This window comes from Exiguobacterium sp. s36 (genome assembly GCF_018618345.1).
GTDB classification, from domain to species: Bacteria; Bacillota; Bacilli; order Exiguobacteriales; family Exiguobacteriaceae; genus Exiguobacterium; species Exiguobacterium chiriqhucha.
The window spans coordinates 1-206,313 of record NZ_JACSLW010000005.1; the positions used below are offsets into that span (position 1 = coordinate 1).

Below are 206,313 nucleotides of genomic sequence, written 5' to 3' on the forward strand. Positions count from 1 at the left end.
AGACGATGAGGTAGATAGGTCATGGGTGGAAGCACGGCGACGTGTGGAGCTGAATGATACTAATCGGTCGAGGCTTTGATCTAGTCTAATGGTTTGTGTGAATTGATGAGTCTTCAGTTTTGAGAGAACGATCTCTCTATGTCTGGTGGCGATGGCGAAGTGGTCACACCCGTTCCCATGCCGAACACGGAAGTTAAGCACTTCAGCGCCGAAAGTAGTTGGGGGTCTCCCCCTGTGAGGATAGGACGTCGCCAGGCAAACGGTGGTTCTGGAGCATTCGCTCAAGGGCCGCCGCTTTTTTATTTATATCGTGATTCAAATGAAAGAGAGGAAGAACAGATGGCCAAAAAAATCAAAGTATACGTCGAGCCAAACGAGACAATCGATGACTGTTTAAATCGAATTGCTCAAATGGGGTATCGCCCGGTACGTAGGATTGAAAAGCCTGTCTTTGAACAAACGGGAACCAAAGACGAACCTGTACATTCCCATCAATCGATTTTGTTTGAGTGCGTTGCTCTCGAATCATAATGCCAAACCGTCACGAATGCGTGGCGGTTTTTTTGTATTTCAACAACACTAAAGACGAACGATAAATATTCAGACAATTAAATTGTTCGCATTTTGTTGACATGTTTTGAATGAACAAGGTACGATAGGCGTGTGAGTTAATAACAAATTAAATAGTGCTCCATATAATCGCGAGGAAATGGCTCGCAAGTTTCTACCTGATCGCCGATTCTGATCAGACTATGGGGTATAGTCGACATTTTTTTGTCGTGGCCTATACCCTAAACTGGTTATTCGGTTTAGGGATTTCTTTATTTAAGGGGGACATTTGAATGAAGGCAACGGTAGGTGTGATCATGGGTAGCTCGTCTGATTGGGAAACGATGCGTCATGCTTGTGACATCCTGGAAGAGTTGAGTATTCCATATGAAAAACAAGTTGTCTCGGCACATCGGACGCCGGACTTAATGTTTGAATATGCTGAAGAGGCCCGTGCGAGAGGCATACAAGTCATCATTGCAGGCGCAGGAGGAGCAGCCCATTTACCGGGAATGGTCGCAGCGAAAACAACGCTTCCTGTCATCGGAGTGCCTGTTCAATCTAAAGCGTTAAATGGACTTGATTCCTTGCTCTCGATTGTTCAAATGCCTGCAGGAGTACCAGTAGCAACGGTCGCTATCGGACGTGCCGGTGCGACAAACGCGGCCCTACTCGCCGTTCAAATCCTCAGCCTGCAATTCCCCGCACTAGTTGAACGCCTAGATACGTATCGCCAAGCGAAGCGCGATATGGCACTTCAAGCAACGGAGGAACTGATCTAATGAGAATCGGCATTTTAGGTGGAGGTCAGTTAGGTCGAATGATGTCTCTCAGTGCGAGTGCTATGGGGTACGAAACGCTAAGCCTCGATCCAAACTCAAACGCGCCCGCCGCTCAGGTCGCACCAAGCATCGTCGCTGCATTCGACGACGTAACGGCAGCACGTGAACTTGCACATCGTTCAGACGTCATCACCTATGAATTTGAGAACATCGATACGGCGATGATTGAGGCCATTGCTGACAAATGTCCTCAAGGGATGGATGTCTTGAAGGCGACACAGCATCGAATCTTTGAAAAACAAATGATTGAAGGGGCAGGTCTTCAAGTCGCACCGTACGTTCCAGTCCGTTCCGTCCGTGATGTCATTCGAGCAAGAGACGTGTTAGGTTTTCCGTTCGTGATTAAGACGTGCCGTTTTGGTTATGACGGTAAAGGTCAAATCGTAATACGTTCAGAACAAGACGTACGCTCGTTCACAGATCAGTTCGAAGAGACGGAATATGTGGCCGAAGCTTGGCTTCCTTTTAAAAAAGAAATCTCTGTAATCGTGACGAGAGGGACGCACGAGACGACGACGTTCCCCATCAGCGAGAACATTCATCGAAACAATATTTTACATCTTTCGATTGTACCGGCACGAGTGGAGCCTGATATTTTAGAAGAGGCGCGTCATTTGGCCCTCCAACTCGCTGACCACATCGGATTGATCGGTACGCTTGCGGTTGAGTTGTTCATTATGGAAGACGGTTCATTGTACGTGAATGAACTTGCGCCACGCCCTCACAACTCAGGGCATTACACGATTGATGCCTGTGAGACATCACAGTTCGAGCAACACATTCGGGCAATCACCGGGATGAAGCTTGGACGAACGACGCTTTACACACCAATCGTCATGGTCAACCTGTTAGGCGAACATATGGACGAGCTGAACCCGCAAACGTTACCGTCGAATGTTAAACTACATTTGTATGGGAAAGAAGAAGCGAAGCAGGGGCGGAAAATGGGACATTTGAACGTGATTGCTGCTTCCGTCGAAGAAGCGCTTCAGACCATCGAACAATTGGCAATTTGGAAGGAGACCGTTTTATGATTTCACGTTATACCCGTCCTGAGATGGCGGCGATTTGGACAGACCAGAATAAATTTGAAGCATGGCTCCAAGTAGAGCTGTACGCCTGCGAGGCGTGGAGCGAACTTGGTATCATCCCGAAGGAAGATGTCGCCGTCTTATGGGACAAGGCATCGTTTGATGTCGAACGCATCCTTGAAATCGAGCAAGAGACACGTCATGACGTCATCGCATTCACCCGTGCCGTCTCAGAGACACTCGGTGAAGAGAAGAAGTGGGTGCATTACGGACTGACTTCGACAGACGTCGTCGATACGGCCTTATCGTACTTGATTAAGCAAGCGAACGATATTTTAGAAGCTGACATCGACCGTTTCATCGACATCCTCGCTGAAAAAGCTAGAGCACATAAGTATGACATCATGATGGGCCGTACACACGGTGTCCACGCAGAACCGACGACGTTCGGATTGAAGCTCGCCCTTTGGTACGAAGAGATGAAGCGCAACAAGAAACGGTTCATGGCAGCCCGTGAGACGATTGAATTCGGTAAGATGAGTGGTGCGGTCGGTACGTTCGCAAACATCGATCCGTTCATCGAATCGTATGTGTGTGACAAATTAGGGATTCAAGCAGCACCGATTTCGACGCAGACGTTACAACGTGACCGACACGCCGAATACATGTCCACGCTCGCATTGATTGCCACATCGATTGAGAAGATGGCGACAGAGATTCGCGGCCTCCAAAAGACAGAGACACGTGAGGTCGAAGAATTCTTCGCCAAAGGACAAAAAGGATCGTCAGCAATGCCGCATAAACGTAACCCGATCGGTTCAGAGAACATGACCGGCTTGGCCCGTGTCATTCGCGGTCATATGGTGACGGCATATGAGAACGTCCCACTCTGGCATGAACGTGACATCTCACACTCATCAGCAGAACGGATCATTCTTCCGGATGCGACGAGTCTCCTCAACTACATGTTGAACCGCTTTGGCAATATCGTGAAGAACTTGACGGTCTTCCCGGACAATATGCGCCGGAACATGGACCGGACGTTTGGCATTATCTTCTCCCAACGCATCTTGCTCGCGTTGATTGAAAAAGGATGGTCGCGCGAAGCCGCTTATGATGCCGTTCAACCGAAGGCGATGCAAGCGTGGGAAGAAGAGACGATGTTCCGCACCTTGATTGAACAAGACGCCGAGATGGGCGCACTCTTCACGAGTGACGAGCTCGACGACCTATTCGACCCGAGCCATCACGTGCGCCGTGTCGATGTCATTTTTGAACGCTGTGGTTTGTGATCGTTGAGGGGCTTCATGCCCCTCTCACTTTTAAGGGGGACGATACAGATGGAAGCAATCTACGAAGGTAAAGCGAAAGCGTTATTTGAGACTGAAGAACAGGGTGTGCTCCGCGTTTATTATAAAGACGACGCGACAGCATTTAACGGGGAGAAGAAAGAATCAATCGCCGGCAAAGGCGTGTTGAACAATGCCATCACGACGCGCTTGTTCGAACTCATGCACGATAACAAGATTCCGACGCATTTCATTAAGCGACTATCGGATCGCGAGCAGCTCGTGCGCCGTGTCGACATCATTCCGCTCGAGGTCGTCGTTCGCAACGTCGCCGCCGGAAGCCTTGCCAAACGACTCGGTTGGGAAGAAGGGACACCGCTCCTGTCACCGATTGTCGAGTTTTACTATAAAGATGACGCACTCGGAGATCCACTCTTAACGGAGGATCATATCCGTTTACTGCAAGTTGCCACACACAAAGAAGTCGAAACATTGCGACAACTTGGTCTGTGGGTCAACGATGTGTTGCTCGATTTCTTCAATGAACATGGCATCGATTTAATCGATTTCAAACTTGAGTTCGGTAAAGTCGATGGCACGATCATCCTTGCCGATGAAATCTCACCAGACACGTGCCGGCTTTGGGACAAAGAGACGAAACAAAAGCTCGATAAAGACGTTTTCCGCAGAGACCTTGGATCTCTGACAGACACATACAGCCAACTGTTAACACGCATAGGGGGAATGGACCGATGAAAAAAGTAAACGTGTACGTGACATTACGTGAAAGTGTACTGGATCCACAAGGCGTCGCCGTAAAAGGTGGGCTCGAACATCTCGGTTTTACAGGGGTAGAGTCGGTACGCATCGGGAAAGTCATCGAGCTTCAAGTGGTAGATGAGACGACCGAAGCGATGGTGCGTGACATGTGTGAGAAGTTGCTCGTCAACACGGTTATCGAGAACTATCGAATCGAGATGGGGGTACTCGCATGAAATTCGCTGTCATCGTCTTCCCCGGATCGAACTGTGACCTCGACATGTATCATGCCGTAAAAGATGTCCTCGGCGAAGAAGCGGACTATGTGTTCCATACGGAAACGTCGCTTGATGGGTACGACGGTGTGCTCCTACCAGGCGGTTTCTCATACGGGGACTACTTGCGCTGTGGTGCCATCGCCCAGTTCTCACCGATTATGAACGAAGTGAAACGATTCGCCGAAGAAGGGCGTCCAGTGCTCGGCGTCTGTAACGGATTCCAAGTGCTCGTCGAAGCGGGACTCCTACCGGGCGTATTGATGCGCAACCGTGATTTGAAGTTCATGTGCAAGACAGTCGAATTGAAAGTCGAAACGAACGAGACGATGTTCACGAACGATTATGAGCTCGGGGAGACGATTCAAGTCCCAATCGCGCACGGGGAAGGCAACTACTACTGTGACGAGGCGACACTCGAGACGCTCCGAGCGAACGGGCAAATCGCCTTCACGTATACCGACAATCCGAATGGATCGGTCGCGAATATCGCAGGAATCACGAACGTACAAGGTAACGTACTCGGAATGATGCCACACCCGGAACGAGCGGTCGAAGCACTCTTAGGCGGGGAAGATGGCAAACGATTATTCACTTCGATGGTGAAATGGGGGACTCGACATGCTACTTACAACTGAACCGACAGCAACACACATCCGTGAAGAGCGACTTTACGCCACGATGGGCTTGACCGATGAGGAATACGCGCTCGTCGTCTCACTGCTCGGTCGTGAGCCGAATTACACAGAGATCGGGTTATTCTCGGTCATGTGGTCTGAACACTGTTCGTACAAAAACTCGAAGCCTGTCCTCCGGAAATTCCCGACTACTGGGAAACACGTCCTTCAAGGACCTGGGGAAGGTGCCGGCATCGTCGACATTGGCGATGGCCAGGCCGTCGCATTCAAAATCGAGAGCCATAACCATCCATCGGCGATTGAGCCGTACCAAGGTGCGGCGACAGGTGTCGGCGGGATTATCCGCGACATCTTCTCGATGGGCGCGCGACCGGTCGCACTCCTCAACTCGCTCCGCTTCGGAGATTTGAACGAATCACGTGTGAAACATCTTTTCGGCCACGTCGTCTCCGGCATCGCCGGTTACGGCAACTGTGTCGGCATCCCGACGGTCGGTGGGGAAGTCGCGTTCGACCCGGCCTATGCCGGCAACCCGCTCGTCAACGCGATGTGCGTCGGACTCATTCGCCATGAAGACATTCAAAAAGGGATTGCCGAAGGTGTCGGCAACTCGGTCATGTACGTCGGCGCAACGACAGGACGCGACGGCATTCACGGGGCGACGTTCGCCTCGGAAGAACTCGGTGAGGATGCGGACGAGAAACGCCCGGCCGTCCAAGTCGGGGACCCATTCATGGAGAAACTGTTGATTGAGGCGTGTTTGGAAGTCATTAAGCACCCAGCCCTCGTCGGGATCCAAGACATGGGAGCGGCTGGTCTCACGTCGTCTTCGGCCGAGATGGCATCGAAGGCAGGCATGGGTATCGAGATGAACCTCGACCTCGTCCCACAACGCGAGGCTGATATGACGCCTTACGAGATGATGTTGTCCGAGTCACAAGAGCGGATGCTTCTCGTCGTCAAGGCAGGGCATGAAGATGAAATCGAAGCAATCGTCACGAAGTGGGGACTTCATGCGATCAAAGTCGGTGTCGTCATCGAAGAAAAAATACTCCGTCTTCTCCATCACGGGGAAGTCGCAGCCGAAGTACCGGTCGACGCGCTCGCAGAAGACGCACCGGTCTACCATAAGCCGTCGAAAGTACCGGCATATTATGAGACGTTCCAAGCGATGGCACCGGTCCAACCGGTCGTCACGGACGTACTCACGACATGGAAAGACGTGCTCGCCATGCCGACGATTGCCTCGAAACGTTGGGTGTATGAGCAATACGACCATATGGTCCAAACGTCAACTGTCGTCGCGCCAGGAAGTGATGCGGCCGTCATCCGGATTCGCGACACAGACAAAGCACTCGCGATGACGACGGACTGCAACGCCAAATACGTGTACCTCGACCCACGTGTCGGTGGTGCGATTGCGGTCGCAGAGGCAGCGCGCAACATCGTTGTCAGCGGCGCCACACCGCTCGCCCTCACGGACTGCTTGAACTTCGGTAGCCCGGACAAGCCAGAAGGGTTTTGGCAGCTCGATCAAGCTGTCGAAGGGATGGCAGAAGCGTGCCGTGCCCTCAACACACCAGTCATCGGTGGGAACGTTTCGCTTTACAATGAGTCGAACGGGACGGCGATTTATCCGACGCCGGTCGTCGGCATGGTCGGCTTGATTGACAAACCGGAACATATCACGACGTCGTTCGCGAAAGCAGCAGGCGACATCATCTTCTTGCTCGGGGAGACAAAACCTGAGTTCGGTGGCAGTGCGCTTCAAATGTTGCAAGACGGTCAAGTGAGCGGACAGGCGCCGACGCTTGACCTGGAGACGGAGAGCCGTCAGCAACAAGCGCTCCTCGCAGCAATCCGGGAAGGACTTGTCACGGCGGCCCACGACGTATCGGAAGGTGGACTCGCCGCAGCACTCCCTGAACTCGTGTTCGGCACGGGCTTCGGCGCAGACGTCACAGTCGACACAGATCTCGTGACGACACTTTTCAGCGAATCACAGTCACGGTTCCTCATCACAGTCGCGCCACATCAGGCCGATGCGTTCGCGAAGTTGACGAAGGCGACACGCATCGGACAGGTGACAGACACGCCACAATTGACGGTGCGTGCGAGCGACCGCCTAATCGAAATGGACGTCACGGAACTTGAACGGGTATGGGAAGGAGCTATTCCATGTTATATGACATCCGAGGCATGAACGAGGAGTGCGGGGTATTCGGGGTATTTAATCACCACGAAGCGTCACATCTCGCCTACTACGGCCTCCACAGCCTGCAACACCGGGGACAAGAAGGGACAGGCATCGTCACGGCTGACGGCGAGCGCTTGCACGCCAAACGCGGGCTCGGCCTCGTCGCTGAAGTGTTCGACGAACCGTCGCTCGATGCATTGACCGGGCATCACGCTATCGGTCATGTCCGTTATTCGACGGCAGGCGGCAACACGCTCGAGAACGTCCAACCGCTCCACTTCAAGTCGCTCACGGGCGATTTGGCGATGGCGCACAACGGGAATCTCGTCAACGCCAACGAGTTGAAACATATGCTCGAAGCGGAAGGTGCGATTTTTCAGACGACATCTGACACGGAAGTCGTCGCCCACTTGATTAAGCGGAGCCGCGGCAACTCGATGAAAGAGCGAATCGCGGATAGCTTGGCTCGTCTCGTCGGAGCGTTCGCCTTCCTCTTCTTAACGGAAGACGCGCTCTACGTCGGAGTCGATGTTCACGGATTACGTCCGCTCTCGCTCGGCCAGACCGAGGACGGAGCCTACGTGTTCGCCTCAGAGACATGTGCGTTCGACGTCGTGGGGGCGACGTACGTACGTGATGTCGAGCCAGGGGAACTCCTTATGATCACGCAAGACGGGATTGTATCGGAGCGGTACAGCGAGGCCTCGGTCCGCGCGATGTGTTCAATGGAATACATCTACTTCTCGCGGCCGGACTCGATCATCGATGGCGTCAACGTGCACACGGCCCGTAAGGCGATGGGGAAAAAGATGTTCGACGAGGCACCGGTTGAAGCGGACGTCGTCACCGGCGTCCCTGATTCGAGTATCTCAGCGGCCATCGGTTACGCTGAGGCGAGCGGGATTCCGTACGAGATGGGACTCATCAAAAACCGATACGTCGGCCGGACGTTCATTCAACCGTCGCAAGAGTTACGGGAGCGCGGCGTCAAGATGAAACTGTCGGCGCTGCGAGGTGTCGTGAACGGGAAGCGGGTCATCATGGTCGACGACTCAATCGTTCGCGGGACGACGAGCCGACGCATCGTCAAACTGCTCCGTGAAGCCGGGGCGACCGAAGTGCATGTGCGCATCACGTCACCACCGATCAAGCATCCGTGCTATTACGGCATCGATACATCATCAAAGGAAGAGTTGATTGCGGCCACCAAATCCATCGAAGAGATTAAAGAAGAGATTGGGGCCGATTCACTGGCGTTCCTCACATTGGATGGGACGGTCGAAGCAATCGACCGGCCGTTCGAAGGGAACTTGCGCGGGCAGTGCGCCGCTTGCTTCACCGGACTTTATCCAACTGAACTGGCGGAACTTGTAACAGAGACAAAAGCTTGAGGGGGACTGACGATGAGTTTAAGATATGAACAAGCGGGTGTGAATTTAGAGGCAGGCTATGAGGCAGTATCACGCATGAAGCGTCACGTTGCACGGACGATGCGTCCAGAAGTGATGACCGGGCTCGGTAGTTTTGGGGCGATGATTGACCTTGGCTCGATGCAGTTGAAACATCCGATTCTCGTCAGCGGAACGGATGGGGTCGGCACGAAACTCAAACTCGCGTTCGCGCTCGACCAACATGATACGATTGGAATTGACTGTGTGGCGATGTGTGTCAATGACTGTCTCGTCCACGGGGCCGAACCGCTTTATTTCTTAGACTATATCGCGACCGGAAAAGCGGAACCGGCCAAACTTGAGCGCATCGTCGCAGGAGTCGCCGAAGGCTGTGTCCAAGCGGGCTGTGCCCTCGTTGGAGGCGAGACGGCCGAGATGCCGGGGATGTATCCGGACGGCGAATATGACATCGCCGGATTCGCCGTCGGTGTCGTCGAGAAGGAAGCACTGATCGATGGACGGACGATTGAAGCGGGGGACATCGTCCTCGGACTCGCATCATCGGGTGTCCATTCAAACGGATTCTCGCTCGTCCGCCATATCGTCGAATCGCAAGGGCTCGCCTACACTGATGAGATCGCCATGCTCGACACGACGCTCGGGAACGCCCTTTTGTTGCCGACGCGCATCTATTCCGAGGCGGCGAAAGCGGCCATCGCGACGGGGCGTGTCCAAGGCATGGCCCATATCACGGGCGGCGGTTTTTACGAGAACGTGCCACGCATGCTGCCGGAAGGCCTCGGTGTCACATTCGACGCATCGAATTGGCCGAGCCTGCCCGTGTTCGACTGGCTCGAACAAGTCGGGCACGTCTCGAAACAAGAGATGTTCAACGTGTTCAATATGGGTATCGGCTTCATGATCGCAGTCCGTCCTGAAGATGTCGAAGCTGTCGAAGCTGCGCTCGAGCGCGCCGGAGAGACGTCGCATCGCATCGGGAAAGTCGATGCCAAACCGGGTGTCCGCATCATGGGGGTCGACCAGTGAAAAAATTTGCCATCTTCGCCTCCGGGTCCGGTAGCAACGCCGAAGCGATTTGGCAAGCCATTGACCGAGGCGACTTGTCAGGGGAATGCGTCCTGCTCGTCACGGACAAACCAGAAGCGAAAGTACTCGAGCGGGCCGATCGGTTCAACATCCCGACCTTCTCGTTCGAACCGAAGACGTACGCCTCAAAAGCGGAATTCGAACAAGAAATACTCGTCCTACTACAGGCACTCGGCGCCGACTATATTGTCTTGGCCGGGTATATGCGGTTGATTGGGGACGTGCTGCTTACCGCGTATCCAAAGCAAATCATCAACATCCATCCGTCGCTCTTACCGGCGTTCCCTGGAAAAGACGCCATCGGTCAGGCGCTCGCGGCGAATGTGCCGACGAGCGGGGTCACGGTTCATTACGTAGATGCCGGGATGGACACGGGACCAATCATCGCCCAACAAGACGTCGCCATCGCAGGCTGTGATGCGGCCGAAGCGGCAAGACGCATCCAAGCGGTCGAGCATCAGCTCTATCCGCGCGTACTACAACAAGTGTTTATCCAACAGGAGGTTTTCAAGTGAGAGCATTACTGAGTGTGTCAGATAAAACAGGAATCGTCGAGCTCGCGCAGGCGTTGCATGAAGCGGGCATCGAACTCATTTCGACAGGCGGGACGGAAGCAGCGCTCATCGCAGCCGGCCTTCCGGTAAAAAACATCTCAGCAGTGACGTCGTTCCCAGAGATGCTCGACGGACGCGTGAAGACGCTCCATCCGCTCGTTCACGGTGGCCTGCTCGGACGCCGCGATTTGGACTCGCACGTCGAACAGATGAGAGACCACGACATCGAGCCAATCGACTATGTCGTCGTCAACTTATACCCGTTCAAAGAGACGATTGCGAAAGAGAATGCGACGTATGAAGAAGCGATTGAAAATATCGATATCGGTGGACCGAGCATGCTCCGTTCAGCCGCGAAAAACCATGCTAGCGTGACGGTCGTCGTTGACCCGGCCGACTACGGTCATGTGACCGAAGCGGTTCGTGCCGGCGGGACGACGTTCGAAACACGTCAACGTCTTGCCACAAAAGCGTTCCGTCACACGGCGGCGTATGACGCCTTGATTGCCGACTATTTAGGGCAGCAGATCGGCGAGACGTTCCCGGAACAGCTCACGGTCACGTATGAGAAAGTACAAGACCTCCGTTACGGGGAAAACCCGCACCAGCAGGCAGCGTTTTATAAGACGCCGCTCTATCACGGGATGACGCTCGCGAACGCGAAGCAACTGCACGGCAAAGAACTCTCATATAACAATATCCAAGATACGAATGCGGCGCTCGAGGCGCTCAGCGAATTGACGGAGCCGGCAGCGGTCGTCGTCAAACATATGAACCCGTGCGGTGTCGCTGTCGGACAGACAATCAGCCAGGCGTTCTCAAGAGCCCATGCGGCCGATCCGGTCTCGATTTTTGGAGGCATCGTCGCCTTGAACCGTGAAGTCGATGTGGAAACGGCAGAGGCGCTCCGCAACATCTTCCTAGAAATCATCATCGCGCCATCCTTTAGTGAGGCAGCACTTGACCGATTGAAAGAGAAAAAGAATCTTCGGTTATTGACGCTCGACATGGGCCAGATGACAGGGATGCGCTTGACAGCCGTCGCGGGCGGTCTCCTCGTACAAGATGGGGACGACGTCACACTCGATGATGCGTCATGCCAAATCGTGACGGATCGTCGTCCGACGGCGTCTGAATGGGAAGATTTGAAACTTGCGTGGCGTGTCGTGAAACACGTGAAATCCAACGCCATCGTCGTCGCCAAAGACGAGACGACAATCGGCATCGGTGCGGGACAGATGAACCGCGTCGGCGCGGCGAAAATCGCTTTCGAACAAGCAGGGGAACGTGCTCAAGGGGCCGCTCTCGGTAGCGATGCGTTCTTCCCGATGGGCGATACGGTCGAGGCTGCGGCTGCGGCCGGGATCACGGCCATCATTCAACCGGGCGGATCGATTCGTGACGAAGAGTCGATCGAAGCGGCGAACCGTCACGGCATCACGATGGTGTTCACGTCAGTTCGACACTTCAAACATTGAGAGGAGCGATAAGATGAACGTACTCGTCATTGGACGTGGCGGCCGTGAACACGCGCTCGCCTGGAAACTGGGACAAGACGGACATGATGTGTTCGTCGCCCCAGGTAATCTCAATATGGACGGTGTGACGTGCGTGCCGATTGAAGAGACGGATGTCTCGGCCCTTGTTGGGTTTGCGAAGCGCGAAGGAATCGACTGGACGATTGTCGGCCCCGAATCGGCCCTGATGGCCGGTGTCGTCGATACGTTCCAAGCAGAAGGTCAACACATCTTCGGACCGACGAAAGCGGCAGCGCTCCTCGAGGGTAGCAAGGCGTTCGCCAAAGAAGTGATGCGCGAAGCAAATATTCCGACAGCGGGATATGATACGTTTACCGACGCAGCGTCGGCGCTACGTCATATCGATCAGTCGGAAGCCCCGCTCGTCGTCAAAGCGGACGGACTCGCTGCCGGGAAAGGCGTGACCGTCGCGTTCACACTCGATGAGGCGCGGGCGGCGATTCACGACATCTTCGGCACCGATAAGTTCGGGGATCAGTCCCGTGTCGTCATCGAAGAGTTTTTAGACGGGGAAGAGTTCTCGCTCATGGCGTTCGTCTCAGGCGAGCACGTCATCCCGATGATCACGTCACAAGATCACAAACGTGCGTTTGACGGCGACAAAGGGCCGAATACGGGTGGCATGGGCGCATATAGCCCGATGCCTCATCTCGACGATGCCGTGTACACGGAAGCGGTCGAGCGCGTGCTCTTCCCGCTCGCGCGGACGATGGTCGAACGAGGTACTCCGTTCGAAGGGTTCTTGTATGCAGGCCTCATCTTGACGGCGGATGGCCCGAAAGTGATCGAGTTCAACGCTCGGTTCGGCGATCCAGAGACTGAGGTCATTCTCCCGAACTTGGCATCGCCTCTCCTCGACGTCATCGAGGCGGTCGTGGACCAGAAACCGTATCCGATTGAATGGGTGGAAGGCTATACGATTGGAGTCGTCGTCGCGGCAGAAGGCTATCCTGATCGAGCGACGACCGGACAGGTACTATCAGGCTTCGGTGACTTACGAGACGATGTGCTCGTGTTCCATGCGGGCACGACCCGTGACGGGGCGGACATCGTCGGCAACGGGGGACGCTTGTTCGTGCTCACGTCGACAAAACCGACCTTGCTCGAAGCAAAACATGCCGTCTATGCGGCACTCGAACAACTTGATTTGCCACAGACGTTCTACCGTCGAGACATCGGGGGACGGGCGTTGGCACGTATTTTTTAAAGGATGGGTCAACCCGTCCTTTTTTTCATGCGAAAAGAAGGGAATTCACGCTTCCTGCTCTACAATAATGGAGTAGATTGAAGGAAGAAGGTGGTCGACGTGCGCATTCGGACGAAGCTCATGATTGCGGTGGCCGTGAATATAGTCGTGTTTGTCGGAGTCATCTTTTTTGGGGTCCGCCCTTATTTTATCGAGAAAAGCATGGAACAAGATCGGCAGACGGTCGAGAGTCAAGTCGCGAGCGTGTCAGAGACGCTCGCCAATCGGAAGCATACGCTCGAGCGCACACTCGTCGATTGGGCCGTCTGGAATGACACGTACACGTTCGTTCAACGACGGAACGCCTCCTATGTCCAAAGTAACATTAGCGAGGAATCGCTTGAAAACTTGAGCGTCAATGCCATCGTCTATTTGGACCGGGACGGAGAAGCGTTCTACTCGTCGTTCCGTTCAGCGAGCACGACGTTGTCTAAAACCGATCAACAAACGCTCATCAAGGCGGTCACTTCTCGATTAAGCAGTCAGGAAGGTACGCAAAACGGCATCTATGCGAGTGATTTCGGTCCGACGCTGTACGTCAGTCACCCGATTTTACGAAGTGATAGTAGTGGTCCAAGTCAAGGTACGCTCGTCATGATCGAGTTCGTCGACCCGGCATTTCTGGCGGACATGAGCACCCAGACGAAAATTCCATTGACGATTCAACCTGCGCGTCAAAATCAGACGGTTATCACGGATGGCGATGCGGGGACCGAGGTCGTGATTCCGCTTGGCACCGTGTTTCAACAGTCTGATTTCGAAGTCAAATTCACCGTCGAACAAACACATTATGAAAATACGGTGGCGATGTTGCGACTCGGGATGATTGCCCTCGTCGTCCTTGGGCTCGGTCTGTTCTTTTCGTTGCTGTGGACGATTCACCGGGTCGTGATTCGACGTCTCATGGAAATCGTCAGTGAGTTGAAAGTGATCACGCTCGAACGGGATAGTCGGCTCCGGCTCAGTCGTGATGCGAACAGCCACGATGAGATTGAACAGATGGCGACGAGCATGAATGAAGTGCTCGCGGCACTCGAAGACACACGTGCCGAAGTGATTGATCGGGCGTTTCGTGACGCGTTGACATTGCTCCCGAACCGGCTCGCGCTTGAGGACTACTTCTCGAACGTACGCGGCAAACAAGACCAAATCGGGGTGCTCGGTTTGGACTTGGACGATTTCCGGCGCATCAACGACCAGTACGGACACCGGACAGGCGACGCCGTCCTGATTTATATCGCTTCCCGACTCAACTTTTATAAAGAAGACGGATTTGTCGCCCGAATCGGTGCCGATGAATTCATGTTCGTCCACCCAAGCTGGACGCTCGAACAATTGCAGCCGGTCGCCCGGCGTTTGATCAAAGACTTGAAAGATTGGGCCGAAGTCAACGGGGTGAAGGGGATGGCGGCGACAATCGGTATCGATGTGTTCACTTGTGCCGAACCGCACCATACGTACGAGATGATGATGGGACGGCTCGATGTCGTCATTCATGAGGCAAAACTGTCAGGAAAGAATCGAGTGCTCACGTTCCAAGAAATCGAGGATGGAAGCCACTACTTACAGACGCTCGAGATGGAGCGTGACTTGCGCCATGCGCTCGAACATGATGAATTCGAACTGTATTATCAACCGATCGTGTCGCCGCGACCGTTTGCCGTACGTGGCGTCGAGGCGCTCATTCGTTGGAACCATCCGACGAAAGGTCAAATCTCACCTGGACTCTTCATCCCTGTCGCCGAACAGCTCGGTCTCATCTCTGATTTGGGTCGTTGGGTGCTCGAACAAGCGGTCACAGAGATGAAAGACCACGTGGAACGACATCACTTGTTCCTTTCGATTAACGTGTCGAAGCGCCAAATCGCCGACGGTTCGTTTTTAGCTTCATTAGAACGAGTGTTGATGAGTTCGAGATTTGACCCTCACCGTCTCCATGTGGAAATCACCGAGAGCGAGGTCGGCGGCAATTTATACGAACTTCAGCAGTTCATTCAATCGCTCAAGGCCATCGGCGTCAAAATCTCGCTCGATGACTTCGGGGTCGGCACGTCGTCGCTGTCGTTTTTACAGTCGCTCCAACTCGACTTGATTAAAATCGACCAGAATTTCGTCAAAGGGATTCCGGAGAACACGTTCGACCGGGCGTTGCTCGAAGGGTTATATCAGACGTTCCACACGCTCGGGCTCGATATCGTCACCGAAGGAGTCGAACGTCCGGAACAGCTTGCCTTCGTGCTCGAACATAGCAGCTCCCTCATTCAAGGCTATCATTACAGCAAGCCCGTTCCGCTCGCTCAACTCGAGCATTATTTGAAAAAGACGGTCACGATGTACGATTGGTGAAGGCGTCTCCCGCGGGAGACGTCTTTATTTGTGTGAATTTCATGTGAATTCCGTTACAATGGGCAACATAGCTTGCGAGCCTTTCAGAGAAAAGGTAAACTTGAATCATATGAAAGAAAACGCTTACAAAATTATTTTCTAATAATAATGGCGAGGCGATTAAGGGAGGATTGGGTTCGATGCCACCAAAACGATCGGCGCGGGCACCGTGGTCTAAAGCGATGATTCGGTCACAATTAGAAGTCGTGAGCCAAGTCAGACCACCTTCGCTCGTATTGACGAATGCCACATACTTAAATATGTACGTCAAGCAGTGGAAACAAGCAAACATATGGATTGAGCATGACCGAATCGTCTATGTCGGGCCAGATGTACCGAAAGCTGCCGTCGAAACGGTGGATATGTCAGGGAAATACATCGTGCCGGGCTATATCGAGCCGCACGCGCATCCATTCCAACTATATAATCCGGCGACGCTGTCGAAGTATGCAGGTGAGCGGGGGACGACAACGCTCGTGAATGACAACATGCTTCTTTTTTTACAAAATAAGGAGCAAGCGTTTGCGCAACTGGAAGCGATGCAACAGCTTCCGACGAGCACGTACTGGTGGGCGCGTCTCGATACGCAGACCGAACTTGACCGTGATAGCGTTCTCGTCGACTCCGAGCGGATTCACGCTTGGTTCAATCACCCGGACGTCATCATGGCCGGAGAATTGACGGCCTGGCCACGGACGTTAAAAGGTGATGACGAGATGCTTCAGTGGATGCTCGATGCGGAGACGTGCGGTCTCCCGGTCGAAGGACACTTCCCAGGGGCTTCGGCGAAGACGTTGACGAAGATGGCGTTGATGGGTGTTCACAGCGACCATGAAGCGATGACGGCCGAAGAAGCGCTCTGCCGGCTCGAACACGGCTATACGACAACACTCCGTCACTCTTCCATTCGTCCTGACCTTCCGGGACTCATCCGTGGTCTGCTCGACGCCGGACTCGAGGCGTTCGATCATGTGATGGTCACGACAGACGGGTCGACGCCAGGATTTTATCAAGACGGGTTACAAGACGCGCTCGTGAAAATCATGATTGAGGCGGGTTTGCCTCCAATTGAAGCATACCGCATCGTCTCGTTGAACGTGGCGCGACACTTCGGGCTCGATCACGTCCTCGGTTCGATTGCGCCGGGACGCATCGCCCATCTCAATATTTTGGATGCGGTTGATGAGCCACGCCCGAGCGCTGTCATTGCCAAAGGGCAATGGATTTATCGGGACGGGACGTCCGAATTTCCGAACGAGCTCGTCGATGCGGCGCTTGCCTTGATGCCGTCGACGAACGTCGACATCGAACTGACGCCGAACGACTTATCGTTCAGCATGCCGGTCGGGCTCGACATGGTCAACTCGGTCATCATGAAGCTGTTCAAAATCACGCACGATACCGGACAAGATGAGCTGCCACGTGACGGGGACGAGTCGTTCCTCATGCTGCTCGATAAAGAAGGGAAATGGCGCCTCAATACGGTGCTGAAAGGATTCGCCAACGACTTCGGAGGCCTCGTCAGTTCGTATTCGATTAGCGGTGACTATTTGATTCTTGGGAAATGCAAACAAGACATGTTGACGGCTTTCGAGCGGATGAAGGAACTTGGCGGCGGCATCGTCCTTGTCGACCGCGGTGAGGTGATCGCGGAAATCCCGCTCCCGCTCTGTGGAATGACGTCGAAGGAGCCGGTCGAACGGTTGATTGTCCAAGAAGAAGGGTTGCGGGCCGAGCTACTGATTCGTGGATACAAATTCGAAGACCCGATTTATACGCTCTTGTTCTTGGCGTCAACGCACTTGCCATATGTGCGGGCCACACCGCTCGGGATTTACGAAGTGATGAAGAAACAAATACTATTTCCGGCGATTTTACGATGAACAGTTGAGTCCGAGCCGGTCGTGCTTTAGAATGATAAAGAAGTACGATGAGAGAGGATGCTTGCGGATGCAACTCGATAAATTACGAGGACGAGAGCTCGATCAGCTATTTGAGGCGATTTTGAAGCTCGATACACTCGAAGATTGTTATCAACTATTTGAAGATTTAGCGACCGTGAACGAAGTACAGGCGCTCGCCCAACGGCTTGAAGTAGCCCGTCAAATTCGTGAAGGTAGCACATATCATAAAATTGAAGAAGCGACAGGTGCTTCGACAGCCACCATTTCCCGCGTCAAGCGTTGCTTGAACTACGGGTCTGGCGGTTATGATCTTGCCCTTGAACGTCTAAAACAATCAGAAGGTGACTCGTAAGAGTCATCTTGTTTTTGATGGGAGAGGAGGGGCGAGATGCAAGACAAGTTTATGAAACGAAATTTACAGCTGTTCTTCCGGAAGCTGACACCGGTCCAGACACTCGTGTTGATTTACAGCGCGGCGGTCGTGTTGTCTGTCATTCTGCTCGCCTTACCGATTGCGCGACAGCCGGGTGTCACGATCACATTCACCGATCTCGTCTTTTTTGCGGTCAGCTGTGTCAGCGTCACCGGCTTGACGCCAATCGTCGTGACGGATACGTTTTCGACGTTCGGGCTGTTCATCATCCTGTTCATCGTTCAAGTGAGCGGGGTCGGTCTGATCAGTTTGCACGTCATCATGTGGATTTTGCTCGGAAAGCGGATTGGCTTTCGTGAGCGTCAGCTGATTTTACGGGACCAGAACCAGACGTCGATGTCTGGAATCGTGAAGTATATTGCGGAAATTGTCATCACCGTTATCACGATTGAAGCGATTGGGGCAATCATGCTCGGAATCCATTACTTAAATTACTTTGATACGGCCAGAGAGGCGTTCCTGCAAGGGCTGTTCGGTTCGATCAGTGCGACGACGAACGCGGGGTTCGATATCACCGGCAGTTCGCTCGCGCCGTTCCGGGAAGACCCGTTCGTCATCTTTACGCAAATCGCGCTCATGACCGGTGGCGCCATCGGGTTCCCGGTCCTCGTCGAGATTCGCACCTATTTGACGAACCGCATTATGCGAAAACGCGAGAATTTCCCGCGCCGCTTCTCGTTGTTCACGAAATTGACGGTATCCACGTTCTTCGGATTGATCGCGGTCGGGACCGTCGGCTTGTTTCTATTTGAATACAATAACGCGTTCAAAGGTTTACCGCTCTGGCTCGCGCTCTCGGATTCCTTGTTCCAGTCCGTGACGACGCGAAACGGGGGCTTGACGACGGTAGACGTCAACCTGTTCTCGGAAGGCAGTATGTTATTGTTATCGATTCTGATGTTCATCGGGGCGTCCCCGTCCTCGGTCGGCGGGGGGATTCGGACGACGACGTTCGCCGTCGCCGTGCTCGGGGTCGTCGCGTTCATTCGCGGGGACTCGTCCATCAAAATTTTCGGGCGCGAGATTGTGCTCGAGGATATTTGGAAAGCGTTCGTCATCATCACGGTGTCACTCGCTGTCCTGCTCACGGGGGTCATGGTGCTCACCTTCTTTGAAGACGCATCGCTTACCCGCATCTTGTTCGAGGCGTGCTCGGCGTTCGGAACGACCGGCTTGTCGGTCGGTCTGTCGGCAGAGTTCAGTAACGTCGGAAAATGGGTACTCACGATTTTAATGTTCATCGGTCGAATCGGTGTCATCGCCTTCATCTTGATTTTGCAGCGGAGACAGCCGAAACGGATGTACAACTATCCGAAAGAATCAATCATCTTAGGCTAAGGAGCTCAAATCATGAAGGCTTTTTGGATCAACTTTGGTTACGTGTTCGCCGTCCCGGTCTTACCGTTCATCGCGGTCGTGAACGGAACAGCGCTCTGCTCGCCAGATTCACCGTTACTCGAGATTCCAGTGCTCGGCTTCTTTTTGGCCAATCCGCTCTGGTTCATCCCGGTTTACGGACTGTTCGCACTCGTCGTCGCCAAATGGATGACGGCCCGCGAACAAAAGACGCAAGCCAGACGTGCTTGAGACTTGCCTCGGCAAGTCTTTTTTTGTTCAACAGATGCAAGCGACGGGAAAAATCGCTACACTAGAGAAGGTATCGAATGGGAGGGAAGCCGAATGGATTTTCAATCGTGGCGCCACGTCTTTAAACTTGATCCGAATAAACCGCTCGATGATTCGGCGCTCGCAGCGCTCATCCGTTCGGGCACGGACGCTTTCCTCATCGGTGGGACGGACGGGGTCGACGCGGAAAACACGTTCGCGCTCTATACTCGTCTCGAAGGATGCGGCATCCCGCTCGCGCTCGAGATGAGCCATCCCGAGCAAGTGATTCGAGGCTTCGACCACTATTTCATTCCGACCGTCTTGAACGCGGGCACCGTGGACTGGGTCATCGGTCATCAAACGAGGGCGTTCGAACGATACGGACACTTGTTTCATGCTGATGTGACCGGACAAGGGTATATCGTCTTGAATCCAGATGCGAAAGTGGCCCACGTGACCGAGGCGAAGACCGATTTGTCCATCGAGACAGCCATCGCCTATGCGGAAGCGGGACATCGCTTGTTCCACCTGCCTTCCTTGTATGTGGAGTATAGCGGCACGTTCGGATCGGTCGAGCTCGTCCAAGAATTGCGGCTAGCGGTGCCGGACGCCCATCTGTTTTATGGGGGCGGTATCACCGGATACGAGTCGGCCCGGGTGATGGCTGAACACGTGGATACGATCGTCGTCGGCAATGTGATTTATGACAATTTCGAAGGAGCGCTTGCGACTGTCGCAGCACTCCGATAAAATAAGAACAAATGTTTGGATAGGGAAAGGAAACGATTATGTATAACTTGAGTGAAGAATTAGTCAAAGGCATGAACCCTCCGCAAGCGGAGGCGGTCAAATATACAGACGGCCCGTTGCTCATCATGGCCGGGGCAGGGTCTGGGAAAACACGTGTCTTGACGCATCGCGTCGCCTACTTGATGGCGTCGAAACAAATCGCGCCGTGGAACATTCTCGCCATTACGTTCACGAACAAAGCGGCTCGCGAGATGAAAGACCGGATCGCCCGCCTCGTCGGTGGCGTCGCGGACGATATTTGGATTTCGACGTTCCACTCGATGTGTGTCCGGATTTTACGGCGTGACATCGATCGCATCCGTTATGACCGGAACTTCTCGATTCTCGACTCGTCCGATCAGTTGACGGCCATCAAGCAAGTGCTTAAAGAGTTGAACCTTGACCCGAAAAAATATGAGCCACGGACGCTCCTCGGTATGATCTCGAACCATAAGAACGAGCTACGCACGCCGCAAGACGCGGCCGCACTCGTCGGCAACAATCCGTACGAGAAAGTCATCTCGGACGTCTACACGGCGTATGAGAAGAAATTGAAGCAGAACAATGTGCTCGACTTTGACGACTTGATCATGAAGGCGATTCAGTTGTTCCAAGAAGCGCCGGACGTGCTCGTGTTTTATCAGAAGAAGTTCCAATACATCCACGTCGACGAGTATCAAGATACGAACCGGGCCCAATACACGCTCGTCAAGCTGCTCGCGCAGGCGCATGAGAACCTGTGTGTCGTCGGTGACTCGGATCAGTCGATTTATCGCTGGCGCGGCGCCGACATCGCCAACATCTTGACGTTCGAGAAGGATTATCCGAGCGCGCACGTCATCTTGCTCGAACAAAACTATCGGTCGACGAAGCGGATTTTGGAAGCGGCGAACGGTGTCATTCAAAACAACTCGGGTCGAAAAGACAAGCAGCTCTGGACCGAGAACGTCGAAGGCGAGAAACTCCTCTTGCATGTCGCCTCGGATGACCGGGATGAAGCGTTCTTCATCATCAATCAGATGAAGGAGCTCCGCCAAGAAGGCATCGATTACGGTGAGATGGCCGTCCTGTACCGGACGAACGCCCAATCGCGCGGACTCGAGGAAATGCTCCTCAAGTCGAACATCCCGTATAAGATGGTCGGCGGGACGAAGTTCTATGAACGAAAAGAAATCAAGGATATCTTGGCGTATTTGCGCTTAATCGCCAACCCAGACGAGGACATCTCATTCGTCCGTGTCGTCAACGAACCGAAGCGCGGCATCGGCGCCGCGACGGTCGATAAGCTCGGCGACTTCGCCGGGATGCAAGGCGTGTCGCTCATGGAAGCGATTCGTGACATCGAACTGTCGGGCATTGCGCCGCGCACAGCGACGAAGCTCGCCGAGTTCCGTCAATTGATGGTCGATTTGCGTCAAATGGCCGACTACTTGTCCATCTCGGAATTGATTGAAGAAGTGTTGAAGAAGTCAGGCTACGAAGAGATGCTCAAAATCGAGAAGACGCTCGAAGCCGAGAGCCGCCTTGAGAACTTGCAAGAGTTCCTCTCGGTCGCCCAAAATTTTGAGAAAGAGAGTGACGAGCAGACACTCGTCGCCTTTTTGACCGATTTGACGCTCGTCTCGGACCTCGACACGCTCGAAGAAGTCGACGAGTTACACCAAGTCACACTCATGACGCTACACTCGGCCAAGGGACTTGAGTTCCCGGTCGTCTTCTTGATTGGGATGGAAGAAGGGTTGTTCCCGCACAGCCGTGCCTTGAACGACCCGGAAGAGATGGAAGAAGAACGCCGTCTCGCGTACGTCGGCATCACGCGGGCCGAGAAGCGTCTCTATTTGACACGGGCCCAGTCCCGCATGTTGTACGGGCGTTTCCAAAACAACCCGGAGTCGCGCTTCTTGCACGAGTTGCCAGAGACGCTCTTGGAGCGATCGGGCAAAGCGAAGAAGCCGATGCCATGGAATCCAGTCGAGTCGCCGGGGAAACTTCCTGTGAACGGCTTCAGCTCGAAACCGAAACCAAAACTTGCCCAGTCGTCCGGCGCCGAATCAATCGGTTGGAACGTTGGGGACAAGGCCAATCATAAGAAATGGGGACAAGGCACGGTCGTTCAGACGCGTGGCGAAGGCGATCAGCTCGAGCTCGATATCGCTTTCCCGGCCGTCGGCATCAAGCGCCTGCTCGCCAAGTTTGCCCCAATCGAAAAAGCGTGAGGTGATCATATGGAGATGGCAGAACGCGTTGAAGCGATTCGTCAAAAGTTAAATCAATACGGGTATGAATATTATGTGCTCGACCGACCGAGTGTTCCGGATGCGGAATACGACCGTCTCATGAACGAATTGATTGAAATCGAGACGGACTATCCGGAACTCCGGAGTCCGGATTCACCGACGCAACGTGTCGGCGGCGTCCCGCTCGATGCGTTCGTCAAAGTGACACATGACACGCCGATGCTGTCGCTCGGGAACGTCTTCTCCAAAGAAGAACTCGTCGAATGGGTCGAACGGATTGAGAAAGATCTCGGCTATAGTCCGCTGTTCGTCGCCGAGCTCAAGTTTGACGGGCTCGCCGTGTCGCTGAAATACGAAGAGGGTCGGCTCGTCCGTGGCGCGACGCGCGGGGACGGGACGACTGGGGAAGACATCACGCAAAACTTGAAGACGATCCGCTCGATTCCGCTCCGGTTGAACGAGGACGTCACGTTCGAGGTGCGCGGTGAGGCGTACATGCCGAAACGGTCGTTCGAACATTTGAACGACGAGCGGGAACGCCTCGGCGAACCACTATTCGCCAACCCACGCAATGCGGCGGCAGGTTCGCTCCGGCAGCTCGACTCGAAAATCGCGGCGTCGCGGAACTTGGCGTTCTTCGCCTACGGGCTCGTCTCGACGGACGATCTCGTCGCCTCGCATGACGAGTCGCTCGAATATTTGCGCCGTCTCGGGATTGCCGTCAGCCAAGAATACACGACGTGTCATACGGCCGATGAGTTATGGGACTATATTGAAACGTATGTGACGAAGCGGTCGGAGTTGCCGTACGAGATTGACGGCATCGTCATCAAAGTCGCAGCTTACGAAGAGCAAGAACAGCTCGGCTTCACGGCGAAGAGTCCGCGTTGGGCCGTCGCCTATAAGTTCCCGGCCGAGGAAGTCGTGACGACGATTGAAGACGTCGACTTCAGTGTCGGACGGACCGGGAAAGTCACGCCGCGCGCGCGCTTTGCACCGGTCTCGGTCGCCGGTTCGACCGTGACATATGCGACGCTCCATAATGAGGACTTCATTGTAGAGAAGGACCTTCACATCGGAGACCGCGTCGTCATCAAGAAAGCCGGGGACGTCATCCCGGCCGTCGTCTCGGCGCTCGTCAGTGAGCGGACCGGGGAGGAGACGGAAATCGTCTTCCCGACGCATTGTCCAGCTTGTGAATCTGAACTCGTCCGGTTAGAAGGCGAGGCGGACCATCGCTGCGTCAATCCAGAATGCCCGGCCCAACTGCTCGAAGGGCTGATTCATTTCGTATCGCGCCCGGCGATGAATATCGATGGGCTCGGCGAGAAAGTGATTACGCAACTCCATGCGTCTGACCTCGTCCGTAACGTGGCCGACCTGTATCGTCTCGACCGGGATGCGTTGCTCGCGCTCGACCGGATGGGCGAGACGTCGGTGACGAATCTGCTCGCGGCGATTGAACAATCGAAACAGAATTCGCTCGAGCGTGTCTTGTTCGCGCTCGGTATCCGCCTCGTCGGCCAAAAAGCGGCCGTGTTGATTGCGGAACGGTTCGAGACGATGGAAGCGGTCATGGAGGCATCGGTCGACGAATTGACGTCCATCGATGGCATCGGTACGAAGATGGCTGAATCGATCGTCTTATACTTCGAGAAGCCGGAAGCGCGTGACCTCGTCCGTGACCTCGGAGCGGCAGGTGTCAATTTGACGTTCAAAGGTGCGAAACGACCGGTCGACGCCGATGCGCCACTCGCCGGAAAGACGGTCGTCTTGACCGGGAAACTGCATGAGATGACGCGTGGCGAAGCCGGGAAGCAACTCGAACTGCTCGGTGCGAGCGTCACAGGCAGCGTCAGCAAGAACACCGACCTCCTCGTCGCCGGTGAGAAGGCAGGTTCGAAATTGACGAAAGCCGAGTCACTTGGCATCGAAGTGTGGGATGAGGCGGCGTTGCTCGCCTTCTTAGCCGACCCATCTTGAATGAGGTCCTCCGGTGGGAGGGCCTTTTTTTCATTGACCTGATTTTAAAACGTTTCCGTTTTCGAGCAGGTTCGGGTCCTCACGAGACGGGTAATGATTAGTATCTACAAATACTTTTCGACACCAAGACCTTACACCACGACTCGCGCACACTCATCCTCCATCCCTCTCCTGTGCCGGAGCGTGTCATCGCAGACGTTCGTCACACCTTAGAGGAGGGGACCATCATGCAACGCACCAACCGACGTTTCATCGCACTCATCACATTCGTCCTCGTATTGATTGGCATGTGGGCACCGCATGGAAGTTACGCGAACACGACAATGACACCTATGCCAATTTATGCACAAATTGATTTGAGTCCTGAAGAAATCGAAGCGTACGATGACGCGAGTTTGATTTACGCAGACGTCACGTATTACGGGGCGCGTGAGACGTCAACGATTTGGCGGTTCATGATTGATGCGACAGAAATCGACTTGACGACGATCGATCAAGTCACCTTGTATGACAAAGCCGGTGTTCCTTATTCATTTCCGAACGCCGTCTATGCGTTTCAGATGAAGGAGCTTGCAGGCGAGTCGAGCGAACCGGGTGGTGACGGGACGGAGACGGTTCCGGACGTCGACATACCGGTCGAGCCCCCGCTCGTTGAACCGGAGCCCTCACCAGAGGAACCTGTCACAGAAGAAGTGGCCGCACCTTCCGCTAGTCCAGCAGTTGCCATCGATCAATTGGTGCTCGGTGCCGACGGGCCGATTGAACGTGTGTTAGGCGGAGATTTGGTGACGTATCGGCTCGTTATCGATGTGACGGGCGCTCCGATTGAGAACTTATCTGTGACCGACACAGTGCCCGAAGCGTTGACCGTCGTCGCGGATTCGGTCGAAGTGCTCGGTCCGGAAGGCTCGGTCGCTCCAACGACCGTGAGCGGACCGCCTGCCTTTGATTGGACGTTCCCGACGATACCGGTCGGAACGACGACGATTCAGTTCGACACATTCGCACCAGACGTGACGAGTGAGACCGTTGTGACGAATACGTTCTGTATCGGTGTTGAAGACGAGACCGTTCCGGCAGCTTGTACGGAAGCGAGCGTCACGGTCGTACCGAACGAGACGATTGGCCTTGAGGTCGGGAAAGAGGCAAACATTGATCAAGCCGTCGTCGGTGGGATGATTCCGTATACGTTCGTTATCGAGAACACAGGCGAGACGGCGCTCACGATTACATCCATCGAAGATGAGTTTTTTAGCGGCGACATCGACGCCAAGGCGGTCGACACGTTCAATGCAAACGTCCGCGAGCGCTTATTGGCACTCGTCGGCGATGATGGGCTTCTCGCTGGGGAACGAGTCGAGGCGACCGTCAACTTATTGATTCCAACCGATTACGATCGGACGAGCGCTCCTGAAATCGGGAACGTGTTCCGCGTCGCTGCGACCGATGCTTACGGTCGAGTCATCGATGCCGAGAGCCAACAAATCGTCTTATTGAATCAAGCTGACTTCACCGTCACGAAGACGGCGCGTCCCGAAACGGTGCATCCAGGTGAGGCGATTCGCTATACGTATACAATCACGAACACGTCGAACGTCACCTTGTACTTCGTCGACGTCATCGACGAATGGACGAGCGGGGCGTTGACGACCAAAGAACAGCGCGAGACGACCGAGACGCTCCGAGACGGCATGCGTGCTCTGGCCGAAGTCGAGAACGGATTAATCCCCGGCGAAGAGGTCGTACTCGAGATGGAGAAAGTACTCTTGCCATCTTATGATGTGCGGGCCGGCGCAGTGCTCACGAACCGGACGACGTTCACGTTCGAAGTCAATCGTGAGGCGCGCGTGTCGCGGACGGTCGAGGCGACCGTGCACGTGAAGCAAAACCTTCCAAAACCGGGCAACGATAACCGTGATGACCAAGATGAATCGGTTTATGTGCCGGAACCAACGACTCCGGTGACGCCAGACCAAGCGACCCTTCCGATGACCGGCACGACAAAAACGTGGGGAACGGTACTCGGACTCGTCTTGATCGTGCTCGGTCTCTTGTTCTTGACGCATCGACGTCGCCCATCTCCGAAAGCATGACGTGGACACCCTTCAACTCGAGTTGAAGGGTGTTTTGCTGTGAATTGGCACTGATTCCGCTTCGACACTTTTTTCAACGGATGATTTTGTTATAATGGACGAAGTGTAACGAAACGAATCATTAAAGGAGTTCAGACATAGATGAAATGGAAACAGATGCTCATCCCAGCTCTCGCCGCGACGGTTTTTCTCGGCGGATGCTCTATGAAAATCCCGATGGGGGAAGAAGAAGTCACACCGACAGGCGAAGAGACGGCAGCCGAAGGGGTCACTCAAGCGATTCAAGCGCGTGATTCATATTACCAGATGGTCATTCCGTTTAAACCAGCTGCGGCCCGAGGACTGGCGCAACGTCAAGTCAGCTCATCGCTCGAGCTCGAAGAAGTGGAGCTCGGCCTCATGCGCCATTCGACCGGCGCGTTCGATCCGGAGAAGTACGCCTATCAAGAAGGACAGCTATTGACGAGTGAAGATGTATCGCGTCTGCTTGGCCGTAAAGACAAAACGTCAGAAGGTCTCGTTCCGCTCAACCCGGCGTATGCGAACGGCACGGCCGAAGTGGCCGAGGAGCAGTTCGTCGAAGAGAACAAAAAGTCGCCACTCTATTTGGCATCGCTCGTCGAACAAAACTATATGACGAAAACGGATAGTGGGTATCAACTCGGCGGTGTGTCGTTCGCCTTGATTTTGAATCAAGAGTACGTGTTCCAGGCGCCGAACTTCGGTCCGACCTATACGGAAAAGTTGGACGAGAAGAAAGTCATCGCTGAAGGAGAACGCATGGCGAATGAACTCGTCGCCCAGTTGCGGAAACGTGAGGACTTTAAAGACCTCGATATTAACGTCGCGTTGTATATGAAAGCGCCGCAAGGTTCACCGACACCAGGGAACTATATCAAATCGGCATTCGTCGGCTCAGCTAATGAAGTGGCGGCAAACGACTGGACCGCCATCGATGAGACATATTATTACTTCCCGTCCGCCACGGCGACGACAGAAGTGCGCGACGATGCCCAAAAGTTCTCCCTCTTCAGTGATCGGATTGCCGATGTGTTCCCGGATTTCAGCGGAATGATCGGGAAGGGCTTCTATCAAAACGGCGAGTTGTCACGAATCGAAATCGACATCCCAATCCAGTTTTATAGCCGGGCCGAGCTCGTCGGGTTCACCCAACACGTCGTCGGTCTGCTCGAGAACCGGTGGGAGTACAACCGGAACGTACCGGTCCGCATTAACGTCACCTCACTCGGTGGCCAACAAGAAGTGACCATCGTGTTCGAAGAAGGCATGGACAGTCCAAGAGTATATTTCTAATCGTAAGAAGGCATCGTGATGAAACGGATGCCTTCTTTTTTTCGTATGCTAAGTAACGAGGAAATTCTTTGACCTTCTTTGACCAAATCGGTAGAATAGACTTAACAGAATCGGGTAAGAAATAGGTGAGGTGAAACGAGATGGCAAAAAACTATTATGACGTCCTTGGCGTGCCGAAAGAGGCGTCCGACCAAGACATTAAGCGAGCGTATCGAAAACTGGCAAAACAATACCATCCGGATGTGAACAAAGACTCGGACGCACAGGACAAGTTCAAAGCGATCCAAGAAGCGTTCGATGTGCTGAGCGATCCCGATAAGAAAGCGAACTATGACCGCTATGGCAGTCCAGAAGGGCCGACGTTCGGCGGAGGGACTTACAGCGGCGACGGATATGGGGAAGGGTCGGCCCAGTTCGAAGACTTGTTCCGCCAGTTTGGCGGCGGGTCACGGACAACGTCGCGGACGTTCGGGTTCGAGGACATGTTCGGCAGCTTCTTTAATCAAGCGGTCGAAGAAGACCTCGATGAGACGGTCCGTGTCAATGTCCCACTCAGTCAATTGACGTCTGATTCCAAAGTGAGTCTGCGTCTCCAGACGGGGACGGTCAACGTGAAAATCCCGCAAGGCGCCCACGAAGGGCAAAAGTTACGGCTCAAAGGTAAGAGTAGCAAGGTCGGACAAGCGGGTGACCGCGGCGACGTGTACGTCGAGCTGCATTTCACGGATGATGATACGTACCGTCGAGAAGGAGCGAACGTCATTACCGTCAAACGGTTGCGCCCGCTCGCTTTCCTCGACGGCACAGAAGTCGTCGTGGCGACATTAGATGGTGGCCGGGTCAAACTGAAAGTGAAACCGGGGTCACGCCCGGGTCAACGGATGCGCATCCCAGGGCGCGGGTTCATGACCGCCTCGAAAGTCCGGTCGGATCTCTTCGTCCAACTCGAAGTCGACTTGCCGCTAGACGCCGGCCACCGATCTGTTTACGAACAACTCGAACGTTGAGCCTAAGGAGGAAGCAGAATGGATTTCAATCGATTTACCGATAAAGCACATGAAGGCATCGTCAGTTCGCAGGCACTTGCGAAACAGTACCACCATAGCGAGATGAACGAATGGCACGTCTTGGCGTCGATGATTTCACAAACGGACGGCATCGCGCCGCTCCTACTGCAAAAAATGGAATTGAGCGTCGCCGACATCGAGGCCGAGGTCGCGATGGCACTCAAGAACGCACCGAAGCTTCAGACGCCGACGACGCCGATGATCTCGGCCTCGCTGTTGAACGTGTTGACGACGGCGGAACGGGAAGCGACCGGTATGAGTGACGAGTACGTCTCGGTCGAGCACGTCCTGCTCGGCATCATTATGAATAAGAGCCAAGCGCAAAGCATGCTCGAGCGCAAAGGTGTGACCGAAGAGAAACTACGCGAGGCGCTTGTCGCCGTCCGCGGAAATCGGCGCATCACGTCGAAGTCGCCGGAAGCGACGTATGATGTCTTGACGAAGTATGGCCGCGACTTGATTCAAGAAGTGAAGACCGGGAAAATCGATCCCGTCATCGGGCGCGATAGCGAGATTCGGCGCGTCATCCGCATCTTGAGCCGGAAGACGAAAAACAATCCGGTCTTAATCGGGGAGCCGGGTGTCGGGAAGACGGCAATCGTCGAAGGGCTCGCCCAACGCATCGTTCGCGGCGACGTTCCGGAAAGCTTGAAAGATAAGACGATTTTCAGCCTCGATATGAGTTCGCTCGTCGCCGGGGCCAAATATCGCGGCGAATTCGAAGAGCGGCTCCAAGCTGTCTTGAACGAAGTGAAAGAAGCGGAAGGGAAAATCATCCTCTTCATCGATGAACTGCATACGATTGTCGGAGCCGGCAAGTCCGAAGGGGCGATGGATGCCGGGAACATGCTCAAACCGATGCTCGCCCGCGGCGAACTCCACTGCATCGGCGCGACGACACTCGATGAGTATCGCCAATATATCGAGAAGGACCCGGCACTTGAGCGCCGCTTCCAACAAGTGCTCGTCGACGAACCGGACGTCGAAGACACGGTGTCGATTTTGCGAGGTTTGAAAGAACGCTTCGAGATTCACCACGGTGTCCGCATACACGACAACGCGCTCGTCGCAGCGGCAGTCTTATCGAATCGCTACATCACCGACCGATTCATGCCGGACAAGGCGATTGACCTTGTCGACGAGTCGTGTGCGATGATTCGGACGGAGATGGAGTCGATGCCGGCCGAACTCGATGAACTCGTACGTCGCGTCATGCAACTCGAGATTGAGGAGGCGGCTTTGAAGAAAGAAAGTGATGACGCCTCGAAGAAACGACTCGATGCGCTGCAACAAGAACTCGCCTCAATTCGCGAACAGTCGGACGCGCTCCGACTCCGCTGGGAGAACGAGAAAGAGTCGACGCACCGAGTGCAACACATCCGTGGCGACTTAGAAAAAGTGAAGCTCGAACTGCAAGAAGCTGAGAGCCGCTACGATTTGAACCGGGCCTCCGAGCTCAAATATGGCCGTATCCCGGAACTCGAGCGTGAACTCGCGGAAGCAGAACGGCTCGCCGGTTCGGTGACACGTGAACTCGTCCGCGAAGAAGTGACCGAGGAAGAGATCGCCGAGGTCGTCTCGAAATGGACGGGCATTCCCGTGACGAAATTGACCGAAGGAGAACGAGATAAGTTGCTCAACCTCGAGACGGTGCTCCATCAACGTGTCTTTGGACAAGACGATGCGATTCGCCTCGTCAGTGATGCCGTCATTCGGGCTCGAGCCGGCATTAAAGATCCGAACCGTCCGATTGGATCGTTCCTCTTCCTCGGGCCGACCGGTGTCGGGAAGACCGAACTCGGGAAAGCGCTCGCCGAGGCGATGTTCGACTCGGAAGACCATATCGTACGTCTCGACATGAGCGAGTATATGGAGAAACACGCCGTATCGCGTCTCGTCGGAGCACCTCCGGGTTATATCGGCTATGAAGAGGGTGGCCAGTTGACGGAAGCGGTCCGCCGCAACCCGTACTCGGTGCTCCTGTTCGATGAGGTCGAGAAAGCGCACGCCGATGTGTTCAACATCTTGCTGCAACTGCTCGATGATGGTCGCTTGACCGATTCGCACGGACGCGTCGTCGACTTCAAAAACACAATCGTCATCATGACATCGAACATCGGGGCCGACATCTTGCTCGAAGCGGCGAAAGATGGTGTCATCGATGAGGCGGAAGAACGCCAAGTCATCGAGCGGCTCCGCCGCCACTTCCGTCCCGAGTTTTTGAACCGGGTCGATGAGACGATTTTGTTCCATCCGCTCACGCGGGCCCAAATCGGCCAAATCGTCGAAAAAGCAGTCGCGCGCATGGGTAGTCGCTTGACGGCGCGCTCGATTCAAATCGAGATCACAGATGCCGCGAAAGTGTTCATCGCCGACGAGGCGTATGAGCCACAGTTCGGGGCCCGTCCGATCAACCGGTACGTACAACGGACGATTGAGACGAAACTCGCCCGTAGCATCCTCGCCGGAGACATCGAGGACGGCCAGACGGTCGTCATCGATGTCGAGAACGACGAGCTGACGCTTCGTCCCGCAACAGTGACGCATTAAACATTGAAAGAGCGCTGGCTGATGCCGGCGCTCTTTGTTTATCAGATAGGTGTAGGTTGATAGATGCAGTACGGTTCTTCGGCCTTATAGTCGCCGGTGACGGCATAAGCCCGGGCCCGCGAGCCGCCGCACACGTAGCGATACTCGCAGTAGCCGCATTTTCCGTGGTGAGTATCGGGATCGCGTAGGGATTTAAAAACCGGGTGGTGCCGGTAAATCTCGGCGAGCGGTGTTTGTTTCACGTTGCCGCACGTAATCGGTAAGAACCCGGACGGCTGCACGTCGCCCGTATGCGAGATAAACACGAAACCGTTCCCGTCATTCGTGCCGCGGGGTGCTTTAGCGAGATCGTCATGTGGATGGCCGATGGGAGACAATCCAACTTGTTTTCGGTTCAAGTTCTCTTGCCGGGCGATGCGCCGATAAAACTGGGCCTCGGTCGTCGAGATGATGAATGGGACGTGTTCTTGCAACGCGAACGCCCAGCGGAGCACATCTTCATGCCGTTCCGGGGAGATGGGCTGCAGAATCGACCCGCGGCCGGTCGGAACGAGGAAGAACAGCGTCCATACCGACACCCCGAGCTCACCGACGAGTTTGGCGATTTCCGGGAGTTGATCGACGTTATATTCCGTGACCGTCGTATTGATTTGGAATGACATGCCTTCTTCCCGGAAGTAAGAGATACCGCGCAACGTCCGTTCGAAACTGCCACGGGTACCCCGAAAATAGTCGTGCGACTTGGCGTCCGGACCGTCGAGCGAGAACGCCCAGCGCGTCAATCCGGCATCTTTCGCCCGTTTGACGGCGTCATGGGTCACGCGTGGCGTTGCCGATGGGGTCATCGATACGCGCATGCCGAGCGAAGCGGCGTATGCCGTCAACTCGAACAAGTCTTCGCGCATGAGCGGGTCGCCCCCGGTAAAGACGAGAATCGGATTGTCCATCGCATGTATGTCGCGGATGAGCGCCTTACCTTGGGAGGTGTCGAGTTCATCCGGATAACGATGGAACTGGGCCTCGGCCCGGCAATGGACGCAGGAAAGCGCACAGGCGCGTGTCACTTCCCAAATGACGATGAACGGATTCTCGTTGTAGTCGATTCGTTTCATACGGACACCGCCTGTCTTGCCGTGATGCGTGTGACGGCTTGTTTGGCCGAGTCGACGCAGTCAGGGAGACCGACGCCGTGTAAAATCGCCCCGCAAGCTTCGACGCCGTCGAGGGAGGACATCGTCTCCTCGAACGCGCGCACGTATTGTTTATGACCGACCTCATACTGCGGCATCGTGTCGACGTGACGCTCGACTCTCGTGAAGATCGGGGTACCGACGTGTTGAATTTTCCGAAGTTCACGGAGCGCGAAGTCGGCAATCGTGTCGTCGGATTCTGTCAACAAGTCGGGAACGAACGCGGAGCCGATGTAGACGCGTAACAGCGCCTTGTTTTCGGGTGCCATATGCGGCCATTTCTTATGCATCCAGCTACAAGCGGTCAAGGCGTTGCCTTCGCCTTTGGCGATGACGTAGCCCGTCCCGTCGAGTGCCTCGACGTCTGCTTTCTCGAACGCCGCGAGCACGGTGATGGAAGACGTGCGTTTCAATGACGACAACCGTTCCGCTTCCGGGAGACCGAGGAGCGGGCCGAGGGCGTTCGGCGAGGTGGCTAACACGATGCCGTCAAACGACTCGACCCTTCCGTCCTCGAGCACCACTTCATGGGGCCGGACTGCCGCGACTCGTGTCTCGAGACAGAGGCGATCAATCGATGGACGGAGCGCCTCGATCAAGACACCAAGCCCTTGGCCGAGCGATAAAAATTTACCGGCCTCGCGCGGTTTGACACCGGCTTGGACAGGAGGTGTCAATGCTTTCATACCGAGGATCAGGCTGCGTGTTTTTTGTTCAATCGTGATAAACTGAGGGAAAGTAGACTCGATGCTCATATCGTCGAGCGTACCATTGTAAATCCCTGACAGGAGCGGTTCGATCATCGCCTCGACGACTTCCGACCCGAGCCGGGCCCGAAAAAACGTATCGAGCGAGATATCTGATCCCGCATAGACGCGGGGTAACACGAGATCCATACCGGCCCGAAACTTGCCGCGCCACGTGAACAGATCCGTTTTGACCATCGGCCAGAACTTGGTCGGGATGCCCATGACCGAACCTGCAGGCATCTGTCGCAGTCGGTTCCGGACGTAAATGTACGAGGTCCCGGTCATCGACCGGACGAGATCGTCGTCAAGCCCAAGTTCGGTGATCAGCTCGGTCAATGTCGGCTTACGGGCCATATATCCGTCCGGCCCACATTCTAAGACGAAGCCGTCCCGATAAACGGTCTTGATTTTTCCGCCAATCCGGTCACTTGCTTCATACAATGTGACGTGCGCTCCCGCCTGTTTCGCATAATACGCGGCAGCCATGCCAGTAATCCCTCCACCGATGATTGCAATCTTGTTCAATCCATTCACCCATTTCTATGTAGTATTCCTACTAACGGTACCGAGAATGTTGACGTAGACATAGGATAAGTCTCACACGGTTCAAGACAAATTCGTCACGATTGGAAGGAGGACCACCTATGGTTTGGTTCGGGATAACGGCCGCGGTCGTCGTCGTCGGCATCATCGCGTTCATCGTCTCGATGAATCGGCATGGCGAGAAGCTCGAAGGTGACGAGGACAGCCCGCCGGTCATATGGGCCGACGAGGAATGGTATAAGCCGGACAAGGAAGACGGTCCACTTGATGGTTAACCGTCTTCAAATATGTTAAGATGACCCGGGTAAAAACTATCGGACATGGGGTGATTGGATGAACGTATTGGAACAGCAGTTGGCGCATTTGGTCGACGAGTGTCGTCCGTACACAGCACAAGGAAAAGTCGCCGACTATATTCCGGAGCTCGCGCATGTACAAGATGATTTGCTCGGCGTGGCGATTTGCCTACCTGATGGTTCTTATATTCATGCGGGGGACGTCCATCATAAGTTCACGATTCAAAGCGTCTCGAAGGCGTTGACGCTCTGTTACGTCTTGATGGAGTTCGGAGAAGATTACGTGTTCTCAAAAGTCGGTATGGAACCGACGGGGGATGCATTCAATTCGATTGCCAAACTCGAAGAGACGGTGCCATCGAAACCGCTCAATCCGATGATTAACGCCGGGGCGCTCGCGGTCACGAGCATGATTTTAGGGGACACGGCGGAGCTGAAAATCTATCAGTTCCGTCAATTTTTGGCGACGTTGCTCGATGTCCCGGTCGAGGAAGTCACGTATAACGAAAAAGTCGCCCGCTCGGAATACGAGACGACCGACTTGAACCGGGCCTTGCTCTATTTCATGCGCCATCACGGAATCGTCGAGGGCGATGTCGATGAGATTATCGATGTGTACACGAAACAGTGTGCCATCGAAATCGATTGTTTTGACTTGGCTCGCATCGGCCGGATTCTATCAGGTAACGGAGAAGACCCGGTCACCGGCGAAGAGTTGATTCCACGTCGTGTCGTCCGTATCGTCAAAGCCATCATGACGACGTGCGGCATGTACGATGCATCGGGTGAGTTTGCCGTCCGTGTCGGCCTGCCCGGAAAGAGCGGGGTGTCGGGTGCGATTCTTGCGACCGGCAAACACGAGCTCGGATTGAGTGATGTCGGCTTTGGTATTTTTGGGCCTGCCCTCGATTCAAAAGGGAACTCGATTGCTGGGATGAAGTTGCTCGAACTGCTCGTCGAACGCTACACGTCGCGCTAAAGCTTGATGGCGTCGACCGATTCGTCGAGCCGGGTGTGCAATTGCTGGACGACTTGTTCATAGTCGTCGGTCAAGGCGGCTGGCGGCGTGAAATCGGTCCAGCGCAACAACAGCTGATGCCGGTCATTCATATCACCAAGTTCGGTCTGGAGCCGCTTAAGTTTTTGAACTTGGTCTTTTGAGGCGCTCGGCTCATAGTTCAATAAGTACTCATTTAAATAGCGCTCCCGCTTCACGGCGAGCCGGACTTTGTGGAGGGTATCGAGCCGGTCGTTCCGTTTCGTCGCTGCGTGATGGGTCGCGATGCGGCGCTTGCGGTCGGCTTTGGCTTTATCGAGAAACACCGCCGCGTCTTGTTTGCGAAAGGCGCGGAACAGCTGCCCGCCAATAAAGCGACGGACTTGCTGGTCGAGCGAAGGCGTCATTTTTTCGGTCACACGCGCTTTCAACAGCGTGCGGTCCTTGGCCCGTTGTGTTTCGACATGCTCAACAAAAGCTTGATCGAGCTCGGTCTCGACGGCGAGCCCTTCAAGCAGGACGTCTCCGTCACGCACCGCACCGAGCGCCTCCATCAACTGCTTTAATTGACGATACGTCGAGGGCTTCGTGTCGTACAATTGGATGAACGTCAATAGCTTGCGCAAGTGGACCCGAGCTTGATGGATATCTTCGCTGTTTTGAAACGTCAGCGCTTCGGTCATGTAATGATTGAACGTATTCCACGTCTCTAACAGCTCATATTTTAATTTTTCCGCATTCCGTTGATTCATTCTAATTTTTCCTTTCTGAAATGAGATGAGGTTGCCCATGTATCAAACACATTCACTAAATGAAAAAATCAAACTGTTCTTCACCATCTTCTTCCCGATTTTGGTGACACAAGTGTCCTTTTACTTAATCAGCTTTTTTGACACAGTCATGTCGGGCCGAGCCGGCGCCGTCGATTTGGCGGGTGTCGGTGTCGGGTCGAGTTTATGGATGCCGGTGTATACGGGGTTGAGCGGGATTCTGCTCGCCGTCGCACCGATTGTCGCTCAGGCGCTTGGTGCCCGTAATATCCAACAAATTCAACGGACGCTGTACCAAGGCGTGTACTTAGCAATCGGTTTAAGCATCGCGACGCTCGTCCTCGGCTTTTGGCTCGTGCCGACGGCTGTCGACGGCATGGGACTGAGCGAGGAAGGAAAACGGATTGCCAAAGGGTATTTGCTCGCACTCGGATTCGGGGTGTTGCCGATGTTCTTGTTCAACGTGCTACGCACGCTCATGGACTCACTCGGCAAGACACGAATCTCGATGCTGCTTATACTATTAGGGTTACCCATTAACGTCGGATTAAATTACATCTTCATCTTTGGAAAACTCGGCGTCCCAGCGTATGGCGGTGTCGGGGCGGGAATCGCCTCGGCCATTACGTATTGGCTGCTCTTCTTTATGGCGTTCGCGTTTGTCCGGAACGGCAAGCCGTTCCTTGAATATCGTTTCTTGCGCTCAGTGGAGCGTATCTTCTGGCCGAGACAGAAAGAACTGCTCAAGCTCGGGACACCGATTGGTCTCGCCATTTTTGCGGAAGTGAGCATCTTTGCGGCGGTGACGTTGCTCTTGAGTGAATATGGAGACAATATCGTCGCGGCCCACCAAGCGGCCATCAACTTCGCTTCGTTCGTCTATATGTTGCCGTTGTCCGCGTCGAGCGCGCTCACGATTGTCGTCGGCTATGAACTCGGGGCCCGGCGGCTTCAAGACGCCGTGCGCTACGCCAAAATCGGCATTGTGCTCTGCCTGGCTGTGTCGCTCTTTTCCGGTGGGCTCTTGTTTTGGCAGAATAAACGGGTCGCCGCCATCTATACGAACGACGCGGCCGTCGTGGAACTCGCGGCCCACTTCATGATCTTCGCGGTCTTCTTCCAATTGTCGGATGCGGTAGCCGCCCCGATTCAAGGGATTTTGCGTGGGTTCAAGGACGTCAACGTGACGCTCATCTTGTCGCTCATCGCCTATTGGGTCATCGGCCTCCCGCTCGGCTATACGCTCGCCGAAAGGTTCGGTTTCGGACCGGACGGCTATTGGATTGGTTTGATTGCGGGTCTAGCGGCTGGAGCCGTGTTGCTGGTCATGCGTCTCATCCATATCGTCAAACGGTATGAGGCCCAACCGATTACGAACGAAACATCCTAAACAAGACAGGTTGACGCTATGGCGTCAGCCTTTTTTGTTGTTTGAGGGGGAAACAGGACGGGCAAAGAATTGGGGAAATAGAGTTTATTAGTTAGTTGAATTGGTCTATACAACTATACTGGTTTTTGATATGATAACGATGAAGCTACTTGAAGAAAGGTGGATGACCGATTATGGTGATCATCAATGCGCACATCGTTTCGGGGGACGAAACGTGGGAACGAGGCTATATCGAGTTCGATGGCACGACGATTGTGAGCGTCGGTGCGATGGAGGACTATCAGGCAGGAACAAATAAAGAGATTGACGTTCACGGGGCGCTCGTGACGCCAGGCATGATTGACGTCCACATTCATGGAGGTTACGACGTCGATACGATGGATGCGGACGTGGATCGACTACGTCATCTCAGCCGTTCGATGCTCGCTGAAGGTGTGACGTCTTATTTTGCGACGACGATTACACAGTCACCGGCTGCCATTACGAAGGCGCTGCAAGCAGCCCGGACTGTCATCGAGGCGGGAGACACGGCACTCGTCGGCATCCATCTAGAGGGACCGTTCGTCAACGTCGACAATGCGGGGGCCCAGCCGGCCGAATATATTATCGATCCCGATGCAAGTCAATTCCGCACATGGCAACAGGAAGCGGGCGGTCACATTCGCCTCGTCACGTATGCGCCGGAACGTCCGGGAGCACGTGAGCTTGAACAGGTGATGGGTGAGACCGGTGCAATCGGATCGACCGGACACACGAACGCCACGTTTGCCGAGAACAAGGAAGCGAACGTCAAGCATGGCACGCATTTATACAATCAGATGCGAGGGATTCATCATCGGGAGCCGGGAACGGTCGGCTATTGTCTGTTGGAGCGGGACGTCATGGTTGAAATCATTCCAGACGGGATTCACAGCCGGCGCGAGATGATCGACTTCGCCTATCGCATGAAAGGGGCGGACGGTCTCGTCGTCATTACGGATGCGATGCGCGCCAAAGGTCTTCCGGACGGCCGTTATGAACTCGGGGGTCAACCGGTCATCGTCGAAGGCGGGGCGGCTCGACTCGAAGCCGGTAACTTGGCCGGCAGCGTCTTGACGATGGACGCGGCGTTCCGCAACGTAATCGCGTTCACGGGATGCACGGTGCAAGAAGCGGTGAAGATGACGTCAGCGAACCAAGCGCGTGAGTTCGGCTTGACGAACAAAGGGGCCATCGCGCCTGGCTTCGACGCGGATCTCGTCATTTGGGATGATGCAATGACGGTTATAACGACGATTCATCAAGGACAGGTCAGTTATTTGAAGGAGGACATGTAATGAACATATTAGTGGCGAACACACCGACGGATGCGGAAGAAATCGCCTATACACTCATCAAAGAGCGGGTCGCCGGGAAGCGCGATTTCGTGCTCGGACTCGCGACGGGCAGTACACCGGTCGGGATGTATCAGATGTTCAAACGAGATCAACTCGACTGCAGTCACGTGACGAGCGTCAATCTAGATGAGTATATCGGGCTCGCACCGAGCCATCCGCAAAGCTATCATCACTTCATGGAAGAGAAGCTGTTCAATGACATCCCATTCAAACAGAGCCATCTGCCTCATGGTGACGCGGCCGACCCGGAAGCGGAAGCGGCCCGCTATGAACAGCTCATCCGCTCGATTGGTGTCGACCTGCAATTGCTAGGCATCGGAGAGAACGGACATATCGCCTTCAATGAGCCGGGTACCGCGCTCGATGCGAAGACGCATGTGACCGAACTGACCGAGTCGACGCGTGAAGCGAACCGCCGTTTCTTCGATTCAATCGAAGACGTGCCGACGCAGGCCATCACGATGGGACTCGATACGATTATGAACGCACGCGAGATCGTCCTCGTCGCGACCGGTACCCGTAAAGCCGAAGCCGTGCATCACATGATTGAGAGCGTGCCGACGATTGACTGGCCGGCTTCCATCTTACAGGCGCATCCAAGTGTGACCATCGTGCTCGATGCCGAAGCGGCCTCGGCTTGTAGCAATGTGTTACAGGCGCGTGGCAGTGAAGCGGCCGACCGATTCTTTTCGATTCGAGCTTGATGACCTGGAGACAAGTGTCTCCAGGTTTTTTTCTCGTTAACTGTGGGAAATTGTATGGAAATGGATTTGTAATCAAAACGTTTTCGACAAAAGTCGAGGTTTCCTCTATAATAGGTGAAGCTCATATCATTCGATCGCGAAGGAGAAACTCATGAATTCAAGAACCCAAGCTCGTAGACGGCGCAAAGGCCCGTCTGCGTTTTATAAGCTGTTCAGCGCCCTTGTATTGATTGCCGTCATCGTTGGCTCAAGCATGTATGGAACGGCTTTTTATAAAGCGCATAACATGCTGTCAGGTACTCAAGTGACGCTTGAGGATGATCCGACTATCGAACCGACTCGATTTGATAAAGAGGATACCGAGAGCTTCCTCGTGCTCGGGACGGACTTGTCCCCGCAGAAGAAAGCGCGCGGCGAGTATGGTCGGTCTGACGTCATGATTGTCGTCATTCTGAACAAGAAAAACAAACAGACGACGATGCTCAGCATCCCGCGTGACTCGTATGTCAACATCGACTATACGGGCTTCAATATCCCGTACGGTAAGACGGGTCTCGATCAAGACAAAATCACGCACGCCTATTACTTCGGGTCGATGGATGAATCGAACCCGAACAACGGCATGCGGATGGCGACGAACACGATTGAAGACTTGGTCGGCATCGACATCGACCACGTCGTCTCCCTCAACTTCCAAGGGTTCGTCGACTTCATCGATGCCGTCGGCGGGGTCGAAATCGACGTCCCATTCTCGTCTGAACAGAAGAGTTACGACGCTTCACGCGAAGTCGTCCAAGTCGAAGCAGGGCTTCAACAGTTATCGGGCGAAGAGGCACTTGCTTACGTCCGTAACCGTTATGACGACCCACGCGGAGACATCGGTCGCGGACAGCGTCAGATGGAAGTCATCAATGCCGTCCTTGACCAAGCGCTCGGCACGTCGCTCATCAACAACTACGACAAAGTGTTGAAAGCAGTCGGGGACAACATGCAGACGACGCTCGGTCCGAATGACTATATGCGTTTAATCGAGGACGTCGGCGCCCTCAACAACACGGTTCAATATCAGTTGACCGGTGAAGGGGCCCGCGGTGTCGACGGTCATTTCTATTACTTCTTGAACGAGCCGTTGCTCGAAGAAGTCCGTTATCGCGTCCAACAGGCCGATGCCGGGAATGAAGTCGAGCCGATGACCGATACCGAGCTTGAGACGTATATGTACGACCCAGCTGGAATCACGTACGAAGCACAATAAAAAATGGTTTGCCGTCCGCGGCAAACCATTTTTTATGTGCGTTCCATCGCGACGGTGAATGAGTAGGCGTCGCCGCGGAACAAGGAACGGCTATACTCGAACATGTCCCCGTTCTCGAGATACGTCCGTTGGTCGATTAAGAGCACAGGGGCGTTCGAAGAAATCGTCAACAGCTTCGCTTCCTCCGGTCCCGCGCTCCGTGCTTCAAGCGTTTGGGTCGCATTTTTTAGTCGCAATCCGGACTGCTCGGCGAACTCGTAAATCGAACCGACGGCATCTGTCTCGGTCAAGTTCGGTAGTAAGGCGACCGGGATGTATGCTGTCTCGAGGGCGAGCACGTTCTCATCGGCGAGACGGAGACGTCGCATCTCATAGACGGGGGTGTCGAGCGCGACACTCAGTTTTTGGGCGATTTTGGCTGGTGCCGGAATCGTTTGGAACGATAACAGGCGGCTAAACGGACGCATGCCCCGATGTTTGATTTCTTCCGAGAAACTTGTCAATCCGGACAAGGCCATCGTGATTTTTTTTTTGGCGACGAACGTGCCTCGGCCTTTTTGACGGCTCAAATAACCGGCGTTGACCAAGTTCGTGATCGCTTGGCGGACCGTCATCCGGCTGACGTTATAGCGCTCGGAAAACTCCCGTTCGGATGGGATGGATTCTCCCGGTTGAAGCTCGCCGGCATCTATTTGTTGCTTTAAATAGGCTTCGATTTGATAATAAATAGGTAGCGGTGATTGTTTATCAATCTGTAACATGCATATCGCTCCTGACTGCTAAAGTAAGTGTTTCTTATTATAGACCAAATTAGACTAGTTGTCTGAACATATCCTACAGAAAAGGCGGCGATCAAGATGAAGCCATGGCAATTTGAAACGACGGTGACCGACGTGCGCACCGATGCGCGCGGGACGTGGGTCGCGCTTGCATCCACACTATTTTATGCGGAAGGCGGGGGCCAACCTCCGGACGTCGGAACACTCGACGGACAACCCGTTCTCGACGTGCAACGGGTTGATGAGGTCGTCTGGCATTTAGTCGAAACGGGGCTCGAACGTGGGAAGTTCGTGACTGGAATGGTCGATGACGCGGTCCGTCACGACCACTCGATTCAACACACGGCTCAGCACGTGTTGACGGCTTTATTGGAAGACGAATACGGTATTCAGACGCTCAGCTTCGGCATCGGACAAGAGGAGTCGTCGCTTGAAATCGAGACAGAGACGCTCGATTGGACTCAAATCGAGTCGTTGGAACGAGACGTGCAACGCATTATCTTTGAGAACCGTCCCGTCTCCACGTACGAACTCACGTCCGCAGAGGTCGAGGTCGATCGGTTACGCAAACCGACCGACCGCACCGGGATGATCCGGATTGTCGACATTGAGGGACTCGATTACAACGCGTGCGGTGGGACACATGTCGAGACGACCGGCCATCTTGGGATCGTCCATGTGACCTCGATGAAAAAAGTTCGTGGGAACGTCCGCCTGACGTATGTGGCCGGTCACCGGGCCTTGTCCGCCATCCATTCGTCACGGACAGCGCTGCGGACGATTCACCAAACGTTATCGACGACAAACGAGACGGTCGCTGCCCGTGTCCTCGAGGAACGAAATCTTCGTCTCGAGCGGGACAAGGAAGTGAAGGCGCTCGAGGCGCGCGTCGCGAAAGCGAAAGTCGCTGCCTTTTTGCAGGAAGACAATTACGTCATCACCCATATCGGTAAGACGGAAGCGGAAACGTTGACGACGACCATCGTCGAACGCATCGCTGCGACGGGCCGAATCGCTGTCGGAGCCAATCATACGGGTCAAAAGCTATGGCTCATGCATGACGGGACACATGACATCGCCATCGGTAAATTCTTAAAACGGACGCTCGACGACCTCGGCATCGGTCGCGGTGGCGGCAGTCATAAACAAGCCCAGGCCCGATTCGAATCGGTCATCGAGTTGGAACGTGCGACGGCAGAAATCGTGAAACGGCTTCAGGAAGGAATGGTATCATGTTGAAGATTGAGCACGGCACGGAAGCAGAACTGATTGAACAGGCACGGGTTGTGCGAGCGACAGTGTTTATTCACGAGCAAGGCATCGCCCCTGAAATCGAGTATGATGAGCTTGACCCAGACTGCATCCATTTCGTCGGGACGGTGGACGGTGAGCCGGTGACGACGGCGCGTCTGCGTCCAATCGGTGACGCGGTCGGGAAAGTCGAGCGGGTCGCCACACTCGCTTCGGCGCGCGGTAACGGGTATGCCAAGGAAATCATGCTCGCCATCGAGTCTGTCGCGCGAACGAGTGAGTTACATCAGCTCAAACTTGGTGCTCAACTGACGGCTCTGCCGTTTTACGAGCGTCTTGGATACGAGGCGTACGGGGACAATTTTTTAGACGCGGACATTCCGCATCGGATGATGAAGAAGACGTGGTGACTGTTTTTAGAAATTTTCCTTTTTTCTAAAAAAAGGTTGGCAAGCCGGGATGCATTTGTTATAACTAAAACTAACAACTGACAGATAGAGGTTGCGAATGACATGAGTACGCTTGATCGACACGGACGCATTCCGGATCGAGCCGAAAGGGGAATTTCGCCGAAGTCGACGTTCGCATGCGTACGAACGAAGGCTGGGGTAGTCGTGAATAACGCCTACACTGCCATGGATGAAATTCCATGGAGCGCTATCTACGGAACGATTCTTTAATCGTTTTTCAACTGCGCGTACAAGCGGCAGACCGTAGGGAGAGTGCTTCCTACCGGTCTGCCGCTTTTTCTGTTGGTGGACATCATGAAAGTGGGGAACCTGATGACAACCGTATTGAAATTTGGAGGCAGCTCCGTTGCCACGATTGAACAAATCCAGGCCATTTCCGAATATTTACAGACACGGGCCGCGGCCGGAGAGAAACTTGTCGTCGTCGTCTCCGCGATGGGGAAAACGACTGACTCACTGTTGTCACTCGCCAAACAAATCACGGAACGCCCGATGATCCGTGAACTGGACCGCCTGCTTGCGGTCGGTGAGGAGCAGACGATCAGCCTGCTCAGCATCGCTTTGAACTCTCGAGGCGTGGCGGCCATCTCGCTTACCGGACAACAAGCCGGGATAGACACGATGGGTATTCACACGAAAAGTAAAATCAAAGCGATTCGCAAAGAGGTGCTCGAAGAGAAGCTCCGGACATATGACGTCGTCATCGTCGCCGGTTTCCAAGGCGTCAACGAGTTCGGTGATGTGACGACGCTCGGACGAGGCGGATCGGATACGACTGCTGTCGCCTTGGCCGCCGTCCTCAGCAAACGCTGTGAGATTTACACGGACGTCGCCGGTGTCTATACGGCTGACCCGCGCATCCATCCGACGGCCCGCCGATTAGATACCGTCTCGTATGACGAGATGATGGAAATGAGCGCGCTCGGGTCGAAAGTGATGGAGATGCGTAGCGTAGAGCTCGCGAAAAAATTTGATGTGAACATCTTTGTAGGAAAGACGCTTGCGAGCGAAGGAGGAACTTGGATCATGGATATGACACAGGCGATGGAACAAAAAGCGGTGACGAGCGTGAGCGTCGTGAAGAACGTGCTCAGCGTCTCAATCAAACATATTCCACATTCGGTGGCAGGAGTTGCCGACATTTTCGAGAAATTGTCACAGCGTCATGTCAATATCGATATGATCAGTCAGACGGCGTTCGATGGTGAAGTATTCCTGTCGTTCACCTGTCCGCTCGATGAAGAGTCGTTTCTCGAAGAGGCACTCGCGGAACTGACTGAGACGTTCCCACAAATCAAAATCGACCGTCATACCGAGCATGCGAAAATCTCGGTCGTCGGCATCGGCATGCGTGATGCGACCGGTGTCGCTGCCGAACTGTTCGCCACGTTCCGCGAGAGCGGGATTCCATTCTATCAAGTCACGACATCCGAGATTAGCATCTCGTACACGATTAACGAACAAGACGTCGAAGCAGCTGTCGCGGCCATCGCGACCCGCTTCAAGTTATAAGGAGGACGCCACATGTATAACGTAGCCGTCGTCGGTGCGACCGGTGCCGTCGGCCAAAAGATGATTGAAGTATTGACCGAGTATGAATTTCCAATCAACGAATTGATGTTGTACGCATCGGCCCGTTCAGCCGGGAAGACCGTGAACGTGAACGGCAAGGACGTCGTCATCCGAGAACTGTCGGACGCGATTTATGCGGACCCAATCGATATCGCGCTCTTCTCAGCCGGTGGGAGCATCAGTGAACAATATGCGCCTCGCCTGAGCGAACAAGGTGTCATCGTCATCGACAACTCGAGCGCATTCCGGATGAAAACGGACATTCCGCTCATCGTACCGGAAGTGAACCGAGTCGAATTGAGCCCGGACAAGACGCTCATCGCCAACCCGAACTGCTCGACGATCCAATCGGTCGTCGCGCTCGCACCACTCGCGGAAGTATACGGGTTGACGCGTGTCGCCTATACATCGTATCAAGCCGTCTCTGGCTCGGGCCAAAAAGGGATAGAGGACTTGGAACGCGGAGCACGTGGGGAAGAGCCGAAGAACTACCCGTATCCGATTTACGATAACGTCTTGCCACACATTGATGTGTTCTTAGAGAACGGTTATACGAAAGAAGAACAGAAGATGATTGAAGAAACACGCAAAATTTTAAACGCGCCGAACCTCGGTGTCACAGCGACATGTGTCCGTGTCCCGGTCCGCAACAGCCACGCCGTCTCCATCACGGTCACGCTCGACCGCGACGCGACGCTCGCCGAAGTAAAAGCCGTGCTCGCGGACGCGCCAGGTGTCGTCTTGATGGACAACCCAGGGGAGCTCGTCTATCCGACACCACTCGATGCGAACGGGACAGACGACGTGTACGTCGGTCGTATCCGTGTCGACGAGTCACAGCCGAACACGTTCCATCTCTGGTGCGTCGCTGATAACGTTCGAAAAGGCGCGGCAGCGAACGCCGTCCAAATCGCCCAATGTATGATTGGGCAGACTGCTACGAAATAAGGGGGAGATTATATGTTCACAGGAGTCGCAACCGCACTCGCTACACCGTTTCAAGCAGACGGTCTGCTAAATCTCACAGCGTGGGAAGCGTTGATTGAAGATCAAATTAAAGAAGGTGTCAGCGGTCTCGTCATCGGGGGAACGACTGGTGAAGGCATGACCATCACGGACGAAGAGTTCGAGACGCTTCTCGTCAAAGCGATTGAAGTCGCTGCCGGCCGCGCCGTTATCATCGCGGGAACCGGGTCAAACAACACGGCGCTCAGCATTCAAAAGACGAAACGGGCCGCCGAACTCGGAGCCGAGATGGCGATGGTCGTCACGCCTTATTACAACAAGTCGACGCAAGCGGGTCTGATTGCCCACTTCACAGCGATTGCCGACGCGTCACCGATTCCGCTCATGCTCTACAACGTACCATCTCGGACGGGCGTCGCACTTGATCCGGCAACGGTTGGGGAACTCGCTGATCACCCACGCATCGCTGCGCTTAAAGAAGCGAGTGGGGATATCTCAGTGATGGCTCAAATGATGGCGCATGTGCCGGAAGGGTTCCCAGTTTATTGCGGGAACGATGATCAAATCCTTCCTTATATGGCTTGGGGGGCGCAAGGTGTTGTATCGGTCCTCTCGAACGTCTATCCGGGTGCGACGGTCGCTTTAGCTGAAGCGCTCCTCGCCGGAGATTTGGAAACGGCACGCACATGGCAGCTCCGACTGCTCCCGGTCATCGACGAATTGTTCGCGGAAGTGAACCCGATTCCGGTCAAAGCAGCATTGAATGCACGCGGATTCGAGTTCGGTGCACCACGTCTCCCGCTCGTCCCGATGAGTGCGACGGCCGAGGCCCGCTTGTTGTCGGCAATGGAGCAGTTCAATGAGGTGAGACAGTGAACTTACTCATTCATGGATACGGCGCGATGGGACAAATCGTCGAAGAAGTCGCCCGGACACAAAATTTGAACGTTGCGGCCATTGTTTCGCCGGCCGGAGGGGAACATCCTGTCTCGCTACAAGATGTCGAGGCCGAGGTCGATGTCGTCATCGACTTCTCGAACCCGGCGCTGTTGGATGATGTGCTTGCGTTTGGAAAAGCTAAACAAATCCCGCTCGTCATCGCGACGACGGGCTTCTCGGAAGCAGAGCTCGCCAAAATTGAGGCGGCGTCTCAAGAGATCCCGATTTTCCAGTCGTATAATACGTCTTACGGGATCGCTCTTTTGAAACAGTTGCTCGACCAACTCGTCCCGCTCACGCTCGGTTATGACATCGAAGTGATTGAGGCGCACCACCGTAAGAAAGTCGATGCACCGAGCGGGACGGCGGAACTGCTCGCCCGTGCCATCGAGGCGAAACGCGACGTGACACCGGTATATGACCGTACACCGCGTCGTGAAGCGCGCGCAGCCGATGAACTCGGCATGCATTCGGTACGCGGGGGGACGATTTTCGGTGAACATACCGTCCTCTTTGCCGGAGACGACGAAATGCTTGAATTGAAACACACGGCCCTGTCCAAACGCGTCTTCGCGAACGGGGCACTCGCTGCGGCGGCAACGATTCTTGACCGCCCAGCCGGATTATACAATTTAACGAACCTATACGAGGAGGCCACTCATGTTACTCACAAACGCTTATGAAATCGCGCAATACATTAAAGATGCCAAGAAAGAAACGCCTGTCAAATTGTACGTCAATGGTCAATTGGCCGGTCTGACGATCGAAGATGCCAAAGCTTTTGGAACGGACGAGTCGAAACTGTTCCTCACGACGGCTGAACGTGCGGCTGCTTTCCTAGAAGCGAACGCTACCGTCATCACGGACACGCACCTCGAGTACGACCGCCGCAACAGCGCCGTACCGATGCTTGATACGACGCAGTTGAATGCCCGCATCGAACCAGGTTCGTTCATTCGCGACCACGTTCAAATCGGGAATAACGTCGTCGTCATGATGGGTGCTGTCATCAATATCGGTGCCGTCATCGGTGACGGGTCGATGGTCGATATGAACGCGGTCATCGGTGCCCGCGGGACGCTCGGGAAAAACGTCCACCTTGGCGCTGGCGCTGTCGTGGCGGGTGTCCTTGAGCCACCTTCAAAAGATCCGGTCATCATCGAAGATGGCGTCATGGTCGGTGCGAACGCCGTCATTTTGGAAGGCGTCCGCATCGGTGAAAATGCCGTTGTCGCAGCAGGTAGTGTCGTCACACAAGACGTACCGCCAGGCGTCGTCGTTGCCGGTACACCAGCCCGCGTCATTAAGCAAAAAGATGAAAAAACCGCAGAAAAAACACAACTTGTTGATGACTTACGCTCCCTGTAACGTATAATAGACAGAAAATATCAAAAATGAATGGGAGAGTTGAACAATGGAACAGTATGGACAATGGATGTGGCAAGACGGGGCTTGGATCGAGCCGAGTGACGCGAACACGAGTATCATGACACACGCGATTCACTACGGTAGCGGGTTCTTTGAAGGAATTCGGGCATACCACACAGAGGAAGGCCCGGCCATCTTCCGACTCCGTGAACACTTGGAGCGACTCGTTCGTTCGTGTGCATACTATCACGTCGACTTGCCGTACACGGTCGATGAGCTCGAACAAGCAACAATCGAATTGATTGAACGCAACGGATTTGAAGCTTGTTACATCCGCCCATTCGTTTTCCTCGGCACACCTTGGCAGGCACTCATGCCGACGCAGGAAACAAAAGTACACGTCGCGATCTCGTGCTGGCCGCTCGGCGAATATTTCAGCAAGACGGTCGGAATCCGTGCGAAAGTCGCCTCGTATCGCCGCGTCTCTTCGACGATGATGCCGATGCAAGCGAAAGCGGCAGCGAACTATATGAACTCGCAACTCCTTAAAGGAGAAGCGGTCCGTGATGGATATGACGAAGCGATTGCCCTCGACATGAACGGAAACGTCAGCGAGGCGAGCGTCGCCAACATCTTCCTCGTAAAAGGAAACAAAATTTTCACACCGTCACTCGATTGCTCGGTGCTCGACGGCATCACGCGTCAAACGGTGATCGAACTTGCCCGTGAGGAAGGGTTCGAGGTCATCGAACGCCACATCGGACGTGACGAACTATATGTCGCAGATGAGATTTTCTTGACAGGAACGGCGGCTGAAGTGACGAGCGTCATCGAAATCGACAATATTTCGATTGGTGGCGGCGTTCAAACGGTCGCGACGAATATGCTCTCGCGTTACCGTGAGGCTGTGACAGGACAAATCGCAGGCCACCGTGATTGGGTCACGTTCGTCAAAGCTGGAGTCAAAGAGTAAAGGAGTTTTTTGTATGGGAGTCACAATTGACTTGAATGCGGTTCGCGAAAACAAACGTCGGATTGAAGCGCTTGGCCGACCGGTGTTCGCCGTCGTAAAAAACAACGCCTATAACTTAGGGATGGAGCCAGTTGTGACGACACTGTACGAAGAAGGGGTGCGTCACTTCATGGTGACGACGCTTGACGAGGCGAGCGAGGTCCGGGCATCAGCTCCGGAAGCGCGCGTCCTTGTCATGAACCCGGTCTACGAGTGGACAAGCGTCCATCGGGACCATCTTGACGTCGCCATCGGTTCTTACGATTGGCTCGTCTCGCAACGGGACCAGCTCGACGGGGTCCGGCTTCATTTGAAGCTCGACGTCGGCATGAACCGTTTCGGTGCGAAGACGTTCCAGGAAGCGTTGGCCATCGTCGCCTTTTGCCAAGACGAAGGGCTCGACCTTGTCGGCTTATGTACACACTTCCCACTCGCGGACGCGGATAACGCCGAAATCGAGCATAGTGTGCACGTGCAACGGTTCGCCGACTGGTCGAATCGTCTCATGGAACGGCACACGTTCGAGATCGTGCATGCGGCCAACAGTGCGGCGACGCTTCAAGCGGATCCGCGTCTCGGACATTGCACGCACGTACGTGTCGGCATCTTTCTGTATGGCTACTCTTCGGTCGAACCGGTCGATTGGCTCGTCCCGGCGTTTCGCTGGGAGACAGAAGTCGTCGCCGTGCACGACATCGAGGCCGGTGCCCACGTCGGTTACGGCACGGGCTACACGGCCGAGACGAAAGAACGCATCGCCGTGCTCGCGGTCGGCTATGGCGACGGACTCATGCGGGCCCGGCGCTTCTTACCGGCCCACATCGAAGGACGGGCCTATCCGTTCATCAGTAACATCTTCATGAGCCACAGCTTCCTACGCGTCGATGACACGATTCAAGTCGGAGACCAGGTCGAGCTTTACGGCCATCTCACGAAAATCGATGACGTGACCCGCACCGGGCACGCCAACAACTCAGAACAATTATGCGCACGCTCATGGCGTGTCCCGCATCGCTTTGAAGGAGGCAATGTATGTACACCACCAACCAATCAGTTTGTATGATCGAAGGCGTGTCCGTCCGTGAACTTCAAGCGACGTACGGGACACCGCTCTATATCATGAGCGAGCCTGAACTCGAACGTCGCCTCGGCCTCATCCGGAACGCGTTCCTCGACAAGTATCCGAACACGTACGCGCTGTACGCATCGAAAGCGATGTCGATCGCGGCCGTGTACGACAAAGTGATGGCAGCGGGTCTGAGCATCGACGTCGTCTCGCGCGGCGAGATGTTCGTCGCGCTCCACGCCGGTGTCCCGGCCGACCGGATTCACGTCCACGGGTCGAACAAGACGGTGCAGGACATCACGTTCGCGCTCGAGAACGGGATCACCCACTTCACGATCGACAACATGCGTGAGATTGGGCTGTTGTCGGGTCTGGCCGCTGCGCAAGGGGTAGACGTTGATGTATTGCTCCGCATCGTCCCACAAGTCGTCGGAGGCGCCCACGAGGCGATTCAGACGGGCGGGGTCGATACGAAGTTCGGCTTCCCGACCCATGACGACACGTATCTCGAAGCGATCAAGGCGACGCTGCAAGCGGAACGGTTGAACTTGACGGGGATTCATTGTCACGTCGGTTCGCAGATTCAAGAGCCGACGCTGTTCATCAATACGGTCAAGACGATGGTCAATTTCATCGAGACGATTCGTCAAGAGGCGGGGTATACGGCCGACGTCTTGAATATCGGTGGCGGCTTCGGAGTCGCCTATCTCGAGTCGGATGACCCGCTCGACTTCGCCGACACGATGACGCAAGTGATGGACACGCTCGTCGCGGAAGTGGAACGCTTCGGCCTACCGCTCCCGAAAATCGGCATCGAGCCGGGCCGCTGGCTCGTCGCCAACGCCGGTGCGACGCTCTATGAAGTCGGGACGGTGAAAGAAGTGAGCGGTGTCCGCACGTACGTCTCGGTCGATGGGGGGATGACGGATAACATTCGTCCCGCCCTGTATGACGCCGAGTACGATGTCATCGCGGCGACACGGATGGATGAGGCGAAGACGCTCGAGGCGAAAATCGTCGGGGCGTGCTGCGAGTCGGGTGATATCATCTCGAACCGCTCGCTCATCCCGCCGGTCGAGGCCGGTGATCTCTTGCTCGTCAAAGCGACAGGGGCATATAACTTCTCGATGGCGAGCAACTATAACCAGATGCTCCGTCCAGCCGTCGTCTTCGTGAAGGACGGGACACATCGTCTCGTCGTCCGCAGACAGACACTCGAAGATTTGGTCGCCTGTGAGATTGTCGGACAGTCGACATAATGTGATGAACGCATTCCTGAATCAGGGATGCGTTTTTTTGAGGAGTCGTTCTTCTTCAAATGAGAAATGTTTTCAATTATGATGAGAGAGAGAATAGAGGGGGAAGTGACTTCAATGGAAAAGACAGTAGGACAACAGTTGATTGAATCGCGGCGGACGATTCGCATGTTTACGGAAGGTACGCTCGACACGTCAGAACTATACTCGTTACTCGCCTCGGCGCACCAAGCGCCGTTTCACAATAAGGTAGAACCATGGAATGTTTACTTGTTCAACGGAGACGGGAAAGATGTGTTACTGTCCGCGCTAGAGCCGGCGTTTCAAGATGGACCGGATTCGAAACGTGAAAAGATTGTCGGGCGGATTCGTAACGCGGCCGCATGTGTCTACGTGACGACGAAGGCGTTCGAAACGGAGAAAGATCGGAAGGATGCGTTGCTTGCGACAGCGACGTTCATTCAAAACTTCCACTTGCTGTGCAGCGAGCGGGACATCGGCCTCGTCTGGCGGACCGGGGGCATCTTTGAGGACGCGCGTCTGCAGGACATGATCGGGGCGGAAGGGGAGACGTTCGTCGGGTTGCTCCAACTCGGACGATTCGAGGACGTGCCACCGAACAAGCGGCGTCAGTCGATTGACAGCTGTCTCACGATTTTCGAGTGAGCAAATAGGCCCGGCCGTAGATGACTACGGTCGGGCCTATATTTATTGGTCAATGAGACTGAGTGGTTCGCATGAGCGCTCAGTTTATTTTTTTAACTTGCCTGCAAGCCAGTCTTGAATGACATTCGTTGGAATCATTGTGTTCACGTTCCCTCAATTTTAATTTCTTGCTCTATACTATTATCCAATTGCAGTCGTTCCCAAACCTCGCGATGTGTTCCTTGAAGCGTATCGTCAAATGAATCCTCGATATGCAGGTAATGACTTGGGTTAATGGACGAGGCGTACAAGTCTAGAATCAGTTCGGCATGGTTTAGATACATACAATTGGCCCCTTTCGAAACGTCGGCTTGACTACATCCTCAGTATACAGGGGGAACATGAAGAAAAATCGGGGGAATCGTTAACATTTTATGAATCTTGCAAACGCTTTCACAAACTTTGTGTAGATGTCAGTGGTTCACACGTCTGTTTGTACTGCTCGGCCCGCTTCGCGTATTTGTTGACGGTCCGTTCCATGATAAAGCGATCCTCATCATTGAGCGGACGGACGACTTTGGCGGGGACACCCATGACCATGACGCCTTCCGGGATTTGCATGTTCGGTGTGACGAGCGCCCCGGCGGCGATGAACGACCCCTTCCCAATCTTTGCCCCGTCGAGGACGGTCGCATGCATGCCGATGAGACAGCCTTCTTCAATCTCACAGCCGTGAATCATCGCCATATGTCCGATGGAGACGCGGTCATGGATGACCGTCGGAGAGCCTTCATATTGGTGCACCATCGATCCGTCTTGGATGTTCACGTAAGAACCGATGCGAATCGGTCCTTCATCTCCCCGAATGACCGTATTGAACCAGACGCCGGAATGTGCACCGATTGTGACATCACCGATGACATGGGCTCCGGGTGCGAGAAACACCGTCTCGTCGACTTGCGGCGTCAATTCGCCTAATTTGTATTGCATATGTGTAACCCCTTTCAAACAGATATGCTTTCATTGTCGCATAAGTTGAAAAAGAAATTGCGCCTGAAAGATTATTCTTGTTAAGATAGTAAAAATACGTAGAAAAAAAAGGAGACACACAGATGGAGAAACAACATTTGATTGACATCGCGGCGAAGAAAAAGAAAGCAGCGGTCGTCTTTAAAGATGTGGCGGTCATTGACGTCTACAGTCGCGAGACGATTCGCACGGATGTCGCCATCGACGCAGGATACATCGTGGCCATCGGGGACGGCTACGAAGGGGAGACAGAGTATCACGACCCGTCTTGGACATTGGCACCATCGTTCATCGATTCCCACGTCCATATTGAGTCATCGATGGTTCCACCCCACGAGTTCGCCAAAGCGGTCCTGCCGCTCGGTGTGACGACGGTCATCGCCGATCCGCACGAGATCGCGAACGTCAACGGGGCACTCGGGATTGAGTATATGCTCGCGGATGCTGAGGGGTTGCCGCTCGACGTGCGCATGATGCTCCCGAGCTGTGTACCGGCGACGCCGTTCGAGCACGCAGGGGCGAAACTATACGCCGAGGACTTGGCGCCGTTTTTAGGCGATCCAGGGGTGCACGGTCTCGGCGAAGTGATGGATTATCCGTCCGTCGAGTCGGGGAGTGCGGACATGCTTCAAAAGATCGCCCAGACCGAACTTGCCGGGAAAGTCGTCGATGGCCATGCCTCAGGTCTTGGTCCGGATCAGTTGAACGTGTATCGCACGGCCGGTATCATGACCGATCATGAATGCACGACCGCTGAAGAGGCGCTCGAACGGGTGCGCCGCGGTTTTTACGTTCAGATTCGGGAAGGATCGGTCGCCCGGAACGTCGAGCAGGTCAGTTTGGCCATCACCGAGAGCAACGCCCACCGGTTCTTGTTCTGTACGGACGACAAGCATTTGGACGATCTCGTCGCCGAGGGTGGCATCGACTACAACATTCGCATGGCGATCAAACAAGGCGTCAAGCCGGAAACGGCGTATGCTGTCGCCAGCCTGCACGCGGCCGAGGCGTACGGGTTGAAAGAAGTGGGGGCCATCGCACCGGGCAAGCGCGCGAACTTTGTCATCTTGTCAGACGTCGAATCGGTAACAATCGATACCGTGTACGTGAACGGGGAAGTCGTCGCCAAGGCAGGCAAGGCCACGTTCGAGGCTGATGGGATCGAAGTGCCGAAACCGATGCGAGGCGAGCTGAAGCTGCCGGACTTGACGCCGGAGTCATTCCGCTTGGCCGTGAAGGAAGAGGCGGTCGATGTGATTCAAGTGCTGCCGAACAGTCTCTTAACGAAACGGGAGCGGCTCGTCTTTAATCCGGACGCGTCGGGTGCCGATCTCACGCAAGATATCGCCACACTCGCTGTCATCGAACGTCATCACGGGACGGGTCATATGGCGCTCGCGCCGGTGACCGGTTTCGGCTTGAAACGAGGGGCACTCGCAGCGACGGTCGCCCATGACAGCCACAACCTCGTCATCGCCGGGGTGAGCCCGGACGACATGTTGCTCGCAGCCGAGACGCTTGAAAAAGTGGGCGGTGGGGTCGTCGCGGTGTCAGAGGGCAAGGTGCTGGCCGTCTTACCGCTTGAGATTGGTGGACTCATGACGAAACGTCCGTATGCGGAAGTGGCGGACGTGCTCGAACAGTTGAACGATGCGCTCGACGTCGTCGGGGCCCATCGTCACTTCAACCCGTATTTGACGATGTCGTTCCTCGCGCTTCCGGTCATCCCGGATTTGAAGTTGACCGATATGGGACTATTCGATGTGACGACGTTCTCATTCATCGAGTCGTAAGTCAGTCTAACGTATGATTTTTGTTAAGAACGACCCGAAACGATTGAATGGATCGGCTTAAGTTGGTATAGTTACGACAAGTTTCATCGGTAAATATGGAAAGGGGGGATATCACAGATGGAACAAGTTGCATACAACCGGTCGTATGATGAACATGGGGATTTGATCAATTCTGTATATCGTGCCTTCCAAGACCGATGTCAAGAATTGCCCGACGAGACGCGGACGAAACGGCGATTGCGTCACCTTATTTTCTTAACAATCAAAGAACATACGACGTCACACGCCGAGCGTTTTGTCTTATATCATTTCTTTAGTGATTTCTTTAAAGCGGTCGAGTCAGACGACCAGGCTGCACTCGCGGTGTTGAAACAAATCATCCGAGATGAAAAAAACTATTGATTAGTCACTATGACCTATGATAATTTAGACGTAACTTTAAATGAATATTCGTGCTATCGATGAGGTAGAGGTGCGATGCTGATGAGTAAGTAGTCCGAGGATGACAACGGTGAAGACTACAGAAAGGCAAGATCGCCGAAGTGTAAAGTCATGTCTCTGACTTTGTGCTGGGCTGACGGGAAATACCCGTCAGACTGCCATACATATTTACGTATGGAGCGCTCCAAGTCGGCTAAGAAAGACGGAACATCCAGCGAGGGTGTCGGCTTTGTTGCCGATGCCCTCGCTTTGCGTTTTTTTAAGCATAGGGGGGCCTCATCTCTAACAAAAGAGGAGGAAATCACATGGTAGATTATTCAACTTCGGTACTCTCACTCGTACCGGCTTTATTGGCCATTATTATGGCCATCACAACACGGAAAGTCATTCCGTCACTCGGTGTCGGGATTATTGCAGGGGTCTTATTGCTTCACAATTTTAATCCTCTCGAATCGATTCAATATTTGTGGTCGAACGTCATCGCCTTATTCTGGGCCGACGGAGCCATTAATGAATGGAACGTGCTCTTGATTGCGTTCTTGCTCTTGCTTGGGATTTTGTCATCGATCATTCAAACGTCGGGTGGCGCCCGCGCGTTCGGAGAATGGGCCGCTTCAAATGTCAAGACAGCCCGTGGTGCTCGTCTCGTCTCGTTCGGACTTGGGATTTTAATTTTCATCGACGATTACTTCAACAGTCTCGCCGTCGGGAATATCAGCCGACCGCTCACGGATCGGAAAAAAGTGTCACGTGCGAAACTCGCCTACATGATTGACTCAACGGCCGCACCGGTCTGCGTCATCAGCCCGCTCTCGAGTTGGGGAGCTTATATCATCGCCATCATCGCAGGTATCCTGGCGAAGTATTCGATTGATAGCTACTCATCGTTCTCAGCGTTCATCCAAATCATCCCGATGAACTTCTACGCGGTATTCGCGCTTCTCTTGACGGCTTACGTCGCCTACACGGGACTTGCCATCGGACCGATGCGCACACATGAACTCCGTGCCCTCCAAGGGGAGCTCTACGATACATCGAAAGGTGCACCGATGGGGATGAGTGAAGACTTGAACGAGCATGAAGGCGGGAAAGTACGTGACTTGATCGTTCCGATTATCGCCTTGATTATCGCGACAGTGTCGGCCATGCTCTATACGGGCGGCCAAGCACTCGCAGCGGACGGTCAGAGTTTCTCGTTGATTGGCGCCTTCGAATCAACAGACGTGACACGTTCCCTCGTAACGGGTGCTGTCATCAGCTTGATTGTCGCCCTCTTATTGTTGATTGGCCGCAAGATTCCCGCGAAAGACTATGGACAAGCGACATGGGGCGGAATTCGCGCCATGTGGCCAGCCGTGCTCATCTTGTTGTTTGCTTGGACGATCATCGCCGTCATCGGTGACATGAAGACAGGTGACTACTTAGCAAGTTTCGTCACGGATTCGATTTCACCATCTTACTTGCCGTTCCTCTTGTTCTTGATCGCCGGTCTCATGGCGTTCTCGACAGGAACGAGCTGGGGGACGTTCGGTCTCATGCTTCCAATCGGAGCCGATTTGATTATGGCAGTCGAGCCGGAGCTCTTGCTCCCGACACTTGCCGCTGTTCTCGCCGGAGCGGTGTTCGGAGACCACTGTTCACCAATCTCGGATACGACGATTCTCAGTTCGACGGGTGCCGGGTCGCACCATATCGACCACGTGTTGACGCAGTTGCCGTACGCCTTGATTTCAGCCGGCGTGGCAGCGGTCGGTTACTTGGTCCTTGGAATCTCAGACTCGATGTGGGTCGGATTCTTCGCAGCCCTCGCGACGTTCGTCGTGGCGCTCGTCATTGCGCAAATTATCTCGAAACGCGGACGCGTACCAGCCGATATGCGGACTGAGCGCGAAGCGTAATCATCTAGATAAGGGACATACCACAACTTCGTGGTACGTCCCCTTTTTTTGCGTCACAACGGCATAGCCCCAACAAACAAACCCTGCCGCAAGCAAGCGGCAGGGTTTGTGGGTTAGTTGACGTCCAACCATTTGAAGCTAGCGTCAGCTCCGAACGGGTGGCGGTACATGTTTTCGATGTTTGAACGCTCAAGGTAAGCCTCACCTTTTTGGTAAATCGGTGCGATCGCGAAATCATCTTCGAGCAAGATGCGTTCGGCTTCTTGCATCGCTTCCCAACGTTTCATTTGATCGGCTTCTTGTTTCGCGCCTTGAATCAACTTGTCGTACTCGTCGTTCGAGTAAGCCATACGGTTGAACGGACCGTCTGTGACCCACATGTCGAGGTACGTCATCGGATCTTGATAGTCAGGGCCCCAACCGGCAGCGGAGACGTCATAGTCGCCAGCGCCTTCAAGTTCAAGGAAGTTTTTGAACGGCTGTTGCTTAATGTTAAGTGTGAGGCCAGGAAGGTTCTTCTCGAGCTCACCTTTGATATACTCGTTGACTTTCTTGAACGCTTCTTCGTCACGTGAAAGGAACTCAAGTTCGATTGTCTCGACACCGAGTTCGGCAAGACCTTTCTCCCATGCCGCTTTCGCCTCGTCGACGTTATAGCTTTGAAGGTCTGGATACTTCTCGCGGAAGTCAGCTCCATCTTCTGTGAACGTGAAGTCTTTCGCGACGATATAGTTGGCCGGCTGTGAACCGTCCGTCAAGATGACGTCTGTGACGCCTTGCTTATCGAAGCCTTTTGCGAGTGCCTCACGAATGTTAACGTTTTGAAGTGATTCGTTCTTCTGGTTGAAACGAAGGAAGTTGATTCGTGCGTCGGCACGTGTCTTGAACTCATCCGAGTCTTGGAATTGTGGAACGAATTCAGATGACAAGAGCGTGTAATCGACTTCGCCTGACTCGAACAAGTTGACGCCTGTCGCGACTTCTTTGACGACCTTAACGTTGATCGTCTCCATCTTGACGTTTTCAGCATCCCAGTAGTCCGGGTTCTTTTTATAGACCCAGCCTTCGTTGTCTTGCCAGCTGTCTAACACGTATGGTCCGTTGTAGAGTGTATTATCGACAGCTGTCGCAAACGACTCGCCTTGCTCTTCGACGAACTCTTGCTTTTGTGGCATGTACGTCGGGAAGCCTGTCAACCCGAGGAAGTAAGGAGCTGGTGCCTCTAATTGTACTTCGAGTGTCTTCTCATCGAGCGCTTTCGCACCGAGTGTATCCAGTTCTTCTTCTCCTGCGAGAATTTTATTGGCGTTTTTCAAATCTTGGAGGATATAGGCGTACTCGGCACCTGTCTCAGGGTTGAGGGCGCGTTTCCATGAGTAGACGAAATCTTCAGCGGTGACCGGTGAACCGTCTGACCAGTTCGCGTCACGCAATTTGAAGGTATATGTAAGTCCGTCTTCTGAAATTTCTACGTCTTCAGCAATTCCCGGTACCGGTTGGTTGTTCTCGTCGAGACGATACAGTCCCTCAAAGACGTTGTTCGTTACGATGATTGACGTCGAGTCCGTTGTGAGCGTTGGATCGAGCTGTGGCAAATCCGTCGCCGAGACGAGCGTGATTTCCTTTTTCGCATCACTTGATGAAGAACCGTCAGATGAATCCGTTGCGTCTTCGCCGCCGCCACATGCTGCCGTTGCAAGTAAAGCGACACCCGATAAAGCTAACCATTTCTTGTTGCGCATTGTGTTACCTCCCGAAAATTCTGATTGTTTCGAATATATTGCAATTAAACTACAAACAAGATGAATAGGCAATAAAATTTTTTTAATTATTCGAAAATATAAACATTAGTGAAACACCTATCTAAACGCCTTTGATTTCAGTAGAATAAGGAAATCGTCGAATGATTATACATTATTGATGAATAGTTATTCGTCAGACGTCAACTTGCTTTGGAGGGTTTTTGAATGAAGTCACAGTCAGCCGGAATCGGCTTTTTTGGACTCGCTGCCATGGTCATCGGAACGATGATTGGCGGAGGGGCATTTAATTTACCGGGAGCGATGGCGCAAGGTGCCGGGGTCGGATCGGTGTTAATCGGTTGGACGATTACCGGCATCGGGATGGTCATGCTCGCGTTCGTGTTTCAATTTCTAGCCAATACACGTCCTGAACTCGAGGGCGGCATATACGCCTATGCGAAAGAAGGGTTCGGCAAGTTTGTCGGATTCAATAGTGGGTGGGGCTACTGGATGTCGGCGTGGATCGGGACGGTCGCCAACATCACGTTAATCTTCAGCACGCTCAGCTACTTCTTTCCGATTTTCTCGTCAGAACATCGGATATTCCGCTTACTCATGAGCGCGGTCGTCATTTGGGGGCTGTTTTGGATTATCTCGCGCGGGATGAGAGAAGCGGCGCTTCTTAATATTGTCACGACAATCGCCAAACTCGTCCCAATCTTTTTATTTATTGTCCTCATCTTGTTTGCGTTTCGGATTGACACGTTCCAAATCGACTTCTGGGGACAATCGGGATTTAGCTGGTCACAGGTGTTCCCGCAAGTGAAGTCGACGATGCTCGTGACGCTTTGGGCGTTCGTCGGGATTGAAGGAGCAGTCGTCTTGTCATCACGGGCTCGTCATAAACGGGATGTCGGTCGGGCGACGGTGATCGGACTCGTCGGAACGCTTGTCATTTATATGATGATCTCGATTTTATCGTTTGGGGTGATGACCCAGGAACAACTCGCGGCACTTTCGGAACCGTCGATGGCGTACGTGCTCGAGGCCGTCGTCGGACCAGTCGGTGCGACCATCATCAACATCGGACTCCTCGTCTCGCTCTCGGGTGCCCTGCTCGGGTGGACGATTCTCGCGACGGAGATTTCGTACGTCGCGAGTCGTGACGGCGTGTTCCCGAAACTGTTCAATCGACTCAATCGAAATGAGACGCCGGTGAGCGCCTTGTTCATCACACAGGCGTTCACACAACTCGTCACGATCATCGCTCTCTTTTCGGAACAGACGTACTTGGTGCTCTCGAGTATCGCCGGCATCGCGGCGCTCGTCCCATACTTGTTCTCGGCCTTGTTCGGTTGGAAAGAGGCACGGCGGACCGGAACACGCCCGATGCTCGTCATGTCCGGGATCGCGACGGTATATGCGGCCTGGCTCCTCTATGCGTCAGGCGTCGAGTATATGCTTATCGCCATGATTTTGTACGCGCCGGGCGTGTTCGTTTTCATGTTGGCCGAGCGCGAACAGGGCCGGCCGTACCTCAGCCGGTTGCAATATATGATTTCGGTTGTCATCCTGTTGGCGGCCACGTACGGTGTCTATGGACTATGGACGGCGTCAATCAGCCTATAATAAAAAGTCATCGTACGTCGTGAGACGCGCGATGACTTTTTTAGTGGTTCTTTTCGGATAATAAGCGAACGACTTCAATTGGAGGAAGCGGCTTGGCGTACAAAAACCCTTGGAACGAGTCGCAAGCGGTTTGCTTCAAGTGGTCGAGCATCTCTTGGTCCTCGACACCCTCGGCCACGACGTGCAGATTCAGGCTCTTGCCGAGGTGGACGATGACATCGAGTAAGTGTGACTTCGACGTCAACCAATCATCGAGGAAGACTTTATCGATTTTTAGCTCGTCGACCGGGAACGACTTCAAGTATTGCAGTGACGAGAAGCCGGTCCCGAAGTCGTCGATGGATAGGCGATAATCGAGACGTTTGATTTGATCCATCCGGGCGATAATCTCGTCCGTCTGCTGCATGACGAGACTCTCGGTAATCTCGAGGATGATGTCGGACGGGTTCAAATTGAGCTGTTGCTTGATATTACGGAGCGTATTGATGAAGCTGTCGCTCCGGAATTGATTCGGTGAAATGTTGACGGCCATCGACAACGGGCGATTGACGAGTTGCTGCCAGGCTTTCAACTGTTTGGCCGCCTCGAGAATGACCCAGTTGTTGATCGGGACGATGAGTGCCATCTCCTCGGCGAGAGGGATGAACTCTGACGGTGGGATCTGTCCGAGTTCATCATGATGCCAACGGAGAAGCGCCTCGAACCCGATGAGCGTGTCAGTCTTTAACTCATACTTTGGTTGATACTCTAAATAGAAATGTTTTTCTTCAAGTGCTTGATAGAGTGCTTTCTCGATATGGATTTGACGTGAGAACGCATCGTCCATATCTTTCGTGACGAACTGGATCGTCCCGACACCGATTCGCTTGCCTTTGAACAGGGCGCTCTCGGCGCGTGTATACAGTTCTTCTAATGAAGACGTGGCGGACGGATAGAAGACGCACCCGATGGAAATCGACACCATGATGGAGTGATGATAAATCCGGAACGGGCGCTGCAGTTCATGTTGTAGTTGACGGAGCAACTGGAACACTTCTTCTTTCGACTGTTCAAAGAAAATCAACCCGAACAAGCCACCCGACGGATGGAACATGACGCTCGTCTCAGGCAAGAACTGCGCGGCCCGGTCCTTGATTTGAAGGAGCAATTCGTTGCCGACGCGTGAACCGAACGATTCATTGATGATTTTGAAGCGATCGATATCGAACAAGGCGACGTGAACCAAGCCATCTCCTTGATCGACATCCGTCAACACGTGGCTGTACTGACGGAGCCATCCTTTCTTGTTCAAGAGTCCGGTCAAGTCGTTATGGTACGCGAGATAATTGACCTCTTGCTCGAGTCGCTTTTTATCTGAGACGTCAAAGCCGAAGGCGGTATATTGTACGATTTCGCCTTCATCACTCAAAATCGGGACGACCGTCAAATTGAGCCAACACATGTTGCGGACATGCCGCTCGGAACGGACAGGCATTTCACCGTTCCAGATGCGGTCGGTCGTAAGTGCTTGAAGCACGTCCTCGGCAAGCGGATGATTCTCAAATGACGGATGGATGAGCTCGAACCAGTTACGACCGATGAATTGATGATCGGGTGCGCCGATTAACCCGCAGAGCAACGGATTGATTTCTGTAATCTCGCCGTAAGCGTTTGTTGCCAAATAATACGTCGATTGTTCAATCATCGCTTGAAAGTGGTGAAGCAGATTGAACTGTTCTGTACTGATGAGCGGCCCAAACCCTTTCGGCAGGAACGCAAGGAAGTAGCCCGTATAGTTGTTGATGGAAAAAGATTGTAAATAAGCAGTCGCATAGACGACTGATCCGTTTTTATGTTTGAACGGCGTCATCGCCGTCGTCGAGAACGGATATTGAAGGAGCATCGGTGACCAGGATTCAAGCGCATCCTGTAAGTGTTGGACAACAGGGAGCGGATGGTGAAGCACCTCGTCTCGTCCCCATCCGAACAGCGTTTCCGCATATTCGTTCCACAGCAGGACGTTGCCATCGAGATTGATGTAACAGCATGGAACAGATAAAGCATCGATAAACTCGTCAATCGGCAAATCACGCAATGAAGCCACGTCGTTTCCTCCAATCTACATCAAATGAATCATAATCTACGTTCAGTGTACCTTATTTTGCCAAACCGAGGAATGGGCAAGTTGGTCGTTGTCAAAAGAAAGACGGTCATCATATACTGAAGGAGTAAGATAGTTTTTTGATAAGGGGGAAATCAAATGTCAAAGACACAAGAAGTGATTGAATTGACAGAGAAATTCGGGGCGCACAATTATCATCCACTTCCAATCGTCATCTCGGAAGCGAAAGGGATCTGGGTGACAGACCCAGAGGGGAACCGCTACATGGATATGTTGAGTGCCTATTCGGCCGTCAACCAAGGTCATTGCCATCCGAAAATCATTCAAGCACTTAAGGACCAAGCCGATAAAATCACGCTGACGTCACGTGCGTTTTACAATGATCAACTCGGTCGTTTCTACAAAAAAGTGGCAGCGCTTACAAACAAAGAGATGGTGTTGCCGATGAACACGGGTGCGGAAGCGGTCGAAACGGCTGTCAAAGCGTCGCGGCGCTGGGCGTATGAAGTGAAACAAATCCCAGGTCAAGCGGAAATCATCGTCTGCTCGGGCAACTTCCACGGCCGTACGATGGCGGCGGTGTCGATGTCGACAGAAGCGGAATATCAACGTGGATTCGGGCCGCTATTGCCAGGGTTTAAAGTCGTGCCGTACGGTGACATCGATGCGTTCGAGGCGGCCATCACTGAAAATACGGCGGCGTTCATTGTCGAACCGATTCAAGGCGAAGCCGGCATCATCATCCCACCGGCTGGTTACTTGAAGCGTGCTAGCGAGTTGTGCCAGCAGCATAACGTGTTGTTTGTGGCCGATGAGATTCAATCAGGGCTCGGTCGCTCAGGTAAATGGTTCGCCATCGAATGGGAAGATGTGGAGCCAGATATGTATATTCTCGGAAAAGCGCTCGGGGGCGGCGTGTTCCCGGTATCGTGTGTGGCGGCCAATGAAAACGTCTTGAGCGTATTCAATCCAGGATCACACGGTTCGACGTTCGGGGGGAATCCTCTCGCGGCGGCCGTGTCGATCGCGTCACTCGAAGTGTTAGAAGAAGAGCAGTTGCCAGAACGTTCCCTCGAACTCGGCACATATTTCATGGATCGTTTGAAATCAATCGACAATCCACTCATTAAAGATGTGCGCGGTCGCGGTCTGTTCATCGGGATCGAATTGACGGAAGCAGCCCGTCCATACTGTGAGGCGCTTAAAGAACGCGGCCTGCTCTGCAAAGAGACACATGAGACGGTGATTCGATTGGCACCACCTCTCGTCATCACGAAAGAGGAGCTCGATGAGGCGTTCGAGGCCATCTCGGCCGTGTTCGCACCAGCAGCTATTTCGTGATCACTCATCGCTTGGTATAATGGTTACAGACTCAACACCTGTCTCGCGACGTGCTCGCGGCAGGTGTTTTTTTGAAGGGAGGCCTGGCGATGCTATATGTATACGTCGGTTTGGCAGGAGCGCTAGGTGCCTTGGCACGTTATGGGATCGGCACAGGCATCGAGACGTTTTGGGTCGGTATGTTTCCGCTCGGGACGCTGCTCATCAATTTATCAGGCAGTTTCGCTCTCGGTTGGCTGACACACTTCCTGTTTCAGTCCGGACGACTCTCCCCGAGTGTCGTCACCGCGGTCGGAACCGGGTTTATCGGCTCGTTCACGACGTTCTCGACGTTCAGTGTAGAGACGATTGAGTTGCTGGAGTCCGGCGCAGTTGGCATGGCCTTGCTCTACGTGACACTAAGCCTTATGCTCGGTCTGTTCAGTTCGTGGCTCGGGTTTTGGTTCGGACGGCGTCGGTTCAAACAGTTCAGGCGAGAAGAGGTGGTGCGATGACGATCGCCATCATTATGCTGGGGGCGTTCTTTGGAGCGATGGCACGGTTTGGCATTGGTCAGCTCGTCAAAACATGGACGACATCTATGTTCCCGTGGGCGACGCTGTTCGTCAATGTGAGTGGGTCGTTTTGTCTCGGCTATTTATATGCGTCGAGTGCCGGCCCGTCGCTCATGCTTGGACTCGGTGTCGGCTTTCTCGGTTCGTTCACGACGTTCTCGACGTTCAAGCTCGAAGTGATGCGGTTCGTCGCCAAAGACTGGCTTCGTTTCGGGATGTATTTGCTTGCGACCTATGTACTTGGTCTGTTGGCGGCCTATCTCGGTTATCATCTGCCATGAAAAATCCCTCGGAAACTTGTTCCGAGGGATTTGTTTTATTCGCTAAGTTGCAGTTTTTCAGCACAGGATGGGCACGTGTTCTCGTAAGACTCGCACTGCTCATCCATCTGTTTCCCGCATTCTTGACACGTCTTGTCCGGTAACTTCCGATAAAATTCGACGGAAGATTCAAGTCGGCTTGCCCATTCATTCATTGTAACTGCCCCCTTTATTTAAGTAACGTAGCTGTTATGTTGTTTTGATTGTATTATAACAGTGGTGTATAAGTCAACAATAATATATAACAGATTTATAAATCGGATTTTGTTAGAATGAGAGTACAGAAAACGAGGTGAGACGGATGAAAGCACCCCAGTGTGAAACAATCGCCATTCAAAGTGAAGATGTGACGGTGTTACAACGGGCACTGACAGACCTAGATGCGGTTCGAGTCAGCCGATTGTTCAAGGCGTTCGCCGATCCGACCCGGCTCAAAGTGTTGTACGTCCTGACGTTAGAACGGGAACTGTGCGTCTGTGACGTGGCGGCCGTGATCGGACATTCAAACGCGACGGCGTCGCATCATTTACGGACGTTGCTCGAGCAAGGGCTTGTCAAATATCGAAAAGAAGGAAAAGTCGTCTACTACTCACTCGACGATGATCACGTCCGGCTACTCGTCGAGATCGCGATGGCCCACAGTGCCGAACAAATTGATGCGTGACAAAGAGCCAGCTGGGATTCCAGGCGGCTCTTTTTTCGGTTGTAATTGTGATGGAATAGCGTTACGATATATTCAAATGAACGTTTGAATGTAAAGGGGCGAGATAATTATGAAACGGGATGTATTACCTGTCGAAGGGATCACATGTACGAACTGTGCCGCCAAAATCGAGAAAAGCGTGACGGGAGAGGACGGTGTCGCCGCTTGTCAAATCGATTTTGCGACAAGTCGAATGATTATCGAATGGGATGATTCGAAGGATCACACGAAGACGCTCCGCGCCATCGAAGCGACGATGGGGCGAATTGAACCGGGTGCACATTTTGTCAAAGACGAGGCGAAAGTGCCGATGTCGGGTCGCTTATTGTGGCGGTTTGGCGTCGCGTTCGCCCTGCTGCTCGTCGGTCTGTACACCGATTTGCTCTTTGTGTACGCGATTGCCTATGTGGTCGCAGGCTATGACGTCGTCTATGCCGCAATTCGCAACGTATGGCATCGGGAATGGTTTGATGAAAAATTTTTAATGTCGATTGCGACGATCGGTGCGATTGCGATTGCGGAGTATCCGGAAGCTGTCGCCGTCATGCTGTTCTACCAGCTCGGTGAATACTTCCAAGCGCGGGCCGTCCACGCCTCGCGACGGTCGATTCAATCGCTGTTGAACATGAAACCGACGATTGCGCGCGTGTTCGAAGATGGACGAGAAGTAGAAAAACGTCCTGAAGAGGTCGCAACCGGTAGCATCATCATCGTTCGAGCAGGCGAACAGATCCCGATGGACGGTCGTGTGCTGCGAGGCTCGAGCTCATTGGATACGGCGTCGCTGACAGGTGAGTCGTTACCACGCCCAATCGGTCCCGAGGAAGACGTCCTTGCGGGAATGGTCAACCTTGACGGGCGGCTCGAAATACGAGTCGAACGCCCGGCGACTGAATCGAGCCTGCAAAAAATGATTGCCCTCGTCGAACAAGCGAGCATGAACAAGGCGAGAACGGAACAGATGATGACACGGTTGGCGAAAGTATACACGCCGGTCGTCGTCGTGCTCGCGGCGGTCGTCGCATTTGTTCCACCACTGTTTGTCGGAAATCTCGAGGAATGGGTATACCGGGCCTTGATTTTCCTCGTCATCAGTTGTCCATGCGCCTTGGTGATCTCGATTCCACTCGGCTATTTCGGTGGGATTGGAGCAGGTTCACGGCGGGGCATCCTAGTGAAAGGCGGCGAATATTTAGATGTGCTCGCCGAAGTCGATACGGTCGTATTCGATAAGACCGGTACGCTCACGACCGGCCGCTTTGAAGTGACCGATGTCGTGACAAACGGGGAGCTGACGACAGACGAGTTGCTTCAGCTTGCCGCCCGTGTTGAGATGGCCTCCACGCATCCGCTCGCAAAAGCAATCGTCGAGCATGCGGGTCCAGTCGCACCGTTCTCGATGATTCAAGAAGAACCGGGATACGGGTTGATGGCAATCGACGGTGAAAACCGCATTTACGTCGGCAGCGCCCGCTATGTTCAAAAATTGGGTTATCCAACCCCGGCGGAGACATCGGGGACGATCGTCCATATCGTCAAAAATGACCGTTGGCTCGGCCGAATCGAGTTGAGAGACCAAGTGAAGCCAGATGCGCAAGAAACGATTCAAGCTTTGAAGCGCTATGGTTATCAGACGGTCATGTTGACCGGGGACCGGCAAGAAGTCGCAGCCGCCGTCGGTTCGGCAATTGGAATCGATGAAGTGAGAAGCGAATTGCTTCCGCATCAAAAAGTCGCAGAAGTCGAACGGTTGGCGGCAACTGGCAAGGTCGCTTTTGTCGGTGACGGATTGAACGATGCGGCGGCGCTCGCACGAGCCGATGTCGGACTCGTGATGGGCGGCGTCGGGAGTGATGCAGCGGTCACGGCAGCCGACCTCGTGCTGATGAACGACGCTCCGCGAGATGTCGTGGCAGCGATTGAATTAAGTAAGCGGACACGGCGGATTGTTTGGCAAAACATCACGTTCGCGTTCGGTATGAAGGCGCTCTTCCTCTTGCTCGGTCTCTTCGGACTAGCCTCGATGTGGGAAGCCGTGTTTGCTGACGTCGGGGTTGCCTTGCTCGCCATCGGGAACGCCGCACGTCTCATTCATTCCAAATAAAAAGACCTCACAATGGAAATTGAGGTCGAGGGATCGTCTCATTGGAGACGGTCTTTTTTTCGTGTTTTGAAGAGGAGAAACAGCAAAACGAGCAGTGCGGCGATGAGCAAGATGGCAATCGACGTGAGGGCTTGAATCAACACATCGATTTGATTCTCGGTCGCGACGAGTTGTTTGCGGATGTCTTCATACTGTAGTTTCTTCAATGCGCGCAAATCTTCGAGGATCGTTTGGCGCTGATCGGTCATCGTCTCGGCTAGCTCGGTCGCGGCCTCGAGATCGCCGCGCTCATAAAAGACAAGCACTTCGGCGGCGCCTTGCTCCCATATTCCGTCACGGTAAAGCAAATCAATCAGCGAGCTCGGTGTGTGCGGGTCGTTCGTGATCGACGTCTTCAACTCTTCAGCTTGCTGGGACATACTGTAATACGATTCTAAAAAACGCCGGTCTTCGTAGGCGAGCAAACCGCGAATGGCGTTGGCTCGTTCAATGTTAAAATACATGATCTCTTCGATGGCATCATAGGAATCGAGGCGTTGACTATGAATCGACTCGAGCTGATGTCTCGTGTCTCGAAGTTGAAACCCAAAACCCGCAAGGATCAGCGCGGATAAAAGTGACAACAAGATGAGTAAGGTCAGCCATTTCTGTTGGGACACGGTCATCCCTCCTTCCATACAATCGTACAATATTTACCGATTTCGTCGCAAAATATTTTTTTGGAAAAGGAAAATTTCGGGTAAAGGTATAAAAATATAGTAAAGCGTTTCTTGTTATCGTTTACAATGAAATGAGGAACGATTTCATTCATAAGGAGAATACACATGCCAGAGAACTCATCGTTACGCAAGTTACACCAGGTCTTGAAAGAAAAACGAACGAACATGGAATACGACATTCCGGCCTTGTGGAACCGCCTGCAATTCCCTTCAGAGCCTGTCCGAGATGGCGTCGAACGGGTAAATCCATATGATTTCTTGATCGAGACGATTGAAAAAGCGATTCTTCCCCATGCGGTCGACGGACGGGGTTACCATCAATCGGTCGCCCAAGCGGACGGATATTTGCAAACTGGCGGCGATTGGATCAAGCGGGCATCGGTCTACTCGATGCAAGTCCGGACGTCGACATCATGGGATCATGATGGATCAGGCTATGTCGAAATGGAGAACTCGATCGGCATGAAAGACACAGGGACGTTCGTCAAAACGCTCGCGTTGATTCCGCATCTCCTTTACATGGGAATCGACACGTTGTTCTTATTGCCAATCTCGCAACACAGTCATAAAAACAAAAAAGGCGAATTTGGTTCTCCTTATGCCGTGCAAGACTTCTTTGGAATCGATGAAGAACTGAAAGAGACGTTGACGGGAGACGGGTTGACGGTCGAAGAAGAGTTCGCCGCGTTCGTCGAGGCATGCCATATGGTCGGGATTCGGGTCGTCATCGATGTCATCCCGCGCACATGCGCCCGTGACAACCGTCTCATTCTAGAAAATCCGGAATGGTTTTATTGGATCCCGGTGACGGAACTCGACTACTATCACCCGCCGCACGTGCCCGGTATCGGAGAGAACGTAAAACCAGAGCACGCTTTCTTGCCAATGATTTACGGGTCGGAAGACGTATGGGCGCATTTGCGTCGTTTCTCGATGGCGCCGAACCTCGTTGACGCGGACAAGTGGGAGACGGTGAAGACGTACTTGCTCGAGCATCCGGAAGAGAACTTGCTCGCGGTCATCGAGCGTGAGTTCGGTTTGACGACCGCTCCAGCTTTTTCGGATTGTATCAATGACCCGCAACCGCCATGGTCGGACGTCACATACTTCCGTCTGTTTCTCGATCATCCGACAGCGGCAGCGCCTTACGTCAGCGAGGCGAACTTGGCTCCGTACATTCTGTTCGATTCGATCAAGTCGAATCAATTCCGAGGCGATCAAATCAATGAGCCGCTATGGGCGATGCTCGCCGATATCATCCCGCACTACCAGCGCGAATTTGGAATCGATGGGGCCCGCATCGATATGGGTCACGCCTTACCGGTCGATTTGGCACAACGGATCCTTCAACAGCCACGTGCACTCGACACCAACTTCAGCTTCATCGCTGAAGAATTGATCGAAATCGGAGCGTGGGCAGCGAAAGAGGCGGGCTATAACATGATTATCGGGTACGGGTTCTATAAAGAACCACGCTTTGATACACATGAGACGCACCAGTTCGTATATGACTCACGTTTCTTACCGTTGCCGGTGTTCGCGGCCGGAGAGACAGCGGACACGCGCCGCGTGGCGACACGGGACGGGGGACGGCAAGCGAGTCGCTTGCTCACTGTGTTGAACGGCTTCGTGCCGAACGGGGTCCCGATGACGAACTCGGGGCTCGAACTGTATGAGACGCAACCGATGAACACCGGGCTCGACTGCCGACCGGAAGAAGCGTACCAACTCTTCCCGACCGATCCGTACTTTGGTAAGCTCGCCTTCTTCGACGCGTATCAGTTCCATTGGGATCACCCGGAACGAGACGAGATGATCGAACTGACGCATCAAGTGGCCGAAGTGCGTCGTCGTTGGTTGGACGTCCTCGTCAACCCGAGTCATTTCGAACCGCTCGCGATGACGCACATGGATGCGCCGTTCATCGGCCTCGCTTGGCTACGTCCGGATACGAACGAGACGCTCCTTGTCGTTGCCAACACGAGTATGCATCATCCGCTGCAGGGGAAAGTCCCGCTCGACGGGGTGCGCCGCCGTAACTGGAACGCAAGCCGTTTCGCCGAGATGGTCTACTCACCGACGTCATGGCCGTATGCCGAGCACTCGTTCGATGAGAATTGGGACCTGTGGGTCGATTTGAAGCCGGGCGAAGTCAAAATTTATGAGATGAAATAAGCAAATGCCCCGAATCGGTTTACCGGTTCGGGGCATTTTTTGTCACATCGTCTGCTTCATGTAGTAGATGACAAACTCATCGAGCGGCATCGGCTTCGCATAGCGATACCCTTGCATCGAATCACAGCCGATCTTTCGTAAGAAATTCTCTTGATATTCTGTCTCGACCCCTTCGGCGACGAGTGCCATCCCAAGTTGTCGGGCCATGGCGACGATTGTCGCGGTGACGGTTTGATACTCCCGGTTCTCTTCGAGTTGCATCGTGAACTCGCGCGGGATTTTCAGCTCATCGATTGGATAGCGGACGAGATAGGCGAGTGAGCTGTAGCCCGTCCCGAAGTCATCGATCGACAGTTTGATGCCGAGCGCCTTGAGTTCGAGGATCCGTGTCAACACCCGGTCGGAATGGTGGGCGGCGACGGTCTCGGTCAATTCGAAGTTGAGTCGGCTCGGTTCGATTGGAAACCGCTCAAACAAAGTCGTCAAATACTCGATTAAATGTTCATCGAACAATTGACGGACGGAGAGGTTGACCGACAATTTCGGCAAATTGATGTCTCCTTGCTCGAAGGCGTACATCAATTGGAACGTCTCATGAATCATCCAGCGACCGAGATCATGGATGTGGCCCGTCTCCTCGGCGATTGGGATGAATTGGCTCGGCGGGATGAAGACCCCATCGCGTTGCCAGCGCATGAGCGCCTCGGCCCCGATGATGGCTTTCGTCGAGGCGTCGACTTGAGGCTGAAGGTAAAGCGAGATCTCGCCTTTTTCAAGGGCGGTGTCGAGCCCTTCCATCAACAGCTTGCGCTCTTCTTTGTGGGCCCGCAATTCAGGAGCGAACAAAACGGTCTCGTTGCGTCCTTTGTCCTTCGCCTTATACATGGCAAGGTCGGCGTTCGACAGCAAATGCTTGAGCGTCGAGCCGTGTTCAGGATAGCGGACGATACCGATGGACGCGTGAATCTCGACGAGCGTTCCGCCCATAAAGTAAGGCGGGCGATAGACGAAGCGTCGCAACCGTTCGACTAACATCTCATCATCATCATGTTCGGCGACGACGATGAACTCGTCACCGCCGAGCCGTCCCGCGTACTCGTTCGGCAATAAGGCACCTCTTAGTCGTTTGCCGATGTGTTGCAGCAATTCATCGCCCATATGATGGCCGAACTGGTCGTTGATCTCTTTGAAGCCGTCCAGGTCGGAGAACATGAGCGAGAATCGTCGTCCTTCGGCGATGAGCCGTTCGATTTGTTCTTGCAACGCGTAACGGTTGTGCAGTCCCGTCAAACTGTCATGATTTGCTTGATAGTAGATTTGTTCTTGTTGCACGATCATTTGGGTGATGTCTTTGACGATGGCATAAATGCCTTCGACTTCCCCGTCGATAATCATCGGGATGTTCATCAGCTGCCAAACTCGCTTCGCCCCGTCCTCGGTGACGACATCGACGTCGAGCGTTCGGGGGCGACCGTTCGTCAAATCGTGCAATACGGCCGCATAAGCGGCCCGATCTTTCTGTTCGATAATGTCTAAAATGTTGGAGCCGATCAGCGTCTCAGTATCATGACCGAGGACAGAGCTGCCGGCCTCATTCACGGACAACACTTCGCCATGCAGATCGAATAAAAAGATCGGTTCGGCATGATAGGCGAACAGGGACCGATACTGTTGCTCCCGAATTTCAAGCTCATGTGCTTTCGTCGTCACTGCGACTTCGAGGTCGGTATTGACGGTATGTAAACGGTGACTGATCAATGCGTTTTGTTTGGCGACGACGAACTGACGGATGAGCAGCAACAAGACGGCGTTCGCCGTCATCGAGTCGAGCACAGATGTGCCGAGCAAACGATCCGAGGCGAGCATGAACAGCATGACGATTGCGCTATAGACGACGTAGTCGAACACGGAGTCATAGACGAGGGCATCTTCTCTCGATTCATCGAACACGTAGCTGATTGAAATGATAAAGATGCTACTCACTTGAAGCAGGTGCACCAACTCATGGCCGATGCCGTTGAAGATGAGCAATTGGTTCAAAATCGAGGCAGTCGTGAAGCCGAGAATGCCGATCAACAAGAGCACACGGAACGTTTGGCCGACCGAGGTGATGCGATTCAAGTACAGGAAGCCGAGCATCATGTAGAGACTAATCAACACCATCTGTTCTTCAAACCCGTTCAAATGAGCCGCATAACGTGCTCCGTCGTTCGAATAAACGAACAGATGCAACGCCCCAATCAACAGGAAGCTGAACAAGGCGAAAATGTCGAACGTTCGCAGTTTCAATGTCCGAATTTCAATCGATTGGGTGATCACGATCAACGACATGATTAAATAAAAGAAGTTTTGGATGAACGGCATAAGCTCAATTCCAGTTGACATGACGAAGTGATGCCCGACTAAATAGGCGATGAAACAAACGTTTCCGGCGCTAATCAGTAAATGTATGTAGCGTCGCATCCCGCGATTTTGAAACACGGCCGTCGCGCTAAAGACGGTCGCGATGAGCGTGACCGCCGTGAAATAGACGAACAAACTCGTCTCCCTCAAGGCGTAAGGGGTGAACAGAATCAATAAAAGTCCGAGAAAAAAGGTCCCGACGAGCAAAGCGGGGACTGTTTGGCGCAACGAGTGGTTGGTCAACTCATGCACCTCCTTCTGTATATGTCTAAGAGGCCCACCATTATTATCGGATTGTTCATGCGTTTGTTACACCAAAAAATCGACAGCAAGTTGCTGTCGATTAAAGTGTATACGAATGCTCTTTGAAGTTACCGACGACCGAATCGATTTCAGAGACGGTGATGAACGCTTCTGAATCAATCTCGGAGACGATTTGACGCAGTTTTGGAATCTCGTTATTCTGGACGACGACATACAACATCTTCTTCGAGTCGTTCGAGTAACCGCCGGTCGCGTCCATAATCGTGACGCCGCGCTTCAAGTTCTGCTTGATGACGAGGTTGATTTCATCGGCTTTCTTACAGATGATGAAACACTGCTTCTGCGCCGAGAAGAACCGGTGAATCGTCAACAACGTCCGCGACCGGACGAAACTCAGAACGAGCGCATACATGACCGCTTTAATGTCGAACGTGATGAACACAAGGATATAGACGATGATATCTTGTGTCAAAAAGATTTTCGGGAGTGATAAGTTCCGGTTGTTCGTATAAATGACTTTCCCGAGAATGTCGAGTCCTCCGGTCGAAGCGCCTGCGAACAACAGCAGGGCGAGCCCGAGGCCGGAGACGATGCCACTGAACACCGAGGCGACGAGCGGGTCATCGAGCGGTGTCGGCGGGATGAGCACGGGCAACGTGTCAATCAAGATGGATGATAAGACGACGACGAGGCCGGTCATGAGAATGAACCGTTTCCCCAGATATTTAATCCCGATGATGAAGAGCGGGATGTTCAAGACGAGTTGCGTGAATCCAATCGGCGTGTTGAACAATTCATTGACGATCAACGTGATCCCGACGATACCCCCGGACCCGATTTCGTTTGGTTTGAGCAATAGACCGACAAAAATCGATTGTAGAATCGTTCCGGCGATGATGAACAAGGTCGTCTCGACGGCGATCCGTTTTCTAGTTTTTGCATACATAGATAATGGCTAGGCGCCATACGCCCCCTTTGAAATAAACTCATTCAAGCGTACTCCGACGATGTCGGAATTTCAAGCGTCGAATGATTACAATTCATTATGGAAGCGGTCGATATCACTTGCGAGCTGTTCATGCACGTAATCGATGACTTGAGCGTCATCGAATAAGCCGAGCGGAGCGTCATCCGGAATCGCATCGAATGGGGATACGAAGTAGAGGACGGCGGCGACGAGGGCGTGCTGTTTGTCTGGCTGCATCTCGAACTGGTCGTTATAGAGGGCGCGCAACATATTGAGCAACTGTTTCATTTGGAAGTAGAGCGTCAGTTCTTCTTCCCGTTCGATATTGCTAATCTCGCTTGACGCGACATCGACTGTCACTTTAGCGAGAGCGAGTTCACCTTGGACCAAGAGATCACCCAATTTTTCTTTGTTGGTATAGTCCTCGGTCGCGCTTGTTAAAAAGTGTGTGTACGTCGTTTTCCAATCTGACATGTATATTCCTCCTTCTGTCTTCATCTACTAATATGCCCGTTTTTGCGATTTGGTTGCAACTTTTCCGAAAATTTAAGAAAATAGAAATAAGTGAAAAAGGAGGAACTGTACATATGTCTACTGTAACCATGCCGACTGAGGCAGAATTTGCCCGCTACGCTGAGCTTGCCGTCAAAAAAGGCGTCAACATTCAGCCGGGCCAACAGCTCGAAGTCCGAGCTGATATTAGCCAAGCACCGCTCGTCCGTGAAATCGTGAAAGCAGCTTACACGGCTGGCGCGAAACAAGTGTATGTGAACTGGAGCGACGAAGAGACGACGAAAGTCCGTTACTTCAACGCCCCAGCAGATGCCTTCAAAGAATACCCGGAATGGCTCAAGGCACGCTTTGAGCAATTGGCCGAAGAGAAGACGGCGTTCCTATCGATCGTCAGCGACGACCCGGACGCACTGAACGGCGTCGAGTCGTCACGTATCGCGGACTCGAATCGTGCTGCCGGCGTGGCGCTCGCGAAATGGCGCAAATATGTCATGAGCGACAATGTCAGCTGGTCAATCGTCGCTGGCGCTTCGGAAGCATGGGCGAAGAAAGTCTTCCCAGACCGTGAAGACGCCGTACCAGCCCTTTGGAAAGCGATTTTCGAAGCGACGCGCATGGACCAACCGGATGTCGTCGCGGCGTGGGATACGCATGACGCATCGCTCCGTGAACGCGCGACGTTACTCACGAACAAGAAGTACACGAAGCTCCATTACAAAGCACCGGGCACGGAATTGACGATCGGCTTGCCGAAGAAGCACGTCTTCCTTGGCGGCGGCGGTCCGAACATCGACGGTGTCGATTTCATCGCCAACATGCCGACTGAAGAAGTGTTCACGCTCGCCGATAAAGATTCGGTCGAAGGACACGTCTCGAGCACGAAACCGCTCAGCTATAGCGGCAACTTGATCGATGGATTCACGCTCTGGTTCGAAGGCGGGAAAGTCGTGAAAGCGGAAGCGAAACAAGGCCAACAGGCACTCGATGAGTTGTTGAACCTCGATGAAGGGGCGCGTCGTATCGGAGAAGTTGCGCTCGTGCCGGACGACTCACCAATCTCGAACTCGGGTCTCCTTTTCTATAACACGTTGTTCGACGAGAACGCATCATGTCACTTGGCGCTCGGACGCGCCTACTCGACATGTCTCGAAGGCGGACCGCAAATGTCAGCTGAAGAGCTCGCCGAGAACGGTGCGAACGACTCGATGACACACGTCGACTTCATGATCGGCTCGGCCGAGATGAACATCGACGGCGAACTCGAAGACGGTTCACGCGAAGCCATCATGCGTGACGGAAACTGGGTCATTTAATCAAGCAAGAGACGAATCCCTTCGTGGAATTCGTCTCTTTTTTATGTCAATTCATAGAGGAAGGCGAGGGCGTTCGGTAGCCGACGCCGCCACGCGATTTCATTATGGACGGCACCGGGCTCGACCTCATAGCGGAAGGCAATCCCTGTTCGCGCGACCGTCTCGACGAGTTTCGCGTTCGTATAGAGGTAATCCTCGGGCGTGATCGGTCCGCTCGTCTCGTTCGTCCCGATGTCCATATAGAGACGCGCCGTCACATCGGCCTGCTTCACATCCCGAATGAGGGAGTCGAGATTGGCCCAAGCGGCTGTCGAGAGCGAGCCGACGCGCCGGATGGACGGATAGGCCGTCATCATATGGAGCGAGATGACCCCGCCCATCGAGCTGCCCATCACGCCGACGTCGTCCGGGTCGGTCGCGTAGCGTTCATCAATCCACGGCTTCAACTCTTGCATGAGCCAGTCGGCGTAAGCCCGACCTCTCCCGCCGAGCGTGGGCCGTGTCTTGGCGAGTTCCGGTCCAATCCGCCGGTATAGCATCTCATCCTCATAAAACGAATACTCATCGTAGCGGTCGAGCCAGTCCGGGGCACTCGCGATGGCGACGACCATGAGCGGCAATTGCAAGTCCTCGATGTGGCGGTCGATTGACCAACCTTCGCCGATCGTGGCGGTCTTGCCGTCGAACACGTTTTGACCGTCGTGCATATAGAGGACCGGGATCCGCTCGTCAGCCGACACGAAGTCGGGACGATAGACACGGACGATTCGTTTCCGTCCGCGTGTCGTCTCGGTCGGTAACGTAAAGCTGAATTGCTCAAGCATATAAAGCGCTCCTTTCCCATCAACTGTCTCCATTTTGCCGGGTGGAACCGGGGAATGCAATCCGCGCACTTGACTACCTACCGTTCGTTAGGTAAGGTGATGAGAGAGAAAGGGGACGATCTGTGATGAATACGAAACAACGAATCGAACTGGCGGCGCGGCGCCGGTTTGCGCTTGAAGGATATGAAGGCTTGTCGCTCGCCTCGCTCGCTGAGGATGTGGGCATCAAAAAGGCGTCGCTATACGCCCATATCGAAGGGAAAGAACAACTGTTCAAGCAAGTCGTCGAGGACATGGGGAACCGTTATGCACACATCTGGCAGGAGGCACGGGACGCTTCCGTTGACGCTGCGCCGCTCGAGCGGATCGAGGCGATCGTCGAGGCGTTGATTCGCTTCTTTGAAGAAGAGGAGACATGGATGCTGACGAAGCGGATGTTGCTCGTCCCACCGCCCGAGTTGCGATCATTCATCGAGACGACGCTCGGTTCGGTCGAGACGGAACTGCAAGCGTTCGAGAAAGAACAGTTTCGATTGGCGATAGAGCAAGGGGCCTTACCCGAACAGTCACTCGAGGACGTGTATGACGCGTACTATTGTTTTCTAGACGGGGCGCTCATCTCGCTCTTCACGCTCGAGACGAATCGCGTCAAGCGGCAACAGGCCGCATTCACAATCTATAAGAAAGGAGTCGGATGGACATGAAACAAGATCAAATGGCCTGGGTTTGGCTTATTCTCGCCGGCCTGCTTGAAATCGTCTGGGCCACGACGATGAAACTGTCGAACGGCTTCACGGTGCTCGGTCCGAGCGTGGTGACCGTTCTCTTATTAGTTGTGAGCTTTGGATTGTTGGCGATGTCGTTCCGGACGTTACCGGCCGGGACCGGTTATGCAGTGTTCACCGGCATCGGGGCCGTCGGAACGGTCATCGTTGGTGCGGTCTTGTTTGATGAGGCACTGACCGGGATGAAGCTCGTCTTGATCGCGACGCTCCTCATCGGTGTGATTGGATTGAAACAAGTGACTGGAGGGGAATCGGCATGAGTTGGGTATTTTTGATTGGCGCGGGTCTTGCCGAGATGATGGCCGTCTTCTTTATGGGGAAATCGAAAGGGTATCAAATATTTAAATGGTCTGCGCTATCTGTCGGAACGTTTGCCGTAAGTTTTTATTTATTGTCGCGCTCCCTTGAGACACTACCGCTCGGATTAGCGTATTCGATTTGGGTCGGGATTGGGGCGGCTGGTGGGGTCGTGCTCGGCATGCTGTATTTGAACGAATCACGAGACCGGTGGCGCATCTTCTTCCTCTTGCTCATTATCGGGAGCGTCATCGGACTAAAAGTTGTCGCCTAATCAGGATTGAATCGGAATAAAAACGGGAATTGAATAGTTCAGACTGTGAACGAAAGGGGCGGGGAAGATGAATCTTGTCAAACTGCAATCCGAACGTCTGCGACTTGAACCTTACACAATCGCCGATTTCTATTTCGTAAAATCGTTACTCCAAGATCCGCGGGTGATGCGCTTCATTAGCCAAGATGGGAAACCATATACGGATGAACAGACGATTGAATGGTTCGAGCGACAGTTGGCCCGCTATCAGACGGGTCGTCAAACGGGATTGCTCAAATTGATGACACATGAGAGTGACGAGCCGATTGGACATGCCGGCACGCTGTTGCATGAACTCGATGGGACGATTGAACTTGAAGTCGGATATTGGTTGGCGCCGAAGCATTGGCATATGGGCTACGGGCGTGAGGCAGCGGCGCGTCTCATGCGTTACGCGTTTGAGACCGGAGAAAAGGAGATCATCTCCTTGATTCATCCGGATAACGTCCCGTCGCAACGAGTCGCGAAGGCGAACGGACTGCATTGGGATCGAGACACCGAATATGAAGGCATGCTCGTCTCGGTATATGCCGGTGATTTAGAGCGGTTGTGCCGCCATATGAAACGGGAAGAAATGACGCGCTAAAAAAACTAAAAAAAGTTTTAAAAAACAGTTGCCAAGGCATTAGTTTCTTGATATATTAATAGTGTCCTTAAGAGAGGACACGACCTGATTCTGTAGCTCAGCTGGGAGAGCGCTACCTTGACAGGGTAGAGGTCGCTGGTTCGAGCCCAGTCAGAATCACTTGGGTGCCAAACCCGATGCGAAACCCATAGGAACGTGGGTTTCCGCGACGCCACTTCTTGCGAGAAGTGGCTTTTTTTTGTTTTTCTTTCAATTGACAGTCTACATAAACAGTTGGTATATTCCTCTCAATACATACAGAAACGGGGAATTATCCAATGGTCTTAACCGGAACACTCGTCAACGCGGCGTTGATCGTGATTGGCACATTGCTTGGACTTTTGTTTCACCGCATCCCCGAAAGAATGAAAGAGACGGTCACCGCAGCCATCGGTCTCGCCGTCGTTTTGCTTGGCGTTCAGATGGGGATGAAGAGTGAGAACTTTTTAATCGTTATTGGCAGCCTCGTCATCGGGGCCGCACTCGGTGAATGGTGGAAGCTCGATGAGAAGTTGAACGAGGTCGGCTATCAGTTGGAACGCCGACTCGGCGGCAAGAGCAAATCGAGTATCGCCGAAGGGTTCATCACGGCGACTCTCATCTTCGTCATCGGGGCGATGGCCGTCATCGGTGCGCTCGACAGCGGATTGCGCGGGGATCATGACGTGTTGTACACGAAAGGGTTGATTGATGGCTTCACGGCACTCGTGCTCAGCTCGACGCTCGGCATCGGCGTCATGTTCTCGGCCGTACCGGTGCTCTTATATCAAGGGGCAATCGCTTTGCTCGCCATCCAAATCATGAAGTTCATCCCGGAGTCACTCATGGATGATTTCATTTTGGAGATGACAGCGACTGGTGGTGTCATGATTGTTGCGATCGGATTGAACTTAGTCGGCATCACGCGGATTCGCGTCGCAAACCTATTGCCGGGAATCTTGATGGTCGCGGTCATCGTCTCCATCTTACATATCGTCTAATCAAAAAATCCGAGAAACGCGATGCGTCTCTCGGATTTTTTAGTTCTTCGGTTGTTCGACTTCTTCTTTCGCACTTTCGCGAAGGGCCGAGGCCATAACGTCCGCTAAATTGCGCGAGCGGAGCACGCCGACACCGCGGTCGGTCGGACCGTCTGGCGCGGCCACATCCGCAATCAAGTCGTTCGTTGGTCGTGTCTCGTGAAGCAACAGTTCGGCCGATCCTTTCATCGCCTGGGCAACGATTTGGCGTGCCGTCGTTTCATCGAAACCGGCATCGGTTAAGACGGGTGTCATCGAACCGACGATCTCATAAAAGAAAGCCGGGCTACATCCAGCGGCAGCCATGAAGGCGGACATCGTCTTCGCATCCGTCACGGCCGTCCGGCCAACGCGTTCAAACAGCGCCGTCGCGGTCGTGCGAACGACATCATCCGTCTCAGGGCCGAACCAGAGTCCGGTCATCCCGCTCTGGTAAGCGACTGGGGTATTCGGCATCGCACAGACGGCCGGAAGACCTGACGCCTCCTCAAGCTCGCTCGGCTCGATGTGGGCTGCCACGGAGACGAGGAGCGGGGTGCTCCACGTTTTCGATTGCACATAAGGAATGACCCCGTCCGGTTGCATCGCGAGGACGACGATGTCATACGCGTTGACATCCTCTTCGTCAACGATTTGCACACCGAGCTCGGCCTGCAATGCTGTCAAACGGTTACGGTCACTCCGGTTCGTCATCGTGATTTGTTCAGGCGACACGCCTGAGGCAAGCCATCCGCGTACGAGTGACTCACTCATCGATCCTGCACCTACCATTAAAATATTCATTCTCGTCACCTCTTCATATAGATTCGGTCGTATACATGTTGCTTATCATAACAAATGATTCGGTAAATAGCGCCCATCGTGCTCAAATTGTAAAACAAAGGAAAAAAAGATGTGCGGTTTGTCATTCGATTGTCGCATACGTCATAGATGACAAGTTTGCTACTTCGAGCTATTATGGCTGTAATTAAACTGGAGGCGATGAGAGTGAAACGAGTGTTAGTGCGGGGGATTCAAGGGTATCAACGGTTCATCTCGCCGTTGAAACCACCGACTTGCCGCTTTTATCCGACGTGTTCCCACTATGGAATCGAGGCGATTGAAAAGCATGGTGCCCTCAAAGGCGGGTATTTGACGACACGCCGCTTAATGCGGTGCCAACCGTTCCATTCGGGCGGACTCGACTACGTGCCGGACGAATTTGATTGGCGCGCCCCTTTACAACGCGAAAAACCCCCTTCTCAGCGAGACGTCTAAGCGGCGACTCGCTGTTTTAGATACAGCATCAAAATCGTATCTTTGTTTTATTACAATACTTTTGACAATCTTCTAAGTATTCTGAAAAAATAGAGATGTACGATTACATAAGGGGAAGGGGAATTCAATATGAGTGAATCGTTCAGTGAACTCATCGGTACGATTTCGAACTTTGTGTGGGGACCACCGTTATTGATTTTGCTTGTGGGGACAGGCATCTACTTGACGGTACGGCTCGGGGGACTTCAAGTCACGAAGTTGCCGTACGCATTGAAGCTCGCGTTTTCTAAAAACCAAGACAAATCATCGAAAGGGGATATCAGTCACTTCCAAGCGCTCATGACGGCGCTCGCAGCTACCGTCGGTACGGGGAATATCGTCGGGGTTGCGACCGCGGTCGTGCTCGGGGGACCGGGTGCGATCGTCTGGATGTGGGTATCCGGATTCTTCGGAATGGCGACGAAATACGCCGAAGCCGTGCTCGCCGTGAAATATCGGGTGACCGATGAACGCGGACAAATGGCTGGGGGGCCAATGTATTATTTAGAACGTGGCTTGAAGCAACGTTGGCTCGCTGTCGCATTCGCAGGATTCGCCTCGCTCGCCGCATTTGGAATTGGAAACGGGGTGCAGACGAACTCGGTCGCGATGGCGCTCAAGACGACCTTTGACGTGCCGTTGTATGTCTCCGGTATCTTGATTATGATTTTCACAGGCGCGGTCATCTTAGGTGGTGTCAAATCAATCGGTCGCGTCGTCAGTTACTTCGTGCCAGTCATGATCGTCTTTTATCTCGGCAGCGGATTGTTGATTATGGTGATGAACTATACGCTCATTCCGGATGCGATCGCCCTCATCTTCAGCAGCACGTTCAGTGCCGAAGCAATTGGTGGCGGAGCCATCGGGGCCGCCATTCGTTACGGTGTGGCGCGCGGCGTCTTCTCGAACGAGGCAGGTCTCGGTTCGGCGCCGATTGCCGCAGCGGCTGCTAAAACGGATATGCCGGGACGTCAGGCGCTCGTCTCGATGACGCAAGTGTTTCTCGATACGCTCATCGTCTGTTCTGTCACGGGAATCACGCTCGTCATGGGTGGTCAAATCGGTTCGGGCCTCGAGGGGGTCGAATTGACGACGGCGACGTTCGAGCAATTCCTTGGACCGGCCGGCGGTTATATCGTGACGATTGGACTCGTCATGTTCGCCTATTCGACGGTGCTCGGGTGGTCATACTATGGGGAACGGTCGATTCATTACTTGTTCGGTCAAAAATCGATTCTTCCTTATCGGATTGCGTTCGTTCTCGTTGCCGGTCTCGGTGCGATGACGACGAACCTCAACTTGGTTTGGGCGCTCTCGGACGTGTTCAACGGCTTGATGGCCATCCCGAACTTGATTGGCTTACTGTTCTTGTCGGGTGTGGTCATTGCTGAGACGAAGCGATTCAATCAACAGCTCGAACTCGAAAATCGAAATCGAAAAGCCTCTTAAACCAATACGCCACCATCCTCACGGGGACGGTGGCGTATTTCGTTTGCGAACCTCTTCGAGCCGTGCTTGTTGAAGATGGTCGAACACTTTCGTGATGAAACCGACCATGATGCCGACACCCGTGATGACATAGCCGATCGTGAACACTTTGCCGATATCGGTCGTCGGGACAAAATCCCCATAGCCGATTGTCGTGAGTGTGACGACACTGAAATACAGGGCATCGAGCCAACGCATGTCTTCGAAGTGTGAGTAGAACAGTGTCCCGGAGAGGATGGTCAGGAAGGCGAGACTGAACAAGACTTGAAACTCCGCATCCTTCAAGCCACGCCAAATCCCGCGGAACATGCGCCGGAACGTCAAGATGAAAGATAGCATTTCATTTCCTCCTTTCCCTATAGGTTTGTTCGCTAGCAACAGGGGAACATCCTTTATAGCAAAACTGGAGAGGATGATCATGATGACACGACTGATTCCAAAAGAAGAAGGGCTCGATCATAGCCTGGCGTTCCTACGGGAAGGATATTTATACGTCCCGAACCGTCGGAAGAGCTTTCAATCCACTCTGTTTGAAACACGCTTGCTCGGCGAACGCGTCATCTGTCTCGGAGGCGGCGAGGCGGCAGCCTTGTTTTATGACGCGGACAAGTTCGTGCGTAAAGATGCGGCACCGAAACGGTTGCTGAAAACACTATTCGGTGAGGATGGTGTGCAGACGTTAGACGGCTCGGCCCATACACATCGCAAACAGATGTTCATGGCGCTCATGTTCCCACAAAATATCAAGCGGTTAACGAAGCTGGTCAGCCGGGAGTGGGAACGGGCGCTCGACGCGGCAGCTGACGAGACGGTGCTCTATGACACGGCGCAAGAAGTTCTCATGCGGGCCGTCTGTGAATGGGCCGGGGTCCCGCTCCATGAAAGCGAAGTAGCGCGTCGGACGGACGAGATGAAATTGTTATTTGAATCTGGGACTGCCCTCGGACCAAAACATGTTCGGGGGCGAGCGGCCCGCTCCTCGGCCGAGGCGTGGGTGCGTGGCATGGTCGAAGAAGTGCGGACGAACCGGCTTCTCCCAAACGAACAAACGGCGTTATACGAATTTTCTTGGCATCGGGATGAAGCGGGTCATCTGCTTCCGGCCGACGTCGTTGCTGTCGAAGTAATCAATATATTGCGCCCGACCGTGGCTGTCTCGATTTATGTGTTGTTCACTGTATTGGCGCTCCACCAATTTCCGGAAGCGCGGGACCGATTGGCGCGTGGTGAGACCGAACCGACATGGTTCGTTCAAGAAGTGAGACGCTTTTATCCATTTTTCCCCGTGACCGCTGCGAGGGTCAAGCAAGATTTCGAGTGGAACGAATTTACGTTCGAAGAAGGGACGCTCGTCTTGCTCGATTTATATGGGACGAATCATGACCCTTCCTTGTGGACGGAACCGGATACATTCAACCCCGATCGGTTCAAAGACTGGACGGAAAGTCCGTTCACGTTCATTCCGCAAGGCGGCGGGGATGTCGATTTCGGACACCGCTGTGCGGGAGAGCATGTGACGATTGCAATCATGCGTGAGACGATCGACGTGTTCCTAACACGTTACCGTTACGAGGTGCCGCCGCAAGACCTCAGTTATAGCTTTGTCGATTTGCCGAGTTTACCGAAGAGCCGTTTCGTGCTGAATCAGATTCGAAAGAACTAATAAATGAGTCGCCCGCGGGCGACTCATTTCGTGTGTAACGCTAGCCGTTTTGTAATCGGTTGAATCGTGATATTCGTATCGACCATTCGATTATCACGTTTCGGTTCATCAGTCTGTTCGATTTGCCACGATGTATCATGTGACTCTTTGAGCGCCATCGCGATGTCATACAGAGAGTGACTCGAATTGCCGTTCAATTGGTACAGCCCGGGCCCTCGCTTCGTCAAAATCTCGAACAAGGCATCGGCCGTGTCTTCCAAAAACGAGCAAGACGGGTACCAGTGAGCGCTCGCGACGATGACGCCATGTCGTTTCATCTCGTTCTCGAAATAATCCATCATGTTATTCGAACCGGCACGATGCCCGATTTGCCAACCGAGCCGTACGATTTGGGCACCAGGATTGGTCCGGGCAATCGTCTCTTCGCAGGCCCGCTTATAGGCCCCGTATTCATCGGTCGCGTCAGGAGGCATGTCCGGTGTGATTGGCCCTGTCACGTTGTCAGAGAACACCGAGACGGTGCTCGTGAAGAGAAATGGAATCTTATATTCTCCGCATAGTCGAGCTAGCGTGTCGGCCCATTCGACGGCACCCATCCCGATATGAAGAAAGTAGTTCGGACGCACCGATTCGATGAAACGTCGCATCTCGGCCTCATCTGTGGTCGATACTTTCGTTCGGTCCCAGGCCACGGGCTCGATGCCATGCCGCGTTAACGTCTCGGCGACGACGGGGGCGACGGTCCCGTTCATACCTGTTAAAATTGCTTTCATCATGCATTCCTCCCTTTTGTTTCTATCATCCCACACTTCACGAACTGACAAACCCTTTGTGGACAGCTTTATGCTAGACTGTTGAGTGGAGGCGATAATGATGAATATTCGAAAAGCGACACCGGACGATCAGTTGCAGATTGCACCGCTCGTCTATACGGCGATTCATGAAATCGCCTATTCATTGACCGGCACATCCGATCAAGAGCATGTGCTCGTTCGACTCGCGATGTGGATTGGTCAGCCTGGCAACCGCTTGAGCTACGAGAACATATGGGTGGCCGAATCCGATGCGACGATTGCAGGCATCCTGATTGCGTATCATGGCGAGCAGGCGGCAATGCTCGATGAACCGATTAAAGCTTGGCTCCGGACAAACGGTCAGTCTGGCGAGTTAGATGTCGAAACGGAAGGCGACGTCCTGTATATCGACTCGGTCGCCGTCGACGCGACGTTCGGCGGACGCGGGATTGGGACGGGCTTGATTCAACAGGCGATTGCTCATGCGCGTGCCATGAACATTCCTCGCGTCACGCTCAACGTCGATCAGACGAACCCGGCAGCAGGTCGATTGTATGAACGTCTCGGCTTTATGAAAGAGAAAGAGATTGAGATATCCGGGGGACGGTTCGATTATATGACGTTTACGGTAAGCGAGAACGCCTGAACACGTCACGAAACCGATGCAAACCGATCGGGACTCGGCTATACTATAGGCTTGATCACATTGAGAGAGAAAAAGGAGATTGTGTATGGAGTGGAAGAATATGTTGCGCGGCATCGCGATGGGAACGAGTGATTTGATTCCTGGCGTCAGCGGCGGGACGATTGCAGTTATTTTAGGAATTTATGATCGTTTGATTGAAGCCATCAGCGGTATCTTCAGTCGGCATTGGAAACAGCACTTGTTGTTCTTGATTCCGCTCGGGATTGGGATGGCAGGGGCGATTTTAGGACTCAGCCGCGTGATTGAGTTCCTCTTGCTCGAATATTATGAACCGACCCAGTTCTTTTTCATCGGATTGATTCTCGGGATTATCCCGATGCTCTTCTTTGAATTTCGAACGAGAGCCGTCATGCGACCGGTACATATCGTCGCGATGGTCATCGGGGCGATTCTTGTGGCCAGCATGGCAATCATCAAACCAGCAGATACGGTCATCATCACGGAACTCTCGACAGGGACGACGATTCTCTTGTTCTTCTCAGGATGGCTCGGCAGTATGGCGATGTTGTTGCCGGGAATCAGTGGCTCATTCGTATTGCTTTTGATCGGGGTGTATCCGACCGTCATCAGCGCGTTGTCGAACTTGAACCTGCTCATTATCGGCATCGTCGGTCTTGGAGTGGCCGTCGGGTTTATCGTCAGCAGTAAAGTGATTCGCTATTTGCTCGGTCATTTTCCGGGCATGACGTTTTCGGTCATCATCGGGTTGGTCATCGGCTCGCTTGCGGTCGTATTCCCAGGTCTGCCGGACACGACAATCATGTGGATACTCAGTGTCCTCTCGTTCTTCGCTGGATTTATCATCGTCCGTCTACTTGGACGTTTCTCCGTTTAACCAAACATGCACGCCCGTCAATGAAGACGAGCGTGCATGTTTTTTGCTTAATAAATGAACGGGATCAAGCGTTTACGTGACTTGGCCCACGTCTGATACGTCACACCGAAGTGAGATGTCAACATTTTCTCCTCGATATGGATGCGCCATAAGAGAGCGAGACTCATCAAACATGTACCGACGAGAGCAATCGTCCAAGGCGCGAAAAAGAGTGAAAATCCGAACGTGATAAATAAGAGCCCCGTGTAGAGGGGATGGCGTAAATAACGATACGGTCCCGAACTGACGAGCTCATCCGCGGGCCGGACGACGACGTGGCGGGTGAACTGATGGCGCAATTGTCGGATGCCCCAATAGCGAAGTGAGACACCGGCGATGAACCCGCTAAGGCCGAGCAGGCGTTGCAGTGTGGCCTGACGTGTATCGGTCCAAACAGAAAGTCCGATCGAGATAGCGAATACGGTAACCATCATCAATGAGACGATATAAAAACTAGCGTGCTCACTGGCACCATCGGTCGGTTCGGACCGGTTTCGGTATCGCCAAATTTCATATAGCCAAGCGACCGAGGTGAGAACAAATAATTCATCGAGCCAATCCATAACGTGCCTCCTTTTTCAATACCTTCGATGTATTACCCGTGTCTTCCTCCTCACTAACGTGCAGGAATCGAAAAAACGTCTCGCGATGTGCGGGACGTCAAGAAAGCCTAACGGGCATTGGCAAGCAAGGTTGCGGCGGCCTGCTGGGCAGGGGGCGCTTCTTTTAGCTCATCTTTAATCAAATGGTAAGTGAGACACATCGGTTTTTCGGTCCGGGGGTCACGCCCGATGATGGCATCGATATGGAACACTTGTCTGAGCACGAGCGGACAAATGACTTCCTCAGCCGAACCGGTCGCGAGCACCTCGCCGTCTTTCATCGCAACGATATGATCGGCAAAGCGAGCGGCCTGGTTCAAATCGTGGAGCACCATGACGATGGTCCGCCCTTGCTCTCGATTGAGCGTTTCGAGCAGTTCGAGCACTTCGAGCTGATGGGCCAAATCAAGGTAAGTCGTCGGTTCATCCAAGAAGATTAAATCGGTCTCTTGGGCGAGTGCCATCGCAATCCACACGCGTTGACGTTGTCCCCCAGACAGGGCGTCGACGCTGCGGTCTTTATAAGCGAGCGTCCCGGTCACATCGAGTGCCCAATCGATGACTTCATGGTCATGTTTCGAGAGGCGTCCAAATCCGGACTGATAAGGGAATCGACCGTAGGAGACGAGTTCGCCGACGGTCAAGCCGCCGGCACCTTCCGGCGTTTGCGGCAAGATGGCCATTTTACGGGCAATCTCTTTCGTATTACATTTCGCGATATCGGCCCCGTCTAAATGCACAGCGCCAGCAGATGGAGAAAGAATCCGTGTCATCGCTTTTAAGAGCGTCGATTTTCCACAACCGTTCGGTCCGATAATCGTCGTGATTTTATGGTCGGGAATCGACAAGCTCAATTGTTTTACAATCGTCTTGTCCCCATATCCGACCTCGATATCCGTCGTATGTATCCGTGACATGATGGATTCCCCTTTCCGTAAATGACGCCCGTGATAATGATTCTCAATATCGAGTTTACTATAGCAAGTGCGACACATCGTGTCAATGTTTGTTTGATGTCAAAATAGATTGTCGAGCGGTCTAATTCGCGGTATAGTGAATGAGAATGAGAATCAATGGCGCAGGAGTTTTGAGGAAGGGTGAGGACGATGAGCGAACAGGACCTATATGATGTAACGATTGTTGGAGGCGGACCGGCCGGGCTATATGCGACGTTTTACAGCGGATTGCGGGGGATGAAAACGAAATTGATTGAGTTTCAACCGCATCTCGGCGGGAAAATCCATGTCTATCCAGAGAAGATGATTTGGGATGTCGGGGGTGTCACGCCGACGACCGGGGCTCGACTCATCGAACAACTGGTAGAACAAGGCTTGACGTTCGACCCGACCGTCGTGCTCGGAGAAAAGGTCGAATCGATGACGAAAGATCAAGATGGCCATTTCGTATTGGATACGACGCACGGGCAACATCGATCGAAAACGGTCATTGTCGCGACAGGAAGTGGTATCCTGCAACCGCAGAAAATTGATATTAGCGGAGCGGAGCGCTTCGAGGTCTCCAACTTACACTATACGGTTAAATCGCTCATGGCGTTCAAAGGGAAGACGGTGTTGATTTCGGGTGGCGGCAACAGTGCGATCGATTGGGCCAACGAGCTTGAACCGATTGCCGAGCGTGTCATTTTGACGTATCGAAAAGAGGCGCTTAAAGGACATGAGTCGCAAGTCGATAAGCTCCTCTGTGGACGTGTCGACTGTCGATTGCATACGCAAATCGAGGATTTGATTTCCCGGGACGGGACGACGATTCATGCCGTCGCTCTCGTCGATTGCGGAACAGGCGCCCGCGAGGTTGTGGAAGTGGACGAGGTCGTCATCAATCATGGGTATGAGCAGGATACAGCGCTTCTCGGGGAATGTGAGCTTCAAGTCGAGATGGTGAACGATTTTTACGTGAAAGGCAATGCGAGCAGTGAGTCGTCGGTGCCAGGTCTATACGCAGCGGGCGACATTTTGACGCATGAAGGGAAAGTCCATCTGATTGCGGGTGCTTTCCAAGATGCGGCCAACGCTGTCAACCGAGCGAAAACGTTCATCGATCCGGATGCGACGAAAACCGCAATGGTATCATCCCATAACGAACGATTGAAAACGAAGAACCGGGATATCATCGAACAGGCATTACAAAAGCAGTGAGGGGAGCCCTCACTGCTTTATTGTTGGATAATCACATAGTTCGACGATGACGCCTCCGGAATGACGGGGGTCCATATAGATGAGGCGCCGGCCTTTGGCCGTCGTCCGCAACGTGTCCTCTAAAAAAGTTACACCGTCACGTTTAAGTGACTCGATTGACTCGTCCAAATCCTCGACGCGATAGGCGATATGGTGAACACCTTTACCACGCGCTTTCATGAAGCGAGCGATTGGGCTGGTCGGACTCGTCGGCAATAATAGTTCAATTACGTCGTCACCCACGTGGATGACGGCAATCTCCGTCTCGACGCCGATGGCTGTGTTCGTATAACGGTCGACCAACTTTCCTTGTAGAACGGTCGTGTAAAATGCGATTGCCTCGTCTAAGTCACGGACGGCGATTCCGGTATGGTCAATGTGCATGGTTGTTCCCTCCTCTCGCTCTAGTTTGACGAAACTTGAACAAATTGTCACTTCACAACGTTTTGTCGGAATCCGATATACTAAAAGAGGGAGGGACGGCGAAATGAACGGAAAGATCACTCTTGGATTGGTCAGCGCGTTCGCGCTGGTGTCATTTGTGTTTGGACTCTCACTTGCGACGTTTGTCGACTATCGGATCAATGAAGAGCAAGTCGTTCTGGAACGCTTGACGACCCATAAAAAAATTGGTCCATCTGAACTTCTATCCACAGAAGTGGACTTTCACTTGAACGGTTCGAACTACGCCCTGCGGTTTACAGACGAGCCACACATCACGTACTGGTTCAGTGTGACGGATCGTGAAATTCAGTTCGACCGGATTGAATCGTTGGACCGACGTGATACGGGTCTTCGGACCAATCTCTTTGAAAAGATGCCACCGCTCGCGATGGATTCGACAAACGCTGCCGAATAAAAACACGAAACGAACGAGTCTGATTGACGGACCGCGGACGTTTCGTGTTTTTTTTATTAATCCGTTCGCGCTGGAGTCAAATACTTCAATAATGTATAAGTGGATGATGGCGTTGGACGGGCACCTTGCTCGTATAAAGCGTGCAGGACGTGTGTCTGCATCGAAGTGGCAGTGACACTCATCAATTCTGTCTTTTTAAATTTATCATAGTATGATTGCTGAAAAAATGAGATGCCTTCTTGAGTAAATTCTTTTTGGCCAACGATATGCAACTCGTGGAGGTACAATCGACCTTGCTTAATCTCGCCGTACATCGTACCGACCACAGTGCCTTTCCATTTTAACGAATAAAAGATTGTTTGCCTTCGATGGAGCATATCAAGTGTCCGAGCCGTAAGGGGGACGGCTCCAGGCAAGAGCCAGAAATATTGATTTCGTTTTCGTAACCAATCTCCATGCGTCTCGGGATACTCTATACAAAATTGCCATTGGTCAAAAGTTGTTTTTGTGTACGGAACGAAAGGGAACTCAAACGACGTCGCCTCGAGGTGGGGAAGAAATCCTATGTCCTTGAAACCATTCAACAAATTGTCTGGTGCGTCAGTTGGGAGAGTTACCGAAACCGTTGTGTTGTGACGAACCTCTAATCGAAGTTGGAACAAGACCTGATCGATTAAACCACTTAACATCATGCGATTTTTGCAAGTGGTGTCGCTCAAGCGAATCAAATGCGAGGTTTTGAAATCCTTGCAGTCAACTGTGACAGCGGCGACTGGCTTGTTACGAAACCACCCGGTATAGTGGTAGCAGTCAGCAGGCAGACAGAAAAGATGTGGAAGTTGACCTGCTGGATAGAGAGAGTGGAGCATGGACCGTTCATGGGGCTTGAGTTGTCGGCTTTCTTTGACGATAAAGGTGTGCTTCATGAAAGCAACCTACTTTCTACAGTTATTGGAACACCCTTAAATTGTAAGCGTTACCACTTTGAAATGCTCGTATTAAAATGATGAACATTATTTGGTTAAAATAGGGATGAATTTAAGGCGTTTTCCTGAGAGTCCCGTTTGAAAAGAGCAGGAGAATGGCTTCAGAAATAGGTTTATATCAAACTGAATCGAAAAAAACAAAATTAGATCTTTTAAACGGAAATGGGTGTGAGAATTATTTAACTGGGGGGGAAACGAAGAAAACCGTGTCATGACTTTGAAATCGACATGCTATAATTGATGTAAAGAAACGAACCGAGGAGACGACTATGCGATATTTGACAGGCTTGTGGTTGATAGTAGTGCTGTTGGCGGGGACGCCGCTCGTGGCTCAAGCGGATACAGAAGAACCGATTGTGGTCCACGAGAATGTCGTCGTCGACGAGGCGGTAGAACTATATGAGGGGTTTCGCTCCCCGAATGAGATGGTCTTTATTTTTGTGCTGATCGTGTTACTGTCCGTCATCGGTCTTGGAATCATTAATGCCATCGAATAACGTGAAAACGTTCACAAAAATGCAATATCTAAAACGGAAGCGGTTTCAAATCTGATTTATACTAAACGTGTAGGAAGGAAGTTCTGCACCAACTTCCCCTCCTTTTCAGATGAACACCCCTCGTTCATATCATGTATTGGAGTCAACCGACGATGTCGATTGACTCCCTTTTTTTCGTATGCAGCATGAGGTTACAACTGGATGCGCTTTTCTTTGGCGAGACGACGCAATCGTTTCGTTTCATTCGTATGTCCATGACTTTCAAGCATATTGACATACACTTTGAACGGTTCAGAACGATGCGAGAAGAACGGGATATATTCGGCGAACAATTTTTGTTCGGCCTCAGATAACAAGCCACGTTCGACGAGCAATTCTAGCTCGAGCATTTTTAAAGCTTGATAATCGGCGAGCGCATTATCGTCTGTCTGGGCTTTCGCTAACGTACGGTCGCACAACGTGGTGAGGCGTTCGTGGAGCAAGTTCCATTCAGCTATACTATACGATTGCTCGAGGAGGGTCGAGAGCAAATCGACCCGGGTGGAATCGACATCTTTTGGGACGTGGAGCGCGGTATACAAAGACCGATCAATCCAAACTACAGGGGCGGGGGCGTCGAGTTGATAATATTGAATCAGTTGGGATAACATCGAGGTCTGGGACAACTTTAATAATCGAAACGGGTCACTCGTCGCGAATAGAGGTTCTTCTCCCGCTGAAGACGACAGCAACAAAAACATTTCTTCATACATCGTCCGAGCCTCGGGCTCATCGTCAGCGTAATGGACGAGGTCGCGAATAATCTTTTTAGCGTGAATGTACCAGTTTTTTTGATCCCGTTCACTCATCACTTGATTGGGCACTAAATATAAATGGTCATATGCCAATTCGACAAAGCGCTCAGCGAGGATAATGGTCTGTGAGAGCGAATGACGTTCGTCTGACGACTTTTGTTCTTTATAGCGCGTGAACTGGCTGACCATAAAGTCGATGTCTTTCTCTTCAATCACGGTTTTTGGGATGTTGCGATACATCTCGACAATTACATCGCGAAGCGTGGCTTCACCGTATTGTTCCAGCAACATCCGTAACTTCCCGATACGCATTAGCTCTCCCTCCTTTCGAGAGGACGTCGAACAATCTATCCATCCACAGATGGGCAGACACCAATTATTATTCCTTTCCCGGTTTCGATTCAAAACAACCATTCCGTCTCATGCTTAAGACGGATTTTTGCGCTAACCGTTGTCAGAATAGCGTTTGTCGATGATAATGTAGAAAAATCTAACCATACTAGAGGTACAGCATATGAATGACGATCAACACTTATCACGTGTCGAACGACGGAAACGGGAGCTTGAACGCGAACGATTAACCGAACAAGCCCGGCTAGACGAACAAGCCCGATTAGATGAAGAGGCTCGACACGAGACGCATCAGCACCAAGGGCATGAAGCAGACAAGTTAAACAATGATTCGAATCGGCCGACAGATCCAGGACAAGGCGAGCATCCGTTTTTAAATCGTTCGGACGAACCCTCGTCGGAACGAAAGAAAAAATCGCTCAACGTCAAAAAACCGAAACTAAGTCTTCCCTTCGGTAAGAAGCGTAAGTCGAAGCCGCGCCGAGATGAACGACGTGAGCCTAGACAGAAAACACGAGAGCCGGAACGGACGCACGTCAAACGGGAGACGGCCGCTCCGAAGGAAAAACCACGCCGTCGCAAATGGAAAGGGAAATTGCTTCTCGTTCTGTTGCTCTTGATGATTGGGGCCGGCTATATGGCGACACGTCCGGTCACGTTCCTCGTCATGGGCAGTGATGCCCGGGTCGGAGAATCGTTATCAGGATCACGGACCGACTCGTTACAGCTGATGGAATTCGTGCCGCGTTCCCGCACTGTCCAAAACGTCTCGATTCCACGTGACACGTATACGGCGATTCCTTGTGAACCAGAGCGAGAAGGCGATAAAATCACCCATGCCTTCGCCTATGGCGGTGCTGACTGTACCGTTGGAGCGGTAGAGGGATTGACCGAAGCGTCTGTCGACGGTCAAGTCGTCATCACGTTCGAAACGTTCATGGAACTGATTGATTTGGTTGGCGGCGTCAACGTGACGGCGACCCACTCGTTCAGTGAGAAAGGCTTCAATCAGACGTATGAATACACGGAAGGTGTCTCGTACGCCATGGACGGAGATATGGCGCTCGCCTATGCTCGTCATCGGAAAACAGATACGGATGGGGCGCGATCGAATCGACAGACCGAGGTCATGTCAGCCGTCGCCGATAAATTGGCCAGTCCAACAGGCTGGACAAAAATCCCGGCAACGTATCGCTTTATGAAAGACGAGATGGGGCTTGAGATGAACCCGTTGCAAATGGCTTCAATCGGAATGACGATGGTGTTACAACCACAGGTGGACAAACTTCAAATCGAAGGGGAAGACGCCTACATCGATAACGTCTATTACTATCAACCGACCGAAGCGAGTGTTCAAGCCGTTCGCGATGCCCTCGACTTAACGATGTGGGGAACTGTTAGATAATTTTGCGAAAAGGGTTTGATTCCATCCCGAAAGAGGAAATTTAATCAAATGAACTACTCTTTTGAGGAGGGAAATTTGAATGAAAGTTTTAGTCATTGGAGCAACAGGAAAGATCGGTAGACGTGTATTGAAAAGTTTAGCGAAAACGCATCAAGTGACCGCTTTAATTCGTTATCCTGAACTACAGGCAGAGTATGAAAAAATGGGTGCGCGTGTGCTCACCGTCGACGTCGAGAAAGAATTGGATAAAGGGATACACGAGGCGACTTCCGGACAGGATGCCGTCATCATCGCAGCAACGGCTGGGGCAGAAGGTTCGAGCAAAGAAATCGAACTGCTGGACCGCAACGTCGCCATGAAGGCGATCGATGCTGCGAAAAAAGAACGGGTCCGCCACGTCGTTTTGCTCAGCGCTTACGGCGCCGATCAACCAGACGCTGCACCAAAAGAACATTTCAACTTCTTGTCTGCTAACAATGCGGCTGACGAGTATATCGAACATAGCGGTTTGAACTACACGATCATTTGCCCAGTGACAATCGTAGATGGTCCAGGGAAAGGCTCGATTGAGGCATCAGAAGATTTGAGTGATGCGAGTGACGCAACGATTTCTGAAACGGACGTCGCGACCATCATCGCCGCCTCGCTCGATAATCGAGGCTTGTACGGACGTCGGATTGAAGTCAAATCAGGCAGTACCCCAATCAACGATGCGCTCGATTTCGACAGTCGTGGAGAAGTGGCGACAGGTGGCAGAACGACGCTCCGTCGACCACAGCGTTAACGAAAAACTGGAGGAGAAGGTGTCTTGATGGAACGAAAACTGTATAAAGATCCGTCGAATCAAATGATTGCTGGTGTTTGTTCGGGACTCGGGAACTACTTAGGTGTCGATGTGACATTGATGCGAATCATCTTCGTCGTTCTCGCCCTATTTGGAGGTCCAGGTCTTCTGATTTATATCGTCCTCGCCATCGTCATGAAAAAACCGCCTTCAGAGTATGAGGCGGAGCAAGACAGTCGCTTTTAACAAAACGTGCTGACCATAGCGGTCAGCACGTTTTTCATTCCATATACAAGGTGTAAGTCGCTTCGAACGACTCGCCTGGTTCGAGCAGTTGCATGTCTTCTTTATGACGGATATCTTTCCGATGCCCTTTATAGTCGGCATGTCCGAACCACGGCTCGAGACAGGCGAACGGGGCGTCGGAATGTGGAGGTGACCAAATGCCGAAGTGGGTGAACTGGGGGGATTCCATGACGATGGCCCGGCCGCTCGGCTGATGCCGGAGCGCCGCGTATTCGATTTGTTCAAAGATAAGGGCGTCCTGGTCGAACAAATAATGCGTCAACGGGATATAACGACGTTCCCCAAGCGGTTGATAAGCACCCGTCAAGTAAGGTCCTTCGAGCAAGAGACGGTCGAGTGTTCGTGTCTCCCCAAAGTCAATCGTATAGTCTTCGAACGTGCCCCCGGCAAACGGAATGTTGAAGGCCGGATGTCCGCCGATGCTGAATGGGAGTACGACATCATCCCGATTGACGACGTGGTACGTCACATTCAACTCTTCGCCGATCAAGCGATAGATGACGTTCAGTTCGAATGAGAACGGATAGTGTTTACGGGTCTCGATCGAATCACGAAGAATGAACCGGACGTGTGTGTCCGAAGCCTCGGCGACCTCGAACAGTTCGTCTCGTGCAAATCCGTGTTGGCTCATCGTGTATGTCAGTCCTTCATATAAGTAGCGGTCGTCAAGCAGCCTTCCGACGAAAGGGAATAGGATTGGGGCTTGCCGCCCCCAATACGTCGGGTCGCCTTGCCAAAGGAGCTCCGTTCCTTCGACTTTCCAACTTGTCATTTCGGCGCCGTGCGCTTTTAGGGTGACGCTAACTTTCTCATTGTGAAGTTGCAAGATAGTTACTCTCCTTTGAATGATGTGATAAGTTAAGTTTAGGAGTGAACAGTCCACAGAACAAGGGGTAAATCATGCGATTTCATAAACTAGCGATCAGTCTCATCATGGCCGGCCTCATGGGAGGATTGGCTTATAAAGGTTACGACGAGTACAAGACGAGTCAAGCGAGTGAGCCGACGGTCGAAGTCGCCACGGACGACGGCGTGCTCGGCGGTCTTGAAGTCGGACAGCGGGCGCCACAGTTCGAGCTCGAGACGACGGAGGGGCAGCCGGTGTCCCTCGCCGACTATGAAGGGCAACAAGTCATCCTGAACTTTTGGGCGACGTGGTGTCCACCGTGTCGGGAAGAGTTGCCAGAGTTGATTGAATTCGGAGAAGATACAGGCATCCCTGTGCTCGGAGTGAATGCGACGAAAAACGAGCGGCTCGGTAAACGAGACGTCGATGCGTTTTTACAGGAAGTGCCGGTCAGTTTCCCGATCCTATTGGACGAGACGGGGACGGTGGAGAAGACGTATCGTGTCGTCGCACTCCCGACCACCTACGTAATTGGGCCAGACGGCATCATCACGGCCAAGCAAGTCGGACCGGTCGATTTCGACTGGCTTCATGACCGAACGGAATGAACGGACAAAGACAGACTGGAAAGAAACCGGTCTGTCTTTGTCTACTTTTTATAATGTTGTTTAATCAGCGCATCGAAATTGGGTGTCATGTCTTCTTCGAGATAGTAATGGTGGTTATCTCGAATGATGGTATCGCCAACACGTGCTTCTGATGGCAAGAATCGTCTTGGGATAAAGCTTGAGCCGTTGTTCCAACGTAACACGGCATACTTCCCTTCGACCCGCACCAACGTGCCATACTTGATCATGCCTCTTCCTCCTCAACGAACAGCTTTCTGTCTCTTTTATTCTTATAGAGTGTATTCCCACATTCCACAAAACCTACACATATTTGCGCTAGGCTAGACAAGCGAAAGTAAAAACAGAAGCGTGACAAAATTGTGAAGAAAGTTAGAAGAAAACGCTTTCTTTTTGATTTGTTTTCTTCTATAATGAAGGCACGGGGTGATTATGACGAATTTGTGAACAATGGGGGTATGGTCAATGTTTTCATCAGCTATGATTGGATTGCTCGCTGTCACCGGCGTGACCATTTATGGGATTGACCGTATGTTCACGGTCCGTTCAGAACGCGTCACAAAGAAATAGGTCTACATAATAGGGGGGAATCGCAACGTCTTGGGGAGACGTTGCGATTTTTTTGTGTTAATAATCTTGTTGCCGCGACTCGCGATCTTTTGCTTTTTGCTCGACGTGCTTCCGATTACGTTCATGGACGCGCTGGAAGAAAGCGTGTTCGGGCCAATGCGGAGACCAGACGCGTTCTTCTGGCAAGGCGAGGATATATTCTTCGGCGGCGCTCAGTCGCTCCATCATTTTGCTTCGGTCGTCACACAAGTCGCCGTGGCCAGGAATGAGCCACCGAATCTCATACTCGTAAATGGCAGCTTGAAGTTTCTGCAACGACGTCAAATACGCCTCGGCGTCGTCTTCGATGAACGGGGGCTCGATATTGGAGGCATAATCGCCACACACGAGCAGACGTAACGGCTCGACGATTAAAGACATGTGGGTCGACTCATGACCAGGCGTCAATAGGAACGTGATGGGCGTAGAACCGAGGGCGAGGGTACCTTCTTCCGAAATCATAATATCAACAGCAGGTTTGATGATGGGACGATCGATGTAATACTGTTCGTAGAACGATTGAATCTCATCGAGCTGAGAACTCGCATCCGTCTCGACGAACGCTTGAGACGCGATGACGGTGGCATCGGGGAACGCGTAAGCCCCGATGATATGGTCATAGTGCTGATGCGTATAGATGACATACAGCTTTTTCCCGCGGCGTCGTAATTCGACGTCCCGGCGAATCGTGGCGATTTCTTCGGGCAACCAGGTCGGATCAATCACAATTAAGCTTTCGTTCGTCTCAATTAACGTCGAAGTCGTGCGCATCAAAGCACTCTCGTATACGGTGAACGGTTGAAGACGTACTTGAATCACAGGAATCCCTCCTTCTTGTCTTCCATCCTTTTCCCGAATTAACGTCATTTAAGCGTTGTTGAAATCGGTGCTATTATGCTGAAAAACAAAAAAGCAGAACGTCGAATGACGTTCTGCTTGTTGCACGGGACACCGTGCGGTTATGTGTGCGAGCAAATTCTCGCGTATATGTCGGTAATTGGAGCGGGTGAAGAGAATCGAACTCTCGTCATCAGCTTGGAAGGCTGAGGTTTTACCATTAAACTACACCCGCATATGAAATTTTAAAATGGAGCGGGTGAAGAGAATCGAACTCTCGTCATCAGCTTGGAAGGCTGAGGTTTTACCATTAAACTACACCCGCGAAACGCTTAACGTTACGGTAATATAATAGCACAGGATTTTAGCTTTGCAAACCCTTTTTTGAAAAAACATTGGTTGTTGCGGCTAGGTCGTCTTGCTAAGATAATAGAGGAGAGGAGTGAATGGGGCATGAGTGAGCGTAAATCCTATTTACAGATGATGAACGAAGGGTTTCGGATGATGAAACAATCCAAACAACTCAACCACGAGACGAAGCTTCGCCAATGGACATTCTCGATTAATCGCGAGTCGGACTGGCAGGTGATTCTTCGAACGGAACGATTGAAATGGATCGGCCCGGCGACGAATGAGTTCATCGTCGAACCGCTATCCGTTCAAATTGGGGCACTTCAGCTCACGCGTCATCTCGAAACGAACGAAGTACGTTTGAAGATCGAGGAAGAATGGGGAATTGAAAGTAAGGTCGTCTGTGACGACCAAGAGTGGGAACGATTCGTCGCATCGCTCAAACAATTGAAGGGGGAGTAGTCGTGAGTCGAGAAAGGCTATATCGGATTGAAGCGGAAGCCCGGGGCAGTGCCTGGCGGGCCCGTGTATTGACCGGCATCCAACGATTCCGCTTTTTTAAAGGGGAATTGCTCGCTCCGACTGAACGTCCTTATGTCGTCTTGAGCATCTCACAAGACAAACAGGCACTCCCCGATTTGATTGAGACGGATATGGGTGTGTTGCTCATCCATGAGCGAATCGGCCCGATCTTTATGAATCTATGCCCATATGATATTCAACTCGTTCGAGTCGAGTTGCACACGAGCACTGGGAAGACGGATCAATATTGCGCGCTCAACGTATTGCGTCGCTTCGAGATTGAGCATCTCGAAGATTCAGGCGAATATCGACCGTTAGACCCGGACCGACTCTATTTTTTATCACATCAAACCGTACGATTGAACTTATTCGGGCACATGATTGCCCAAGACCAAAACAGTCAACGTCTTTACGTGACCGAGCGCCTCAAATATGCGCTCCAAGCGAAGATGGTGACAGGTCTAGCATTTAAGAAGACGAAGGAGCAAACAGCATGAAGGAATACGAGATTGACGGTTGGATCCGTCTATCCTACCCAGAACACTTTGAATACAATGAAGAAGAAGACCATGTCAGCTTTTATTCGGTAGAGGCCGACGCCCAAGGGACGCTTCAGATGTCCATCTATGAAGCCGAGGAAGCACAAGCGCCGAGCGACGCGGCTCTCCAAGAGTTGAACACGTTTTTAGGCGAGTTCCCGATTGACGTCAAAGTCGCACCGAGTGTCACGACAGACGCAGGTGGTATGACGACGGCCTATGCGAGCGGAATCGAAGATGGGATGCATCTTGACGTCTGGTCACTTACAGACGGGAAACGACTTTTATTTTTGACGTACGTCGCCGATGAAGTGACGAATGAGAAAGTAGAGATTGAAGCAATCGTCGACTCAATCGAATGGACATAACAAGAGACACGCGCCATCGTCGGCTGCGTGTCTCTTTGTGTCTTACTGGAATTTTGGAACGTCGAAGTAAAGTGTATAGGATTCGAGCTGTTGGTACATGTTATAAATGTTAGTGGTCTGCTTCGTCGCCCAAGCGATATCCGTGGCGTACTGGTCTGTGCCAGGAACAATCGGATTGAAACGCATCTTATAGAGCGTATTCTGCATCCGCTTCGGATTGTTGATGTATTTTTCCCCAATAAATTTGGCACCACCGATGATGGCGGCTTCCGGCGTGAACCAGCCTTCCTTATAAGCGCGCTCGGCCCCTTTGACGTGGGCGTTCCCGTCAATCGCCCCGATGCCGTACATGTTGTAAACGGTTTTCGGTGTGACAGCTTTGCCGTCGACGCTTGAGACGAGTATCCCGGTGGCGAGTGCGGACGTGCCGTGCCCGGTTTCAAGCAACGCATGTGACAACAGATAAATCTCGTTGACGCTGTGCGTACGTGAGGCGTCGATGAACGCTTGACCGCGGCCGGCTAAAATCCCTTTGCCGACGAGCGACTTGTTCAAAACAGGCGCCGTCAAATCGGCACCCTTCGACAAGTCGAGGAATTGGAAATATTCTCGTGATGTCGTGGCGAACGAAGATGGAGACACGTGACGTGTGATTTCTTCGTTTGTCGCCCGGCGCCAAGACCGGTCATAGACGCGAATGTTGTATCCACTCGGGCGATAGTAGCTGATTGTGTAATATTGACCGAGCTCACCAGTGATGCTCACCGTCTCACCTGGGTTGAGCACCCCGAACGAGTGAGCTGTCATAGAAGCGTCTTTCAATACCTTGACATTACCAGCGACGTTGGCGGCGCTGACGTATCCGGTCAGTAGACCCGATTTTACTTTATACCAAGTCGTCGAACCGACTTTTTGTGTGCCGAGGTACTCAAGTTTCGTATTCGTCGACAAGCCGCCCAAGTTTGCTGCGGCTGTTGAAGCGGTTGCCTTCAAATATTGGAATGAAGTCGTCATGAGTTCCGTTGAACTGATCGTCCCTGTCGTGGCGGTCGGTGTCGCGCGAGTGATATACGCTTTCGGTACATAGGCGTTCGCAGCCCGGAAGGCGTCCGACTGGGCGAACACGTTGCGTTGCGTCGTCACCATCGATGCGAGCGTGTATGGATAGGCCGTTTCGGTGATGACCATTTCCTTACTGCCGGCGACAGGCGGTGTGTACGGTTTCGTATACGTGAGGGAGATGTACCCTTTCACGAGCGAGCCGTTGACGAGATATGAGATGACCCCCCAGTCGCTACCGACGATTGGCTTCACTTTGACGACCGTCCCGTTCGCGAGCGTCCCGATGACGGCGCCATCAACTGCTTTATTGCGCACGTTCAGCGTCCCGTTGTTCGCGACGACGACCTCGACTTCACGTTCTGATTCGAGCTGTTCTTCTGGCACTGGCGGCTTGTCCGCAAAATAACTCGCGGTCGCATAGCCCGTGAGCGAGCCGTACTTGATTTTATACAACGAGCTGGTCAATCCGGCCTCAGAAATTTGCTGAACTTTTGTCCCTGTCGGAATGACTGCGATTTTTGTTTTCGGTGATGCCGACCGGTCATAGAGGACGACTCGTTGCGTCGTGTAGTAATCTGTCACGACAATCACCTCCGGTTTTTCGGCTGAGAAGTGACGTGAAGCGGCATAACCGGTTTTCCCGTCATAGCGGACTTTGAACCATGAGCTCGATAATCCGCTTTGAGAGATTTGTTCGATTTTCGCACCGAATGGAATCGTATCGATTTTCGTTGCGCCCGAGGCGGACGAACTGTACATCGCTACGTTCCGAATCGCGTAATAAGGCTTGATGACAATCACTTCTGGTGGTGTCGTCGAGAAGTTGCGAGCTGCGGCATAGCCGGTGACACCGTCATACTCGATTTTAAACCATGAGCTCGCGAGTCCAGCATCCGATACTTGTGTCACTTTACTGCCGGCGCGGATGGTCCGGAGACGATCTGCACCCGAGGCAGACGATTTATACAAGACGAGATCGCGCGCAGCGTAGTAAGGCGTTCGTACGATGACTTCCGGTTTCGTCTTCGAGAAGTTACGGGCTGCGGCATAGCCGGTGACGCCATTGTAACGAATCTTGAACCACGACGAACTGAGTCCTGCCATTGCGATTTGTTCGACTTGGGCCCCCGAAGGGATGGTCGCGATCTTCGTCGCGCCTGAGGCCGAACTGTTATAAAGGGCGACGTTTGTGATTGAAAAATAAGGCGTCGTCGTTTCAGGCGTCGACGTATCTGGAGTCAATAGTGACGTCGAGAAGTTACGGGATGGAGCGTAGCCGATTTTCGTGCCATATTGGATTTTAAACCATGAGCCGGTCGCGCCGAGTGAGGCGAGATGCGTCACTTTGGCACCAGCCGGAATCGTCGCGAGTTTCGTCGCGCCCGAACCGGTCGAGTTGTATAGCACCGCTGTCTTGTTCGCGTAATATGGTGTTTCGACAGGAGCCGACGGCGTAAAGTATCGAGCTACGACGTAACCGGTGTACTTGCCGTACGTCACTTTCATCCATGAACCGGTTGCGCCATGCGAAGAGATATAAGTGACGGTCGCGCCTTTCGGGATGGTCGTCAAGACGGTGGCAGACGTCGATGTCGATGAGCGCAAGTTGACGTTCGCATCAGCCTTGTAAGCAGACGTCGCCGTCGTCGAGGCGGTCGTCGCCGTTTTCGTGACGGTCGATTTGAGTGTCAAATAAGTCGACGATACGTAGCGCTTTTCGCCTTCGAATTCAATTTGAGCCCAGTTGTCGTTCGTCGTATACACTTGAACGGTTTCGCCTTCGGTCAATTTCCCGACAATATCCGAAGTGGTAGATGTGGCGGAACGAACATTTAAAATCGATGTATTCACTGTTCCTTCGTATGTTGCTGCATATGAATGAGCGGGGACGAGCGTACTCAACACCGTGCTAGAGATGAGGACGGCCGTGCTCAATCGTGTGATCGTTGGCTTCAATGTGTTACCCCTTTCGGTGAATACGTATCAAAATATGAGTATTCTTTTAGTGTGCGGTCTAAGTATAGCGCACTTAAAAATTGGAAAGAAGAATCTAAATTACAAAAAAGGTAAATGAATTAGAATCCTATTGTATGATTTTGGTAAACGAAAAGAACCTCCTAGGAAATGGAGGTTCTTTTTGCGATTCGTATCGTTTGATGCATCCAGTCACCGATGTCCGTCCAGATGTCTTGGCGTTGGCGCTCACGAAGCACTTCGTGGCGAGCCTGATCATAAGACAGCACGGTCAATTCGATGTCGGCGGCCTGATGTTTGCGGACGATTCCGGAGAGTCCTTCTCCGTCATGTACGACGGGGTCATCGGCACCTACGACGAACAAAATTGGTAGTGTTTTCGGATGTTCTTGTATCCGGGCGGCAGAGGTCACATCGAGTGACGCTTTTGCTACCTCGTGTAAATATCCGAGCGTCGGAATCCCACCACAGTCCGGGTCGTTCATATAGGCGATCACTTCCTCGGGGACACTAGAAATCCAATCGCTCTCGGTCGTGGCGGGTAAGAATTTCAAGTTATATCGTCCGAACAACAAGCGTTCGAATAAACGGGATTCATGGGTGCTCCCTTTGAACCGAATGGCCAAATCGATCGCATACAGTCCGGCACGTCCAATCAATCCAGAATGCGGGGGCGGGGAAACGGCGATGACACCCGCCAAGCGATGACCTAACTGTTGACCGAGTCGACGCGCGAGCAACGAGCCGAAACTATGGCCGAGGACGACGGTCGGCAATTCATCTTGATAGTGATCGAGGAGCGAGATGGCGTCGTCGACCATTTGATCAAATCCTTCGTGTGGAGATAGATGAGCGTAAGTGGACTGGGTTCGGGCCAAAGAACCGGCGCCGCGAAGGTCGCACAGAAACACATTAAAACCAATTTCTGACAAAAAATCAGCGAATTCGACATAACGTTGATGATGTTCAAGCATCCCATGGAAAATGAAACAATTTCCAATCGGTTGTCTGGCCTTGACGTGCAATAGTTGTGTCCGGTATCCATCCGCATACGTATGTTCCGTGACGTCCATCTGTATCCCTCCGTGTCGTTTAAAATAATCCGATCGCTTTACCGGTCTCGTCGATTCCCATATTCAAGGCGGCCGGTTGCTTCGGCAGACCCGGCATCGTCAAGACGTTTCCGGTCAAGGCGACGAGAAAGCCAGCGCCGACCGACGGTTTCAACTCTCTTACGGTCACAGTGAACCCGTGCTGGTAACCGAGTTTCGTCGGGTCGTCTGACAGCGAGAACGGCGTCTTCGCCATACAAATCGGCAAGTGTTGCCAGCCGTTCGCTTCGATTTGAGCCATTTGTTTTTTTGCGGTCGCGGTGAACGTGACGTCGGCCGCCCCATACACTTCACGGGCGATCGTCAAGATTTTTTGTTCGATCGAATCGGTCAACGCATAGAGTGGGGTGAATGCACTCTCATTCGACTCAATCGTCTCGATGACGGCCTCGGCGAGCGCGCGTCCGCCTTGGCCTCCGTTTGACCACACTTCACTGAGCGCGACACGTATGTGGTTCGCTTCACACCAGTCGAGGACGGCCGCCAACTCTTCGGTCGTGTCTGAATTGAATCGGTTGAGGGCGACGACGGTCGGCAAGCCAAGTTTCCCCATCGTCTCGACATGTTTGGCGAGAAGTTTTAATCCGTTCCCGACGGCCCCGACGTTCTCGACGTGGAGTTGGTCTTTGGCGACGCCGCCATGCATTTTCAAGGCACGGACTGTCGCCACGAGGACGACGGCGTCCGGATTTAATTTACCGATGCGTGACTTGATGTGACAGAACTTCTCGGCGCCGAGGTCGGCTCCGAATCCCGCTTCGGTGACGACGTATTCACCGAGCTTGAGCGCAGTTTTTGTCGCAATCAACGAGTTGCAGCCGTGAGCGATGTTGGCGAACGGACCACCATGAACAAGCGCGGGCGTCTGTTCGAGTGTTTGCACCAAGTTCGGCTTGAATGCTTCTTTCAACAACAGTGTCGCGGCACCAGCCGCCCCGATTTGTTCGGCCGTGATCGGTTCGTTGTCTTGATCGTAGGCGACGACGATGCGCTTGATGCGTGCCTCGAGGTCGGTCAACGAATCGGCGAGGCAGAGGATGGCCATGATTTCAGACGCCACGGTGATGTCAAATCCGTCTTCACGCGGTACCCCGTGGGCACTGCCGCCGAGGCCGATCGTCACGTGACGAAGTGCACGGTCATTCAAGTCGAGGACACGTTTCCAAACGATTTTACGGACGTCGATCCCGAGGTCGTTCCCTTGATGAAGGTGATTATCGAGCATGGCGCTAATCGTGTTATGAGCTGCAGTGATCGCATGCATGTCACCTGTGAAGTGAAGGTTGATGTCTTCCATCGGCAACACTTGGCTGAAACCGCCGCCGGCCGCACCACCTTTTAAGCCCATCGTCGGACCGAGTGATGGTTCACGTAGACAAACGATTGCTTGTTTATCGAGTTGATTCAACGCTTGTCCAAGTCCGACGGTCACGGTCGACTTTCCTTCGCCGGCTGGAGTCGGATTGATCGCCGTGACGAGGATCAGTTTCCCGTCTTCTCGAGTCGCCATCCGATCGATGACATCGAATGATAACTTGGCTTTATATTTCCCGTATAGATCGAGGTCATCTTCTTGTAAACCGAGTTTTTCCGCAATCTCTTTGACAGGTAGCATCTCGGCTTGTTGGGCAATTGTTAGGTCGGATAACGGTTTAATCGTCGTCATGTATAGAATCCCTCCACTTTCGAACATTGTAATCATTTTCGTTCATTTCATTCGTGAATCGACTTTGAATCAAGGTTTAATTCTTCATTCGGGAAGACTCGTTCGTGTTGTCATTGAGTTTATCATAACGCATCGCCTCGTATAATTCACCCATTGAGTGCAATATATTCCACCCTTTCCGTCAAATGTATCCGTTTTCATTTTGTCTTGAGGGAGGTAAGTTGATAGTGGAGGCGATGAACATGACAGAAACACCAAAACAACACAAGCGAAGACGGAATTGGAAGAAACCAGCGAGTTTTATCGCATTCGTCGGTCCAGCCTTTCTGGCGTTTGTGGCGATTGTGCTCATACCGTTCGTTAACGGGATTTATTACAGCTTCACGGATTGGAACGGTGTGACGGGTCAGTTGAACGTGGTCGGATGGGACAACTATCAGCGTATTTTATTCGAGGATGAACAGTTCCGCGCCTCGTTCTGGATTACGACGAAATACACGATTGTAGCCGTCATCTTGACGAACATCGTCGGTTTCTTGCTGGCCTTACTGTTGACGATGAACATTAAGACGCGCAATATCCTGCGCACCGTCTTTTTCATGCCAAACTTGATTGGCGGGCTCATTCTCGGATTCATTTGGCAGTTTATCTATGTGAAGGGCTTTGAATCAATCGGGGCACTGACCGGGTGGAGTCTGTTCGAACTGCCGTGGCTCGGTGACGCCCAGACAGCCTTTTGGGGCATCGTCATCGTCGCCATCTGGCAAGGCGGAGGCTACGTCATGGTCATCTACATCGCAGCGCTTCAAAACGTGCCGACGGATTTGCTGGAGGCGGCAAAAATCGATGGGGCGAATCGGTTGAAGATGTTGCGTCACATCACGTTACCGATGATTATGCCGTCGATCACCATCTGTCTGTTTTTGACGATTTCCTGGTCGTTCAAAGTGTTCGACACGAACTTATCGCTCACGAACGGAGGTCCGTTCAAATCGACAGAGATGCTCGCTTTGAACATCTATACAGAATCGTTCGTGAATAATAATTACGGGCTAGGCTCGGCGAAAGCGGTCATCTTCTTCCTTGTCGTCGCGGCGATCACCGTTACTCAAGTCTACTTGACGAAAAAACGGGAGGTGGAGGCATGACGACAGAAAAAATTGAACGCATCGAAGCGAAGGTCGATTCATCTCCACAGCGATTGCTACCGCAAAAACCGCTGCGGGCGGGTGGATATACGGCCGGTCTCGGTCTCGTCGAACTGGTGGCGATTCTACTTGGACTGTTATATCTCGTCCCGTTCTATTACGTCATCGTCAACTCGTTCAAATCAATTGCCGAGATTTACACGAACACGTCTGCCTTGCCGAGCGTCTGGCTCGAGTCGAACTATACAGAAGCCTGGGAGGCGATGAACTACGGACGCGTCTTCTTGAACTCGCTTCTCATCACGGCCGGGGCGAACCTTCTCATCGTGCTGTTCACCTCGATGGCGGCCTGGAAGCTCGTCCGGACAAAACATTGGATTTCGACCGTCATCTTCTTCTTGTTCGTCGCGGCGATGGTCATCCCGTTCCAGTCAATTATGATTCCGCTCGTGAAAGTGTCGAGCCTGCTCGGTCTTTTGAACAGCCATTGGGGACTGATGGTCATGTATCTCGGCTTCGGGTCCGGCATCTCCGTCTTTCTCTATCATGGTTTTATGAAGTCGATTCCGGAAGAGATTGAAGAAGCGGCCATCATTGACGGCTGTTCGACGTGGGGTGTGTTTTGGCGGATTGTCTTCCCGCTCCTCAAACCGATCACGGTGACAATCGTCATCTTGAACAGCCTTTGGATTTGGAATGACTTTCTCTTACCTTCTCTTGTCCTCCGAGACATCGAGCTGCGGACGATTCCGCTCGCGACGTTCTATTTCTTCGGACAATATACAAAACAATGGGATTTGGCACTTGCTGGTTTAGTCCTTGGGATCGTTCCGCTCCTCGTCTTTTTCTTCGGTATGCAAAAGCATATTATCAAAGGGATTACGAGCGGCTCGATCAAATAACCCTGCCCAAGGGAATCTCCCCCGTCCGCTACACGGGGGAGAATTTTTTTTGAAAAAGTGGTTGACATTCGTCTGAATATTGATAATAATTGGGTCAATTCAATTGTGAACGACATTGAAAGGACGAGTACACAGAAGACGTAAGCAAAGCGAGCCGGGGAAGGTGAGAGCCCGGACTGAAATCTCTGTCGAAGAACCTCCTGGAGTCGCTACCCGAACGCTTTGCAAGTAGACGTAGCCGGACCGTTCCCCGTTATCGGAACTACGAGATGTTCGTCTCGAAAAGTGAGTAGATTCGTCTACTAATTTGGGTGGCACCGCGGAGCTTGAAGCCTTCCGTCCCATAGTCCATGGGATTGGAGGGCTTTTTTCTATTGCTCCATCCCGAAATCCCACAATTGGAGGAAGAAAACATGACAACAACAGCAATGAGCAAGATGAAGGAAAAACAACAGGCGATTACAGTAGTGAAGGCGACATTCGAAGACAAGTTCAGCACGGCGCTCGGACTCACACAAGTTCAGGCCCCACTGTTCGTCACATCGGCGAGCGGTGTCAACGACCACTTGAACGGTGTCGAACGAATCATCCAGTTCGATACGCAGTATCCAGGGCATGAACTCGAAATCGTTCAGTCGCTCGCGAAGTGGAAACGTGAAGCGCTCGGCCGCTACGGATTCGAAGTCGGTGAAGGGTTGTACACACAGATGCGCGCCATCCGTCGGGATGAAGAACTCGACGCGACACACTCACTCCACGTCGATCAATGGGACTGGGAACGTGTCATCGCTCGGGAACACCGGACGACGGAGTACTTGAAGGCGACGGTCGAAACGATTTACGCGGCACTCCGCGAGACGGAACAGACGGTCGAAACGATGTACGGGATTGAGGCGATCTTGCCAGAGTCGATTCACTTCTTGACGAGCCAAGAGTTAGAAGACCTTTACCCGGATCTTACACCAAAAGAGCGTGAGCACGCGATTTGTAAAGCGTACGGTGCGGTCTTCCTCTCGCAAATCGGCGGCGCACTCGCTTCGGGCGATAAGCACGACGGTCGCGCGGCTGACTATGACGACTGGTCGCTCAACGGCGATATCCTCGTCTGGCACCCGGAACTCGAATCGGCGTTCGAACTGTCATCGATGGGAATTCGTGTCGACGAGACAGCGCTTGCCGAGCAGTTGGTGACAGCCGGAGCTGAAGACAAACGCAAGTACCCGTTCCACCAAGCGGTCCTCGAAGGACGTCTCCCGCTTACAATCGGGGGCGGCATCGGGCAATCGCGTGTCGCCATGTATTTGCTTCGTGCTCGTCACATCGGTGAAGTCCAATCTTCGGTCTGGCCGAGTGAGATGATCACAGCATGTGAAGAAGCTGGAATCAGCCTGTTGTAATTATATAGAAGAAACTAAAACCAGGACTTTCTTTTCAATAAGAAAGTCCTGGTTTTCTGTGCAACATTTTCCACCCTACACGTCAATTTTGACACCTACATAATGGAAGCGTTTTCATCTAAAGTTAGGGTGTACCGAATGATGAAGGATTGTCGACTCTATACTTAGGAGGAAGCGAAATGAAACGTAAATGGAGATTATCAACTGCCATCATGACGGCAGGGATGGTATTGACGCTTGCGGCCTGTGGCGGCGGGTCGCTTACGGAAGATGAAGGATCGAACGATGCGAACGCAGATAACGGGGACAAGCAAGATGTCACGTTGAACGTCTTCCAATTCAAAGCGGAAATCGCCAAAGATCTTGAAGCGATGGCGAAAGAATACGAGGAAGAGACGGGCGTCAAAGTGACCGTTCAAACAGTCGGCGGCGGAGCCGATTACGGCGCTGCGCTCAAGTCACAGTTCGCGTCAGGCAACGAGCCGGACATCTTCAATAACGGCGGGTTCACCGAAGCTCAGACATGGAAAGACAAATTGGAAGATTTGTCGGACGAGAAGTGGGTCGGGGATTTGACGGAAGTGGCCAAGGAACCGATGACGATGGACGGAAAACTGTACGGGATGCCGATGAACTTGGAAGGCTATGGTTTCATCTATAATAAAGAGCTGTTCGATAAGGCGGGCATCAGCGAACTGCCGAAGACGTTGTCTGAGTTGACGGATGCGGCTGAGAAGTTGGATAAAGCAGGCATCACGCCGTTCTCGGTCGGTTATGCCGAGTTTTGGATTCTCGGAATTCACTTGCTCAACATTCCGATGGCGCAACAAGACGACCCGGATGCGTTCATCCAGGCACTCAACGAGAATAAAGAAAAATTTGAGGACAATGAGCAGTTCCAACAATTCTTGAAACTGTTCGACCTCACCATCAAATACGGTAATAAAAACCCGCTCACGACGGACTATAACACGCAAGTCACACAGTTCGCTCAAGGTGAGACGGCGATGCTGCAACAAGGGAACTGGGCGCAACAGATGATTCTCGACGTGAATCCGGACATTGAGATGGGCTTCGTCCCGATTCCGATCAACGATGACAAAGAGAAGATGGACCGTCTTCCGGTCGGCGTCCCGAACAACTGGGTCGTCAATAAAAACTCGCAGTATAAAGAAGAAGCGAAAGACTTCCTCGAATGGATGGCGACATCCGACACGGGTAAAGACTACATGGTCAACAAATTCAAATTCATCCCGGCGTTCAAGTCGATTGAAGCGAACGATCTCGGTTCGCTTGCTGACGACATCTTGGCCTATTCGAACGAAGGCAAGACGATCTCATGGAACTGGTTCAAGTATCCGGACGGCGCGGTCAACGAGTACGGTGCGTTAATGCAAGCATACGTCGGCGGTCAAAAGACCGGAGACGAGATGCTCCAAGACTTCACGAAAGTATGGGCGGATAAGGCAAAATAACAGCAACACAAGCGGCGAAACGACCCCTTCGCCGCTTGTGTTTTTAATCGTGATAAGACCGGACAGAAGTTGAGGCTTGTCAAACGGGCGTCGCTCGCACAAAATAATAGACAGTTGAAGTGGTGTTCGGAACCTTCCGGCACCGCTATTTTATTGGGGAGATGAAACAAATGAGAAAGAATGTTACGGTCGCGCTGTTGTTGGCGACTTTTTTAGCGGCGATTGAAGGGACGGTCGTCTCCGTCGCAACGCCGGTCATCGCGAGCGAATTGAATGGGGCTGCCCTCGTGAGCTGGGTGTTTGCCGCCTTCTTGCTGTTCACGGCGGTATCGACACCAATCTATGGGAAGGTGGCCGATTTGTTCGGCCGCAAGCGTGTCCTGTTATTTGGAATCGGGCTGTTCACGCTCGCCTCACTTCTTTGCGGACTTGCCACATCGATGGAACAACTGATTGTCTTCCGGGCGCTTCAAGGGCTCGGCGCCGGTGCGGTATTACCGATCTCGATGACGATTATCGGCGATTTGTATAAATACGAAGAGCGCGGCAAGATTCAAGGGATTTTGAGCGCGGTGTGGGGCGTATCGGGCGTGCTCGGTCCGGTCATCGGCGGGTTCTTGGTCGAGACGTTGTCTTGGCGTTACGTCTTCCTCTTGAATGTCCCGTTCGCACTTTTATCGTTCATCATGATCATTGTCTTCTATAAAGAGACGGTCACCGAGACGACGGAACGGATTGACGTCAAAGGAGCGCTGTTGTTTGCGTTCGGTACGACGGCGTTCTTGTATGGGCTGATCACGTTCAGCGAGACGAACGTCTGGACGGCCTCGGTCGTCGCCAGTGCCGTCTTCAGCGTCATCTTGCTCACCAGTTTCTTCTTATCGGAACGACGGGCGAAGACACCGTTGTTGCCACTCGAATTATTGAAACAACCAATCATCGCGTCGATCAATGGGGCCGTCTTCTTCGCGGCGTGGGTCCTCGTGTCAATGTCGGCCTATATCCCGATTTGGGCACAGGCCGTCCTTGGGAAATCAGCGACCGAAGCCGGATTCATGCTCATGCCACTCTCGGTCGCTTGGACATTCACGTCGATTATCGGCGGCCGTACACTTGGAGCGGCCTCGCCACGGCGTCGGGCCGTGACAGGAATGAGTCTCTTGTTGATCGGGACAATCATTTTGACGCTGCTCACGCAATCGAGCCCGGACTTGTTCGTCTACCTCGCTGTCGCCATTATCGGCGTCGGGTTCGGCTTGTCGCAGCCGATGTTCATCGTCGTCTTACAGACGGTCGTATCATATCGTCAGCGGGGGACCGCGACGGCGGCAAACTCCTTCTTGAGTACCGTCGGCCAGACGCTCGGTGTCGCCGTATTCGGTGCCGTGTTTAACTTCATCGTCCTTAGTGGCTTCCGTGACGAGGCCGGGTTAAGCGGTGTGTCACTCGAATCGTTCTTCAATCGGAGTATGACCGAGGCGCTAAACGCGACAGTCCGCCTCCAAGGCGAGCAACTCATCGCCACAGGATTGAACACCGTCTTCATCGGTGCGGCACTTGCCGCATTCATCGCACTGTTGATTGCGCTACGTTTACCGGTTAGCCCACCTGAACCTTCACGCGATAACTAAGCACACGGTATGATGGTAAAAAGGAGGCGATCATGTTGAGACGATGGATGTTCATCTTGTCGCTCGTATTTATTGCCGGTTGTGCCTCGGAATCGACCGAGGCGCCGGAACCTGAACAGGCACCAGTCGAAGAGTCGGCCGAAGAAGCACCGTCTGACACGGCACCAGAGCAGGAATCAACTGAGCCGGAAGGCGACGTGTCGACCGGTGCAACCGAATCGATTGTCGAACAGTTAGAGGCACCGTGGTCGATTGCAAAAACCGATGACGGATGGCTCATCTCGGAACGCGGCGGCACGATTGCCGTCATCGATGCAGACGGGAATTTCGACCGACAACCGGTCATCTTGAACGAGGACGTGCTTGAAATCGGGGAAGGCGGTCTCCTCGGACTCGCGTTGACCGCAGATTTTGCGACGTCACGCCAACTGTACGCTTACCATACGTACGGGACACCTGGTAACGTCCAAAACCGGGTCGTCGAGTTGACGTGGGATGGCAATCAGTTTGAAGAGACGGACGTCGTGCTCGATGAGATTCCAGGGGCCCAGTTCCATAACGGCGGACGGTTGTTGCTCGATGGTGACGTGCTTTGGGTCACGACCGGAGATGCCCTCGTGCCCGAACTGGCGCAAGACGAGACATCGATTGCCGGAAAATTATTACGGGTGCCATTATCCGGAACGGGCGAGCCGACCGATTGGATTTATTCGTCCGGCCACCGGAATCCTCAAGGTTTGACGAAAATCGAGGATACGTTCTATGCGAGTGAACATGGGGCGTCCGGTCACGATGAAGTGAATATCATCGAAGAGGGTAACAACTATGGCTGGCCGCTCATCGAGGCAAATCAGGAACGAGATGGGCTCGAGACACCATGGTTCGAGGTCGGGGAAACGTCATGGGCACCGTCGGGCATCGTTGCCGACGACCGTTACGTGTATATGGCGACGCTGCGCGGGAATCGCCTCGTCGCCATCGACCGGGAATCACGTGAGGTCATCCCGCTCGTCGAGGATAAAGGTCGCATCCGTGACGTCTGGTTGGAGGACGACGGACTTTACTACATCACGAACAATACGGACGGACGTGGCAACCCTGGAAGTGGGGACGATCAGCTGTATCGCCTAACGATCGAATAGAAACTGACGTACGTGTCAGTTTCTATTTTTTTGTTGAATACATCCATTTATCCGGTATAATGGACTTCATATGGAAAATGAAGGGGATTTTTACATGAAACAATCGCAATTGGTACATAAGAACGAAACATTGTATTTTGGACTGCTCGTCGCCGCCAGCATGTTGACGGTGGTGCTAGGAATCGTCTTCACGATTGCCTCGCTCGGCATCTTTTTATGGGTGATCGGATCAATTTTAGCACTGTCTTTATTCACACACTGGCTCCAAATCGGATATATTCGCACGAACGGCGTTAAAGTCACAGAGCGTCAATTCGCCGACCTGTATCGGACGTATCAGCGTGTCGGACAGGAAATGGGAATTCGCTTACTCCCAGACGTGTACATTCTTCAAGCCGGAGGCGTCTTGAACGCTTTCGCGACTCGTTTCTTCCAAAAGAACATGGTCATTCTGTATTCGGATGTCGTCGAGTTGTCACGTGACGGATATACGAAAGAAGTCGAATTTGTCATTGCCCATGAGTTGGCACATATTCGCCGGAATCATGTCCAAAAACAATGGGCGATGATGCTCGGCGGCTGGATCCCGTTTTTAGGGTCGGCTTATTCGCGTGCTTGTGAGTTTACGTGTGATCGTATGGCCGCCCATCATATTCAAGATCAGGCGGCATCGAAACGTGCTCTCACGATTCTTGCGATTGGTGGGAAATTGGCAAAAGAAGTGAGCGAGTTTGACTACTTATATGAAGCGAGCCGTGAGAACGGATTTATTGCCAAGTTGAGCGAGTTGTTATCGACACATCCGCCACTCCCGAAACGAATTGCGGCCATCGCGACGAACGCCGGTGAGACGAACGTTCCGGTCTTTAAGACGGCAGGGTATGTCAAAGGGTCGATTATCGGGACGATTGTATTGAGCGTCATTGTCAACGTGGCCATTGTCGCCTGGTTGTTCACGAGCGACGGATTGACTGGCTTCTCAGAAGGGTTCGGCTCGCTTGATGCGATGGCAGAAGAGCCGATTCAAGAACTTGCCTACAACGCCGCAACGTACGAAGAGTTTGAGGCCTTATTGGCAGACGGGGCTGACGTCAACACGCAAGACTTGTACGGCGACACGCCGCTTCATAACTTACTCTATAATGAAGGCGTGGACATCGATACAGTTGGATTGTTGCTTGAGAGCGGAGCCGACGTCTCGCTCGAGAACGAGGATGGCATGACGCCGGCCGAACTCGCAGCTGACTCCGGGCAACCGAGAGGCATTATCGAATTGATTCAATCATACGAATAAATTAAGAGGTTTATGACCGGAACAAAGGTCATAGACCTTTTTATTTTCAAGTGTTGCAAACGCTTGCATAAGCCGTGATATAATGACAGCGAGGAGGCGATACATGGATGAGCATTCGGACGAAGCTGACGGGAATGATTGCATTGACGATTATCGTTCCCGTCATTTTGGCGACGGTCATTTCCTTTTGGTACGTCAAAGACCGGGAGCGGGAACGGGGGCTTCAGCTCACCGAATGGTCGCTTGAACGTGGGACCCTACAAATGGAGCGATATGTCTCAGACTTGAGCCGCTTGCCGACAAGTCTGTATGCGAATCGGGATGTGCTCGATATTCTCGAGTACGGGCCGGGACTGTCGCTTGAACAGACTGAACTCGAGGTACGACGGGCGCTCCTCGGGATGTACCTATCCCGTGAAGATGTGGCCCAAATCCAACTGCTCATGCTCGAAGATATGGATTCGTTCGCCGCCTATAAAATGAAAGTATCCCCGCGCTCGAAACGGCAGCCGAGTGAGATTCAGCAACAGTTATTAAAGTATGAAGAGAGCCGCGTCCTGCTCGAGGCCTCGCATCCGCTCGTGCCCTATCATGATTTCGGTCCGCTCGTCTCGGAAGAGCAGGTCGTCACGCTTCATTTCCGACTCGATAAAATCGAGACGGATCAGCCGCTCGCGATTTTGTCGATTGATATTCCAGAGGACATCTTCATCGGGCAACTCGCCTCGCTACAGAACAATCCGAGCGAGAGCCTCTGGTTCGTAGGGGGCGGTAATCAGGTGTTCGCACAACTCGGTGATGGTGAAATCCCGCAAAACGTGTCGACGAACTCGCTGTCGAGCGATGGGAAGCATCATCGCATCGTCAAATCGTTCGAATTTGAGAACCAGACGTTCTACGTCGGGAAATCGATACCGAATCGACTGTTGACCGAACCGGCGTCACGGACGTCGTTCATCATCTTTGTCGTCGGGATGGTGTCACTCGTATTGGCATTGATTGGGGCGACCTATGCCTCGATGCGTTTGACGACGCCAATCAAGACGCTCACCTCGAACATTTGGCGAATCGAACAAGGGGATATGACGGTCTCATTCGATTCCCTCGGAAATGATGAGTTCGGTGTGCTCGGACGACAGTTCAAGCGAATGATCGAACGAATCGATGATTTGATTCAACGGGAATATCGGTTGGCGCTCGAGAATCGGACGAATGAGCTGAGGGCACTCCAAGCTCAGACGAACCCACACTTCCTGTTCAACGCTTTGCAATCGATCGGGACGCTCGCATTGAAAGGCGACGGCAAGACGGTGTACCGTCTCATCACGCAGCTCTCCTCGATGATGCGCTATACGATGCATCCCGATGAGTCGCTCGTGACGCTCAAGCGAGAAGTCGATCACCTCACGTCCTACATTCGCTTGCAACAAGTCCGGTTCCCGGATCAATTTGAGATTGAGGTCGATGTGCCGGAGCCGCTCCTCGATTTAATTGTGCCGAAGATGATTTTGCAGCCGCTCGCCGAGAACTTTTTCAAGCATGGGTTTGAGCGCGACGGTGCGACAGCAGCCAATCGTTTCTCGGTCCGAATTCATCAATCGGGACCAAATCTCGTGATTCATTGTGAGAACAGCGGACGTGATATTTCGGACGAGGAGTTGACGTTATTGAAAGAGCGCATCGAAGTATCGACCGAGCCATTGAATGGGGCGGAAGGTACCGGTTTAAAGAACATTCGAGATCGACTCATGTTAAACTATAATCGGGAGGCTCAGTTTATGTTGGCTACACCAGAGACAGGCGGATTTCGTATTGTCATGCGTTTCCCGGCCGTAACGGAGGCGGATGCGTCATGACGAAAGTGTTGATCGTTGATGATGAGTCGCCGGTACGGGAAGCGGTGAAACTGCTCGGGGAGTGGGAACGGCTCGGCGTCACGAAAGTGATTGAGGCACAAGACGGGGAAGAAGCGAAACGGATTATCGTCAAAGAACGGCCGGCGCTGATTTTATCGGACCTGCAAATGCCTCGATGTAACGGCATCGAGTTGATGGAGTGGGTCCATACGGAGGCGGAGACGGCCAAACTGATTGTCTTGACGGGCTATGACGAATATTCGTACATGCGGCGCGCGATTCAGCTCGGCAGTTTCGACTACTTGCTGAAACCGATTGACCCGGACGTCTTGAACGAGACGCTCGCACGTGCCCTCGCCGACGTCACTCCTGACGAAGACGATCCGATTCTACAGATTGGCGCGTTCATTGAACGCCATTATGCGGAAGAACTCAGCTTACAAGGGATGAGCGAGCGCTTTTACTTGAGCCGCGAATACATATCGCGTCGCTTCAAACAGCAGTACGGCGTCAACTTATCCGAATACTTGCTGTCGATCCGGATGCTCGAGGCGAAACGTCTCCTTGAGACGAGTAGACAACGTATTTATGAAGTCGCCCAAGCGGTCGGCTTTTCGGATGATAAGTATTTCCGGAAAGTCTTCAAAAAACAGATTGGCATCACCCCGAATGAATATCGGGAGCAGTGCCAACGACTATCTTGAAGGAGGAATTTAATCATGAGTGTACACATTGGGGCAGAAGCAGGACAAATCGCAGAAACGGTATTATTGCCAGGAGATCCGTTGCGTGCGAAATATATCGCGGAGACGTTCCTCGAGGATGTTGAGTTATACAACGAAGTCCGCGGCATGTATGGCTTCACAGGAACATATAAAGGAAAACGTATTTCCGTTCAAGGGACTGGGATGGGTGTTCCATCGATGTCGATTTACGTGAACGAATTGATTATGTCATACGGCGTAAAAAACTTGATTCGTGTCGGTACGGCCGGCGGAATTCAAGAAGACGTCAAAGTACGTGACGTCGTCATCGCGATGAGTGCATCGAGTGAGATGGCCCAAAACCGGGTTCGTTTCAACGGGATGGACTATGCGCCGACAGCGACGTTCGACCTCCTACATCGCGCGTATATGAACGCTGAAAAAGCTGGTATTCCGGTCAAAGTCGGTCAAATTTTCACAGCCGACCAGTTCTACCAGGATGATTTCCACCATTTCAAGAAGTGGGCCGATTTCGGTTGCCTCGCCATCGAGATGGAAGCGGCAGGTCTCTACACACTCGCTGCGAAACACAAAGTGAACGCGTTGACGATCCTCACAATCTCAGACCACTTGTTGACAGGTGAAGAGACGACATCGGAAGAGCGTCAATCGACGTTTGACGAAATGATTCGTGTCGCACTCGATACAGCGGTCGAAGTCACAAACTAATGAACACGCCTTACAGACCACTGGTTTGTAAGGCGTTTTTGTGTCCGCGCGCCTTGTCTTGTATACAAAGTGAAACTGGCAGGCTAGACTGAAGCTGAAACGAACAGTTCCCGTATTGGGCTGGATCAAGGAGTTGTCATCATGAATAAAGCGTCCGCTTTTGTCATTTATAGTATCGTCTTTTTTGCCTTCTTTGATTTATTCGCCCAGCTTCCGGTCATGAGCACGTTTGCGACATCGGTTGGTGCGACACCGTTCATCGCAGGGCTCGTCATCGCCATCTACTCGTTGTCGAATACGTTCGGCAACATTTTATCCGGCATTTGGACCGACCGGATTGGTCCGATCGTCATCCTGCTCGTTGGTCTTGCGCTGTCGAGCCTCAGTCTCTTGTCGTATCATCTCGTCGACACAGCGACGACGCTATTGATTGTCCGGATCGTGCACGGCTTTGTAGCGGGTTTGATTGTCCCAGCCGCGTTCACGTTGTCCGCCAATCTGACCGCCGCGAACCGACAAGGTAAAAAAGTAGCATTGACCGGCAGTTTTGTTGGTTTGGCAGCCATCATCGGTCCGGCGTTCAGCGGCATCATGGCCAGCCAGACGACCGTGCCGATCGTCTTCACATACGTCGCGCTGTTCGGGGTAGCCGTCGCGCTCCTCGCACTCGTCTTTTTGCGCCCGTCGAAGTTAACGCTTGAACCTTCCCATCGTACAGATGAAGGGACGTCGCGCCTGGAACGAGACGTAGTGAAAGCGTATATCGGCGCCTTCCTCTTAATGTTCTCACAAGGGGCAATCGCGTACTTGCTTCCCCTTTACGTGCAGGCGCTCGGGTATGACTCTCGTCTGAGCGGGACATTGCTCAGCACGTTCGGTATCATGGCGGTGCTCGTGTTTGTGTTGCCGACGAATCGCTTGTTCGACCAAATCGAACCAGCGAAGCTCGCGGCACTCGGTGTCGGCATTCTCGGTGTGAGCCAACTGTTGATTGGCCGATCTGAGACGTCGCTCCTCTTGTACGCTGTCCTCGCCTTGTATGGCGTCGGGTTCGCCATCTTATTCCCAGCCATCAATACGATGTTGATTAAAGCGACGAATCAGGCCAATCGTGGTAAGTCGTACGGCTATTTTTATGCGTTCTTCTCGCTCGGCACAGTGACGGGTTCGGCATTGTTAGGCTGGCTCTCGATTACGCTGACACAAAAATTCGCGCTGACAGGTGGCATCCTGCTGGTCGCCGGTTTGATATTTGTCGTCATGCAACAAACAAAGAAACGGGACGTGCCTGTCAGATAGGACGGACGCATATCGAAGGTTCAAAATGGTCGCTGACCGAGTGAAGATGATAAGATGAAGCTAGCGTTATCATCCAAGGGAGGCAGATTTATGCTCGCACCAATCGAACAGTTGACCATTGAAGAGCTCATTCGTAAACAGCGTCGCTTCTTTCGGACGCAAGCGACCAAGTCGCTCGCATTCCGTCTCAGCATGTTGACGTTTTTAAAAGAGTCAATCAAGCATCATGAAGCAGAGATTCTTCAAGCGTTGGACCAGGATTTGAACAAATCAGAACTCGACGCGTTCACGACGGAGATCGGTTTCGTCTATGACGAAATCACACGGACGACACGTGAGTTGAAGCGTTGGATGCGCCCGAAACGTGTCCGTGGCGCCTCAATCCATCTGGGGACGCAAAGTGAGGTCATGTATGAACCTTACGGAACGGTACTCGTGATCGCTCCGTGGAACTATCCGTTTCAATTGGCGATGGCGCCGCTCATCGGAGCGATTGCTGCAGGCAACACGGCTGTCGTGAAACCTTCGGAATTGACACCGAACGTCGCCCAAATGATCACGAAAGTGCTCGAACGGGCGTTCACCGACCGCTACGTCGTCAGCGTCGAAGGGGATAAGGACGTTGCGACCGAGTTGCTTGCCCAGAAATGGGACCATATCTTCTTCACAGGGTCGACACCAGTCGGGAAAATCGTCATGGAGGCGGCAGCGAAGCATTTGACGCCGGTCACGCTCGAGCTCGGTGGAAAATCACCGGCCATCGTCCATGAGGATGCTAATATCGAGATTGCGGCCAAGCGCATCGCCTGGGGCAAATGGATGAACGCCGGGCAGACATGCGTCGCACCGGACTATGTCCTCGTCCACGAATCTAAACGAGAGGCGTTCCTCGAGGCCATTAAACGGGAAGCGTTCACGATGTTCGGGAACGGCGTCGGGACGAAACGGTTCACACGAATTGTCAATGAGACCCACTTCAATCGTTTGACCGGATATTTGACAGAAGGAGACGTTTTCTTCGGAGGCCAGACGGACCGGGACCAATTGAAGATTGCCCCGACCGTGTTGACGGACATCGAAGAAGACGCGAACGTCATGAAAGACGAGATTTTTGGACCGATTCTACCAGTCCTTACGTACCGTCAACTCGACGAAGTGATTGAGTTTGTGTCATCGCGTCCACATCCGCTCGCGCTCTATTTGTTCACTGAGACGAAAGCGGTGGAGCAGACCGTGATGAAACACCTTACGTTCGGCGGGGGTTGCGTCAATGACGTACTCATGCATTTGACGAACCCGAACCTGCCGTTCGGTGGAGTCGGCGAGAGCGGGATGGGCTCATATCACGGACGTTACAGTTTTGAGACGTTCAGCCACGCCAAATCGATTTTGCGAAACACAACGAAGTTCGATTTACCGATTCGTTACCCAAACTTTAAAGCAGCCGAGAAGTTGATTCGACTCGTCTACCGCTGACCAGACTAGACTGCAGGGAGCCTGCAGTCTTTTTTTGTGGACAAAGAATAAGAAGATTGTTTGAAATGTCACATACTTTTATAAAATGAGCTGCATACCTCTTGTATAATATAGCCATACACATGACGTACGAGACTTAATCAGATATACGATTAGTGGAGGGAGCAGACAACATGACTATGAAATGCGGAACGACCAAACCGAACAGCTTTGTCTTTTCGCAAGAGACGAAACAGCTCTTGCTCGAGATGATGACGTTTCAAGATCATTCGAAAGGGAGTATCGTTTGTTGGGAAGGCGAGAAGTGCAACAAGTTCTTTTATTTGAAGAGCGGTTCCGTCAAATTCACGAAGCTGACGAAAAAAGGGAGCGCACTCATCATGTTCATGTATGGGGCGGACGACTTCTTCGGGGAGTTCGATATCGACGAGGTGTTTCCGAGTTCGTATAGCATCGAGACGACATCGGACAGTGTCATCGGTTGGATCTCGAAGCAAGAGATGGATGAACTTGTTCGGCGCGATGCGCAGTTGGCCACTGAAGTATTGCGGTGGACGTCGATGATGCGCAAGCAGTCCGAGATGAAACTCCGTGACTTGCTGCTATACGGGAAACCAGGTGCCCTCGCCTCCACATTATTACGCATGGCGGCGATGGACGGCGTCGAGTCAGCAGAAGGGATTGTCGTGCCAAAACATCCGTCAGACGGGGAGCTCGGTCAGCTGATTGGTGCACCTCGCGAGACGGTGAATCGGATGATGAACCAGTGGCGGAAGGAAGGCATGTTGACGACGACGGGAACAGAGATGATTTTGCATGACATCGATTTCTTGAAAGAGCTCTGTTATTGTGAAGGCTGTCCCGCCGGCATCTGTCGGCTTTAATCTTTCAAGAGAGGTGCAGCATTTTGCCTTATCAAAGCGCGTGAAACCGAACAGGTGGTTGACTCGATTCGTGTCGGGACAATCACTTTTTTTGTATGCCTTTATACCAAATGTGAACTTTATGTGTGAAAACTACGCAAATTTGATGTGATTGTCACTTTTGGAGTGATAAATGTCACATATTAATCCTCATCCCATTTCATACAATAAAAGTGGAAATCACAGGGAAAGGGGTCCTTCACGTGGAGAAAAACGATGGACAAGAACCGAACTTAAAAGGCACGTTCACATCGGTCATGATTGTCGCGGGCGTCATCATTGCCATGTGGTCGTCAGTGTTTTACTTATTTATGACGCGATAACGAGCAGGAGGAGAGCAACATATGCATATTCATAAACTTGAGAAATATTGGCTTGTATTCGGCATCATTTTATTAGGCGTGTTTTTAACCGTTCTTGGCATCTCTGCCTTTGCGGCAGGAAATCAACCGGCTTCGGACGCGGATTTGATCGATCCGGCGAAAGTACATCAAACCGCACCGTTCGACAAACCGGGACTTCATAAAATTGACGACAACGAATATGAACTTGTCATGGTCGCGCAAGCGTTCACGTTCACGCCGGGCAACGTCGAGATTCCAAAAGGAGCGAAAGTCACGTTTCTCGTCACCTCACCTGATGTCGTTCACGGTTTCCAGTTGACGGGCACACCGGTCAATATGATGGTCGTACCTGGTCATATCAACTCGCTCACGTATACGTTCGACGAGGCGGGCGAATTTTTAATCCTTTGTAACGAATATTGTGGTACCGGACATCACATGATGTCGACAAAAATTAAGGTGGTGGACTAAATGAATGACGTATCCTCAAAACTAAAGCAGTGGGAAATGGAACGCGGCGTACCAGTACCGAGTATCGGTGTCAAAGAAGCACGCCTCGCCTATGCCCACGTCGTCATCTCGGTCCTCGCCGTCTTAATCGGTGGACTAGCCGGCCTCATGCAGACGCTCATTCGGACTGGTGTCATCCCGGAAGTGTTCGGCTATTATCAACTGTTGACGGCGCACGGCATCATGCTCGGTCTCGTTTTCACGACAATGTTCATCATCGGTCTGCTTTACGCGCTGCTCGCTAAGTCGTTCGGACGCTTTGAGTCGTTCCCAACGCGGGTCGCTTGGCTCGGGTTTTGGATGATTATCGCCGGCGCCGTGCTCGTCACGATCATGGTGCTCGCCAATAAAGCGACTGTTCTGTATACGTTCTACGCACCACTCATGGCCGACCCAGTGTTTTATATCGGTCTCGTTTTGTTCGTCGTCGGTACGTGGTTATCGGCGTTCGCCATGTTCCGGATGTATGCGGACTACAAACGGGAGAACCCAGGTATTCATCCGCCGCTTCCGGCGTATATGAGTATCATGACGATGCTCTTGTGGGTCATCGCCACGCTCGGTGTCGCCGGGACGATTTTATTCCAACTGCTCCCGCTCTCGCTCGGTTGGAAAGACACGGTCGGAATCGAGTTGTCACGGACGCTCTTCTGGTATTTCGGTCATCCGCTCGTCTATTTCTGGCTCATGCCGGCCTATATTGTCTGGTATACGGTCGTGCCGAAAGTCATCGGCGGAAAGATTTTCTCCGATGCGCTCGCCCGGATGGCATTCCTGTTGTTCCTGTTATTCTCGTTCCCGGTCGGCTTCCACCACCAGTTGACGGAACCAGGGATTGAACCGTTCTGGAAGTTCGTTCAAGTCATCTTGACGTTCCTCGTCGTCATCCCGTCGTTTATGACGGCGTTCTCGCTGTTTGCGACGTTCGAGCTGCGCGGCCGCGCACTCGGAGCTCGCGGTTTATTTGGTTGGGTCAAGAAGATGCCATATGGGGATGTCCGTTTCCTCGCTCCGTTCGTCGGCATGTTGTTCTTCATTCCGGCCGGAGCCGGCGGTATCATCAACGCCTCGCACCAATTGAACGCGATGGTCCACAACACACTTTGGGTCACAGGTCATTTCCATATCACGGTCGGTACGGCCGTCGCCTTGACGTTCTTCGGAACGGCATATTGGCTCGTGCCGGTATTGCGCGGTCGGACCCTCACGAAAGCGATGAATCGAATCGGATTGATTCAAACAGGAACGTGGGCGTTCGGAATGTCGATTATGTCTTACGCGATGCACATCTCAGGACTCCAAGGTAACCCGCGTCGGACCGGTCCGGCAACGTACTTCTCGGATGCGCTTACGCGCGAATGGATTCCATACCACATCGCCATGGCGATTGGCGGGACAATTCTGTTGGTCTCGGTCCTCATCTTCGTCTATTCAATGTTCAACTTGTCATTCCTCGCCCCGAAAGGAGAAGAGGAGTTCCCGCTCGCCGAGACCGAAGAGGCGGCGATGGAGACACCGCGTTTCTTCGAGAATTGGAAGCTTTGGATTACGGTCACGTTCGTTTTAATTGCCTTCGCCTATACGATTCCGATTTGGCACTTGATTGAAAGTGCGCCGCCGGGAGCGAAAGGTTGGGTGCTCTGGTAAACTGAAGTCAGCCTCGCTAGCGGGGCTGACTTTTTCATGTGGGGAGATGGAAAGATGGAGCTACTTCGTGCAGATATTCACCGTGAATATGTTAGACGCGAGCCGGATCGGCCGTTCCTCGTCGCGATCGACGGGTTGAGCGGGGCAGGGAAGACGACGATGGTCGAACAACTACGCGGGATTGCAACGAATGAAGTGGTGTTACATATTGACGACTTTATCGTCGAGCGGCACCGACGTTACGCGACGGGACAGTCAGAGGCGATGGAATATTATGCGCTCCAATGGGACGTCGAGTTGCTCGTGGAGACCTTGTTCAAACCGCTTCGGGAAGAACAGGCGAATCTGACGTTGCCGTATTATGAGCGAGACCAGGACGCGGTCAACATGCGAACAATTGAGATTGCTCCGAACACACTTGTCTTGATCGAAGGGATCTTCTTATTGCGGGACGAGTGGCGTCCTTATTTTGACTACATCGTCTATCTCGACTGTCCGCGGGAAGTCCGGTATGAACGGGTCTTGAATCGTGATACGTATATCGGCGACTTATCGGAGCGACTTGCTAAGTACGAACGCCGGTATTGGCCGGGAGAAGAGCATTACATCAAAACGGTGGACCCGCAAGCCCAGGCCGATCAAATCGTTCCATCTAGTTGACGCATCCATTTATAAGGGGATGCGTTTTTGTTTTGGAAAAAACTGTTGACTCTGTTAGTGTACTATGGTGATAATACAGTTAGATAGTGTATTAGTCGCATCATACACTTAGAGAGGTGACAACATGATCATACAATTCAACACGAGAGCCCCGGTTTACATGCAAGTCGTCGATTACTTCAAAAAGAAGATGGCGCTTGGCGAACTGCAGGCGGGCGAAGAGATGCCGTCGCGACGCGAGCTCGCGACCGAACTGAAAATCAATCCGAACACCGTCCAAAAGGCGTTCAAGGAAATGGAGGAACAACAATTGATTACGACCGAACGGAACCGTCCGAGCCGCGTGACGACCGATGAACATGTCTTGAAACGCATCCGCACGGAACTTGTCGATGAGGCGGTCGCTGTCTTCGTCGAATCGATTCAAGAACTTGACGTCACGATGGATGAGCTTGTCGATAAAATCAAACGACAATACGGAGAGGGGAATCTCGATGATCGAAGTACTGGGAGTTAAGAAACGTTACCGCAAAAAACAAGTCATCGAAGACGTGTCGTTTACGGCCCAAAAAGGGGAAATCACGTGTTTAATCGGATTGAACGGTACTGGGAAATCGACGATTTTAAAAGGCATCATGGGACTGACGCCGTTCGACAAGGGAACGGTGCTCGTCGACGGCAAACCGATTGATTTGAATCGCGTTGCGTTCGTACCGGACCACTCGACATTCCCGATTCACTTCACGATTGAGCAGTGCGAGGCGTTCATGCGAGACTTTTATCCAAAGTTCGACCCCAAATTGTTCGCCCGTCTTGTCGATGAGTTTAAATTGTTCCCAGAGGACAAGTTGAATGAGCTGTCGAAAGGGACGCTCGCCAAAGTGAATTTGGCGCTCGGGATTGCCCAAGATCCGGACTATCTATTGCTCGACGAACCGTTCTCGGGCATCGACGTGTTCTCGAAAGAACAAATTGTCGAGTTGTTCTCGAGTGACATTATGGAAGACCGCGGCGTCTTGATTACGACGCACGAGATTGAAGATATCGAATACTTGGTCGACAAGGCCGTCATGTTGAACCGCGGCCGGATCGTTCGTGAGTTCGACGTCGAGGACGTCCGCTTCATTCATGGGAAGTCTATTGTCGATGTCATGAGAGAGGAGTATGGCGCATGAATTTGTTGAAACTACTCGGATGGGAAGTCGAGCGGTTGACGAAACCGTATCTCATCTTAATCACGTTACTCGTCGTCACCCAGTTCGCCTGGCTCGGCGTCTTCCTATGGAGCGAAACGAATATGTATGAAGAAATGCGTCGTGCTGGAACGCCGGATTACACTTTGACGTTCGGGAATTATCTTGGTGGCACACCGTTCATCTTGTCGATTGGGGTGGCTGTCACGGCGATGGTATTCTTCAGTTTTTGGATTTGGTACCGTGACTTCCAAGGCCGTGGGACGTTCATGATGCGCCTATTGCTCATGCCGCAACAACGGATGCTCGTCTTCGGTGCGAAGCTAGTGACGATGATGTTAATGATCCTTGGCTTGTTCTCCGTCCAGTGGATTGCGCTCAAACTCCAGTACATAGCGTTTTCGAGTTGGTTGGACTCGCAAATGATTCCGATGAGTGGCTCCTTCGAACAGGCTATCGGCTACGATGGGGCGTTCTCGGTCATGTTCCCGGCGTCACTGTTCAACTTCTTTGTCCATCAAGTATTAATTGCCATCGCCGTCTTATTCATCTTCGCATTTGTGTTGATTGAACGGAGCCTGTGGCAACGGACGGTGTGGGCGCCGTTCCTCGCCTTATTGATGATTGGGGTTGTCGTAGTTGTGCCGATGATTGGGTTCTTTATCATTGAGAACTATCTGTTCATGGAAGAGACGCTGGCCGTCTTCACTCTTATTTTAGTGATTTGGTTTATTGGGGTCGTTTGGATTGGCCATCGTCAGTTGACGAAGAAATTAAGTGTGTGAGGTGAGCAGATGAAACGAATGTGGAATGTGGCCGCGCTCGGTGCGGTCGTCATCATCGGGCTCGGTACGTTCGCCATTGATTCGAAAGCATCAACGGCGGAGTGGGTGCTCGATGTCAAAACGAATGAAAGTGTATGGGAAAATCAAAAAATACAAGCCTTTTATGAAACCGAGGATGAGGTCCAGGAACGGTTTGAAATCACCCGGTCTGGTAGTGAAGTGACGACCCATTTAAATTACGTCGAAGAAGCGCTTAAACAACGCGAACGGGTCAATCCTACGATGCGAAAGTTCTATCGTCAAATGACAAACCTTAGTTTCACCCAATCGTTACGCACGAAAGAGGAGTATGTCGGCATCGGACAAAAAGGAAACGATGAAATCATTCTTTTCCGAACCGAAGGCAACGACATTGCCACGACGACGTTCCCGTCAAATGTTAGCGGTGCAGTGGAAGTCATGGAAGGGAACTGGCACGGCATATTCGTTCAAGATGGTCGTGTTCATTTGATTTATCGTGACGGTTATGATGGACAAGCAGCAACAAAAATCGCCGTGTTTGATGAAGGGGCGGTTGAAATCACCCTTGAAGAAATCTCAATAGAAGACGGCTTTATTTCTAGTGTTGTCGGAACATCCAGGTTTTACGATGAGAACCGGATGACCATCGCAGCCGATAATCGTTTCCTCCCGGTACGTCTTGGGACATACGAAACGATAACCGAAGATGGTCAGACGTACACGAACGAGACGGAACGTCCAGGCGTGTATGCCTATGACACTGAAGAGAAGCGTGTCGTCGAGTTAAAAGCTGAAGGGGATATGTGGGGCGCAACCGTCTATGAGGATCAATTAATCGTCTTGCAGGAAGATGGGACCGAATTCGTTGTCGACTTGAAGACTGGAAAGCAATCGACGCGACAAGTCATCGATGGTTCGGTCGGCACGACTTGGTATGTCGATGACCAACTGTATCATATTCGCCCGACGAAAGAAGGGGCCGTCATTGACGTCTATCAAGATGGAAAAGCCATCTCGAGCGCTGTCGTGAAGGCGACGAACGATGCGGCGAAAGCGTTGGTGTCCAACACGAAATATTATCTACAATAACAAATAACCGAGAGGCGACCGCCTCTCGGTTATTTTGATGGTTTCGGGACGATGACCCCGTCTTCTAAATCGAGCAACATGTCAATTAGTTCCGCGCAGAACTCTGGGAACTGATCGAGGAACGCACCCGGACCGACCTCATCGGTGAAGTCGATATACAGGTCCGATACGTTACCGGCCATTTTCGCCGGAAGAGCGAGGAACGCCGACCCGAAACGCCAGCTACCTCGGATATCGAGCAGCTTGCCGAGCATGATGTCACCGACCTCACGTTTTTCCGGGAGATTGACGCGATACGTCTCTTTCGTCTCCCAGTCGCGCAGTCCTTCCTCGGTCACTTCAAACACCGAGCAACGCGGGACCGCCAAGCCACGGAGCGCGTGATACAAGGCAGGGGACATGTCGGCTTTTTGATCTGCCAAGTAGCGGCCGTGCGGTGTCATCCCGTCCTCGTCCGTCTCGAAGAAGACGGCCCAGTCGATGAACAGGTCGCGGAATAGCTCGGCGTCTTTCAACTGCCATGTGCCTTCCGAGGCGATCTCTTGAATATAGTTCGTCCAATGTGTGCTGCGCGCGAGCGCGGCTTGCTCATACAACTTTTTCAGCTCGGCCAGCAATTCGGACTCTTCTACAAGCAAAGGGAATGGAATTACTTTCCGCTCTTTTTTCATCGGCGCGGTCCTCGTTTGTTCGCAGGACGCTTCACGACCGGCGGTTTATCCTCGATCCGTTTCTCGATGACGTCGCCACGATAAATCTCGAGTTCTTTCAATTCGACGCCGAGTTGGCGGGCGAACGATTTCAAGTGCGTCAAGTCTTCATCCGTCACGAGCGAGAGCACGGTCCCGGCCGCATTCCCGCGTGCCGTCCGGCCCGAGCGGTGAATGAAGTCGTCAATCGATTCTGGCAAATCGAAGTGGACGACGTGCGTCACTTCTTCGATGTCGAGACCACGGGCCGCGAGACCTGTCGTGATGAGGAGCGGATAGTCGCCTTTACGGAATTCGCGAAGCGTTTCGACACGTTCACGTTTCCCTTTTAGGCTGTCGAGCATCCGGTAGTTCACTTTCATTTTATCGAGTTCGCCTCTGAGTGGTGGCAAGAATGAGCGGTTGTTGATGAAAGCGAGCGCTTTGACACCGTTGACGTGTGACAAACGACGAAGCAATTCCGGCTTGTAGCGGCGTGTCGTCAACATGTAGCCGTACGTCACTTGACTGCTCACGGCTCGTTCGATTTTCACGTGTGCCGGCTCCTTTAAGAACGGGGCCGCCCATGCTTGAAGCGTGTCTGTGAGCGTTGCCGATACGAGGGCGATTTGATGTTCGTGCGCCGTGTGCTTGATGATGCGTTCGGCGGCTTCTGTCAATCCGCTGTCGATGATTTGGTCGGCTTCATCGAGGACGATCGTGTGCGTCTCATGAAGCTTCAATTTTTTCTTGTCGATCAGTTCGACGAGTCGGCCTGGTGTCCCGACGATCAAATGCGGCTTTTTCTTTAAGCGATCGATTTGACGTTTCAATTCGACACCGCCAATAAATGAAGCGATGCGGACATCACCTTTCTCGGTAAATCGTTGCGCGACCGTTTGAATCTGCATGACGAGCTCACGCGTCGGCGCGACGATGACGACTTGAATTCGGTCGTTCGATGCGTCGATTTTTTCAATGGCGGGTAACAAATAAGCAAGCGTCTTCCCGGTACCTGTCGGCGCTTCAATCGTGACGTCTTTACCGTCCAACAGAAGCGGGAACGCTTCGGCTTGGACCGGCATTGGTTCAGTGAAGCCAAGGCGATCCCAGGCTTCGTTAATAAATGGTTTTGTAAAGTTCATATCATTTCTCCTTATCGTGGGGCAAAAACAAAGGAAGCATAAGTGCTCCCTGTTTTAAATATAGCGAACATGTTCCGTGTCTTGGTCGAATGAAGAGCGAAGTGTCTGTGTGAACGTCTGTCCGTCCTCGATGAGTTTGATATGCACATCGATTTGGTCAGCCGACGCCTCAACGCCTTCAACGGTGAAGCCTTGATAGACACGATACTGCAATTCTTTCGTCAACCGTTCGTATGAGGCGAGCTCTGGATATGTCGCTGCCACGTCAATCGGGCGCGAGATGAGCGCAGCGAGCAAGTTATCGCGGTAATCGATAAAATCCTCGTTTTCGATGTCGTCGTCAAACCGAATCCAAAAACCTGCGTCTTCAAATTCTGTGATAAATCCATCACGTTGTTCACCGTTCGCTTCTACTTTAAGGGAGATGCGGTCACCGGCTTTCAAGTCGTGATCAGCTGTCAATAATTCGTACGTCATGGGAAGAACCCCTTCCTCTTCTACAATGTTCTGCCTTCATTGTGTCCGATGTAAGGCAAAAATTCAAGTTCTATCCCTGAGTCGTGATATACATCACACTAAAAACTGTACAAATCGTCACATCCGAATTCAGATGATACAGAATCGACTTGAATCGCGTCGTGACGTGATTTATCTGTTTCATAGTTAATGAGAAATACGTTATAACAGAATTTAAAGCGCTTACAAAAACGGCTTCACGCCAACGTTCATGAGATTGTTACAACTTTCACAAGAATGTAAAACATAATGTTCACGTTTTCACGTAGACTCAACTTATAGAAAGCACGCAGTTATCTCAACTATGAGGAGTGACCCACAATGGCAACCGAAATTAAATCAGCCTGGTCAGGATTTGTACCTGGGCAGTGGACGAATGAAGTGAACGTCGGTGAGTTTATCCGTTTGAACCGACATGAGTACACAGGAGACGACCGTTTCCTCGTCGGACCGACCGAAGCGACGAATCGTCTTTGGGCACAAGTGATGGAATTGACGAAAGAAGAGCGCGAACGCGGTGGTGTTTGGGCAGTCGATCAAAACAACCCATCGACAATCGTCTCGCACGGACCAGGATACTTAAACAAAGAGCTGGAGAAAGTGGTCGGCGTTCAAACGGACGAGCCGTTCAAACGTTCGATTCATCCGAACGGCGGCATCCGGATGGTCGACGCTGCACTTGAATCGTATGGCTTCGAGCCGAACCCTGAAATCACAAAGATTTATTCGGAAATCCGCAAAACGCATAACCAAGGTGTCTTCGATGCGTATACACCTGAGATGCGAGCAGCACGGAAGTCTGGGATTATCACAGGACTTCCTGATGCCTATGGCCGTGGACGGATTATCGGCGACTACCGTCGCGTTGCCTTGTACGGGTTAGACTTCTTGATTGCCGCACGTAAAAAAGACTTGGCGAACCGTGGCGGTTTCTTATCAGAGTCTGACATTCGGACACGGGAAGAAATGTCTGAACAGCTCCGGGCCCTCCAAGAGTTGAAACAGCTCGGTGCGGCGTACGGGTTTGACCTCGGCCGGCCGGCGGAAAATACACAAGAGGCATATCAATGGGTTTACCTCGCTTATCTCGCAGCCGTCAAAGAACAGAACGGTGCCGCCATGTCACTCGGACGTGTCTCGACATTCCTTGATGTATACGCAGAGCGTGACATCGAAGCGGGTCGTTTGACCGAGTCGGATGTCCAAGAAATCGTCGACCACTTCATTATGAAGCTCCGGATCGTCAAATTCTTACGCACACCAGACTATAACGAATTGTTCTCAGGTGACCCAACATGGGTGACCGAGTCAATCGGTGGGATGAGCGAAGACGGACGCTCGAACGTGACGAAGAGCTCGTTCCGCTTCTTGCATTCACTTTCGAACCTCGGACCAGCACCAGAACCGAACTTGACGGTGCTTTGGTCGACGAAATTGCCAGAAGGCTTCAAACAATATTGTGCGAAGATGTCGATTGAGACGTCCGCTATCCAATATGAGAACGACGACCTCATGCTTCCAGAGTTCGGCGACGATTATGGCATCGCCTGCTGTGTGTCACCGATGAAAATCGGGAAACAGATGCAGTTCTTCGGAGCCCGCGCCAACATGGCGAAAGCACTGCTTTACAGCATGAACGGAGGCCGCGATGAGAAGAGTGGTGACCAAATCGCTCCGGTTTGGGAGATGAACACCGAAGACGTGCTCACGTACGACAAGGTATATGCTGACTTCGACCGGACGCTCGATTGGCTCGCCGAGCTCTACGTCAACACGCTCAACGTCATCCACTTCATGCATGATAAATATGCGTACGAACGAATCGAGATGGCGCTCCACGACCCTGAGATTTTACGGACGATGGCATGTGGCATCGCCGGCCTCTCGGTTACGGCGGATAGTCTTTCAGCCATCAAATATGCGACCGTGAAACCGGTCCGCAACGAGCAAGGCATTGCTGTCGACTTCGAGACAGAAGGCGATTTCCCTAAATTCGGCAACAACGACGACCGTGTCGATGCGATCGCCGTCGAGCTTGTCGAGTCGTTCATGCAAAAAGTACGCAAGCATAAAACATATCGCGACGCGCTCCATACGCAATCGGTCTTGACGATCACATCAAACGTCGTCTACGGCAAAAAGACAGGGAACACACCGGACGGACGTCGCGCCGGCGAACCGTTCGCACCAGGTGCGAACCCGATGCATGGCCGCGATACGAAAGGGGCAGCTGCGTCGCTCTCATCAGTCGCGAAACTCCCGTTCGAACACGCGCAAGACGGAATTTCATACACGTTCTCAATCGTACCGAAAGCGCTCGGTAAAGAAGAAGTGGCCCGTGAACTCAACTTGGCGGCACTCCTTGACGGTTATATGGGCGGCGAGCATAAAGGACATCACTTGAACGTCAACGTCTTCAACCGTGAAACGTTGCTCGATGCGATGGAGCATCCGGAAGAATATCCACAGCTCACCATCCGCGTCTCTGGCTATGCGGTCAACTTCATCAAGTTGACGCGCGAACAACAAATCGACGTCATCAACCGGACGTTCCACGGTTCATTGTAAACAAAGGCTTGGCAGCCTTCACTCGAGGGCCGCTCATTCGTTAGGAGGTCATTTCGATGACAATGGGATATGTACACTCGGTCGAATCGTTTGGAACCGTTGACGGCCCGGGAATTCGTTTTATCGTCTTTTTACAAGGTTGTGCGCTTCGTTGCTTGTATTGCCACAATGCTGACACGTGGGATTTCAAAAAGAATAACCATCGTTCGGCCGAGGACGTCATTCAAGAAGCGCTCAGCTATCGTCCGTTCATGGAAGCGTCAAAAGGCGGCATCACGATTTCTGGGGGCGACCCGCTCGCGCAGCCAGAGTTTTTAGAGGCGCTGTTGCGTGAAGCGAAGAAACACGGGCTTCATACGACACTCGACACGTCGGGTGCACTTCGTCCCCCTAACTTGGATGCAATTTTAGACCATACGGATCTCGTGTTGCTTGATATCAAACATATCGACGATGACATGTGTAAGAAACTGACAGGACGGAGCAACGTCAACACGCTCGCGCTCGCTGAACATTTATCCGAGCGCGGAACGAAAATGTGGATTCGCCACGTCCTCGTCCCGGAATGGACACTTGATGAAGGAGCGCTCCGCCGCACGGCAGCGTTCATTCAAAAGCTCGACCACGTCGAGAAAGTCGAAATTTTGCCGTACCATGAGATGGGCGTCTATAAATGGGAGGCGCTCGGTCTCGACTATCCGCTCAAAGGAATTAAACCCCCGACGACGGAAGAAGTCGAATGGGCGGAAGGGATTTTACAAGGAACCGTTTAAAAAACTGCGCAGACCGTCATGGTCTGCGCAGTTTTTGGATTACAAATGTTTTTGACTGACGTGCTGACGGATGGCGGCCTCATCGAGCGGACGTTTGGCGACGCCGGTCTCGACGGCAGCTTTGGCAACCGCGACCGCCACGGCCGGTGCGATTCGTTCATCGAATGGGCTTGGGATGACGACCCCGTTCGCCAAATCTTCTTCGGTCAATAAATCGGCAATCGCGTGGACGGCCGCTTCCTTCATATCCTCATTGATTTCGCTGGCGCGAACGTCAAGTGCGCCCCGGAAAATACCTGGGAAGGCGAGGACGTTGTTCACTTGGTTGGCGAAATCGGAACGGCCGGTCGCGACGACACGCGCCCCGGCTTTTGTCGCGAGGTCTGGCATAATCTCCGGAATCGGGTTCGCCAGAGCAAAGATGATTGGATCGACGGCCATCGAGCGGACCATGTCTTCCGTGACGGCCCCGGCCGCCGAGACACCGATAAAGACGTCGGCACCTTGAAGCACGTCGGCGAGCAATCCTTCGTGTTGCTTCCGATTCGTCGCTTTGGCGATTTGATCTTTGAACGGGTTCATCCCTTCGACGCGTCCTTCGTAAATCGCGCCTTTCGTATCACAGATGACGAGGTCCTCGACACCGAAACGCTTCAACAGTTTGGCGATGGCGATGCCCGCGGCTCCGGCACCGTTCATGACGACACGGAGTTCAGGCATCGTTTTATCGACGAGGCGCAACGCGTTGACGAGACCGGCCAAGACGACGATGGCCGTCCCGTGCTGGTCGTCATGGAAGACAGGAATCGGGAGCGATTGTTTCAACCGGGCCTCGATTTCAAAGCACTCGGGTGCTTTAATGTCTTCTAAGTTGACGGCACCAAACGTCGGTGCGAGCAGTTCGACCGTCCGGACGATTTCATCGACGTTATGCGTATCGAGACAGATGGGAAACGCATCGACGCCGGCGAAGCTTTTGAACAAGACGGCTTTTCCTTCCATGACCGGCAGTGCGGCTTCTGGACCGATATTGCCGAGACCGAGCACGGCGCTCCCGTCCGAGACGACGGCGACCGTGTTGGCGCGGAGTGTGTAGTCATACGAGAGCTCTTTATCTTCAGCGATGCGACGGCACGGTTCGGCGACGCCAGGCGAGTAGGCGAGACTGAGCGCTTCTTTCGTGTCGACATCGACTTTCGGTGTCGTTTCCAATTTTCCGTGATGGAAGGCATGCATCTCGAGTGCGCGTTCGTTCAATGTTTTCATAAGTCTCTCCCTATAATTAGCGATTTTAATCTGTGACAATACGAATCCATTGTAACGGAGAAACCGCTTACTTTCGAGGGTTTTACCTGCATTCGGACGAACTATTTCTGAACGATTGTTCACAAATGTCGGATTGCTGATAGGAGTTGATGCTAAATTTCGGGAAATGACAAAGGAGCCACAATATTTCTGTGACTCCCTTTGTAGATTAAGCTTTCGTTTTTCGTTTCTTCTTCTCGGCGAGACGAGCCGCTTCCGCTTGTCGTTTTTCGGCGTAGCGGAGTTCGCGCTCGAGTTTGACGAAGCTTTGATAGCGTTTCGCATCGAGCGTTCCGGATGTGATGGCGGCTCGGACGGCACAGCCCGGTTCGTTGCCGTGCGAACAGTCCCGGAACCGACACGTCTCGGCGAGCGCCTCGATATCCCGAAACGTATCGTCGAGATGATCGGCACCGTCCCAAAGGCCAAATTCACGCATCCCGGGTGTATCGATGACGAACAAATCGTCAATCCGGAAAAGTTCGCGATGCGTCGTCGTATGCTTGCCGCGTTCATCGCTCTCGCGGACGGCCTGTGTCTCGGCGACGGTCGTCCCGGCGAGCGCGTTCGTCAGCGTTGATTTCCCGACACCAGATGAGCCGACGAGCACGATGGTGCTTCCGCTCGGCAGTGCGGATCGCAACGCCTCGACGCCGTCACCAGTGACTGAACTGACAGGGAAGACGTCGACCCCAGGCACTGTCAACGTAAGTTCGTCGACAAGTGCATCTGCGTTGTCGACTTGGTCCGATTTCGTCAAGACGATGAACGGCGTGGCGCCGGTTTCCCACGCGGCGAGCGAGTAACGCTCGAGCCGACGCAGATTGAAATCGTGTCCGCACGCCATCGTGATTAAGATGAAGTCGACGTTCGCACAGATCAGCTGTTCGCGCGTCTCGTTGCCGGCGGCTGCCCGTGATAGGACAGTACGCCGTTCAAGGAGACGTCGAATTACGCCTTGACCGTGTTCGCGAACGGTGAACTCGACGAAGTCACCGATGACCGGGTAGTCGCGCTCGCTTTCGGCCTCATGTCGAAATTTCCCGGTGACGCTGCACGTGTAAGCTGCATTTTCGGTCGTGACCGTGTACATATGTTGGAACTGTGCCGTGACACGCCCCGTTGTGATTGTTGTTTGATTCAAATAGAATCCTCCTCTTAGTGATGGAGGACAGTCGCCCTCCGATTGGCTGACAAGGTATATACTGCGTTGAATACGGTACTCATAAAACATCATCCTTTCATTGTTCGATGCCTCTAGTATAGCACAGGATTTGAGAACGCTATCATCTCAGTCTACAGACCGAGGGAAAACGGGCCTTGCGCTCGTCGCGCTATAAAAAATAACGTATTATGATAAGAGTGTACTTAACGAGGAGGGATGATAGATGAATCGCCAGGTGAAACAAGTGTTGTTCATCGTGGCCGCGATCTCTTTAGTTCTCGTTCTAATCGGCTTTTTACCGAATATGATCATGTTCGGTTTGGGGGCGCTCTTAGCACTGTGGGCTGGAGTCAGATTCATGGCCGTGACACATGTCGGCGCAAAAATCGGTTACGGCGCGCTTGCCTTGATCGGGATCATCACAATTTTATCGAATATTTGGGCGTTAATCGGGATTGTGGTGGCATGGGTATTGTTTAAAGGGTATATGATGTATGCCAACCAAAAACAAGACGTCGAGATTTTGAATGCGGACGGCTCGCGTGCGAACCGGAGCAGCTTTCAATCGTTTGATCAAGTGTGGCAGAAGTTTGTAAACCGTCGCTAAGCTTCACAAGGAGGATATTATGATGAAAACACCATTTGACCAGTTTCGTGATTTAGCTAACGAGTTGACGAAAGAATTGTCGAAAGAGATGAAGAAGTTCCAAGATAAAGAGGGTCCACGTTCGGCACCGCGTTCAAGCGGGGAGGCCGAGTTGAACCGTCACATCCGTGGTGCTGAAAAAGAAGCGATGTCTGTCGAACGTCTCGTCGAACGTCAAAAAGCGCTCCTCGATGAGCTGGCGACAAAACGTGATGACGCTAAACTGATGGCGGATAAGCGTTACGAGCAGACCGAGCTCGCCAAACAAGCGGGCGAAGAAAAACTCGCGGAGCGGGCCGCACTCGAGTCGAAGCATTACGGTGAGCAGTATCGTTACTTTGAAGGGTTGCTCGACGAAGGAGCGCGTGAACTCGACGCCCTCGAGCGCCGTGCCCTCGAGATGCGACTGAAACTCGATGAGATGCAAAACAAACGCTATGAGTTCGCGATGCGAGAAAACCTTGATTTATTGAAAGGTGCGCTCGATCAAATCTTCGGAGCGGAGACGTCGAAGACTCATCCGTTCACGGAAGAAGAGAAGAAGCAAGAACCGGCCGCTGAAGAGAAAATCGATGCAGCGGATGAAGATGATTTCGAAGCAAAACTAAAAGAACTTGAGCGTCGTTTCAAACAAGACTGACGCAACGGTTCAGCGATGGTCCGGCGAATGAGTTGGGCCATCGCTTCTTTGCTTCATTGTACATACTGTCAGAGAGGGGGAAGCAACGTGGAACGTTGGAACACACGCCAAATCATCGGATTCATGATTATTTTGTTTGCCATTGGACTATTTATCGATATCGTGACGGGTGGAAACAGCGTCCTCTTCAGCATGGTCGTCCCGTTATTGTTGCTTTATATCGGACGGCGCTTCAGCCGCAAAGGCAATCAGCCGGTCAGCTATATCTTTTACGGGATTGGCGGCATCATGCTCGTCGGACTCATCTTTTCGTCGGCGGCATTTGGTTTTGTGTTGTCGGGCTTACTGCTCATGTTCGGCTATCGGTTGTATAAGAACCGTCCGCTCGAATCGAGCCGATTTAAGTCACATATTCGGCAAGAACAGGCGTTTACGTTCGGGACGAAAGAAAGTGGTCACTACGTGCTCCAAGACACGAATGAATTTTTCTTGTTGCGTGACGTCGAACTCGACTTGTCACGCGCGATTATCCCGGAAGGAGAGACGTTCTTACTATTGAATGGACTCGCTGGAGACATCCGGATTCTCATTCCGGCCGGTTACGACTACTCGATTGACGCCTCAATCGGGTTCGGTAAGATTCAAGTCGACGAATCGAATTATTCGCCTGTGTTCAACCGTCGCTTCTATACGGCATCGGACGATTACGCATCGGCGACACGAAAAGTCCGGATTCATATCGTGCTCATGAGCGGAAGTGTCGAGGTGATGACCGTATGAAGAAGGATTCGTATCCACGGACCGTCGTCTGGCATCAATTGTTCAGCAGCCTCTTGACGGCACTGTTCGTCACGATTGCATTTTTAATAGGTGACTCGACTTCACTCCGAGATTTGTTCACACGTGAAGAAGGGTTGCCTTTCGGTGTGTCTATCCTCGTCATCGCCGTCTTGATCGGCAGCGTGTTCGGGGTCGGTTCGTACTTTTATTTGCGCCGTGACTTCCGGGAAGTGGCGATTGCCTTATGGAAGCTCGAGAATCAAAAAGAAATCACGTTCCGTCCGCTGTCGCCTTATCGCGACACACTCGAACGGATTGCACGCATCTCGAAACAGCGCGCAGAAATGGTCGAGATGGCGAAACGGGTCGGTGACCGGCCTGTCAGTGTCGAGGAAGCGCGCAGTGAAGCCGTCGTTGAGGAGCGGCGCCGTGTCGCCCGAGAGTTACATGATTCGGTCAGCCAGCAACTGTACGCCATCTCGATGATGACGACGGCAGCCAAGCAGACGATCGAGGCGAAGCCGGACGTGGCTGCCAAACAAATCGAACAAGTCGAAGTGATGGCGCAAACGGCTCAGGCCGAAATGCGCTCGCTCTTATTGCAACTTCGTCCGGTCGAGCTTGAAGGGATGACGCTCAAGACGGGCATCGAGCGACTGTTAGAAGAGCTGTCGCGCAAACAGTCGACCGAACTCATCTGGCGTCTCGAAGAAGTCGAGTTGTCGCGTCACACCGAAAATGAACTGTTCCGTATCGTTCAAGAAGCAATCAGCAATACGCTTCGACATGCGAAAGCGAAGCGACTCGAAATTGAAATGCGGACCGTACAACAAACGGTCATTTTAAAAATAAACGACGATGGCATCGGCTTTAATGTCGATGATACACAAGTCGCCTCATATGGCTTACAATCGATAAGAGAGAGGACGGCTGAGGTCGGCGGGACGTTACGACTCGTCAGTGTGCCCGGCGTCGGTACTCAGATTGAAGTGCGTGTGAAACAACAAGTGGAGGGGTTACAATGATTCGAGTCGTATTGATTGATGACCATGAGATGGTGCGGGCCGGTGTCTCGGCGTTCTTGTCGACGCAGCCTGACATCGAAGTCGTCGGAGAGGCATCGGACGGCGCGACTGGAGCGGAACTCGCGATCCAAGAAAAGCCGGATGTGGTCTTGATGGATTTAGTAATGGAACCTGTCGATGGGGTCGAGTCGACAAAACGGATCAAGTCGAGTTGGAAAGACGCTAAAATCTTGGTCGTGACGAGCTTCTTAGATGATGAGAAAGTGTATCCCGTCATCGAGGCCGGGGCGATGAGTTACGTCTTAAAAACGGCAAACGCCAATGAGATCGCTGATGCGATTCGTCAAACGGCAGCGGGCAATCCCGTCATGGCCGCCCAAGTGACGGGCAAGATGCTCGAGCGGCTCCGTCATCCGGAAAAGACGTTGCACGAGAGTCTGACGGCCCGGGAACGTGAGATTTTGCAGTTGATGGCAGAAGGAAAGTCGAACCAAGTCATCGCCGATGAACTATACATCTCGTTGAAGACGGTAAAGACGCACGTCTCCAACATTTTGACGAAGCTCGACGTCTATGACCGGACGCAAGCTGTCGTCTATGCATTTCAACATAATATCGTCAGTAAAGGGTGAACGGGATGCTTCCAACGATTGAAACGGAACGACTCCGGTTAAGACAGATCGATTTGAAAGACAGCGAGCGGCTGTTCACCATCTTTTCAGACCCAAACGTCTTGCGCTACTACGGAATGGAGCCTCATGCATCGCTTTCCGAGACGGAACAAATGCTTACTGGGATGCTCGAAGGGATTGAATCCGGTGCGGTGATGCGTTGGGGCATCGTGACGAAAGAGTCGTCCAACTTGATTGGGACGATTGGATTCCATAACCGAGCGCCGCGGCATCGACGTGCCGAAGTCGGTTACGAAATTCACCCTAACTATTGGCGTCACGGATATGCGACCGAAGCGCTCCACGCTGCGTTAAGCTATGCAGGGCAGACAGGCGAAATCGAACGGGTCGGGGCCATCGTCTTCACCGAGAACGTCGCGTCGCAACAAATGCTTGAAAAGAACGGATTCTCGCGGGAAGGGACGCTCCGTCACTATGTGCGACAAGGCGAACGCGCGCACGATGTGCATGTATATGGTTATACGACAAAAAAGGATCACGCCGACGCGTGATCCTTTTTTTTATTTCTTCTGTGCTTGAATTTGTTCATCAATCTCCGATAAATATTCCCAACGCTCCATCTTCGCATCGAGTGCTTCTTTCAACGCGGCAATATCGGCGTACAGTTCATTCACTTTGCCGAGGTCGCTTCCGGCTATAGCGAGCCGAGCCTCCGCTGCTTCAATCTCGGACTCGAGAGAAGCGATATCTTCCTCAATCGTCTCCCATTCCTTCTGCTCTTTGAAAGTGAATTTGACGACGTCGACTTTGACGCGCTCTTTCTTCTCTTTCGATTCTTTCTTCACTTGTTGCTTCGTCTGTTCTTGGAGTGTGGCCAAATAATCACTGTACTCGGCGTGATAGACGTTTATCGTCCCATCTTCAAAGGCGATGAGCTGCTCAGCAATCCGATCTAAGAAATAGCGATCGTGACTGACGGCGATGACCGTACCTGGGAACGACTCCAAATAGTCTTCAAGAACAGACAGCGTCTCCGTATCTAGATCGTTCGTCGGTTCATCCAAAAACAGTACGTTCGGCTCGTCCATTAAAATCCGGAGCAAGACGAGGCGACGTTTCTCGCCACCGGATAGTTTGGCAATCGGTTTGTATTGCGCGTCCGGGGTGAACAGGAACCGTTCGAGCATCTGACTGGCCGTGATCGTCTCGCCGTCCGGTGTATAGATGACTTGGGCAATCCGTTCAATCTCGTCAATGACGCGGCGCGATGTGTCCTCAAACTCGACTTGTTGCCCGTAATACCCGAGATGGACCGTCTCGCCATGGACGACCGTCCCTTGCGTCGGTTGAAGGCGATGGGCGAGCAAGTTCATGAGCGTCGATTTCCCGCTACCGTTTGGTCCGACAATGCCGTATCGCTCACGTCGTCCGAACAACCACGTGAAGTCTTGGATGAGCAACTTGTCGTCGTAGCCGAATGATAAGTTCTCCACTTCAATCACTTTCTTCCCGAGACGACGTGACCCGACAGACACTTCGAGCGCCTCATCCTCGGCGAGTGTCTCTTGATGTTTCAAATCTTCGACGCGTTGGATGCGCGCCTTCTGTTTCGTCGTCCGGGCTTTGGCGCCGCGGCGCAACCAAGCGAGCTCGCGGCGCAAAATGTTTTGGCGCTTCTGCTCCATCGAATGCGACCGGGCCTTACGCTCGGCCCGTTTCTCGAGGAAGAGTTCATAGTTGCCGTCATAAAAATAACTCGTCCCGTCGGCGATTTCAAGAATGTGGTTCGTGACCCGATTCAAGAAATAGCGATCGTGGGTGATGAGTAAGATGGCACCTCGATAATCGGCCAGGACCGTCTCGAGCCAAGCAATCGTATCGGCGTCGAGTTCGTTCGTCGGCTCATCGAGTAATAACAGGTCGGCTTCGTCGAGTAAGGCGGCGGCCAAGGCGACCCGTTTTTGTTGTCCCCCGGAGAGCGAGCTGATTTCTGCCGTCACATCCGGAAGGCCGAGCCGGTTCAAAATCGATTTCAACTTGGCTTCGGTCTCCCATGCATCGGCGGCATCAACCGCTTGTTGGGCTTTCATAAAGCGTTCCAACCACTGTTCACTTGTCGGGTTCGCCTCGAGTGCTTGGCGGGCCAGTTCATATTGCTTCAACGCTTGAACGGATGGGGTGTCACTTGTGAACAAGGCGTCCAAAATTGTTTGACCCGAGTCGAAATCGACCGTTTGCGTCAAATAGCGAATCCGATAGTCGTTCGGGTGTTGCATCGAACCGCGGTCTGCCGTCTCGACGCCAGCGACGATTTTTAAAAACGTCGATTTTCCAGAGCCGTTGACTCCAATCACACCGATGCGATTGCCTGGATGAATCGTCATCGTGACGTCATCGAATAACACTTTATCTGCAAATTCTTTATGGATACCTTCAATCGTTAATAAGCTCATGACTCTTCTCCTTCAACAACGCGGCGAATCATCGTCTCCGCAAGCGCGGCGATTTCTTTGTTCGGGACGTCGGCAGGATCGATGACCGGTAAAAAGGTGACGTCGACCGTCCCAGGGGTGATGCGGTTTTTCGTCTCGAGCAAATGATGGCTGCCTTTAATGGCAACCGGGACAATCTTGGCGCCACTTGATGTGGCGAGCGTCAAACTGCCGGCTTTAAACTCTTTAATCGGCCCGCCTTTCGAACGAGTGCCTTCCGGGAAGACGATAATCGATTGGCCGGATTGAATCGTCTCAACGCCGGAGCGGATCGCTTTAATCGACTGGCGGCGGTCGCTGCGGTCGATGAAGATACAACCCATCAGTTCCATCCAACGTGGGATGATTGGGAACTTTTGAACTTCGATTTTTGAGATGAACGCTTTCGGATGTTTCGTCGCCGTGATCATGATCGGGACATCAAAGTTCCCTTGGTGGTTCGCGACGTAGACGACCGGTTCATTCGGAATGTTCTCTTGCCCGTGAACGCGGACGCGAGCGCCGGCAATCCGGAGTAGAAAGCTTGCCCATGTATAGGCGACGGTTTGAACGTATGCGTAACGTTCGGGCGGCGTCAGCCGTTTCGCTTTCGGATAGAACGGAAGCGTCAGCGGTAAGACGGCAAAAAAGGTGATAAACCAGATGGCGGTGCGGATCATGAGTCATTCTCCTTTCAATCGTACAACTGTTGGTTTGGACACGAAGAAAGAGTCTTCTTCTCTAAGCGAGAATCCGACTCTTCGGCATGAATCCTTATTCCCAGAAGCGAGATTCGCTTTCCTCTTCTTCTTCCTCGAGTTCGAACGTGATTCGTTTATTCACCGGGTCCACGGCAAAGTAAGCCCCGTCTTGATCGATGCTCTTGAACTGCATGACGTGGTCAGTGCCGATTTCGAGGGTGAGTCGAATCCGGTTGTCATCGTCGACGAGCAAGATGCCGTCTTCTTTCAGCCATAGCTCCATGACAGGTGAATAACGTAATAGCCATTCGTTCGATAAAGGGATTTCATTCATACGTGTTTGTGCCTCCTACGGGTTGAGTCCGTTTTGCTCTCTGTCTACAATAGAATAACAAAAGTGGAGGGTGAAGACGAGTGTTATGTAGAACGTTTACGTGTACTTGAATGCATACGTGCCACGATGCGTTTGATTTTTTTCTGGTTGCGGCGTTCAATCAATAAGACGTTCGTTTGTGCGACTAACTGTTTAAATGAAGATAAGCCCATGGCGAGCAATACGGCGAACAGGAATGTACCGATCGGGTCTTTGAAAAAACCGGTTTGGAGCGAGACGGACAAACCGACGACCGAAAGAATCGTGGTGAGAAAATAAAATAGCATGAGTGGCTCTCCCTTCCCAGATGATTCAATAGTAAAAGCCGAACGTTATGTTCGTTCGACAGCTGCACAAAAAATCCCTTTTTTTGTCGGAACAAAACAAAAAAACGCCTTCTGTCAGGAGAGGGCGTTTACTCTTGGACCATCGTGACGGATGAAGATACGTTTGTATCGACTCCGTTTGAGAAAATGAAGCTAAGTGAAGCGAGTAGCGCGAAGAAAGCAATCAATAAGCCTTTCATAAAGCGCTTCGCAAATGATCGAGATTGAACATCAAACATTTATTATCCCCCGTTCGGCCATGGCTGAAACCTAATTCGTTAAACAACGCTTCCTTAATAATAACGTTTTCAAAATGTGGATACTAGATGGAAAATGCACGTTCACAAATTCGTCACAAAATTTGAAATAAAGACGTTAGAATGCTCGCCAATCGGTCATATGCGTCTTCGTCCCTCGTTCACAATTTAGACACAATTAAGCGGAGCAATGAAATCGAACATGATATGATTAGGAACGTGTGTAGGTAGGTATACTGACAGTAATAGATGAAAAAGGATGTGGATTGTATGGCATTACGTGCAGGAGAAGTAGTAGACTTGGTCGCGGAACGTTCAGCTGATTTTGGAGTGTTTATCGGAAACGGTCGCGAAGAGGTACTCCTTCATCGAAAAGAACAAACTGAAGAAGTCACAGTCGGACAGACGGTGCGGGTCTTCCTTTATCACGACTCAGAAGGACGTCTCGCTTCGACGATGACGATTCCGAGCGTCACGTTCGATGACTATGAGTGGTATGAAGTGACTGGAGTCCGGTATAACACCGGTGTGTTCGTCAATATCGGGATTCAAAAGGATGTACTCGTCTCATTAGATGATCTTCCTGAGAATCGGTCGTATTGGCCAAAAGAAGGGGACAAGCTTTGCATTCGTCTCAAGTACGATCAAAAGAGCCGTCTTCTCGGGGAACCGGCCCACTATGCGTACTTGAACTTGTTGGCGCGTCCCGCTAAAGAAGAATGGGGCAATCAAGATGTCCATGCGGTCGTCGTCAATCGACGCGACGTCGGTGTGAACGTCTGGGTCGAAAATGAATCACTCGGTTTCTTACATGAAGCAGAGATGACACGTTGGCCACGTCTCGGTGAGCAATTGACCGTGCGTGTGACGCAAGTGAAACAAGACGGGACGGTACTCGTCTCGATGAAACCACGGGCATATGAAGCGATCGACCCGGACGCGGAAAGTATCCGTGCTTATATTGAAGAACGCGGCGGCCAAATGCCTTACGGCGACAAGACGGCGCCGGACGTGATCGATCGTGAGTTCGGGATGAGTAAAGCGGCGTTCAAACGCGCACTCGGGAAACTGCTGAAAGAAAAGCAAGTTGAAAAACTCGACAACGGCTATAAATTGAAATAAGATAACTCATGTCCAGGTGGCTATGAAAAGTTTTAGAATGTATTTCTTTCATTTTAGAAACAAATACGTTATAGTTAGTAAAGTTGACTACGAGGAAACATTGGAAAAACGTCTGTAGAACAAAACCTCAGACGTTTTTTGTATGAAAAAAGGAGAATATAATTTGACAAAATTCCAAGATTTACAGTTAAGTGAAGCATTAGTAAAAGGTGTACTCAAAATGGGCTTCGAAGAAGCTACACCGATCCAAGCTGAGACAATTCCTGTCGCACTCACAGGAGTGGACGTATTAGGTCAAGCGCAAACAGGTACAGGGAAAACAGCAGCTTTCGGTATTCCGACAATTGAGCGAATCGACACAAAGGCACGTCAAGTCCAAGCACTTGTTCTTGCACCGACACGTGAACTTGCGATTCAAGTTGCAGAAGAATTGAACAAAATCGGTGAAGCGAAGCGCGTTTACGCACTTCCAGTATACGGTGGCCAACAAATCGACCGCCAAATCCGTGGTTTGAAAAAGAACCCACAAATCGTCGTTGCCACACCGGGCCGCCTCATGGACCACATGAAGCGTAAGACGATCAAACTCGACGAGATCCAAACTGTGATCTTGGACGAGGCAGATGAAATGCTCAACATGGGCTTCGTTGAAGATATCGAGATGATTTTGAAAGGCCTTCCGGCTGAACGTCAAACGCTTCTCTTCTCTGCAACAATGCCACCACAAATCAAGAAGATTGCTGAGCGCTTCATGAAGTCGCCGACGATCATCAAAGTAAAAGCGAAGGAAATGACAGTTGAGAATATCAACCAACAATTCCTTGAATTGCGCGAAGGTCAAAAATTCGATACGCTTTGCCGTTTGATCGACATCGACTCGCCAGAACTCAGCATCATCTTCGCTCGTACGAAGAAACGTGTTGACGAAGTGACAGAAGCACTCATCAAACGTGGTTACACGGCTGATGGTCTTCACGGTGACTTAACGCAATCCAAACGTGACCAAGTCATCCGTCGTTTCAAAAACGGCACGATCGACATCTTGGTCGCGACAGACGTTGCAGCCCGTGGTCTTGATATCTCAGGTGTTACTCACGTTTACAACTTTGACGTCCCACAAGATCCGGAAAGCTACGTGCACCGCATCGGACGTACAGGCCGCGCTGGTAAAACAGGTACAGCCCTTACGTTCATCACGCCACGTGAATTCGGTCAAGTCAAAGCAATCGAACGCGTAACGAACAAGAAAATGAACCGTCGTCACGTACCGACAATCGCAGAAGTGCTCGAGGGCAACCAAAAGCAATCAGCTGAAGAATTGATCGAACGTGTTCAAGCGGGCGACTTCAAAGCTTACACGCAACTTGCGACTGAGCTTCTTGAAGAATACGAAGCAGTCGAGCTTCTTGCAGCGGCACTTCGTGGATTGACGAAAGAGCCAGATTCAACTCCGGTTGAAATCTCGTATGCAGAACCAGTACGCGTCAAACGTCAAGGTGGACGTAACGACCGTGGTGGATACCGTGGAAATCGCAGCGGCGGCGGCGAACGTCGTGGCGGCGGTGACCGTGGTGGACGCAGCGGTGGCGGCGGTGGATACCGTGGCAAACGCACGGGTGGAGACGACCGTCGTCGTTCAGACGACCGTGGCCCACGCCGTCCGCGTGACTAATCAATAACTAAAACCGCATCTCCTTAAGTGGATTTGCGGTTTTTTTTTTGGTGTCATGCTACACTAAACGAGTAGAGACAGAAAAATGAGGTGTCAACGGATGATTGAACTAGGTTTTGGTCTCGTCATACTATTGGCGTGCGTCCTGGCTTTGAAACCGATTATAACGCGGACCGAGCGTCCGAATTTCCGATATATCCCGGTCGCCACGCTCCTGTTCGGCGCGATGATTTGGCTTGTGATGGCCATCGGCGTGGGCGGGAAGATGGGAATCGGCTACGGTGTGATGAGTATCGTATATTTCATTGCTTGTTTCGGTGCCTATATGTATGTGCATACACGAGCGAGCTGAACCCAGCTCGCTTTCGTGTTTAGAAAAAAGACGAGGTGATCAAGTTGGACGCAGTGGATGTGATGATGAATCCAGAAGAAGTCGAAGTGACATTTGAACCAATCCTGGGAGCCGCCACCTTCCAAGTAGAAGGTTATATGGTCCATGGACAGTTCAGGGGCGAGTCGCTCACCCCATTCTTTTACGACGATGACGTTCCGCTCGAGTATCAGCTCGATATCGCCAAACGGATGGAGCGTTTAGCGGCCGAACAGTTAAGGGATGCGACGCAATTCGTCACGTTCCGATGTCGGTCAGAGTGGATTCTCGAACAAGGAGGCGAGGCGTTTTTGGCCCCGCTTCGAGAATTGAACTTCCCGCTCCATCGCATTTATGTGACGCTTCAAGGGACGGATCTCGTTGACGTGTCACGCTTGTCACGAGTCGTCCAATATTATCGTTCATCTGGTGTTAAAGTCGCACTCGACTTCGCAGAATCAACGAGTATCGAAGACATCATGACGGTGGCGCCTGAGATGTTGCTCGTCGATTTGGCGACGATGGTCGAGAAGAAGACGTTATCGGTCACGTATCCGCAAATGCTTCAGACGATGGAATATATCGCTTCCCGTCTCGGGGCTCCGCTCCTCTATAAATCGATCGACCATCTCGGACAGTTGCGTTATGCGTGGCGTCATGGCGGACGTTATTATATGGGAAGTCTCCTCGGGCAAAGCGATGCGATGCCGCCGCGCGAAGCGAAAGGTATGAGCGTATTGACGCAAGAAGTGCCGTCATTCTTCTTGCACGACCAAGAGCGATTGAAGCGATTGTATGAGCTCGAGTTCGAACTCCATAAACGAATTCAAGACCTCGTCCAAAGCGGGAAGTGGTCGCGCGATAAAAAAGATGAGTGGCTGCTCCATATCGCACCGAAACTCGAAGGAACGTTCGTCCGTTACTATTTGACGGACCAAACCGGGTTCCAGACGAGCGCGAACGTCTATCAGGCGCAGTCGAATTGGACGGTCGACAATACGTATCGCGGCTATAACTGGAGTTTCCGGCCGTACTTCATTCGAACGATGGCGGCGATGGACGTGCGCGGACGAGGTTACTTATCCGAGGATTATCGTGACTTCAGCTCGAACGAAGTGACACGGACGTTCAGTTATCCGTTACCGGACGGCATGTTCTTGTTTGCGGATTTATCAGAAGAGTTTTTATATCAAAATCGATTATTAGATTGAGAGGGAAAACGATGTTAGATTATGATTACGATGCCTTACGTGAGATTGGGCGAATCGTCGCTTTGGCACGCGACGAGATGGCGAAAGCGGTCAAACCGGGCATGACGACGAAACAGTTGGATGAGATTGGACAACGTATTTTGGAAGCGGAAGGGGCCGCCTCGGCCCCAATCACGATGTACGAGTTCCCAGGCTACACGTGCATCTCTATCAATGAAGTCGCAGCCCACGGGATTCCGGGCGAGCTTGTCATCCAAGACGGGGACGTGGTCAACGTCGACGTCTCGGCCGTGAAGGATGGTTACTATGCCGACACTGGGCGTACGGTCATCGCGGGCACACCGAAATCGGCTAAACACGAACGTTTGGTCGAAGTGTCATTGACCTCGCTCGAAGCGGGTCTCAGCAAAGTGAAGGCGGGCGTCAAGGTCAACCAAATCGGCAAGGCGATTTATGCCGATGCCCGGAAGAACGGCTTCACGGTCATCCGCAACTTAGCGGGCCATGGTCTTGGGCGCACCCTTCATGGGGAGCCGGAGACGATCTCGAACTACTATAGTCGTGAAGAAAACGACATCTTGAAAGAAGGTCAAGTTATTGCCGTCGAGACGTTCATCTCGACGCAAGACGAAATCGTCTATCAATCGGAAGAAGACGGCTGGTCGTTGTTCACCCCGAACAACAGCCTCGTCTCTCAATTCGAGCACACGGTCGTCGTCACGAAAGACGGCTATGAAGTGTTGACGGGCACATTCCGTTAACGATGAAAAGGCGGCAGACGCGAGGTCTGCCGCCTTTTTTGCGGAGTTTTTACAGGAGTCGAATCGTCTGTTCGCTCAGTTGCTCGATTGTCGTCCAATCCGGTGCGACCTGGTCGGGAAGCATCAACTGTCCGTTCTCGACCTCGAGCGGGGTATCGAGCAAATCGGTCTCGAAGTAAGCGCTCGTCCCGGACATATCGGCCGGGTAGGCGGCTCCACTCATTGAGGCGAATAAGAGCGTGTGATAACGGCCGATGGAGGACTCATACATACCTCCAACCCAGTAGGGGGTGCCGCTATCGCGAATCGCGAGTGCCTCGCTCCAGCCGCCTACGCGGGCCGGTTTGATATTGACGATGCGACCGGCTCGAAGTCGATGCATCGTCGCCACGTCTTGAGCCGAGCTAATCGATTCATCGAGACAAATCGGTGTGGCGAGCCGTGCCTGCAAGTCTGCTGTCTCGACCCAATGTGTGCTCGGATAAGGCTGCTCAATCATCAAGAGACGGTAGGTATCTAACGCCTCAAACCAGTCAAGCGGTTGCTCGGAGCCACTTCCGTTCAAATCAATCATGAGCGGGGCGTCCGGAAAATTGTTCCGAATTTCGCCGAGCGCAGGGAGTAGTTCATGCGGGGACGCTTTTAACTTGATCCGGTCGAATCCGGACGCGAGCGCAGACTCGATGGCGTTCAATGTTTGACTGAGCAGACCGATGCCGATGGTCCGGCCACAGGCCACGGTGTCGCCGGCTTGGACGTATTGTTTTAATGTCTGATTCGCGCTGGCCGCTTCCACTTCCCATAGAGCGCTCTCCCACATCGCTTTCGCCATCGGGTGGCCGATGATGGAGCTGACATGGGTACCGAACGAGGCGGCGGACAACGTCATTCCTTTCAACAGTTGGATAATTAAAGCGGACGTATCGATGACGGAGCGGACGGTCTCAGCCGTATACCATGGCGTCTCGAACGCGACACCTTCCCCGTAGCCGACAACACCGTCGACCGTCTCCAGACGGAGGATGGCCGTCCGTCTCGTCGTCAACACGGCGTGGGCGGTGACAATCGGATGTTTGAACGTGAGGGGGACGATATACAGTTCAGCGCGACGAATCATGGTCAGCCTCCTTTAAGCGATGACGCATCAATTTACCGTTGGCGTTACGAGGCAACTTGTCGACGGCAATCCATGCTTTCGGATGTTTATAAGACGCCAGATGGTCGTGCAACAGCTGAATTGCCTCATCGAAATCGAACGTACCGACCGTGAAGGCGACAGGTATCGCTCCCCAAGTCGGGTCGGGACGACCGACGACCCCTACGTCTTGAATGCCCTGGCAACGCAATAACACGCTCTCGATTTCGGCTGGATAAATGTTCTCGCCGCCAGAGATAATCAAGTCACTGCGACGGTCATGGACGTACAAGTAACCGTCCTTGATTGTGCCGAGATCACCGGTCTGCCAATAGCCGTCGGGCGTCCAGGCGTCGGCCTCTGGCTGTCTATAGTAACCAGGGGTCACCGTCGGTCCGTTCACTTCAATCTCCCCATCCGCATTGATACGGAGTTGGGTCGGCGCAATCGATTGACCGCTCGAACCGATGTGGGCGAGTGCCTCGGATGGCAAGAGTGTCGCGACTTGCGAACACGTTTCCGTCATCCCATACGTCTGGGCGACCGGTAACTGCCGTCGCTCGGCTTCTTCGAGCAACGGGCGCGGTACGGGACCACCGCCGACGAGCAGAAGTCGTAGCTGATGGCGGGAAAGACCTGCGTCGAGGAGACGCTGAAGCATGACGGCGACAAGCGAGATGTGGGTGATTCTTGCCGTCTCAATCAACTCGAGTGTCCGGACGACATCGAACCTCGGTTCGACGTATAATGTCGAACCGAAACGGGCGCTCCGATACACTTGGGCGAGTCCGCTCATATGGAAGAGTGGCGTGACGATGAGCATCTGATCACTCATCCCATATCCGAGGCGCGTCTTGGCCGCCTCGGCGCTCGCGATGTGATTGCCGAACGTCTGCTTTACGGCCTTGGATCGACCGGTCGTGCCCGAGGTGAACATGAGCGACATGACTTCATCGTCTGCCCATTCGTGCGGTGTGGCGAGTGACGCCTCATCTCGTGACGTCAACTCGAATTGGGTGATCGACAGTTCAATCGGTTCATCGACGAGCAATACATCGATATCGGCCGTCTCGATTTGTCCTGCCAGTTCGCTCATCGTCAACCGTGTGTTGAGCGGAACGAGCACTTTTCCGAGTAACTGGATGGCATGGACAGCGATGACATAATCAGCGCTGTTCGCAGCGCGTAATCCGATATGGCGGGCTTCGGGTGCGACCCGTTCCAAGAAGTGGGCTAAACGGGCACTCTCCGCGCTTAACTCGGCCCAGGTCAAACTGACGGACGCGGTGACGAGTGCCATGGCGTCACGTCGATGTTGTGTCACATAACGATTCATCATCAGGACCTCCAAAAAAAGAGTAGCGAAGTCGCTACTCTTTGTCGATTTACGGGAAACGCGGGAACTGACCGAAGTCTGGGTCGCGTTTTTCTTTGAAAGCGTCGCGTCCTTCTTTCGCTTCGTCTGTCGTGTAGTAGAGAAGCGTCGCGTCGCCGGCAAGCTGTTGAAGTCCTGCAAGTCCGTCCGTGTCGGCGTTCATCGCTGCCTTCAAGAAGCGAAGGGCCGTCGGAGAGTGTTGCAAGATCTCTTGGCACCATTGGATCGTCTCGGGTTCAAGTTGCTCGAGTGGGACGACCGTGTTGACGAGTCCCATGTCAAGCGCTTGCTGTGCGTCGTATTGACGGCAGAGGTACCAGATTTCGCGTGCTTTCTTGTGGCCGATGATGCGAGCCAAGTAACCTGAACCGTAACCGGCATCGAACGAGCCCACTTTTGGTCCAGTTTGACCGAAACGGGCGTTGTCGGCTGCAATCGTCAAGTCACAGACGACGTGCAAGACGTGTCCGCCACCGATTGCATAACCGGCTACCATGGCGATAACTGGTTTCGGGATGACGCGAATCAAGCGTTGAAGGTCGAGGACGTTCAAGCGTGGAATCTCGTCGTCACCGACGTAGCCGCCGTGGCCGCGTACTTTTTGGTCGCCGCCTGAGCAGAAGGCTTGATCGCCTTCACCAGTCAAGATGATGGCACCGACTTCTTTATCGTCACGGGCGCGTGCGAACGCGTCGATGAGCTCGTTTACCGTGAGTGGACGGAACGCGTTCCGTACTTCCGGACGGTTGATGGTGATTTTGGCGATGCCGTTCCACTTCTCGTACTTGATATCTTCGTACGTGCGGACCGATGTCCAGTTTGCTACTGATTCCATTTAAATTCCCCCTAAAATCAATTTCTCTATCATTGTACCAAATTGTTGGGCATTCTCGACATGTGGAGCATGAGATGCGTCCGAAATTTCATGAATTTCAATATCGGGACGGATCAACTGCATGTTCCGAGCAATCTGTTGAAACTTCACATCGTGTTCTCCGACAATCAAATCGGTGCGAGGTAAGCGCTCGAGTAGCGGCCAGAGCGACGGCATGCTGCCCGTCCCGATAGCGCGAAGGCTGTCCGCGAGTGCGACTGGATGTTGGGCCAACCGCTCAGGACGGAGTGCGGCACGCATCTCATTAGTCTGATGCCAGAGCGGAAGCTGTTCCCAACGGTCGACGAACGCCTCAAGTCCTGCTCGCTCGATGAATTCAGCGAGCTTTTCGTCTTGAAGCCGGCGTTGTCGACGTTCGGCCGCACTGAGTCCGGGCGTCGTGCTAATGCCGATAAAATGGGTGACCCGATCATCATAGGCGGCGAGTGTCATGCCGACACGTCCGCCGAGCGAGTAACCGACGACCGTCCACGGACCTTCGTCCGTATCGAGTAGCGCCGACAAGTCTTTTACCTGTTGACTCATCTTGGCACGCTCGACCGGCTGATGGCCCGTTTCACCATGTTGCAACAGTGTCGGGGCGACGAGTCGGACGGGTAGTTCCGGGAAGCGGGAAAGCCATCCCGCGTTTCCTGTGAAGCCGTGCAACAGCAAGACCGGCCGGCCGTTGCCGCGTTCGAGCACCTCGTACGAGACGCCTCGCAGCGAACGCATCACGACTCATTCCCCGTCGCCAAGCGGTCCGTGAGCGAAGCAGTCCAACGACGGTGCTCCGCCACGTTCGTCGTACGGTCGGATGGAAACTCGATGAGTTGGACGCCCGCCTCGATGGCGGCCGTGACGTCTTCAGGCTGCTCCAGCCGTTGATAGCTGAGCCCGTATGTGTCAGCGAATCCACGCAGGTTCAGCTGCAGCGGTGTCCCGAACAAGTCCTCGAACATTTGCGGTGCGATCGAAGCTTGTGGCAAGAAGGAGAAGATGCCGCCCCCGTCGTTGTTGACGACGACGATGGAAAACGAACCTGGATGCGATTTGACGAGCTGGAGCGCGTTGCTGTCATGATAAAATGCCAAGTCGCCGATCAAGAGGGCGGCCTTGTCCGTATCGTGACAGGCACCGAGCGCGCTCGAGATGATGCCGTCAATCCCGTTCGCCCCGCGGTTGGCGACGACGTCAAGCGAACAGCCGGCTGAGAGCGTCGTATCGATATCACGAATCGGCATACTGTTACTGACGAAGACGCGTTCGAGACGCGCCGCCAGCAAATGACGCGTCAATGCACTTTCTCCGCTCAAAGCAGGTTTCGCGGATTCGGTGATCTGTTCGAACAACGCGAACCGATCGAATAAGTCGACGTCATAGTTTTTGTTGATGGCGGCTACATAATCAATCGCATCTCCGTACACGACCGTAGCATGATTTGACGGGTCGCGGAACGAGCCCGGTTGCTCAATCAAGACGCACGGGACGTCCTGGAGCCACTGGTTCAATCGTTTCGAGACAGGAGCGGCGCCGAAGCGGACGACCGTGTCAGGCGTCCATTCCGTCCGATGCTCGCTCGCGAGCCATGTGTCGTAGTTCGTCAGCACGTGATCAAATCGGCGCATCCCGCTCAACGGGTCGGCGAAAATTGGGATATGATACGTTCGCGCCGCTTTATAAATCGGCTCAAGCCATGACGCCGGTGTCCCGGGACCGACGAGGAAGGCGAGACGGTCAACATCGATGTCTCGTTTGAAGCGGTTGACGTCACTTGTTGTCGGTTTGAGATAGGTCGGTTCAGACAATTCGGTGTCCCCTTCAAGCAGTGACGTTAAGCGTTCGATGTCCGGCAATAACGGCTCGCGGAACGGGATGTTCACGTGGACTGGTCCGAACGGCGCGTGCATGCTCGTTCGAACGAGCCGTGTCACCGCTTGTTCCATGTAGCGCTGGCTGGCAGCTTCAGGAACAGGGAGGTCGATGCTCGCTTTGACGTGCTCGCCGTACAGCCGGACTTGATCGATTGCTTGAGGAGCGCCGACGTTCCGTAGTTCATGCGGACGGTCTGTCGTCAATACGATGAGCGGCAACTGCGAGATGTTCGCCTCGGCCACCGCGGAAAAGTAGTTGGTCGCAGCGGTGCCACTCGTGCAGATGAGCGCGACCGGTCGCAACGATGAGGTCGAGCGGGTCAAGCCGAGAGCGAAGAAGGCGGCCGAACGTTCATCGACGATGATATGATGACGGACGCTCGGATGAAGATAAGCGGCCATGGCCAGCGGGGTCGAGCGCGAACCGGGACTGATGACGATATCCTCGACGCCTTGTTCGACGAGCCGGTTCATCATCTGGGCGACCCAATCCGTTAACGTTTCATTCATGCTTGATTGCCTCCTGCGCTTACTTTGTCCAACCCGAGTGCTTGCTTGATTGGACTGAGCTTGATTTCCGTCTCGGCGAGTTCCGCTTCGAGCTCAGACTCTTGGACGATTCCACAGCCTGCGTATAGCGCCACGAATTGGTGATGCACGAGGGCGGATCGGATTGAGACGACGAATTCGCCTTCTCCTTCCGTATTCAACCAGCCGAACGGCGAACCGTACCAACCGCGGTCGAAGCGCTCAATCTCACGCAATAAGCGGACAGACGTCCGTTTCGGTGAACCGCCGAGCGCGGGGGTCGGGTGGAGCGACTCGATGATGGACAGCAATGACGCATTCGTATCGAGCGTCGCTTGAATCGGTGTATGCAGATGGAACACCGAGCGATTTTCTAATATACGCGGCGTTTCGGGTGCCTTGATGGTAGCCGCGTATGGAGTGAGGGCGTTTTTAATGTCCTTCACGACGATTTGATGCTCATCTAAATTCTTCGCATCGTGCAACAGTGTCTGTTTGGCTACATCCGCCTCGATTTCTGTGTCCGGTCGTTTAATCGTTCCGGCGATGGCTGCCGTTTCGATGTACGGCCCTTGTTTTTTGACGAGGCGCTCCGGGGTCGCCCCGAAAAAGCCGATTTCTCGCTTCGGTTGATATAAGAAGACGTAACTGCCCGTTTGATGTTCTGACAAATGGCGTAACGTCGTCGCGAACGGGAACGGCTCTTCTGATGTTTGATAAATCTCTTCACGAGCGATGACGATTTTCTCGACACGTTCTTCCGAGATGTTCAATTTGGCTTGTTGGAAGCTCGACTTGAAGTGGTCGACGCCATCTTTCACTTGAGAGTAGGTCGGTGACTGCTCGTCGGGAGCGTGCAACGCGTTGAACTGGGCGAGCTGATCGGCCAGTTGAATCAAATATTGTTCGACCGAACGTTTCGCCGACACGAGCGTCGAGACGGTCAACGTGTGTTTGTCACCCGAACGGCGATATAAAAATTTAGGCACGACCAATGACGCTTCGCCGAACGCTTCCCACATATTTTTCTGGGGGCGGATGAACGTGTCGAACGAGAAGCCCGAGAACGCATAAATGACCGCGTCGACGTCCCGGCGGTGCAGGCTCCAATCATATTGCAACCGTTGGAACCGTTCCGGGCCAGAAGCCGTCAACACGAGCGCATCGGCACATCCGAGCATCTCGAGGGAGCGGTCGGGTGTCGAAAAATAATAATGGGACGTTTCGGTATTTTGAATGATATGAAACGCGTCGAACGAAGGGATCTCCCACGTGTAGGAGGCCAAGACCGGCCGTTGCCAAGCACGTGCCCGTTTATGGGCTTGCTCGATTCGTTGTTTAATGTGTGTTTGAGTATCTGGCATGTAAGAAAAGCCTCCTCAATCCAATGGAATTCTCATTCTTTAGTGTATCATGACTTCACGGCAGAACTGGCCGTCAAATGCTCGGGAAAGTGAAGGGAACCGTTCGAGCGACGGGCATTGACAGATTTTTTTAAAGAGACGTAAACTAACGAAGGGAGGGAAGTGCATGAAGAAGAGAGAGAAAGGTGCCTATTGGCGCATGATTCGTCCGCACACATTGACGGCGAGCTTCATACCGGTGCTGTTAGGGACGTTCATCGTCCTCGGGCAAGTCGAATTGAAATGGGGACTGTTCCTGGCGATGCTCATCGCCTCGGTCTTGATTCAAATCGCGACGAATTTATTCAATGAGTATTACGATTATAAGCGCGGGCTCGACCATGAAGGGTCAATCGGAATCGGTGGTTCAATCGTACGCGATGGATTCACACCGGGCCAAGTCCTCGGGATTGCCCTTGGGATGTACGGGGTAGCGGCCGTGCTCGGTCTTTATATCGCCGCTTCGACGAGCTGGCACTTGATTTGGATCGGCGTGTTGTCGATGGTCGTCGGGTTCCTCTATACAGGAGGTCCGCTTCCCATCGCCTATACACCGTTCGGTGAACTCGTCGCCGGTCTGTTCATGGGGTATGTCATTATCGGAATTTCAGGATACCTCCAAATCGGAACGGTGACGACGGAGCTGTTGCTCGTGTCGTTCCCGATGGCGCTGTTAATCGGGGCCATCTTGCTCGCGAACAATATTCGCGACTTAGATAACGATAAAGTGAACGGGCGCAAAACGATTGCCTGTCTCGTCGGACATCGACGTGCGGTTCTCGTCTTAGCCGGATTCTTTATCGCGGCGTTGATTGGCATTATCGTCGCTGTCGTCGGGTTTGGCGTGACGCCTTGGGTGCTGTTGTCACTCTTGACCATTCCGATTATGATTCGGGCGGTGAAACGCTTTTGGATCAAACAGGAACCGGCTCAATTGATGCCAGCGATGGCGATGACCGCAAAAGTGAACACGTTGTTCGGTGCTTGGATGGTCATCGGTTTGATGGTCGCGCGATTCATCGCGTAAATAAAAGGAGGGAACCATATGTCAGTCGTTCAAGAAATGTTAGCGTTCAATGAAAAATTCGTCTCGGAGAAACAATACGAAGAGTTCGTCTCGGACAAGTTCCCCGATAAGAAAATTGTCATTTTAACATGTATGGATACACGTCTGACGGCGTTACTGCCGAAAGCTCTCGGTTTGAAAAACGGGGATGCTAAAATTATAAAAAATGCGGGTGCTGTCCTATCACATCCGTTCGGTTCGGTCATGCGTTCCATTCTTGTCGCGCTGTATGCGCTCGGAGCGGAAGAAGTCATCGTCATCGGGCACTATGATTGCGGGATGGCGGCCATCGACCCAAACGCGGTCATCGGCGAAATGGAGCGTCGCGGGATCGAACCGCAAACGCTCCAGACGCTCAAATCGTCGGGTATGGATTTGGAGAAGTGGTTACACGGGTTTGACTCGGTCGAAGCGAACGTCGTCAACTCGGTCAGTCTCATCAAAAACCATCCACTCTTGCCACCGGGCACGAACGTCCACGGATTCGTCATCGATCCGGCGACGGGACGTCTCGATGTCGTCGAAGCATAACGTAAAAGGCGGTCTCTCCTGCAGAGACCGCCTTTCTTTGGTTACCCGTATGTGTTGACGGGAATGTCTTTATACTCGTCCTCGTCCGAATCTTTCGATTTGGACTTTTTATTTTTCTTATAGTTTTTCTCGTACTCACGTTCGCTCGGCGTTTTGAAGAAACGTTGCCAAGTAGCATTGATTTCTGACCCGATCAAAATGATCATGCCGGTCAATTGTAACCAGAGCAACGTGACGATAATCCCCCCGAGTGAACCGTACGTCGAATCGTAGTTGCCGAAGTTTGAGACGTACAGGCTGAATCCGAGTGAGACGAGCTGCCAGGCGATGACGCCGAAGACCGCGCCTGGAATCGTGCTCTTCCAAAACACGTGTTGTTGAGGAGCAATCTTATAAAAAATCGAGAGCGTCAAAATCAAGATGACGGTCGTCAACACGTAGCGGAACACGTTAATCAAGATGACGTCAGCCCCTGAGATGGGGATGAAGCGCATCAAAAAGTCGATGATTTGTGAACCGAACACGTTCGAGACAATGAGCAACAGTACGCCGACACCGAGCAAGAGCGTCAAGCCGAGCGCGATGCCTTTGCTGACGAAGAAGTTTCGTTCGTTGTCTTCCCCGTATGCGTGAATCGCCATGTTAATCAAGCGTTCGACCCCTTTAGCGGCCGACCAAATCGCCAAAATCGCACCGATTGAGAGGAGTCCGCCGCGCGGTTCGCCAATCGCGTCAAAAATCCCGGTCAAAAAATCAGTCGCGGCCGCCCCAGGCGCCAAGTTGTTCAACTGTTCTTGGAACGATGCCTGGGAAATGTCGAAGAACGACAGCAACGCGAGAATGAAGATGATGCCCGGAAAAATCGATAAGAACCAAAAAAAAGCGAGCGTCGCGCCGTAATCTTGAACATCATGTTCTTTGAAGCGACGAAGCAACTCTTTCCCGAAGGCGAACCAATTCTTTTTTTCTTTCACTTCTGTAGTATCCATGTATGAGCCTCCTGAACGTTATCGTTAGAAACTTTCTTTCCCGAAATGTCAGGAGGCTACACATAAAATCAGTCTTCGGCCAGCGTTTTATTGAAAAAGCGCTCGGCCTCGTTCGCGAGCAAGTCGGCGAGTGACGGCGGTCGTACCGGCAAATGGCTGAGCGCGCTGCGTTTCACCCACATCGGTGTGTATGAACCGTTCGTCTGTTCGGCTTGAAACTCTTCGCCCGTGCCGGTGCCGAATTCGCCACCGGTCACGCGAGCCCAGTAATACGGGTTCAACTCGCCATTGAAAGCGACGTGAGCGGCGATCCCTTCGAGTTCGACGTGGACGCCGAGCTCTTCGAACGCCTCACGGACGGCCGTCTCTTCGGCGGTATGGCCGAATTCGACTCCGCCACCTGGGAAGACATAATACAAGAGGTTCTCTTTTTCTCGGCGAATGAGCGCGACTTCGTCATGTTCATTCACGAGGATGATGGCACTGCGTAATTTCGTTCTGACCAATGGAATCGTTCCTTTCGATTTCGAATCGTGAACAAAACGCATCGACTCGCGGCCGATGCGTTTTGGTTAATCTGCTGCTGGTTGTTCGAGTGATGCATACATATCACGCGTCAGGCCGTTATCGTGCGAGGCGATGACTTTCCCGGCGACGCGCATGCCGAGTCGGAGCGCATCCTCAATCGGATGGCGTTTCATCAACTCGGAGATGACAGCGGAGAAGAACGAGTCACCGGCACCGGTCGAGTCGGCGACTTTCACTTTCGTCGTCGGGACGTGGCCTTGTTCGTTCGTACGCAAGTCGACATAGACCGCACCGAGTTCACTCATCGTGACGATTGTGAGCGGGGCACCTTTCATGGCGAGCACTTCAGCGACACGTAACGCATCGTCCACCGTGACGATCGACATGTCAGATAGAATCTCTGCTTCTTCACGGCTACAGATGAAGCCGGTGAAGCCTTGAAGCAAATGGCGGTTCCGTTCGATGACAGACAGATGGCCGCACACGCCGTAAAGCGGGAGTTTCATCTCGCGGCATAGCTCAATCGTCTCGTTGAGCACGTTGACCGACAAGTCGAGGTCGATGGCGACCGCCTGACTTTCGGCGAACACCGTATCGATGCGACGAAGGATACATTCTTCCATCATCGCCTCGTCCGGTTGCTTCGAGATCGACGTTTGAAGATCGCCGTTGTTATCCATGACGGCTAGCCACATGCCCATGCCGTTGTCATCGAGCAAATCGACGTGATCGACGTTCACATTCAAACCGCGGAGCTCCTCGAGGACACCCATCCCGATTTGATCGTTCGTCACGGTCGACACGAAACGGACATCATTGCCGAGGACACCTAAATTTTGAGCGACGTTACGGCCGGTTCCGCCGTTTGAGAACGCGATGTCACCGACGTTCTTGGCATCTTTATGGAGCGGGGCGAACGAGGTTCCTTTAATATCGACAAACACTTTGCCGATTACTGCTATCGTATTCATACACTGTACCACCTTTAGCCAATCTTCCTAATCAGTTCCGGTCTAATTAGACACATTGTTTCAATTATAGCGAAATCGCCAACGGCTTTCAATGACGGTGTCGATTTTTGTCAGTCCCATGACGTGCTGAGCAAGCGTAGGCCGTTCAAAATGACGAGGATGGTCGATCCTTCGTGCCCAACGACGGCGAATGGCATGACGAGCAATTCGAAGATGTTCGTCGCAATCAAGACGAGGATGACCCCTAATGCGAACACGACGTTTTGGAGGACGACCCGATTCAACTTACGCGACTGTTTGATGGCCGAGCTTAGGCGGTTCAAATCGTTCTTCATCAAGACGACGTCGGCCGTCTCGAGAGCGGCGTCCGTCCCTTCTCCCATCGCAATCCCGACATCGGCCGTCGCGAGGGCAGGGGCGTCGTTAATCCCGTCACCAATCATGCCGATGCTGCCATACTCTTGTTTCAATCGTTTAATGTGCTCGACTTTCTCTTCCGGAAGACATTCGGCAATATAGCGGGTCAAGCCGGCCTCGGAGGCGATAGCGCGTGCTGTTGCCTCGTTGTCACCCGTGATCATGATGGTGGCGATGCCGAGGTGGTTGAGTCGCTCGATCGCTTGCTTGGCCTCGGGACGTAACGTGTCTCGAAGCGCGAACGCCCCAATTGTCTTCTCTTCGTCACTGATGAATACGAGTGTGTGGCCGGCCGCTTTCAAACGTTCGACTTCGTCGCGGAAAAAGTCGTGGCTGCGATCGGCGAATTTCTGTTTACCGACCCGGTAAGCGACACCGTCGATGGTCGCTTCAATCCCAGACCCGGTCACGTCTTTAAAGTGTTCCATCGCCCCCGTATAACTGCCCGTATACTGAACGAGCGCCTCGGCGAGCGGATGCATCGAATGTTCTTCAATCAAGCTGACAATGCGATACACGTGTTCTTGTGTCGTATCGGGATGAATCAACGCCGCTTGGACTTCTGGTTTACCGATTGTGAGCGTACCGGTCTTATCGAACGCGACGGCTTTCAAACGTCCCATATTTTCGATATGGACACCGCCTTTGAATAAAATCCCGTGTTTAGCAGACGAGGCAATGGCTGCGAGTGCCGCCGGCGTGATGGCGGCAACGAGTGCACACGGCGAAGCGACAACGAGAAGGATCATCCCGCGGTAAATGCTCGTCTCGAGCGACCATGACGTCAATACCGGGCCGAGCAAGATGATTGCCGTGACGGAAGCGAGCACGACTTGAACGTAGCGTCCCTCGTACCGGTCGATGAACTGGGCGGACGGTGATTTTTCTTCTTGCGCCTGCTGGACCATTTGAATGATTTTTTGGAACAATGTCTCTGTGGCGAGCTTTGTCACTTCGAGCGTCAAGACACCGTTCAAGTTTACGCTTGATCCATATACCTCATCGCCGACGTTCCGGTCGACCGGAATCGATTCACCGGTGATGGCGGCTTCCTCAATCGAGGCGCTACCTTTCAAAATCCGACCGTCGACCGGGATGCGCTCGCCGGGTCTTACGTAGATGTGGTCACCGACGCGCAGTTCGTCGATATGGACGAACTCGAGGCCGCCCGAGCTGTTCAATCGGGTCGCTTGCTCAGGTTGGAGTTCCATGAGCGATTCAAGGGCACGCTCATTTTTATTCATCGTATACGTCTCAAGAGCGCCTGATAACGCGAAGATGAAGATAAGGATGGCGCCTTCCATCCAGTACCCGATTGAAGCGGCACCGATGGCGGCGATAATCATGAGTAGCTCGACGTTCAAGGAGCGCGTCTCCCATGTATCGGTCAAGCCTTCCTTGGCTTTGGCATATCCGCCGATTAAAAAGGCGGTCAAATACAGAGTGACGTAGAGCGCAGGAGCTCCGTCTTGTCTTTCCGCGATATATGCGAGTACAATCAATACACCACTGATGAGCGCCATGATGAGCTCGATATGTTCGACCCAGCTGGCCCGTTTGAAGACGTGGCTTTTTTCGTGTGTGACGGTTGATGTGTTCATGTGAGCACCTCTTTCTAATTGAGAATATATATCAGTTAAATGATAATGAATGAGGATGATTATCATTATCCATTGTTGATATTATTAGGTTTTACGCGAATTAAAGGTGAATCCCTTATTTATAATGATTATCGTGTAAGTCTATTTTAGCACCAAACGTAATCACTCACAAACTAAAAGATTAAGGAGTTTTTGTGTCATGCCGAATGTATTTCAACGCCCTTGGACGGTCACGTTCTTGGCCCTATTCAACACGTTCTTATGGGGGAGCGCCTTTCCGTTCATCAAACTGAGCTACGAAGCGCTCGATATCCAGGACCACGAATACGGGCAACAGCTGTTCTTTGCCGGGGAACGCTTTTTATTGGCCGGTCTGCTCTTACTCGTCATCAGTCGACTCGTCTTCAAGCGCCCGATTCGCTTAACTGCTGAAAAGCTAAAGGCGTATGCGCATTTAGGGGCATTTCTGACGTTCTTACAATATTTGTTCTTCTATATCGGACTTTCCATCTCGACGGGGGTGCAGGGTTCGATTATCGCGGGGTCGACGTCATTTTTCCAGATGGCACTCGCTCATTTTCGTTATGAGGATGATCGCTTGAATCGTTTGAAAGGGATTGCCCTTACGCTCGGATTCTCCGGAATCGTCATCGCCAACTGGCCGACGGCAAGCGCGGAAGTCGGGTTTGGGATTGGAGAGATTCTGCTGATTATGGCGATGATCTCAGGCGCGTTCGGGAATTTGGTTGCCAAAGATTATTCGCGCTCGCATGACGTCGCTCCGATGACGGCTTGGGCGATGGTGATTGGCTCGCTCGGACTACTCATCGTCGGTTACGTGCTTGCGCCAGGGGATGTGTTCCTGCCTTACACCGTGACGACCCTCTTCTTCTTGTTGTATCTCGCCCTCTTGTCGGCGGTCGGGTTCACATTATGGAATACGCTGATGAAATATAATCCGGTCAGCCGGGTATCGCTCTATATGTTCTTTGTTCCCTTATTCGGTGTCGTCCTATCGAGCGTGTTACTCGGGGAGACGATTCCATGGAACGCGCTTGTCGGGTTGTTGTTCGTCATCGCTGGGATTTATCTCTCCACATATTTTCAAGGACGAGCGAATCGGGGAGTGCGATGACAAAGTGAGGGAGAGGCATGGTTGACGGAATCTTGTTCCCATGGCAAAATATATTAAAAATTCTGAATTCTTTCAGTTGAAATCGGTCTTCGTTGTAAAGACTTGCGTGCGAATCGAAAAGAAAGGAGGGTGCTACCGTGGCAAGAAATCCAATCGTCCGAAACATACTCATCTCTCGACAACCGCGAGACGAGTATGTCAAATACGTGATGAAGTGCGTAAGTCGCGGGTTGAAGGAACATCATGAGCAAGTGGACGCGCGTGCTATGAGGCATGGCGAAGACATTCAGACGAAATGGCAAATCAATGATCGAGTCATTGAAGTCACGCTCAAGTCCGACGTGTTGGCCTCGCTCGAGACGGAACCGTTCGCGCTCGATGAGGTGTTCATGCGGGCGTTCGAACGAAACGATGTCAGGCTCGGTCCGGTGAAAGAATAACGTGAAACAGGGAGGGTCTCGGCGGAGACCCTCCCTTTTAGATGTCAATCGGCTTGGCTTTCGCCGTGAATAAACTGATGGCCAAAATCCCAAGAATGAGCGTATACATCAAGAAATACACTTCTTTTGGCAACGCGATCCAAAATGCGCCAATCATCGGTCCGCTAATCGAACCTACGCTGAACGAGATGCTATAGAGCATATTGCCGGTCGGTAACAACGAACGTGGCAACACTTCCGTCATATGGGCCAGTCCGAGCGAATATGTCGAGCCGAGCCCGGCGCCTGCGAGCGCGAACAAGACGAGGAGCCAGACGTAATGGTCGACAGCCAGGTTGGCGATCGCAAAAACGAGCGTGCCGAGTGTCAGGACGATTTGAAGAATCCGCTTTTTCCCGAAGTGATCGGCGAGCCGACCGAGCGGTAATTGCACGACAATCGAGGCGACGATGAACGTCGTGATGAGCGTGCTCGTCTGCGTGAGCCCGATATCGTTGCGGACTGTGAAAATCGGTAAGTTGGCATTCAAGCTCGCTTCAAGGAACCCGTATGTAAAAGCAGGTAAGAGCGTATACCCGCCGCCGATGAGGACGAGTCGGATGCGTCCTTTCGAGTCGGTCTTCACTTTCTCGGCCTCAGGATACTCATTGTCGACCTTGAAGATCAAGAACAAGGATGCGAGACAGAAGACGATCAAGACGAGGAACGGCAGCCAAAAGTGAAGGTCGACGAGCGGCGCGATGAGCGGACCGACCGCGAAACCGAGGCTGAACGCCATCCCGTAATACGCCATTGCTCGTCCCAGGCTCCGCTTATCGCTCGCGGACGTGACCCACACTTGGGATCCGTAATGGAGCGCCGAGTCACCGAAGCCGATGACGAAACGCATGAGCGCCCACATGAGCAGGGACGGCCAGAGCGGCAAGAAGAACGTAGCGAGCGCCGTCAAGATGATGCCAAGGACGATGGTCGGACGAAATCCGTACTTGCGGACGAACCGTTCGAGTAGCGGGGCGGAGACGATGACCCCGAGATAGAGCATGGTCGCGTTCAACCCGTTCAACCAGGCCGGGTTGCCGTCCCGTTCGATGAGTGTCGACAAGAGCGGGATGAGCGCACCTTGAATCAAGCCGGAGATAAAGACGACAAGTAATAAAATTGAAAATCGAAAGCGTTGCATAGTTCACCTCATCATTGATTGCATAGTAAAAAGCTGAGAAGAGTCTCAGCATTTTGGCTCGTCAATCGGTTGGGGTACATGGTTCAAGTGTAAGAGTTCATCGTCCCAACTGCCTTGACTGAATACTTCATCACGGTCTACTTTGTCTGAAACGAATGCGGCTGTCAATAAGATGCTGAGCACACCACCGAAAATGATGATGGCCATGACGGTGATCATAAATACATAGATGGCTGTCATCTTCAAACACCTCGATTCAGTTTATATACTGAACATTTCCCGAATCGAAGTAATTAAAACGGTTCGGCCACACGTTCCCGGAAGTTCACTTCAGGATAGTACGCTTGTTTGACGAGTGCGTTCGGGCCGAGGCATTTGACAGCCGGACAGTGGCAGGACAGTGTGGCGTTCAAACTGCTGTTCGTCCACGCCTCATACGCGTCTTGGAACGAGGTGTCATACAACGTCCCGAGCGTGCCGAGCTCATCGCCGAAGTCGGTGACGATGATTTGGCCGTCGAAGATGTTCGTGTTGAGGCGTGAGCGGCCATCCGGGTCGTTTCGCACGGTCACGTTCTTCGCCTCGTGGAGCCGTTTCAATAAAGCGCGGTCTTCCGGTAACTCGGAACAAGCATAGAACGGCAACGTTCCGAACAGCATCCAAACGTTCTCGTCCCGGACATCGAGCAGGTCGTGAATCGCCTGGCGAGTGTCAGGGAGCGACGCCGACTCGAGCGAACTGGCAAAATCGGCGGGGTACATTGGGTGCACTTCATGACGTTGACAGCCGAGTGCGACAATCTCTTCATGGATTTCCTTCAAGTGCGGAATCGTCCGTTTGTTGAGCATCGTCTCGGCCGATACGATCACACCCTCGGCCGTAAGCGCACGGGCGTTGTCTTTCATCGTCTGAAGCATCTTCAAACGTGCCTCCGCGCTCGGTTTTCGGTCCATCATCGCGAAACCGCCCTCTAAGAAGTCGGCGTCCGTTCCCCAGTTATGCGAAATGTGCAAAACGTCGAGGTAAGGGGTAATAAGATGGTAGCGAGAGAGCGGGAGCGTCAAGTTTGAGTTGATTTGCGTGCGGGCGCCGCGCTCCTTAGCGTAACGCAAGAGTGGGACGACGTAGTTGCGCACCGATTTCATCGACAGCATCGGTTCGCCGCCCGTAATCGAAAATGCGCGTAAATGCTCGATTTCATCCAAACGCGAAATCAATAAGTCAAGCGGGACTTCGGGTTCTTCTGTCTGGTCGAGCATATAGCCGACCGCGCAATGCTCGCAGCGCATATTGCATAGTTTGGTCGTCGTCACTTCTACGTTCGAAAGGACGAGGCGACCGAACTCGGTTTGATCGAGGTATGCTTCCCACGGATCAAACGTTGTCGAGATGTTTTGCATATCAATTCCACCTTTTCTTCAAGTCACACGAAATAGTATGCTATAATAACAACTCTTTGTCACGAACCAAAGGAGCGATCACGAGATGGGTAAATCACGAACAGATACGGCAGGAAAAATGAACGTGTTAAAATCGAGAACGGAATTACTGTGCTTATCAGTCAATACGTTGGACGAATTCACGACGCCAGAGGATTTGCATCGATTGTTAGCTGATATTGATTCCTTACGTGCGAAAGTCGTACGTTACGCCAAAGATTTAGAACAAGTATCTCGAAAGGATGAAACACATTGAAACTGATCGTAGGAGAATACACAAGCGCCCAAGCCGAGCGGCTAGGGATTAACGGAGAGGGCATCGCGACGATTGATCGCATGGTCATCTTCATTCCGAACTTATTACCTGGAGAAAAGGCGAAAGTCGAAATTACGCGCGTCGAGCGGAACTACGCCGAGGCACGCGTCATCAAGCGCGATAATGATTCACCGGACCGGGTCAAGCCACCATGTCCGATTTATGACGAGTGTGGCGGTTGCCAGATTCAACATATGAGTCCGCGCCTGCAGATGGACTATAAAGAAGAAATCGTCCGCAACGCCTTCCGTCAAAAGACGAAATTGAACGTCGACAAATCGGATATCCGTGGTACGAAAGGGATGGACAACCCTTGGTATTACCGCAACAAGTCACAATTCCCGCTCTCGACGCGCCGCGGTGAAATCGTGTCAGGGCTCTACAAGCCGAACACGAATGAGCTCGTGCCAATCGAACACTGCATGGTGCAGCAGCGCGACACGACGAACATCAACAACGCCATCGTCCGTATTTTGAACGAACTCGACATCCCTGTATACGATGCGCGCCGTGACGTCGGTTTTGCCCGTACCGTCATCGTCCGCTCGGGCTATAAGACGGATGACGTTCAAGTCGTACTCGTCGTCGGGAATGAAGATGTCCCGCGTTTGGACGAACTGAGTGACCGCATCATGGCGTTGCCGAACGTCGTGTCGTTTCACTTGAATATTAACTCGAACCGTTCAGGCGTCATCTTCGGGTACCGCACGGTTCATATCGCCGGGCAAGACAAGATGGACGAACAGCTTGACGACGTCCATTACCACTTGTCACCGCGTGCGTTCTTCCAACTCAATCCGGCTCAGACGGAAGTCATGTATCGGGAAGTCGTCGAGGCGGCTGGCCTAACGGGTCAAGAACGGGTCATCGATGCGTACGCTGGTGTCGGTTCAATCGGGCTATGGCTCGCGCCACATGCAAAAGAGATTCGCGGGATGGAAGTCGTCCCAGAAGCAGTCGAAGATGCGAATGCGCACATGCGTGAGAACGGGTTCAGCCATGCAACCTATGTTGAAGGCCGGGCCGAGCACTGGATTCCGCGCTGGGTCAAGGACGGTTGGATTCCAGATGTCATCGTCGTCGATCCGCCGCGCACTGGTGTCGATCATCAGCTCCTCAACGCAATGATCTCATCGAAAGCGAAACGCATCGTCTACGTGTCATGTAACCCGCAGACACTCGCACGGGATGCGGACCAACTCATGAAAGCCGACTATAAAATCAACTATATCCAGCCGTACGATATGTTCCCGCAGACGGCGCACGTCGAGTCAATCGTCGTCTTCGAGAAAAAGAAAAAGAAAAAGTATTGACGGGGTTGTGAAAACGCTTGCAAAAACAGTGTTTTCACGCTATAGTTCAGATGTCAGACTTCTTTTGATAAACGTTAAGAAGCGGAGGAACATCAGATGATCCCACAAGAAAAAGTGAACGAGCTTGTCCATAAAGCAATTGATGCACGGTCGCGTGCCTATACACCGTATTCGAAATTCAATGTCGGGGCCGTCGTCATTGACGAGACCGGCAAAGAAATTTTGGGTTGCAACGTCGAAAACGCTTCGTACGGGTTGTCGATGTGTGCAGAACGGACCGCCATCTTCAAAGCGGTATCGGAAGGCAGCAAGGCAATCGAGACGGTCGTTGTCGTTGGAGACACAGCGGGCCCAATCTCGCCGTGTGGCGCTTGCCGTCAAGTCATTGCCGAGTTTGCGAGTGACGACTTTACGTTGATTCTCGCGAACATGGCCGGAGAGACGAAAGTGATGACAAAAGAAGAGATGCTACCATACGGCTTCTCGCCAAAAGATTTAACGTGAAATAAAGATGCGGACGAATTCGTCCGCATCTTTATTTGTTGCCGTCATATTTTTTCTCGCTGGCCGAGTCGTCCTTCGAGTGTCGTTTCTGTTTTTCATCCTTCACTTTTTGGTTCAGCTCTTCCACCGGAATCGGGTCGACGGTCTCCATGCCCTCCTGGTCGAAGATGCTCTCCTTGTCGGTATCGACAGCATCCGGATTATCGAACGGTCGCTTTGACGGGTTCTGTGATTTCTTCATCCTCATCGCCTCCTTGTGTTGATTGTTATTCCACTCTGTTAAATTGTGTAAACGCTTTAGGAAACGGGTTTCGATTTCGCGGAACAGTGGAATTATCCGTACATAGCGACTAAGGAGGGGTATTCGGATGGATAAGAAAGTCTTAATGGGAATCGTACTCGGTGTGGCCGGGGCAGCGCTCGTCGCGCCGAAAGTGGCAGCGCTCTTGACGCAAGACCACGATGAGGATACATGGAGCAAGATGGATCGCATGGAAAGTGTCGATTCAGATAAAGACGAGGCGGAAGCGGGTCTCACTCAACTTGACTCGAATCACCGGGCCGAGTGGCAAGCGAACGGCTTTCCGCAGACGCACGCTGAGCGGGAGCGTCTCATGAATGAATCAGATGATGCCTATAAAGGGAAGGACATCTAAAAACAGACAGCCATCGCGGCTGTCTGTTTTTTAAATATCTTCGTCCGGTAAAAGGGGGAGCGTGAGTGTGACGGTCGTCCCGTTGCCGACTTCTGAGGCGAAGTGCATCGAGCCGCCGTGGCGCTCCATAATATGTTTGGCGATGGCGAGCCCGAGTCCGGTCCCGCCGTCTTCGCGTGTCCGTGACTTATTGACGCGATAGAATCGTTTCGTCAATTGATCGAGGTCTTCTTTCGGGATGCCCCGGCCTTCGTCATGAATCTCGGTGACGGCATTGTTCGCGGTCGCATACGTCTTCACATGAATCGATTTGCCGGCTTCCGTATAGCGGAGCGCGTTATCGAGCAAATTCCCGACGACTTGCTCGAGTCGATCGTGGTCCCCGAGAATAATCAAGTCGAAGTCGAGGTCCGTCTCGATGGTGACGCCTTTCGCCCGCGCGATCGGCTCGAAGCGATAGAGAACGTCTTCGAGCACTTGCGAATAGACGACTGGTTCTTTCGTCATCGGATACGAATCACGCTCGAGTTGGGCCAAGTCGAGCAAATCGTTGACGAGCCGTTGCAACCGTTCGGTCTCGTTCTCGATAATCTCATAATATTGATCTTTCGTTTTGTCATCGAGCGACGGGTCTTGAAGCATCTCGGTATAACCGCGAATATACGACAGTGGCGTCCGCAATTCGTGGCTCACGTTCGCCAAAAACTCTTTCCGTTGTTCTTCGACGAGACCGAGCGATTCGGCCATCCGGTTCAGTGTCTCGGCAAGCTCACCAATCTCATCATCGTAATAGATGGGGATGCGGTGCGAGAAATCACCTTTAGCATACACTTGGGACGCTCGTTTCATTTGAATCAGCGGTTGGATGATTGTATCGATAATCTGAGTGCCGAAAATGAGTAAGTTCACGATCATTAAGATGAGCAAGAACGTGATCATGAGCCGAATCGGTTGGAACGGTTCACTGATTTTACTCAGCTCCATATACAGGATGAGCGCATTATCGAGTTCGCCGTCTCGGATGAGCGGGAAGGCGGACATGAGGATGTCGACGTCTTCGGTCGGGTGCTTGCGGGTAACAGAAATCGCATAGCCGTCTTGCAACTTGGCGAGGTCCTGCTCCCGTAAAAACGTCTTGCCCGATCCGAGACTGTCTTCCCGGACGGACGAGAGAAACACTTTCGTCTCGGTCAGTTCGTTCGTGTACGTCATACTGTCGGAAAACGCGTCAGAGAAGCCGTCCGCCTTATAGATGGTGACGAGCTTCTCTCCGCGGTTGATGAGCAGTTCTTCTTGCGTCTGAATATAAAACTTGTCATACAAGTAAAACGTCATGATGATGAACACGAACGCGGAGAAGAGGCTTGCGGTCCAGATGGTGATCCAAATCCGCTTCCGGATCGTGTATTGCTTCATACGGTCGCCTCGAACTTATAGCCGATCCCCCAGACGGTTTGGATGTAGCCACCCGCTTCGCCGAGCTTGAGACGAAGTGTCTTGATATGGGTGTCGACCGTTCGGAGGTTGCCGTGATACTCGGTCCCCCAAATTTGGTCGAGCAATTGTTCACGCGAGAACACTTTCTCTTCGTTCGTGATGAACAAGTAGAGCAAATCGAACTCTTTCCGGGTCAAGTTGACCGTTTTGCCTTTCACGCTGACCGCACGGCCATCGATATCGATGGACAAGACGCCGGTATCGAACGTCGCTTCTTGTTCTTTCGAGAAATTATGCGTCCGACGAAGCGTCGCTTCGATTCGAGCGAGCAACTCGCGGGGGCTGAACGGCTTCGTGATATAGTCGTCCGCGCCGATCTTCAAGCCGTGGATGCGATCGAGTTCTTCTGAGCGGGCCGTTAGCATAATGATCGGCACGTTCGAGAACTCACGGATGCGCATGCATGCCGTGAGGCCGTCGAGTTCAGGCATCATCACGTCGAGCAGCACGAGGTGGAACGACTGTTCTTTCAATAAGTCGATTGCCTCGAGACCGTTCGTTGCTGTGACGGTCTCGTATCCTTCCTTCTCTAAGTTCGAAACGAGTAAATCCCGCATTTGTTCTTCATCATCGGTCACTAAGATGCGAAACGTTGGTTCTGACATTGGGCATTCTCCTTTACAAAACGGTTAACGAGGACGTGTGATAATTCCCTCATACTTCTATCATACCTATCTCTCCGAATTAGAACAGAAATATTCATTGTCGTAAAGTTGTCCTCATGAAATCCACACAAAAACGCCACAAAAAAGCCAATTCTTTGTCAGAATTGGCTTATGCTTCGAGCTGGGCTTCGTACGTATGGTCGAATTCAGGCGCATGGAGTGAGTGCAAGTAAAGTTGGAAACTCGACTTCGACACTTCATACAGCACGTATTCGACATCACCTTGATTGATTTCAGTTAGTAATTCAGACCGAATCTCATTGGCGCAGAAAGCGTACGGCAGTTTTTCCGCCGCCGCGATTGAACGCTCATTCGATTGACGGATTTTCAAAAATACACTTTCAATGTCAAGTTCGAAGAAAAGTTCTGAGAAGAACGCTTCTTTCGCGACTTGATTGTAACCTTTGCCGTGATACGGTTTGCCAAGCCACGTCCCGAGGAATCCATAGCCGGATTCCACATCGAACAAGCTGATTGTCCCGATTGGGGTACCAAACTCGTTCGTGATGGTACGTGAGATGATGTTTCCTTGCTCTTCTAGCTCGATGATTTGCTTCGTGCTAAATAAAAACTCGTCAAAGTGGACCGTCTTTTGACGGACATATGGAAAGACATCTGGGTGTTGCATCAGTTCGAACAACTCCGCGCAGTCGGTAAGCTCACGAAATTTGAGCACCTTTACATTCCTCCTCCTATTTCAGACCGCTGAAGAATAGTTGTAACGAAAGCATACTTCTGGCTTCGTTGTTCGAACTTGCCTTGGCTGCTCCCTTTTATGAAGTTACAAGATTATTTTATATAGTTTTTTTAAAAAAGCAAGTAAATAAAATGCAACTTCACAAAAAAATAATAAGAGCGCTTTCACGACTGGTGTCACTCACATCTCGTGATGCGTTTTCGAGCGGCTCGTCGAGTAAACGATGTGACCGTCGACGATGGTCATAATCGGCTTCGACATGTAGTCGAGCGGGAAGTGGCTCCATAGGACAAGATCGGCATCTTTGCCGATTTCGAGCGAGCCGATGCGGTCGTCTACTCCGAGCGATTCAGCCGGATGAATCGTGATGGCGCGGAGCGCGACGTCGACGGGAAGCCCTTCGCGGGCAGCAAGACCGGCGCACAAATTCAAATATTGAACCGGCGTATAAGGATGATCCGTCGTGATGGAGACGATCATATCGTGCTCATGTAAGATGCGGTACGTCTCCCACGTCTTGTTTTGGAGCTCGATTTTCGACTTCCGTGTGAACGTTGGTCCGACGGTGACATGTTTGACACCGAGTTCGCGCAACTTTTCGGCGACGAGATGTCCTTCCGTACAGTGCTCAATCCGATAATCGAGGTCAAACTCTTGTGCGAAGCGGACAACCGATAAAATATCGTCGGCGCGGTGGGCGTGGACACGAATCGGCATCTTGCGATCGAGCGCCAATTGAATCATCTGGCTACCGAACGTGCCGATCGTCTTTGTCGAATCAACGGTCCGGAACGCTTCACGCAACAAGCCCATGATTCCCATCCGGGTCAACTCGCCGGATTTCCCCATGCTGTGGACGCGCTTCGGGTTCTCGCCGAGCGCGAGTTTCAGGCCGGCATAGCGGCGGAGCACCATGTCCTCGATGAAGCGGCCATGGGTTTTGATGACACTCGTCACGCCGCCGATGACGTTCATACTGCCAGGCATGACTTGGACGGCCGTCACCCCGGCCATGAGCGCTTCCCGGAAGCCCTCATCGAGCGGATAGACGCCATCGATGGCCCGTGCGTGCGGGGTCATCGCCTCGACGGTCTCGTTCGCATCGTTCCCGACTGAACCCGTCCCTTCGTCATACAGTCCGAGATGGGTGTGGGCATCGATGAAGCCGGGGAACAAGAAGTTGCCTTCGGCTTCGATGACCGTCTCTCCGTCGAGCGGGTCCAACAAGTCCGCCATCTCGACGATTTTGCCGTCTTTGACGCGAAGGTCCCCGTAAAAATGTGGTGCGGTGATCGGATAGATATGGGCGTTACGAATTAACAAATTACTCACGTGCTAGCTCCTTTCAAGTCAAATGAAGTAGTTGTTTCAGGGCGGGTTCTAACGTTTCATAACGGAACCGGAAACCGTGGTTGAGGGCTTTCGTCGGAACGACTTTCGCTCCTTCGAGGACGATGACGCTCTTCTCTCCGAGTGCGAGCTTGAGGAGCGGCGCCGGGGCGGGTGCCCAGTGGGGACGATGCATCACCCGGCCTAGCGTCTTCCCGAATTCGTCCATCGTGACAGGCGTCGGTGCCGTGCCATTGACGGGTCCCTCGATCGTACTCGTCTCGAGGATATGGACGAACAGACGGACGAGGTCGTCTAAATGAATCCACGGCACCCATTGCTTGCCGGAGCCGAGTCGTCCACCGATACCAAGCGTGTACGGCAACTTCATGAGCGGGAAGGCGCCGCCGTCATTCGATAAGACGACACCGGTCCGCATCGTGACGAGACGGATGCCCATGTCTTGAACGGGTTGCGCCTCTTTCTCCCACAACACGCAGACGTTGCCTAAAAAGTTGGTTCGGTCGGGGAGCGGTGTCGCTTCCGAATACGTGATGGATCGATCTTCACCGTATATCCCGATGGCGGACCCGCTGATGACGACGCTCGGCTTGCGTTTCATATTTTTAATGATGCGGACGACTTCTTTCGTCCCATCGATCCGACTTTGAAGAATGGCTTGCTTTTGTTTGTGCGTCCAACGTCCGTCGTTGATCGAGGCTCCTGCCAAATGGACGATGGCATCGACGTCTTGAAGCTCGGATTCAGGATGACTATCAGGCGTCATCCATTCGACGAACGAGATCCCTCCTTGCCGCGGACGTGGGTGGCGCGTCAATACGACGACTTGATGTCCGGCTTCGGCGAGCGCGCGTACGAGCGGTCGGCCAATCAATCCGGTACCACCAGTGATTGCTATTTTCATGGGTCTCCCTCCAATATCCTTTAAGCGATTTCAAAACGGGTATGAGGACTATAGGAATGTCTTGTACAGATAATACCCCTTCTTCTAACTTATCAAAAATCCTGCCCGAACGGGGAACGTGATATGTTAGAAGCAGGAAATGGAGGGATTTTGTGAAAATCGCCAAGTTTACGACCCAGAAGAAAAATCAAGATCGATTGAACGTCTTTGTCGAAAAGGACGGACGGGAGGAATTCGCGTTTGCCATCGACCTCGACGTCTTCATCAAATACGAATTGACGAAAGGGATGGAACTCGAGGACGATTTCGTCCGGGACGTCCTTCAAGCGGAAGAAGAACAGAAAGCGTACAAAGCGGCCGTCAACTATTTATCGTATCGAATGCGTGCCGTCTCAGAGGTGCGTGACTACCTCGTGAAGAAAGAGATAGATGAGTCAGCCATCAAACGCGTCATTGAACGCTTGATTGAACAGCGCTATTTGAACGATGCCGAGTTCGCCAAAGCTTACACCCAGACAAAGTTCAATACGAGCCCGAGCGGACCCGTGAAAATCAAACGAGAACTCGCTCAGCTTCAAATCGCTCCGGATCTTATCGAAGACGTCATCGCCGCCATCTCGCACGAAGACCAGCTTGAAAAGGCCGGAAAGTTCGTAAATCGGAAACAAATGGAAACAAATCGCCGTTCCGCCACAGAAGTGCAACAAAGAATTCAACAAACCCTGATGCAAAGGGGATTTTCGTTTGATATCATTTCAGAGGCGATTCTCACGTTTTGGGAGAACGAGGATGAGGACGTTGAACTTTCAGCTTGTCTGACACAGGCTGAAAAACTGAATCGAAAGTTTAGCGGGTACGCCCCATATGAGCGGAAACAACGGATGAAGATGCAGCTTCGTCGCAAAGGTTTTCCGTATGAGGTGATCGAGAGGGCGTTAGAGAGGCTCGCTGAACAAGAGTCATAATGGGAGATGTTTTTACGGTAGGGGAAAAAACTGAAAAGGTGGGTCTACATTGACGATTTTTGAATGGATTACAGCACTGATGCCGATTGTGGCAGTGCTCATCTTATTGGTCATTATGCGTTTACCGGCGTCGGTTGCGATGCCACTATCTCTCGTCTTGACGGCTGGACTTGCGTTCTTCGTCTGGCAGCTCGACGCGACGCGAATCATGGCGGCGACGCTACAAGGACTTGTCATCGCCGTTACGACAGTCTGGATTGTTTACGGTGCGATTGGAATGATGAATACGATGAAAGAGGGCGGCGGCATGAACGCCATCCGTTCCGGCTTCATCAACATTACGCCCGATCCCCGGATTCAAGTGCTCATCGTCGGTTGGTTGTTCGTCTCATTCATCGAAGGCGCATCTGGTTTCGGTACACCGGCCACGGTTGCGGCACCACTGTTAATCGCACTCGGCTTCCCGCCAATCGCTGCCGTTGTCATCGCCTTGTCGGCAGACGTATCGGCCGTCACGTTCGGCGCGGTCGGGACACCGGCCTTAATCGGGATTGGGAACGGGCTGTCACTTGACGTCAACCAACCCGAGACGATTGAGTTTTTGACAACCGTCGTCTTGCAGACGGTGCTCATCGATATGTTCGTTGGTCTTTTTATCCCATTCATTTTAATCTTGATGCTGACGCGATTCTTCAGTAAAGAAAAATCGATTAAGCCGGCGCTCGAAGTATTCCCGATCGCGATCGTCGCGGCGCTCGTCTATAGCATCCCGGCCTACATCTGGACGCTCATCCTCGGATTCGAGTTCGGGGGTATGCTTGGTGCATTGACGGGTCTCATCATTCTCGTCACGATGGCACGCAAAGGCATCCTCATGCCGAAACGGTTATGGACGTTCGACGGCTATGCCGATGAAATCGATCAACCGCTCGAGAAGCCGTCCGTCGGCAAAGGCAAACGCGAGCTTCCGCAATGGAAAGCGTGGGCCCCTTACTTGATTTTAACGATTTTCCTCGTGTTGACGCGGACCGTGCCGTTCTTGAACGAACTGACGCGTAGCGTCCGCATCGATTTGCCGAACATTTTGAGTATCGAAGGCATCTCGACATCGTGGGAACCGTTCTATTCACCAGGCTTCATGTTCATCTTGACGATGATTGCGACGTTCTTCCTCCATAACATGAGTTGGTCGCAAGTGACCTCGGTGTTTAAAGCGACGACGCTCGGTGTCGTCGGGACGGCGATCACGCTCGCTGCTTCCGTGCCGATGGTTCGGATTTTCATTCATTCGGAAAATGGTGGGGCAGGTCTCGCTTCGATGCCGGTCGAACTCGCAACGGCTGCGGCCGACACGTTCGGTGGCGTCTGGCCGCTCGTTGCACCGTGGATTGGTGCGCTCGGGGCGTTCGTTTCCGGGTCGGCTACGTTCTCGAACATGATGTTCTCGAGTTTAACGACGAATGTCGCCGAGTCGGTTGGAGTCAACGAGACACTTGCCTTGTCGATGCAGATGGCGGGGGCGAACGCCGGTAACATGATTTGCGTCTTGAACGTCGTCGCGGTCGCCTCAGTGGCAGGGCTCCTCGGAAAAGAAGGAACGATTATCCGCTATACGCTCATGCCAATGATTTATTACGTGACAGCGACCGGTCTTGTCGGTTTGATGCTCGCTGCATTCTTCTTGTAAAAAGTTACAAATTATTTACGACAATAATATTGACAATTTTCTGAACAGTCTGCTAAGGTTTTAGTAGATTTTCAAACTATGAACAGAGAGGAGCCAGCATGATGAAGTACATCCCAACACTACAACGCACACACACAACATCATATGGCTACTCGTATTTGACTGCATAATTTGGCAGCTGGATAGGGGTAGTGTCCTTTCCCTGACCATGCAAAAGACTGAAGACTCAGAAGCGTACTTCATCCGATTGGTTGCACAATCAGGTGACGTGCGCTTTTTTGCGTGCGCGGAAAGGACGAAAGGGGGAATCAGTCATGAAACTGATTAAACAATTAGATTGGTTTATTAAAAGACAAAAGCGGACGTATATCGTCGCCATCATCTTGTTGATTATCACCGGGGTCGTCGATATGCTCCCGCCGTGGATCATCGGACAGGCGATTGATGCGATTCGCGAAGGCAGCCTGACGACAGAACGGCTTGTTATGATTGTCGGGTCATTGCTCGGCATCATGGTATTATCGTACGTCCTTTCGTATGTATGGATTGCCCGCCTCTTCGGGACGGCGTTCCTGCTCGAGAAAAAACTGCGGGCCCGATTCTTCGGACATCTGCTCCGGCAGACACCGCGCTTTTATCAACAGCACCGCACGGGTGATTTGATGGCGCTCGCGACGAACGATTTAAAAGCGGTGGAACGGACGGCTGGATTCGGTGTCATGACACTCGTCGACTCGTTCAATATGACACTCATCGCTCTCACCATCATGGGAGTGTTCATCGATTGGAAATTGACGCTCGCGGCACTCCTGCCGATGCCGCTCCTTGCCTGGTCGATGAATAAGCTTGGCCGCCAAATCCATGCCCGCTTCACAGCGGCGCAGGATGCGTTTGGCGTGATGAACGACCAAGTCGTCGAATCGATTTCAGGCCTTCGGGTCGTCCGCTCGTTCGTCCAAGAAGACGCGGATACGAAAAAGTTCGATACAATCACCGACGACGTCATGACCAAAAACATGCACGTCGCCAAAATCGACGTCTTGTTCGAACCGGTCATTAAACTGCTCGTCGGCTTGAGCTATTTGATTGGGTTGTCGTTCGGCACGTACCTCGTGTTCACGAATGACATCACGCTCGGACAGCTCGTCTCGTTCAATATTTATCTCGGGATGCTCATTTGGCCAATGTACGCGTTCGGGGAACTGATTAACGTCGTACAACGGGGAACGGCTAGCCTCGAACGAATCGAAGCGACGATGAACGAGACACCGGATGTCGTCTCGACCGGCACGGTCGAAGTCGGCGTCCCGGAGAAAATCACGTTCAAATCATTGTCGTTCCAATATCCAGGATCGACCCGCGCCTCGCTCGAAGACATCGTTTTGCACGTGTCGCGTGGTGAGACGATTGGGGTCGTCGGACCGACCGGGGCCGGCAAGACGACGCTGTTGCGTCAATTGCTTCGGGAGTATCCGATTGATGACTCGTTACTCGTCAACGGTGTCCCGATTCAAGACATCAAACTCGATACGGTACGCGGTTGGAGCGGTTACGTCTCGCAAGAACATTTGCTGTTCTCGAAGACGGTCCGCGACAACATCTTGTTCGGCTCAAACGATGCGTCGGCACAAGATCTCGAGACGGCCATCCGGCTCGCGGCGTTCGATACCGATATCGAACATTTGGAAAACGGTCTCGACACGGTCGTCGGGGAGCAAGGGGTTATGCTCTCGGGCGGTCAGAAACAACGGCTCTCGATTGCCCGCGCCCTCTTGAAAGATCCAGAGATTCTTTTGCTCGATGATTCGCTTTCAGCGGTCGACGCCAAGACGGAAGCGCGCATCATCGATTCGGTCCGGACGAGCCGGGCCGAACAGACGACGTTCATCGTCGCGCACCGCCTATCCGCTGTCGCCCACGCCGACCAGATTCTTGTGTTACAAGACGGTCGTGTGACGGAACGGGGCACGCATGACCAACTGATGGAACGACGCGGTTGGTATTATGAACAATACGTTCGACAAGGAGAGTCGGAGTAATCCGGGAAAGGGGGAATCTCTCATGATCGATCAATATGAATTAGATCCAGTCCGCAGGAAGAAAACGATCCGTTCACTCGTCGGCTATGCCAAACAAGTGAGACGCTCGATTTTCCTCGGTTTGACCTTACTATTTTTAGCGGTCGGCGCCGAATTGGCCGGACCGTACATCGCCAAAATCATCATCGACGACCACATTGTCGCCATTGAGCGGGATTGGGTACAAGTCGAGTCAGGCGGGAGTGTCGCTTTTGACGGAAACTCCTATGAAAAAGAGACGAGGATTGACGGAGAGACGGTCGTCCGTCCCGTCTCGATTGTGCAGACGACAGACGGCTATTATCTCGTCCCTGACGCCGTCATGAGTGGTGGCGTCCGTGAGGTCAAAGATGGTGTCCTCACCATTACACGAAGCGAAGAGACGGCGACGTATGACAACATCGTGCCGCTCTCGTCGACCGATGTCTTCCGCTTTTACGAGACGGATTTGCGGGCCGTACTGTTGCTATCTGGTTTGTATGTCGTCTTGCTTCTTATCGCGGCAGGGTTGAACTGGGGGCAACAGATGCTTCTCCAACGTTCGGCCCATAATATCGTCAAGACGATGCGGCTCGACGTCATGCGGCATTTGCAGACGATTCCGGTTCGCTACTTTGACCAGACGCCGATTGGGAAAATCGTCAGCCGGGTCACGAACGACACCGAGACGATTCGCGACCTTTATTTGGGCGTGCTCGCACGCGTCTTCCAAAGCGTCGTCATGATGATTGGAGTCTTGATTGCCATGTTCTTCTTGGACGTGCGCCTCGGTCTCGTCTCGCTCATCATCATTCCGGTCGTCATCGTTTGGATTAAATTGTTCCAACGCTTGTCGACCCGAAACAACTTCCGTGTCCGTGCCCTCGTCGCCGATATGAACGCCCAATTGAATGAGAGCATCCAAACGATGCCGATCATTCAGTCGTATGTCAAAGAAGATCTCGTCTATGACGAATTCAACGAGAAAAACAGCGACAACTTCCAAACAAGACGGAAGCTGCTCAAATTGGATGCGCTCATGTCGCACAACTTGGTCAACTTCTTCCGCAACATGGCACTTGCCTTACTCATCTGGGTCGTCGGTGCGCAGACGCTCGGCACGGGCAGCGTGCTGACGCTCGGGATTTTGTACGCCTATATCGATTACGTGTCACGAATTTTCGAGCCGGTGACGCAAATCATGAACCAGTTGTCTCCGCTCCAACAGGCGCTCGTCTCGGCAGACCGGATGTTCCAGTTGCTTGACGAGAAAGGGGAAGACGTGTCGGCGGAACGCATCGCACGCTTTAAAGGTGAGGTCGTGTTCGACGACGTGTCGTTCAGCTATGAAGCCGGGAAACCGGTACTTCAACACATCGATATCCATGCGGCACCAGGTGAGACGGTGGCGCTCGTCGGACATACCGGCAGCGGTAAGAGTTCGATCATGAACTTGCTCATGCGCTTCTATGACCCGTCAGAAGGAACGCTCAACATTGACGGTATGGACGTGACGAAACTACCGACCCAAGCCGTCCGGGCCCATCTCGGCATCGTGCTTCAAGACCCATTCTTGTTCACTGGCTCGATTCGGACGAACGTGACGCTCGGCGACGAGACGATCTCGGACGACCGCGTATGGCGCGCATTGACGGCGGTCGGAGCCGATCGTTTCGTCAAACAGTTGCCACACGGGCTTGACGAGCCGGTCATCGAACGCGGCGCCTCGCTCTCGAGCGGAGAGCGCCAGTTGATCAGCTTCGCCCGCGCCCTCGTCTTCGACCCGGCCATCCTCGTCTTAGACGAAGCGACGGCAAGCGTCGATTCAGAGACGGAAGCACTCATCCAAGACGCGCTCAAGACGCTCACGTACGGCCGGACGACGTTCGTCATCGCGCACCGTCTCTCGACGATTCGGGAAGCGGACCAAATCCTCGTCCTCGACCATGGTCACATCATCGAGCGGGGTAACCATCAGTCGCTCATCGCGGCAGGCGGCGTTTACGCCCGGATGCATGAGCTGCAAAGTAAACAACAAGCCATCAGTTGAGGAGGTCTTATGGAGATTATCGGAAAGCATAACCGGGCCAAAGTATTCAATGAACGGATTGACGATACGACGCGGGCCCAAATCCAAACGCTTGTCGACCAACCGTTCACGCAAGGCGCCTCGATTCGAATCATGCCGGACATGCATGCCGGCAAAGGTTCGGTCGTCGGGACGACGATGACGATTCACGACAAGGTCGTACCGAACCTCGTCGGCGTCGACCTCGGGTGTGGCATGCTCTGCACGGAAATCAAGGTGAAGCGAATCGACTTTCAACGGCTCGACGACGTCATCCGTCAATACGTACCGAGCGGGATGAGCATCCGGGATACAGCACACCCGTACGCCTCTGAGCTCCCGCTCGAGGACGTGCGGGCGCCGTATAAGCTGGACCGGGCACTCCGCTCAGTCGGCACGCTCGGCTCGGGCAATCATTTCATCGAAGTGAACCGGGACGAAGCCGGACGCACGTTTCTCGTCATCCACTCCGGCTCACGCCACCTCGGTGTCCAAATCGCTGACCATTATCAACAGTTGGCGGTCGAGCACATGATGAACACGGTCGACATTCGAGACGAGATTGAACGGATGAAGGCAACGGGGCGGCAGCAGGACATCTCGGCCTATCTCGAGACGGAGCGCGAGGCACGGAAACGTTTCCGCGACCTCGCCTACGTCGAAGGGGAAACGATGGAAGATTACATGCACGACGTGCGCATCGCACAGCAATATGCGGCCGCCAACCGTCTCGCCATGACCGACGTCATCGTCGAGGCGATGAACTGGAACGTCGTCGATCAATTCGATACGGTCCACAACTACATCGATCACGACGCGATGATGCTTCGAAAAGGGGCCATCTCGGCGCGGGACGGCGAGCGGGTCATCATTCCGATGAACATGCGCGACGGTTCGCTCATCTGTACTGGCAAGGGCAACCCCGACTGGAACTTCTCGGGACCACACGGCGCCGGTCGCGTCATGTCACGCTCGGCCGCGCGAAAACGCGTCGACCTCAACGAATTTAAAAAGTCGATGGCAGATGTCTGGTCGAGCTCGGTCCGACCATCGACGATTGACGAGTCACCGTTCGTCTATAAGTCGATGAAGGAAATCGTCCGTTATATCGAGCCGGCCGTCACCATCAATCAAATCATCAAACCGCTCTACAACTTCAAGGCGAACTGAACATCGTTTCAGTTTCGCCTTTTTCTTTTCTGAGAAAAATCTGATACGCTACAAGAGAGGTGAGCGAAATGGAAAAACGATTGAGCGATTTATCAAAATATGAGCTCGAACAAGAGATTCGAGCGCTCCATGAACGGAAGCGGAAAGCCGAACAGATGGGCATGGTCAGTGAAATCGAGGTCGTCTTGCGACGGATCGCGATTGCCGAGAGTTATTTGATTGACCCGAAATCGTTCAAGCCGGGGGCGACGTATATCGTCAACTATAACGAGCGCCCGTTCCGTTTGAAATTTGTGAACGGCGTCATGGGCTGGGGGACGTTCGAAGGGGAGACGGCTGAACATGCGATTCCGCTCTCGGAGCTGTCGGAGGTGAAAGCATGAACCGGACCGAACAATACGAGCGCTTGGCAGAAATCTTGAAACAGAAGAACGATGTCTTGAGCGAGCTCGAGGCGTTGACGTGGGTTGAAGTGCTGTGGGAGGATTTTGAGACGACGCTCGCCCGTGCCGGTGAACCGTATCCTGGGGAAGCAAAATCGTTCCAATACGTCGTGCAACAAATCGATGCGTACGGCCCCCAGCTCCACCTGTTTCAAACGAAAAATGAGAAGTTCAAACACTTGATGTCTAAGCGCGACATCCATTAAAAATCACGCCGGAAATCGGCGTGATTTTTTACTTGCAAACTGCACACAATCCGTTATAATAAAGGTCGCTATTAGTTCGCTTTGTAGTTAAGTATTTATAAACTTTCTTTAGTTGGAATCATCTTTCACTAAACTTGAATCAAAGCTGAAAGGAGGGATTGTGACTTGGAAGTCGGTCAAAAAATCAAGCGGCTCCGCGTCAAGAAAGGGCTGACGCAAGAAGAGTTGGCCGAGCGCACGGATTTGAGTAAAGGCTACATTTCTCAAATCGAGCGTGATTTGAGTTCACCTTCGCTTGAGACGCTATTCGACTTGTTGGAAGTGCTCGGATGTTCGCCGAAAGAGTTTTTTGATGAAGATGTGAATCAAAAAGTGATCTATACCGAGGACGATCGGACCGTCTACGTCGACGAGGAGCGGAAATATCGGACTGAATGGCTCATCCCGGAATCGAACGAAAAAGAGATGGAACCCATTTTACTAACGTTCTCGAAGCAGGGCGAGTTCAAACGATATGAGCCGTCGCGATCGGAGACGTTTGTCTATGTCCTAGCGGGGCACATCGCGCTAAAACTTGGCAATCATACGTACTTCGCCAAGACCGGAGAAACACTCTATTACGTCGCCTCCGATTCGCATCAACTCGTCAATGACTACGACGGCGAGAGTGAATGTTTAATCGTCGCGACCCATTCATATTTATAAGGGAGGAACTGAAATGAACCCAGAAACGATTATTCGCTTTGACAATGTGTCGAAGCGTTACGATGACACCGTCGTCTTAGAAAACATCAGCTTCGAGATTGAGAAAGGGAAGTTCTACACGTTGCTCGGGCCATCTGGATGTGGGAAGACGACGATTTTACGCTTAATTGCCGGCTTCACGGATGCGTCAGCAGGCGATATCCAGTTCAACGGGAAACGCATCAACGACGTCCCGGCGAACAAACGTCAAGTGAACACCGTGTTCCAAGACTATGCGCTCTTCCCGCACTTGAACGTGTTCGAGAACGTCGCGTTCGGTCTGCGCATCAAGAAGATGAAGGAAGCGGACGTGAAGACGAAAGTCGAACAGGCGCTCAAATTCGTCAACTTGAAAGGGTATGAGTCACGTGAAATCGATGAGATGTCAGGCGGGCAGCGCCAACGTGTCGCCATCGCCCGGGCCATCGTCAACGAACCGGAAGTCATCTTGCTTGATGAACCGCTCTCGGCGCTCGATTTGAAACTCCGGACCGAGATGCAATATGAGCTCCGCGAATTGCAACAGCGTCTCGGCATCACGTTCATCTTTGTCACGCATGACCAAGAAGAAGCGCTCGCGATGTCGGATGAGATTTTCGTCATGAATAACGGGAAAATTGTACAAAGCGGGACACCGACTGATATTTACGATGAGCCGATTAACCGTTTCGTCGCCGATTTCATCGGGGAGTCGAACATCGTACCGGGCGTCATGCCAGAAGATAACGTCGTCACGTTCGCCGGGAAGACATTCGATTGCGTCGACCAAGGGTTTGACCGCAACGAGAAAGTCGAGGTCATCATCCGTCCGGAAGATTTAGAGATGACATCGGTCGAATCTGCGAAACTTGTCGTCGACGTCGACTCGCAACTGTTCCGAGGCGTTCACTATGAGATTTGCTGCTATGACCAAGAAGGCAACGAATGGCTCGTTCATTCGACGAAAAAATCGGTCGTCGGTTCGAAAATCGGCCTCACGTTCGATGATGAGGCGATTCACGTCATGCGCTTAGGAGAGACGGAGGAAGAGTTCGACCGTCGTCTCGAGTCCTATGAGGAGGTCGCTCATGAATCAAACTAGTCAAACCGCGAAGACGGTCTATTTGACGACCTACTGGTTATGGATTGCGCTGTTCGTCATCGCGCCGCTCCTACTCGTCGTCTACTACTCGTTTTTTGATATCGAAGGGAACTTGAGTTTAGAGAACTATCAGATGTTCTTCACGTCGACGTATTTGACGATGACGTTATCTTCTTTCTGGTATGCGTTCTTGATTACGTTCTTCTCGCTTTTGATCGGGTATCCGACCGCCTATTTATTGACGAAGACAAAGCATAAGCAACTTTGGCTTTTGCTCATCATTTTGCCATCATGGATTAACCTATTGCTCAAAGCCTATGCGTTCCTCGGCATTTTCGGGACGTACGGCATCACGAACCAGTTTTTAGAGGCGATCGGTATCGGGACACAACAGATTTTGTTTACGGACTTTAGTTTCGTGTTCGTGTCAGTTTACATCTTCATCCCGTTCATGATTTTGCCGATTTATAACGCCATCGAGAAGCTCCCGCCGTCGCTCGTCTATGCGTCGCGCGACCTCGGGGCCTCGAACTGGACGACGTTCCGCCGGGTCATCTTCCCACTTACGCTCGACGGTGTGAAGTCAGGGATTCAAATCGTCTTCATCCCGGCGTTGTCGCTCTTCATGATCACTCGACTGATTGCTGGGAACCGTGTCATCACGCTCGGGACGGCGATTGAACAACAATTCCTCGTCACGCAAAACTGGGGCATGGGCTCGACGATTGCCGTGTTCTTGATTTTGGCGATGGTCCTCGTCATGGTCATCACACGTGACTGGGGCGCGAAAGGAGCGGTGCGTCGATGAAACCGAAAAAATTTAAATTAGCCAACCTCTATTTGATGGCGGTGTTCTTCATCCTCTATGCACCGATTCTCTATTTGGTCGTCTACTCGTTCAACAGTGGCGGGACGATGAGTAACTTTGAAGGCTTTACGCTCGATTGGTACAAGTCGCTCTTTACCGACACGCGCCTGCTCGTTATCGTCTTGAACACGATTGTCATCGCCTTGCTGTCGGCGACGATTTCAACCGTGCTCGGCGTCATCGGGGCGCTCGCTATCTATACGGCGCGACAACGCTTCACGAAGACGTCACTCTTATCACTCAACAACGTGTTGATCGTCAGCCCGGACGTCATCATCGGGGCGTCGTTCCTCATCTTGTTCACGATGCTCGGGATTCAGCTCGGCTTTTACTCGGTGCTATTGGCGCACATCGCCTTCTCGGTACCGATTGTCGTCATCTTGGTCTTGCCGAAGCTGCAAGAGATGAGCCCGACGCTCATCGATGCGTCGCGTGACCTTGGGGCAAGTACGTGGGACGTCTTGACGAAAGTCATCTTGCCATATATCACACCGGGTATCTTTGCCGGGTTCTTCACGGCACTCACATATTCGCTCGATGACTTTGCCGTCACGTTCTTCGTGACCGGAAACGGCTTCACGACACTTGCCGTTGAAGTCTACTCACGCGCCCGTCAAGGCATCTCGCTCGAGATTAACGCCTTGTCAGCCATCTTGTTCTTGTTCACACTCATTCTCGTCCTTGGGTATTATGTGCTCGCCCAACGCGGTGGTAAAGCGAAGGAGGTAAGACGATGAAAAAATTGGTCATCATGTTGACGGTACCGGTCGTCGTCAGTTTCGGCCTCTTGCTCTGGGTGTATCAAATCAATATGGCGCAAGGGTTCGGCGGCGATAACACGCTCGTCGTCTACAACTGGGGCGATTATATCGATGAAGACTTGATTGGAGAGTTCGAGGAAGAGACGGGCTTGAAAGTCATCTATCAGACGTTCGACTCGAACGAGGCGATGCTCACGAAAATCGAGCAAGGCGGTACGGCGTTCGACATCGCTGTCCCATCGGATTACGCCATCAGTAAAATGATTGAAGAAGACCTGCTCTTGCCGATTGATTATGACAAGCTCGAGAACTTCGATAACATTGACCCACGTTTCCTAGACAAGTCGTTCGACCCGGGCAACACGTACTCGGTCCCTTACTTCTGGGGGACGGTCGGCATCGTGTATAACCCTGAACTCGTCGACGGTGAGATTACGTCGTGGAACGACCTATGGGACATGCCGCTCGAGAATGACATCTTGCTTGCAGACGGGACCCGTGAAGTGATGGGCTTCGGTCTGAACTCACTCGGTTACTCGCTCAACACGACGGACAAAGATGAGTTGCTCGAAGCGGAGAAGAAGCTCGAGACGCTCTGGCCGAACATTAAAGCAATCGTCGGCGATGAAATCAAGATGCTCATGGCCAATCGCGAAGCGGCCGCGGCCGTCGTCTGGTCAGGTGACGCCTCCGAAATCATGTACGAGAACGAAGAGTTGACGTACGTCATCCCGGAGGAAGGGACGAATCTCTGGTTCGACAACCTCGTCATTCCGAACACATCGAAAAACGTCGAAGGCGCGCACCAGTTCATCGACTTTATGCTTGACGCGGAAATCGCGGCCCGAAACACCGATTATGTCGGATATTCGACACCGAACGAAGCGGCACTTGAATTTTTAGATGAAGAAGTGACGTCAGACGAACGTTTTTATCCGACAAAAGAAGTGACGGATGAGCTCGAAGTGTATGAGAACTTAGGCAAACGCATGAACGCGTACTACAACGAACTATACTTGCGCTTTAAAATGCAGAGTAAATAAAAAAAGTCCCGCTCACCGTGAGCGGGACTTTTTTGGATGGGACAGCCCATCACGTCACCCGTTGCTTGGCGGCGATATGGGCTTCCCTGACGGCTTCGTCAGCAGATGCGAATTGGAGCAGGTGCTCGTAGATGGCCGTCTGTTCCGCCAACGTCAACCGGGCCTCACCTGGCAAGGCAATCTGTTGTTTCCATGTCTTCCGGTTCAACACGGGAACGTCCGCCACGTCGATGCGTTTCAAGGTCGACCGGTCGCTGAAGACGATCCAAGAGTGTAATAGACTCCGCTCCACAGCAAGCGTTTGTTCCATCGCTTTCATATGTAACTCATTTTGTTTGATCGGATTGAAAAACCGGAACTTCTTTCGGTTCGGCATCGATTGGGTCCAATGCCGTTCTTGTTCATGTCCAAAAATCCAGCCGCTATAATTTTTCGACTCAATCACGTGGACACCGCTCTGGTTGATGAATACCACATCGATTTCAGTCGTACGCTCTCGATTTTTTGGATGGGGCAAATATAGATTCGTCAAGATGAAGGGATTCGGGACGCGCTCCTCGATGGCGGCGACACATAAATATTCGCCGTATAAGCCGGTGTCTTGAACGACTTTGAAATAGCTGTGTCCGGTCTGGGCGAAATAGCGGCTCCGTTTATAACGCTTGACCTTCGTATACAATATACCGCTCATCACCAGGAACAGAGGACCGAATAGACTGACCAATGAAATCATCATACCGTTAAGCATGCTCGTGAGAAGCTCGGACATAGGCTGCCTCCTTTCGTGTCTCTTTTTACTATATCGAATCGAGTTGATTGTTAGGTTGGTTTTTGGGTTAAATTGGAAATGTGATTTTGAGAAAAGGGTGCCCTTTGACTAAAAAAAGACCAGCCCTCGAGATGGCTGGTCTTCTACATTCAACTCTGTTGCAACTCGGCCCGTTCTTCGTCCGTGAACACGCGGGAACGGCTTAAAAACCGTTTTCCTTCGACGCCCTCGACCGAGAACATACCGCCCCGGCCCTCGACGACGTCGATGATGAGCTGGGTGTGCTTCCAGTAGTCGTATTGCTTCTCGTGCATATAGAACGGACAACCGCCGATTTCGCCGAGCAGGACGTCATGATCTCCAATCATGAATTCGCCTTGCGGGAAACACATCGGGGAGCTCCCGTCACAACAACCGCCCGACTGGTGAAACAAGAGCGGTCCATGTTTTCGTTTCAGCTGTTCGAGGAGCGCGAGCGTGGCGGGGGTGGCCTCGACGCGGTTCACCATCTCAGAAGAACCCGAGTTTTTGTTCGCTATAGCTGACGAGCATGTTTTTCGTCCGTTGATAATGGTTGAGCATCATCTTATGGTTCTCGCGGCCAATCCCAGACATCTTGTATCCGCCGAACGCGGCATGGGCCGGATATTGGTGATAGCAGTTGATCCAGACGCGACCTGCTTGAATCTCGCGACCGAACCGGTAGGCGCGGTTCATGTCACGCGTCCAGACGCCGGCACCGAGTCCGTATAACGTGTCGTTCGCGATGGCGAGCGCCTCGGCGTCGTCTTTGAACGTTGTCACCGATAAGACCGGTCCGAAGATTTCTTCTTGGAAGATGCGCATCTTGTTATGACCTTTGAAGATGGTCGGCTGCACATAATAGCCGTCGGCGAGTTCGCCGTCCATCATGTTGCGTTCGCCGCCGATGAGGCACTCCGCGCCCTCCGACTTTCCGATCTCCAAATACGACAAGATCTTTTCCATCTGCTCATTCGAAGCTTGGGCACCCATCATGACGTCAGGGTCGAGCGGATTGCCGAGCTTGATGGCTTTGACCCGTTCGAGCACCCGTTCCATGAACGGCTCATAAATCGACTCGTGAATGAGCGCGCGTGATGGACACGTGCATACCTCGCCTTGGTTCAAAGCGAACATGACCAGCCCTTCGATCGACTTGTCAAAGAAATCATCATCCGCATCCATGATGTCCGCGAAGAAGATATTCGGTGACTTCCCACCGAGTTCGAGCGTGACCGGGATGATGTTTTGTGAGGCGTACTGCATGATGAGTCGACCTGTCGTCGTCTCACCCGTGAAGGCGACTTTGTCGACGCGGTCGCTCGACGCGAGCGGTTTGCCGGCCTCGAGTCCGAACCCGTTGACGATATTCAACACGCCTGGCGGGAGTAGGTCTTCAATCAATTCCATGAGCACCATGATCGAAGCCGGCGTCTGTTCGGCTGGTTTCAATACGATACAGTTTCCGGCAGCGAGAGCCGGCGCGACTTTCCAGACCGCCATTAAAATCGGGAAGTTCCATGGGATGATTTGGGCGACGACACCGAGCGGTTCATTGAAATGATAAGCGACCGTGTCGTTGTCGAGTTCACTGATGCCGCCTTCCTGTGACCGGATGACGCCCGCAAAATAGCGGAAGTGATCGATAGCGAGCGGTAAATCGGCATTGAGCGTCTCGCGGACGGCTTTCCCGTTTTCCCACGTCTCGGCGTATGCGAGCATTTCGAGGTTCGTTTCCATACGATCGGCGATTTTATTTAAAATGACAGAGCGTTCAGTGACCGACGTTTTGCCCCAGGCGTCTTTGGCAGCATGGGCCGAATCCAAGGCGAGCTCGATATCTTCTTTCGTTGAGCGGGCGACTTCGCATAAAACTTTACCATTTACCGGAGAGGTGTTCTCAAAATATTCTCCCCCTGCAGGCGCGGTCCACTTTCCGTTGATGTAATTCTCATAGCGGTCTTTAAAGTGAACTTTCGTGCCTGTCGAGTTTGGGACTTCATAAATCATGGTCGTTCCTCCCTTTTCCGTAAAGTATAGGGATTCTATGTATGCGCTTACATTTTACTGTAAGTCAACAGCTCCCTTTTTTTATCGTAACGGGTCGGCGTGATAAAAGTCAAAATTTTTCGACAATAATTTGTCACATTTGAACGGAAATGTTTTGAAGTCAAGATTTGTGGTAAACATCATATTAGTATCAATTCCAAATCGAAGGAGTGGACAGATTCATGGCAAAAACATATCAAGTCGACCCGGCACACAGTTCGATTACATTTACGGTCAAGCATATGATGATTTCGAAAGTAAAAGGGGAGTTCAAAGATTTTCACGTCGAGGCGAACGGACAACCGGACGATCTCGCGAACGTGAGCGTGAAGGTGACGATCAAGGCGGCATCGATCGATACGAATAACAGTGACCGCGACAACCATTTGCGGTCTGGAGACTTCTTCGATGTGGAGCAACATGAGGACATCGTGTTCGAATCGACATCGTTCCGCTCAAAGGGTGGCGGTGAATTCGAATTGACCGGGAATTTAACGATTCGCGGGACGACCCGGGAAGAGACGTTCGAAGTCGAGTACGAGGGAAGCGCGAAAGACCCGTGGGGCAATATGAAACACGCTTTTACCGGGGACGGGTCAATCAACCGAGAAGATTACGGATTGACGTGGAACCAGGCGCTCGAAGCGGGTGGCGTTCTCGTCGATAAAAAAGTCAAATTTGACTTTGAGCTCCAGTTCACGGAGTCAGAGGCATAAAAAAAGTCGCTCCTGTGAGCGACTTTTTACTGTTCGTAGGCCAATTTCTTTTGCAAGCTCTCTTCACTGAACACCCAGCCAGTGAATGAAGACAACACTTCATTCGATTCTTCGTCGACGATGACGACGGCGACGAACGGATAAATATCTTTCGCGAAATAGCGCAAGTTCGTGAAGCGATACTCGATCATACCGTTGTGACGCGTGACCGTATACGTGTGAATCTTCGAGAATTCGAGGAACGATTGAAGATCCGCATTTTTACGGGCTTCCACGAAGTGAAGGTCATCTTCACCTGGCATCGGCTTGTCACGGAAACGACCGCATTCGATGACCGTTCCTTTTTTCACTTTGACGGCACCTAAACCGTTGCGGAATCGAACGGCGACATGCCAGTCATCCCAACCGATACCTGGCGAGATGAACAGTTCGTGTGCACCAGCGAAGTGACGGGCGACCGTGGCGAGGGCGCGGTTACGCAACTTGAATTGAATCGCGTAATAGCTGATGACGAGCGCAATGAGCAGTGCAAAAATCGGGACAGTCGCCCCTGTGATAAGCCATAATACATATGCCCCATAATAGGCAGAGAACAAATACGGATCAAACGTCCCGATGACGCCCCAGCCAATCCATTTTTCCGAAAACGGTTGAAGGGCCTGCGTCCCGTAGGCGTTGAACAAGTCGACCGTAACGTGTAACAACACGGCGATTTGTGCCATGACCCATAATGAAGCGGGGTTGACGCCAAGCGCGAGTCCGATGACGGCGCTGACGATGATCGGCCAGGCGAGTAGTGCGGTTATTCCGTGTGAACGACCGCGGTGCTGGCGTAAATACGTGCTATTTCCTTTTAGTTTGAAGACCGTGTCAAAGTCCGGAGCATGTGAGCCGACGAGCGCCGTCGCTGTCATGGCTAGAAACATTTGTGCGTCGCCTGACACCTCCGGGCTGAGTGTCGCGATTGCACTTAAACCTAGTCCCATCCCAATGTGAGTAGCAGTATCCAATGTGCTTCAGCACCTCCATAAAAGTAGAAAAACCGCATATTTTAATCCACTACATCATACAATATTTTTAAAACGAGGGGAAACAAAATGCTCGATGTTGATAAATTGTTCACAAATTATAATATTCAAGAATTCAACACAAATTTAGTGACGTGGTTCAATCGCGAAAAGCGTGATTTGCCATGGCGTCACGGAAAAAATCCATATCGGGTCTGGGTGAGCGAAGTCATGCTCCAACAGACGCGCGTCGATACCGTTATCCCATACTATAACCGTTTCATAGAGCGGTTCCCGACGATTGAGGCATTGGCAGCGGCCGAACCCGATGAGGTCGTCAAATATTGGGAAGGACTCGGTTATTACTCACGGGTTCGAAACCTTCATCAAGCCGTCCGAGAAGTCGTTGCCGTGTACGACGGGATTGTCCCCGAGGAAAAAGAACGGTTCGAAAAACTGAAAGGTGTCGGACCGTATACGACTGGGGCGGTGTTATCGATTGCCTACAATCAGCCGGAACCGGCCGTCGATGGCAACGTCATGCGCGTCATGTCCCGTCAATTCGGGATTTATGACGACATCGCCGTCCCGAAAACGCGAAAACTGTTCGAGCAAGTCGTGCGACGACTTATGGACCCGGCGCATGCCTCAGACTTTAACGAAGGCATCATGGAGCTCGGGGCGACGGTATGTACGCCGAAAAACCCGATGTGTTCGCTCTGTCCCGTTCAAGACGATTGTTATGCTTATACCCATAACGTTCAAGATGAACTCCCGGTCAAGACGAAAAAAGGGGCGGCTCGGATTGAGATGTATGATGCGCTCTACTGTCGCCAGGACGGCCGGACCGCATACGTGAAGCGCCCGGATGCCGGTCTTCTCGCTGGAATGTGGCAATATCCGCTTACAGACCGCGGAACGGGGGAACAGTTAAACGGAACCTATATTGGACAAGTGAAACATGTGTTTTCCCATATCGTCTGGTACATCGACCTATACGAGGTCGAGACGCTACCGGACGGCGAGTGGGCTTGGCTCGACGAAGAGGCACGCGACGTGGTGACGGTATCGGTCGCCCAACAAAAATTAGAGCAGATGGCAGGTGCGAAAGATGAGACAGTTTGACGTACGAACACCATTCGACACGTCTGTGGACACATTATGGACGTTGCTTCAAGACGCTTCGCTCTTATCAAAACTGACGTCTTTCCCGAAAGTGACGCTCGTTGGGGATGGGGCTTCGGTCGAGGGGAACGTCGTTCAGCTCCGTATCGGGGTCGGGCCGGTCTCTTTGCCTTGGAATAGCGCCATCACATTGGCTGGAGACCGTGCCTTTTGTGATCAAGGCGTGAAGTTGCCGTTTCCGTTCCGTCGTTTCAGTCACGTCCACCGCGTCGAACAAGTGGACGGGCAAGCCGTTATGGTCGATGAGGTCACGTTCGACAGTTACGTGCCGACTGTCCTCGTCGAGTACTTCGTGCTCCGGCCGATGTTCAAAGCGCGAGCCGAGGCATTCCAAAAAACACTAAATTCGTGAAAATAAGAGATTTCCTTTTTCATTGGTTCTGAAAGTCGCTATAATTAAATATGAGAATTGTATAGCATCATAGCGGAAAGGAGGAGCTTATGAGCTTATTTCCCAAAGCAGGTAGCAAGATCGAGATACAGAGCTACAAGCACAACGGAACTTTGCATCGCGTTTGGGAAGAAACGCTCGTCCTTCAGTCGTCAAAAACGGATATGATCGGATTCAATGACCGCATCATGGTCAGTGAGTCAGACGGCCGGCAATGGAGAACACGTGAGCCGGCAATTTGCTACTTTTCATCTGAGTTTTGGTTCAATGTCATCTGCATGATTCGCGAAGATGGGATTTACTACTACTGTAATCTAGGTTCGCCGACAACGTTCGATGGGGCAGAACGTGCCATCAAGTACATCGATTACGATTTGGACATCAAGGTGTTCCCGGATATGTCGTACACGATTTTAGATGAGGATGAATATGAGCGGCATCGTCGCGAGATGAATTATCCGAAAGCGATTGATCGAATCTTGAAACAGAACGTTCAAGAACTTATTAACTGGATTCGAGGACGGAAAGGGCCGTTCAACCCAACATTCGTCGATGAATGGTATCGCGAATACGAAGCACGTTACCGGAGATGATCGCTCATCTCCGCTTTTTTCTTGAAGGAGGAACTAATGGGTAGTATTAAACGTTATTTACAGTTCGTTAAACCGTATAAGAAACAAATCGCGCTGACCATTTTCGTCGGGATTTTGAAATTTTCCATCCCGCTCGGGTTGCCGCTCCTTTATAGATATGTCATCGATAACTATTTGACAGACCCGGAACCGGCTAGAGATTATACCGAGCTCGTCTGGCTGTTCAGCATCGTCTTCTTCGTCTTCCTCGTCTTGAAGCCGCCAATTGAATACTTGCGCCAATATTTGGCGCAATGGGCAGCGACGCGGATTTTGTTCGACGTCCGGAACCGATTGTTCGACCACGTCCAAAAACTATCGCTCCGCTATTATTCGAACAATAAGACGGGACAGATTATCTCGCGCATCATTAACGATGTCGAACAGACGAAAGACTTCGTCATCACCGGTTTGATGAACATTTGGCTCGATATGGTCACGATTTTAATCGCGATCGCCATCATGTACACGATCGACCCGCAATTGACGCTCATCGCCATCTTGCCGCTCCCGTTCTACGCCATCGCCGTCCGTTACTTCTACGGACGACTGCGCCGGCTCACGCGGGAACGCTCGGCCGCCCTTGCGGACCTTCAAGGTCATTTGACCGAACGCGTCAACGGGATGGCCGTCATCCGCAGCTTCGCCCTCGAACCGTATGAGAACAAGGCGTTCGAAGAACAGAACGGTGGCTTCTTGAAGGCTGCGCTCCGTCATACAGGGTGGAACGCGAAGACGTACGTCGTCGTCTCGACGATCACGGACATCGCCCCGATTTTAATCTTCACATCGGCTTCTTGGCTCGTCCTGCAAGAACAAGTTTCACTCGGGACACTCGTCGCCTTCATCGCGTATATCGATCGTCTCTACGCACCGCTCGGTCGTCTCGTCAACTCGGCGACGACGCTCACGCAGTCGGTCGCTTCGATGGACCGGGTCTTCGAGTTCCTCGATGAGCCGTATGACATCGAAGAAAAATCGAGTGCGTTCGTTCCCGTGAAAACGGCAGGCGACATCGAACTCGAGCAGGTCAGCTTTGCGTACGAGAAAGACGGTACCCGCGCCCTCCGTGACGTCAACCTGCATATTCGCTCTGGAGAGCGGGTTGCGTTCGTCGGCATGTCCGGTGGCGGAAAGTCGACGCTCGTCAGCTTGATTCCACGGTTTTATGACGTCACGTCGGGTAGCATCAAAATTGATGGCACCGACGTCCGTGATTTCAAATTGCGGGCTCTGCGCGATCAAATCGGGATGGTCATGCAAGATTCGGTTCTGTTCAGTGAATCGGTCGCGATGAACATCCGGATGGGGAATCCGGAAGCGAGTGACGAAGATGTGATCGCCGCCGCGAAAGCAGCGAACGCACATGAGTTCATCTCGAACTTGCAGGATGGCTACAATACGCCGGTCGGGGAAAAAGGTGTCAAACTGTCAGGCGGTCAGAAACAACGGCTTGCCATCGCCCGTGTCTTCTTGAAACATCCGCCAATCATCATTCTCGACGAAGCGACGAGTGCGCTCGACCTTGAGAGTGAGGCGATGATTCAGGATTCGCTCGCGCGTTTGACGAAAGGGAGAACGACGCTCATCGTCGCGCACCGATTGTCGACCATCACCGATGCCGATAAGATTGTCGTCGTCGATAACGGACAAATTATGGAGACCGGGACGCATGAAGAACTGATGCGTCGCCGCGGAGCCTATTACGATTTGTATATGATTCAAGATTTGGCAGTCGTCGAATGAGACGCGGCCTCGAGGAGACTCGGGGCCTTTTTTTGTTTTCCGTGACAGTGAGACGGGAATGAAGAAACGACATGCCAAAAGGGGGAGAGTCCAATGATGAACGGGGAAGGTTTAATCACAGTAAAACCGCTTAAGGACGCGCTCGAGCTGACGTGGTCAGTGGAGGGGAAGGTCCGGCTTACGCGGAACGGGAAGTATGTGTATGAAGGGACTGACCAGCACTATGTCGACCATGAGACGGCCGTCGGAGAGCAAGTCGCCTATCGTCTCACGGATGAGCAAGGGGAAGTGGCGAAAGTGTATACGGCCGCCGTCGACCCGAGCGATGATTTGTATTGGAATCGACATCTCACATCGGCCGTCGTCGCGTCGACCGGTACCCATCTCCAATGGGATCCGATTCCTGACGTCGAGACGTATGCGATCTATCGACAAGGACGACGAATCGCCGAGGTCGTCGGGAACGCCTATTTGGACGACACACCGCTACACGAACCGACGATGTATGAAGTTCGGGCGCTCCGCCCGGTGAAGCGGGACGCGAAACCGGGGACGCGTCTCATTCACGCTGTCGGCAAAGCAATGTCACTCGCCAAAGAATTGAAGACGGACACGCGGCGCGACAAAGAACTGTTCGTCATGTATTTTCTCGTCAGTCCGCTCCGTCCTGATTTGGAGACGGTCAATCAGATTCAGCTTCGCGTCCAGACGTTCATTCGTCCGCCGATGATTAAAAATCCGAACTTATTGTCGCCTCACCCTTATTTTGAAGGGGATGGACGACCATACAACGTTCATGCGAACGACTATCGGACGCGGACGGAAGTGAAAGTCGAAGGGATGCACGACATTCCGATCGTCTCTATCAAAAAAGATGCCGGAGTGACGCGCGGATACAACGCCCGTCATCAACTGACAGGAGAAGATGTCGCTTCGGTCGATCAAGTGTATCTTGACGATATCGATATTGACCGGGGGCGGACCGCATACCGCTTGCACCATTCGGTCGGCAATCCGCTCGTCATCGCGCCGGACATCAAGTACACGATTGTCGCACAATTGAAGGACACTGCCACGTTCAAACTGTCCGGTAGTCATACGCAATCGCCGCACCATGAAGTGTATCTTCAAGTCGGGGATGCCCCGTGGACGACGATTCACCGGGCCGATGACCTCGGTGTCAGTTTCATGGGCAATCCGATGCCGGAGTGCCATTGGACGTACTTGACGTGTATGGACTAAAAAAACCGTCGACTCATCGAGTCGGCGGTTTTGGTTGTTGATCGAGAAACCGGCTTCGTTCTTCCGGTGTCGGCAGTTTACACGTCTGTTTTTGTCCGAACCATTCGTAACGATGCTTGGCGATGACATCATAGCCGAAGTCGCGAATCGGTTTTGGGACGATTTTCACGAACCGGAGCCATCGCCACATCCCATCCAATCCTTCTGCAATCCGGATGGCCGCGTCGGATTTGATATAAGGCACGCCGTCACGAATCAAGACGATGCTGTCAACCGAGTCGCTGATGCGGTGACGTTCGCGTAACGCTTTCCCAGCGTCGCCTTGAAGCGAGGCAAAGTGGAAATTCCCTGTTGTGTCCCGATTCAGGATGAATTGGACGCTGGCGTCGCAAAAATTACAGTCTCCATCAAACAATACAATGGCTGGCATTTGGTTCGCCTCCTTCACTCTTGCCTGTTTCCGTTCCGGAGTCAGTTCAAACGTCATGCGGCAAGCTGGCGCAGCGATTCCATTTTATAGAGCGAGACGTAATAAAGATACGCCCCGAGCGCCCCGAACAAGAAGATGTAGCCGCTCATGAACACAGGTCCGATGAACGCCCCGACGACGATGCCGGCCGCGGCCACGAGTTTGGCCCCATGGAATGTGAGTCCCCCAAAAGCGAGATACGAGGCGCGACGCTCTGGGTCGAGCAGGTCGACTTGCTTCACTTGGCGGATTGGTGAGTATAGCAACTCGCCGACCGTGAAGACGACGGCCAAGACGGCGAGAATCAGAAATGAGTTCATCGATGTGATGGCCGCATACGCTGTGATATAGAGTGACAAGCCGATGAAGAATACGTATTTCTCCCGGTACCGTTTCACAAAGGCGGTGACGGCGAACGTGATGGCGACGACGAGCAATGTGTTCTCGAGCTGCATGAACGCCATCATCCGGACACCGTCGAACGGCACGCCGATAATCGCACGTTCTTGGAACGATTCGGCCAAATGAACGCCGATATAGTTTGCCATATGAAACTCTGTCGAGAAGACGAGCATGCTACCGAGCACGAAGAGCATCCAGCGTCGGTCATTCAAGGCAATCCGATAGTTTTGAATCACGCCGACGATCGGGTTGGCCGGCGTCGACCGGTTACCTTGATGTGAATCGACGAGATAGCGTTGCAAGACGACCGTTGTGATGGTCAATACGAGCGTCATACCGATAAATAAACCAAACCGGTAGTCGCGATAGAACGCACCGCCGAGCATGACACCGCCGGCGATCGCTAAATTGACGAGCCAATAATCATATACATAAATCGCTTTTCGATTCGATGGTTCCATCGAGTCGATCACAATCGCTTCGAGAGCCGGATAGTTCAAGCCGTTGGCGACGGCATGACCGAAATACAAGATGGCGACGGCGAGTGCCCAGTTGTTCGATGGGTGAATCGCGACTGTCATCCCGATGAAGCAGATAATTTGGACGAGTTGGCCAATCTGTAAGACGTGCTTGCGATTAAAGCGGTCGGAGAAGTACCCACCGAACAAGCCGGTGACATACCCGATGATGACGAATGACGTCATGATGATCCCAGCAGCGATTTTGCCGAGTTCTTCTGAAAAATATAAAGCCATGAATGGAAAGATGGCCGAGCCGACGATGCGGATGAAAAATCCACAGACGAGTCGAAGTCGGACGTTAGTTGGGAAATCTTTGAATTTCATGTGAGCACCTCCTTGTCACTACTTTAAACGTGGACTACACTTGGTAAAAAGAGACAAATTATTTGGACATGTCCACTTTTAGGGGGAATGACATGAATGCAAAACTAGTGGCAATTTATCGCTATGCGTTACAGGCGGACAAAATGGACGTGACACTCCGGCAAGCCGTCGAGGTGGTCGGCTATAGTGAGAAACAAGTGAAGCGCGATATCAAGGCATGGGAGGCGATGGGGTGGGTGACCTATCAAGCCGGCAAAGGGCGCGGCCATGAATCGATGCTTCGTTTTCAGTCGGACTTTGACGAGACGCTCCAGGCGTGGGTCGTAACCTCATTTTCTGAGGCTACGATGGCGCAGGCGGCCAAATGGTTGGAGTGGGATTGGCCACCCGCATTACGGGAACTGATCCAAGCGCGGATTTGGAACCGATTTGGTTTCGAACAGACGGAAGAAGACCGTTTTATTTTCCCGAGGACGCGGACACTCGAGTCACTTGATCCGCTTGATATCCACATCGCGATGGAGGCGTCGTTATCGCGTCACGTCTTCGACCGCCTGTTCGAATGGGACGGGACCACGGTTCAACCGTCGCTAGCCCATCATATGGAGGAGACGCCATTTGGATTTCGCTGTTACATCCGTAAAGGGATCACTTTCCACAACGGGATGACGTTAACGGGCAAAGACGTCGTCTACTCATTGAGCCGACTCTTGGCTCGCGGCAAACAAGTCTGGTTGTTCGCACCGATTGATCGGGTCGACTCGCCCGCACCGTATGTGGTCGACCTCTATACGAAAGCACATCGGGCCTACATCGAGCGCTTGCTTGCTCAAACACCGGCATCCATTACGTATGAAGGAGCAGAAGGGATTGTTGGGACGGGGCCTTTCAAATTGGAGAAACAATCCGACGACGTCGTGCGTTTACGGGCGTTCGAGCGCGGGTTGCGCCCGCGTCCGTCATTGGACGTGGTTGAGTTTGTCACGTTCTCGGAAGCAGATCACGCCAAATGGAGCGCCCGGGACGATCATAGCGTCGTGAAATGGATTGCCGAGGCCGGGGCTCGTTATCTCATGTTCAACTTACAGCACTCCTGGCTGAAAGAAGATATGGCGACGCGACGAGCGATTCAACGGGCGATCGATAAACAAGCGGTCGTCGATTTGGGGGGAGAACGTCATCAAGTGGCCCACGGCTTTTTCCCGGAAACGAGTCGCCCGATTCCACTGGCCGAGCCAAGCGAGAGTTCTAAGCGTCCGCTCCGACTATTACACTTGCCGTTCGACGTGGCGACGGAAGACGCGGCGCTCGTCGCATCACAGTTGCGGGCTGCCGGTTTCACCGTCGAGACGGAGACGTATGCGCTCAGTTGTTTACTGCAAGAGGAGACACTTCGCCGAGCAGATTTAATTTTATGCGGGGAGATGATGAGCGAAGACTTGGATTTGGCGTTTCTCGCCTTTTTGACGAGTGAGCTGTCGCTCGTCGGCAAGCTCGTCGCACATGAAACGGAACTCCGAACGATGATGGACCGCTACCGTCAAACCGATATGAGCGCTTGGCCGATGCTCCATCGGGAGGTGGAACGCTATTTGACGGAGGCGGCGCTCGTCATTCCGCTATACCATGTCGAGCGGGAGCGGAGCTTCCCGAGTTTTCTAGGCGACGTGCCGGTCGATATATTCGGACATCCACGCTACGACCAGTTGTGGATCCGACCTTCGGTGTAATCAAAAAGGAGATGCCGCGGCATCTCCTTTTACTTATAGTTGGGCGAAGGCGCGGTTCACCGCAACAATCGTCTCTTCGATATCTGCCTTGCTATGCTCAGTCGTCAAGAACCAAGCCTCATACTTAGAAGGGGCCAAATTGACACCGTTCTCGAGCATCAATTTGAAGAAGCGTCCGAACACTTCACCGTCCGACTTCTCGGCTCCCTCATAGTCGGTCACGACCTCGTCCGTGAAGTACACCGTAAGTGCGCCCTTTAGACGGTTCAATGTGATGGTCACGCCGTGTGTTTTAGCGGCTTCACGAATCCCGACCTCGAGCTGGGCACCGAGCGCGTCAAGCTTTTCATACACACCCGGTTGCTCGAGTACTTCGAGGCAAGCAATTCCTGTTGCCATCGATGCCGGGTTACCGGCCATCGTTCCGGCCTGATAAGCTGGACCGAGCGGAGCGACCGTTTCCATAATTTCAGCTTTACCTCCATAGGCACCAATCGGCAAGCCTCCGCCGATGATTTTCCCGAGGGCGGTCATATCCGGCTCGATGCCATATACTTGCTGGGCACTGCCGTATGTGAAGCGGAACGCCGTGATCACTTCGTCGTAAATAACGAGGGCGCCATGTTCATGGGTGATGTCGTTGATGGCCTGGAGGAATCCAGGTTTCGGCTCGACGATGCCGAAGTTTCCGACAATCGGTTCGACGAGGACACAGGCGATTTGACTGCCCCATTCGCGCATCATGTCTCGGAACGCCTCGACGTCATTGAACGGCACGGTGATGACTTCTTTCGCCGTGGCCCGTGTGACGCCGGCCGAATCTGGTGAGCCGAGCGTGGCTGGTCCGCTGCCTGCTGCGATGAGCATCAAGTCCGAGTGGCCATGATAGCAACCGCTGAATTTGACGACGAGTTCGCGTCCCGTGTAAGCACGGGCGACACGTACGGTCGTCATGACCGCCTCGGTCCCCGAGTTGGTGAAACGGACCTTATCCATTGACGGGATGGCCGCCTTTAGTTTTTTCGCGAACTCGACTTCAAGCTCATGCGGTGTTCCGTAAAGGAGTCCTTTAGACGAAGCCGCGATTAACGCTTTATGGATATGCGGATGGGCGTGGCCCGTGATAATCGGACCGTACGCCGCCAAATAGTCGATATAACGATTGCCGTCGACGTCATAAAAATAGGCGCCGTCTCCTCGTTCCATATAGACGGGTGCACCTCCGCCGACTGCCTTGAATGAGCGGGAAGGGCTGTTGACCCCGCCGACGATATGCGTCAAGGCATCGGTATACAAAACGTCTGAATTGTTGCGTGTAGATGGTGTTGCCATATGTATTGCCTCCTTTTACAAATTCGCACTTATTGTATCACAGCCGTCAACCGCTTAAGCTCAACGTTTGACGACCGTTCCAGAAATCAGTACACTATTTATAAAGATTACTATGTAAGAAATAGGTTAATTACTACTAACACTTCAAATGAATTCTATAGAAGAAATGAGGGATTGACGTGGGAAGCGAAATGCTTGACCATGCTGTTCAGTCGCTCCGAGAACATGGAGTCAGAATGACGCCTCAGCGCCAGGCCATTTTGGAGTACCTCGTCACGGAGCACAGTCACCCGACAGCGGATGACATTTATAAGGCACTTTCGGCGAGATTTCCGAACATGAGTGTCGCTACCGTCTATAACAACTTGCGCGTCTTTAAAGAAGTCGGTCTCGTTCAAGAGATGAATTACGGAGACGCATCGAGCCGGTTTGATTTCGTGACGTCGCGTCACTACCACATCATCTGTGATGCGTGTGGGAAAGTCGTCGACTTCAACTACCCGGTCCTCGATGAAATCGAATCGGTCGCATCTCAATTGACTGGGTTCAAAGTCGACCGCCATCGTCTCGAAGTATACGGGACATGCCCGGCGTGCCAAGCTGAACAAGCGCATAAACATTAAAAAACATCCTCTGCCTGAGGATGTTTTTTTATTCGTGTGAATGTGATTGGCGTTTGTTATATTTTTCGTCGAACTCTTTACCTTCGAGCGATTGGTCGATCGTGAGCGGTTCGTCGCAATGCATACATAAGTCGACCCGACCGAGCATCTTTGTCTGTTTCTCACAATTCGGGCAAGTGACGACGATGGCTTTCGTGGATGCCATCCCAATAATAAAGTAGAGCGCTGAACTCGATAACACCATCACAAAGCCGAGCAACATGAAAATAATCATCAGCCATGTGATGCTTTTCGCCAACAGGCCGAGATACATGACCCCGATTCCCGCAAAGACGAGCAACAACGCAAGGTTTCGAGCGCGGTTGATTTTATTCCCCCGTTTTTTCATTTCGTAATCCCTCCATGTCTGTCTTTACTATAGCTCATCTGCTCGACCGTGAGAAGTTCATACAATCGCTGGCAGGAGAATTTTAAAAGAAGGCGAATCATTTTCGTATCAGATTATTGGGTGGACGTTTGAAGTTCATCATATAGAAAGAAGGTATCAAGGTGACTATGGAGTATGCCACACGCACAATCTATTCGGAATATGCAGCCTTGAAGACGACGCTTGGCATCATCGAAGTGAAGAAGAAACGACCACGCGATCCGTTGACAGACCAATCGGACCGGTTGTTGATTGTGATTGAAGCCAAAGAAGAACCGTTCTGGACAGTGAAACACTATCAGGTCGGACAAGAAAAAATCATTCTCCATTTGGTGAGTGATTCGATGATGGATCGCTGGATTTTGATGAACGAGAATCGCCGGGCCATCCACTGGATTGAAGATGGAATGGTGTTGTTTGAACGAAATACGTTTTTATTAGACTTGCGACAACGTCTTCGTAATTTCTCAAACGATGAGCAACGTCTGCAACTATCGCTTGCTTTTGCGAAATTGCTGCGACGCTTTGAAGACGGCCGAAGCTTATTTTTGCAAGAGGAACACCAAGACGCCTTCACCCAAATTCATCATGCCTTGACTCATTTGGCCAGATTATCGGTCTTAGAGGCCGGGATTCATCCTGAAATCGTATTATGGAAACAAGTACGCACACTCGATTTAGAAATATATAAACTCCACGAGGAACTCGTGAGCGGACATGAGTCGCTTGAACAACGGATTCACTTGGTGATTATTGGAATGGAACATTTGATTCAATCAAAAGTGTTGCCGGGCACGCTTCTGCTACTGCAAACGATGCAACAACGCGACGAACCGTGGCCGTTTTCGGAATTAATGGAACACCCGAACTTGCAAGCATTGAAAGTCGACCTAGGTAGCATCGTCGGGTTCCTTGTCCGCAAAGGATACGTCCGTTCGGTCGCGCGACCGACAAAAGGTGTTGGGGTGGAAGCCATAGCCTATGAGATCGCCTAACTATATAGAAGCGAATGGAGTAGTTGAATCAGATGAAAATCGTCAAGTTTATATTCGGTAGTGTGTTGATTGTGCTTGTGACCGCAGTCATATCGGTCTTTACAGCACTCTTTACGATGGGCAATCCGATTGCAGGAGGACGCCCGATCCTTTGGACAATTTGGTACGTTGCCGCTTTATTAATTCTCATTATGGCGCTATATGACTTCTCGTCGTTAACGAAGGGGGGACTCAAACGAGTCGGATTGATTGGAACCGTGATTGGAGTCGTGTTCTTCGGTTCAGTGAAAGGGTACTACGTGTATACAGAAGGTTTGCGGATTGAAGAACGCGGTGTTGAGTTGTTTGACTATCAACCGTTTAAAGAGGAATCCGATTTAGCTAAGCTCGATGCGCCATCTTCGTTTAAAATCGATTCAAATCTCCCACGCCTCGATGGTGCTACGGCACTCTATCCACTGTATGCGTCTTTTGTCGAAGCGGTTTATCCTTCTGGCGAATATAATCCGTATAGTACGGAGGAGAGTCCTGTCGTCTCGACGACGACGGGAGAAGCGTACGATCGGTTGATTCAAGGGAAGACGGACATCATTTTTGTCGCCGGACCATCAGATCTTCAAGTGGCCGCGGCTAAGAAGGCTGGTGTGGAGTTCAACATGACACCAATCGGGCTCGAAGCGTTTGTCTTCTTTGTACATGAAGACAATCTAGTTGACTCGCTTAAATTAGACGAGATTCAACAAGTGTATGCCGGAGACATCGATAATTGGAGTGAGGTCGGAGGCGAGAATGATCCGATTCGAGCCTTCCAACGTCCAGAAGGAAGCGGGAGCCAGACGGCCTTGCAGCGGGTGATGGGTGATCGTAAATTAATGGCTGCACCCGTTGAAGATGTCCCGGAAGGTATGGGCGGTATTATCGAACAGACGGCCGCATACACAAATCATAAAAATGCGATTGGGTTCTCCTTCCGCTTCTATGCGACCGAGATGGTCGAAGATCACGACATTAAATTACTTCAAGTGAATGGAATCGCTCCAACGGTAGAAACCATCGCTGACGGGACGTATCCGATCACTTCTGAATTTTATGCCATCACGACAGAAGAGAACTATGAAACGCATAAGCCGTTTTTAGATTGGATGACATCTGAAGAAGGGCAGGCATTGGTGGAGCGGACGGGCTATGTGCCGCTAGCGAAAGATTGAAGCGTTGGGCCTCATGACGGGGCTCAACCTTTTTTATTTTTTTGTAATATTTCTATTGACGAAGTGGTAAATAGAGATTATAGTTATAAACGTTGTCACGGCGAAAGATTATTTCAGTAAAACAATTTGTGAAAAAAGTTGTTGACGCGGAGATAGACGACGTGATAAATTAATGAAGTCGCCAAGAGCGGCAGACGAACTTTGAAAACTGAACGATGAGGCAAAAAAAAGTTTTACAATGTTTGAATGAAGCGCAAGCTTCGTCATTTTTAAAGAGCTATATCAAATTCTTTGGAGAGTTTGATCCTGGCT

Annotated in this window: 202 protein-coding genes, 3 tRNA genes, 2 rRNA genes, 3 riboswitches and 1 other annotated feature; of the genes, 140 read left to right on the forward strand and 67 right to left on the reverse strand. The window is 52.6% G+C overall.

Annotated elements, in window-relative coordinates; translation table 11 throughout:
* The 27 genes from KNP95_RS11145 to clpB all read left to right on the forward strand — a co-directional run.
* A 23S ribosomal RNA gene (locus tag KNP95_RS11145) occupies positions 1-83 on the forward strand; the annotation flags it as partial.
* Between the two features lie 58 nt (positions 84-141).
* Positions 142-257: ribosomal RNA gene (gene rrf, locus KNP95_RS11150) — 5S ribosomal RNA — on the forward strand.
* An 82-nt stretch (positions 258-339) separates the two neighbouring features.
* The gene (locus KNP95_RS11155) at positions 340-531 is read left to right on the forward strand and encodes an NETI motif-containing protein (RefSeq protein WP_021065189.1); all 192 of its coding nucleotides are present in this window, start codon (positions 340-342) and stop codon (positions 529-531) included.
* 140 nt (positions 532-671) lie between these two features.
* Positions 672-773: riboswitch (purine riboswitch) on the forward strand.
* A 69-nt stretch (positions 774-842) separates the two neighbouring features.
* Positions 843-1,331, forward strand: coding sequence for a 5-(carboxyamino)imidazole ribonucleotide mutase (purE, locus tag KNP95_RS11160; RefSeq protein ID WP_021065190.1), 489 nt, complete (start codon positions 843-845; stop codon positions 1,329-1,331).
* Positions 1,331-2,425 (forward strand): 5-(carboxyamino)imidazole ribonucleotide synthase, encoded by a 1,095-nt coding sequence (gene purK, locus KNP95_RS11165; protein ID WP_214837136.1) that lies wholly within the window; start codon positions 1,331-1,333, stop codon positions 2,423-2,425. Before purE ends, purK begins: the two co-directional genes overlap by 1 nt.
* Entirely contained in the window at positions 2,422-3,714 is a 1,293-nt protein-coding gene (gene purB, locus KNP95_RS11170; protein WP_021065192.1) for an adenylosuccinate lyase, read from the forward strand. The genes purK and purB overlap by 4 nt, the downstream gene beginning before the upstream one ends.
* A gap of 48 nt (positions 3,715-3,762) precedes the next feature.
* A complete protein-coding gene (purC, locus tag KNP95_RS11175; RefSeq protein ID WP_021065193.1) occupies positions 3,763-4,467 on the forward strand; it encodes a phosphoribosylaminoimidazolesuccinocarboxamide synthase in 705 nt (234 codons plus the stop codon).
* Entirely contained in the window at positions 4,464-4,706 is a 243-nt protein-coding gene (gene purS, locus KNP95_RS11180) for a phosphoribosylformylglycinamidine synthase subunit PurS (protein ID WP_214837140.1), read from the forward strand. The genes purC and purS overlap by 4 nt, the downstream gene beginning before the upstream one ends.
* A complete protein-coding gene (gene purQ, locus KNP95_RS11185) occupies positions 4,703-5,383 on the forward strand; it encodes a phosphoribosylformylglycinamidine synthase subunit PurQ (protein WP_029596116.1) in 681 nt (226 codons plus the stop codon). The genes purS and purQ overlap by 4 nt, the downstream gene beginning before the upstream one ends.
* Positions 5,367-7,586: a phosphoribosylformylglycinamidine synthase subunit PurL gene (gene purL / locus KNP95_RS11190; RefSeq protein WP_214837143.1), complete on the forward strand. Its 2,220-nt coding sequence runs from the start codon at positions 5,367-5,369 to the stop codon at positions 7,584-7,586. The genes purQ and purL overlap by 17 nt, the downstream gene beginning before the upstream one ends.
* Positions 7,562-8,971, forward strand: a complete 1,410-nt coding sequence (gene purF / locus KNP95_RS11195; RefSeq protein ID WP_058765678.1) for an amidophosphoribosyltransferase — start codon at positions 7,562-7,564, stop codon at positions 8,969-8,971. Before purL ends, purF begins: the two co-directional genes overlap by 25 nt.
* 12 nt (positions 8,972-8,983) lie before the next feature.
* A complete protein-coding gene (purM, locus tag KNP95_RS11200) occupies positions 8,984-10,018 on the forward strand; it encodes a phosphoribosylformylglycinamidine cyclo-ligase (protein WP_021065198.1) in 1,035 nt (344 codons plus the stop codon).
* The gene (gene purN, locus KNP95_RS11205) at positions 10,015-10,593 is read left to right on the forward strand and encodes a phosphoribosylglycinamide formyltransferase (protein WP_021065199.1); all 579 of its coding nucleotides are present in this window, start codon (positions 10,015-10,017) and stop codon (positions 10,591-10,593) included. Before purM ends, purN begins: the two co-directional genes overlap by 4 nt.
* Positions 10,590-12,110, forward strand: coding sequence for a bifunctional phosphoribosylaminoimidazolecarboxamide formyltransferase/IMP cyclohydrolase (gene purH / locus KNP95_RS11210; protein WP_214837146.1), 1,521 nt, complete (start codon positions 10,590-10,592; stop codon positions 12,108-12,110). The genes purN and purH overlap by 4 nt, the downstream gene beginning before the upstream one ends.
* A gap of 13 nt (positions 12,111-12,123) precedes the next feature.
* On the forward strand, positions 12,124-13,377 hold the full coding sequence (gene purD, locus KNP95_RS11215) for a phosphoribosylamine--glycine ligase (protein ID WP_214837149.1): 1,254 nt from the start codon (positions 12,124-12,126) through the stop codon (positions 13,375-13,377).
* A 99-nt stretch (positions 13,378-13,476) separates the two neighbouring features.
* Positions 13,477-15,762: a bifunctional diguanylate cyclase/phosphodiesterase gene (locus KNP95_RS11220; RefSeq protein ID WP_353048991.1), complete on the forward strand. Its 2,286-nt coding sequence runs from the start codon at positions 13,477-13,479 to the stop codon at positions 15,760-15,762.
* Between the two features lie 179 nt (positions 15,763-15,941).
* Positions 15,942-17,684 (forward strand): adenine deaminase C-terminal domain-containing protein, encoded by a 1,743-nt coding sequence (locus KNP95_RS11225; RefSeq protein WP_131472918.1) that lies wholly within the window; start codon positions 15,942-15,944, stop codon positions 17,682-17,684.
* Between the two features lie 67 nt (positions 17,685-17,751).
* On the forward strand, positions 17,752-18,057 hold the full coding sequence (locus tag KNP95_RS11230; RefSeq protein ID WP_021065204.1) for a YerC/YecD family TrpR-related protein: 306 nt from the start codon (positions 17,752-17,754) through the stop codon (positions 18,055-18,057).
* Between the two features lie 36 nt (positions 18,058-18,093).
* Entirely contained in the window at positions 18,094-19,476 is a 1,383-nt protein-coding gene (locus KNP95_RS11235) for a TrkH family potassium uptake protein (RefSeq protein ID WP_214837156.1), read from the forward strand.
* A 12-nt stretch (positions 19,477-19,488) separates the two neighbouring features.
* Positions 19,489-19,725: a hypothetical protein gene (locus KNP95_RS11240; protein WP_214837159.1), complete on the forward strand. Its 237-nt coding sequence runs from the start codon at positions 19,489-19,491 to the stop codon at positions 19,723-19,725.
* A gap of 93 nt (positions 19,726-19,818) precedes the next feature.
* A complete protein-coding gene (gene pcrB / locus KNP95_RS11245) occupies positions 19,819-20,496 on the forward strand; it encodes a heptaprenylglyceryl phosphate synthase (protein ID WP_214837163.1) in 678 nt (225 codons plus the stop codon).
* Between the two features lie 38 nt (positions 20,497-20,534).
* Positions 20,535-22,751 (forward strand): DNA helicase PcrA, encoded by a 2,217-nt coding sequence (gene pcrA, locus KNP95_RS11250; RefSeq protein WP_214837166.1) that lies wholly within the window; start codon positions 20,535-20,537, stop codon positions 22,749-22,751.
* Between the two features lie 9 nt (positions 22,752-22,760).
* Positions 22,761-24,755: an NAD-dependent DNA ligase LigA gene (gene ligA / locus KNP95_RS11255; RefSeq protein ID WP_214802952.1), complete on the forward strand. Its 1,995-nt coding sequence runs from the start codon at positions 22,761-22,763 to the stop codon at positions 24,753-24,755.
* A 227-nt stretch (positions 24,756-24,982) separates the two neighbouring features.
* Positions 24,983-26,848, forward strand: a complete 1,866-nt coding sequence (locus KNP95_RS11260; protein ID WP_214802950.1) for a DUF7507 domain-containing protein — start codon at positions 24,983-24,985, stop codon at positions 26,846-26,848.
* 141 nt (positions 26,849-26,989) lie between these two features.
* The gene (locus tag KNP95_RS11265; RefSeq protein ID WP_029596105.1) at positions 26,990-28,162 is read left to right on the forward strand and encodes a CamS family sex pheromone protein; all 1,173 of its coding nucleotides are present in this window, start codon (positions 26,990-26,992) and stop codon (positions 28,160-28,162) included.
* Between the two features lie 140 nt (positions 28,163-28,302).
* Positions 28,303-29,169 carry a DnaJ C-terminal domain-containing protein gene (locus KNP95_RS11270; RefSeq protein ID WP_214719796.1) on the forward strand — a complete coding sequence of 289 codons (867 nt, stop codon included), beginning with the start codon at positions 28,303-28,305 and terminating at the stop codon, positions 29,167-29,169.
* A gap of 18 nt (positions 29,170-29,187) precedes the next feature.
* Complete coding sequence (gene clpB, locus KNP95_RS11275) at positions 29,188-31,779, forward strand: ATP-dependent chaperone ClpB (RefSeq protein ID WP_214837169.1); 2,592 nt, start codon at positions 29,188-29,190, stop codon at positions 31,777-31,779.
* A gap of 41 nt (positions 31,780-31,820) precedes the next feature.
* Here clpB and KNP95_RS11280 read toward each other — a convergent pair whose 3' ends face one another.
* Positions 31,821-32,891, reverse strand: coding sequence for a TIGR04053 family radical SAM/SPASM domain-containing protein (locus KNP95_RS11280; RefSeq protein WP_214837171.1), 1,071 nt, complete (start codon positions 32,889-32,891; stop codon positions 31,821-31,823).
* Positions 32,888-34,252, reverse strand: a complete 1,365-nt coding sequence (gene hemG / locus KNP95_RS11285; protein WP_214837174.1) for a protoporphyrinogen oxidase — start codon at positions 34,250-34,252, stop codon at positions 32,888-32,890. Before hemG ends, KNP95_RS11280 begins: the two co-directional genes overlap by 4 nt.
* Positions 34,253-34,362: 110 nt before the next feature.
* Here hemG and KNP95_RS11290 point away from each other — a divergent pair, with 110 nt between their 5' ends.
* The gene (locus tag KNP95_RS11290; protein WP_214719800.1) at positions 34,363-34,536 is read left to right on the forward strand and encodes a hypothetical protein; all 174 of its coding nucleotides are present in this window, start codon (positions 34,363-34,365) and stop codon (positions 34,534-34,536) included.
* Positions 34,537-34,594: 58 nt separating this feature from the next.
* A complete protein-coding gene (gene glsA, locus KNP95_RS11295) occupies positions 34,595-35,536 on the forward strand; it encodes a glutaminase A (protein ID WP_021065217.1) in 942 nt (313 codons plus the stop codon).
* Here the strand turns inward: glsA and KNP95_RS11300 are convergent.
* Entirely contained in the window at positions 35,533-36,306 is a 774-nt protein-coding gene (locus KNP95_RS11300) for a CHAD domain-containing protein (RefSeq protein ID WP_214837176.1), read from the reverse strand. The two genes, glsA and KNP95_RS11300, sit on opposite strands and share 4 nt — an antisense overlap.
* 37 nt (positions 36,307-36,343) lie before the next feature.
* Here KNP95_RS11300 and KNP95_RS11305 point away from each other — a divergent pair, with 37 nt between their 5' ends.
* The 4 genes from KNP95_RS11305 (at position 36,344) to KNP95_RS11320 (ending at position 41,049) form a co-directional block, all read left to right on the forward strand.
* Positions 36,344-37,714 carry an MATE family efflux transporter gene (locus KNP95_RS11305; RefSeq protein ID WP_214837178.1) on the forward strand — a complete coding sequence of 457 codons (1,371 nt, stop codon included), beginning with the start codon at positions 36,344-36,346 and terminating at the stop codon, positions 37,712-37,714.
* A gap of 173 nt (positions 37,715-37,887) precedes the next feature.
* On the forward strand, positions 37,888-39,030 hold the full coding sequence (gene nagA, locus KNP95_RS11310) for an N-acetylglucosamine-6-phosphate deacetylase (protein WP_214837180.1): 1,143 nt from the start codon (positions 37,888-37,890) through the stop codon (positions 39,028-39,030).
* The gene (gene nagB / locus KNP95_RS11315) at positions 39,030-39,794 is read left to right on the forward strand and encodes a glucosamine-6-phosphate deaminase (protein ID WP_214719804.1); all 765 of its coding nucleotides are present in this window, start codon (positions 39,030-39,032) and stop codon (positions 39,792-39,794) included. The genes nagA and nagB overlap by 1 nt, the downstream gene beginning before the upstream one ends.
* A 151-nt stretch (positions 39,795-39,945) precedes the next feature.
* On the forward strand, positions 39,946-41,049 hold the full coding sequence (locus KNP95_RS11320) for an LCP family protein (RefSeq protein ID WP_021065222.1): 1,104 nt from the start codon (positions 39,946-39,948) through the stop codon (positions 41,047-41,049).
* A 32-nt stretch (positions 41,050-41,081) separates the two neighbouring features.
* On the opposite strand, the gene KNP95_RS11325 is transcribed toward KNP95_RS11320, so the two are convergent.
* Positions 41,082-41,810, reverse strand: a complete 729-nt coding sequence (locus KNP95_RS11325) for a GntR family transcriptional regulator (RefSeq protein WP_214719806.1) — start codon at positions 41,808-41,810, stop codon at positions 41,082-41,084.
* A 96-nt stretch (positions 41,811-41,906) separates the two neighbouring features.
* Here KNP95_RS11325 and KNP95_RS11330 point away from each other — a divergent pair, with 96 nt between their 5' ends.
* The 11 genes from KNP95_RS11330 (at position 41,907) to KNP95_RS11380 (ending at position 52,394) form a co-directional block, all read left to right on the forward strand.
* The gene (locus KNP95_RS11330) at positions 41,907-43,067 is read left to right on the forward strand and encodes an alanyl-tRNA editing protein (protein ID WP_214837182.1); all 1,161 of its coding nucleotides are present in this window, start codon (positions 41,907-41,909) and stop codon (positions 43,065-43,067) included.
* On the forward strand, positions 43,061-43,489 hold the full coding sequence (locus KNP95_RS11335) for a GNAT family N-acetyltransferase (RefSeq protein WP_214719808.1): 429 nt from the start codon (positions 43,061-43,063) through the stop codon (positions 43,487-43,489). Before KNP95_RS11330 ends, KNP95_RS11335 begins: the two co-directional genes overlap by 7 nt.
* Before the next feature lie 77 nt (positions 43,490-43,566).
* A riboswitch (Lysine riboswitch) is annotated at positions 43,567-43,747 on the forward strand.
* Between the two features lie 114 nt (positions 43,748-43,861).
* Positions 43,862-45,061: an aspartate kinase gene (locus tag KNP95_RS11340; protein ID WP_251131233.1), complete on the forward strand. Its 1,200-nt coding sequence runs from the start codon at positions 43,862-43,864 to the stop codon at positions 45,059-45,061.
* Between the two features lie 12 nt (positions 45,062-45,073).
* On the forward strand, positions 45,074-46,069 hold the full coding sequence (locus KNP95_RS11345) for an aspartate-semialdehyde dehydrogenase (RefSeq protein WP_214719809.1): 996 nt from the start codon (positions 45,074-45,076) through the stop codon (positions 46,067-46,069).
* Between the two features lie 12 nt (positions 46,070-46,081).
* Positions 46,082-46,963: a 4-hydroxy-tetrahydrodipicolinate synthase gene (gene dapA / locus KNP95_RS11350; protein WP_214837186.1), complete on the forward strand. Its 882-nt coding sequence runs from the start codon at positions 46,082-46,084 to the stop codon at positions 46,961-46,963.
* Positions 46,960-47,709, forward strand: a complete 750-nt coding sequence (dapB, locus tag KNP95_RS11355) for a 4-hydroxy-tetrahydrodipicolinate reductase (protein WP_214719811.1) — start codon at positions 46,960-46,962, stop codon at positions 47,707-47,709. Before dapA ends, dapB begins: the two co-directional genes overlap by 4 nt.
* Positions 47,687-48,394 carry a 2,3,4,5-tetrahydropyridine-2,6-dicarboxylate N-acetyltransferase gene (dapD, locus tag KNP95_RS11360; protein ID WP_214719812.1) on the forward strand — a complete coding sequence of 236 codons (708 nt, stop codon included), beginning with the start codon at positions 47,687-47,689 and terminating at the stop codon, positions 48,392-48,394. Before dapB ends, dapD begins: the two co-directional genes overlap by 23 nt.
* 46 nt (positions 48,395-48,440) lie before the next feature.
* On the forward strand, positions 48,441-49,367 hold the full coding sequence (locus tag KNP95_RS11365) for a branched-chain amino acid transaminase (RefSeq protein WP_021065231.1): 927 nt from the start codon (positions 48,441-48,443) through the stop codon (positions 49,365-49,367).
* Positions 49,368-49,380: 13 nt separating this feature from the next.
* Positions 49,381-50,469 (forward strand): alanine racemase, encoded by a 1,089-nt coding sequence (gene alr, locus KNP95_RS11370; RefSeq protein ID WP_214837188.1) that lies wholly within the window; start codon positions 49,381-49,383, stop codon positions 50,467-50,469.
* Complete coding sequence (gene lysA, locus KNP95_RS11375; RefSeq protein ID WP_251138538.1) at positions 50,439-51,731, forward strand: diaminopimelate decarboxylase; 1,293 nt, start codon at positions 50,439-50,441, stop codon at positions 51,729-51,731. Before alr ends, lysA begins: the two co-directional genes overlap by 31 nt.
* A 114-nt stretch (positions 51,732-51,845) precedes the next feature.
* Complete coding sequence (locus KNP95_RS11380; protein WP_214837190.1) at positions 51,846-52,394, forward strand: nitroreductase family protein; 549 nt, start codon at positions 51,846-51,848, stop codon at positions 52,392-52,394.
* A gap of 143 nt (positions 52,395-52,537) precedes the next feature.
* Here the strand turns inward: KNP95_RS11380 and KNP95_RS11385 are convergent, their stop codons facing one another.
* Both KNP95_RS11385 and KNP95_RS11390 read right to left on the reverse strand, forming a co-directional pair.
* The gene (locus KNP95_RS11385; protein WP_214837193.1) at positions 52,538-52,717 is read right to left on the reverse strand and encodes a hypothetical protein; all 180 of its coding nucleotides are present in this window, start codon (positions 52,715-52,717) and stop codon (positions 52,538-52,540) included.
* 109 nt (positions 52,718-52,826) lie between these two features.
* Positions 52,827-53,363, reverse strand: a complete 537-nt coding sequence (locus KNP95_RS11390) for a gamma carbonic anhydrase family protein (RefSeq protein ID WP_214833186.1) — start codon at positions 53,361-53,363, stop codon at positions 52,827-52,829.
* Positions 53,364-53,485: 122 nt separating this feature from the next.
* On the opposite strand from KNP95_RS11390, the gene ade reads away from it, so the two are divergent.
* From ade to KNP95_RS11405, 3 genes are all read left to right on the forward strand, one after another.
* A complete protein-coding gene (ade, locus tag KNP95_RS11395) occupies positions 53,486-55,195 on the forward strand; it encodes an adenine deaminase (protein WP_214837195.1) in 1,710 nt (569 codons plus the stop codon).
* 117 nt (positions 55,196-55,312) lie between these two features.
* A complete protein-coding gene (locus tag KNP95_RS11400; RefSeq protein ID WP_021065238.1) occupies positions 55,313-55,597 on the forward strand; it encodes a hypothetical protein in 285 nt (94 codons plus the stop codon).
* A 57-nt stretch (positions 55,598-55,654) separates the two neighbouring features.
* Positions 55,655-55,829, forward strand: a riboswitch (Lysine riboswitch).
* A gap of 112 nt (positions 55,830-55,941) precedes the next feature.
* On the forward strand, positions 55,942-57,534 hold the full coding sequence (locus tag KNP95_RS11405) for a Na+/H+ antiporter NhaC family protein (protein ID WP_214833190.1): 1,593 nt from the start codon (positions 55,942-55,944) through the stop codon (positions 57,532-57,534).
* Positions 57,535-57,647: 113 nt separating this feature from the next.
* On the opposite strand, the gene KNP95_RS11410 is transcribed toward KNP95_RS11405, so the two are convergent.
* The gene (locus tag KNP95_RS11410) at positions 57,648-59,276 is read right to left on the reverse strand and encodes a peptide ABC transporter substrate-binding protein (protein WP_214837198.1); all 1,629 of its coding nucleotides are present in this window, start codon (positions 59,274-59,276) and stop codon (positions 57,648-57,650) included.
* Positions 59,277-59,501: 225 nt separating this feature from the next.
* Between KNP95_RS11410 and KNP95_RS11415 the strand changes: the two genes are divergently transcribed.
* The gene (locus KNP95_RS11415; RefSeq protein ID WP_214837201.1) at positions 59,502-60,905 is read left to right on the forward strand and encodes a basic amino acid/polyamine antiporter; all 1,404 of its coding nucleotides are present in this window, start codon (positions 59,502-59,504) and stop codon (positions 60,903-60,905) included.
* Between the two features lie 40 nt (positions 60,906-60,945).
* Here the strand turns inward: KNP95_RS11415 and KNP95_RS11420 are convergent, their stop codons facing one another.
* Positions 60,946-62,988, reverse strand: a complete 2,043-nt coding sequence (locus KNP95_RS11420) for an EAL domain-containing protein (protein WP_214837204.1) — start codon at positions 62,986-62,988, stop codon at positions 60,946-60,948.
* A 156-nt stretch (positions 62,989-63,144) separates the two neighbouring features.
* On the opposite strand from KNP95_RS11420, the gene KNP95_RS11425 reads away from it, so the two are divergent.
* From KNP95_RS11425 to KNP95_RS11435, 3 genes are all read left to right on the forward strand, one after another.
* The gene (locus tag KNP95_RS11425) at positions 63,145-64,347 is read left to right on the forward strand and encodes an ornithine--oxo-acid transaminase (protein WP_214837207.1); all 1,203 of its coding nucleotides are present in this window, start codon (positions 63,145-63,147) and stop codon (positions 64,345-64,347) included.
* 89 nt (positions 64,348-64,436) lie between these two features.
* Positions 64,437-64,841 carry a fluoride efflux transporter CrcB gene (gene crcB, locus KNP95_RS11430; RefSeq protein ID WP_214719823.1) on the forward strand — a complete coding sequence of 135 codons (405 nt, stop codon included), beginning with the start codon at positions 64,437-64,439 and terminating at the stop codon, positions 64,839-64,841.
* Complete coding sequence (locus tag KNP95_RS11435; protein WP_029596084.1) at positions 64,838-65,182, forward strand: fluoride efflux transporter FluC; 345 nt, start codon at positions 64,838-64,840, stop codon at positions 65,180-65,182. The genes crcB and KNP95_RS11435 overlap by 4 nt, the downstream gene beginning before the upstream one ends.
* A gap of 35 nt (positions 65,183-65,217) precedes the next feature.
* On the opposite strand, the gene yhfH is transcribed toward KNP95_RS11435, so the two are convergent.
* Complete coding sequence (yhfH, locus tag KNP95_RS11440) at positions 65,218-65,376, reverse strand: protein YhfH (protein ID WP_021065246.1); 159 nt, start codon at positions 65,374-65,376, stop codon at positions 65,218-65,220.
* Positions 65,377-65,522: 146 nt separating this feature from the next.
* Here yhfH and KNP95_RS11445 point away from each other — a divergent pair, with 146 nt between their 5' ends.
* Positions 65,523-65,885, forward strand: coding sequence for an ArsR/SmtB family transcription factor (locus tag KNP95_RS11445; protein WP_214708921.1), 363 nt, complete (start codon positions 65,523-65,525; stop codon positions 65,883-65,885).
* Between the two features lie 109 nt (positions 65,886-65,994).
* Entirely contained in the window at positions 65,995-68,028 is a 2,034-nt protein-coding gene (locus KNP95_RS11450; RefSeq protein WP_251138539.1) for a heavy metal translocating P-type ATPase, read from the forward strand.
* A gap of 38 nt (positions 68,029-68,066) precedes the next feature.
* On the opposite strand, the gene KNP95_RS11455 is transcribed toward KNP95_RS11450, so the two are convergent.
* Positions 68,067-68,693, reverse strand: coding sequence for a hypothetical protein (locus KNP95_RS11455; protein ID WP_214837210.1), 627 nt, complete (start codon positions 68,691-68,693; stop codon positions 68,067-68,069).
* A 159-nt stretch (positions 68,694-68,852) separates the two neighbouring features.
* On the opposite strand from KNP95_RS11455, the gene KNP95_RS11460 reads away from it, so the two are divergent.
* Positions 68,853-70,922 carry an alpha-amylase family protein gene (locus tag KNP95_RS11460; protein ID WP_251138540.1) on the forward strand — a complete coding sequence of 690 codons (2,070 nt, stop codon included), beginning with the start codon at positions 68,853-68,855 and terminating at the stop codon, positions 70,920-70,922.
* Positions 70,923-70,964: 42 nt separating this feature from the next.
* Here KNP95_RS11460 and KNP95_RS11465 read toward each other — a convergent pair whose 3' ends face one another.
* The 3 genes from KNP95_RS11465 to KNP95_RS11475 all read right to left on the reverse strand — a co-directional run bounded on the left by KNP95_RS11465 (position 70,965) and on the right by KNP95_RS11475 (position 75,030).
* A complete protein-coding gene (locus tag KNP95_RS11465; RefSeq protein WP_251138541.1) occupies positions 70,965-73,568 on the reverse strand; it encodes a putative bifunctional diguanylate cyclase/phosphodiesterase in 2,604 nt (867 codons plus the stop codon).
* Positions 73,569-73,668: 100 nt separating this feature from the next.
* Complete coding sequence (locus tag KNP95_RS11470) at positions 73,669-74,535, reverse strand: YitT family protein (RefSeq protein WP_214837213.1); 867 nt, start codon at positions 74,533-74,535, stop codon at positions 73,669-73,671.
* Between the two features lie 87 nt (positions 74,536-74,622).
* The gene (locus KNP95_RS11475) at positions 74,623-75,030 is read right to left on the reverse strand and encodes a YkvA family protein (protein ID WP_021065253.1); all 408 of its coding nucleotides are present in this window, start codon (positions 75,028-75,030) and stop codon (positions 74,623-74,625) included.
* A gap of 113 nt (positions 75,031-75,143) precedes the next feature.
* Here KNP95_RS11475 and KNP95_RS11480 point away from each other — a divergent pair, with 113 nt between their 5' ends.
* Entirely contained in the window at positions 75,144-76,382 is a 1,239-nt protein-coding gene (locus KNP95_RS11480; RefSeq protein WP_214837215.1) for an aminopeptidase, read from the forward strand.
* 41 nt (positions 76,383-76,423) lie between these two features.
* Here the strand turns inward: KNP95_RS11480 and KNP95_RS11485 are convergent, their stop codons facing one another.
* Positions 76,424-77,206, reverse strand: coding sequence for an alpha/beta hydrolase (locus KNP95_RS11485; RefSeq protein WP_214837218.1), 783 nt, complete (start codon positions 77,204-77,206; stop codon positions 76,424-76,426).
* Between the two features lie 125 nt (positions 77,207-77,331).
* On the opposite strand from KNP95_RS11485, the gene KNP95_RS11490 reads away from it, so the two are divergent.
* From KNP95_RS11490 to KNP95_RS11515, 6 genes are all read left to right on the forward strand, one after another.
* Positions 77,332-77,910 carry a TetR/AcrR family transcriptional regulator gene (locus KNP95_RS11490; RefSeq protein ID WP_214837221.1) on the forward strand — a complete coding sequence of 193 codons (579 nt, stop codon included), beginning with the start codon at positions 77,332-77,334 and terminating at the stop codon, positions 77,908-77,910.
* A gap of 11 nt (positions 77,911-77,921) precedes the next feature.
* Positions 77,922-78,251, forward strand: a complete 330-nt coding sequence (locus tag KNP95_RS11495) for a DMT family transporter (RefSeq protein ID WP_214837377.1) — start codon at positions 77,922-77,924, stop codon at positions 78,249-78,251.
* A complete protein-coding gene (locus KNP95_RS11500; protein WP_214837223.1) occupies positions 78,248-78,562 on the forward strand; it encodes a DMT family transporter in 315 nt (104 codons plus the stop codon). The genes KNP95_RS11495 and KNP95_RS11500 overlap by 4 nt, the downstream gene beginning before the upstream one ends.
* A gap of 67 nt (positions 78,563-78,629) precedes the next feature.
* A complete protein-coding gene (locus KNP95_RS11505; RefSeq protein ID WP_214837225.1) occupies positions 78,630-79,187 on the forward strand; it encodes a GNAT family N-acetyltransferase in 558 nt (185 codons plus the stop codon).
* A gap of 86 nt (positions 79,188-79,273) precedes the next feature.
* Positions 79,274-79,346 (forward strand) — tRNA-Val (locus tag KNP95_RS11510).
* Between the two features lie 158 nt (positions 79,347-79,504).
* Positions 79,505-80,206, forward strand: coding sequence for a DUF554 domain-containing protein (locus tag KNP95_RS11515; RefSeq protein WP_214837228.1), 702 nt, complete (start codon positions 79,505-79,507; stop codon positions 80,204-80,206).
* 39 nt (positions 80,207-80,245) lie between these two features.
* On the opposite strand, the gene KNP95_RS11520 is transcribed toward KNP95_RS11515, so the two are convergent.
* Positions 80,246-81,028 (reverse strand): pyrroline-5-carboxylate reductase family protein, encoded by a 783-nt coding sequence (locus KNP95_RS11520; protein WP_214837230.1) that lies wholly within the window; start codon positions 81,026-81,028, stop codon positions 80,246-80,248.
* 198 nt (positions 81,029-81,226) lie between these two features.
* Here KNP95_RS11520 and yidD point away from each other — a divergent pair, with 198 nt between their 5' ends.
* Together yidD and KNP95_RS11530 are read left to right on the forward strand one after the other, a co-directional pair.
* Positions 81,227-81,502, forward strand: a complete 276-nt coding sequence (gene yidD / locus KNP95_RS11525) for a membrane protein insertion efficiency factor YidD (protein WP_082665786.1) — start codon at positions 81,227-81,229, stop codon at positions 81,500-81,502.
* 129 nt (positions 81,503-81,631) lie between these two features.
* Positions 81,632-82,990, forward strand: coding sequence for an alanine/glycine:cation symporter family protein (locus KNP95_RS11530; protein ID WP_214837232.1), 1,359 nt, complete (start codon positions 81,632-81,634; stop codon positions 82,988-82,990).
* A gap of 18 nt (positions 82,991-83,008) precedes the next feature.
* Here the strand turns inward: KNP95_RS11530 and KNP95_RS11535 are convergent, their stop codons facing one another.
* Positions 83,009-83,368 carry a potassium channel family protein gene (locus KNP95_RS11535; protein WP_214837234.1) on the reverse strand — a complete coding sequence of 120 codons (360 nt, stop codon included), beginning with the start codon at positions 83,366-83,368 and terminating at the stop codon, positions 83,009-83,011.
* Positions 83,369-83,447: 79 nt separating this feature from the next.
* Here KNP95_RS11535 and cypC point away from each other — a divergent pair, with 79 nt between their 5' ends.
* On the forward strand, positions 83,448-84,692 hold the full coding sequence (gene cypC, locus KNP95_RS11540) for a CYP152 family fatty-acid peroxygenase CypC (protein WP_353048992.1): 1,245 nt from the start codon (positions 83,448-83,450) through the stop codon (positions 84,690-84,692).
* Positions 84,693-84,715: 23 nt separating this feature from the next.
* On the opposite strand, the gene KNP95_RS11545 is transcribed toward cypC, so the two are convergent.
* Positions 84,716-85,465, reverse strand: coding sequence for a sugar nucleotide-binding protein (locus tag KNP95_RS11545; protein WP_029596072.1), 750 nt, complete (start codon positions 85,463-85,465; stop codon positions 84,716-84,718).
* Positions 85,466-85,565: 100 nt separating this feature from the next.
* Here KNP95_RS11545 and KNP95_RS11550 point away from each other — a divergent pair, with 100 nt between their 5' ends.
* Both KNP95_RS11550 and KNP95_RS11555 read left to right on the forward strand, forming a co-directional pair.
* A complete protein-coding gene (locus KNP95_RS11550) occupies positions 85,566-86,132 on the forward strand; it encodes a GNAT family N-acetyltransferase (RefSeq protein WP_251128967.1) in 567 nt (188 codons plus the stop codon).
* Positions 86,133-86,217: 85 nt separating this feature from the next.
* Positions 86,218-87,027 carry a DUF368 domain-containing protein gene (locus tag KNP95_RS11555; RefSeq protein WP_214719837.1) on the forward strand — a complete coding sequence of 270 codons (810 nt, stop codon included), beginning with the start codon at positions 86,218-86,220 and terminating at the stop codon, positions 87,025-87,027.
* A 47-nt stretch (positions 87,028-87,074) separates the two neighbouring features.
* Here KNP95_RS11555 and KNP95_RS11560 read toward each other — a convergent pair whose 3' ends face one another.
* Positions 87,075-87,629, reverse strand: a complete 555-nt coding sequence (locus tag KNP95_RS11560) for a methyltransferase family protein (RefSeq protein ID WP_214837236.1) — start codon at positions 87,627-87,629, stop codon at positions 87,075-87,077.
* Positions 87,630-87,736: 107 nt separating this feature from the next.
* Positions 87,737-88,585, reverse strand: coding sequence for an ABC transporter ATP-binding protein (locus tag KNP95_RS11565; protein ID WP_051627751.1), 849 nt, complete (start codon positions 88,583-88,585; stop codon positions 87,737-87,739).
* Between the two features lie 189 nt (positions 88,586-88,774).
* Between KNP95_RS11565 and KNP95_RS11570 the strand changes: the two genes are divergently transcribed.
* Positions 88,775-89,824 (forward strand): NAD(P)/FAD-dependent oxidoreductase, encoded by a 1,050-nt coding sequence (locus KNP95_RS11570; RefSeq protein ID WP_214837238.1) that lies wholly within the window; start codon positions 88,775-88,777, stop codon positions 89,822-89,824.
* Positions 89,825-89,833: 9 nt separating this feature from the next.
* On the opposite strand, the gene KNP95_RS11575 is transcribed toward KNP95_RS11570, so the two are convergent.
* Positions 89,834-90,247 carry a VOC family protein gene (locus KNP95_RS11575; protein WP_029596069.1) on the reverse strand — a complete coding sequence of 138 codons (414 nt, stop codon included), beginning with the start codon at positions 90,245-90,247 and terminating at the stop codon, positions 89,834-89,836.
* A 103-nt stretch (positions 90,248-90,350) separates the two neighbouring features.
* Here KNP95_RS11575 and KNP95_RS11580 point away from each other — a divergent pair, with 103 nt between their 5' ends.
* On the forward strand, positions 90,351-90,722 hold the full coding sequence (locus tag KNP95_RS11580) for a hypothetical protein (protein ID WP_029596068.1): 372 nt from the start codon (positions 90,351-90,353) through the stop codon (positions 90,720-90,722).
* 56 nt (positions 90,723-90,778) lie between these two features.
* Here the strand turns inward: KNP95_RS11580 and KNP95_RS11585 are convergent, their stop codons facing one another.
* On the reverse strand, positions 90,779-91,648 hold the full coding sequence (locus KNP95_RS11585; RefSeq protein ID WP_214837242.1) for a hypothetical protein: 870 nt from the start codon (positions 91,646-91,648) through the stop codon (positions 90,779-90,781).
* 329 nt (positions 91,649-91,977) lie between these two features.
* Here KNP95_RS11585 and KNP95_RS11590 point away from each other — a divergent pair, with 329 nt between their 5' ends.
* Positions 91,978-92,205 carry a hypothetical protein gene (locus tag KNP95_RS11590; RefSeq protein ID WP_251138542.1) on the forward strand — a complete coding sequence of 76 codons (228 nt, stop codon included), beginning with the start codon at positions 91,978-91,980 and terminating at the stop codon, positions 92,203-92,205.
* Between the two features lie 191 nt (positions 92,206-92,396).
* On the opposite strand, the gene KNP95_RS11595 is transcribed toward KNP95_RS11590, so the two are convergent.
* On the reverse strand, positions 92,397-93,311 hold the full coding sequence (locus tag KNP95_RS11595; protein ID WP_214837245.1) for a hypothetical protein: 915 nt from the start codon (positions 93,309-93,311) through the stop codon (positions 92,397-92,399).
* A 202-nt stretch (positions 93,312-93,513) separates the two neighbouring features.
* On the opposite strand from KNP95_RS11595, the gene KNP95_RS11600 reads away from it, so the two are divergent.
* The 3 genes from KNP95_RS11600 to KNP95_RS11610 all read left to right on the forward strand — a co-directional run bounded on the left by KNP95_RS11600 (position 93,514) and on the right by KNP95_RS11610 (position 95,785).
* Positions 93,514-94,755, forward strand: a complete 1,242-nt coding sequence (locus KNP95_RS11600; protein WP_214837247.1) for an LCP family protein — start codon at positions 93,514-93,516, stop codon at positions 94,753-94,755.
* A 79-nt stretch (positions 94,756-94,834) separates the two neighbouring features.
* Entirely contained in the window at positions 94,835-95,539 is a 705-nt protein-coding gene (locus tag KNP95_RS11605; RefSeq protein ID WP_021065278.1) for an NAD(P)H-binding protein, read from the forward strand.
* A 27-nt stretch (positions 95,540-95,566) separates the two neighbouring features.
* The gene (locus KNP95_RS11610) at positions 95,567-95,785 is read left to right on the forward strand and encodes a PspC domain-containing protein (protein ID WP_021065279.1); all 219 of its coding nucleotides are present in this window, start codon (positions 95,567-95,569) and stop codon (positions 95,783-95,785) included.
* A 34-nt stretch (positions 95,786-95,819) separates the two neighbouring features.
* On the opposite strand, the gene KNP95_RS11615 is transcribed toward KNP95_RS11610, so the two are convergent.
* The gene (locus KNP95_RS11615; protein ID WP_251138543.1) at positions 95,820-96,671 is read right to left on the reverse strand and encodes an aldose 1-epimerase family protein; all 852 of its coding nucleotides are present in this window, start codon (positions 96,669-96,671) and stop codon (positions 95,820-95,822) included.
* Positions 96,672-96,745: 74 nt separating this feature from the next.
* Here KNP95_RS11615 and KNP95_RS11620 point away from each other — a divergent pair, with 74 nt between their 5' ends.
* Complete coding sequence (locus KNP95_RS11620; RefSeq protein WP_214837250.1) at positions 96,746-97,300, forward strand: peroxiredoxin family protein; 555 nt, start codon at positions 96,746-96,748, stop codon at positions 97,298-97,300.
* A 41-nt stretch (positions 97,301-97,341) separates the two neighbouring features.
* On the opposite strand, the gene KNP95_RS11625 is transcribed toward KNP95_RS11620, so the two are convergent.
* The 4 genes from KNP95_RS11625 to KNP95_RS11640 all read right to left on the reverse strand — a co-directional run bounded on the left by KNP95_RS11625 (position 97,342) and on the right by KNP95_RS11640 (position 99,089).
* The gene (locus KNP95_RS11625) at positions 97,342-97,548 is read right to left on the reverse strand and encodes a DUF3006 domain-containing protein (protein ID WP_016508383.1); all 207 of its coding nucleotides are present in this window, start codon (positions 97,546-97,548) and stop codon (positions 97,342-97,344) included.
* A gap of 397 nt (positions 97,549-97,945) precedes the next feature.
* A complete protein-coding gene (locus tag KNP95_RS11630; protein WP_214837253.1) occupies positions 97,946-98,746 on the reverse strand; it encodes an MBL fold metallo-hydrolase in 801 nt (266 codons plus the stop codon).
* Positions 98,747-98,925: 179 nt separating this feature from the next.
* Positions 98,926-98,999: transfer RNA gene (locus KNP95_RS11635), tRNA-Gly, on the reverse strand.
* A gap of 16 nt (positions 99,000-99,015) precedes the next feature.
* Positions 99,016-99,089 (reverse strand) — tRNA-Gly (locus KNP95_RS11640).
* 128 nt (positions 99,090-99,217) lie between these two features.
* Here KNP95_RS11640 and KNP95_RS11645 point away from each other — a divergent pair.
* From KNP95_RS11645 to KNP95_RS11655, 3 genes are read left to right on the forward strand one after another with little or no spacing between them, the layout of a single operon-like run.
* Positions 99,218-99,577, forward strand: a complete 360-nt coding sequence (locus tag KNP95_RS11645) for a hypothetical protein (RefSeq protein WP_214834306.1) — start codon at positions 99,218-99,220, stop codon at positions 99,575-99,577.
* A gap of 2 nt (positions 99,578-99,579) precedes the next feature.
* On the forward strand, positions 99,580-100,134 hold the full coding sequence (locus KNP95_RS11650; protein ID WP_021067839.1) for a hypothetical protein: 555 nt from the start codon (positions 99,580-99,582) through the stop codon (positions 100,132-100,134).
* Entirely contained in the window at positions 100,131-100,544 is a 414-nt protein-coding gene (locus KNP95_RS11655) for a hypothetical protein (RefSeq protein WP_214754023.1), read from the forward strand. The genes KNP95_RS11650 and KNP95_RS11655 overlap by 4 nt, the downstream gene beginning before the upstream one ends.
* 42 nt (positions 100,545-100,586) lie before the next feature.
* Here the strand turns inward: KNP95_RS11655 and KNP95_RS11660 are convergent, their stop codons facing one another.
* From KNP95_RS11660 to KNP95_RS11670, 3 genes are all read right to left on the reverse strand, one after another.
* Positions 100,587-103,562: an SH3 domain-containing protein gene (locus KNP95_RS11660; protein WP_214837256.1), complete on the reverse strand. Its 2,976-nt coding sequence runs from the start codon at positions 103,560-103,562 to the stop codon at positions 100,587-100,589.
* Positions 103,563-103,723: 161 nt separating this feature from the next.
* Positions 103,724-104,653, reverse strand: a complete 930-nt coding sequence (locus KNP95_RS11665) for an alpha/beta fold hydrolase (protein WP_082665788.1) — start codon at positions 104,651-104,653, stop codon at positions 103,724-103,726.
* 19 nt (positions 104,654-104,672) lie between these two features.
* A complete protein-coding gene (locus tag KNP95_RS11670; protein ID WP_214764229.1) occupies positions 104,673-106,358 on the reverse strand; it encodes a formate--tetrahydrofolate ligase in 1,686 nt (561 codons plus the stop codon).
* 242 nt (positions 106,359-106,600) lie between these two features.
* Between KNP95_RS11670 and KNP95_RS11675 the strand changes: the two genes are divergently transcribed.
* From KNP95_RS11675 to KNP95_RS11775, 21 genes are all read left to right on the forward strand, one after another.
* On the forward strand, positions 106,601-107,506 hold the full coding sequence (locus KNP95_RS11675; RefSeq protein ID WP_251138544.1) for a carbohydrate ABC transporter permease: 906 nt from the start codon (positions 106,601-106,603) through the stop codon (positions 107,504-107,506).
* Positions 107,503-108,408, forward strand: coding sequence for a carbohydrate ABC transporter permease (locus tag KNP95_RS11680; protein WP_251138545.1), 906 nt, complete (start codon positions 107,503-107,505; stop codon positions 108,406-108,408). Before KNP95_RS11675 ends, KNP95_RS11680 begins: the two co-directional genes overlap by 4 nt.
* Positions 108,409-108,514: 106 nt before the next feature.
* Positions 108,515-108,755 (forward strand) — a binding site (T-box leader).
* 66 nt (positions 108,756-108,821) lie between these two features.
* Complete coding sequence (asnA, locus tag KNP95_RS11685) at positions 108,822-109,805, forward strand: aspartate--ammonia ligase (protein WP_021067832.1); 984 nt, start codon at positions 108,822-108,824, stop codon at positions 109,803-109,805.
* Positions 109,806-109,984: 179 nt separating this feature from the next.
* On the forward strand, positions 109,985-111,280 hold the full coding sequence (locus KNP95_RS11690) for an ABC transporter substrate-binding protein (RefSeq protein ID WP_214837259.1): 1,296 nt from the start codon (positions 109,985-109,987) through the stop codon (positions 111,278-111,280).
* Positions 111,281-111,450: 170 nt separating this feature from the next.
* On the forward strand, positions 111,451-112,911 hold the full coding sequence (locus tag KNP95_RS11695; protein ID WP_214837262.1) for an MDR family MFS transporter: 1,461 nt from the start codon (positions 111,451-111,453) through the stop codon (positions 112,909-112,911).
* A gap of 35 nt (positions 112,912-112,946) precedes the next feature.
* Positions 112,947-114,053 (forward strand): PQQ-dependent sugar dehydrogenase, encoded by a 1,107-nt coding sequence (locus KNP95_RS11700; RefSeq protein ID WP_251138546.1) that lies wholly within the window; start codon positions 112,947-112,949, stop codon positions 114,051-114,053.
* A 94-nt stretch (positions 114,054-114,147) separates the two neighbouring features.
* Positions 114,148-115,347: a M48 family metallopeptidase gene (locus KNP95_RS11705; protein WP_214837265.1), complete on the forward strand. Its 1,200-nt coding sequence runs from the start codon at positions 114,148-114,150 to the stop codon at positions 115,345-115,347.
* 107 nt (positions 115,348-115,454) lie between these two features.
* Positions 115,455-117,203: a sensor histidine kinase gene (locus KNP95_RS11710; protein ID WP_214837267.1), complete on the forward strand. Its 1,749-nt coding sequence runs from the start codon at positions 115,455-115,457 to the stop codon at positions 117,201-117,203.
* A complete protein-coding gene (locus KNP95_RS11715; RefSeq protein WP_214833220.1) occupies positions 117,200-117,907 on the forward strand; it encodes a response regulator transcription factor in 708 nt (235 codons plus the stop codon). The genes KNP95_RS11710 and KNP95_RS11715 overlap by 4 nt, the downstream gene beginning before the upstream one ends.
* A gap of 15 nt (positions 117,908-117,922) precedes the next feature.
* Positions 117,923-118,636, forward strand: a complete 714-nt coding sequence (deoD, locus tag KNP95_RS11720; RefSeq protein WP_029596056.1) for a purine-nucleoside phosphorylase — start codon at positions 117,923-117,925, stop codon at positions 118,634-118,636.
* A 141-nt stretch (positions 118,637-118,777) separates the two neighbouring features.
* On the forward strand, positions 118,778-119,935 hold the full coding sequence (locus KNP95_RS11725) for an MFS transporter (protein WP_214837270.1): 1,158 nt from the start codon (positions 118,778-118,780) through the stop codon (positions 119,933-119,935).
* Positions 119,936-120,025: 90 nt separating this feature from the next.
* Positions 120,026-121,411: an aldehyde dehydrogenase gene (locus KNP95_RS11730; protein WP_214837273.1), complete on the forward strand. Its 1,386-nt coding sequence runs from the start codon at positions 120,026-120,028 to the stop codon at positions 121,409-121,411.
* Positions 121,412-121,584: 173 nt separating this feature from the next.
* The gene (locus KNP95_RS11735) at positions 121,585-122,295 is read left to right on the forward strand and encodes a Crp/Fnr family transcriptional regulator (RefSeq protein WP_214719859.1); all 711 of its coding nucleotides are present in this window, start codon (positions 121,585-121,587) and stop codon (positions 122,293-122,295) included.
* 242 nt (positions 122,296-122,537) lie between these two features.
* The gene (locus KNP95_RS11740; RefSeq protein ID WP_021067817.1) at positions 122,538-122,657 is read left to right on the forward strand and encodes a hypothetical protein; all 120 of its coding nucleotides are present in this window, start codon (positions 122,538-122,540) and stop codon (positions 122,655-122,657) included.
* 21 nt (positions 122,658-122,678) lie between these two features.
* Positions 122,679-123,149: a cytochrome c oxidase subunit II gene (locus tag KNP95_RS11745; RefSeq protein ID WP_021067816.1), complete on the forward strand. Its 471-nt coding sequence runs from the start codon at positions 122,679-122,681 to the stop codon at positions 123,147-123,149.
* Positions 123,150-124,835: a b(o/a)3-type cytochrome-c oxidase subunit 1 gene (locus KNP95_RS11750; RefSeq protein ID WP_251138547.1), complete on the forward strand. Its 1,686-nt coding sequence runs from the start codon at positions 123,150-123,152 to the stop codon at positions 124,833-124,835.
* Positions 124,836-124,889: 54 nt separating this feature from the next.
* Positions 124,890-125,495: a kinase gene (locus tag KNP95_RS11755; RefSeq protein ID WP_214837276.1), complete on the forward strand. Its 606-nt coding sequence runs from the start codon at positions 124,890-124,892 to the stop codon at positions 125,493-125,495.
* Positions 125,496-125,619: 124 nt separating this feature from the next.
* Positions 125,620-126,012, forward strand: coding sequence for a GntR family transcriptional regulator (locus KNP95_RS11760; RefSeq protein ID WP_128123737.1), 393 nt, complete (start codon positions 125,620-125,622; stop codon positions 126,010-126,012).
* Positions 125,990-126,670 carry an ABC transporter ATP-binding protein gene (locus KNP95_RS11765; protein WP_214719862.1) on the forward strand — a complete coding sequence of 227 codons (681 nt, stop codon included), beginning with the start codon at positions 125,990-125,992 and terminating at the stop codon, positions 126,668-126,670. Before KNP95_RS11760 ends, KNP95_RS11765 begins: the two co-directional genes overlap by 23 nt.
* Positions 126,667-127,473: a hypothetical protein gene (locus tag KNP95_RS11770; protein ID WP_214837279.1), complete on the forward strand. Its 807-nt coding sequence runs from the start codon at positions 126,667-126,669 to the stop codon at positions 127,471-127,473. The genes KNP95_RS11765 and KNP95_RS11770 overlap by 4 nt, the downstream gene beginning before the upstream one ends.
* Positions 127,474-127,482: 9 nt before the next feature.
* Positions 127,483-128,583 (forward strand): hypothetical protein, encoded by a 1,101-nt coding sequence (locus tag KNP95_RS11775; RefSeq protein WP_214837282.1) that lies wholly within the window; start codon positions 127,483-127,485, stop codon positions 128,581-128,583.
* Positions 128,584-128,612: 29 nt separating this feature from the next.
* Here KNP95_RS11775 and KNP95_RS11780 read toward each other — a convergent pair whose 3' ends face one another.
* Genes KNP95_RS11780 through KNP95_RS11790 form a run of 3 tightly spaced genes read right to left on the reverse strand, consistent with a single transcriptional unit; the run spans position 128,613 to position 130,894 of the window.
* Positions 128,613-129,254, reverse strand: coding sequence for a hypothetical protein (locus KNP95_RS11780; RefSeq protein ID WP_214719865.1), 642 nt, complete (start codon positions 129,252-129,254; stop codon positions 128,613-128,615).
* Complete coding sequence (locus KNP95_RS11785; RefSeq protein WP_021067808.1) at positions 129,251-130,417, reverse strand: DEAD/DEAH box helicase; 1,167 nt, start codon at positions 130,415-130,417, stop codon at positions 129,251-129,253. The genes KNP95_RS11780 and KNP95_RS11785 overlap by 4 nt, the downstream gene beginning before the upstream one ends.
* Before the next feature lie 54 nt (positions 130,418-130,471).
* Complete coding sequence (locus KNP95_RS11790; RefSeq protein WP_214719866.1) at positions 130,472-130,894, reverse strand: hypothetical protein; 423 nt, start codon at positions 130,892-130,894, stop codon at positions 130,472-130,474.
* Between the two features lie 360 nt (positions 130,895-131,254).
* Between KNP95_RS11790 and pflB the strand changes: the two genes are divergently transcribed.
* Both pflB and pflA read left to right on the forward strand, forming a co-directional pair.
* The gene (gene pflB / locus KNP95_RS11795; RefSeq protein WP_214837285.1) at positions 131,255-133,501 is read left to right on the forward strand and encodes a formate C-acetyltransferase; all 2,247 of its coding nucleotides are present in this window, start codon (positions 131,255-131,257) and stop codon (positions 133,499-133,501) included.
* Between the two features lie 56 nt (positions 133,502-133,557).
* Positions 133,558-134,274 (forward strand): pyruvate formate-lyase-activating protein, encoded by a 717-nt coding sequence (gene pflA / locus KNP95_RS11800; RefSeq protein ID WP_021067805.1) that lies wholly within the window; start codon positions 133,558-133,560, stop codon positions 134,272-134,274.
* 39 nt (positions 134,275-134,313) lie between these two features.
* Here the strand turns inward: pflA and KNP95_RS11805 are convergent, their stop codons facing one another.
* The gene (locus KNP95_RS11805; protein ID WP_214837288.1) at positions 134,314-135,540 is read right to left on the reverse strand and encodes an NAD(P)-dependent malic enzyme; all 1,227 of its coding nucleotides are present in this window, start codon (positions 135,538-135,540) and stop codon (positions 134,314-134,316) included.
* A gap of 208 nt (positions 135,541-135,748) precedes the next feature.
* The gene (rsgA, locus tag KNP95_RS11810; protein ID WP_214719869.1) at positions 135,749-136,723 is read right to left on the reverse strand and encodes a ribosome small subunit-dependent GTPase A; all 975 of its coding nucleotides are present in this window, start codon (positions 136,721-136,723) and stop codon (positions 135,749-135,751) included.
* A gap of 244 nt (positions 136,724-136,967) precedes the next feature.
* Between rsgA and KNP95_RS11815 the strand changes: the two genes are divergently transcribed.
* The 6 genes from KNP95_RS11815 (at position 136,968) to KNP95_RS11840 (ending at position 141,018) form a co-directional block, all read left to right on the forward strand.
* Positions 136,968-137,351: a lmo0954 family membrane protein gene (locus KNP95_RS11815; RefSeq protein WP_214719870.1), complete on the forward strand. Its 384-nt coding sequence runs from the start codon at positions 136,968-136,970 to the stop codon at positions 137,349-137,351.
* A gap of 22 nt (positions 137,352-137,373) precedes the next feature.
* Positions 137,374-138,030 carry a PspA/IM30 family protein gene (locus tag KNP95_RS11820; protein ID WP_021067801.1) on the forward strand — a complete coding sequence of 219 codons (657 nt, stop codon included), beginning with the start codon at positions 137,374-137,376 and terminating at the stop codon, positions 138,028-138,030.
* An 87-nt stretch (positions 138,031-138,117) separates the two neighbouring features.
* Positions 138,118-138,810 (forward strand): cell wall-active antibiotics response protein LiaF, encoded by a 693-nt coding sequence (liaF, locus tag KNP95_RS11825; RefSeq protein WP_021067800.1) that lies wholly within the window; start codon positions 138,118-138,120, stop codon positions 138,808-138,810.
* Positions 138,807-139,835, forward strand: coding sequence for a sensor histidine kinase (locus KNP95_RS11830; RefSeq protein WP_021067799.1), 1,029 nt, complete (start codon positions 138,807-138,809; stop codon positions 139,833-139,835). The genes liaF and KNP95_RS11830 overlap by 4 nt, the downstream gene beginning before the upstream one ends.
* Positions 139,832-140,467 (forward strand): response regulator, encoded by a 636-nt coding sequence (locus tag KNP95_RS11835; RefSeq protein ID WP_214719871.1) that lies wholly within the window; start codon positions 139,832-139,834, stop codon positions 140,465-140,467. Before KNP95_RS11830 ends, KNP95_RS11835 begins: the two co-directional genes overlap by 4 nt.
* 5 nt (positions 140,468-140,472) lie before the next feature.
* Positions 140,473-141,018 carry a GNAT family N-acetyltransferase gene (locus KNP95_RS11840; protein WP_214837291.1) on the forward strand — a complete coding sequence of 182 codons (546 nt, stop codon included), beginning with the start codon at positions 140,473-140,475 and terminating at the stop codon, positions 141,016-141,018.
* Positions 141,019-141,027: 9 nt separating this feature from the next.
* Here KNP95_RS11840 and KNP95_RS11845 read toward each other — a convergent pair whose 3' ends face one another.
* The 5 genes from KNP95_RS11845 to KNP95_RS11865 all read right to left on the reverse strand — a co-directional run bounded on the left by KNP95_RS11845 (position 141,028) and on the right by KNP95_RS11865 (position 144,577).
* Positions 141,028-142,920 (reverse strand): ABC-F family ATP-binding cassette domain-containing protein, encoded by a 1,893-nt coding sequence (locus KNP95_RS11845; protein ID WP_214837294.1) that lies wholly within the window; start codon positions 142,918-142,920, stop codon positions 141,028-141,030.
* A complete protein-coding gene (locus KNP95_RS11850; protein WP_021067795.1) occupies positions 142,917-143,618 on the reverse strand; it encodes a lysophospholipid acyltransferase family protein in 702 nt (233 codons plus the stop codon). Before KNP95_RS11850 ends, KNP95_RS11845 begins: the two co-directional genes overlap by 4 nt.
* Before the next feature lie 94 nt (positions 143,619-143,712).
* On the reverse strand, positions 143,713-143,973 hold the full coding sequence (locus KNP95_RS11855) for a hypothetical protein (RefSeq protein ID WP_029596043.1): 261 nt from the start codon (positions 143,971-143,973) through the stop codon (positions 143,713-143,715).
* Positions 143,974-144,056: 83 nt separating this feature from the next.
* A complete protein-coding gene (locus KNP95_RS11860; RefSeq protein WP_021067793.1) occupies positions 144,057-144,299 on the reverse strand; it encodes a hypothetical protein in 243 nt (80 codons plus the stop codon).
* A gap of 128 nt (positions 144,300-144,427) precedes the next feature.
* Positions 144,428-144,577 (reverse strand): hypothetical protein, encoded by a 150-nt coding sequence (locus tag KNP95_RS11865; protein WP_021067792.1) that lies wholly within the window; start codon positions 144,575-144,577, stop codon positions 144,428-144,430.
* 288 nt (positions 144,578-144,865) lie between these two features.
* Here KNP95_RS11865 and KNP95_RS11870 point away from each other — a divergent pair, with 288 nt between their 5' ends.
* The 5 genes from KNP95_RS11870 to map all read left to right on the forward strand — a co-directional run bounded on the left by KNP95_RS11870 (position 144,866) and on the right by map (position 149,731).
* Positions 144,866-145,717, forward strand: coding sequence for a CvfB family protein (locus KNP95_RS11870; RefSeq protein ID WP_214708749.1), 852 nt, complete (start codon positions 144,866-144,868; stop codon positions 145,715-145,717).
* A 163-nt stretch (positions 145,718-145,880) separates the two neighbouring features.
* Complete coding sequence (gene cshA, locus KNP95_RS11875; protein ID WP_131485905.1) at positions 145,881-147,389, forward strand: degradosome RNA helicase CshA; 1,509 nt, start codon at positions 145,881-145,883, stop codon at positions 147,387-147,389.
* Between the two features lie 100 nt (positions 147,390-147,489).
* A complete protein-coding gene (locus KNP95_RS11880; protein WP_021067789.1) occupies positions 147,490-147,741 on the forward strand; it encodes a hypothetical protein in 252 nt (83 codons plus the stop codon).
* 53 nt (positions 147,742-147,794) lie between these two features.
* Complete coding sequence (locus KNP95_RS11885) at positions 147,795-148,970, forward strand: EAL-associated domain-containing protein (protein WP_353048993.1); 1,176 nt, start codon at positions 147,795-147,797, stop codon at positions 148,968-148,970.
* Positions 148,971-148,981: 11 nt separating this feature from the next.
* A complete protein-coding gene (map, locus tag KNP95_RS11890) occupies positions 148,982-149,731 on the forward strand; it encodes a type I methionyl aminopeptidase (protein ID WP_029596039.1) in 750 nt (249 codons plus the stop codon).
* A gap of 49 nt (positions 149,732-149,780) precedes the next feature.
* On the opposite strand, the gene menC is transcribed toward map, so the two are convergent.
* The 6 genes from menC to KNP95_RS11920 are packed head-to-tail and all read right to left on the reverse strand — an operon-like array spanning position 149,781 to position 156,881.
* Positions 149,781-150,848 (reverse strand): o-succinylbenzoate synthase, encoded by a 1,068-nt coding sequence (gene menC / locus KNP95_RS11895; protein ID WP_214837300.1) that lies wholly within the window; start codon positions 150,846-150,848, stop codon positions 149,781-149,783.
* Positions 150,832-152,205 (reverse strand): o-succinylbenzoate--CoA ligase, encoded by a 1,374-nt coding sequence (gene menE / locus KNP95_RS11900; protein WP_251138548.1) that lies wholly within the window; start codon positions 152,203-152,205, stop codon positions 150,832-150,834. The genes menC and menE overlap by 17 nt, the downstream gene beginning before the upstream one ends.
* Before the next feature lie 46 nt (positions 152,206-152,251).
* Positions 152,252-153,076: a 1,4-dihydroxy-2-naphthoyl-CoA synthase gene (menB, locus tag KNP95_RS11905; protein WP_214837303.1), complete on the reverse strand. Its 825-nt coding sequence runs from the start codon at positions 153,074-153,076 to the stop codon at positions 152,252-152,254.
* Positions 153,077-153,850, reverse strand: coding sequence for an alpha/beta fold hydrolase (locus KNP95_RS11910; protein WP_131472503.1), 774 nt, complete (start codon positions 153,848-153,850; stop codon positions 153,077-153,079).
* The gene (gene menD / locus KNP95_RS11915; RefSeq protein ID WP_214837306.1) at positions 153,850-155,499 is read right to left on the reverse strand and encodes a 2-succinyl-5-enolpyruvyl-6-hydroxy-3-cyclohexene-1-carboxylic-acid synthase; all 1,650 of its coding nucleotides are present in this window, start codon (positions 155,497-155,499) and stop codon (positions 153,850-153,852) included. Before menD ends, KNP95_RS11910 begins: the two co-directional genes overlap by 1 nt.
* Positions 155,496-156,881 carry an isochorismate synthase gene (locus KNP95_RS11920; protein WP_029596034.1) on the reverse strand — a complete coding sequence of 462 codons (1,386 nt, stop codon included), beginning with the start codon at positions 156,879-156,881 and terminating at the stop codon, positions 155,496-155,498. Before KNP95_RS11920 ends, menD begins: the two co-directional genes overlap by 4 nt.
* Positions 156,882-157,047: 166 nt before the next feature.
* Here KNP95_RS11920 and KNP95_RS11925 point away from each other — a divergent pair, with 166 nt between their 5' ends.
* Together KNP95_RS11925 and KNP95_RS11930 are read left to right on the forward strand one after the other, a co-directional pair.
* Complete coding sequence (locus tag KNP95_RS11925; RefSeq protein ID WP_214802884.1) at positions 157,048-157,947, forward strand: 1,4-dihydroxy-2-naphthoate polyprenyltransferase; 900 nt, start codon at positions 157,048-157,050, stop codon at positions 157,945-157,947.
* A gap of 18 nt (positions 157,948-157,965) precedes the next feature.
* Positions 157,966-158,517 (forward strand): beta-class carbonic anhydrase, encoded by a 552-nt coding sequence (locus tag KNP95_RS11930; RefSeq protein ID WP_021067779.1) that lies wholly within the window; start codon positions 157,966-157,968, stop codon positions 158,515-158,517.
* 41 nt (positions 158,518-158,558) lie between these two features.
* Here KNP95_RS11930 and KNP95_RS11935 read toward each other — a convergent pair whose 3' ends face one another.
* The 4 genes from KNP95_RS11935 to KNP95_RS11950 all read right to left on the reverse strand — a co-directional run bounded on the left by KNP95_RS11935 (position 158,559) and on the right by KNP95_RS11950 (position 163,023).
* Positions 158,559-159,506 carry a YihY/virulence factor BrkB family protein gene (locus KNP95_RS11935; RefSeq protein WP_214837309.1) on the reverse strand — a complete coding sequence of 316 codons (948 nt, stop codon included), beginning with the start codon at positions 159,504-159,506 and terminating at the stop codon, positions 158,559-158,561.
* A 68-nt stretch (positions 159,507-159,574) separates the two neighbouring features.
* The gene (locus KNP95_RS11940; RefSeq protein WP_034797425.1) at positions 159,575-160,012 is read right to left on the reverse strand and encodes an NUDIX domain-containing protein; all 438 of its coding nucleotides are present in this window, start codon (positions 160,010-160,012) and stop codon (positions 159,575-159,577) included.
* A 66-nt stretch (positions 160,013-160,078) separates the two neighbouring features.
* Complete coding sequence (locus KNP95_RS11945) at positions 160,079-161,005, reverse strand: carbohydrate kinase family protein (RefSeq protein WP_214837312.1); 927 nt, start codon at positions 161,003-161,005, stop codon at positions 160,079-160,081.
* A 110-nt stretch (positions 161,006-161,115) separates the two neighbouring features.
* Positions 161,116-163,023: a heavy metal translocating P-type ATPase gene (locus tag KNP95_RS11950; protein ID WP_214837315.1), complete on the reverse strand. Its 1,908-nt coding sequence runs from the start codon at positions 163,021-163,023 to the stop codon at positions 161,116-161,118.
* A 199-nt stretch (positions 163,024-163,222) separates the two neighbouring features.
* On the opposite strand from KNP95_RS11950, the gene KNP95_RS11955 reads away from it, so the two are divergent.
* Entirely contained in the window at positions 163,223-164,158 is a 936-nt protein-coding gene (locus tag KNP95_RS11955) for a DMT family transporter (RefSeq protein ID WP_214837318.1), read from the forward strand.
* Positions 164,159-164,295: 137 nt separating this feature from the next.
* Entirely contained in the window at positions 164,296-164,598 is a 303-nt protein-coding gene (locus KNP95_RS11960; RefSeq protein WP_021067773.1) for a hypothetical protein, read from the forward strand.
* Positions 164,599-164,635: 37 nt separating this feature from the next.
* Here the strand turns inward: KNP95_RS11960 and KNP95_RS11965 are convergent, their stop codons facing one another.
* The 3 genes from KNP95_RS11965 to yfkAB are packed head-to-tail and all read right to left on the reverse strand — an operon-like array spanning position 164,636 to position 167,178.
* The gene (locus KNP95_RS11965) at positions 164,636-165,778 is read right to left on the reverse strand and encodes an MFS transporter (protein ID WP_214837322.1); all 1,143 of its coding nucleotides are present in this window, start codon (positions 165,776-165,778) and stop codon (positions 164,636-164,638) included.
* A 45-nt stretch (positions 165,779-165,823) separates the two neighbouring features.
* The gene (locus tag KNP95_RS11970) at positions 165,824-166,018 is read right to left on the reverse strand and encodes a hypothetical protein (protein ID WP_214837325.1); all 195 of its coding nucleotides are present in this window, start codon (positions 166,016-166,018) and stop codon (positions 165,824-165,826) included.
* A 53-nt stretch (positions 166,019-166,071) separates the two neighbouring features.
* A complete protein-coding gene (gene yfkAB / locus KNP95_RS11975) occupies positions 166,072-167,178 on the reverse strand; it encodes a radical SAM/CxCxxxxC motif protein YfkAB (RefSeq protein ID WP_214837328.1) in 1,107 nt (368 codons plus the stop codon).
* 85 nt (positions 167,179-167,263) lie between these two features.
* On the opposite strand from yfkAB, the gene KNP95_RS11980 reads away from it, so the two are divergent.
* The 3 genes from KNP95_RS11980 to KNP95_RS11990 all read left to right on the forward strand — a co-directional run bounded on the left by KNP95_RS11980 (position 167,264) and on the right by KNP95_RS11990 (position 169,350).
* The gene (locus KNP95_RS11980) at positions 167,264-167,473 is read left to right on the forward strand and encodes a hypothetical protein (protein ID WP_016510454.1); all 210 of its coding nucleotides are present in this window, start codon (positions 167,264-167,266) and stop codon (positions 167,471-167,473) included.
* On the forward strand, positions 167,470-168,846 hold the full coding sequence (gene rlmD / locus KNP95_RS11985; RefSeq protein WP_131472984.1) for a 23S rRNA (uracil(1939)-C(5))-methyltransferase RlmD: 1,377 nt from the start codon (positions 167,470-167,472) through the stop codon (positions 168,844-168,846). Before KNP95_RS11980 ends, rlmD begins: the two co-directional genes overlap by 4 nt.
* Positions 168,847-168,942: 96 nt before the next feature.
* Entirely contained in the window at positions 168,943-169,350 is a 408-nt protein-coding gene (locus KNP95_RS11990; protein ID WP_021067768.1) for a cytidine deaminase, read from the forward strand.
* Between the two features lie 31 nt (positions 169,351-169,381).
* Here KNP95_RS11990 and KNP95_RS11995 read toward each other — a convergent pair whose 3' ends face one another.
* Positions 169,382-169,597, reverse strand: coding sequence for a hypothetical protein (locus KNP95_RS11995; RefSeq protein ID WP_031200364.1), 216 nt, complete (start codon positions 169,595-169,597; stop codon positions 169,382-169,384).
* A gap of 121 nt (positions 169,598-169,718) precedes the next feature.
* Between KNP95_RS11995 and KNP95_RS12000 the strand changes: the two genes are divergently transcribed.
* Positions 169,719-170,006 carry a hypothetical protein gene (locus KNP95_RS12000; protein ID WP_021067766.1) on the forward strand — a complete coding sequence of 96 codons (288 nt, stop codon included), beginning with the start codon at positions 169,719-169,721 and terminating at the stop codon, positions 170,004-170,006.
* 30 nt (positions 170,007-170,036) lie between these two features.
* Here the strand turns inward: KNP95_RS12000 and KNP95_RS12005 are convergent, their stop codons facing one another.
* The 5 genes from KNP95_RS12005 to KNP95_RS12025 form a co-directional block, all read right to left on the reverse strand.
* Entirely contained in the window at positions 170,037-171,422 is a 1,386-nt protein-coding gene (locus KNP95_RS12005) for a sensor histidine kinase (protein WP_021067765.1), read from the reverse strand.
* On the reverse strand, positions 171,419-172,108 hold the full coding sequence (locus KNP95_RS12010) for a response regulator transcription factor (protein ID WP_021067764.1): 690 nt from the start codon (positions 172,106-172,108) through the stop codon (positions 171,419-171,421). Before KNP95_RS12010 ends, KNP95_RS12005 begins: the two co-directional genes overlap by 4 nt.
* A gap of 169 nt (positions 172,109-172,277) precedes the next feature.
* Positions 172,278-172,844, reverse strand: coding sequence for a GNAT family N-acetyltransferase (locus KNP95_RS12015; RefSeq protein ID WP_021067763.1), 567 nt, complete (start codon positions 172,842-172,844; stop codon positions 172,278-172,280).
* Between the two features lie 201 nt (positions 172,845-173,045).
* Entirely contained in the window at positions 173,046-174,197 is a 1,152-nt protein-coding gene (locus KNP95_RS12020; protein WP_021067762.1) for an amidohydrolase, read from the reverse strand.
* Positions 174,198-174,210: 13 nt separating this feature from the next.
* Positions 174,211-175,119, reverse strand: a complete 909-nt coding sequence (locus KNP95_RS12025) for a TIGR01777 family oxidoreductase (protein ID WP_021067761.1) — start codon at positions 175,117-175,119, stop codon at positions 174,211-174,213.
* Positions 175,120-175,271: 152 nt separating this feature from the next.
* Between KNP95_RS12025 and recX the strand changes: the two genes are divergently transcribed.
* The 12 genes from recX to KNP95_RS12085 all read left to right on the forward strand — a co-directional run bounded on the left by recX (position 175,272) and on the right by KNP95_RS12085 (position 188,212).
* Positions 175,272-176,084: a recombination regulator RecX gene (gene recX / locus KNP95_RS12030; RefSeq protein WP_021067760.1), complete on the forward strand. Its 813-nt coding sequence runs from the start codon at positions 175,272-175,274 to the stop codon at positions 176,082-176,084.
* Between the two features lie 49 nt (positions 176,085-176,133).
* A complete protein-coding gene (locus KNP95_RS12035; protein WP_082665790.1) occupies positions 176,134-177,771 on the forward strand; it encodes an L-lactate permease in 1,638 nt (545 codons plus the stop codon).
* Between the two features lie 314 nt (positions 177,772-178,085).
* A complete protein-coding gene (locus KNP95_RS12040) occupies positions 178,086-179,810 on the forward strand; it encodes an ABC transporter ATP-binding protein (protein WP_214837330.1) in 1,725 nt (574 codons plus the stop codon).
* 22 nt (positions 179,811-179,832) lie between these two features.
* The gene (locus tag KNP95_RS12045) at positions 179,833-181,878 is read left to right on the forward strand and encodes an ABC transporter ATP-binding protein (RefSeq protein WP_214837333.1); all 2,046 of its coding nucleotides are present in this window, start codon (positions 179,833-179,835) and stop codon (positions 181,876-181,878) included.
* A 9-nt stretch (positions 181,879-181,887) separates the two neighbouring features.
* On the forward strand, positions 181,888-183,066 hold the full coding sequence (locus KNP95_RS12050; protein WP_214837336.1) for an RtcB family protein: 1,179 nt from the start codon (positions 181,888-181,890) through the stop codon (positions 183,064-183,066).
* Positions 183,067-183,134: 68 nt separating this feature from the next.
* Positions 183,135-183,449 carry a YfhH family protein gene (locus tag KNP95_RS12055; RefSeq protein ID WP_021067755.1) on the forward strand — a complete coding sequence of 105 codons (315 nt, stop codon included), beginning with the start codon at positions 183,135-183,137 and terminating at the stop codon, positions 183,447-183,449.
* Positions 183,446-183,715, forward strand: coding sequence for a YfhJ family protein (locus KNP95_RS12060; protein ID WP_021067754.1), 270 nt, complete (start codon positions 183,446-183,448; stop codon positions 183,713-183,715). The genes KNP95_RS12055 and KNP95_RS12060 overlap by 4 nt, the downstream gene beginning before the upstream one ends.
* A 165-nt stretch (positions 183,716-183,880) precedes the next feature.
* A complete protein-coding gene (locus KNP95_RS12065) occupies positions 183,881-184,420 on the forward strand; it encodes a helix-turn-helix domain-containing protein (protein ID WP_214837340.1) in 540 nt (179 codons plus the stop codon).
* Positions 184,421-184,433: 13 nt separating this feature from the next.
* Positions 184,434-185,540 carry an ABC transporter ATP-binding protein gene (locus KNP95_RS12070; RefSeq protein ID WP_029596016.1) on the forward strand — a complete coding sequence of 369 codons (1,107 nt, stop codon included), beginning with the start codon at positions 184,434-184,436 and terminating at the stop codon, positions 185,538-185,540.
* Positions 185,527-186,348 carry an ABC transporter permease gene (locus tag KNP95_RS12075; RefSeq protein WP_034780994.1) on the forward strand — a complete coding sequence of 274 codons (822 nt, stop codon included), beginning with the start codon at positions 185,527-185,529 and terminating at the stop codon, positions 186,346-186,348. The genes KNP95_RS12070 and KNP95_RS12075 overlap by 14 nt, the downstream gene beginning before the upstream one ends.
* Complete coding sequence (locus KNP95_RS12080) at positions 186,345-187,145, forward strand: ABC transporter permease (protein WP_021067750.1); 801 nt, start codon at positions 186,345-186,347, stop codon at positions 187,143-187,145. Before KNP95_RS12075 ends, KNP95_RS12080 begins: the two co-directional genes overlap by 4 nt.
* Positions 187,142-188,212, forward strand: a complete 1,071-nt coding sequence (locus tag KNP95_RS12085; RefSeq protein WP_029596014.1) for an ABC transporter substrate-binding protein — start codon at positions 187,142-187,144, stop codon at positions 188,210-188,212. The genes KNP95_RS12080 and KNP95_RS12085 overlap by 4 nt, the downstream gene beginning before the upstream one ends.
* A gap of 49 nt (positions 188,213-188,261) precedes the next feature.
* Here KNP95_RS12085 and KNP95_RS12090 read toward each other — a convergent pair whose 3' ends face one another.
* The 3 genes from KNP95_RS12090 to exaC all read right to left on the reverse strand — a co-directional run bounded on the left by KNP95_RS12090 (position 188,262) and on the right by exaC (position 191,012).
* On the reverse strand, positions 188,262-188,981 hold the full coding sequence (locus KNP95_RS12090) for a nuclease-related domain-containing protein (RefSeq protein WP_214837342.1): 720 nt from the start codon (positions 188,979-188,981) through the stop codon (positions 188,262-188,264).
* 149 nt (positions 188,982-189,130) lie between these two features.
* Complete coding sequence (locus KNP95_RS12095; protein WP_021067747.1) at positions 189,131-189,490, reverse strand: DUF779 domain-containing protein; 360 nt, start codon at positions 189,488-189,490, stop codon at positions 189,131-189,133.
* 1 nt (position 189,491) lies between these two features.
* Complete coding sequence (gene exaC, locus KNP95_RS12100; RefSeq protein WP_029596012.1) at positions 189,492-191,012, reverse strand: acetaldehyde dehydrogenase ExaC; 1,521 nt, start codon at positions 191,010-191,012, stop codon at positions 189,492-189,494.
* Between the two features lie 221 nt (positions 191,013-191,233).
* Here exaC and KNP95_RS12105 point away from each other — a divergent pair, with 221 nt between their 5' ends.
* Positions 191,234-191,767 carry a YceI family protein gene (locus KNP95_RS12105; RefSeq protein ID WP_214837344.1) on the forward strand — a complete coding sequence of 178 codons (534 nt, stop codon included), beginning with the start codon at positions 191,234-191,236 and terminating at the stop codon, positions 191,765-191,767.
* Between the two features lie 26 nt (positions 191,768-191,793).
* Here KNP95_RS12105 and KNP95_RS12110 read toward each other — a convergent pair whose 3' ends face one another.
* Positions 191,794-192,777, reverse strand: a complete 984-nt coding sequence (locus tag KNP95_RS12110; RefSeq protein WP_214837346.1) for a metal-dependent hydrolase — start codon at positions 192,775-192,777, stop codon at positions 191,794-191,796.
* Between the two features lie 87 nt (positions 192,778-192,864).
* On the opposite strand from KNP95_RS12110, the gene mutY reads away from it, so the two are divergent.
* The 5 genes from mutY (at position 192,865) to KNP95_RS12135 (ending at position 197,970) form a co-directional block, all read left to right on the forward strand.
* Positions 192,865-193,899, forward strand: coding sequence for an A/G-specific adenine glycosylase (gene mutY / locus KNP95_RS12115; RefSeq protein WP_214837348.1), 1,035 nt, complete (start codon positions 192,865-192,867; stop codon positions 193,897-193,899).
* Positions 193,886-194,311: an SRPBCC family protein gene (locus tag KNP95_RS12120; RefSeq protein WP_029596009.1), complete on the forward strand. Its 426-nt coding sequence runs from the start codon at positions 193,886-193,888 to the stop codon at positions 194,309-194,311. Before mutY ends, KNP95_RS12120 begins: the two co-directional genes overlap by 14 nt.
* Positions 194,312-194,400: 89 nt before the next feature.
* Complete coding sequence (ntdP, locus tag KNP95_RS12125; protein WP_021067741.1) at positions 194,401-194,943, forward strand: nucleoside tri-diphosphate phosphatase; 543 nt, start codon at positions 194,401-194,403, stop codon at positions 194,941-194,943.
* A 36-nt stretch (positions 194,944-194,979) separates the two neighbouring features.
* Complete coding sequence (locus KNP95_RS12130) at positions 194,980-196,728, forward strand: ABC transporter ATP-binding protein (RefSeq protein ID WP_214837350.1); 1,749 nt, start codon at positions 194,980-194,982, stop codon at positions 196,726-196,728.
* Positions 196,729-196,821: 93 nt separating this feature from the next.
* Positions 196,822-197,970 (forward strand): DUF3238 domain-containing protein, encoded by a 1,149-nt coding sequence (locus KNP95_RS12135; RefSeq protein ID WP_021067739.1) that lies wholly within the window; start codon positions 196,822-196,824, stop codon positions 197,968-197,970.
* Between the two features lie 13 nt (positions 197,971-197,983).
* Here the strand turns inward: KNP95_RS12135 and KNP95_RS12140 are convergent, their stop codons facing one another.
* On the reverse strand, positions 197,984-198,400 hold the full coding sequence (locus KNP95_RS12140) for a thiol-disulfide oxidoreductase DCC family protein (protein WP_021067738.1): 417 nt from the start codon (positions 198,398-198,400) through the stop codon (positions 197,984-197,986).
* A gap of 53 nt (positions 198,401-198,453) precedes the next feature.
* Positions 198,454-199,686 carry an MFS transporter gene (locus KNP95_RS12145; RefSeq protein WP_214837352.1) on the reverse strand — a complete coding sequence of 411 codons (1,233 nt, stop codon included), beginning with the start codon at positions 199,684-199,686 and terminating at the stop codon, positions 198,454-198,456.
* Positions 199,687-199,778: 92 nt separating this feature from the next.
* Between KNP95_RS12145 and KNP95_RS12150 the strand changes: the two genes are divergently transcribed.
* Positions 199,779-201,416 carry an ABC transporter substrate-binding protein gene (locus tag KNP95_RS12150; RefSeq protein ID WP_214837355.1) on the forward strand — a complete coding sequence of 546 codons (1,638 nt, stop codon included), beginning with the start codon at positions 199,779-199,781 and terminating at the stop codon, positions 201,414-201,416.
* A 33-nt stretch (positions 201,417-201,449) separates the two neighbouring features.
* Here the strand turns inward: KNP95_RS12150 and KNP95_RS12155 are convergent, their stop codons facing one another.
* Positions 201,450-202,748 (reverse strand): glutamate-1-semialdehyde 2,1-aminomutase, encoded by a 1,299-nt coding sequence (locus KNP95_RS12155; protein ID WP_214837358.1) that lies wholly within the window; start codon positions 202,746-202,748, stop codon positions 201,450-201,452.
* 191 nt (positions 202,749-202,939) lie between these two features.
* On the opposite strand from KNP95_RS12155, the gene perR reads away from it, so the two are divergent.
* Positions 202,940-203,371, forward strand: coding sequence for a peroxide-responsive transcriptional repressor PerR (gene perR / locus KNP95_RS12160; protein WP_029596002.1), 432 nt, complete (start codon positions 202,940-202,942; stop codon positions 203,369-203,371).
* Between the two features lie 28 nt (positions 203,372-203,399).
* On the opposite strand, the gene KNP95_RS12165 is transcribed toward perR, so the two are convergent.
* Positions 203,400-203,759: a YgzB family protein gene (locus KNP95_RS12165; protein ID WP_021067733.1), complete on the reverse strand. Its 360-nt coding sequence runs from the start codon at positions 203,757-203,759 to the stop codon at positions 203,400-203,402.
* 167 nt (positions 203,760-203,926) lie between these two features.
* Between KNP95_RS12165 and KNP95_RS12170 the strand changes: the two genes are divergently transcribed.
* Both KNP95_RS12170 and KNP95_RS12175 read left to right on the forward strand, forming a co-directional pair.
* A complete protein-coding gene (locus KNP95_RS12170; protein ID WP_021067732.1) occupies positions 203,927-204,793 on the forward strand; it encodes a nucleotidyltransferase-like protein in 867 nt (288 codons plus the stop codon).
* A 32-nt stretch (positions 204,794-204,825) separates the two neighbouring features.
* A complete protein-coding gene (locus KNP95_RS12175) occupies positions 204,826-206,001 on the forward strand; it encodes a PstS family phosphate ABC transporter substrate-binding protein (protein ID WP_214837361.1) in 1,176 nt (391 codons plus the stop codon).
* The last annotated feature ends 312 nt before the right edge of the window (positions 206,002-206,313 follow it).

Coding starts and splice junctions, on each gene's coding strand:
- KNP95_RS11705 (WP_214837265.1), top strand. CDS start 114,148: ATGAAACAATCGCAATTGGTACATAAGAACGAAACATTGTATTTTGGA.
- KNP95_RS12080 (WP_021067750.1), top strand. CDS start 186,345: ATGAAACCGAAAAAATTTAAATTAGCCAACCTCTATTTGATGGCGGTG.
- KNP95_RS12025 (WP_021067761.1), bottom strand. CDS start 175,119: ATGAAAATAGCAATCACTGGTGGTACCGGATTGATTGGCCGACCGCTC.
- pcrB (WP_214837163.1), top strand. CDS start 19,819: ATGGATTTTCAATCGTGGCGCCACGTCTTTAAACTTGATCCGAATAAA.
- KNP95_RS11830 (WP_021067799.1), top strand. CDS start 138,807: ATGAAGAAGGATTCGTATCCACGGACCGTCGTCTGGCATCAATTGTTC.
- ntdP (WP_021067741.1), top strand. CDS start 194,401: ATGAGCTTATTTCCCAAAGCAGGTAGCAAGATCGAGATACAGAGCTAC.
- KNP95_RS12085 (WP_029596014.1), top strand. CDS start 187,142: ATGAAAAAATTGGTCATCATGTTGACGGTACCGGTCGTCGTCAGTTTC.
- KNP95_RS11980 (WP_016510454.1), top strand. CDS start 167,264: ATGGGTAAATCACGAACAGATACGGCAGGAAAAATGAACGTGTTAAAA.
- KNP95_RS11505 (WP_214837225.1), top strand. CDS start 78,630: ATGAATCTTGTCAAACTGCAATCCGAACGTCTGCGACTTGAACCTTAC.
- KNP95_RS11570 (WP_214837238.1), top strand. CDS start 88,775: ATGAGCGAACAGGACCTATATGATGTAACGATTGTTGGAGGCGGACCG.
- purE (WP_021065190.1), top strand. CDS start 843: ATGAAGGCAACGGTAGGTGTGATCATGGGTAGCTCGTCTGATTGGGAA.
- KNP95_RS11535 (WP_214837234.1), bottom strand. CDS start 83,368: ATGCTATCTTTCATCTTGACGTTCCGGCGCATGTTCCGCGGGATTTGG.
- menD (WP_214837306.1), bottom strand. CDS start 155,499: ATGAATGAAACGTTAACGGATTGGGTCGCCCAGATGATGAACCGGCTC.
- KNP95_RS11585 (WP_214837242.1), bottom strand. CDS start 91,648: ATGAAGCACACCTTTATCGTCAAAGAAAGCCGACAACTCAAGCCCCAT.
- KNP95_RS11435 (WP_029596084.1), top strand. CDS start 64,838: ATGACGATCGCCATCATTATGCTGGGGGCGTTCTTTGGAGCGATGGCA.
- KNP95_RS11880 (WP_021067789.1), top strand. CDS start 147,490: ATGATTGAACTAGGTTTTGGTCTCGTCATACTATTGGCGTGCGTCCTG.
- KNP95_RS11305 (WP_214837178.1), top strand. CDS start 36,344: ATGTATCAAACACATTCACTAAATGAAAAAATCAAACTGTTCTTCACC.
- KNP95_RS11745 (WP_021067816.1), top strand. CDS start 122,679: ATGCATATTCATAAACTTGAGAAATATTGGCTTGTATTCGGCATCATT.
- KNP95_RS11470 (WP_214837213.1), bottom strand. CDS start 74,535: ATGTATGCAAAAACTAGAAAACGGATCGCCGTCGAGACGACCTTGTTC.
- KNP95_RS11515 (WP_214837228.1), top strand. CDS start 79,505: ATGGTCTTAACCGGAACACTCGTCAACGCGGCGTTGATCGTGATTGGC.
- KNP95_RS11565 (WP_051627751.1), bottom strand. CDS start 88,585: ATGTCACGGATACATACGACGGATATCGAGGTCGGATATGGGGACAAG.
- KNP95_RS11290 (WP_214719800.1), top strand. CDS start 34,363: ATGGTTTGGTTCGGGATAACGGCCGCGGTCGTCGTCGTCGGCATCATC.
- KNP95_RS11680 (WP_251138545.1), top strand. CDS start 107,503: ATGACGACAGAAAAAATTGAACGCATCGAAGCGAAGGTCGATTCATCT.
- KNP95_RS11600 (WP_214837247.1), top strand. CDS start 93,514: ATGAATGACGATCAACACTTATCACGTGTCGAACGACGGAAACGGGAG.
- nagB (WP_214719804.1), top strand. CDS start 39,030: ATGAACATATTAGTGGCGAACACACCGACGGATGCGGAAGAAATCGCC.
- KNP95_RS12135 (WP_021067739.1), top strand. CDS start 196,822: ATGATGAACGGGGAAGGTTTAATCACAGTAAAACCGCTTAAGGACGCG.
- KNP95_RS11340 (WP_251131233.1), top strand. CDS start 43,862: ATGACAACCGTATTGAAATTTGGAGGCAGCTCCGTTGCCACGATTGAA.
- KNP95_RS12040 (WP_214837330.1), top strand. CDS start 178,086: ATGAAACTGATTAAACAATTAGATTGGTTTATTAAAAGACAAAAGCGG.
- KNP95_RS11280 (WP_214837171.1), bottom strand. CDS start 32,891: ATGAAACGAATCGACTACAACGAGAATCCGTTCATCGTCATTTGGGAA.
- KNP95_RS11665 (WP_082665788.1), bottom strand. CDS start 104,653: ATGGACGTCACGGAACATACGTATGCGGATGGATACCGGACACAACTA.
- KNP95_RS11710 (WP_214837267.1), top strand. CDS start 115,455: ATGAGCATTCGGACGAAGCTGACGGGAATGATTGCATTGACGATTATC.
- pflA (WP_021067805.1), top strand. CDS start 133,558: ATGACAATGGGATATGTACACTCGGTCGAATCGTTTGGAACCGTTGAC.
- KNP95_RS11920 (WP_029596034.1), bottom strand. CDS start 156,881: ATGCCAGATACTCAAACACACATTAAACAACGAATCGAGCAAGCCCAT.
- KNP95_RS11260 (WP_214802950.1), top strand. CDS start 24,983: ATGCAACGCACCAACCGACGTTTCATCGCACTCATCACATTCGTCCTC.
- KNP95_RS11790 (WP_214719866.1), bottom strand. CDS start 130,894: ATGACGTACGAATTATTGACAGCTGATCACGACTTGAAAGCCGGTGAC.
- KNP95_RS11625 (WP_016508383.1), bottom strand. CDS start 97,548: ATGATCAAGTATGGCACGTTGGTGCGGGTCGAAGGGAAGTATGCCGTG.
- purL (WP_214837143.1), top strand. CDS start 5,367: ATGCTACTTACAACTGAACCGACAGCAACACACATCCGTGAAGAGCGA.
- purD (WP_214837149.1), top strand. CDS start 12,124: ATGAACGTACTCGTCATTGGACGTGGCGGCCGTGAACACGCGCTCGCC.
- glsA (WP_021065217.1), top strand. CDS start 34,595: ATGAACGTATTGGAACAGCAGTTGGCGCATTTGGTCGACGAGTGTCGT.
- ade (WP_214837195.1), top strand. CDS start 53,486: ATGGAGAAACAACATTTGATTGACATCGCGGCGAAGAAAAAGAAAGCA.
- KNP95_RS12095 (WP_021067747.1), bottom strand. CDS start 189,490: ATGGTGAACCGCGTCGAGGCCACCCCCGCCACGCTCGCGCTCCTCGAA.
- KNP95_RS12010 (WP_021067764.1), bottom strand. CDS start 172,108: ATGTCAGAACCAACGTTTCGCATCTTAGTGACCGATGATGAAGAACAA.
- KNP95_RS11415 (WP_214837201.1), top strand. CDS start 59,502: ATGAAGTCACAGTCAGCCGGAATCGGCTTTTTTGGACTCGCTGCCATG.
- menE (WP_251138548.1), bottom strand. CDS start 152,205: ATGATGAATCGTTATGTGACACAACATCGACGTGACGCCATGGCACTC.
- purS (WP_214837140.1), top strand. CDS start 4,464: ATGAAAAAAGTAAACGTGTACGTGACATTACGTGAAAGTGTACTGGAT.
- KNP95_RS11555 (WP_214719837.1), top strand. CDS start 86,218: ATGGAGTGGAAGAATATGTTGCGCGGCATCGCGATGGGAACGAGTGAT.
- KNP95_RS12175 (WP_214837361.1), top strand. CDS start 204,826: ATGAAAATCGTCAAGTTTATATTCGGTAGTGTGTTGATTGTGCTTGTG.
- KNP95_RS11320 (WP_021065222.1), top strand. CDS start 39,946: ATGAATTCAAGAACCCAAGCTCGTAGACGGCGCAAAGGCCCGTCTGCG.
- KNP95_RS11325 (WP_214719806.1), bottom strand. CDS start 41,810: ATGTTACAGATTGATAAACAATCACCGCTACCTATTTATTATCAAATC.
- KNP95_RS11930 (WP_021067779.1), top strand. CDS start 157,966: ATGTCAGTCGTTCAAGAAATGTTAGCGTTCAATGAAAAATTCGTCTCG.
- KNP95_RS11850 (WP_021067795.1), bottom strand. CDS start 143,618: ATGATCCGCACCGCCATCTGGTTTATCACCTTTTTTGCCGTCTTACCG.
- KNP95_RS12105 (WP_214837344.1), top strand. CDS start 191,234: ATGGCAAAAACATATCAAGTCGACCCGGCACACAGTTCGATTACATTT.
- KNP95_RS11620 (WP_214837250.1), top strand. CDS start 96,746: ATGCGATTTCATAAACTAGCGATCAGTCTCATCATGGCCGGCCTCATG.
- nagA (WP_214837180.1), top strand. CDS start 37,888: ATGGTGATCATCAATGCGCACATCGTTTCGGGGGACGAAACGTGGGAA.
- crcB (WP_214719823.1), top strand. CDS start 64,437: ATGCTATATGTATACGTCGGTTTGGCAGGAGCGCTAGGTGCCTTGGCA.
- clpB (WP_214837169.1), top strand. CDS start 29,188: ATGGATTTCAATCGATTTACCGATAAAGCACATGAAGGCATCGTCAGT.
- KNP95_RS11750 (WP_251138547.1), top strand. CDS start 123,150: ATGAATGACGTATCCTCAAAACTAAAGCAGTGGGAAATGGAACGCGGC.
- KNP95_RS11955 (WP_214837318.1), top strand. CDS start 163,223: ATGCCGAATGTATTTCAACGCCCTTGGACGGTCACGTTCTTGGCCCTA.
- yidD (WP_082665786.1), top strand. CDS start 81,227: ATGAGAGTGAAACGAGTGTTAGTGCGGGGGATTCAAGGGTATCAACGG.
- KNP95_RS11910 (WP_131472503.1), bottom strand. CDS start 153,850: ATGCGTTCGCTGCGAGGCGTCTCGTACGAGGTGCTCGAACGCGGCAAC.
- KNP95_RS11935 (WP_214837309.1), bottom strand. CDS start 159,506: ATGGATACTACAGAAGTGAAAGAAAAAAAGAATTGGTTCGCCTTCGGG.
- KNP95_RS12165 (WP_021067733.1), bottom strand. CDS start 203,759: ATGAAAAAACGGGGGAATAAAATCAACCGCGCTCGAAACCTTGCGTTG.
- KNP95_RS11865 (WP_021067792.1), bottom strand. CDS start 144,577: ATGTTTGATGTTCAATCTCGATCATTTGCGAAGCGCTTTATGAAAGGC.
- KNP95_RS11855 (WP_029596043.1), bottom strand. CDS start 143,973: ATGAATGAAATCCCTTTATCGAACGAATGGCTATTACGTTATTCACCT.
- KNP95_RS11715 (WP_214833220.1), top strand. CDS start 117,200: ATGACGAAAGTGTTGATCGTTGATGATGAGTCGCCGGTACGGGAAGCG.
- KNP95_RS11605 (WP_021065278.1), top strand. CDS start 94,835: ATGAAAGTTTTAGTCATTGGAGCAACAGGAAAGATCGGTAGACGTGTA.
- KNP95_RS12170 (WP_021067732.1), top strand. CDS start 203,927: ATGGAGTATGCCACACGCACAATCTATTCGGAATATGCAGCCTTGAAG.
- KNP95_RS11500 (WP_214837223.1), top strand. CDS start 78,248: ATGAGTTGGGTATTTTTGATTGGCGCGGGTCTTGCCGAGATGATGGCC.
- KNP95_RS11775 (WP_214837282.1), top strand. CDS start 127,483: ATGAAACGAATGTGGAATGTGGCCGCGCTCGGTGCGGTCGTCATCATC.
- KNP95_RS11950 (WP_214837315.1), bottom strand. CDS start 163,023: ATGAACACATCAACCGTCACACACGAAAAAAGCCACGTCTTCAAACGG.
- KNP95_RS12055 (WP_021067755.1), top strand. CDS start 183,135: ATGGAAAAACGATTGAGCGATTTATCAAAATATGAGCTCGAACAAGAG.
- KNP95_RS11945 (WP_214837312.1), bottom strand. CDS start 161,005: ATGAATACGATAGCAGTAATCGGCAAAGTGTTTGTCGATATTAAAGGA.
- KNP95_RS11225 (WP_131472918.1), top strand. CDS start 15,942: ATGCCACCAAAACGATCGGCGCGGGCACCGTGGTCTAAAGCGATGATT.
- KNP95_RS11785 (WP_021067808.1), bottom strand. CDS start 130,417: ATGAACTTTACAAAACCATTTATTAACGAAGCCTGGGATCGCCTTGGC.
- KNP95_RS11695 (WP_214837262.1), top strand. CDS start 111,451: ATGAGAAAGAATGTTACGGTCGCGCTGTTGTTGGCGACTTTTTTAGCG.
- KNP95_RS11550 (WP_251128967.1), top strand. CDS start 85,566: ATGAATATTCGAAAAGCGACACCGGACGATCAGTTGCAGATTGCACCG.
- KNP95_RS11835 (WP_214719871.1), top strand. CDS start 139,832: ATGATTCGAGTCGTATTGATTGATGACCATGAGATGGTGCGGGCCGGT.
- menB (WP_214837303.1), bottom strand. CDS start 153,076: ATGGAATCAGTAGCAAACTGGACATCGGTCCGCACGTACGAAGATATC.
- KNP95_RS11755 (WP_214837276.1), top strand. CDS start 124,890: ATGGAGCTACTTCGTGCAGATATTCACCGTGAATATGTTAGACGCGAG.
- KNP95_RS11455 (WP_214837210.1), bottom strand. CDS start 68,693: ATGACCGTGTCCCAACAGAAATGGCTGACCTTACTCATCTTGTTGTCA.
- KNP95_RS12155 (WP_214837358.1), bottom strand. CDS start 202,748: ATGGCAACACCATCTACACGCAACAATTCAGACGTTTTGTATACCGAT.
- alr (WP_214837188.1), top strand. CDS start 49,381: ATGGGAGTCACAATTGACTTGAATGCGGTTCGCGAAAACAAACGTCGG.
- KNP95_RS11240 (WP_214837159.1), top strand. CDS start 19,489: ATGAAGGCTTTTTGGATCAACTTTGGTTACGTGTTCGCCGTCCCGGTC.
- yhfH (WP_021065246.1), bottom strand. CDS start 65,376: ATGAATGAATGGGCAAGCCGACTTGAATCTTCCGTCGAATTTTATCGG.
- KNP95_RS11450 (WP_251138539.1), top strand. CDS start 65,995: ATGAAACGGGATGTATTACCTGTCGAAGGGATCACATGTACGAACTGT.
- KNP95_RS11545 (WP_029596072.1), bottom strand. CDS start 85,465: ATGAAAGCAATTTTAACAGGTATGAACGGGACCGTCGCCCCCGTCGTC.
- KNP95_RS12145 (WP_214837352.1), bottom strand. CDS start 199,686: ATGAAATTCAAAGATTTCCCAACTAACGTCCGACTTCGACTCGTCTGT.
- KNP95_RS12045 (WP_214837333.1), top strand. CDS start 179,833: ATGATCGATCAATATGAATTAGATCCAGTCCGCAGGAAGAAAACGATC.
- KNP95_RS11645 (WP_214834306.1), top strand. CDS start 99,218: ATGAGTGAGCGTAAATCCTATTTACAGATGATGAACGAAGGGTTTCGG.
- KNP95_RS11840 (WP_214837291.1), top strand. CDS start 140,473: ATGCTTCCAACGATTGAAACGGAACGACTCCGGTTAAGACAGATCGAT.
- KNP95_RS11520 (WP_214837230.1), bottom strand. CDS start 81,028: ATGAATATTTTAATGGTAGGTGCAGGATCGATGAGTGAGTCACTCGTA.
- KNP95_RS11335 (WP_214719808.1), top strand. CDS start 43,061: ATGTTGAAGATTGAGCACGGCACGGAAGCAGAACTGATTGAACAGGCA.
- KNP95_RS11380 (WP_214837190.1), top strand. CDS start 51,846: ATGGAAAAGACAGTAGGACAACAGTTGATTGAATCGCGGCGGACGATT.
- KNP95_RS11590 (WP_251138542.1), top strand. CDS start 91,978: ATGCGATATTTGACAGGCTTGTGGTTGATAGTAGTGCTGTTGGCGGGG.
- KNP95_RS11675 (WP_251138544.1), top strand. CDS start 106,601: ATGACAGAAACACCAAAACAACACAAGCGAAGACGGAATTGGAAGAAA.
- KNP95_RS11530 (WP_214837232.1), top strand. CDS start 81,632: ATGAGTGAATCGTTCAGTGAACTCATCGGTACGATTTCGAACTTTGTG.
- pflB (WP_214837285.1), top strand. CDS start 131,255: ATGGCAACCGAAATTAAATCAGCCTGGTCAGGATTTGTACCTGGGCAG.
- KNP95_RS11725 (WP_214837270.1), top strand. CDS start 118,778: ATGAATAAAGCGTCCGCTTTTGTCATTTATAGTATCGTCTTTTTTGCC.
- KNP95_RS11990 (WP_021067768.1), top strand. CDS start 168,943: ATGATCCCACAAGAAAAAGTGAACGAGCTTGTCCATAAAGCAATTGAT.
- KNP95_RS11965 (WP_214837322.1), bottom strand. CDS start 165,778: ATGCAACGCTTTCGATTTTCAATTTTATTACTTGTCGTCTTTATCTCC.
- KNP95_RS11345 (WP_214719809.1), top strand. CDS start 45,074: ATGTATAACGTAGCCGTCGTCGGTGCGACCGGTGCCGTCGGCCAAAAG.
- KNP95_RS11425 (WP_214837207.1), top strand. CDS start 63,145: ATGTCAAAGACACAAGAAGTGATTGAATTGACAGAGAAATTCGGGGCG.
- KNP95_RS12120 (WP_029596009.1), top strand. CDS start 193,886: ATGAGACAGTTTGACGTACGAACACCATTCGACACGTCTGTGGACACA.
- KNP95_RS11270 (WP_214719796.1), top strand. CDS start 28,303: ATGGCAAAAAACTATTATGACGTCCTTGGCGTGCCGAAAGAGGCGTCC.
- KNP95_RS11860 (WP_021067793.1), bottom strand. CDS start 144,299: ATGCTATTTTATTTTCTCACCACGATTCTTTCGGTCGTCGGTTTGTCC.
- KNP95_RS11970 (WP_214837325.1), bottom strand. CDS start 166,018: ATGACAGCCATCTATGTATTTATGATCACCGTCATGGCCATCATCATT.
- KNP95_RS12090 (WP_214837342.1), bottom strand. CDS start 188,981: ATGTCCGAGCTTCTCACGAGCATGCTTAACGGTATGATGATTTCATTG.
- purM (WP_021065198.1), top strand. CDS start 8,984: ATGAGTTTAAGATATGAACAAGCGGGTGTGAATTTAGAGGCAGGCTAT.
- KNP95_RS11495 (WP_214837377.1), top strand. CDS start 77,922: ATGGCCTGGGTTTGGCTTATTCTCGCCGGCCTGCTTGAAATCGTCTGG.
- mutY (WP_214837348.1), top strand. CDS start 192,865: ATGCTCGATGTTGATAAATTGTTCACAAATTATAATATTCAAGAATTC.
- purQ (WP_029596116.1), top strand. CDS start 4,703: ATGAAATTCGCTGTCATCGTCTTCCCCGGATCGAACTGTGACCTCGAC.
- KNP95_RS11330 (WP_214837182.1), top strand. CDS start 41,907: ATGAAGCCATGGCAATTTGAAACGACGGTGACCGACGTGCGCACCGAT.
- KNP95_RS11265 (WP_029596105.1), top strand. CDS start 26,990: ATGAAATGGAAACAGATGCTCATCCCAGCTCTCGCCGCGACGGTTTTT.
- KNP95_RS11490 (WP_214837221.1), top strand. CDS start 77,332: ATGAATACGAAACAACGAATCGAACTGGCGGCGCGGCGCCGGTTTGCG.
- KNP95_RS11765 (WP_214719862.1), top strand. CDS start 125,990: ATGATCGAAGTACTGGGAGTTAAGAAACGTTACCGCAAAAAACAAGTC.
- KNP95_RS11235 (WP_214837156.1), top strand. CDS start 18,094: ATGCAAGACAAGTTTATGAAACGAAATTTACAGCTGTTCTTCCGGAAG.
- KNP95_RS11580 (WP_029596068.1), top strand. CDS start 90,351: ATGAACGGAAAGATCACTCTTGGATTGGTCAGCGCGTTCGCGCTGGTG.
- KNP95_RS12075 (WP_034780994.1), top strand. CDS start 185,527: ATGAATCAAACTAGTCAAACCGCGAAGACGGTCTATTTGACGACCTAC.
- KNP95_RS11300 (WP_214837176.1), bottom strand. CDS start 36,306: ATGAATCAACGGAATGCGGAAAAATTAAAATATGAGCTGTTAGAGACG.
- KNP95_RS12000 (WP_021067766.1), top strand. CDS start 169,719: ATGGATAAGAAAGTCTTAATGGGAATCGTACTCGGTGTGGCCGGGGCA.
- KNP95_RS11655 (WP_214754023.1), top strand. CDS start 100,131: ATGAAGGAATACGAGATTGACGGTTGGATCCGTCTATCCTACCCAGAA.
- KNP95_RS11995 (WP_031200364.1), bottom strand. CDS start 169,597: ATGAGGATGAAGAAATCACAGAACCCGTCAAAGCGACCGTTCGATAAT.
- KNP95_RS11410 (WP_214837198.1), bottom strand. CDS start 59,276: ATGCGCAACAAGAAATGGTTAGCTTTATCGGGTGTCGCTTTACTTGCA.
- KNP95_RS12130 (WP_214837350.1), top strand. CDS start 194,980: ATGGGTAGTATTAAACGTTATTTACAGTTCGTTAAACCGTATAAGAAA.
- asnA (WP_021067832.1), top strand. CDS start 108,822: ATGACAACAACAGCAATGAGCAAGATGAAGGAAAAACAACAGGCGATT.
- yfkAB (WP_214837328.1), bottom strand. CDS start 167,178: ATGCAAAACATCTCGACAACGTTTGATCCGTGGGAAGCATACCTCGAT.
- KNP95_RS11925 (WP_214802884.1), top strand. CDS start 157,048: ATGAAGAAGAGAGAGAAAGGTGCCTATTGGCGCATGATTCGTCCGCAC.
- KNP95_RS11155 (WP_021065189.1), top strand. CDS start 340: ATGGCCAAAAAAATCAAAGTATACGTCGAGCCAAACGAGACAATCGAT.
- dapD (WP_214719812.1), top strand. CDS start 47,687: ATGTTACTCACAAACGCTTATGAAATCGCGCAATACATTAAAGATGCC.
- KNP95_RS11480 (WP_214837215.1), top strand. CDS start 75,144: ATGTCTACTGTAACCATGCCGACTGAGGCAGAATTTGCCCGCTACGCT.
- KNP95_RS11595 (WP_214837245.1), bottom strand. CDS start 93,311: ATGCGTATCGGGAAGTTACGGATGTTGCTGGAACAATACGGTGAAGCC.
- dapA (WP_214837186.1), top strand. CDS start 46,082: ATGTTCACAGGAGTCGCAACCGCACTCGCTACACCGTTTCAAGCAGAC.
- KNP95_RS11475 (WP_021065253.1), bottom strand. CDS start 75,030: ATGTCAGATTGGAAAACGACGTACACACACTTTTTAACAAGCGCGACC.
- KNP95_RS11365 (WP_021065231.1), top strand. CDS start 48,441: ATGGAACAGTATGGACAATGGATGTGGCAAGACGGGGCTTGGATCGAG.
- purC (WP_021065193.1), top strand. CDS start 3,763: ATGGAAGCAATCTACGAAGGTAAAGCGAAAGCGTTATTTGAGACTGAA.
- KNP95_RS11735 (WP_214719859.1), top strand. CDS start 121,585: ATGACTATGAAATGCGGAACGACCAAACCGAACAGCTTTGTCTTTTCG.
- KNP95_RS11815 (WP_214719870.1), top strand. CDS start 136,968: ATGAATCGCCAGGTGAAACAAGTGTTGTTCATCGTGGCCGCGATCTCT.
- KNP95_RS11730 (WP_214837273.1), top strand. CDS start 120,026: ATGCTCGCACCAATCGAACAGTTGACCATTGAAGAGCTCATTCGTAAA.
- KNP95_RS11820 (WP_021067801.1), top strand. CDS start 137,374: ATGAAAACACCATTTGACCAGTTTCGTGATTTAGCTAACGAGTTGACG.
- deoD (WP_029596056.1), top strand. CDS start 117,923: ATGAGTGTACACATTGGGGCAGAAGCAGGACAAATCGCAGAAACGGTA.
- KNP95_RS11805 (WP_214837288.1), bottom strand. CDS start 135,540: ATGAAAACATTGAACGAACGCGCACTCGAGATGCATGCCTTCCATCAC.
- KNP95_RS11770 (WP_214837279.1), top strand. CDS start 126,667: ATGAATTTGTTGAAACTACTCGGATGGGAAGTCGAGCGGTTGACGAAA.
- KNP95_RS12070 (WP_029596016.1), top strand. CDS start 184,434: ATGAACCCAGAAACGATTATTCGCTTTGACAATGTGTCGAAGCGTTAC.
- KNP95_RS11760 (WP_128123737.1), top strand. CDS start 125,620: ATGATCATACAATTCAACACGAGAGCCCCGGTTTACATGCAAGTCGTC.
- KNP95_RS11575 (WP_029596069.1), bottom strand. CDS start 90,247: ATGCACATTGACCATACCGGAATCGCCGTCCGTGACTTAGACGAGGCA.
- KNP95_RS11780 (WP_214719865.1), bottom strand. CDS start 129,254: ATGAAAAAAGAGCGGAAAGTAATTCCATTCCCTTTGCTTGTAGAAGAG.
- ligA (WP_214802952.1), top strand. CDS start 22,761: ATGGAGATGGCAGAACGCGTTGAAGCGATTCGTCAAAAGTTAAATCAA.
- KNP95_RS11670 (WP_214764229.1), bottom strand. CDS start 106,358: ATGACGACGATTAAACCGTTATCCGACCTAACAATTGCCCAACAAGCC.
- KNP95_RS11690 (WP_214837259.1), top strand. CDS start 109,985: ATGAAACGTAAATGGAGATTATCAACTGCCATCATGACGGCAGGGATG.
- KNP95_RS12140 (WP_021067738.1), bottom strand. CDS start 198,400: ATGCCAGCCATTGTATTGTTTGATGGAGACTGTAATTTTTGCGACGCC.
- lysA (WP_251138538.1), top strand. CDS start 50,439: ATGTACACCACCAACCAATCAGTTTGTATGATCGAAGGCGTGTCCGTC.
- KNP95_RS11230 (WP_021065204.1), top strand. CDS start 17,752: ATGCAACTCGATAAATTACGAGGACGAGAGCTCGATCAGCTATTTGAG.
- KNP95_RS12150 (WP_214837355.1), top strand. CDS start 199,779: ATGAATGCAAAACTAGTGGCAATTTATCGCTATGCGTTACAGGCGGAC.
- KNP95_RS11445 (WP_214708921.1), top strand. CDS start 65,523: ATGAAAGCACCCCAGTGTGAAACAATCGCCATTCAAAGTGAAGATGTG.
- KNP95_RS12005 (WP_021067765.1), bottom strand. CDS start 171,422: ATGAAGCAATACACGATCCGGAAGCGGATTTGGATCACCATCTGGACC.
- KNP95_RS11400 (WP_021065238.1), top strand. CDS start 55,313: ATGGAACAAGTTGCATACAACCGGTCGTATGATGAACATGGGGATTTG.
- map (WP_029596039.1), top strand. CDS start 148,982: ATGTTAGATTATGATTACGATGCCTTACGTGAGATTGGGCGAATCGTC.
- purF (WP_058765678.1), top strand. CDS start 7,562: ATGTTATATGACATCCGAGGCATGAACGAGGAGTGCGGGGTATTCGGG.
- purK (WP_214837136.1), top strand. CDS start 1,331: ATGAGAATCGGCATTTTAGGTGGAGGTCAGTTAGGTCGAATGATGTCT.
- KNP95_RS12050 (WP_214837336.1), top strand. CDS start 181,888: ATGGAGATTATCGGAAAGCATAACCGGGCCAAAGTATTCAATGAACGG.
- pcrA (WP_214837166.1), top strand. CDS start 20,535: ATGTATAACTTGAGTGAAGAATTAGTCAAAGGCATGAACCCTCCGCAA.
- KNP95_RS11390 (WP_214833186.1), bottom strand. CDS start 53,363: ATGCAATACAAATTAGGCGAATTGACGCCGCAAGTCGACGAGACGGTG.
- perR (WP_029596002.1), top strand. CDS start 202,940: ATGCTTGACCATGCTGTTCAGTCGCTCCGAGAACATGGAGTCAGAATG.
- KNP95_RS11460 (WP_251138540.1), top strand. CDS start 68,853: ATGCCAGAGAACTCATCGTTACGCAAGTTACACCAGGTCTTGAAAGAA.
- exaC (WP_029596012.1), bottom strand. CDS start 191,012: ATGATTTATGAAGTCCCAAACTCGACAGGCACGAAAGTTCACTTTAAA.
- cypC (WP_353048992.1), top strand. CDS start 83,448: ATGATGACACGACTGATTCCAAAAGAAGAAGGGCTCGATCATAGCCTG.
- purB (WP_021065192.1), top strand. CDS start 2,422: ATGATTTCACGTTATACCCGTCCTGAGATGGCGGCGATTTGGACAGAC.
- KNP95_RS11560 (WP_214837236.1), bottom strand. CDS start 87,629: ATGGATTGGCTCGATGAATTATTTGTTCTCACCTCGGTCGCTTGGCTA.
- KNP95_RS11485 (WP_214837218.1), bottom strand. CDS start 77,206: ATGCTTGAGCAATTCAGCTTTACGTTACCGACCGAGACGACACGCGGA.
- KNP95_RS11845 (WP_214837294.1), bottom strand. CDS start 142,920: ATGAGCTTATTAACGATTGAAGGTATCCATAAAGAATTTGCAGATAAA.
- menC (WP_214837300.1), bottom strand. CDS start 150,848: ATGATTCGTCGCGCTGAACTGTATATCGTCCCCCTCACGTTCAAACAT.
- KNP95_RS11610 (WP_021065279.1), top strand. CDS start 95,567: ATGGAACGAAAACTGTATAAAGATCCGTCGAATCAAATGATTGCTGGT.
- KNP95_RS12060 (WP_021067754.1), top strand. CDS start 183,446: ATGAACCGGACCGAACAATACGAGCGCTTGGCAGAAATCTTGAAACAG.
- KNP95_RS11405 (WP_214833190.1), top strand. CDS start 55,942: ATGGTAGATTATTCAACTTCGGTACTCTCACTCGTACCGGCTTTATTG.
- KNP95_RS11385 (WP_214837193.1), bottom strand. CDS start 52,717: ATGTATCTAAACCATGCCGAACTGATTCTAGACTTGTACGCCTCGTCC.
- KNP95_RS11870 (WP_214708749.1), top strand. CDS start 144,866: ATGGCATTACGTGCAGGAGAAGTAGTAGACTTGGTCGCGGAACGTTCA.